A 227,803-nucleotide genomic window follows, 5' to 3' on the forward strand; every position below is an offset into this window, starting at 1 on the left:
TCTCGGCGCGCTCGCCGAGGTCACCTGGGGCGCGAACCGCGGGGAGCGCAACCTGATCTTCGTCAAGATCGGCACCGGGATCGGCGCCGGCCTCATCCTGAACGGCCAGCCGTACTACGGGTTCCTCGGCATCACGGGCGAGCTCGGGCACACGCCCGTCGCCGAGCACGGCGTCATCTGCCGGTGCGGGAACCGGGGCTGCCTCGAGACCGTCGCCTCCACCAGCGTCATGCTGGAGTCGCTCGGCCATGGCACCGGGGGCGGCCTGACGACCGCCGACATCCTGCGTCGCGGCCTCGCTCACGACCCGGCCGTGCTACGCGTCGTGAGCGACGCGGGCACCGCCATCGGCCAGGCGATCGGCAACATCGCCAACGTCATCAATCCCGAACTCGTGCTGATCGGCGGGCCCCTGGTCGGCCTCGGGGACGCGCTGCTCGACCCGATCCGGCGCGGCATCCAGCACAACGCGCTGCCGATCATCGCCGGCACCACGACCGTGCGCGTGTCGTCGCTGGGCGACCGAGCCGAGTCGTTGGGCGCCGCGGCCATCGTGATCCAGGGCGCACTCTCCGGTAACGACTGACCGTTATCGCATCGTTGTCTTCACTATTTGACGACAAGTGAGAACATAGCGTTTACTACTTAGGCACATCCATTACCCGAGCTCGAACAGGAGCGACGATGCCGTCGAACGCAGTCATCCTCGAGATGCGCGAGATCACCAAGGAGTTCCCTGGTGTGAAAGCCCTGGAGGATGTCTCCCTCACCGTGCACGCCGATGAGATCCACGCGATCTGCGGCGAGAACGGCGCGGGGAAGTCCACCCTCATGAAGGTCCTCTCCGGCGTCTACCCGTACGGCACGTACACCGGCGACATCGTCTACCAGGGCGAGGTCATGCGCTTCAAGGACATCAAGTCCAGCGAGCAGCAGGGCATCGTGATCATCCACCAGGAGCTCGCGCTCATCCCCGAGCTCTCGATCACCGAGAACATCTTCCTCGGCAACGAGCCGGGCCGCGGCGGCGTCATCAACTGGGGCGAGGCGAAGACCCGCGCCGTCGAACTCCTCGCCCGCGTCGGCCTGAGCGACGACCCTGACACGCAGATCAAGAACATCGGCGTCGGCAAGCAGCAGTTGGTCGAGATCGCCAAGGCCCTCAACAAGAACGTCAAGCTCCTCATCCTCGACGAGCCCACCGCGGCGCTGAACGAGGCCGAGTCGCAGCACCTCCTCGACCTCATCGTCGGGCTCAAGGGCCGCGGCGTCAGCTCGATCATCATCAGCCACAAGCTCAACGAGATCGAGCAGATCGCCGACGAGATCACGATCATCCGCGACGGCCACTCCATCGAGACGCTCAACGTCAAGGCGGACGGCGTCGACGAGGACCGCATCATCCGCGGCATGGTCGGCCGCACGCTCGAGAGCCGCTACCCGGAGCGCACGCCGAACATCGGCGAGACCTTCTTCGAGGTGCGCGACTGGGTCGTCCAGCACCCGCAGATCCCGGAGCGCCTCGTCGTCAAGAACTCCAGCTTCTACGTGCGCCGCGGCGAGATCGTCGGCTTCGCCGGCCTCATGGGCGCCGGCCGCACCGAGCTCGCGATGAGCGTCTTCGGCCGCTCCTACGGCAACTGGATCTCGGGCGAGATCTACAAGGACGGCCACAAGATCGAGGTGCGCAACGTCTCGGAGGCCATCGACAACGGCATGGCATACGTGAGCGAGGACCGCAAGGTGCTCGGCCTCAACCTGCTCGACGACATCAAGCAGTCGGTCGTCGCCGCCAAGCTGACGAAGATCGCCAAGCGCGGCGTGGTCGACGACCTGCAGGAGTACGCGGTCGCCGACGAGTACCGCAAGCGCCTCCGCATCCGCACGCCCGACGTCAACCGCGGCGTGAGCACGCTGTCCGGCGGAAACCAGCAGAAGGTCGTGCTGGCCAAGTGGATGTTCACCGACCCGGACATCCTGATCCTGGACGAGCCCACGCGCGGCATCGACGTCGGCGCCAAGTTCGAGATCTACGGGATCATCCAGCAGCTGGCCGCTCAGGGGAAGGGCGTCATCGTCATCTCCTCCGAGCTGCCCGAGCTGCTCGGCATCTCCGACCGCATCTACACGATCTTCGAGGGTCAGATCACCGCCGACTTCCCGATCGCGGAAGCGACCCCCGAGACGCTCCTGAAAAGCATGACATCCGCCAAGAAGAGGGTGACCCGATAACCATGACCACGCAGATCGCAGAGAAGAAGAAGTCCGGAGGCATCCGCGACCTCGGGAAGATGTTCGGCGGCGGGCAGTCCACAGGTCGCCAGTTCGGCATCCTGGGTGCGCTCGTCATCATCATCCTGTTCTTCCAGGTCGCCACCGGGGGCAAGACCCTCGACCCGGTGAACCTGATCAACCTCGTCAACCAGAACGTCTACGTCCTGATTCTGGCGATCGGCATGGTCATGGTCATCATCGCGGGCCACATCGACCTGTCGGTCGGTTCGGTCGCGGCGCTGGTCGGCATCGTGGTCGCGGAGGCGATGACGAACTGGAACGTGCCGTGGCCCCTCGCCATCGTGCTCGGCCTGCTCGTTGGCGTCGTGATCGGCGCCTGGCAGGGCTGGTGGGTCGCCTACGTCGGCGTCCCCGCGTTCATCGTGACCCTGGCGGGCATGCTCATCTTCCGCGGCCTCAACCAGCTGATCGGAAACGCGAACACCATCCCGGTGCCCGACGGCTTCACCTACATCGGCGGCGGCTTCCTCCCCGAGTGGGGCCCGAACACCGGCTACAACAACTCCACCCTGCTGCTCGGCCTGATCATCGCGGTCGTCATCGCGCTGATGGAGGTCCGGACCCGCCGCAAGCAGACCAAGATGGGCTCCGAGAAGGCGCCGCTCTGGGTCAGCGTGTTCAAGGTCGTCATCCTCGACGCCGTCGTCGTCTACGCCGCCGTGCTGTTCGGCAGCGGACGGGTGGGCACCTCGTTCCCCGTCGCCGGTGTGATCCTCGGCGTGCTGATCATCCTCTACTCGTTCATCACGCGGAACACGATCTTCGGTCGTCACATCTACGCGGTCGGCGGCAACTCGCACGCCGCTGAGCTGTCGGGCGTCAAGATCCGCCGGATCAACTTCTTCGTCATGATGAACATGTCGGTCCTCGCCGCTCTGGCCGGCATGATCGCCGTCGCCCGCTCGGTGTCGTCCGGCCCGCAGGACGGCCTCGGCTGGGAGCTCGACGCGATCGCCGCCGTCTTCATCGGTGGTGCCGCGGTCTCTGGCGGTATCGGTACCGTCGCCGGCTCCATCATCGGTGGTCTGGTCATCGCCGTCCTGAACAACGGCCTCCAGCTGCTCGGCGTCACCTCCGACAAGGTCCAGATCATCAAGGGCCTGGTCCTGCTCATCGCGGTCGGCATCGACGTCTACTCCAAGCGCCGCGGCGGTCCCTCGCTCATCGGCAGGATGTTCAACCGCGACAAGACGCAGCGCATCGACGCCGCGGCTGAGGACAAGCCCGCCGTCCTTCCGACCGGCGACCAGGCCGAGGACTCCTCGAGGTCTCTCACCTCGTAGGTCCCTTTCGCTTCACCTCCTACCTGCAACACCCCACACACAGAGAAAGTAGATAGCAATGCGCAAAATCGCACTCGCGACAGTGGCCGTCGCAGCTGCCACCGCGCTCGCCCTGACCGGCTGCTCCGGCAGCGGCCGTGGCGGCTCGGGCGACGGTTCCTCCGCCTCCGGCTTCGCCAAGGACGCCACCATCGGCGTCGCCCTCCCGACCAAGACGTCGGAGAACTGGGTTCTCGCCGGTGGCCTCTTCGAGGACGGCCTCAAGTCGGCCGGCTTCAAGGGCGACGTGCAGTACGCCGGTGGCTCGGGTGTCTCCGACCAGCAGTCGCAGATCCAGTCGATGATCACCAACGGCGCCAAGGTCGTCATCATCGGCGCCGTCGACGGTGGCCAGCTCGCCGCGCAGGCCAAGGCCGCGCACGACGCCGGCGCGACCGTCATCGCGTACGACCGCCTCATCCTCAACACGAACGACGTCGACTACTACGTCGCGTACGACAACGAGAAGGTCGGCGAGCTGCAGGGCCAGGCCCTGCTCGACGGCATGGCGAAGAAGTACCCGGGCAAGAAGAACTTCAACATCGAGCTCTTCTCCGGTTCGCCGGACGACGCCAACTCGAAGGTCTTCTTCGACGGCGCCATGAAGATCCTCGAGCCGAAGATCAAGGACGGCACCCTGAAGGTCGTCTCGGGCCAGACCGAGATCAAGCAGACCTCCACCCAGGGCTGGCTGCCGGCGAACGCGCAGACCCGCATGGACACCCTGCTCGCCGCCAACTACGGCTCGACCGAGCTCGACGGCGTCCTGTCGCCGAACGACACCCTGGCCCGCGCCATCATCACCTCGGTGAAGGGTGCTGGCAAGCCCGTCCCGATCGTCACCGGTCAGGACTCCGAGGCCGAGTCGGTCAAGTCCATCATGGCGGGCGAGCAGTACTCGACCATCAACAAGGACACCCGCAACCTGGTCAAGCAGGCCATCGACATGGTCAAGGACCTGCAGCAGGGCAAGAAGCCGGCCGTGAACGACGACAAGTCGTACAACAACGGCAAGAAGGTCGTCCCGGCCTACCTGCTGAAGCCGGTCATCGTCACCAAGGAGAACGCGGCCGAGGCGTACGCCAACGACCCGAGCCTGGAGCCGCTGACCAAGTAACTCCCGTTCGCACGCTCGTGTGAACAATGAAAGGGCCCGGAGCGAGATCGCTCCGGGCCCTTTCCCGATCCGTCCCCCGACTGGATCGGTCCCCCTGGCCGAGACACTGACAGGTTAGGGGCGCCGGGCCGGCTGCGGCATCCGGGCCAGCACGGATTCAGGAGTGCGGCGAAGCGCAGCCCGGTAGTAGCGCACCAGCTCGGAGGCCGCCGGACGCTGGACCGCCATCGCCCCCGCGTCGGTGCGGCGGGCGGCGAGGTGGTGGCGCCAGGACTCCGCCGCGCAGCGGTGGTCCCACGCCACGGCGGCCGCGGCCTCGAGGGTGCGGCACCACCCGATGAGCTCGCGGCCCGCGGAGGTCGGCGCCCAGGTGACCACGCGGAACCAGATGTCGGGCCGGTTCGGGTCGCCGAACGCGAACCGCCGGATGACGCCGTACGGCGTGCCGAGCGCCCCCTGGCGGAGCAGCCACTCGGTGGGCTGCGCATTCGCCACCGGGTGCCAGGATGCGCTCACGGCGTCACGTTACGGGGCGCCGCCGACACCCCGGGGTCGCAGGATCAGGCGACGAGCTCCTGCGGCAGCACCACCACATCCACCAGGGCGCCGTTGCGCCAGAGGGTGAGCTCCATCCGGCGCCCGATGGCCCGCTCGACCATGAGACGCTGCAGGCCGGTCGGGTCGACCACGGGGATGCCGTCGAGAGATACCACGATGTCGCCGGGCCGCGCTCCGGCCTCCGCGGCCGGGCTGCCGGCCACCACCGTGGCGATGCGGATGCCCATGGGCGCGCCGACCTTCGCGGCCGCCTCCGGAGTCAGCCGGACCTTCGTGCCCGCGACGCCCAGCCACGCGCGCCGGACACGGCCCGCCGTCTTCAGGGACTCCACGATCTCGAGCGTGCTCGCGTTGATGGGGACCGCGAGCCCCAGGCCGACGCCCGCGACGGCGGTGTTGACGCCGACCATCCGGCCGGCGCTGTCGGCGAGCACGCCGCCGCTGTTGCCGGGGTTCAGGGCGGCGTCCGTCTGGATGACCTCGTCGATGACGCGTCCCGACGCCGTCGGCAGCGAGCGGCCCAGCGCCGACACGATCCCCGCGGTCACGCTCCCTGCGAGGCCCAGCGGGTTGCCGAGGGCCACGACGAGCTGCCCGACGTGCAGGCGCGCCGCGTCGCCGAGGCGCAGCGGCGGGGGAGTGGCGCCGCGGGCCCGCAGGACGGCGAGGTCGGAGAGGGGGTCGGTCCCGACGACGTCGGCGTCCACGGTCGTGCCGTCGGCGAAGGCGAGCTCAGTGCCGGTCGCCCCCGCCACGACGTGGGCGCTGGTGAGCAGGTGCCCGTCGGCGCTGATGACCGACGCGCTCCCCGCCCCGGCGCCGGAGCGCGTGCGGACGGACACGGCCGCGACCGACGGCAGCACCGTCTCCGCGACCCTCACGACGGCGGCCGAGTAGGCGTCCAGCGCCGCCCGGTCGTCCACCTCGTCCTCGTACATGGCATCAGTGTCGCTCCGGCGAGAGCGTTGTGGCGCGGCGGTTCGCCCACGGCGGACGAGGTTTCAGGTGAACAGCCGGATGAGCGCCGCGACCACCGCGGCGGCCGGCACCACGACGATGAACGGCACCCGCAGTGCGTACAGGCCGGCGGCGATGGCGACGGCCGGCAGCCTGGCGTCGAGCTGCAGCGACTGTCCGGCGCCGAGCGTCTGCACGCAGATCAGCGCCGCCAGCAGCGCCGCGGTCAGCAGGTCGCTGACCCGCGCGACGGTGGGATGGTCGAGCGCCTTGGGCGGGACCAGCCAGCCGACCGCCTTGAGGCCAAGCACGGCGATCGACGCGAGCAGGATGACATGCCACGTGGTCACGGCTCCACCTCCCGCTCCATCGGGATCGCCTCGGGATGCGGCGTGTCGTCGCGGCGGCCGAAGACGTTGAGCACGCCGAGCACGATCGCGACGAGCGCGGCGGCGAGCACCGGGAGCCCGGGCATGAGGAACGGTGTCAGCAGCGTGGCGACGAAGCCGCCCGCGACAGCCACCGCCTGCGTCTGGCGCGCCTTCAGCCGCGGCCACAGCAGGCCGAGGAACGCGGCCGCGGCCGCCGCATCCAGTCCGTACGCCTTGACGTCGCCGATCAGGTTGCCGAGCAGCGCGCCGGCCAGCGTCATGATGTTCCAGCCGATGAAGACGACCAGACCGGTGACCCAGAACCCGATCCGCTGCGCCCGCGGCTCGGTCTGCGCGGTCGCGACCGCGGTCGACTCGTCGATGGTGAGCTGAGTGGCACCGGCCCGCCGCCAGAAGCCGGGGCCGATGATGCGCGACAGGCGGAGCGCGTAGAAGGAGTTGCGCACGCCGAGGAGAGCGGCGCTCGCGATCGCGGTGCCGCCCGCGGCGGCACCACCCGAGGCCAGCACGCCGATCAGCGCGAACTGCGAGCCGCCGCTGAACATCACGAGGCTGAGGACGCATGCCTGCCAGACGTCGAGCCCGGATGCGGTGGCGAGGGCGCCGAACGAGATGCCGTAGAGAGCGGTCGCGATGCCGACGGCCCAGCCGGAGCGGGCCGCGGCGCGTTCCTCGCTGGTCCGTTCCTCAGGCATCGCCTCCCGACATTACCGGTTGGCGGTGGGGTCAGCGGAAGAGTCGGGCGACCAGATGTTCGGCCGTGGAATCGTCCAGCGTCCAGGGGAGGAAGATGACGCGGTAGATGACCGGCGCGATCACGACGTCGAGGATGTCGTCGGCCGTGACTCCCGAGTCCGGGTAGCGGTCGAGCAGCAGGTTGGCCTCGACGCGGCGGTTGCGCAGGCAGTACGACTGCTGCTCGCCGGCCGCGGATGCGCCCCCGCGCAGCAGCGCGGCGTTGACCGGCTTGCGGTAGTGCTCGACGATCTCGCGCGTCCACGCCGTCAGGTCGGCGCGCAGGTCGCCGTTGGCCGGCAGGGGGCGCTCGGGGTCGAGCCGGTAGGTCGCGATGTCGTTGATCAGGGTCGGGAGGTCGCCCCAGCGACGGTAGATGCTGGTCGGGTTGACGCCGGCGCGCTCGGCGATCATCGGGACGGTGACCTTGTCCTGACCCTTCTCCTCGACGAGCTCTTCGACGGCCGTGCGCACGTTGTGGATGACCGCAGCGCTGCGGCCTCCCGTGCGCTTGGCCGGTGTGGTCGTCGTTTCCATGGGAATAGCTTAACGCAAATATTGTTGCTTTTTCCTGGACCCGCCTCTATGCTCGCAAAAGCAACCAAAATTGCTTTAAGGAGTCGACATGACTACAGCCGAGACCCGCACCGGTGGGATGCTCGCCGTGAGGCCCGCCGCGGCCCGGCGCACGCGCGGTTTCCGCCTCCGCCCGGCGGCCGCCTTCGCCGGCACCGCCCTGACCTTCGTCGCCGTGGCGCTCGCCGTTGGCGCGCCCAGCCCGCTCTTCGTGCTGTACCAGCAGGAGTGGGGCTTCCAGCCGTGGCTGCTGACCGTCGCCTTCGCGATCTACGCGGTGACGCTCCTCATCACCCTCCTCGTCGCGGGCTCGCTCTCCGACCACATCGGCCGGCGACCCGTCCTGATCGCCGCGCTCGCGCTGCAGGTCGTGGCGATGCTGGTCTTCCTCTTCGCGCCGGACATCGGCTGGATCATCGGCGCCCGCTCCGTTCAGGGCGTCGCGACCGGCGCGGCGATGAGCACCTTCACCGCCGCCCTGGTCGAGCTGGCGCCCGAGCGTCAGAAGAAGCTCGGCGCGACCATCGGCAGCACCGCCCCGGTCGGCGGCATCTCGATCGGCGCGTTCCTGACCGGAGCGGCGGTGCAGTTCGTGCCGCAGCCGACGACACTCGTGTTCGTCACGCTCGCGGTGCTGTTCGCCGCCGGCATCCTGGTCATCGTCGCGTCCCCCGAGACCGTCGAGCGACGTCCGGGCGCGGTGCGTTCGCTCATCCCGCGGCTGCTCATCCCGCAGGCCGCGCGGCGCGAGTTCGTCGGGGCGATCCCGCTCTTCCTCGCGACCTGGATGCTCGCGGGCCTCTTCATCGGGCTGTCGCCGTCCATCCTCCACGGCGTCTTCCACCTCGACAGCGGCCTCCTCAACGGAGCCATCGTGGCCGTCCCGCCCGCCGTCGGCGCGATCGCCGGCCTGCTGCTGACCCGCGCCGTGGCGCGGACCACCGTGGTGTGGGCGATGGCGGCGATCTTCGTCGGCGTCGCGGTGGCCGCGGTCGCCATTGCGGGCGCCGTTCTCCCGCTGCTCTTCGTCGGCGCGACCGTCGCCGGCGGCGGATTCGGCGCCGGCTTCTCAGCCATGCTGCGCATCCTCGCCCCACTCGCACCGAACGACCAGCGCGCCGAGCTCTTCGCGGGAGTGTTCCTCGTCAGCTATCTGGCCTACGGGATTCCGGCGCTGGTCGCGGGCGAGCTGATCGGGGCGATCGGGCTGCTGCCGACCGCCCTCGGCTATTCGGCCGCGATCGCGATCGCCGCGGTGGTCGCCCTTGTGGTGCAGGCGGTCAAGCCACGTCGATGAGCACCTTGCCCACGGCGCCGTTCTCGACGGCGTCGTGGGCGGCCGCGGTCTCGGCGAGCGGGAAGCGCGTGATGGGGAGGCCGTGCTCCACTCCCACGCGGAGGGCCCCGTCCGCCGCCGCCGCGGCCACCGCCCGCACGGCGGCGTCCTTCGTCTCCGGGGCCACCGTGTAGGTCAGCACGAACTGCCAGCGCAGGTTCTTCGACATGCTCGGCCGCACCGGGATCGTCACCGAGTCGGCGCCCGGGCTGTCGGCGTAGCTCGCGATGGTGGCGTTCGTGCCGGTCACCTTGACATCGAGGTCGGCGTTCGCGGAGACGTTCACCTCGACCACGATGTCCACGCCGCGCGGAGCGAGAGCGCCGATCGCCTGCGCGGTGTCGGGCTCCGTGTAGTTCACGACGTGATGTGCACCGGCCGCGCGGGCCAGCTCCGCCTTGTCATGGCTGCTGACCGTGGCGATGACCGTCGCGCCGGCCCACACCGCGAGCTGGATGGCCGCATGGCCGACCGCCCCCGCGCCTCCCGCGACGAGCACGGTCCGGCCGTCGAGCGACCCCGGCGCGAGCTCCGTCGGCGCGTGCTCGTAGGAGGTGAGCGCGCGGTGCGCGGTGAGCGCCGGGATGCCCAGTGAGGCTCCCTCGTCGAAGGTCACGTCGTCGGGCAGCGCCACCACCTGCCGCTCGGGCAGCACCACCAGCTCCTGGGCGGTGCCGTCGGGGCGCTGGTAGGCGGCATCCCACACCCACACCCGGTCTCCGGGCGCGAACGCGGTCACGCCGTCGCCGACCTCGTCGACGACTCCCGCGCCGTCCTGGTTCGGCACCTGCGGCCGCGGCAGCTCCTTCGCGCCGCTGCCCTTCCGCGCCTTCCAGTCGGTCGGATTGACGCCGGAGACATGGATGCGCACGCGCACCTCCCCCGGTCCGGGATGCGGCTCCTCGCGCTCGCCGAGGGTGAGGACATCGGAGTCGCCGGTGGCGGAGTAGGTCACAGCCTTCATGGCACCAGCCAACCATGTCCGGCGGCGGGTTTCGAGGGGATCAGCCGGCGGTGCACGCCCCGGAGCTGATGGGGGTCGAGCCGACCGACGACAGCACCGGGCGCAGCTCGGTCAGCGTGAGTGCATAGCCCGTGTCGGCGTCGGTCGCACTGCGGGCGAAGACGACGCCCGCGACCTGCCCGTTCGCATCGAGCAGCGGTCCGCCCGAGTTGCCGGGTCGGACGCTGCCGCGCAGGGAGTAGATGTCGCGGTCGACGCTGCCGCTCTGGTAGATGTCGGTGCCGCGGGCGGTCACGCGGTCGCGGACGCGCTGCGGCGAGATCGTGAACGGTCCGTCACCGGGGTAGCCGGCCGCGTAGGCCGCGGCGCCGGCGGTGAGGTCAGGGCCGATGTCGAGCGGGGCGGCGTTCAGATCGGTGACGTCGAGCACGGCCAGGTCGCGGGACGGGTCGAAGGCGATCAGCGTCGCCCGCTCTACCGAGGTGCTGCCCGACTCGCGGACGACGACGGAGGAGGCTCCCGCCACCACGTGCGCATTGGTCACGACCCGACCGCGCTGCACGACCCATCCACTGCCTTCCGAGTCGAGGCCGCAGGCGGGCTTGGAGGCAAGCACGGTGACCACGGACTGCTCGGCGCGCGAGACGGCGGCGGGGATCGACGGGTCCGGCTCGGGGACGGCGCGGATCGTCTCGCCGCCCTCGAAGACCTTCGGCAGCCCGGCGCCGGCGAGGGCGTCGTCCATGGCGCCGAGCACGGTGGACGACGGGAGCGGCGCGACGCTGTTCAGGGTCGCCACCACCCGCGACGAGCTGGCCGCCTGCACGACGGTGGCCAGGCTGGTCGCCATGGCGAACCCGGCAAGCAGCCAGACGACGACCGCCCAGGTGGCCAGCCCGAGGACGGCCCCGACGAGCGAGTCGAGCCAGCGCACCGGGCCGTGGCGCAGCACCTTGCCGACGATGGAGGCGAGCGCGCCGGTGAGGGCGTACACGACGCCGGCGCAGACGAGGATCACGACACCGGCGACGACGGACCGCTGGGTCACGCCGCCCAAGCCGGCGTCGGCGAACCAGCCGACGACGACCGGCGCCAGCATCAGGCCGAGCCAGAGTCCGACGCCCAGGCCGATGAGGGTGCCGGCGGAGCGGATCGCACCCTTGGCCCATCCTGCGGCGATCGCCAGGACGCCGAGCACCACGAGCACGACGTCGACCACGATCTCCACGGGGGCCACATTGCCCCACGAGACTGGACGACTGCTCAACCAGGGCTAAGAGGGTACCGTCCTGTGCCAAGAGAGAAGGAGGCCGCGATGTCCGATCCCCGCGCCAACGGCGACGACGAACGAGAAGACCTCGACCCGGGGGAGCGCCAGTACACGAGCGCCGACCTCACGGCGCACGACCCCGAGGAGGGCCAGATCCACGAGGAGGGCGAGGAGCCCGCTTAGAGCCGGCCGTCTTCCTCGTCTCCGTCGTCGACGGAATCGGGGGCAGGCTGCGGGGCCGGCACGATGTCCGGATCCATCTGCTCCTCGGGGACGACGTCCGGGAAGTCGGCGGTCTGCTGGTCGCTCTGTCTGGCCATGCGCGAACGTTACGCCTGCGGGCCGGGCGCGGATAGTCCCGACAGGACGGCTTCGCAGCTCGGCGCCGGAGGCGTAACGTTCACCGCTCAGGCTGTGGAGTCGGACCCGCCCTCCGGGCCGGCGGGCGGCTTGCGTCGCGCCGTGAGCAGCGCGATCACCACGCCGACGACCGCCAGCAGCACGATCCCGATCGCGATGCCGATGACGAGCCCCACGTCGGTGCCGTTCGAGGCCGCCGTCGGCTGGGGTGTGGATGCGGTGGCCGTCGCCTGCGCAGCGGAACCGCCTCCCGAACCGCCCGCCTGCGGGGTCGCCGCAGCACTCGGCGTGGATTTCGCACCGCACGGCGACGTCTCGGACCCTGGGGCGGCCGGCGCGCCCGCAGGCGGCTGATACGTGAACGCGTACGACGACGACACGGTGTGACCGTCGGCCGACACCACCTGGTAGGTGACCGTGTACGAACCCGCAGGTCCGAGCGCCACCGGGGCGCTCACCTTCGTATCGGCGACGGTCGCGCATCCCGTCTCGAAGTGACGCGCCTCGGTGCCCGGTCCCGTGACGGTCAGCAGATTCGTCGAGCCGTCGCCGGACAGGTCGAGCACGCGGTCGTTGAACGTGACGGTGACCGACTGCGGAGGCGTCGTCACGGTGGCGTCGGCGGCCGGGTCGCTGCCGACCACGTAGTCGTGGGCGGTCGCGACCGAGGCGGGCACCAGGACGAGAGCGGCGACCGCGGCGATGCCGGCGGCCCCGGCGAGCAGCCTGGTCCTCATCCCTGCACCTTACGCGAGGCGCCGCGTCCGGCGCGGGTGAGGGCGAAGACCGCGATGACCAGGGCGATCGCACCCAGCGCGAGGCCGCCGACGCCGAGGGCGATCGAGACGACCGTGGCGGTCGTGCCCGAATCGGAGGCCTGCGGCTTCGGCGAGTCGGTCGCCAGCAGTGCGGCGGACCCGTCTTCGGCCGGCGCCGGGCTGTCGATGTACAGCGTCGGCGCCGGGTGCTCGGGCTCCTTGCCGGAGGCCGGGGTCAGCTGATCCCAGTCGACGACCGTGCCGTCGGAGTAGTACTGGTGCGTCGGGAGCTCCACCGATCCGGTGTCGGGCACGGCGCCCGCCGAGATGGTGAACCGCTGGAACTGCCCCGGCGCGACCTGCACTCCGCTGTCGGCGGTCCAGGTCACCCGGATGGGCGCCTCGGTGATCGTGCCGTCGTCCGTCTTGACCGGCTTCGCGAGCTTCTCGGTGTCGACGGTGGTGGTCCATCCGGCGAGCGGGAGGTAGCTGACCGAAGTGAACGGCGTGGCCGTCGGCAGGTCGACGACCAGCTTGACGGTACCGGCCGTGGCCGACTCGGTCGGCACCTTGAACGTGAGGTCGGTGTAGCTGCCGGGCGCGGCTTGGTCGGGGTCGACGTGGACGTGCGCGCTGGCCGCGAGCGGCGCGGACAGCAGGAGCAGAGCGGTGGAGGCCGCCGCGACGGACGCGGCGAACGTGGACTTCTTCATGGGTTTCCCTTGAGCGATCGGATCGTCGGTGAGCGCTGTGCGCGCGTGACCGGCAGCGTCCGGAGGCTCCGGAAGCTGTCAGAACGCGCGGGCGAGCGCCGGCGGTCCGCGGTGGCGCGGGCGGGCGAGCGGCAGGCCGAGGTCGTGCAGCCGCGCAGGCTCGGCGGTCGCGACCGGGCTGACGACGGAGCGCACCGGCACCGGCAGGGCGACCAAGCGGTCCGCCGCTCGGGTGGCGCGCACCCGCGCTGTGCGGAACAGTCCCCAGAACGCCTGCTCCCCGAAGCGCAGCGCCACGACCGTGACCAGCACGGCCGAGGCGTGCGTGAGCCACATCGACGGGCTGAGGTCGGACGTGTGCGCGGTCGGCATCGCACCGCTCGTCATGACGAGGTGCATCCCGGCGTGCAGATGGCTCATCCCGCCCGGAGCGGTGAACCGCGCACTCCCCTCGCCGAGCGAGAACAGCGCGTGGAACAGGAACTGACTGAGGCCGACCGCCACGACCAGGCGCCAGAGCGAGAGCCGCCGAGCGGTCAGGGCGATGGACGCGAGGGTCGCGAACGCCAGGCTGAGCGCGAGCGCGACCGGCCCCGGTGCCGCGCCTCCGCCAGCGACGTGGAACAGCGCGGCGACGAAGATCGCGGTCGTCGAGGCGAGCATGCCGCGACAGACGCGAGCCCACCTCGATCCCATGCGCATCCTCCGTGTCGAAAGGCTGTTCGTCGCCAGTCTACGGAACGGATGTCGCGGGTCCTGTTCGCAGCGAGCACGGGACCACTTCTGGGGTGACGTGGACAGACCGACCGGACTGTCCACCGCGTTATCCTGTGCGCATGGCGGTGGACACATGGCGGCGGCGGGTGCTGGTGGTGGAGGACCACGCCCTGATGCGATCGCTTGTTGTGGACGCCTTCGCACAGCGCGGTTTCGACGCCGCTGGGGCGGCCGACGCCGCCGCGGCTCTGGAGCTCGCGCAGACGACCGACCCCGATCTCCTGGTCACCGACATCGATCTGGGACGCCGGCCCAACGGTGTCGAGCTGGCGACCATCCTTCAGCAGCGTGCTCCGCACGTCGCGGTGATGTTCCTGAGCAACCTGTCGCGGGACGCGGCTGCCGCCCAGGCGCGGAGCACCGTCATGCACGCCTCCTTCGTCAACAAGGGGGCCGTGGAGTCGGTGGAGGAGCTCGTCGACGCCGCCGAGGCCGTGCTCGCCGACCGGCCGGTCGCCCGCGAGCACGTGGGAACGGACGCGCGATCCCGCCTGCTGGCGCTGACCGCGGCGCAGCTCGAGACGACGCGGCTGCTCGCAGCGGGGCTGACCAACGCGGAGATCGCCCGGCGACGCAACGTGACCGTCCGCGCCGTGGAGAAGAGCGTCGAGCGCGTGTTCGCGGCGCTCGGGCTCGCGGGCGGCGAGCGGACGACGCCGCGGGTGGCCGCGGCGACCCTGTACGCGGCGACCTTCGGCGATCCGGCGACCGGGCTCTGACCGGCGGATGACGACGTTCCGCCGCTCGGTCGCACGTTCGTACGGCCCGTATGCGATCACCTGGTGGACGTGGCTGCTCACCCTGCCCTTCGCCCTGACGGTGATGTCCGGACTCCAGTACGTGACCGGCGGACCGCTCGCGGTGCTCGCCGTCGCCGCCCTGCAGCACGCGATCCTCGGCGGAGTGCTCCTCCTCGGCGTGGTCGTGCTGCGCGAGGTCCGGGGACGCGGGCGCCCGCTCGCCGTGTACGCGGTCTTCGCCGTGGTCGGCGCGGTGCGTCCGCTGTTGTTCCTCGAGGCCGGCGGTCTGCTCGGGATTCCGGTCGCCCCCGGCGATCTGGCCGGCCGGATCGTCGTCAATCTGGTGGTCTGCGGCGTGGTCTTCGCGCTGATCGCCGTCGGGGTCGACGTGGTGCACGAGCATCGCGGGGTGTTCCGCCGCCTCCGGGCGGCGCAGCGCGCCTCGGAACTCGATGTCGAATGCGCGGCGGAGAGGCTCCGCCGACTGCGGAGCACCGCGGTCGACGAGGTGCTGTCGGCGATGGAGGAGGCGGCCGCCGCCGTTTCCGTGGAGCGCCTGGAACCGCGCGAAGCGGCCCGCGTGCTACGCGAACTCGCCGAAGACGTCGTGCGACCGGCGAGTCATCGCGTCTACAGCGACGAGCTGGCCCAGGACATCCCCGACGCTGAGCCGCTCGGCCGCGGCGAGTGGTCCGGCTCGGTGATCGGCGGGATGCGCGCCGCGCCCCCGTCAACACCGCGCTGCTGTACAACGCGCTGGTCGTGCCGTTCGGGCTAACGCTGTTCGGGCCGTGGAGCCTCCTCCCGCTCGCGAGCGGTTTCGTGGTCCTCCTGGCGGCGGGTGCCGCCGCGACCGCGGTGCCGCTGCCCTCGCGGCCCTCGCTGCGACTCGGAACGCTCGTCCTGCTCTCCGCCTCGGTCGGCATCCTTCTGGCCGCGGCCAGTGCGCTGGGTCTGGCGCTGACCGGCCAGGACGAGGCGTCGGCCTGGTTCGAGGCGCTCACGTACCCGGTCATCGCGCTGGGCGTCGCCCTCGTGTCGTCGCTGTCGCAACGCGTCCGCAGCGACCAGGCCGAGCTGGAGCAGGCCCTGCAGGTCAACATCGGCGCCGCCGCGCGGATCCGCGCCGAATACGACCGCGAGCGCGCATCCCTCGCCCGGCTCCTGCACGCGGGCGTGCAGTCGGAGCTGATCGCCGGCGCGCTCGCCCTGACGGCCGGGGCCGCCGACGGCTCGCACACCGCCGCCCTGCGCATCGCCGAGGTCGTCGGCCGGGCACGGGATGCCCTTCGCGGCGGTCGCGAGGAACCACATGCCGCCGACGAGGTCCGTGCCCTCGTGGAGAGCTGGTCGTCGGCGATCGAGCTCCGCGCTCGCTATGGGGACGACGTGTGGCGGCGCCTGGCCGACCCGGCACGAGCCTCCGCCGTCGTCGACGCCGTCTCCGAAGGACTCGCCAACGCGGTCCGCCACGGGGACGGCTCCCTCGTCGAGGTCGAGCTGCGGGCGAGCGGACGAGACGGCGTGGAGGTCGTGATCGCCTCCGGCGGAAGCCTCGACACGCGCGGCCCGGGCATCGGTCTGCGACAACTCGCAGAGCGCGGGACCGTCGCACTCCGCGAGCTCGCCGGGCGTGTCGAGCTCACCGTCGCCATCCCCTGACCGGCGGCTGGGAACGGCGTCGTACCAGCCGTACCGCGCGGTGCCCCATCGCCTCGGCGCACCTAGATTCTCAAGGGACGGCGCCTTCCCGCCGCCATGGTTCCGGATGGGGGCCCCTGCGTGACCCGAACGCGCGGGATGAGCCCCCGGCCGGGATCTATTCGTCTGCATTGATGGAACATCCAGACGAAATCGGGTAGAAAAGAACGTACGCTTTCGCGCCGTCCCGGTGCGTCGACCCCGACCGACCTCCCCAGGAAGACCCAGCAGCTTGCCCCAGTCCACTCCTTCCGTGCGGCCTCGCCGCGCAGCAAAGGCACCCATCGTGGTGGATGTGGAACAGCAGACGGAACTTTCGGCCGACCCGGTCAGCGCGTTCACCACACCCGAGCAGCTGAGCGCCGCGCAGCCCTTCACCAGCCGCCGTGCCGCCCTCGAGGCTGAGCGCAGCCGGCCGCGCAAGAAGGAGCGCGCCGTAACTGAGCGCGCCGTCCCGGAGCGTGCCGTCCGCGAGCGCATCGTCGTCAAGCCGAAGCGTGCCGAGCGCGCGCCGAAGGCCGCCCGCGTCACCCGCTCCGAGCGTCCGGCTCGCGCGCCGCGCGTCCGCACTCCGCATCCGGAGCGCCGCCGCTGGGGCGTGCACGCCGTCGTCATGGTGGCGCTCGCCGCGTTCTTCGGCACCGCCGCACTCCCCGCGTACGCCACGACGGGCGAGGGCTCGACCGTCGGCGCCGCGCGCACGGCTCTCGCGGTGCAGACGCTCACCGGAGGCGGCGTCACGCAGGTCGTCGCCCGCGACGGCCTCGCCATCCAGGAGAGCCCGCAGGCGCTCGACTCGACCATGAACACCACGGTGTCTCCGACCGTGCAGGCGCTCGCCGTGCAGATCATGGGCGCCGTGGCGTCCGGCCGTCTGGTCGGCTCGACGCCCAACCACATCCCTGAGATCGCCGACCTCGCCGAGGGCCACGCGGTGCCTGGCTGCGGCGTCGACTACCGCGTGCTGCAGGCCATCTCGGTCGCCCTCGACAACTTCAACCAGGTCGGCGTCAGCGACATCAACCGCCATTGCACGGGCCAGATCGAGGGCGCGGGCACCGACTCCGCCCACTACGCCGACGGCGGCGGCCACGCGGTCGACTTCTACCTGCTCAACGGCTCTCCGCTTACCGGTGGAGACGCCAAGTCGGTCGAGCTCATCAAGATCCTCGACCCGCTGGTCCCGAACGGCACCGGCCTCGGCCAGATCGGCTGCCGCTCGTCGATGGACCTCTCGAACTTCAAGCCGTTCGACGACACCTGCAACCACCTGCACATCGACTTCCTCAAGTCGGACGGCGCCACCCTCCGCTACGGCTGATCCGGCCGCTCAGCCGAAGAGGTTGAGCGCCGCCCACTGCACGAGGATGACGGTCTTGCCGTCGGCGATACGGCCGTCGGCCACCCAGTCCAGCGCCTCGTCGTAGGGGACGACCACGGGCTCGATCTCCTCGCCCTCGTCGGCCACCCCGCCGCCGCCGTCGATGTCGGCCGGCACGTACGGCGCCGCGTAGAAGTGCACGCGCTCGGTCACCGAGCCCGGGCTCATGTACAGGTCGAACAGGTGGGTCAGCTCGCCGATCCGCACGCCGAGCTCCTCCGCGGCCTCCCGGCGGATCGCCTCCTCGGGGCTGTCGCCGTCGAGCAGCCCGGCCGCCGACTCCACCAGCATCCCGTCCGGGTGCCCGTTCACGTAGGCCGGGAAGCGGAACTGCCGGGTGAGCAGCAGGCTGCGGCCGTGGGGGTCGTACAGCAGCACGGTCGCGCCGTTGCCCCGGTCGTAGGTCTCGCGGGACTGCGTCGTCCAGCTGCCGTCGCGCCCCCGATAGTCGAAGGTGGTGCGGCGGAGGACGTGCCAGCCGTCGGAGGTGACCTCGACGTCGCGGATGCGCACATCCGGGTTGCCGTCGAGTTCACGGCCCGTGCTGTGCAGCCCGGTGCGTCCGCGGCTGTCGGGGTGGTCGTGGCCGGGTCGCGCGTCGCTCATTCTTCGAGGCTAGCGGGCCTCAGTGCTTCACGCCGGTCCGGTACTTCCGTCGGAGATCGCGCGCTGCCAGGATGTCGCCGGCGTGCGCTTCGCGCGCCTTCAGCAGCGCCTTGTCCGATTTGAGGGGGAGCCGCAGCACATCGTCCGCTTCGATGCCCGCCACCAGCTCGCGTGCCCGTTCCACCTCGGAGTCGAGCTCGGCGCCGAAGAGGAGCGCGTTGTTGGCGATCCAGATCCACAGCAGGAACACGATGATCCCGGCGAGAGCGCCGTAGGTGCGGTCGTAGTTGCCGAAGTTGCCGACGTAGAAGGCGAACCCGGCCGACGCGATCCCGAGCACCACGATCGCCGCGATCGACCCGGGGGTCAGCCAGCGGATCCGCGGATGCTTGATGTTCGGCGTCGCCGCGTACAGCACCGCCACCAGCAGGACGATCACGACGATCACGATCGGCCAGCGGATGATCGACCACGCGATCACGAAGGCGTCGCTCAGCCCGATCAGGCTTCCGAGGAACTGCGCCACCGGACCGGAGACCACCAGCAGCAGCGCCAGGAGCGACATGAGCACCAGCGCCAGCAAGGTCACACCGAGCTGCACCGGCCGCAGCGTGAAGAACGTCCGGCCTTCCTGCACGCCGTAGACGCGGTTGAGCGCGCGGCCGAAGGCGCCGACGTAGCCCGACGCCGACCAGACGGCGCCGACGATTCCGATGACGAGGGCCCAGCCTGTCGCGGGGGACGACGCGAGGCCCTGGATCGGTCCCTTCAGCACGTCGGCGATTCCCGGGGCCAGGTCGTCGATCATCCCGAACAGCGCATCGATGCCCGCCTTGCTCTGCCCGACGATCCCCAGGAGGCTGACGAGTGCCAGCAGCGCGGGGAACAGCGACAGCACCGCGAAGTAGGTCAGCCCGGCGGCGAGGTCGGTGGCCTGATCTGTGGAGTAGCTGCGCATCGTCCGCTTGAGGATGAACCCCCACGGCAGGCGGTACCAGGGAAGGCTGTTACGGTCCTCGATCCGCCGCACCGCCTTGGCGCGGTCGCTGCCCACGCCTCCGCGGTCAGCCGGCACGCCCGCGCCTCCGCACGAGCAGCGTGGCGATCCCGGCCGCCGCGCCGGTCAGGATGAGGAAGAAGCCGGCGAAGAAGGCCGGATGAGAACGGATCTGCACCCGGATGTTGAAGGTCGCGAAGAGGTCGTCGAGCGTGCTCGCGAGCTCGTCGCGGGTGACCTCCAGGTCGAGCTTCAGCGTGTTGATGCCCGCGCCCTCCGGGACCGGCGGGCGTCCGGCCGGCCGCTGACCCTGGCGGCTGATCGACGGTGTCGTCTCGTTGGTCACGGCTGCTCCCCCTTCAGGGCCTTGGCGTCGGCGCTCAGCTCGCTGCCGAGGTCGTCGGGGACCGGGGGGACGCCCTTCTTGAGGCTGCGCATCCCGATCAGGCCGAGAACGACGGCGATGACGATCAGGATGACGCCCACGATGATCGCAGCCAGCCAGGCCGGGAGGATGAGAGCGAAGCCGAGCACGGCGGCCGTGATCAGCACGCCGAACGCGAAGAAGAGGAACAGCAGCGCGCCGACGAGCATCCCGGCGCCGATGCCCGCGGCCTTCGCCTTCGCCGCCATCTCGGCCTTGAAGAGGGCGAGCTCGGTCGAGATCAGCCGGCGCAGCTGGGCCACGAGGTCCTTGGTCAGCTCGGGGAGCGGACGAAGGCCCCGGGTGGTGCGGCGGCGCTCGCGCGGCAGCGGTGGCGTGTCGGCCATCGGGTCGGGCTCCTCTCAGACGCTGGTAGGCCGAACGTACCCCAGTGGCTCGCACGAGTGAACCCGTGGGATGGTGCACACTAGGGGCATGAACGGCAGCGAGCGGGCGGGACGCGGCGGCATCCTGGCGGCGGTGGTCCCCGGACAACCGGTCGCCGTCCTCGAGCAGGCGGCCCGCCTGGCCGATGATCTCGACCTCCCACTCGTGTGCGCGAACGTCGACCCCGACCGCTATGTGGTCTCGAGCTACGTCGACGGCACGGTGGTCGCGCTGCCGTACGACCCGGACCTGCCCGAGACGGAGGAGAAGCGGTTCGACCCGGACCTCGAAGCGCGCATCCGGTCCGTGCTCGACGGCCGCGGCATCCCGTATTCGCTGCAGCAGCTCGCGGGTGACCCGGCGTGGTCGCTGGCGCGCTTGGCCGACGACATCGACGCGCGCTACATCGTCGTCGGGACGCGCGAGGCAGGCCTGCGGGGGAGCGTTCGGGAGTTCTTCAACGGCTCGGTCGCGGTGCACCTGGCCCACCGGCAGCACCGTCCGGTCATCGTCGTCCCGCTCAACCCGCAGCCGGGAGCCCAGCGCTTCCCGTGGGAAGACACGCCGGTCTAGTGCCGGCCGACCGCCCCCGGGCCCCGCTGCATCTGCGGCCGCGCTCCCTCCTGCTCGTCTTCGTCGGCGGCGCCGTCGGCACGGCGCTGCGCTACCTGCTGACCCTGTCCGTTCCTCCGGTGGACGGCGTCCCTCTCATCACCCTGCTGATCAACATCACCGGCGCGTTCGTGCTCGGCTGGCTCCTGCAGACCCTCGCGCTGCGCGGGCCGGATGACGGCGCACGGCGCGACGTGCGCCTGTTCGCCGGGACGGGCATCCTCGGCGGGTACACGACGTACAGCTCCCTGGCGGTGGACACCGATGGGCTGATCGCCGCGCAGAGCGTCGGGCTCAGCATCCTGTACGCGGCGGCGACCATCCTCATGGGGGCGCTCGCGTCGATCGGCGGCATCGCGCTCGCGTCCGCCATCGCGCGGCGCCGGGCGGCGGGGGGACGATCGTGACCGCGCTCCTGGTCATCGCGGTCGCCGCAGCGGGCGGGGTCGGCGCGGTCGCCCGGCTCGTGTTGGACGGACTGCTGCGGTCGTGGCTCCGCATCGGCTATCCGATCGGTACGACCGTCATCAACGTGACCGGTTCGTTCCTGCTCGGCCTGGTCACCGGACTCGCGCTCGTCCACGGCCTGCCACCGGAATGGCGCGCGGTGCTCGGCACCGGCTTCCTGGGCGGCTACACCACCTTCAGCACCGCGAGCTACGAGACCGTGCGGCTCGCGCAGCAGCGGCGCTACCGGGCAGCACTCGTCAACGGCGTCGGGATGCTGGTTCTCGCGCTCGCCGCAGCCGGGCTCGGGCTGTGGCTGGGCCAGCTGGCCTGACGCCCGTCAGTCCTGGTCGGGCTCCTGCTCCATCCACCACTCGGTGAACTCCTCGGCCCGCCCGTCCTCGGCGAGGCGGATGATCCACAGGTTGCTGTAGATCGGACCGTCGCGGTAGTCGGTGACGCCCTCGACGAAGTACACCGGACCGTCCCGGCCCAGCAGCCGCCACTCGAAGGTCGCGGCTCCTGGGTCGTCCTGGGCGTCGAGCCAGCCCTCGACGATCTCCTCGTAGCCGTCCCACGGTTCGGCGAACGGCTCGGTGCGGTAGCTCGCATCCTCGGTGAACAGTGCCCGGATGTCGTCGGGGTCGTTGCTCTCCCACGCGCGTCGGTACAGGTCGATCCAGCTGGTGATCGCGTCCGCCATGCCCCCGTTATACGCCCTGGTGCGGGGCACCGCTACGCTGGGCCGCATGCGGGAGCCGTTCGACGCGTGGTCCGAGTTCAACGTCGCCGTCGCGGGTGCGGGCGCGGCGCTGGGCGGTCTCCTGATCGTCGCGCTGTCGGTGAACATCCGCACGATCGCCCAGTCGCGTGGCCTCGCCGCTCGCGCCGGAGCGTCCATCGCCTCCCTCATCCTCGGCGTCGCACTCTGCTGCCTGGCCCTCATCCCGGGTCAGGAGCCGCTCGGCTACGGCATCCAAGTGCTGGTCGGAACCGTGCTGTGCGGTTTCGTGGTCGTGCGTTCGGCTCTCGCGGTGCGGCGGGATGCGGTGCAGACGGGCTTCGGCCGGTACACCGTCGAGCGTGTGGCGCTCTTCGCGGCGCCGCCCGTGCTCTACGCGGTCGGCGGACTGCTCCTGGTCGGGCTGCATCCCGCGCAGGTCGGGCTCGTCGTGGTGGCGGTCGGGACCATCCTCGCCATCGTCACGACCGTGCTGTTCTCGTGGGTGGCGCTGGTGGAGGTGCTGCGCTGACGCGTCGGGCCGGCCTCAGGCGGGCTGGGCGCTGAGTTGCGGGAGGGCATCCACCAGCGGGGAGAGTTCCGGGATGTCGCGGGCCCCCTCGAGCGCACGGGCCAGCGCCGCGTCGTGTACGGGCCGGGCCTCGTCGAGCAGGCGGTGCCCGTCTCCGGTCAGCTCGGTGTAGATGCCGCGGCGGTCGTCGGCGCACAGGATGCGCGTGAGCAGCCCGCGCTCCTCGAGCCTGTTCACCAGGCGCGTGGTGGCGCTGGGGCTGAGCGCGCTCGCGCGGGCCAGCTGCTGCATCCGCATGTGCCAGCCGTCCTGACGGGCGAGCGCGTCGAGGACCGTGTACTCGACAACGGAGAGCCGGACGCTGCGGCTGAGCTCGCGCTCCAGCTCGGCCTCGATGTAGCCGTGCAGGGCCGCGAGTGTGCGCCAGCCGTGGGCGCGGACCTCCACGGCGTCGTCGGCGATGCCCATGTCGTCTCCCTCCGCACTTGCGCTTGTTAGTTGCACGTGCAACTATTTATGACGCGTCTGCAACTAACAGACTAGCGCACCCCACCTCATCCTGAAGGAGTCACCATGCCCGCCGGCCTGATCGCCCTCGCCCTCGGAGGGTTCGGCATCGGTCTCACCGAGTTCGTCATCGCGGGCCTCCTGCCCGAGGTCGCGGCCGACTTCCACGTCGACGAGGCCGCCGCCGGCTGGCTGATCTCGGGTTACGCGCTGGCGGTCGTCGTCGGCGCGCTCGGCCTGACCGCCGCCGCGACGCGCATTCCGCGCAAGGCGGCGCTCCTCGGGCTCATGGTCCTGTTCATCGCGGGAAACCTGTTGTCGGCGCTCGCCCCCTCCTACGGTGTGATGCTCGGTGGCCGCGTGCTCGCCGCGCTCTGCCACGGCGCCTTCTTCGGCATCGGCTCCGTCGTCGCGGCGGGACTCGTCGCACCGGAGAAGCAGGCCCGCGCGATCGCGGTCATGTTCACCGGCCTCACCGCCGCCAACGTGCTCGGGGTGCCCTTCGGGACGCTGCTCGGACAGGCACTCGGCTGGCGCTCCACCTTCTGGGCGATCACCGCGATCGGCGTCGTCGCGCTGATCGGGATCGCGGTGCTGGTGCCGCGACGTGCCGCCGACAAGCCGACGGCCGGGCTCCGGGGCGAGCTCTCCGCATTCCGCTCCGGCCAGGTGTGGCTGTCGCTGGCGGCCACCGTGCTCGGCTTCGGCGGGATGTTCGGCGCGTTCACCTACATCGCCTACACGCTGACCGGGGTGTCGGGCTTCCCGTCCTCCGCCGTGCCGTGGCTCCTCATCCTGTTCGGGCTCGGTCTGTTCGCGGGCAACTGGGTGGGCGGACGGCTCGCCGACCGCTCGATCGACCGGACGCTGCTGTGGCTCCTCGCCGCCCTCGCCGTCGTGCTCGTCGCGTTCGCCCTGGTCGCGGGGCTGCCGGTGGGAGCCGTGATCGCGCTCGTCCTGATGGGCGCGTTCGGGTTCGCCACCGTGCCCGCGTTGCAGCTCCGGGTGCTCTCGTACGCCTCCCACGCGCCCACTCTCGCGAGCGGGGCGAACATCGCGGCGTTCAACCTCGGCAACGCGCTGGGCGCCTGGCTCGGCGGCCTCACGATCGCGGCCGGGCTGGGCTACACCTCGCCGCTCTGGGTGGGTGCCGCGATGACCGTCGGCGCACTGACCGTGGTGGTCTTCGCCGCCGCTGCGGCCCGGCGCGGGCGTTCGGGAACCGAACAGGGCGCCGAAGCGACGTCGGAATCGACTCTTCCGGTCTAGTAGACAGCGGCGTACACTCGCCCTCGTCTCGAACGGTCAGGGGGTGATCGTATGCCGGAGGTGGCCGAGGAGCCGCACCGTCGCTTCATCACCCCTGCGCGCGCGCTGATCGGTTCCCTGATCGCCGGCGCAGGACTGACCGTTCTGGGCTTCCTGGCCGGAGGCACATCCGCCTCGGCGGCCGAGCCCGCACCGCCTCCCGGAGCCGTCGGATCCCTGGTCTCGAGTGTCACCGGCGGCGTCGGCGACACGGTGGGCGCGGTGACGCAGGCGGTGGCTCCGGCTGTTCCGGCGCCCGTTCAGGATGTGGTCTCGGCGGTCGTCACGCCCGTCGCGGACGTCGTCGACCAGGTGGCCGACCAGGCGCCGGTCGCGAGCGTCGTGGAGCCGGTGGCGTCGACCGTGGATGAGGTCGTGGCGGCGGTACCGGTGGTCCGGGATGTGCTCCCGCCGGCTCCGGTGGCCTCTGTGACGCAACCCGTCGCGGGTACGGTCGACCAGGCTGTCTCGGATGTGGCGGACGCGGTCGACACGGCCGTGGCGCCGCTCGCTCCGAGCACCACAGACATCTCGACTCCCGCTCCCGAGCTGGGGTCGGTGGCAGCGGATGTGCTCGCCGCCCTCGGCGCGCCTCAGGCGCTCTCGACACCGCTCGCCGCAACGCTCGGTGCTGCCGGCCTCGGCGTCACCGTCTTCGCCGGCGCGCTGCCGCTGCCGCTTTCGGCGGGCGCGAGCTCTGTCGGCACTGGACCGCTCGGCGGCGCCCCCTCGGCGCCCGGCGGCGACCCCGGCAGGGGTCTGCCCGCCGGCGGTTCCGTCGGCTCCTCGGGAGCTGCGGGCGGCGGCCCCGGCGGAGCTGCGCCGTCGGCCGCGGCGACCGCCGATCGATTCTTCCTGCCCGGCTCCGTCCGGAGCGGGCTCAGCGGCGCGGCCTCGGACGATCACGTCCCCGGCGGCCCCGTCGCCGACCACGACATCAGCCCCGACTGAGTGGGTCCCGGCTGCCTTCTCGGCAGCACGCGACCGTGCCCGGCGCCTCTGTGCGCGCCCGGGCCCTCCCACTCATTTCGAAAGGCTGACTCATGAACAAGTACGTCTCCAGGGGGATGTGGTTCACCCTCTGCGTCGGCGGCCTCTGGCTCGCCGGAACGGCCGCCGCCAACGCGGCCGAGAATCCAGGCGGCGACGGCGTCGCCACCGGCGACCATGCGGTCGTCGGCGTCTCGATCCCCGTCTCGCTCGCCGGCAACGGCGCCTCCGTCGTCGGCGATTCGTCCAGCTCCGGCTCGACCGCATCCGCGCCGGCGGCTCCCGCGCCCTCCGCGACCATCTCGCCGGATGCGGTGAGCGGTGTGCTGAGCGGCGACCAGGCCGTGGCCTCCGTCAGCGTCCCGGTGAACGTCTCGGGCAACGCGATCAGCGTTCTCGGCGACGCAGCCAGCTCCGACTCGGCGGCCGCCGGGTCCGGCAGCTCGGGGGCGGGCAGCACGGCCACCTCGTCCGGTTCGGACGGCGTCGCCTCCGGCATCCAGGCGCCGGTCGCGGTGGATGTCCCGGTGACGGCGGGCGGCAACGCGATCTCCGTCGTCGGCGACTCGACCTCGACGGGCTCGAGCGCGACGTCCGGCTCGACCGGTTCCGGCGCGACGGGTTCCGGTGCCACCGCGACGGGCTCGGGGACGGATGGCGGCCTGCTGTCGGACATCCAGGCCGTCGTCTCGGCCAGCGCACCGGTGACCGCCGGCGGCAACGCCGTGTCGGTGGTGGGCGACTCGTCCAGCACCGGCTCGACCGCCCCGGCTCCGGGCGCGGGTGGCGGCGCGACCGCGACCTCCGGTGGCTCGGACGGCGGGGCGCTGTCGGGTATCCAGGCTCCGATCGGTGCGGCGGTGCCGGTGACCGCGGGTGGCAACGCGGTGTCGGTGCTCGGTGACTCCACCACGTCGGGTGCGTCCACCACGGGCCCGGCCGCGGGCAGTGGTTCGACAGCCACCTCGGGTGGTTCGGATGGTGGTCTGCTGACCGGCGTCCAAGCTCCGATCGGTGCGGCGGTTCCGGTGACTGCAGGCGGTAACGCGGTCTCGGTGATCGGCGATTCGACCACGTCGGGCTCGACGGCCTCGGCCCCGGCCCCGGCCGCGGGTAGCGGCTCGACGGCCACCTCGGGTGGTTCGGACGGCGGTGTGCTGACCGGGGTCCAGGCTCCGATCGGCGCGGCCGTCCCGGTCACCGTCGGCGGTAACGGCATCTCGGTCGTGGGCGACTCCACGTCGACCGGTTCCACCACGGCGCCGGCCGCCGGTGGGGCGACGGGCGGGACCACGGGCGGGACGGACGGTGGCGGCCTCCTCGGCGGGGTCGACCTGCCGATCGGCGTCGACGTCCCGGTGACGGTCGGCGGTAACGCGATCAGCGTGATCGGCGACAGCGCGACGGCCGGATCCACCACCCCGGGCGCTCCGACCGACCCGACCACGCCCACCACCCCGACGACCCCGTCCACGCCGATCACCGCCGGTTCGGACATCGCGACGGTGACCGCCTCGGCGGCCGGCGTGACGACGCTCGCTGCGGACGGTGCCACTGGTTGGAGCGCTACGGGCAGCAGCTCGTCCCTCGCGTCCACCGGCTCGAACGAGCTCGGTCTGGGTGCGCTGGGTGCGCTTCTCGCTCTGCTCGGTGTGATGCTGGCGTTCACGGCGGCCAACCGCCCGCGCCGCCACCACACCCGCTGAGTCGGGCGACAGCTTCCCGGCACGTCGGCACCCCAGCCGCCGGCGTGCCGGGAACTCGTCATGCCCGGGGGCGGCACGGCTCACGGCCGGCGACGCCTCCAAGAAGTGCAGGTCAAGGCCCAGAGGGCTCAGAACCCGATCGGCCGTCCCGGGGTCAGCGGCTCGTCGTTGCCGACGAAGGCCTGGCCGCCGTTGTAGGCGCGCTCGCGACGCTGCACCTCGGCCAGGAGCGCCTTGTTGATCATCTCCGACCAGCTGGTATCACGCTCGTCGTACGAGGTCTGGCGGTAGGCGGCGCGCGCACGATTGCGCATGGCGTCGGTCAGGTAGAACGTCACCGTCGTCCTCTTCTTGGGGACTTTCGGCGTCGGCGGTGCGTCCTCCGATGGAGTCGATGCTGAATGGCCCATGTCTCACCTTCCGGCATATCGGATGTCGATGTCTATCTGAGACAGATACTAATCGTTCCACCCTCGTCGAGGCCACAATCCACAGATGCTACACATGCTTTAAAAGCCCGGAAATGCATGCAAAAAGGACGCACAACGCCGACGCGCCGATGCCGCTCCTCAGCGCGAGAGACGCTCGACGATCGACCCGAACAGCTCGGGGCGCCGCGCGGCGGTCGACACGATCCGCGGCCGATAACGCGACCGCGCCGCCACCACGAGCGCGGAGGTCAGCATCCGGAAATCCCGCGTCGTCGCCCGCCACGCCCGCTCGTACCGCTCCATGTCGCCGGAGCGGACGGCGGCGATGGCGGCGCGTGCCTGCGCGAAGCCGACCCGCATCCCTTCGCCGGTGAGCGCGTCGACGTACCCGGACGCGTCGCCCGCGAGCAGCACGCGGCCCGTCGACCGCGATCGGGCCCGCTGCAGAAGCGGACCGGCGCCGCGGGGCTCCGAGACGGCGGCGACGCCGTCCAATCGCCCGGCGAGCTCGGGGATGCCGGCGATGACGGCGTCCACATCCAAAGGCCGCGCGCCCAATACGGCGACGCCGACGGTCCGCTCGTCGACGGGGGTGACGTAGGCCTCCGCGCCTGACGACCAGTGCACCTCCACGAGCGAGGTCCACGGCTCGACGGCGAAATGCTTCCGCAGCCCGAACCGGCGGCGCGAGCCCGGCTGCGACCGTCCCTCGAGGCCGACCATCCGCCGCACGGGGGAGTGGAGCCCGTCCGCGGCGACGACCCACGGGGCGTCGACGGTGTCCCCGTCGTTCAGGGTGAGCGTCACGCCGTCGCGCCGCTGGGTCACGCCGGTGACCTTCGCGTGGATGCGGTGGGCGCCGAGTTCGGCGGCGCGCTCGGCCAGCGCCTGGTGCAGCACGGTCCGCCGCACGCCTCGGCCCGGACGCTCGGCGAACCGGTGCTCGACGCGCGAGGCCGCATCCACGTAGGCGATGCCGTCGAGGCGGCGGCCGGCCGGGTCGACGCCGATCCGGTGCAGCGCGGCCAGTGCGCCGGGCATCAGACCCTCTCCGCAGGCCTTGTCGATCGGGCCGACGCGCGGCTCGACGAGGACGACGTCCATGCCGTCGATCCGGGCCTCGATCGCGCACGCCAGCCCGATCGGCCCCCCGCCGACGACGACGACATCCGGTCTCATGCGCGGGCGGGCTCCCCGAGCACCGTTACCAGGGCGCGGTTCTCGCAGCGGATGCGCACCACGAGCAGCCAGGCGTTCAGCACGGTGAACGTGAGGGCCGTGATCCACGCGGTGTGCACGAGCGGGAGCGCGAAGCCCTCCACCACCACGGCGACGTAGTTGGGATGGGTGAACCAGCGGTAGGGGCCGCGGTGGACGAGCGGGAGGTCGCGCACGACGATAACACGGGTGTTCCAACGCGGTCCGAGCGTGCCGATGCACCACCAGCGCAACGCCTGGCTGGCGAGCACCAGAACCAGCATCGGCCAGCCCAGCCATGGGATGAACGGGCGGTCGAGGAACCACACCTCCGCCAGACAGGCGAGCAGGAGCCCGGTGTGCAGAGCGACCATGGGCGGAAAGTGACCGCGGCCGAACTCGACACCGCCGCGCGCGAACGACCACTTGGCGTTCCGGGTCGAGACGATGAGCTCGGCGATCCGCTCCGCGCCGGTGGCGAGAATGAGGAGCGTGTACCAGATCACGACGCGGCCCGGATCATGAGGCGATCGCCTGCGCCGGGGCGCTTACGGACGTCGGCGCGGCCCGGCGCTCGCCGTCGGCCCAGCGCAGCAGCACCAGTTCGCTCGTCACTCCGGGACCCAGCGCGAACAGCAGTCCGATCGTCCCGGTGGCGTGCGCATCCAGCTGCTCCGCGAGCACGTGGAGCACCGCGGCCGAGGACAGGTTGCCGACGTTCGCGAGCGACCGCCAGCTGGCGTCCAGCGCGCCCTCCGGCAGGTCGAGCGCCTGCGAGAACGCCTCGAGCACCTTCGGTCCGCCGGGATGGGCGGCCCACGCCCCGACATCGGACACCTCGAGCCCGTGCGCGGCGAGGATGCCCCGGGCGTCGCCGGCGAAGTTCCGCTCGATGACCTCCGGGACGCCCGCGCTCAGCACGATGCGGAACCCGGTGCCGCCGATGTCCCAGCCGATCACATCCGCGGTGTCGGGATAGATGTGGCTGCGCGAGTCCACGACCTCCGGACCGGGGAGGCCCAGCTGCTCCGCGCGGCGGTCGCCGACCATCACGACGGCGGCGGCGCCGTCGCCGAACAGGCCGCTGGCGACGATGTTGGCCATCGAGTCGTCGCTCGCCTGCACGGTCAAGGAGCACAGCTCCACCGACAGGAGGATGGCGACCTCATCCGGGTGGCCGGCCAGGTAGTCGTTCACCCGGGCGATCCCGGCTGCGCCGGCGACGCATCCCAGCCCGAAGCTCGGCAGTCGCTTGACGTCAGGACGCAGCCCCAGGCGCGAGACGAGCTGGGCGTCGATCGACGGCGCCGCGATGCCGGTCACCGAGGTGAAGAGGAGGAAGTCGACATCGGCCGGCGCGAGTCCTGCGGACGACAGCGCCGCGGTGAGGGCGCGCTCGGCGAGCGAGGTGCCCTCGGCGATGAAGTAGTCGTTCGACTCCTGGAAGGACGCGAGCGAGCTGTACCGCTCCAGCGGCATCACCAGGCTGCGGGTCTGCACCCCGGAGGATGCGTGGATGCGCCGCATCACCTGCTGCCGCGCGGGGTCGGACGTGATCATCGCGAGCAGCGCAGCGGTGATCTCCCCCTGGCTGTAGCTGCGCGCGGGGAGGACCGGCGCGACCGACACGATTCGACTCACAAGCGAAACGTACCACCGGCCTCAGCGCCCGACACCGGTCGTCGGCGAACACCCAGCCCCGGCCCCCGAGCACAGGAAAAACGCTCCGGATCGGGGGAATCCGGAGCGTTTTTCCCGTGCTGGGGGGCACGGCTCAGAGGGACTCGTCTCGGCGGTCCTGTTGTGCGGTCACGACGACCGCGGTGAGGGGGTCGTGGAGGGTGTCGTCGGGAGCGACGCCCATGACCTCCTCGACGATGGCTGAGGCATCCGCCTCGTCGAGCAGCCGCTGCAGCTCGACGCTCTGGCTGTCCTCGGGAACGTCGAAGCGGAGGGCCGCGCCGATCGCCGCGAGCAGGCCATCGGGGACGCCGCCCACGAACTCCGCGTAGTCGGACGCCGGGCCGACGAAGCGGTCGTTGCGGCCCAGCTTGCGGATGGGCTCGCGGCCGACGCGCGTGACCTCGTCCACGAGGTACGGATTGGCGAAACGGCCGAGGATCTTGGCCCGGTAGGCGGCCAGCTCCTCCTCCGACAGCCCGTGCTTCGCAGACAGCGCCGCCGACGTCTCGCGCAGCGCGGCCTCGGCGGCCTCGCGCACCTCGGGGATGCCGATCGCCTCGCTGATAGTCGTCGCGCCCTTCAGGAAGCCCGTGTAGGCGACCGTCGCGTGGCCGGTGTTGACCGTGAACAGCTTGCGCTCGATGTACGGACCCAGCGAGTCCACGAAATGCGCGCCCGGGATGCGCGGCTCGTGGCCGCCGAAGGGCGTGCGGTCGACGACCCACTCGTAGAACGTCTCAACGGTCACGTCGATGCCGGCGTCCGGGGCCTGGGCCGGCACGATCCGGTCGACGGCGGTGTTCGCGAAGACGGCGCGCGCGCCCAGCTCTTCGCGGGTGTCGTCGTCCGGCAGCCCGTCCATCAGCTCGGCGGCCAGCAGGTCGGAAGCGCCGATCGCGTTCTCGCACGCCATGACGGCGAGGCGCGGGGCGTCCTCCGCGCGGGCGGCGAGCCCGCGGGCGATCACCGGCGCGACGAAGCGGAGGATGCGCGGTCCGACCGCCGTCGTGACGACGTCCGCCGTCGCGATCTCGGCGACCAGCGCCTCCTCGTCCGTCGCGCTGTTGATCGCGCGGAACCCGGTGACCGTCCTGGTCTCCGACTCCTCGCCCACCAGGTGGACGTCGTAGGAGTCGGCGGCGGCCAGCGCGTCGATCAGCTCGGCGTTGACGTCGGCGAACACGACCTCGTACCCGGCTTCGTGGAGCAGGAGCCCCACGAAGCCGCGTCCGATGTTGCCCGCACCGAAGTGGACGGCCTTCACTCGTTCACATCTCCCAAGAGCGCGTACAGGGTGTCCGCATCCGGAGCCTCCAGCAGCTTCTGCACGTCGTCCTCCTCCGAGAAGAGGATGGCGATCTTCGACAGGATCTCGAGGTGCTCGTTGTTCTGCCCGGCGATGCCGACGACGAACCGCACCTCCTCGCCGCCCCAGTCGAGCGGCGAGGAGTAGCGGATGAAGGACAGCGCCGACCGCTTGATCTCGTCCTTGGACTCGTTGGTGCCGTGCGGGATGGCGAGGCCGTTCCCCATGAAGGTGGAGACGGTGTTCTCGCGGTCCTGCATCGAGTCGACGTAACCCGGCTCGACGGCGCCCGCCCTCACGAGCAGCTCACCCGCCTCGCGGATCGCGTCCTCCCGCGTGGTCGCGGAACCCGCCGCCACGACGTTCGCCCGGTCGAGAATCGTGTCGGTCATTTGTTGGCGTCCTCCGGGGTCTTCTGCTGGTTGGCGACGAGGTCGACGACCTCGTCGTACTTGGGGCTGTTCATGAAGTTGTCGACCGAGACGTGGAGCGAGTTCGGCGACTGGCCCTTCGCGCGGTCGGTGAGCTCGCGCTGCGTGATGACCAGGTCGGCGGTGCCGTCGAGGTTGCTGATGGCCTGGTTGGTCACCGTGACGCCTTCGACGCCGGCCTTCTTCATCTTGTTGCGCAGCACGGACGCGCCCATCGCGCTCGAACCCATCCCAGCGTCGCACGCGAAGACGATGTTCTGCACCAGTCGCTTGGTGGCGTCGCCCTCGGCGTCGCCGGTGTCGTGCTCGCCCTCCTGGACCAGGCCCTCGAGGATCGACGACTCCTTGCCCTTGTTGGCCTCGGTCTGCGCGACGGCGGCGGACAGGTCACCGGCGTTGCCGGCGGCGAGGTCGCGCTTGCGGCTGGCCCGCAGGATGATCGACGCGGCGATGAAGGACACGGCGGCCGCGAGCACCACGGAGAGCGTCACGCCCACGAAGCTGTCCGCCGGGGTCTGCAGCAGCACCGCGATGATCGATCCGGGGGAGGCCGGGGCGCGCAGGCCCGATCCGAAGGTGACGTTGGTGGCGATGCCGGTCATGCCGCCGAGGATGGCCGCGATGATGATGGCCGGCTTCATGAGCACGTACGGGAAGTAGATCTCGTGGATGCCGCCGACGAACTGGATCAGCGCGGCGCCCGGTGCGCTCGCCTTGGCGATGCCCAGACCGAAGATCGAGTACGCGATCAGGATGCCGAAGCCGGGGCCTGGGTTGGCCTCCAGCAGGAACAGGATCGACTTGCCGGTCTGCTGCGCCTGCTCGACGCCCAGCGGGGTGAGCACGCCGTGGTTGATGGCGTTGTTGAGGAACAGCACCTTGCCCGGCTCGATCAGGATGCTCGCGAAGGGCAGCAGGTGCGCCGAGACGAGCCAGTTGACCGCGCCGCCGAGGACCGAGCTCAGCCACTCGACGATCGGCGCGATTCCGAAGAAGGCGGCGATCGAGAGGAGCATGCCGACGATGCCGGCGGAGAAGTTGTTGACCAGCATCTCGAAGCCGGCCTTGATCTTGCCCTCCCAGAGGCGGTCGACCTGCTTCATGACCCAGGCGGCGCCCGGCCCGAGGATCATGGCGCCGATGAACATCGGGATGGTCGATCCGACGATCACGCCCATGGTCGCGATCGCGCCCACCACGCCGCCGCGGACGCCGTAGACCATGCGGCCGCCGGTGTTCGCGATGAGCAGCGGGAGCAGGTACGTGATCATCGGGCTGACCAGGCCGACGTACTGCTGGAAGGTGTGGCCGCTCGGGTCCTGCGAGAGCACGGTCGCCGCGCCCTGCCAGCCGATCTTCGCCTGGTCGCCGAAGCCGCCGAGGATCGGGCTGATCGCCCATCCCGTGTTCTGCAGCCATCCGGTCGCGATGAACAGGGCCGTGATGAACCCCCACGCGATGAACGCGGGGATGTTCGGCATGACCATGTTGGAGAGGAAGGTGCCGAACCGCTGCACGTGGACGCGTGCGCTGCTCGGCTTCTTCGGCGTCGTCGCTGTCGCCGTCGTCATTTCGGTGCCTCTTTCTGGTGTGTCGGGGTTAGGAGGTGAACCGCTCGGCGGCCGCGCGGACCGCTTCCCGGGCTTCGGCCGCGCCATCGGCGGCCAGGGCGGTCTCGGCCAGGGATCGGGCCTGTCCGAGGGTGTAGCGCTTGAGGGAGAGCCGCACGTCGGCGAGGGCCGCCGGCGACATGGAGAGGGTGGTGGCGCCGAGTCCGACGAGCACCACGGCGAGCAGCGGGTCCGCTGCCGCCTCGCCGCAGATCCCCACCGGCTTGGAGTGCGCGGCGCCCGCCGCGCCGACCTCGCCGATCAGGCGGAGGACGGCGGGATGCCACGGGTCCTGAAAGCCGGCGACCGAGCCGAGGAGGCGGTCGGCCGCGAGGGTGTACTGCGTGAGGTCGTTGGTGCCGATGGACGCGAAGTCGGCCACCTGGAGGACGCGGTCGGAGAGCAGCGCGGCCGAGGGCACCTCGACCATCACGCCGACCGTCTTGAGCCCGTACTCGCGGCCCAGCTCGGTGAAGTAGCGCGTCTCCTCGACGGTGGACACCATCGGCGCCATGACCCACAGGTCGGCGTCGGTCTGGGCGTCCGCCTCGGCGAGGGCGGTCAGCTGCTCGCGGAGGATGTCCTCATTGGCGCGCAGCGAGCGCAGACCGCGGAGGCCCAGGGCGGGGTTGTCCTCGTGGGCGTCGTTGAGGAATTCCAGCGGCTTGTCCGCGCCGGCGTCGAGCACCCGGACGACGACCTTCTGACCGGGGAACGCGCTCAGCAGCTTGATGTACTGCTCGCGCTGCTGCTCCACGGTCGGCGCCATGCGCGCATCCAGGAACAGGAACTCGGTGCGGAACAGCCCGACGCCCTCGGCGCCCGCGGCGACCGCGCCCTCGGCGCCTTCGGCCGAGCCGAGGTTCGCCAGCAGCGGGATGGGCGTGCCGTCCGCGAGGGCGCCCGGCTCGACGCCGCCAGCGAGCGCTGCCGCGCGCTCGTCGATGCGGCGCTGCGCGTCGGCGCGCTGGTCGTCGGTCGGTGCGACCGTGACCGTGCCGGTGGCCGCATCCACGACGACCTCGTCGCCGTCGGAAAGCTGGTCCGCCCCGGCGGCGCCGACGACCGCGACGATCGACTTCTCGCGCGCCAGGATCGCGGTGTGCGAGGTCGGTCCGCCCTCCTTGGTCACCAGCCCGAGCACCTTCGTCAGGTCGAGCAGGGCCGTGTCGGCCGGCGCGAGGTCGTGGGCGACCAGGATGTACGGCTCGTCCGAGTGCGGGACGCCCGGCGCCGGCTTTCCTTCGAGCGCCGCGACGACCCGCTGCGAGACGTCGTCGAGGTCGCCGGCGCGCTCGCCCATGTAGCCGCCGAGGTCCTTCAGCATGTCGCGGAACACCGCGAAGCCTTCGAACACGGCGCGCTCGGCGGTCTTGCCGCCGTCGATCCGGGAGGCGACGTCGTCGGCGAGGGTGGAGTCCTCCGCCATCATCGACTGCGCCTCGAGCACGTCCGCCGCGGTGCCCGTCACGGTAGAGGCGCGTTCACGCAGGTCGGCGGCGACCGCGGCCACCGCCTCCTGGACGCGCGCCTTCTCCTCGTCGGGCGTGCGCGTGCTCGGCTGGTCGGCCGGCTCGGGCAGCGGGGCCGACATCCGCAGGACGTGCCCGATGGCGACGCCCTGGCCGATGCCGGCGCCGGTGAGAGTGGACGAATCGCTCATGATCAGGCGTCGTGGTCCGTGGCCAGGATCTCGGCCAGATCGTCGAGGACGGCCTCGCCGTTGTCGGCGTCGGTGGTGAGCACGATCTTGTCGCCGTGGTCGATGCCCAGTGAGATCACACCGAGGATGCTGCCGGCGTCGACGGTCTTGCCGCCCTCCTTCGTCAGCTTCACTTTCGCGCCCGAGCCGTTGACCGCCTCGACGAAGAGCTTCGCCGGGCGGGCGTGCAGCCCGTGCGCCGATCCGACGGTGATGATCCGTTCAGCCATGGTCATGATCTCCTTCGCTCCGTGCCGGCCGAGTGGCCGCTGTGTCTCTCATAGTGTCGTCGCCTTGGCGCTGAGGGCCAGGTCCAGCGCGCGCTCGCCGTCGAGGGCCGCGGGGGAGACGGGAGGCAGCACGGCCACGGCCGTGCCGGTGGCGGCGGCGCGTTCGCGCAGTCCGGGGACGGCGTACTCGAGGTGCGCGCCGACGAGGACGACGTCCACGCCGTCCAGGGAGTCCAGCTGGCTGGCGCTTCCGGGCTCGACCTCGACGATCGTCCCGCGCGTCCGGGCGGCGCTGCGCAGCTTGACGGCCACGAAGGTGCTGGACGCGCCGGCGCCGCAAACGACCACGATCCTCATCGATCTTGCCTTTCCGGGGTGGAGCTCATGGGACGTCGATCATGGTCCCTCCGGCCGCAGGGGCGGTTCCAGCAGCGTTTCTTCCGGGGGTGCGGAAAGATTGGCGGAACTCCCGGCCGCAGCCCGGCGGGGTGGTTGACTCGTCTCGGAAGGTGGTCGCGGTGGCGCTCTCGGCGAAGCAGACGAGGATGCTCGACATCCTCGCGCGCCGTGCTGCCTGGGTGACGGCGGGCGAGCTCGCGCGCGACATCGGCGTGACGACCCGCAGCATCCGGTCGTACGCCGCCGCGCTCGGCGAGCTGGTCGAGTCGGGGCCGAGCGGTTACCGGGTCAAGACCGACGCGTACGCCGCCTTCCTGGCCGGCGACGGCACCTCGGAGGCGGGCACCGCCGGGTCGCCGCAGGAACGGCTGGTCTTCCTGGTCCGACGCCTGCTCGACGAACCCGAGGGCGTGGATGTGTACGAGACCGCCGAGAGCCTGTTCGTCTCCGACTCCACCATCGAGTCCGACCTGACCCGGATGCGCGGCCTGCTGGCCGGCACCGAACTGTCCCTGGAGCGGCACGGCGGCACGGTGCAGCTGCTCGGGCCGGAGATCGCGCGGAGGAAGCTCCTCTCGCGGCTCTTCCGCGACGAGATGCGGCAGAGCGTGGTGGACGTGGCGCGCATCCAGGAGGCCTTCGGCTCGCAGGGGCTGGCCGAGTTCAAGTCCGACCTGGTGGCGATGCTGGACGCGCGGGGCTTCTTCGTCAACGAGTACGGCATCAACGACGTGCTGCTCCACATGGCGGTCGCCCTCGACCGGGTCGCGAAGGACCGCGTGCTGCCGACGGTCGAAGAGCCGGAGGCGAGTGAGACCATCCGCTCGCTCGCGCGCGACCTCGGCGAGCTGATCGCGCGGCATTTCGGCACCGCCCTCGACCCGACCGAGCTGCGCTACCTCGCCATCCTGATGCGGACGCGCGTGATCGCGCCCGGCGCCGGACGCGACACGGTCGCGGAGTTCGTCAGCCCCGCCGACCTGGAGGTGGTCCGCGGCATCATCGACCGCGCCTCCACCGAGTACCTGGTCGATCTGCACGACGAGGACTTCATCGTGCGGCTGACCCTGCACGTCCAGAACCTGATCGCCCGGGCGCACGAGAACTCGTACTCGCGCAACCCGCTCACCCGCTCCATCAAGAGCTCGTACCCGATGATCTACGAGCTGGCCGTGTACATCGCGAGCCGGCTGCAGGCGGCCGAGGGGATCGCCGTCAACGACGACGAGATCGCCTACATCGCGATGCACGTCGGCGCCTACCTGGAGCAGCAGTCGCGGCGGCGGGATGCGGTCACCTGCGCGGTCGTGTGTCCCAACTACTACGACATGCACATCCTGCTGCGCGAGCGGCTCGAGAGCACGCTCGGCGACGAACTCGACATCACCAGCGTCATCACCTCCACCGACGCCGACTGGGACGCGATCGACGCCGATCTGGTACTCACGACGATCGACCCGCTGGTCCGGCGCGAGAACACGGTCATCGTGCAGCCGTTCCTGACCGAGACGGATGTGGAGCACGTGCGGCAGGCCGCCTCCCGCATCCGCCGCCAGCGTCATCGGGCGCGCATCAAGAGCGAGCTGCTGGAGTACTTCGACGAGAGCCTGTTCCTGCGCAACTTCTACGCGCGCGACCCGATCACGATGATCCGCGCCCTCGGCGACCGGATGATCGCGGCCGGCGCGATCGACCAGGAGTACGTGGATCAGACGGTCGAGCGCGAACAGATGTCGTCGACCGCGTTCACCGACTCGCTGGCGGTTCCGCACTCGATGACGATGAGCGCGAAGCGCACGGCGATCGCGATCGTCGTCAACGACACCGCGATCGACTGGGGTGATGCGCGGGTGAACGTCATCGCGTTCATCGCCTTCTCGGCGGAGGGACGCGCATCCTTCCAGACCGTCTTCGACCAGTTCGTCGAGGTCTTCTCCGACCGCGACGCCGTGCTCGCCCTCATCCGCCGCGCCGACACCTTCACGGCCTTCATCGACGAGCTCGTCCGCATGATCGACGCCTGACACACCCCCCAGTACGCAAAGAGTGCACGCCGACCGGGTGGTCAGCGTGCACTCTTCGCGTACTCGACGGCGGGGCGTCGAGCGGGTGGTGTCAGTTGGCGGTGACGGCGTAGGTGACCGAGACGCCGGGAGTCTTCACCGCGACGGTGTACTTGTCGTTGGTGAAGACGGCGGCGGAGTCGGTGGCGCCGGCCTGCTCGGTGTAGCCCTTGTCCTTCAGCGCGGACGTGGCGTCGGCGAAGCCGTTCTTGCCCGACGGCTGAACGGTGACCGACCAGCCGTTGTCCTTGTCGCCGCGGGCCACCACGACGGTGCCCTCGACGAGCGGGACATCGCTCTTCGGGAAGTCGGCGGGGAGCTCCTCGGACGTCTGGCCCGAGTCCGAGCCTGCGTCAGCGGTGGCCTTGGACGAGGAGGACGACCCCGGCGTCTGCGGGGTGACGTAGTTGCCGTTGCCGTTGGACGAGCAGCCGGCCAGCGTGGCGATAGTCAGGGCCGCGACGATGGCGGCCGGAACGAACGGATTACGTGTGCGCATGTTGATTCCTAGTGCTGTATGAGGTGCGGTATCGCAACCACTCAGCCTACTCGGCGATGTGCTCCCGCGCGGGACAGTGCCTGCACGGAATTCTCGTTCAGCCCAGGAGCAGCTGGCTCAGCTGGTCGGCCGAATGCACGACCGCGATCGCGCCCGCAGCCTCGGCCGGGGAGCCGTAGCCCCATTCGACGAGGATGGTCGGCAGCCCGTGCGCGCCCGCGCCCTCGACGTCGTACGCCCGGTCCCCGACCATCACGGTGTGGTCGAGGTCGACGCCGCGCTCGCCGAGGCGTCGCAGGGCCTCGGCCACCACGTCCGCCTTCGCGCTGCGGCTCTCGTCCTCGGTCGCGCCCGTGATGACGTCGAAGTACTTCGCGAGGCCGAAGTGCTCGAGGATGCGCGTGGCCTGGATCTCGGGCTTGCTCGTCGCCAGCGCGATCGGGATGCCGGACGCGTGGACACGCTCCAGCAGGCCGCGGATGCCGGGGAAGACGGCCGAGTCGAGCGCGCCGTGCTCGGCGTAGTCCGCGCGGTAGACCGCGAGCGCCTCTCGGGCCTCGGGCTCGGTCATGCCGCCGAACTTCTCGAGCGAGTCGAGCAGCGGCGGCCCGACGTACTCGAGCAGCTGGGCGGGGGTCGGCACGGGTCGGCCCAGCGTCGCGAACATGCGGGCGAGCGAGGAGGTGATGCCGGGGGCGGAGTCGGTGAGGGTGCCGTCGAGGTCGAACAGGATGCAGGTCCAGGTGCGGGTGACGGTGGGGGTCGGGTTGGTCATAGCGGTCCTACTGTATGTCAGGTATCTGGAGCCCGGGTCAGCGCTCGCTGAGGGCGGACTCGATGTGGGAGCGCGCGACCACCATGGTGTGCTCCGCTCCCGGGTCGAACTGCACGGCCACGAAGTCGGCGGTGCGGATGAACCCGAGCGCCTCCAGCGCGGGCACGATGACGGCCTGGACGCGGGCGCCCTCGCCCTCCGCGGTCTGCGCGACGGCAGCACGGAGCGCGTTCATCGATGTGAAGAGCGGCAGCACCGCCTCGCCGGTGGTGGAGCTGATCGTGCGGAGGCGCGTGTCCTGCGGGGTGGACCCGGTCACATCCACGACCAGGCCGCCCTTGGTCGCGGCGGCGAGCAGCGCATCCAGGTTCTCGAGGGTCGGCTCGGCGGTGATCGCCGCGAGGGCCTTCTTGACGGGGCCGTTCTCATAGCTCTGCGGGAAGCGCGGTGCGGGGCGGGCCATCAGAACAGCCTGCTGTCGCTGTCGTCGAGGCCGCGCATCGCGTCGTAGTCGAGCACCAGGCAGCGGATGCCGCGGTCCTCGGCGAGCGTGCGGGCCTGCGGCTTGATCTCCTGAGCGGCGAACACGCCGGTCACGGGCGCGAGATGCGGGTCGCGGTTCATCAGCTCGAGGTAGCGGGTCAACTGCTCGACGCCGTCGATGTCGCCCCGGCGCTTCAGCTCGACCGCTACCGCGGCTCCCTGACCATCGCGGGCGAGGATGTCCACCGGCCCGATTGCGGTCATGTACTCGCGCCGGACCAGCACATGGCCGTCGCCCAGCAGGTGGATCTGCTCGGCCAGCAGCTTCTGCAGGTGCGCCTCCACGCCGTCCTTCTGCAGCCCGGGGTCGACGCCGAGGTCGTGCGAGGTGTCGCTCAGGATCTCGTGGATCGAGACCACGAGCATGTCGGCGGTCTTCGCCTGGGTGACGCGCCACACCTCGCGGATGCCCGCCGCCTGCTGCAGCTCGTCCGGCTCGTCGACCGTCAGCGTGCAGGGCGGGCTCATCCAGTTGAGGGGCTTGTACGAGCCGCCATCGGAGTGGACGAGGAGGCTGCCGTCCGCCTTCAGCATCAGCAGGCGGGTGGCCAGGGGGAGGTGCGCGCTGAGCCGGCCGGCATAGTCGACGGAGCAGGTGGCAATGACGAGACGCACCGGGCAATCCTACTTGGGGTCATCGGACTACGTGCGCGCGCGGTGGTTGGATGGGCGCATGTCCCGCGAACTCCTCATCGGCACGTACACAGAGACCCTCCCGCACGTCGACGGCCACGCGGAGGGAGTGCTGTCGGCGACGTTCGACGGGACGACGGTGACGGACGTGCGGGTTGCGGCGCGGGTGACGAATCCCTCCTGGGTGTCGGTCGCACGCGGCGGCGCGGCGGTCTACGCGGTGAGCGAGAACGAGCCAGATGGAAGCGTCGTGGCTTTCTCGCGGGCGTCCGACGGCGCTCTGACGGAGCTCGGCTCGGCGTCGAGCGGGGGAGCGTCGCCGGCGCACCTGGTCGTGCATCCGACTCTCCCGTTGCTCGTCACGGGCACCTACGGGAGCGGCACCGTGTCCGTCTACGCGCTGGGCGACGACGGCGGCCTCGGTGAGCGGACCGCGTTCGTGCGGCACGAGGGACGCGGCCCCGACCCGGAGCGGCAGGAGGCGCCTCACGTGCACCAGCTCAGCATCGACCCGGTGAGCGGCGATGTGGTGGTCGTCGACCTCGGGCTCGGCGAGGTGCGCTGGTACGCGCTGTCGGACTCCGGCGAACTCGCCCTTCGGCCAGAGGCGACGGTGGTCCTGGGTTCGGCCGGCCCGCGGCATCTGGCGTTCACCGCCGACGGGACGCGCGCCCTGCTCGTCAACGAGCTCGACTCCAGCATCGACGTGCTGCGACGGGAGGGCGAGCGGTTCGTGCGGGTGCAGAGCACGACGACGCGGGCGGATGACGCGACCGGGGACAATGCGCCGGCGGCGGTCTGTATCACCTCATCCGGCACGACCGTGCTCGTGAGCAACCGCGGCGACGACACCATCGCCGTGTTCGCGTTGGACCCGTCCGAGTCGCGCGTCTCGCTCGTCGCCACAGTCCCGGTGGGCGGGCGGTCGCCGCGCGACCTCGTGATCACGCCCGAGGGCGACCGCGTGCTCGCGGCCTGTCAGGACAGCGACGAGATCACGGTCTTCGCGTTCGACGAGCCGACCCGCGCGCTCACCCTCCTCGGCGCCTCCCCGGTCCCGACACCGGTCCGCATCGCCTTCCCCTGACCTCACTCACGCGCCTCGATCTCACTCACGCGCCTCGGGCACCTATCCAGAGCGCGAAGTGCAGCTTCTTGCGCGGTTCGGCGGCGTGTCGACCGCAGGTAGCTGCACCTCAGCGAGCGGAAGGTGCGCCTAGGCGGGGTCGGAGGCGGGCTCGCGGGCGGGCGCGGGAGCGGCGACCGGGCGGACGGCGGGAGCGGCGAGGAACGCCGCGACCAGCAGCGCGAGGACGAGGAACAGCGCGTTGAGCAGCCCGAAGTGCTGGCCGAGGAAGCCGATCAGCGGAGGCCCGGCGAGGAACGCGCAGTAACCGATGGTCGCGACGGCCGACACCCGGGCGGCCGGGTTCGCCGTGCCGTCCGCAGCGGCGGACATGCCGAGCGGGAAGCCGAGCGAGACGCCGAAGCCCCACAGCACGGTACCGATCACGACCAGCCACATCGGGCCGCCGACGATGAACAGCACCAGTCCGACAGCGCCCATCGCCGCGGTGATCCGAATGGCGGCCACGCGCCCGATGCGGTCCACGACCGGGCCGCCCACCACGCGGCCGACGGTCATCGCCGCGACGAAGAAGCCGAAGACGACCGCACCGACGGAGTTGCTCTGGCCGTGACCGTCGACCACGGCGAGTGAGATCCAGTCGTTCGCGGATCCCTCCCCGAAGGCCATGCCGAGCATCACGATCCCGATCAGGATCAGTCGCCAGTCGGCCCAGACCGCGAGCGACGAGCGCAGGCGCTCGCCGAACGGGATCCGCTCGGTCGGAACCGCCCCCTGGTCGCCCAGCTCCGCCTCGCGCGGGATGAAGCGGACGGCCACGACGGCGATCACGACGATCACGACCGCCATCCCGCCCAGATGCCAGACCACCGGTACCGCCAGCCAGGCGGCGAGTGCGCCGAGGCCCGCGCCGATCACGGTTCCGAGGCTGAAACAGGCGTGCATCAGCGGCAGCAGCGTCTTGCCGATCTCGCGTTCGACCGCCGTCGCCTCGACGTTCATCATCACGTCGACCATCCCGTTGCCGAATCCCAGCAGCACCAGCCCGATCGCGACGAGCGGGACCAGGTGGAAGACGGTCGAGCCGAAGCCGATGCTCAGCATCCCGACGGCGACGATGGAGAGCCCCGCGACCATCCCGCGGTGCGGTCCGAAGCGGAGGAGGATCGGAGACGACGCCGTGAGGCCGACGATGGATCCGATCGACAGCCCGAGGATCAGCAGGCCGATGGCAGCAGGGTCCTTGCCGAGGCCCAGGTCATCACGGATGCCGGGGATGCGCGCCACCCAGGTTGCGAGCGAGAGCCCGCTCAGGATGAAGATCACGAACACCGCGTTACGCCAGGCTCGCAGCTCTCGGCGGGTGCGCGTCGGGGTGGAGGTCGGCTGTGACATCGGTGCGATTCCTGCGGGTTCGGCGGCTCGAATCGTTTCGATCGAAACGATTCGACTAAGCTACCACACGTGAACGAATCCAGCACAGCCCCTGCGGGCGTCCGGCCGACGCTGGCCGCCGTCGCCCGCCTGGCCGGCGTGTCCAACTCGACGGCGTCGCTCGCCTTCTCCGGCACCGGTCCGGTGTCCGACGCCACGCGCGAGCGCGTGCTCGCAGCCGCCAAGCGCCTCAACTACGCGGGGCCCGACCCGCGCGCCCGCTCCCTCCGCCGCGGCCGCTCGGGCATCGTCGGCGTGGTGATGGAGGAGCGCGTCCGCGACGCGTTCCGCGACCCCATCAAGATCGCCCTTCTCGACGGGATCACCGAGGAGATCGGCGCGATCGACGCCGGCCTCCTCATCCTCACCGACGCGGGCGAGGCCGCCCAGCGCATCGAGGACGCGCCGATGGATGCGGTGGTGCTCGTCGGCTGCAGCCCCCGGCTGGACGAATCGGTCGCCACGCTCCGCCAGCGCGGCATCCCGCTCGTCGCGATCGAGGGCGACCCGGCCGACGGCGTGCCGACCATCGGCCAGGACAACCGCGACGCGACCCGCGTCGCCGCGCAGCACCTCCACGACCTCGGCCACCGCGACGTCGCCGTCGTCACCCTCTCGCTCACCCGAGACCGCGCCCGGGGTGCGCTGACGCCGGATCGGATGGCCGCCGCCAGCTCCACCACCGCGATCGAGCGCCTCGCCGGCGCCCGCGACGTCTTCCCGGACGCGGGCGGCTGGGTGACCCGCGGGTCCTTCGTCGAGGAGGGCCGCGCCGCCGGCCGCGCGCTGCTGGCCGACGCCGCCCGCCGGCCGACCGCCATCATCGCGCAGAGCGACCTGCTCGCCGCGGGCGTCATCCGCGCCGCCGAGGAGCTCGGACTGACGGTGCCGGGCGACGTGAGCGTGGTCGGGTTCGACGGAGTCCGCGTCGACGGGCTCTGGCCCTACGACCTCACCACGCTCGTCCAGCCGGCCGTCGACAAGGGCCGTGCCGCCGGTCGCGCCGTGGTCGAGATGCTCGAAGGCGGCGTGCCGCATCCCTCCACCTTCACCAGCGTGTTCCACCAGGGCAACACGACGGCGGCCCCCGGGAGGGCTAGCGGGCGGTCGTAGGCTGGCGGTATGGATCTCGAAGCGCTGTACCGCGACCTGCACGCCCACCCCGAGCTCGCTTTCACCGAGCACCGCACGGCAGGCATCGTCGCCGACAACCTGACGGAGCTCGGCCTCGAGGTCCATACGGGCATCGCGACGACCGGCGTCGTCGGCGTGCTCCGCAACGGCGACGGCCCGACCGTCCTGCTGCGGGCCGACATGGATGCGCTCCCCGTCCGCGAGCAGACCGGGCTGCCGTGGGCGTCGACCGAGACGGTGACGGACGCGGCGGGCAACACCGTGCCGCTGATGCACGCTTGCGGCCACGACATCCACATCACCTGCCTGCTCGGCGCGGTGGAGTCGCTGAACGCGTCGCGGTCGGAGTGGTCCGGGACGCTGATCGCCCTCTTCCAGCCCGCCGAGGAGCACGGCGGCGGTGCGCAGGTGATGGTCGACGACGGCCTGTACGTGAAGATCCCGGTGCCAGATGTGGTGCTCGGCCAGCACGTGCTGCCGGCGCCTGCTGGCATGGTCGGAGCCCACCCCGGCGCCGCGATGGCCGCAGTGGACACCATGGAGGTGACGCTGCACGGTCGCGGCGGCCACGGCTCCCGCCCCGAGACCACCATCGACCCGGTCGTGATGGCCGCGGCGACGGTCATGCGGCTGCAGACGGTCGTGTCGCGCGAGATCGCGCCGCAGGACACCGCCGTCGTCACCGTCGGCAGCCTCCATGCCGGCACGAAGAACAACATCATCGCCGCGGAGGCGACCCTCGGGATCAGCGTGCGCAGCTTCAACGAGGAGGTGCGGCAGCGCGTGCTCGACGGCGTGCACCGCATCATCCGCGCGGAGTCGGAGGCGTCCGGAGCGCCGAAGGCGCCCGACATGGAGTGGGGCGAGCGCTACCCGGTGACGGTCAACGAGCCGGACGCCACGGCGCGCGTCAACGCCGCCTTCGCCGCCGAGTTCGGCGAGGACAAGGTGCTCGCGCCGGGGGCACTCTCCGGCAGCGAGGACGTCGGCAACCTGGCCACCGCCGCCGGAGCGCCGCTGGTCTACTGGATGCTCGGAGGGGCCGACCCGGAGACCGTCTTCGCCGCGATGGCCGCCGGGACCGCGGACACGGATATCCCGACGAACCACTCGCCTTTCTTCGCCCCGCTGCCGCAGCCGACGATCGACACAGGCGTGCGCGCACTGGTCGTGGCCGCGCGGGAGTGGCTGGCCTGACCTCCGCCGCGCGCGGGCGTCAGACCGAGGCGCCCGCGCGCATCCAGACCCGCCCCCGGGCGCGCAGGCCCAGCGTGACGGCGCGCGCACCCAGGTAGCCCAGCGCGAACGCGGCCGTCAGGGCCGCCAGCCCGAGCACGTCGTGCCCGCCCCAGGCTGCCGCCGCGATCGCGAGCGGGACGAAGACCGCCACGTTGATGAGCCCGGTCAGCGCCAGGTACCGCGCGTCGCCGGCGCCGATGAGCACTCCGTCGAGCACGAAGACGTAGCCGCCGAGCGGCGCGCCCAGGCCCACGATCGCGAGGGGGAGCGGCAGCAGTGCGGCGACGGACGGGTCGCTGGTGAACAGCGCGGCGGCGAACGGGCTCAGCGCGACGGTCACCACGCCGAGCACCGCACCGGCGCCGATGCCCCATTGGATGCATCGCCGCAGCACCGTGCGGACGCCCTTCAGGTCGCCTTCGCCCAGCCCCTTGCCGATCAGGGCCTGCGCGGCGATCGCCAGGGCGTCGAGGGCGAAGGCGAGCGTCGCGAAGACGGTCATGGTCACCTGGAAGGCGGCGAGCTCGTCCGGTCCGAGCTGCGTGGCCGCGAACACCGCCAGCAGCATCGCCGCACGCAGGCTCGCGGTGCGAAGGAACAGCCATCCACCCGCCCGGGCCGTCCGCCCGATCCCGGCGTGGTGGGGCAGGAGGGGCGCGCCCACCCGCCGCGCATGCCGCGCGACGATCACCCCGTAGACGGCGACCATCGCCCACTGCGCCGCGACCGTTCCCAGCGCCGAGCCCGCGATCCCGAGGCCGGCGACGTAGATGAAGACGAAGTTGAGCACGATGTTCGCCGCGAAGCCCGCCACCGCGACCGCCAGGGGCGTGCGGGTGTCCTGCAGGCCGCGCAGCACGCCGGTCGCGGCGTAGACGATGAGCATCGCCGGAAGCCCGAGCATCGAGATCGAGAGATACTGCTCGGCCTGACCCGTCACGCCGGGCGAGGCGCCGAACAGCCCCACGAGGAACGGCGACGCCGCCCATCCCGCCGCCGCGAGCACCACGCCGAGCGCGAGCGCGAGCCAGCAGCTGTCGACCCCGGCGGCGACCGCGCCGTGCAGGTCGCCCGCGCCGAGCCGCCGCGCGACCGCCGGCGTCGTGCTGTACGCGAGGAACACCATCAGTCCGACGATCGTCTGGAGCACCGCGCTGGCGATCCCGAGTCCCGCCAGCGGCTCGACGCCCAGGTGCCCGACCATCGCCGAGTCGGCCAGCAGGAACACCGGCTCGGCGATCAGCGCGCCGAGCGCCGGGACGGCGAGCCGCAGGATCTCGCGATCGACGGGACGGCGCAGGATGGTGCTCACGACCCTCCACGCTAGCCCCGCCCACCGACGCGCGGCGCCGCTGCCGCCGATGTCGGTGGTCGACCGTACGGTGGACGCATGAGCCACCTGATGCCGGAGCCCCTCGCCACCTGGACGTGGCGGCTGGAGCGGGTGCGCAACGGGCGCACGCTGCTCACCAAGGCGCAGGCGACCACCGCACGAGCCGACCTGGCGGGCGACCGTGCGGCACATCCCGAGTCGTACGTCGGCTACGAAGACGAGCTCGCGGCGGCGCTCGACGAGCTCGAGGTGCTGTCGCGACAGGCCAACCGGCACGACGACCTGCTGTCCGTGATGGCGGCCGACCGGCGTCGCGCCGAACGTGAGGCGGTGGCGGCCGGGGCGGACGCGCAGGCGTCGACGCGGGCGCGCAGCTCGCTCGCGGCCGAGCACGACCGGGTGCCGGCGGGACTGCCCGACCTGCTCGACCAGTGGGTGCACCGGCTCATCCGGTACCGCGCCGGCGTGAAGATCATCTCCTCGATCGAGGCCGCGCAGGCCGAGATCCGACTCCGCAACGAGGCCGACCTGCGGCCGGGGCTGTACCGCGCCGGGGTGGCGGCGGGGTACTACCATCGGGCCGTCCGCGAGCTCGGCGAGATCGCCACGGCCGAGCGCCGGGGGCGGCGCGACCGCGACGGGTCGATGCGGGGACTGAGCGGCATCCTGGTCTGACGACCCCGCTCACCCGCGGGCCACTACGATCGAGCCAGACGCATCGAGGTCGAAGGGGGAGCGGTGAGTCCGAAGGAGGCGGCCGATGTACTGGGAGTGGCGCCGACGGCGCCGGTGGACGAGGTCCAGCGGGCCTATGCGGCGAAGCTGACCGAGGCCGGTGACGACGAGCAGCGGCGCGACACGGTGACGGCGGCGCGGGATGCGCTCCTCGCGGCGTCCGCCTGGCAGGCGCCGAGCACGCCGGTGGCGCCGCCCGTGGCGCAGGCTCCGACTGCCCCGGCGGATGCGTCCCCGCAGCACCCGGGATACGCACCGCCGCCCAGCGGCGCCGTCCCGCCGCCGGGCTACGGATCCGGTGGGCCCACTGTTCCGCCGCCGCCGGTTTACGCGCCGGGCGGACCGACCCTCCCCCCGCAGCCGCCGTATCCCGCCGGCTCCTGGTACGCAGCTCCGCCGCCCGCGCGACGTGGCCTGTCCACCGGCGCGATCGTCGGCATCACGCTGGGCAGCATCGCGGTCGCGCTCGTCATCCTGATCGTGGTGTTCGTCGGGATCTTCGCGGTGGCGCACGAGTCGTCCCGGTTGGCGGGCTCCGACGTCGGATCGAGCGCCGCGCCGTATGACGACTCCTCCGACGATCCGTCGCAGGGCGGAGACTCCGCATCCGGTCAGGACTACGACGTCGACGGCGTCCATGTCCACAACGTCGACGGCTGGACGTTCGAGCTCACGGCCGACCAGACCTGCAGCGGCGCGCAGATCACCGCCGGATTCTCGGACAGCCCGGACGGCGACGACCTCGACCAGTGGACCACCATCGTCGACCTCGAGGCCGGCGTCCCGTTCACTCTGACGATCCCCGATTCCGCGTCCGATTACGACTACGTGGGCATCGAGACGGTCGACTGCACCCAGGCCTGATTCGCAACAATCACAACTTTCACGAATTACTGAAATGAGCGTATGATCCCGCTCATGGATGCGGTGATCGACGTCTCCGGACTCGAAAAGCGATTCGGGCGCGTGCGCGCCCTCGACGGCCTCGATCTGAGCGTGACGCAGGGGACCGTCCACGGGTTCCTCGGCCCGAACGGCGCCGGGAAGTCCACGACGATCCGCGTGCTGCTCGGCCTGGCGCGACCGGACGGCGGCCGCGCCGAACTGTTCGGCCGCGACCCGTGGAAGGACGCGGTCGACCTGCACCGTCGCGTCGCCTACGTGCCGGGTGACGTCAGCCTGTGGCCGAACCTGTCCGGTGGGGAGGCGATCGACCTCGTGGCGCGCCTCCGCGGCGGCGCCTCCGACAAGTCGGCCTACTCGGCACGGCGGAAGCGGCTCCTCGACGTGTTCCAGCTCGACCCGACCAAGAAGGGCCGTGCCTACTCCAAGGGCAACCGGCAGAAGGTCGCGCTCGTCGCCGCCTTCGCCACCCCGGCCGACCTCTACATCCTCGATGAGCCGACCAGCGGGCTCGACCCGCTGATGGAGGCGGTGTTCGACAGCGAGATCCGGAGGGTCGCGGCCGAGGGGGCGACCGTCCTGCTCTCCAGCCACATCCTGTCGGAGGTCGAGCAGCTGTGCGGCCGGGTCACGATCATCCGGTCCGGCCGCACGGTCGAGACCGGGACGCTCGACGAACTGCGCCACCTGACGCGCACCGAGGTGTCCTTCCGCGCCGACGGCGTGCCGCAGGACGCGCTGGCGCAGCTCCCGAGCGCTCACGACGTCGACGTGCGGGACGGGCGGATCCGCTTCACCGCCGACAGCGACGCACTCGCACCGGTGCTCGCCGAGCTCGCGCGCCTCGACGTCCGCGGCCTGACGGTCGCGCCGCCGTCGCTGGAGGAGCTGTTCCTGCGGCACTACGGCGACGATCTGACGCAGGCCGCGCCCGAGCCGGAGGAGGCGCGGCGATGAGCACCGCGGCCGCGCGCCTGGAGCCGGCGCACGCGCGGGTGGCCGCGTCCGGTCCGCGCACTTCGGCGATCCTGCGCGCCCTGATGCGTCAGCGGTTGCGTCGCGATCGCTGGCAGCTCCTGATCTGGCTGCTCTCCATCGCGGCGCTCGCGGCGTTCTCGGCGTCGAGCGTGCAGCAGACGTACGCCTCGGCGGCCGGTCGAGACCAGGTCATCCGGCTGGCGATCGCCGACCCGACCATCCTGGTGCTGCGCGGCCTGCCGCAGGGGTCGACACTGCCCGCGCTGATCGTCTTCGAGATCTTCACGTTCCTCGCGCTGCTCGCCGGGCTGATGAACACCTTCCTCGCCGTCCGGCACTCCCGGGCCGAGGAGGATTCGGGCCGGGCGGAGCTGATCGGCTCGACGCCCGCAGGCCGGCTCCTCCCGACCGCCGCGACCGTGGTCTACGCGTGGTGGTGGATGTGGTGCTCGCCATCGTCACGGCGCTCGGGTTCCTCTCGACCGGCCTGCCTGTCGCGGGATCGTTCGTCGCGGGAGCCGCGGTCGGCGGATCCGGCCTCGCCTTCTTCGGCGTCGGGCTGCTGCTGGCGCAGGTCATGAGCACGTCGCGCGGTGCGAACGGGTACGCCTCGGCGGTCGTTCTTGCGGCGTACCTCCTTCGCGGGATCGGGGATGCGATGGGCACGCCCTTCGGCGACGGCACGCACCTGCGCGCGGCCTGGCCGAGCTGGCTGAGCCCGATCGGCTGGGGCGAGCAGACGGCGGCATACACCGCGGACTCGTGGTGGCCGATCCTCCTCCAGGTCGCTCTCGCGGCGGTGCTGGTGGTCGGCGTCTTCGCGCTGCAGGCTGCGCGGGACTCGGGCGCCGGACTCGTTCCGGAGCGAGCCGGCCGCGCCATGGCATCCCGCAGCCTGTCGGGCACGTTCGGTCTGGCCTGGCGTCTGCAGCGACCCGTCGTGATCGGCTGGACGGTCGGCGGCGCCCTCGGCGGCCTGCTGGCGGGTGCCCTCGGCAGCGCGATCAACAGCCAGCTGGCGAGCGACCCGAACCTCGCGGGCATCCGCGAGGCCATGCGACGCATCGGCGCCGGTGGGTCCGGCCCGCTGACCGAGCTGTTCATCTCGGCCATCCTGTCGATCGTCGGAGTGCTCGCAGCGGCCTGCGCCGTGCAGTCGGTGATCCGGCTCCGCCAAGAGGAGCAGTCGGGCACCGCGGAGGTGCTGCTCGCGACGCCCGTCTCCCGCATCCGGTGGCTGTTCTCGTACGTCGGCGTCGGCATCGTCGCCGTGCTCGCGGTGCTGCTCGCCGCCGCGATCACCGCGGGGCTCTCTGCGGTGGCCGCAGGCGAGGACACGTCCATGATCGGGCACGCCTTCGCAGCCGCGTCCGCCCAGGCCCCTGTGGCGCTCGTCTACCTGGGCGTGCTGACGTTGCTGTTCGTTCTTCTTCCCAGCTGGACGGTCGCGGTGGGCTGGGCCGCCCTGGGGCTCGGCGCTTTCGTCGGCATCTTCGGCGGCCTCATCCAACTCCCGGACTGGGTCCGCCACCTGTCGCCCTTCGCCGACGCCCCCGTCGTGGTCGGGGACGTCGACTGGACCGGGGGATACTGGATGCTCGGCATCACGATCGCCGCCCTCGCGGCAGCTGCGGCGCTGATCCGCCGACGCGACTTCGCCATCGGATAGAGACGGGACGGTGCCCATGGCCAGAGACGAGGCGGCCCTCGCCGAGGTGATGGAGCACTCCGCCGCCGTCCTGACCGCGGCCGGGTTCCCGAGGATGCCGGCGCGCGTGCTCATGGCGCTCACCGTGACCGAGTCGCCCGGGCTCACCGCCGCCGAGCTGGCGGAACGCCTCGACGTCAGCCCGGCCGCGATCTCCGGCGCCGTCCGCTACCTGCAGACGCTCGGCATCATCCGTCGCCTGGCGCAGAACGGCAGCCGCCGCGACCGGTACGAGATCCCGAGCGACTGGTACGCGCTGATGGTGCGCAACAGTCCGATCTACGGCACCCTCGCCGATCAGGCCGAGGCGGGTCTCGCCGCGGTCGGCGACCCGGACTCGCCGGCCACCGAGCGACTTCGCGACATGGCCGGCTTCTACCGCTTCATCCAGGGACGTCTCCCGGAGCTCATCGCGGAATGGGAGCAGGTCCGCAGCGCGCGGCAGGACTGAGCGGTGGTCAGAACACGTACTCGAGCAGGTCGAGCCCGACGGCCCGCATCCCCTCGATCACGGCCAGCCGCTCCGGAAGGCTGGTGTCGTCGAAGTACGTCGACACCGCATAGGTGACGCCCGCGCGAGGACCGCGGAGCACGCCGACCTCGCTGCGCACACCGGCGTCCGTCCCCGTCTTGTTGACGAGCAGGATGCCGTGCTCCGGGTGGCGGTGCGAGTGCGGGTCGAGGCCGAACGCGCTCGACACCAGCGAGAAGTCGCTGTTCAGCGACAGCCACGAGATGACCCGCTGGCTGGTCGCCGGGTTGACGATCTCGCCGCGCGCGAGCGCCGAGAACAACCAGGTGAGCTCGTTGGCGCTGCCGACGGAGAGCTGGGGCGCGTCATCCGGCCCGCGGTGGTCGCGCACGAGGTCGAGCAGCGCGGTGCGGGTGAGGCCGAGCGACTCCGTGCGAGCGCTCACCGCCTCCAGGCCGACGCGACGCAGCAGCACGTTGGTCGCCAGGTTGTCGCTGGTCGCCCCGACGAGGGCCGCCAGGTCGGCGACCGGAAGGGACGGGACGTGGAGGTGCTGCCAGATGCCCGACTCGCCCGCGATATCGCGCGGGTCGCGGTCGAGGTGGGCGAGCGGGCTGAGCTCACCGGACTGCAGCCGCGCCGCGACCTCGACCAGGAGCAGCACCTTGCCGATGCTCGCCGTCGGCATGACGACGTGGTCGTCGACCGAGAACAGCACGGCGCCGGTCGACAGGTCGGTCGCCCGGGCCGAGACCTGTACGCCCCCGACGGCCAGTCGGCCCAGCGCGTCGAAGCCGCGGCTGAAGGTCTCCGTCGATCCCGGTGCCCGGTGCCGTCCGCGGCGCGTGGCCGCCTGACGTGCCCGGCGGGCGGACTCTTGAGCCTGGATCGTCACGGTGGTGCGGGGTCTTTCTTCCGGTCGGTTGTGCCGTCGCCGCGGCGCCCCTCCCGGCCCCGCCTGTCGTCTTCGCGACGGTGCTCGCGGAGACGACAGGGACGATGTTACCCCGTGATCGGGGGACACGCGCAGCGAGTTCGGGAGGAGCGCCCCGAGGTCACCAGATGGTGACGCGCTCCGCCGGCGCGAGCCACAGCCGGTCGCCCTCGGCGACGTCGAACGTCTCGTAGAACGCGTCGATGTTGCGCACGATCTGGTTGCAGCGGAACTCGTTCGGCGAGTGCGGGTCGATCGCGAGCAGGCGGATGACCTCCTCGTCGCGTCCCTTCTGCTGCCAGGCCTGCGCCCACGACAGGAAGAAGCGCTCGGCACCGGTCAGGCCGTCGACGACCGGGGGTTCCTGACCGTTCAGCGACAGCAGGTAGGCCTTCCACGCGATGCCGAGGCCGCCGAGGTCGCCGATGTTCTCGCCGATGGTGAGCGCGCCGTTGACGTGGTGGTCGGGCACCTGCGCGGGCGCGAGGGCGTTGTACTGCTCGATCAGGCTCGCGGTGCGCTTCTCGAATGCCGCGCGGTCCGCCTCGGTCCACCAGTCCTCGAGGCGGCCGTCGCCGTCGAACTTCGAGCCCTGGTCGTCGAACCCGTGGCCGATCTCGTGCCCGATGACCGCGCCGATCGCGCCGTAGTTGGCCGCAGCATCCCGGTCCGCGTCGAAGAACGGGAACTGCAGGATGGCCGCCGGGAAGACGATCTCGTTGAAGCCGGGGTTGTAGTACGCGTTGATGGTCTGCGGGGTCATGAACCACTCGTCGCGGTCGATCGGCTTGCCGATCTTGCCGAGCTCGCGGTTGAACTCGAACAGCGCGGCGGCGCGGACGTTGCCGACGAGGTCGGTGGAGTCGACGACGAGGCTGGAGTAGTCGCGCCACTTCACCGGGTAGCCGATCTTCGGGGTGAACTTCTCGAGCTTGTCGAGCGCGCGCTTGCGAGTCTCCTCTCCCATCCACTCCAGGTGCTCGATGCTCTGGCGGTACGCCTCGATGAGGTTGGCGACCAGCGCGTCCATCTGCTCCTTCGCCGCGGGCGGGAAGTGCTTCTCGACGTAGATGCGGCCGACGGCCTCGCCCATCGCGCCCTCGACGAGCGAGACGCCGCGCTTCCAGCGGGCGCGCATCTGCGGCGTGCCGGTGAGGGTGCGGCCGTAGAAGTCGAAGTTCGCCTCGACGAAATCGCCGGAGAGGTACGGGGCCGCGCCGTGGATGACCTGCCAGGTGAGCCAGTCGCGCCAGGCGTCCAGGCGGTCCTCCGTCAGCAGACCGGCGAGGCCGGCGGTGAACGACGGCTGCCGCAGCACGACCTCCGCGAGAGCGCCCTGCGGGGCGCCGAGGGCGTCCGCCCAGGCGTCGAGGTCGGCGGCCTGACCGGTCGCGCCGCCGTCGAACACGGCCTTCGCGTCCGCCCAGCTGTAGAGGTTGTAGGTCTTCTCGGAGTCGCGGGAGGCCACGTTGTCCCAGTGCTGCGCCGCGATGGCCGTCTCGAGGTCGAAGACGCGCTGCGCGCGGGTCGGGGCGTCGTCGATCCCGGCGAGCTCGAACATCCGCTGGATGTGCGCCACGAACGCCTCGCGCACCGGCGCGAACCGCTCCTCCCGGAAGTACGACTCGTCGGGCAGCGAGATACCCGACTGCTCCAGGAAGACGAGGTAGCGCTCCGGGTCGCCCGGGTCGTTGTCGACGAACAGCTGATAGAAGCCGCCGAGCCCGCGGCGCTCGAGCTTCCCGATCGTCGAGAGCAGGCTCGGGATGCTGTCCACGCCGTCGGCGAAGGTCAGCTCGTCGCGGATCGCCTCCACCCCGAGGCCGTCGATGCGCTCCTCGTCCATGAAGCTCGTGTAGAGGTCTCCGAACTTCCGCTCCTCCGTGCCCTCATCGGCGTTCTGCGCCTGCTCGACGATCTCGTGGACCGCCTTCTCCGACTCCTCGGCCAGCACCATGAACGAGCCCCAGCGCGCCTTGTCGGCCGGGATCTCGGTGCGGTCGAGCCACTTGCCGTTCACGTGACGGAAGAGGTCGTCCTGCGGGCGGACAGCGGGGTCGAGTTCGTCGGTGCGGATGCCGGAGTCGAGCGTCATGCGCCCAGCCTACGGGTCAGGCCGCAGCGCGGGCCAGCGACGTGAGCCGCCGGTAGGAGAGGGCGAACAGCCCGGCCAGGAAGAGCTCCGCGAGGATGGACACGGTGCCCGACAGGCTGCCGTAGCCGACGAACGAGAACCCGATGTTGACCACGGCGAGCACGCCGTAGACGGCGGCCAGCACGCCGCTCAACAGCGGCCGGTTCGTCATCCGCCACCACGGCCGTGCCGCACGCACCGGCTCGCCGGGGCCGCGGAATATCCGGCTCACGAGATACCACGCGGCCACCTGGAGGACGGTCAGGACGATCGACCCCGGCTCCGAGTGCAGGGCGTCGAAGAGAAGGGCGAGCAGCAGGTTCACGGCGACGAGCACGCCGATCACGGCGGCCTTGCGGCCCGGAGTGGTGAAACGCATGCTGATCCTTCTGGTGCTCTCAGACTTCAGTGTCGCAGGGCGCGGTTCCGCCCGCCGTCAGGCTCGCCGTGTGGCCCGGACGGGGTCGAGAGGGAGCACAGCCGCAGTCCGTAGGCTGGCCCAGTGACCATCGCCCCTTCGCAGCACCAGCCCGCCGAGCATCACGGCGCGCTCCCGCCCGCCGGCTGGTACGCCGACCCGCAGGACGCACGGTTCCTCCGCTGGTGGAGCGGCGCGGGATGGACGGCCTACACCTATCCACTCGCCGCGGTAGCGCCGGCGCAGCCGCTGCGGCGTTTGCGCCTGCCGCACAAGTGGATCGGGCGCTTCGGCGGGTGGATCATCGCGGGCGCCAGCGTGTTCATCTGGCTCTGGCTGATCGGGTTCAGCCTGCTGCTCTCCGCCATCGCGCCGCACGCGGGCGACGACGGCCCCGCGGTGCTCTCGCCCTACCTGCTGGTGACGGGCGCGGCGACCGTGGCGGCCGTCATCCTGTACACGATGTGCTACCGGCTGCGGCCGGAGGACGGGCTGACCGCCTCCCGGCTGGTGATCATCGCGGGGGTCGGCGGCCTGGCGGCGACGCTCGTCGCCGGTCCGGTGAACAGCCTGATCGACGTGGCGGCGGGAGGGACGGCCGCGCACCCGAGCGGCCTCGCTCTGGTGACCGCGGGCGTCGTCGAGGAGCTGCTCAAGGTCACGGCGGCTGTGCTCCTGGCGCTCAAGCTCCCGGTGAAGAACGCGCGCATCGGCCTCTTCGTCGGCGGCGCGGTCGGTCTCGGCTTCAGTGTGATCGAGAACCTCGGCTACCTGCAGGACGCGTTCGCCCGCGGGCAGCAGAACGGCAGCGGCTTCGGCATGTTCCTGGAGACGGCGATCGGCCGCGAGCTGACCGGGCCTTTCCTGCACCCGGTGTTCTCGGCCCTGCTCGGCGCTGCGGTGTTCGCCGCAGCACGCAACGGCCGGTTCCGGCTCACGATCGGCGTCGTACTCGCGTACCTCGGGGTGGCCGCAGCACACGGGCTGTTCAACGGTGCGACCTGGCTCGCCCAGACGCTTCCGTGGAACCCGGCGCTCGCCGGCCTGGCGCTGCTCGGCTTCGAGCTGCTGTTCGTCGTGGGCAGCGGGCTGGCGTGGTTCCTGATCTCCAGGCGCATCCGCCGCGACACCGTGTAGCTCAGCGCACGAGCGTCCGCGCCAGCGCGACGTACTCGCGCGCGTTCGCGTCCGGGAGGTACGCCTTGCCGATGGCGTTTCCGATCGCCGGAAGCGCCAGGGGGTCCGGATAGGCCATGTAGATGGTCTCGTAGGTCGGGTTGAACTTGCTCTTGAACGAGAACAGCGAGGCGAAGCCGTAGGCCGGCTCCAGCGTCCGTGCGAGGAACGCCAGCAGGTGGTCCATGGCGGTCCGCTCCTCCGGGTCGTCGCCGTCGGACACCGGCTTGGTCGCGAGCGGCGCACCCGACAGGCTCAGCACCTCCACGCCGTCCTCGCGCATCCGCTGAGCGGCGGAGGCGATGACGAACTCCATGATCCCCGGCATGGAGCCGTCGGCCCGCCGCATGAAGTCGATGGTCCAGCCGACGACGCGCCCGTCGCGCCAGCTCGGCAGCCAGCTGGTGACCGCCTGGAGGCCGCCGTCGGGGTCGAACGCGAGGTAGAGCCGGACGTCCGGATCCTTCAGCTCGGCGATCCCGCCCAGCGTGAAGCCCATCTCGGGCAGCTCCTTCTCGGACACCCACTGCTCGCTGACGGCCGTGATCTGGGTCTGGATGAGCGGCGACAGGTCGTCCCAGCTGGTCCAGAGCGTCGAGATCCGCGCCTTGACACCGCGGTTGTGCGCCTGCCGGACCTTCTGCCACGGCTTCCCGACCAGGTCGAAGGTCTGCGGATGCATCAACGTCTCCTCACCGACCGACATCGACGGCCAGCCGAGGGCGTCGAACACCGGGAGGTACTGCTCGTGGATGCTGTAGAACACAGGAGTCCAGCTGTTCACGTCGCAGAACTGGACGAACTCGGCGATGGTCCGCTCGGCGCGGTCCGGTCGGCACACCGGGTCGGAGAGCGTGATCGCGATGCCGCCGATCACGCGGTACGCGATGGCGGACTCCCCGTCCGCGCTGAACCAGTAGACGTTGCCGGGCCAGGTGCCCATGAAGCCGAGCGTCCCGCCGCCGCCTTCGCGCAGCAGCGAGCGGAAGTGCTCCTCGTCGGCGAGGGTGCGCCCGGTGAACGACGAGCGGTAGAGCTGCAGGGTCGCGAAGACGAACACGGTCCAGAACACCGGCCCGACCCACTGGTAGATCAGGATGACGATGGGCACGGTCGGGATGATCGGCGTGCCGAGCGCCGACAGGAAGCCGGCGGGGACGAAGCGGCGGAGCGTGGACGCGAAGACGTCGGCGACGGTCGCATCCGGGACGAACTCCGTCAGCGACCACAGCCCGGCCACCAGGTAGACGAGGGCGAGGAGTGCGAACGAGCACACCACGACGATCGTGAACCGGGCGACCGCCTCCCGTGGCGACCGCAGCTGGAACTGCCGTCGCGTCGCGATCAGCAGCGCGATGCAGGCGATGGGCACCAGCAGCGCGGCCAGCAGCCAGAGCAGGAGCTCGACCGCCGGCCCGAGAGCCTGGATGCTGTCCACCTGCAGCTGGATGTCGCCGCCCAGCACGGTGAACGGCAGCAGGATCATCGCCGCGTTCACGATGATCGCGAGCAGCAGCGCGAACCGGCGGCCGCGACGCAGGCCGATCGCCGCGAGAAGGAGCAGGACGAGCGGAAGGACCGACAGCAGCAGCGGACCGGGCCCCTGCACCGAGACCATCAGCAGCTCGCTGCGGCAGTTGCTCGAGTACGACGCGTCGCAGCGGCTGAGCACGTCGGCGACATCCACCGACGGCTGCTCGAACAGGGACGCGACGAACGAGAGGGGCCCGAAGCCTCCCGGAGGCAGCAGCGCGAGCAGCGGGCCGAACGCGGTGATCGCGATGATCGCGGCGACCAGATTGCGCGTCTCGCCGTGCGAGCTGCGGTGGAGGCGGCGAAGCGGTCCGCGCCGCAGGAGCACGCCGAGCAGCAGGCCGAGGAGGGCGGCGATCAGGCGGTAGACGTTGTTCTGATCGCCGTTGTACAGCACGAACACGAGCACGACCGCGAACGTGAGCAGGCGGATCCGCCGGCGCCACAGCGAGCTGGCGAAGGCGCTCGCCGTGATGAGGGTCCCGACGATGCCGACAGTGGGATCGAGGGTGAAGTCGAACTCGGTGACCGTCGCCCAGAGTTCGCCCGCGCTCGCCGCGCCCCACTGCAGCAGCACCCCGCCGAGCACGGCGAGCACGCCGGTGACGAAGAACGCGAGGATCGCCCGGGGTGTGCCGAGCAGCCGCTCCGCCGCCGCCATGACCGTGAGCGCCAGGACGATCGTGATGAGGAGCTGGATGGGGTCCTCCGGCACGAACAGCGCCGTCACGGGGGTCCACCAGAAGCCGGCGCGGACCGTCGTGGTCACGCCGGCCGCCCAGACCAGCGAGTCGCCACCGGTTGTCGCCGCGCTCCACAGCGTCCCCGTGACGATCGAGGTGATCAGCACGACGACGGCGAGCGCGATGCTCGCCGGGGCGATCCGCGCGTACCGCAGCACCGCGCGGCCGAAGCCGTCGCCGCGGTCGCCCTTCTGCGCGGGCGGCGTCGACGAGGACGACGCGGCCGCCGCGTTGGCGGTGTCTGCGGTGCTCATGCGGGCCTCCGTCACGGTGGGCTCAGTCCCAGCACAGGGTAGAGGATGGAGAAGTCCTTGGTGAGTCCGCCCTCCAGCGCGTCGACCACATGACCCGCGCCCGGGACGACGTCGTAGGTGGTCTGCATCCCCGCCGCCCGGGCGGCCTGCGACATCCGCTGCACGCCCGGGAGGAACGTCGGGTCGTCACCGCCGACCGTGAACACCGCCGTGATCGTGGAGTACGCGCCGGGGTGCGCCGCGAGGATCGATGTCGGCTTCGCGGCGTTGAACGCGGCCGCGCTGCCGCCGAACACCTGGTCGATCGTCTGCTGCTGGATCTCCACCCCCGGGTACTCGTCGCCGGACACGACCAGCAGGTTGCCGAACCGGTCGGGGTACTGCGCCGCGTACTTGAAGGCGCAGGCGCCGCCGTTGGAGTAGCCGCCGATGGTCCAGTATTTCGGGTCCCGCAGCACACCGAGGTGGCTGCGGATCCAGGCAGGCACCTCGTCGACGATGTACGTCTCGGCGGTGCCGAAGGTGGTCGAGTCTGCGCAGGCGGGGTCGCCCTGAGTGCCGATCTGATCCGCGACGACGGCGATCGGCGCCAGGCCCTCGTGCTGCGCCGCGTACGTGTCGAGCACGCCCCCGATGTAGCTGGGGTCCGGGTTGCCGGGGTAGCCCATCATGAAGAGCACGACGGGGAGCAGCGGCGGGTCCTTCACCAGGGCGGCCGGCGGCAGGTAGATGCCCGCGGGTCGGGCCGCGAAGCCCGCGGACGGGATCACCTCGCTGCCCTGCTCTCCCTTCGCGGGCATGTCGGCCGGCGGCGTCCACGTCTCGTACAGCGGCCGCGTCGGGTCGGCGGTGCTCGTGTTGGGGACGACGTGGATGCGCCCGGCGTCGGTGATGCCGAACAGCGAACCCAGCGTCGGGTCGAGTCCGTAGTAGGCGTTGATCCCGAGCCCTCCCGTGACGGCGAACAGCACGATGCCGACGGACGCGATCAGCTTCCTCCACCACCGCGATCGCCACAGGTTGACCACGGCGAGTCCGATCGCGGCGAACGTCCCCATCGCCCAGAACGCGACCTCGGGAGGGAGCGGGCTGCCGAACGCATCCATGCCGTTCAGCAGGGCGTAGAGACCGACGGCGACGACGGCGCCGCCCAGGATGCCGAGCAGTACGGTCAGCACCCACCGGACCGTGACCGGGCGGATGAGCAGGTAGAGGGCGAAGGCCGCGCTGAGGGCGAGGCAGACCGGGAGCACAGGCCCGTCGACGATGCGGATACCGAGCGCATCCACGTCATCGACCTCCCGCAGGCCCCGCGGCTCAGATCTCCTTGAGCCGCTCCGCCAGGTACCGGTCGAGACCCTCGAGCGGGATGCGCTCCTGCTGCATCGAGTCGCGGTCGCGCACGGTCACGGCGTCGTCCTCGAGCGAGTCGAAGTCGACCGTGACCGCGAGCGGCGTGCCGATCTCGTCCTGCCGGCGGTAGCGACGGCCGATCGCGCCCGAGTCGTCGAAGTCGACGTTGCGGCGCTTGCGGAGCCGGTCGGCTAGCCCGCGGGCCAGCGGCGACAGGGCCTCGTTGCGCGACAGCGGCAGCACGGCGACCTTGACCGGCGCGAGGCGCGGGTCGAGGTGCAGCACGGTGCGCTTGTCGGTGCCGCCCTTGGCGTTCGGCACCTGCTCCTCGTCGTACGCGTCGACCAGGAACGCCATCAGCGCGCGCGTGAGACCGAACGACGGCTCGATCACGTACGGCACGTAGCGCTCGTTCTTGTTCTGGTCGAAGTAGCTCAGGTCTTTGCCCGAGTGCTCGATGTGCGTCTTCAGGTCGAAGTCGGTGCGGTTCGCGACGCCCATGAGCTCGCCCCACTCGCTGCCGACGAAGTCGAACTTGTACTCGATGTCGATGGTGCGCTTCGAGTAGTGGGCCAGCGAGTCCTTCGGGTGCTCGAACCGGCGGATGTGCTCCGGGTCGATGCCGAGGTCGGTGAACCAGTCCCAGGCGAGGTCGATCCAGGTCTCGAACCACTGCTCGTCGGTGCCCGGCTCGACGAAGTACTCGATCTCCATCTGCTCGAACTCGCGCGTGCGGAAGATGAAGTTGCCCGGCGTGATCTCGTTGCGGAACGCCTTGCCGATCTGGCCGATGCCGAACGGCGGCTTCTTGCGCGAGGTCTGCAGCACCGAGGCGAAGTCGGTGAAGATGCCCTGAGCGGTCTCCGGGCGCATGTAGTGCAGGCCGGACTCGTCGTCGACGACGCCCAGGTAGGTCTTCATGAGGCCGGAGAACTGGCGGATGGGCGTCCACTGGCCGACCTTGTCCGGGTGGTCCGGGTCGGGGATGTCGTCGAGGCCGTTCGCCGGCGGGTGGCCGTGCTCGGCCTCGTACGCCTCGAACAGGTGGTCGGCGCGGTAGCGCTTGTGGGTGATCAGCGATTCGGTCAGCGGGTCGCTGAAGACCTGCACGTGACCGGACGCCTGCCACACCGCGGTGGGCAGGATGATCGCCGAGTCGAGGCCGACCATGTCGCCGCGGCCGCGCACGAACGAGTTCCACCACTCGCGCTTGATGTTCTCCTTCAGCTCCACGCCGAGGGGACCGTAGTCCCACGCCGAGCGCGTTCCGCCGTAGATCTCGCCGGAGGGGAAGACGAATCCGCGGTGCTGCGCCAGCGTGATGACGGAATCCAGTCTCGACGGTGCGGCCATGGTGCTCCCTGTGCGATGCGGGTAGGTGGGACCCATCCATCCTACTGAGGAAGCGGCGCGCGCCGTCGCGGGCGGCTCAGGTGCAGTATTGTGGACTGAGCAGGGTCCCATGCGGTCTGTGTGGCCGCCCACGGGGTCCTGCACCTCGCGAACCCCCGGCTGAGCTGGGGGTTCTTGCGTTATCCGAGCCAATAGACGCCGAAGTCGCTGTCATCCGGCCAGTGTCCGGCCGCCTGCATATACGCGCGGATCGCAGCTGGACTCGACGAGCATTCCGGCCCCCAGATCTCCGGATGTATTTGCGCGTGCTTGTGGTACGCACCATAAGCGAGAAGGTCAGCTGCTTGGATCAGCTGACTGTGCCGGCTGTCCTGCATGATGACGTCCTCGATGATGCGGCGATTGCTCAAATCGAGCGAGCGATGGACGTGCCGGTAGGGAGCTGCTGCCCGGATGGCCCGCTGCCAGATCTCTTCACTTTCTTCCACCGTCGCGTTGTCCGCGAGAGTCATCCCGTCCTGGCCGTCGTAGAAGATCAGCAGTTGCGTGGCCGAAGCCTCGGCCCAATCCTCGAGAAAGGCGATCAGTCGGGCGTAGGCGTTAGCCGGCGAGCGATCGGATGTGCCGACCGTGATCACGGTGAACGAACTGCGCTTGCTGAGGTGGCTCATCATGATCCGTCCGACGGCTGCCCGAGGAGCCGTCCCAAAGGCGGCGTTCTGATGGTCGGTCTCGCAGTATCGCCCGCGACCTTTGTAGAGCTCGCTCGCATGGAGCTCACGCGCCTTCGGCACACCGAACGCCCGGTGGATGGCTCGCCGCCCTTCGAGCCAGGCCTGGAGGCATCGAGTCCACTGAACGTCCTCGATGATGAGCGCCGTCAGCAGTACACCGCGGCGTGAGTCGCCGGAGTCATCGACATAGCAAAGATGCATCCATCCAGTATGTCAATCGGTCTTACTGCGAACGGAACTCCTGCTCCAGGATCGCGTACACCGCCGTGTCGGCCCACTCGCCCTTGAAGATCTCGGTCTCGCGCAGCAGCGCCTCCTGCCGCATCCCGAGGCGCTCGCAGAGGCGGGCGGAGGCGTCGTTGCGTGCGTCCAGCTGGGCGAAGACGCGGTGGGCGCCGAGCTCGTCGAAGCATAGCTCGAGGACGCGCTGGGCCGCCTCCGTCGCGTACCCGCGGCCGTGGACGGCGGGGTGGAACACCCATCCGATCTCGAACTTGCCCCAGTTCGCGTTCTTGAGGAACAGGCTGATGTCGCCGATGACGCGGCCCGGGCCGCCCGCCGGGTCGGCCAGCTCGACGGCGAAGACGATGCCGTCGCCGTTCTCGGCGAGGCGGTTCATCGCAATGCGCTTGCGCAGGTGCTCCGCCGACTCGTCGTGGTCGTGCACCTCCCAGTAGAGGTAGCGGACGACGTCCTTGAGCTTCTGGTAGGCGTGCACGTCCTCCAGGTCGCCCGTGTTGAGCGGGCGCAGCAGCAGCCGCTCGGTGTGCAGCGCCTCGGCGGCGTAGGGGAGGTTGGTCGCGCCGTGCGGCTCGACGGCGGTCGTGGTGGCTTCGTCGCTCACGGTCGCTCCTTCAGGTCGGGTCAGGATGCCGCGGACTCGTCGTCGACGGCGGTCAGGCGGGGGCGGGCGGCGGCCTCGGCGTCGACGTCCACGCCGAACAGCGCGGCCGCGCCCTCGATGAACGACTGTGCGTCGCCCTGGCGGGCCAGCTCGCGCGCGCGCACGGACGGCGTGTGGAGCAGCACGCCGGCGAGGTGGCGGAGAGCGGCCTCCGTCTGCTCGCTGGCGTCGCCGCGGCTGCGGGCGCGCTCGATCTCGGCGTCCAGCACGTCGAACACGTGCTTGCGGAGCGCGACGAGCGCAGGGGTGACCTCCTGCTCGGCGCTCTGCGCCTTGTACTCGGCGGCGGCCGCGTCCACGATGCTGCGTGCATCGTCGGCGGCCTGCAGCTCCTTCAGCGGCGCGTGGAGGCTGATGGTCTCGAGGTCGAGCAGCTCGACGCCTGCGAGCTCGGCGACCGCGGGGTCGACGTTGCGGGGCAGGCCGAGGTCGACGATCAGGCGGCGCTCGACCGCGCCCGGGAGCGCGAGGGCCTCGCCGAGGAGGGGATTGGTCAGCACGTGGTCGGTGACCGCCGAGCAGGTGACGACGAGGTCGCTCTCGGCCAGGGCATCGAGGAGCCCGTCGGCCGCCACCGGGAGGATGTCGTGCGAGGCCGCGAACTTCGGCGCGCGCCCGGACGGGGAGTAGACCCGCACATCCGTCGCGCCCTTGTCGCGCAGCGCCGCCAGGCTCGCGCCGGCGTACTTGCCGGTGCCGACGAGCAGCACGCGGGTCTGCGCCCAGTCGCTGACCCGGCTCTCGGCGAGGTCGAGGGCGAGGCGGACCATCGAGCGGCCGGCGGTCATGATGCCCGTGCGGTTCTTGACGCCGCGCGAGGTGCGCGCGGCGACCTGGAACAGGCGCTCGAGCTCGCTCGTCACCGATCCCGACGTGCGCGCCGTTTCGAGCGCGCGGCGTACCTGGCCGGCGATCTCGCCCTCGCCGACGACCACGGACTCCAGTCCGCTGGTCACGGCGAACAGGTGCTCGGCCACGGCGTGCTCGCTGTAGACGGCGCTCGCGGCGCGGAGCCGGTCGGGGTCGATCCCGGCGGCGCCGCTCACCGCATCCAGCACGGCCTCGGCCGAGACGGCGCGGGCGGCGGGGAGCGGCTCGTCGATGTCGAGGTACGCCTCGAAGCGGTTGCAGGTCGCGAGGACCACCGAGCCCGAGACGATGTCGCTGTGCTCCGAGAGTGCGGCGGTGATGGCCGGAGCGTGACGCTCGAGCCGTTCCAGGAGGTCGAAGTCAGCCGTGCGGTGACTCGACGAGAAGCACAGAAGCACAGACGAAGCCTACGCTTGCGTTTCGGCAACCTCGAATCGGCCCCAGGCGGCTGTCAGGGACGGCCCTGGCAGAATCGTGGGGTGACCACCCTCGCACCCCAGCATCCCCTCGCCGCCGGCCGCACCGCGTCCAGCCCTCTCGTCCGCGCCTACCAGGGCGAGCGCACGGAGGTGACGCCGGTCTGGTTCATGCGCCAGGCGGGACGGTCGCTCCCGGAGTACCGCGAGCTGCGGGTCGGCACCCGCATGCTCGACGCCTGCCTCGACCCGGCGATGGCGAGCGAGATCACGCTGCAGCCGGTGCGACGCCACGGGGTGGATGCGGGCATCTTCTTCAGCGACATCGTCGTGCCGCTCAAGCTGGCGGGCGTCGACGTCGAGATCCAGCCGGGCAAGGGCCCGGTGTTCGCGGAGGCGGTGCGCACCTCGGCGGATGTCGACCGGCTGACCGCGATCGACCCGGCCTCGCTGGGCGACGACGTCTTCGCGCCCATCCAGGAGGCCGTGCGGCTGACCATCGCCGAGCTCGGAGACACCCCGCTGATCGGCTTCGCCGGGGCTCCCTTCACACTTGCGGCCTACCTCGTCGAGGGCGGCCCGTCCAAGGACCACATCCGCGCCCGCACGCTCATGCACGCCGACCCCGAAGCCTGGCAGCGGCTCATGGCCTGGACGGCCGACATCTCCGGAGCGTTCCTCCGTGCGCAGGTGCTGGCCGGCGCCAGCGCGGCGCAGCTGTTCGACTCGTGGGCCGGGTCCCTGTCGCTGCACGACTACGTGGCGCATGTCGCGCCGGCGTCGGCCCGGGCGCTGTCGCACGTCCGCGACGTGACGTACGAGGTCCCGGGGGCCGTCGACCCCGACGGCGCCGAGGCTCCGGCCGACGTCCGCAACGTCCCGCTGGTCCACTTCGGCGTCGGGACGGGCGAGCTCCTGAAGGCGATGCACGAGGCGGGCGCGGACGCGGTCGGCGTCGACTACCGCATCCCGCTTGACGAGGCCAGCCGCCGGCTCGGTCACGTGGTGCCCGTGCAGGGCAACGTCGACCCCGCGATGCTCGACGCGCCGTGGCCGGTGCTGGAGGCGCACGTGCTCGACGTGCTCGACCGCGGACGTGAGGCGCCGGCCCACGTGCTCAACCTCGGCCATGGCGTGCCGCCGGAGACCGACCCGACGGTGCTGACCCGCGTGGTCGCGCTCGTGCACGGGTGGCGCCCGGAATGAGCGACGAGCCGATCCTCCCCGGCGAACCGCTCACGCACGACGAGCTCGGCGAGGAGATCCGGCACGCCGTCGAGGCGCCCCCGACGCGCGTCGTGGTGATCGGCGGCGGCATGGCCGGCCTGGTCACGGCTCGCGAATGCGCCCGGCCGGGGTTCGAGGTGACCCTGCTGGAGGCGGCGGAGCGCGTCGGCGGCAGTGTCGCCCCGCTCGACCTGGGCGGGATGACGCTGGACGCCGGCGCCGAGAGCTTCGCCACCCGCGGCGGACACGTCGCCGAGCTGCTCCACGACCTCGGGCTCGACGACGATGTGGTGCAGCCGAACCCCTCCGGCGCGTGGGTGCGCCACGGCTCGACCTCGGTCCCGCTTCCCAAGGCCGGTCTCCTCGGAATCCCGAGCTCGCCGCTCGCCTCGGACGTGGTGGCCGCCATCGGCGCGGGCGGCGCGTTCCGCGCGTACCTCGACCGTCTGATGCCGGTGCTGAAGATCGGCACCGAGCGACGGCTCGGCACTCTCGTGCGCAAGCGGATGGGCACGAAGGTGCTCGAACTCCTCGTCGCGCCGGTCGCAACCGGCGTCTACTCGGCCTCGCCGGACGACCTGGATGTCGACGTCGTCGCCCCGGGCCTCAACGCGGCGCTGACCCGGCTGGGCTCGCTCTCGGGCGCGGTCGGGGAGCTGCGGTCGGCCTCCAAGGCGGGCAGCGCGGTCGGCGGCCTCCGCGGAGGGATGTGGCGGCTGCCGCAGGCGCTCGCCGCGGACATCCAGGCGCGGGGCGGAATCATCCGCACCGGAACGGGTGCCGTGACGATCGAGCCGTGGACGCCCCGCGACGATGAAGACGAGGAGAGGCCCGGCCGCTGGATCGTCAGAACCGCCGACGGGGAGGAACTGGTCGCCGACGCCCTCGCGCTGGCCGCCCCGGCCGACGCCGCTCTGCCCCTGCTCGCATCCGTCGGCCTGGGTGACCTCTCCGAGCTGGCCTGGCCCGCCGCCTCCAGTGTCGAGCTGGTCACCCTGGTCATCGAGGACGACCGCCTGGCGTCGACCCCGGTCGGCACCGGCGTGCTCGTGGCGGATGTGCCGGGCGCCGACGTTCGCGCGAAGGCGATGACCCACTCCAGCGCCAAGTGGGCGTGGGTCGCCGAGGCCGCCGGTCCGGGACGCCACGTGGTCCGCCTCTCCTATGGACGCGCCGGACGCCAAGCTGAGACGGTCGCGCTGGCCGACGCCGAACTCCGCGCCCAGGCGATCGCCGACGCCTCCCGCCTGCTCAATATTCCGATCGCGGAATCCGCGGTGACCGCATTCGCGCGCACCCCCTGGACGAACGCCCTGCCGTATGCGACAGTGGGGCAGCGGGAACGCATCGAGCGCGTCCGCTCCGAGGTCGACGGCGTCGAGGGTCTCGAGGTCACCGGGTCCTGGCTGACCGGTACGGGCCTCGCCTCCGTCATCCCGGATGCGCGGCGCACCGCCGAGCGCGTGCGAGGAGTCCGCTGGAAGGGCCTCACGGACGCCCTCGCGGCGGACGACCCGCAGACCGATTGATCGACACGGACTGACCGAGACACGGACTGACCGAGACACTGGGAGGCGCGATGCGCGGCAAGATCCTCTTCGTCACCGGAGCGGCGATGGGCTTCGTGCTCGGCGCCCGCGCGGGACGCGAGCGCTACGAGCAGATCAAGGCCGCGGCCGTCAAGGTCTGGGAGTCGCCGACCGTGCAGAAGCAGGTGCACACGGCGCAGGACTTCGTCGCCGACAAGGTGGGCGAGTTCCCGGAGACCGCGTACATCACGGTCAAGAAGCTCATCGTCAAGGCGAACGACCGCCGCCGCGAGGCCAAGGCGCCGTACCAGGCGCCGCCGGTGGCCTCCGCACAGGGACGCAGCAACACCACGCCCTGACGGGGGTACTGTACGGAAACGACGAGGGGAGACGCGATGACCGACCGCGAACGCGCCGAGAGCGCGCGAGCCAAGTCCTTGGGCCAGCTGGTCTCCGACCTGCCCAAGCTCGTCGTCGGCCTCTTCAAGGCCGAGCTGAACCACCTCAAGGCGGAGTTCGCCGAGAAGGCGAAGTATGCCGGGGTCGGCATAGGCCTCCTCGTCGGCGCCGCGCTGCTCGCGTTCTACGCCCTGGGCGTGCTGATCGCAGCGGCCATCCTCGGCATCGCGGTCGCCCTGCCCGGGTGGGCCGCGGCGCTGATCGTCTTCGGCGCCCTCGTGTTCATCGCCGTCGTCCTCGCGCTCATCGGCATCCGGTCGTTCAAGAAGATGGACGGCGTAGCGCCCTCGCAGACCATCGACAGCGTCAAGCTGGACGCCGACGCGCTGAAGGGACTGGGCAAGTATGACAACTGACCGCAGCGACGTCGAGCGGGCGCGGGCGCAGCTCGCCGCGACGGTAGACGCCATCGAGTACAAGCTCAACGTGCCGAAGCGCACGGCCGAGCGCATCCAGCGGCTCCGCCAGGAAAACCCGGTCGCGCTGGCAGGCATCGCCGCCGGTGCGGCGGTCGCCGTGGCCGGAATCGTCTGGGGCGTCGTGAGCCTCGTCCGCCGGTGAGCCGCCGCTCGTTTTTGGCCTTCCCAGGTTTGCGAGGGAGACTGTGGGTATGAGTACCCCGGCTGCCGCTCCGGCAGAGTCGTCCGCCCCCGAAACCCCCAACGACACCCCTTCCGGCTTCACGCTCTGGGCCGTCCTGCGCCGCGACCCCGCCCGTCCCGACGACCTCGACGGCACCGACGTGCCCAAGGCCGTGCAGGAGCTCGACGGCGTGATCGCCGACATCGAGTTGCAGGGCGTCACCACTCGCGGCCTCTACGACGTCTCCGGCCTGCGCGCCGACGCCGACGTCATGATCTGGCTGCACGGCCCCGAGGCCGAGACGCTGCAGTGGGGTCTCCGCCAGCTGCGACGCACCCGCCTGCTCAAGGCGCTCCTACCGACCTGGAACGCCATGGGCGTGCACCGCGACGCCGAGTTCAACAAGTCCCACGTCCCCGGTTTCCTGCGGGGCAAGGAGGCGCGCAACTGGCTGTGCGTCTACCCGTTCGTCCGCAGCTACGAGTGGTACCTCCTCCCGGATGAGGACCGCGGCAAGATGCTCGCGGAGCACGGCCGCAAGGGCGCCGCGTTCCGCAACGTGCTCGCGAACACCGTCGCGTCGTTCGCGCTCGGCGACTACGAGTGGATCCTGCCGATGGAGGCCGACGAGCTGACCGACCTCGTCGACATGATGCGCGAGCTGCGCTACACCGAGGCCCGCCGCCACGTCCGCGAAGAGGTCCCGTTCTACACCGGCCGGCGCATCACGGCCGCCGAGCTCGTGGAGGTCCTGCAGTGACGGACGCACAGACGGCCCAGCGTGTGCTGGGCGCGACCCCGGCCGCGGCCTCGGGTCCGGAGCACGTGACCGAGCCGGTCGCGTACGACGCGATCCTGCTCGCCGGCTTCGGCGGCCCCGAGGGCCAGGACGACGTCATTCCCTTCCTCCGCAACGTCACGCGCGGCCGCGGCATCCCGGAGGAGCGCCTGGAGGAGGTGGCCCACCACTACCGCCACTTCGGCGGCGTCAGCCCGATCAACGACCAGAACCGCGAGCTGAAGGCCGCGCTGGAGGCGGAGCTCGCCTCGCGCGGCATCGACCTGCCGGTGCTGTGGGGCAACCGCAACTGGGACCCGTACCTCGCCGACGCGCTGCGCGAGGCCGATGAGCGCGGCTTCACCAAGCTGATCGCGATCGCCACGAGCGCCTACTCCTCCTATTCGAGCTGCCGCCAGTACCGCGAGGACTACGCGGCCGCCCTCGAGTCGACCGGCCTGCTCGGCCGCATCGAGATCGACAAGGTGCGCCAGTTCTTCGACCACCCCGGCTTCGTCGAGCCGTTCATCGAGGGCGTGAAGAACGCCATCGATGAGCTGCAGCAGAAGCTGCCCGGCCTCGACCCGGCGAAGGAGGTGCGCATCCTGTTCTCGACGCACTCCATCCCGTCGAGCGACGCCGCGAAGTCCGGCCCCGCCGAGCGCGGATTCGGGGAGGGCGGCGCGTACGCCGCGCAGCACCTCGCCGTCGCCGAGGTCGTCTCGCACGCTGCCACCGGCGGCACTGTCGGGTGGGATCTGGTCTACCAGTCGCGCTCCGGCCCGCCCTCGATGCCGTGGCTGGAGCCCGACATCAACGACCGCATCGCCGAGCTGCCCGCCACGGGCGTCAAGGCCGTCGTGATCGTGCCCCTCGGATTCATGAGCGACCACATGGAGGTGCTCTGGGACCTCGACAACGAGGCCATCGAGACCAGCGACGAGAACGGGCTGGTGGCCGTCCGCGTCCCCACCCCCGGCACGCACGCGACCTTCGTGAAGGGCCTCGTCGACCTGGTCCTGGAGCGCCGCGACGGCGTCCCGGTCGACCAGCGTCCCGCCGTCACCTCGCTGGGTCCCTGGTACGACGTGTGCCGTCCGGGCTGCTGCGAGAACGTGCGCCTCGGCTTCAAGCCCGCGGCTGCGGGGCTGGCGCCGTGACCGGGACCGTGACGAGAGTCGACGGCGCCGCCGAGCGCCGCGACGGGGTGCTGCGCATCGGGACGCGCGGGAGCGCCCTGGCTGTGGCGCAGACGACAGCCGTCGCGCAGTCGATCGCCCGGGCGACCGGCCTGGACGTCGAACTCGTCACGGTCACCACGCAGGGCGACACCTCCCGTGAGTCGCTGGCGCAGCTCGGCGGCACCGGTGTGTTCGCGACGGCCCTCCGGGATGCGCTGCGCGCCGGCGAGGTCGACCTCGTCGTGCACTCGCTCAAAGACCTGCCGACCGCCCCGGCTCCGGGGCTGGTCGTCGGCGCCGTCCCCAAGCGGGCCGACGCCCGCGACACGCTCTGCGCCCGCGATGGCCTGAACCTGGAGACGCTGCCCGAGGGCGCGCGGGTGGGCACGGGTTCCCCGCGCCGCGTCGCGCAGCTGAAGGCGCAGCGTCCCGACCTCGATGTCGTCGACCTGCGCGGCAACGTGGACACCCGGCTGGGCAAGGTCGCCGCCGGTGAACTGGACGCGGTGGTCCTCGCCGCCGCCGGGCTCACCCGTCTCGGCCGGCTCGACGCCGTGACCGACTACTTCGCGCTCTCGACCATGCCGACCGCTCCCGGACAGGGCGCGCTCGCGCTCGAGGTGCGCGCCGGGGACGAAAAGGGACGCGGGTCCGTCGCCCGGGCCCTGTCGGCCGTCGACCATGTGACCAGTCACGCCTCGGTCGTGGCCGAGCGCGTCGTGCTCGCCGGTCTCGAGGCGGGATGCGCCGCCCCGATCGGCGCCACCGCGCTCGTGGACGACGGACTGCTGTTCCTCACCGCGACCGTCTACCGGCCCGACGGCACGGCGCAGCTGACCGCATCCCACGCCGCGACCCCCGACTCGCTGAGCGCCGCCCACCTCGAGGAGGCCGCGACGGACGTCGGCGCCCGCGTGGTGGCCGAGCTGCTGCAGGCCGGCGCCGCCGACCTGGCGCCGCTGGGGAGCACCCGATGACCAACACGGCGCCGACCCCGAAACCGCTCGCCGGCTGGCGGGTGCTGGTGCCGCGCGGCGGCCCGTGGGGCGACTCCGTCGCCGCCGATCTGCGTTCGAAAGGCGCGTCGCCGGTCGTCGCCGCGATGATCAACTTCGCGCCCACGGCCGACGCCCCGGCGCTCGAGGCGGCTCTGGCCCGTCTCGCGGACGGCGGCTTCGACTGGATGACCGTCACCTCCGCCACCACAGTGGACGTCCTCAGTGCCCAGCGCGCCGTCGTCCCGCCGACCACCCGGGTCGCCGCCGTCGGCGAGACGACCGCCGCCGCACTGGCTGCGGCCGGCTACCACGTCGATCTCGTGCCCTCGGAGGACAACTCCGCGCGAGGCCTGCTCGCCGAATGGGAGGCCGCCACCCAGGGCGCATTCCCGCTGCGCGTCCTCACCCTCCGCTCCGAGATCGCGAAGCCGTTGCTCACCGAGGGACTGCGCCGGATCGGGCACGAGGTAGAGTCGGTGGTCGCGTACCGCACCGTCGGCGTCCCGGTGCCCGAAAGGACCGTCTCCGACGTCCACGACGGGCTGTTCCAGGCCATCCTCGTCACGTCCGGCTCGGTCGCGGAGCAGGTGCAGGAGCAGCTCGGCCCGGTACCCGAGTCGACCATCATCGCCGCCATCGGCCCGCAGACGGCGCGCGACGCTCGCGCCTTCGGTCTGCGGGTGGATGTGATCGCTGCCGAGCGCACGGCCGCCTCCCTCATCGACGCGGTCGTCCAGGTCGCGGTCGCGCGGTCCGCCGACCGCGACTAGCGTTCGGGCACCGCTCAGCGAGCCAGGCGTAGGCTGATGTGAGTGAGTGAACTGCACCCCGTCATCCGCCCCCGACGGCTGCGGCAGACCCCGGCGATGCGCCGGCTGGTCGCCGAGACCCGCCTCCACCCCGCTGAGCTGATCCTTCCGCTGTTCGTGCGCGAGGGCGCCGCCGAGCCCGTCCCGATCGGCTCGATGCCCGGCGTCTCGCAGCACAGCCTCGACTCGTTGAAGCGGGTCGCGAACGAGGCGGCCGAGGCCGGCGTCGGCGGGCTCATGCTCTTCGGCGTCCCGGAGACCCGGGATGCGGTCGGATCGGCGGCGACCGACCCCGACGGCATCCTCAACGTCGCCACGCGCGTGCTCGCCGACGAGGTCGGCGACGCCCTGGTCGTGCAGACCGACCTGTGCCTCGACGAGTTCACCGACCACGGCCACTGCGGAGTGCTGGACGCGCAGGGTCACGTCGACAACGACGCCACCCTGCTCCGCTACCGCGACATGGCCGTCGCCCAGGCCGAGGCCGGCTCGCAGCTGCTCGGCCTCAGCGGCATGATGGACGGCCAGGTCGCCGCCGTGCGCGAGGCGCTCGACGACGCGGGGCACTCCGACGTCGTGATCCTCGCCTACGCCGCCAAGTACGCCTCCGGCTTCTACGGCCCCTTCCGCGAAGCCGTGGACTCGCAGCTCTCGGGCGACCGCCGCGCCTACCAGCAAGACCCGGCCAACCGCCGTGAGGGTCTGCGCGAGGCGCGCCTCGACCTCGACGAGGGCGCGGACATCCTGATGGTGAAGCCCGCGCTGAGCTACCTCGACGTGCTCAGCGACGTCGCCGCGATCAGCGATGTGCCGGTCTGGGCGTACCAGGTGTCCGGCGAGTACGCGATGGTGGAGGCGGCGGCCGCCAACGGCTGGATCGACCGGAACCGCATCATCGAGGAGACGCTGGTCGGCGCGAAGCGCGCGGGGGCCGACGCGATCATGACCTACTGGGCGACCGAGGTGGCGGGGTGGCTGCGATGACCGATACGACGACCGATGTGAACGCCGCGCAGTTCGCGCGCGCCCAGCGTGTCATCCCCGGTGGGGTCAACTCGCCGGTCCGCGCCTACGGCTCCGTGGGCGGCACGCCGCGGTTCCTGGTCTCGGCCCGCGGGCCGTACGTCACCGACGCCGAGGGACGCGAATACGTCGACCTCGTCGCGTCGTGGGGTCCGGCCATCCTGGGCCACGCCCATCCCGCCGTTGTCGAGGCGGTGCAGCAGGCGGCCGCGCGCGGCCTGTCGTTCGGCGCGTCCACCCCGGCCGAGACGGAGCTCGCGGAGGCCGTGATCGGCCGCGTCCCGTTCGTGGAGAAGCTGCGCCTGGTGTCCACGGGCACCGAGGCGACGATGAGCGCGATCCGCCTTGCGCGCGGCTTCACCGGCCGTCCGCTGCTGATCAAGTTCGCGGGGCACTACCACGGCCACTCCGACGGCCTCCTGGCGCAGGCCGGTTCCGGTCTTGCGACCCTGGCCCTCCCCGGTTCGGCCGGTGTGACCGAGGCCACCGCGGCGCAGACCATCGTCCTGCCCTACAACGACCTGGACGCGGTCCGCGCCGTCTTCGAGGCGCAGGGGCCGGACATCGCCGCCGTCATCACGGAGGCCGCCGCCGCGAACATGGGCGTCGTCCCGCCGGAGCCGGGCTTCAACGCCGCCCTCACGGAGCTCGCGCACGAGTACGGGGCGCTGGTCATCCTCGACGAGGTGCTGACCGGCTTCCGGGTGAGCGCCGCCGGCTACTGGGGCCTCGACCGCGGCTACACGCCCGACCTCGTCACGTTCGGCAAGGTCATCGGCGGAGGGATGCCGCTGGCGGCCCTCGGCGGACGTGCCGAGATCATGGACTTCCTCGCCCCGGCCGGCCCGGTGTACCAGGCGGGGACCCTCTCCGGGAACCCGGTCGCCGTCGCCGCGGGCCTCGCCACGCTGGCGCACGCCGACGCGGGCGTCTACGAGCGGCTGGACGCGGTGGCCGGCACCGTCTCGACAGGCGTCTCCGAGGCCCTGGCGGCCGAGGGCGTCGCGCACCGAGTGCAGCACGCCGGCAACCTGTTCAGCTTCGTGTTCGGCGACTTCTCCGAGGCCCCGAGGACCTACGCCGAGGTGCAGCGCCAGGAGGCGTTCCGCTACCGGGCGTTCTTCCACGCGATGCTCGACGCGGGCGTCTCGCTGCCGCCGAGCGTCTTCGAGGCGTGGTTCGTCACGGCCGCGCACGACGACGCGGCCGTCGCCCGCATCCTGGACGCCCTCCCCGCCGCAGCCCGCGCCGCCGCCTCCGCCACCCCCTCCTGACCCGTCTCCGCGCCCACCCCCGCTCTCCCCACCCACCCACGCCCGTCGAAGTGCAGCTTCTTGCGGTCGACACGCCGGCCAAGTGCGCAACAAGCTGCACTTCACGGGGGAGGGAGCGGGGTGGGCGCGGGAGGAGGGCGCGAGCTCAGACGTCGGGGGCGGCCGGCTCCCGGGAGAGGGACTCGACGTACGTGTAGGTCGCGGACGCGGGCCAGCCGTCCGCGTCGAGGAGCGCGTAGACGTCGAAGTTCAGCGTCCCTCCGCCCCCGGCCGCGCGGCGCAGGGTGCGCGGCGGCGCGTCCGACGACGAGCGGACAGTGACCGTCTGCGGTTCGGCGTCGGAACGCAGAAGGCGGGCGCGGAAGGTGGTGGTCCGGGTCACCCCACCACTCTCCCACGCCCGCCTCTCGTGCGGGACCGCGTCCCTAGGCTTGGCCGTGCGACTCGCGCGACCGCCGCGACAGCGAGTCGATGATCACCGCGAGCAGCAGCACCGCGCCCGTGATCATGAAGCGGTACGACGAGTCCAGGTTCAGCAGCGTCAGGCCGTTCGAGATCGACTGGATGACCAGGATGCCGAGCAGCGCGGACCACGCCGATCCGCGGCCGCCGAAGAGGCTCGTGCCGCCGATGACCGCCGCCGCGATCGCGTTCAGGTTGGTGTCCGTGCCGCCCGAGCCCGCGCCCACCGACGCCAGGCGTGCGGCGGCGAGAAGACCGCCGACCGCCGCGAACGTCGAGCAAAGGATGAACACGCTGATGAACACGCGGTTGACGCGGATACCGGCGCGACGGGCCGCCTCCACCGAGCCGCCGACGGCGAAGACCGAGCGGCCCCACCGGGTGCGGGTGAGCAGGAAGTTCATCACGATCACGAGGATGACGAAGAACAGGAACATCGCACCCGTGCCGCGGTCCGTCGACAGGTACCAGACACTGATGCAGAGTCCCACCAGCAGCAGCACGGCCTTGACCGCGACGACCGCCATCGACCCCTCAGACAGCCCGGCCTTGCGGCGCCGGACGTTTCGGCGGAAGTCGGAGTAGAACATCGCGGCGGCCGCGATCACCGCGAGCGCGTACGCCGCCCACGGCGGGAGGAACCACTGCTGGGCGAACTGCACGATCCACGAGTCGTAGGGGATGTTGATGGAGCTGTTCGCGCCGAGGATCCACAGCTGCAGGCCGAGGAAACCGAGGAGGCCGGCCAGCGTGATCACGAAGCTCGGGACGCCGAACCGCGTGAACAGGAACCCGTAGAGCAGGCCGATGGCCGATCCGGCGAGGATGGCCACGATCACCGTGAGCCACAGCGGCCAGTGGAGCTGCGTGAAGCCGACACCGAGGATGGCTGCCGCGACACCGCTCACCGAGCCGACCGACAGGTCGATCTGGCCGAGGAGCAGCACCAGCACGATTCCGATCGAGATCGTGCCGATCGCCGCGCACTGCAGGGTCAGGTTGACGAGGTTGTTCGCGCTGAGGAAGTTCGGGTTGAGGATCTGGAACACGACCCAGATCACGACGAGTCCGATGACGACCGGAAGGGATCCGAGGTCGCCGACGCGGACGCGTCGCCCGAAGGTGCGGACGGCGCCGAGGAGCCCTTCCTCGCGGATCAGGCGCTCGTCCTGGAGGTCGCTCGCGAGCTGGCCGGGCGTCTCGCCGTCGATGCGCTCGGCGGCCCCGGTGGGCTGGTCTGCCTTGGTCATGCTTCCGGGCTCCGTTCCGTAGCTTCTTCGGCCTCCATCAGCCTTTCGGCCCGGCGGACGACGACGTTGTCCGTGGCGCCCGTGATGGCGGAGATGATCTCTTCGTAGCTGACGTCCGGCACCCGGAAGTCGCCGTTGTTGCGACCGAGCCGCAGAACGGCGACCCGGTCGGCGACCGCCTGCACGTCCGCCATGTTGTGGCTGATCAGGATGACGCCGAGGCCGCGCTCGCGCAGGCGCTCGATCAGGTTGAGCACCTCGGCGGTCTGCGCGACGCCGAGCGCGGCGGTCGGCTCGTCGAGGATGACGACGCGCGGCTCGCCGATCAGCGAGCGGGCGATCGCGACGGTCTGCCGCTGGCCGCCGGACAGCGACGCGACGGCGATGCGGACCGAGGGGATGCGCGCCGAGAGCTGGCGGAGCAGGCTCCACGAGCGCTTCTCCATCTCCTCCTCGTCGAGTGTCCCGCGGGCGATCTCGCGGCCGAGGAACAGGTTGGAGACGACGTCGAGGTTGTCGCAGAGCGCGAGGTCCTGGAAGACGGTCGCGATGCCGAGCTCGCGCGAAGCGGCGGGGGAGGGGATGCTCACCTCCTGCCCGTCGAACTCGATCGTTCCCGCGTCCTGCGGGTGCACGCCCGCGAGGATCTTGACGAGCGTCGACTTGCCGGCGCCGTTGTCGCCGACCAGGGCGACGACCTCTCCGGCGTACACGTCGAGGTGGATGTCGGTGAGCGCTTGGACGGCGCCGAACCCCTTCGAGACCCCGCGGAGCGAGAGGACGGGCCGGCGGGTCGACCGCTCCTCGTCCAGGGTGGGGGATTCCATGGTCACGGCGTTCTCCTTCGAGCTGTGCGGAGCATGTTCCTGCTTCTCAGGCTAGAGCGGAACCACCCGGCCCGGGCTGCGCCATCCGAGAGGATGGCGCGACCCGGGCCGGGATCGTCCTTCGCGATTACTTGATGCCGGCCTTGTCGCAGGCTGCCTTGTAGTCGGCGGTGCAGATCTTCGACACCGAGTCCGAGCCGTAGAAGTTGTCCTTCACGACCGTGCTCTCGATGTTGTCGACGGTCACCGCGACCGGGGTCAGCAGGAACGACTGGATCGCCGCGCCGCCGGCGGTGTTGACCGTGGTGTCACCCTTCGGCTTGTCGCCCTTGGTGAGCGAGACCGCCAGCTCGGCCGCCTTCTCGGCCTCCGGCTGCAGGGCCTTGTAGACGGTCATGTACTGGTCGCCGGCGAGGATCCGCTGGATACCCGCGAGTTCGGCGTCCTGACCGGTCACCGGGGGCAGCGGGCTGACGTTGGCTGCCTTCATGGCCGCGATCGCGCCACCGCCGGTGCCGTCGTTCGCAGCGTAGACGCCCTTGATCTGGTCCTTGAACTGCGTGACCTGGCCGGCCACCCAGTCCTGGGCCTTCGCGGGGTCCCATCCCGGGGTGTCATACTCGGCGAGCACCTTGTAGCCGCTCGAGTCGATGACGCTGTGCGCGCCCTTCTTGAACAGGGTGGCGTTGTTGTCCGTCGGCGAGCCGTTGACCATGAGGATGCCGGCGCCCGAGGGCACGCCGTCCTTCTTCAGCTTGTCGACCAGCGCCTGGCCCTGCAGCTGACCGACCTTCTCGTTGTCGAACGAGATGTAGTAGTCGCTGTCCTTGCTGTTGATCAGACGGTCGTAGGAGATGACGGGCACGTTCTTCGCCTTCGCCTCGCCGACGATCGAGGCGGCGGCCTCACCGTCGAACGGGTCGAGGACGAGGACCTTGACGCCCTGCGTGAGCATCGACTCCGCCTGCTGCTGCTGCTTGCTGGCGTCGCCGTCCGCGTTCGCGTAGAGGACCTTGCAGCCGGAGCAGAGCTCCTTGACCTTGGCCTCGAAGAACGGCTTGTCCGCGGCCTCGTAGCGGGCGGTCACGGAGTCGGGAAGGAGAAGGCCGATCTGGGCGTTGGCGGCATCCTTCGTGCTTCCGCCCGAACTGTTTCCGGAGCCGTTCGAACACGCTGTGAGGGTGACGGCTGTGAGCAGGATCGCGGCGGACGCGATGACCGCTCTCTTGGTGGCGATCTTCATTGAAAAACCTCCGATTCGGGACCGCCTTCGTTGGCGGCTGGGTTGAGTGTCCCAGGTGGGGGATTTGGCGTCAAGACTTGAAGACAATGGATTCGGTAACGGTTCCCGCCCGTTTTCGGGGGACGCGATGAGAGCGCGTTCAGTACGAGACACCGTCGGAGGTGATCGAGAGGGAGTCCACGGCGTAGGCGACAGCGCCGAGAGCCGCCGCACGGGTCCCGAGCTGACCCTGGACGATGTCCGGCATCAGGTCCGGGTTCACGATGATCGAGCGCTCGACCGCGTGCCGCATCGGGCCGAGCAGCAGCTCACCGGCTCGAGCGAGCTCGCCGCCGACGATGACCCGTTCGGGGTCCAGCAGGTTGCAGAGGTTGGCCGTCGCCACGCCGATGTGGCGGCCGGCGTCGGCGATCGCCCGGATGCAACGAGCATCCCCGGCCATCGCCTGGATCACCACGTCTCCGAGCTTCAGGCTGCCGAGGTGGTCGCGCAGCTCGTCCAGGATGGCCGGGCCGCCCGCCAGCGCCTCGAGGCACCCGCGGTTGCCGCAGCGGCAGAGCGGTCCGTTCTCGCGGATCGTGGTGTGCCCGAACTCGCCGGCGACGCCGTGATTGCCGCGGAACACCTGGCCGTTCAGGATGAGGCCCGCGCCGATCCCGTCGCCCACGTCGAGCGTGATCGTGTTGCGCTTGCCGCGCCCGGCGCCGAATCGGGATTCGCCCAGCGCCGCGAGGTTGGCGGAGTTGTCGATGAACACGGGGCGCTTGATGCGCCGTTCCATCGACTCGGCGATGGTCACGCCGTCCCAGCCGCGCATGATGCCGCTGCGGGCGATCGTCCCGGTCGCGCGGTCGATCGGCGCGGGCACGGCGATACCCACGGCGAGCAGGTCGTCGCGGGACGCGTCCACCGACTCCAGCATGTCGCCGAGCAGCAGCGACACCTTGTCGAGCTCGTTGTCCGCCCGGTGGTCGCGGGCGAGCGGCATGTGGTTCTCGGCGACGACCGTGTGCGCGACGTCGGCGAGCGCGACCCGCAGGTGGCGGGTGGAGAAGTGGACGCCGACGACCAGACCGAGCGCGTGCGCCAGCGTCACATGCTGGGCGCGCCGGCCGGAGCGGATGCTCTGCGTCGTATGCAGCACGCCGGAGGTCGACAGCTCCTTGACGATGTTCGAGACCGTCGCCGCGGAGAGTCCCGTGGCGCCCGCGAGCTCGACCTGCGTCAGGCCGCCGTGCTTCTTGATGGCGTCGACGATGCGGGCTCGGTTGGCTTCACGAAGTGAAGTCTGCGAACCCGGAGTTCGTCGCTGCGTTGCCACGTCGAGAAGGATACATGGCGGCGCATGAAGCGTTTCGCGAATGTGAACGTGATGGGTTTGTGAGGTTCCCACGGCCCGCCGGGGCGTCCGGCTTGGCAGGATAGAGCTATGGCCGACCTGCATGTTCACCCCGATCGCCTGGAGATCCACCTCACGCGGGCGGAGAAGGTGCTGGCCATGAAGCGCGACGACCTGACCGTGCCGCGGGACAGCATCCGCTCGGTCGCCATCACGGAGGACCCGTGGATCTGGATCCGCGGCATCCGCGCCCCGGGCGCCGCCGTCCCGCTGACCCTGTCGATCGGCACGTGGAAGTTCCACGGCGGCAAGGACTTCCTGCTCATCAAGGGCAAGCAGCGCGCCGCCGTGGTCATCGACCTCGACGGCGAGGAGTACAGCCGCATCATCGTCACCACCCCGCATGCGGCACGGCTGGTGGAGGCCCTGCGTGTCGACGGCAGCGAGCTGACAGCCGACGGCGAGGTCATCGACTGACGCTGCCGGCTTCGGTAGTGGCTGCGTAGCCCCACCGATCCGTCGCGCCCACCGGTGCGCAGACACTAACGGGCATGATGACTCGTCCGCACGCCCTTCCTCCGCTCGGCGCTCCCGCGATGACCGTCCGCGACTACGCCCGGTGCGCTCGCCTGACCATGGCCGAGGTCATGGAGGAGTGCGCCACCGGTCGGCTCGACCACGTCGTGGCGGCGGGTCGCCGGTTGATCGTCGGCGTGCGTCCTGCGGCTACCCGTTCTCCGCGATCACGAAGAGGATGAGTCCCACCAGCGGCAGCGCGCCCTGCAGCAGGGCCGCGCCCCAGAACCGGCGGCCGGTCGTCACCAGCACCAGGGAGGCGAGCACCATGCAGACGCCGCAGAAGAAGACGAGCGCGAAGCCCACCTCGTGGAGGGTCGTCCAGTAGAGGGCCAGCCCGACAACCGCGCCACCGGCGAGGAACAGGTTGTAGAAGCCCTGGTTGTACGCCATCGGCCGGACGACGTCCGCGTCCCGCTGCGACCCCAGGCCGAAGCGGCGCCATACCCCGGGCGTCGACCACAGCATGCTCTCCATCGCGAAGAACACGAGATGCACGACCGCCGCTGCCGCGATCAGGATGCTGCCGACGATGGCCATGCCCGGAGGATACGCCGTTCAGCTCTCGCCGTTGACCAGGCCGATGAGCAGCAGCACCAGGCCGATCAGCGGCAGGATGCCCTGGATGATCGCCGGCCGCAGGTAGCCGCGTCCCGTCGTGACGAGGACGATGGCGGCGGCGAGCATGCTTGCGGCGGAGAAGATGATGAGGGCGATGCCCGCCGGGTGCTGGCCGACGCCGTACAGGATCAGGCCCACGATCGCCCCGACCGCCAGGAACAGGTTGTAGAAGCCCTGGTTGTAGGCCAGCGGACGCGTGGTCTCGGCGGCCTCCTGGCTTCGCAGGCCGAAGCGCCTCCACACCGAGGGCCGTGTCCAGGCGACGCTCTCCATGAAGAAGATCGCGATGTGGAGGGCGGCGGCCAGCGTGACCACGACGGTGGCGAGGAGGATCATGGCGTCAGCATACCGATCGGTCCACGCCGGACCCGCTCACGCGCGGACGTCGACGACGGTCCGTCCGCGCAGCCGTCCGGCGAGGATGTCGTCCGCGGCCGGAATGGCCTCGGCGAGGGTGACGAAGCGGGTCATCGCCGCGAGGGCCTCCTCATCGAGGTCGGTCGCCAGCCGGCGCCACGCCGTCTCGCGGAGCGCGGGCGGAGCCTCCACCGAATTGATGCCCACCAGCGTCACCGCGCGCAGGATGAACGGCAGCACCGTCGTCGGCAGGTCCGGCCCCTGCGCCAGGCCGCACGCGGCGACGGTCCCGCCGTAGCGGGTCTGCGCGAGCACGGTCGCGAGGGTCTGGCTGCCGACCGAGTCGATCGCGCCGGCCCATCGCTGCGACTGGAGCGGCTTGCCCGGCGCATCCAGCTCCGAGCGGTCGATCACCGCGGTGGCGCCGAGGTCGGTCAGGTAGTCGGACGCCTCCTCGACGCGACCCGTGGATGCCGTGACCGGGTAACCCAGTTTCGCCAGCAGGGCGACCGCCACCGAACCGACGCCGCCCGCCGCGCCGGTGACGAGGATGCTGCTGCCGCTCTCCGAGACCTCCGTCGGGTCGACGCCGTGGCGCTCCAGCGCCAGCACGGCCAGCATCGCCGTGAAGCCCGCCGTGCCGATGGCAGCCGCCTGCTCGGAGGTGATCGAGTCGGGGATGCGGACGAGCGCGTCGCCGCCGACGCGCGCCCTCTCGGCGAGGCCGCCGTGGTGCGACTCGCCGATGCCGGAGCCGTTCAGCACCACCCGATCCCCGGGACGCCACCGCGGGTCCGCCGACTCCTCCACGGTGCCGACGATGTCGATCCCCGGGATCAGCGGTGACGTACGGGCGACGCCGGGCCGCCCGGCGATCGCCAGGCCGTCCTTGTAGTTGAGGTCGGAGAACTCCACGGCGATGGTCACGTCGCCGGGCAGGAGAAAGGCGTCGGTCACCCGCCGGACCTCCGCGGTGTGGGCGGTGATCCGCCCCCCGTCGACCTGCTGCTCGATGACGATCGCCCGGAAGTCGCTCATGGGCTCACCCTACGCCGGGCTCTCGGCTTGCTTCGCGTCAGTTGAGCGGCTGCGTGCCCTCCGGCAGGGCGCCGCCGGCGTACAGCTCCAGGGCCGAGTTGCGGAGCGCCGTGAGGGCGACGCGCTGTGTCCAGGGACCGTACGAGACGCGCGCGACACCGAGTTCCTGCAGCCGGGCCGGCGACAGGGAACCGGGGACCGCGATGACGCTGAGGCGGCGCTCGCCGAGGCCGCCGATCAGGCGCTGCACGGTCCGCTCGTCGAGCTTGCCGGGAACGAACACGCAGGTGGCGCCCTCGTCGAGGAACGCGCGGCCCCGGCGCACGGCCTCCTCGATCTTCTCGTCGTCGGTGGGGAAGGCGTTGCGGACGAAGACGTCGGTGCGCGCGTTCAGAGCGAAGGGCACGCCCTCGGCGTCCGCGGCGGCGATGGCGGCCCGCACGGAGGCGACGGCCTCGTCGAAGGGACGCATCCGGTCCTCGAGGTTGGCGCCGACCACCCCGACGCCGATCGCCCGGCGGATGGTCTCGCCGGTGTCGCCGTATCCGCCTTCGAGGTCGGCGCTGACCGGCAGGTCGGTCGCGTTCACGATGCGGCCCACCATGTCGAGCATCAGGTCGAGGGGGATCTTCTCGCCGTCCTCGTAGCCGAGGGTCGCGGCGATGGAGTGGCTCGCGGTCGCGAGGGCGCGCGTGTCCGGCAGGTCGGCGATCACGCGGGCGCTGATCGCGTCCCACACGTTGACGACCTGGAGGAGCTCGGGTGCTTCGTGGAGCCGGCGCAGCTCGGCGCCGCGGGCCTGGATGTCGGTCATGTGCTCACCCTACGACGGAGCGGCCCAGCGCTCTAGGATGGCGCCATGGCCCGCACGGGGGAGCCGCTGGAGGTGCCGAAGAGCCGTTCGGCACCGCGTCGTCGCGCGACCGTCAGCTCGGTCCTGGACTACGTCTTCTTCCTGTTCGGCGGTCTCTCGGCGGTGTGGCTGGCCTGGCTCGTGCTCACGGAGAGCTTCGAGTGGGGCTGGTTCCTGATCGTCTTCTTCCTGGTCTTCTGGATCGTGCTGGCGTACCTGGTGCTGCCGCGGTTGCATCGCATCCTCACCGAGATCTACGTGCCCGACTACTTCATCGGCCGCGCCCGCACCAGCGACGGGCTGCTCGGGGACCCGATCAATCTGGCGCTTCTGGGTTCGGAGGCCCAGCTCGACGACGCCATGCGCGCGGCGGGGTGGACGCGAGCCGACGACGTGACCGCGCGCTCCAGCGGGCGGATCATCTCCTCGACGCTGCTGCGGCGCAGCTACGACGAGGCGCCGGTGAGCCCGCTGTTCCTGTTCGGGCGGCAGCAGGATGTCGCGTACCAGCAGGAGGTGAAGGGCAATCCCGCCAAACGCCACCACGTCCGGTTCTGGCGGTGCCCGGACGGCTGGCTGCTGCCCGGCGGCCGACGCGTCGAGTGGCTGGCGGCCGGGACCTTCGACCGCTCCGTGGGCTTCTCGTTGTTCACACTCCAGATCACCCACAAGATCGACGCGAACACGGACATCGAGCGGGACCACATCGTCTCGACCCTGGTGGATGCGGACATCGGCGTCGGCGTGACGGTGATCCGCGACTTCTCCACCGGCTACCACTCCCGCAACGGCGGCGGCGACACCATCGAGACGGACGGTGACCTCCCGATCCTGGACCTGACGCGCGTCGAGGTGGATGCGCAGGGCGTGTCGGTCGCCGCGGACGCGGACGCCCGCCGCATCGCGCTCGCCGAACGGCGGCCCGTACCCACCACGCTCGGGGTGCTCCTGATGATGCTGCGGGTGATCGCCGGGGTCGGTTACATCGCGCTGAACCTCATCGAGTGGAACCGGTTCGTGGCCTCGCAGATGGGCGGCGCGCAGCAGGTCGACGGCGTGGACCATGCGACCTTCAGCCTGGTGCTCGGAATCGCCATGGGCGTGTTCGGCGCGGGGCTCGTGCTGTACTTCCTCCTCGCTCTGCTGGTGTTCTTCGGCAGCAACTGGGCGCGGATCGCGGCGATGTCGTACAGCTCGTTGATCATCCTGTTCTCGGCGATCGACTTCTTCGACGGCGGCCCGCAGATCTCGCTCAAGAACAACCTGCTGGGCCTCGCGCTCGACATCCTGGTGCTGCTCGCGCTCTCCTCCAAACGTTCCCGCCTCTGGGCTCGCCGCCCGCGAGCGCAGCGTGGACGCGGAGCCGCCCTCCTGCTCGACCCGGCCGCGCGCGCCGCCGTCGGCGGCCCCGACGACGACACGATCGTCCGCTGACGCCCTGCCCGGTCGCCGTCGCGCCCTACATGAGCGACTTCTTCCCGTCGGTCCCGCCCGCCTTGAGCGCCGACTCCTCCGCATCCAGGAAGGCGAGCACCGAGCGCACGGCCGGCTCCTGATACCGCCCCTCCGCCCGAGCCTCGAGCACCGCCTGCCGTTCGGCGACGATCATCGTCCGGCGCAGCTTGCGGTACTCCATCGGCAGGTCGGCACTCTCATCCGGGGACGGATTCTCGAGCGCGTCCGACAGAAACAGCGCGTTGATCCGCAACCGCTCGATCACCCGTTCGTCCTCGTCGCCGGTGACCTGCGCCTCCAGCTGTTCCAGCCCCGCCGACTGCGCCTCCGCCAGCAGCCGCTGCATCTCGCTGGCCTCCTGGGCGAAGTCGGGCGGCGGCAACTTCAGCCGGCGGATCACCCACGGCAGCGCCAACCCTTCGAGCAATGTCGCCACCACCACGACGAACGCCAGGAACTGCAGGAACTGCCGGTGCGGCGTCACCGTCGGCAACAGGAACACGGCGGCCAGCGTCACCACCCCGCGGATGCCCGCGAACGACACCGCGATACCCGTCGGCCAGGACCATCCGCGTTCCCGCAGACGCTGCGGACCGTTGCGGTAGAGCCACGTCGTGCCGATCATCCACACGAAGCGCGCGAGGAAGATCGCCAGCAGGACGACGATGCTGATCACGATCGTCTGCGGCACCGTGATGCCCGATGTGAACGCTCCGGTCAGGATCGACCGCAGTTCGAGCCCGATGAAGAGGAAGACCGCGTTCTCGAGCAGGAAGCTGATCGTGCGCCAGTTGATCGTCTCCGCGATCCGCGCCTCGGCCGTCTGGATCGTGGGGGAGCGGTAGCCGAGGTAGAGGCCCGCGACGACCACCGCGAGCACCCCGGACCCGTGCAGCAGCTGCGACGGGATGAACGCCAGATACGGTGTGACGAGCGCCAGCGAGGTGTCCAGCACCGGCGACCGGAGCTGTTTGCGGATCATCGCCAGCAGCAGTCCCACACCCAGTCCCACGCCGACCCCCACGACGACCGCGAGGACGAAGTCCCCGCCGATCGCCCACGGGTTGACCACGCTGACGATGGCCGCGATGCTGGCGTTCAGCGCGACCAGCGCCGTCGCGTCGTTGAGCAGGCTCTCGCCTTCGAGGACGGTGATGAGTCGTCGTGGGAGCCGTGCCCGACCGGCGATCGCCTGAACCGCCACCGTGTCCGTCGGCGCCACGACCGCCCGAACGCGAAGGCCGCGGCCAGCGTGATCGCCGGCACAACCAGGAATGTCGCGAAGCCGACGACGATCACGGTGAATGCCACCAGTCCGACGGACAGCAGCAGGATGCCGTCGCGCCTGGCTCGCACATCCACGATCGACGTCTGGATCGCGGCGGCGAACAGCAGCGGCGGCAGCAGCCCGAACAGGACCACCTCAGGCTCGAGCACCACCTCGGGGACACCGGGGATGAACGACGCCGCCGCGCCGACGAAGACGAGCACGACGGGTGCCGACCAGCCCACCCTGCGGGACAGGCCGGTGACGGCGACCGTGACGACGACGAACGACACGATCCAGACGATGGTGGCTACCGGATCCATGCTGTTCATGATGGCGGCAACGCAAGACCCGCGCCAAGATTTCCGCGAGGCCGTGGAGAACCCGTTCGCTGTCGGCGATGTGGACGATTCCGCCCTGTCGGCGGAGTGCAGTCAGGCCGCGTGGGACGCGCAGGAGCGCTGGCCGCAGTCCTCGCAGACGACGAGCTGCTCGCGGCACGAGAGGTCGGTGCAGTTGCGCATCCTGCTCGTCGGGCTGCCGCATCCTTCGCACCGGCCCAGCACGGCCGCATGGTCGCTGAACGTCATCGACCCGCGCCCGTCGAAGACGTAGAGCGACCCCTCCCACAGACCGTCGTCGCCGAACGCCTCGCCATAGCGGACGATACCGCCGTCCAGTTGGTAGACCTCCTGGAACCCGCGCGACAGCATAAGGGAGGAGAGCACCTCGCATCGGATTCCACCGGTGCAGTACGTGACGACGGGTCGATCCTTCAGGTGGTCGTACACGCCGCTGTCGAGCGCCTCCACGAACTCACGGGTGTTCGCCACGTCGGGGACCACCGCATCCTTGAACCGGCCGATCTCCGCCTCGAACCGGTTGCGGCCGTCGAAGAACACAAGGTCGTCTCGCTCGGCGGCGAGCGCGTGCAGCGCCCGGGGGTCGAGCCGGGAGCCGCCGCCCACGACACCGCGGTCGTCGACGCGGAGCTCGTCGGGGGCGCCGAACGACACGATCTCGTCGCGGACCTTCACCGTGAGCCGCGGGAAGTCGACGCTCGAATTGTCCGGATTGAGGCCGGAACCTTCGCTCCACTTGACGTCGAGCTCGCGGAACGCTGCATACTCCTTCGTCACCCGCACGTAGCGCTTCAGAGAGCCGAGTTCGCCGCCGAGCGTGCCGTTGATCCCGTGCGGGGACAGGAGAATCCGGCCGCGCAGGTTGAGACGCTCGCAGAGCTCGCGCTGCCACAGCCGGACCGCCTCGGGGTCGGGGAGCGGGGCGAAGGCATAGAAGAGGAGCACTTTCGGGACGGCCACCGCCTCATCGTAGGCGAGCCTTCCCGAGGGCCGATGATCGTAGGATCGTTGACCTGTGAGCGCCCGAAGGTTCGTTCGCCTGCCGTTCAGACTGGTGCGACAGTGTGAAGGCATTCGTGGGGCTCGCCCCTGACAGAAAGGCGGGTCGTGCGAACCCTCGTCATCATCCCGACGTACAACGAGCGCGAGAACATCGGCTCGATCGTCGGGCGCGTACGCGTGTCGGCACCGGATGCCGATGTGCTGATCGTCGACGACGGGTCGCCGGACGGGACGGGTGAGCTGGCGGACGCGCTCGCCGCGACCGACGGCAACGTCCACGTGCTGCATCGCAGGGGTAAGGACGGACTCGGCGCCGCGTACCGCGCCGGCATGACCTGGGCGCTCGACGCCGGTTACTCGGCGATCGTCGAGATGGATGCGGACGGCTCGCACCAGCCGGAGCAGCTTCCTCGTCTCCTCGATGCTCTCCGCGGCGGCTCGGACGAGGGTCCCGGCGCGGGCGATCTGCCGGGCGCCGACGTCGTGCTCGGCTCGCGTTGGGTCGAGGGAGGCGGAGTCGTCAACTGGCCCGCGCGGAGGCGGTTCATCTCGCGCGGAGGCAGCGCGTACTCCCGTCTCGCCCTGGGGCTTCCCGTGAAGGATGTGACGGGCGGGTATCGCGCCTTCACCGCCGACGCGCTCCGGGCACTGCAGTACGAACGCACCGACAGCCAGGGCTACTGCTTCCAGATCGACATGACGCGCCGCGCGTACGACGCCGGACTCTCGATCGTGGAGGTGCCGATCACGTTCGTCGAGCGGGAGCGCGGAGCGTCCAAGATGGGCGGCGGGATCGTCGTGGAGGCGATGGCTCGTGTCACGCTGTGGGGCCTGACCGGCCTCCCGCGCCGCTTCCGCAAGCGCGCGGCGCAGCGCCAGCTCGAGCCTGCTGCCCGGGCGTAGCCGGATTCGGTCACAGTGCGGGCGTAGCCTGGCGCCATGGCACAGGATCCCCTCGAGCGCTTCGGCGCCGTCCCCCAGTTCACCGTGTCCAGCGACGATGTCGCGGACGGCCGTCCCCTCTCCCGCGAACAGTGGGGCGCCGGCGGCGGAGGCGGCGACATCTCGCCGCAGCTGTCCTGGTCCGGCTTCCCCGCGGAGACGAAGAGCTTCGCCGTGACCATCCACGACCCGGATGCGCCCACCGGCTCGGGCTTCTGGCACTGGGCGGTCTACAACATCCCGGCGTCGGTGACCGAGCTGCCGTCCAACGCCGGAGCCGAGGGCGGCGCCAACCTGCCGCAGGGCGCCGCAATGCTCTCGAATGAGATGCGGTCGAAGAGCTTCACCGGAGCGGGTCCCCCTCCCGGAACCGGAACGCACCGCTACGACATCGTCGTGCACGCCCTCGACGTCGAGCATCTGGACCTGGACCCGGAGTCCACGCCCGCCGTGCTCGGCTTCAACGCGCACTTCCACTCACTGGGGCGCGCCGTCCTGGCCCCGATCGCGACCGCCGGCGACATCTAGAACCGCCCTCCCTTCGCCTATCGGCGTCAAGCACCAGCACGGCTCGACAGCGCACGGCTCGAGCACCAGCACCGCTCGACAGCGCTCGCCTGTCAGTGCTTGACGCCGGTGAAGGCGAGCACCCCTCCGAGCCCGATCATCAGCACGCCACCCGTCGCGCCCAGCCGCTCCACCCGCTTGGGCGACCGGCCGAACCACTGCCGCGCAGTGCCGGCCGCCAGCGCCCAGACGCTGTCGAAGATCAGCGCCAGCACGAGGAAGACCACGCCCAGCTCGAACAGCTGCAGGGGGATCGCGCCTGCGTGATAGTCGACGAACTGCGGAAGCACGGCGACGAAGAACACCAGCGACTTCGGGTTCGTGAGGCCGACGACGAACCCTTCGCTCAGGATGCGCCAGCGGGACGTCCGCGGCGGGGTCGCCTCGTGCGTGACCGCCGTGTGGCGACGATGCCGGATCGCCTGCACCCCGAGGTACACGAGGTAGGCCGCACCCACGAACTTGATGATCGTGAAGAGCACCAGTGACTGCGCCACGATCGCTCCGATTCCGAGCGAGACGGCGACCACCAGCGGCAGCATCCCCAGCGCATTCCCGAGCACGCTCAGCAATCCACCGAGTCGGCCCAGCGCGAGCGACCGCCCGATCACGAACAGCACGCTCGGCCCCGGGATGACGATGAGGGCGAGCGACGCCAGCGCGAACGCGAGCAGGGAGGGGCCGGGGACCATGTGCCGAGCGTAGGGGAGGTAGGTTCGTTACGTGAAGCTCCACAACGTCCGTGTGCACAGCAGCGAGGAGAACCTGGCTCGCCACGACCAGCTCGCCTGGAAGATCGCCGAGGTGGCGAGCGACCCGGTGGAGGTGGACGCCGACGTCACCGAGATGGTGATCAACCGGGTGATCGACAATGCCGCGGTGGCGGCCGCGTCGCTGACCCGGAAGCCGGTCGTCTCCGCCCGGTCGCAAGCGCTGGCGCACCCCATTCCGTCGCGCCAGCTCGAGGAGTTGACGGACTCCGTGCAGCATCCGCAGGACGGCTCGACCGTCTTCGGCGAGTGGCCCTCCACGCGCGTCTCTCCCGAGTGGGCGGCGTGGGCCAACGGCGTCGCGGTGAGGGAGCTCGACTTCCACGACACGTTCCTGGCCGCCGAGTACTCGCACCCAGGAGACAACATCCCGCCGATCACCGCGGTCGCGCAGCACGCCGCGCGTGCGTACGGGCTCACCGGCCGCGATCTCATCCGGGGGATCGCCACCGGGTACGAGATCCAGATCGACCTTGCCCGCGCCATCAGCCTGCATCGACACAAGATCGACCACGTCGCGCACCTGGGACCCTCCGCCGCCGCCGGCATCGGCACCCTGCTCGGCCTGCCCGCCGAGACGATCTTCCAGGCCGTCGGCCAGGCGCTGCACACGACCACCGCCACCCGGCAGTCGCGCAAGGGCGAGATCTCGAGCTGGAAGGCGCACGCGCCGGCGTTCGCAGGCAAGATGGCCGTGGAGGCCATCGACCGCGCGCTCCGCGGCGAGACCAGCCCCACTCCGATCTACGAGGGCGAGGACGGAGTGATCGCTTGGCTGCTCGACGGCAAGGACGCCTCCTACGAGGTGCCGCTCCCCGGCCGCGGCGAGGCGAAGCGCGCGATCCTCGACTCGTATACCAAGGAGCATTCCGCCGAGTACCAGGCTCAGGCGTGGATCGACCTCGCGCGCAGACTGCACCGCGATCACCCCGAGGTCGCCGACCCGTCGCGTGTGGAGAGCATCGTCATCCACACCTCTCACCACACGCACTACGTGATCGGCTCGGGAGCGAACGATCCCCAGAAGTACGACCCCACCGCATCGCGCGAGACGCTGGATCACAGCATCCCGTACATCTTCACCGTGGCCCTGCAGGACGGCGGCTGGCACCACGTCGACTCCTACCTTCCCAGCCGCGCCGCGCGGCCCGACACGGTCGAGCTGTGGGGCAAGGTCACCACGACGGAGGACCCGGAGTGGACCCGTCGCTACCACTCGACCGATCCGGATGAGAAGGCGTTCGGGGGACGCGTCGTGATCCGGCTGGCCGACGGCCGCGTCATCGAGGACCAGATCGCCGTGGCGGACGCGCATCCGCTCGGGGCGCGCCCGTTCGCCCGCGACGACTACGTGGCGAAGTTCCGCACTCTCGCCGCCGGCGTCCTCGAGGAACCCGAGATCGACCGCTTCCTCGCCCTGGCGCAGCGCCTTCCCGAGTTGAACGCCGCGGAACTCGGCGCTCTCACCATCACCGCCCGACCGGGACTGCTCGACGCGGTCCCTGCTCCGAGGGGACTGTTCTGACCCATGCTCTATTCCTCCATCCCGGCGCACGAGAAGCGCGCCGCCTTCCGGGCCCGGCTGGCTTCGGGTGAGCTCATCCGGATGCCGGGTGCGTTCAACCCGCTCAGCGCGCGCCTGATCGAGCGCAAGGGCTTCGAAGGTGTCTACATATCCGGGGCCGTGCTGTCGGCCGAGCTCGGTCTCCCCGACATCGGCCTCACCACCCAGACGGAGGTCGCAGGCCGCTCGGCGCAGATCGCGCGGATGACCGACCTCCCGGCCCTTGTCGACGCGGACACCGGTTTCGGCGAGCCCATGAATGTGGCGCGGACGGTTCAGGTGCTCGAGGACGCCGGGGTCGCCGGCCTGCACATCGAGGACCAGGTCAATCCCAAGCGCTGCGGCCACCTCGACGGAAAGCAGGTCGTCGACGAGGACACCGCGCTCAAGCGCATCCGCGCCGCGGTCGATGCTCGGCGCGACGCGAACCTGCTCATCATGGCGCGGACCGACATCCGTGCCGTCGAGGGTCTGCAGGCCTCGATCGACCGCGCGAAGGCCCTGGTCGATGCAGGCGCCGACGCGCTCTTCCCCGAGGCGATGGCCGACCTGTCCGAGTTCGAGGCGGTGCGCGCCGCCGTGGATGTGCCGATCCTCGCCAACATGACCGAGTTCGGGAAGAGCGACCTCTTCACCGTCGACCAGTTGCGCGATGTCGGGGTCAACATCGTGATCTGGCCCGTCTCCCTGCTCCGCCTGGCGATGGGCGCGGCGGAGCGCGGGCTGGACCAGCTTCTCGCCGAGGGCACGCTGAAGCCGATGCTGGGCGAGATGCAACATCGCGCCGACCTGTACGACCTGATTGACTACGAGGGCTACAACGCGTTCGACACCTCGGTCTACAACTTCGAGGTGCACCGCTAGCCACCGCCGTGCGCGGAGGATCGGCGCGACCATTCCGACAGCAGCGAAGGAGCTCAGATGTCCGACCCGGAGATCCACAAGGGACTGGCCGGAGTCGTCGTCGACACGACGACGATCTCTTCCGTGAACCCGCAGACCAACTCCCTTCTCTACCGTGGATACCCGGTCCAGGAGCTGGCCCGGTACTGCTCCTTCGAGGAGGTCGCCTACCTTCTTTGGCATGGCGAGCTCCCGACGCCCGACGACCTCGTCGCCTTCGAGTCGCTCGAGCGTTCGCTCCGTCGCCTGGACGACCGCACGCGCCGGGCGCTCGACGACATCCCCGTGTCGGCTCATCCGATGGACGCGCTCCGTACCGCGGTCAGTCAGCTGGGTGGACTCGACGCGACCCTCCAGCAGACGGACGGCATCCTGGACCGCGAGCTCAACGAGGGCCGCGCGATCTACCTGCTCGCCCAGCTTCCGACGATCGTCGCCTACATCCAACGCAGGAGCCGCGGGCTCGAGCCCGTGGAGCCGCGGGACGACCTCGACTACTCGCGGAACTTCCTGTGGCTGACCTTCGGTGAGGTGCCCGACGACGTGGTCGTGGACGCGTTCCGTGTCTCGCTCGTCCTGTACGCGGAGCACTCCTTCAACGCCTCCACGTTCACCGCGCGCGTGATCGCGAGCACGCTGTCCGACGTCTATTCGGCGGTCACCGGTGCCATCGGCGCCCTCAAGGGTCCTCTGCACGGCGGAGCCAACGAGGCCGTCATGCACGCTTTCGACGAGATCGGGAGCGCCGATCGCGCGGCGGACTGGCTGGATGCCGCGCTCGCCGAGAAGCGCAAGATCATGGGGTTCGGCCACCGCGTCTACAAGAACGGCGACTCGCGGGTTCCGACCATGCGCGCTGCGCTCGTCACCCTGGTCGACCACTACGACCGGCAGGATCTGCTCGACCTCTACGACGCCCTCGAGAACGCGATGGCCGAGCGGAAGAACATCAAGCCGAACCTCGACTACCCGTCCGGGCCCGCCTACAACTTGATGGGCTTCGACACGGAGACGTTCACGCCGCTCTTCGCTGCGGCCCGAGTGGCCGGATGGACGGCGCACGTCTTCGAGCAGTACGCCGCCAACTCGTTGATCCGCCCGCTCTCGCAGTACACCGGCCCGGAGGAGCGTCACCTGGAGCGCTGACGACGCTCCGGGCGACGCGCACCGGGCGCCGCGGCTCAGCGGTACAGCAGCAGCGCATCTCCCTGCCCGCCACCGCCGCACAACGCGACGGCGGCTCGTCCGGACCCCCGGCGGGCGAGCTCGTGAGCCGCGTGCCCAGCCAGGCGCGCCCCCGACGCCCCGATGGGGTGACCGAGCGCGATCGCGCCGCCGTGGATGTTCACCTTCGCCGGGTCGAGCCCGAGGTCGGACATCGACTGCAGCGCGACGGCGGCGAACGCCTCGTTGATCTCGATCACATCCAGTTCGGAGACGCTCCACCCTGCTCGCCGCAGCGCAGCGTCGATCGCCCGAGACGGCTGCGAGTGCAACGAGTTGTCGGGGCCGGCCACCTGGCCGCTCGCCCCGACGAGCGCCAGCCATTCGAGTCCGAGCCGCTCGGCGTTCTCGCGGCTGGTCAGCACGAGCGCTGCCGCGCCGTCGCTCAGCGGCGACGAGTTGCCCGCGGTCAGCGTTCCACCTTCCGCGAAGCTCGGCCGCAGACCGGCCAGTGTCTCGACAGTCGAGTCCGGGCGGACGCCCTCGTCGGTGCTGATGACGATCGGGTCGCCCTTGCGCTGCGGGATGCTGACCGGAGCGATCTCGTCGTCGAAGGTGCCGTCCGAGGCCGCCTTGCCGGCGCGTTGGTGTGAGCGCGCCGCGAACTCGTCCTGCGCCTCGCGACGCAGACCCAGCCGCTCCGTGTACTTCTCGGTGGATGCACCCATCGACTCCCCGTCGAAGGCGTCGGTCAAACCGTCGTGGGCCGCCGAGTCGAGCGCCTGGATCGACCCGTAGTTCCACCCCTTCCGAGATCCTGGAAGGATGTGCGGCGCGTTCGTCATGGACTCCTGGCCGCCGGCGACGACGACCGTCGCCTCGCCCGTCCGGATCAGACGGGCCGCGTCGATGACCGCAGCCAGCCCGGAGAGGCAGACCTTGTTGATCGTCGTGGCGGGCACATCCCAGCCGATCCCCGCACCGATCGCCGTCTGCCGCGCCGGGTTCTGGCCGGCGCCCGCCTGGAGCACCTGCCCGAAGATCACCGTGTCCACATCGTCCGCCGCGACACCGGAGCGTTCGAGCGCCTGACGCACGGCGATCGTGCCGAGCTGGACGGCACTCAGCGACGCGAGCGTCCCTTTGATCTTGCCGAGCGGCGTTCGGGCGGCGGACAGGATGACGACGTCGTCGGAACTCATGGGCTACTCCTTCGTGCCTGGTCCCTCCATTCTCACACCCGGCGCACGGGTAGGCTTGGGGCTCGTGACAGCACGCGTTCTGATCAAAGACCTCGCCGCCCTTCCGGACGGCCCCGTGAGCGTCGCCGGATGGGTCGAGACCGTCCGCGACCAGAAGAAGGTGCAGTTCGTCGTACTGCGCGATGAGTCGGGCGCGGTCCAGCTGGTCAACCCGCGCACCGTCGGAGAAGACGGAGCCGTCGTCGCCGACGAGCCTGCTGTCACGATCTCCGGTCTCTCGCAGGGCACCTTCGTCCGCGCCACCGGTGAGCTCAAGCACGATGAGCGGGTCAAGCTGGGCGGCATCGAGATCCGCCTCTCCTCGCTCGAGGTCGAGACCGCGGCCATCCCGGAGACGCCGATCGCCGCGGACAGCGGCATCGACAAGCGCATGGACTGGCGCTTCCTCGATCTGCGCGACCCGCGCCACAACCTGATCTTCCGCGTGCAGACCACTTTCGAGCACGCACTGCGCCAGTACTGGGTCGAGAACGGCTTCATCGAGATCCACACGCCGAAGCTCATGGCCTCCGCGTCCGAGTCGCGTGCCGAGCTGTTCGAACTGCCGTACTTCGAGACGACGGCCTACCTCGCACAGAGCCCCCAGATCTTCAAGCAGATGGCGCAGGCCGCCGGCTTCGGCCGCGTGTTCGAGATCGGTCCGGCTTTCCGCGCCGACCCGAGCTTCACGAGCCGCCACGCCACCGAGTTCACGAGTGTCGACACCGAGATCAGCTGGATCGACAGCCACGAAGACGTCATGAAGGTGCACGAGGAGCTCCTCGTCGCCGGCTTCACCGCCGTCAAGGAGAAGCACGGCGAGGAGATCGAGCGGCTGTTCGGCGTCGAGGTGACAGTGCCGACGACGCCCTTGCCGCGCATCCCTCTCGCCGAGGCGAAGCGCATCGTCGCCGAGCGGGGCTACGAGGTTCCGCGCGCGGACGACGACATGGATCCGGAGGGCGAGCGTCAGATCTCGGCGTACGTCAAGGAGACGTACGACCACGAGTTCGTCTTCCTCACCGACTACGCAGCGACGATCCGGCCGTACTACCACATGCGTCACGAAGACGACCCGTCGCTGACCAAGAGCTACGACCTCATCTTCAACGGTGTGGAGATCTCCACTGGCGCGCAGCGCGAGCACCGGGTCGACATCATCGAGGCGCAGGCGCGCGACAAGGGCCTGGACCCGAACGAGATCGACCTCGAGTTCTTCCGTTACGGGATCCCGCCGCACGGTGGATTCGGCATGGGCCTCGCCCGTGTGCTGATGCTCATGCTGCACCTCTCGAACCTGCGCGAGACGACCTATCTCTTCCGCGGGCCGACCCGCCTGACGCCGTAGGGCTCGAACCCGCTGTCGCCAGCGCGGTCCAGGTGTCTCCTGCCACCAGGATGTGGCCGAGGAAGCGGAGCCCGAGGGTCGCGGCCGCCTGGTCGAGGCGTCGGGTGAGCATGAGGTCGGCGACCGAAGCGTCGAGGAGCCCGGACGTGTGATTGTGCGCGACGGCGAACGAGCGTCCCCCGCGGGTGAGAACCGCCTGAAGCACGTCGGCCGGCTGGATGGAGGTCTCATCCACCCCGCCGTCGCGCAGCAGCACGAGCTCGATGGGTCGCGCCGCACGGTCCGCCACGACGACCACGAACCGTTCGCTGTCGCGGTGGAGTAGTTCAGGGCGGACGACTTCCGCCACCGTCTTGTGGTCGACCAGCCGCGTCCACGCGGCCGGGGCCCCCGCTCGCCGCCAGACTTCGGTGATGGCGACCAGCCGACCCGCGGTGGCGGGCCCCACGCCCGGCAGGCGTTCCAGCCGGGCGAAATCCATCGTCGCCAATCCCGGGAAACCGCCGGTCCTCCGCAGCACCGATCGCGCGAGCGCCAGCACGCTGCGCCCGGTCTGTCCGGACCCCAGCACCAGCGCGAGCACCTCGTCGTCGGTGAGCGATCCGATCCCGAGACGGCGCATCCGCTCGCGCGGGCGGTCATGGGTGGGAATGTCTGCAAGAGCCTCTCCCTCTTCTTTCTCGTTGGGCATGGCTCGACGCTACGAAGCCGCGCAACCTGAGAGAGCGGCGAGGAACGAATCTGGGGATAAGTCGCGCGCCGTCGCCTCTGTGGACAGTTCGCCCTCCACAGGCGCGCCCGCGCTCAGTGAATTCAAGGCAAACCCCTCCGTAGACTGGAGCGGTGGTAGCGAGCCAGGTCCACCTCGTCCGTCATGGCGAGGTGTTCAATCCCGACGGCATCCTGTACGGCAGGTTGCCGGGATTCGGCCTCTCCAAACTCGGTCACCGCATGGCCCAGGCGGCGGCGGACGAACTCGTCGCCCGCAACCGCCCCATCCGCGCCCTCCGCGTCTCGCCGCTGCAGCGCACGCGCGAGTCGGCCGCACCGATCGCCGAGGCGTTCGGCCTCGATCCCCGGATCGACGAGCGGATCATCGAGCCGACCAACCGTTTCGAGGGCACCAAGATGAAGCTCGCGGTCCGCAAGCCGCAATACTGGCCCTTCCTGGTCAACCCGCTCCGGCCCAGCTGGGGCGAGGCCTACACGAGCATCGAGCGTCGGATGCTGACCGCGATCGACGACGCCTTCGCCTCGGTCGACGACGGCGACGTCGTCCTCGTCAGCCACCAGCTTCCGATCTGGGTGGCACACCTCTCCATCACTGGTCAGCGCTACCCGCACGATCCGCGCAGGCGGCGGTGCGCACTCTCCAGCATCACGACATTCGAGGTCGCTCCCGAGCCCGAGAAGAAGCCGGTGGATGCGCGTCCCGGCGACGGCCCTGTCGCCGTCCACCCCGGTCGCAGCGAGGCGTCCCGCCGATACGCCGAGGTCGGGTACGTCGAGCCCGCCGCAGCGCTGCTCGTCGCCGCGACGGATGTGGGCGCCGTATGAGCGCCACGTCCCGCGTCCGTTCGCGCATCCTCGGAATCGGCGCTGCCGTCATCGTTGCCGCCTTCGCCCTGAGCGGCTGCACGGCGAATGACAGCCTCGCCAACCAGTACCGGTCCGGCAACGGACAGAACTACATCGCCGGAGACGGCACCGTCAGCGAGTACGCCGCCGGCAACCGCGGCGAGCCGGTCTCCTTCACCGGGAAGCTGCAGAACGGCGACACCGTGACCTCGAAGGACTACGCAGGCAAGGTCCTCGTCGTCAACTTCTGGTACGCGGGCTGCCCGCCGTGCCGCGTCGAGGCGCCCGACCTGCAGTCGCTCAGCGAGAAGTACGCCGCACAGGGCGTCGGCTTCCTCGGCGTCAACCTGTACGACTCGGTGCAGACCGCCGCGAGCTTCGAGAAGGACAAGGGCGTGACCTACCCGTCGGTGCTCGACCGCGACACCGGTTCGGTCCTGCTGGCGTTCAGCAAGACGGTTCCGCCGAAGGCGACGCCGACGACCCTGGTCGTCGATAAGGAAGGACGCGTCGCCGCGCGAATCCTCGGCGCCATCCCCGACAAGAGCATCCTCGACACGCTCATCTCCGACGCCGTGGCCGAGAACTGACGTGGGCGGCGTCGGTCAGATCGTCTTCAGCGGTCAGCTCCTGCTGGCCCTGCCGATCGCACTCCTCGCCGGGTTGGTGTCATTCGCGTCGCCCTGCGTCCTTCCGCTCGTCCCCGGATACCTCGCGTACGTCGGCGGCATCAGCGACCCGGGAGCGAAGCGCGACCGATCGCGGCTGCTCACCGGAGTCGCGCTGTTCATCCTCGGCTTCGCGATCGTCTTCGTCGCGTACGGCGCGGCGTTCGGCGCGCTGGGCTATTGGCTCGTGCGGTGGCAGGACGTCGTGGTCCGCATCCTCGGTGGCCTGGTCATCGTGATGGGCCTCGTCTTCATCGGCCAGTTCTCGTTCCTGCAGCGGACGATCAAGCCGTCCTGGCGTCCGGCCACCGGGCTGATCGGCGCGCCGCTGCTCGGCATCGTCTTCGGACTGGGATGGACGCCGTGCATCGGACCGACGCTCGCCGCGATCAGCGCGCTCAGCGTCGGCAGCGGTTCGCCCTGGCGCGGTGCCCTGCTCGGCCTGTTCTATTGCATCGGCCTCGGCATCCCGTTCCTCCTGGTGGCCCTCGGGTTCGACTGGGTCGCGGGCTCCGTCGCCTTCCTCAAGCGGCACATCCGGGCCATCAACGTCATCGGCGGCGCGCTTCTGGTCGTCATCGGCATCCTGATGGTGACGGGCCTGTGGAGTGAGCTCATGTCCCAGTTCTTGGCGGTGATCCAAGGTTTTGAGCCGGCCCTCTGATCACATCGACGCTGCTCCCCCTCGGGAGGACGCGGACGTCAACCAGCCGAAGCTCGGCCCAATGGGCTGGCTCCGCTGGTTCTGGCGGCAGCTGACGAGCATGCGCACGGCGCTGTTCCTGCTGCTCCTCCTGGCGATCGCGGCCGTCCCCGGGTCCCTCGTCCCGCAGCGCAGCTCCGACCCGAACGGCGTCACGAAGTACTTCACCGACAACCCGTCACTCGCGCCGGTGCTCGACAAGCTGCAGTTCTTCGACGTCTACACCTCGGTGTGGTTCTCGGCCATCTACCTGCTGCTGTTCGCGTCACTGATCGGGTGCATCATCCCGCGCACCAAGCACCACTTCGAGGCGATGCGCGCGAAGCCGCCGAAGACCCCGGTGCGCCTGACCCGCATGGCGGGCTTCCAGGCGCGCGTACTGCCGGCTGAGCTGCGCAGCGCGAGTGCCGATCCGATTCTCGCGGCCCGCGATGTCCTCAAGGCGAACCGCTACCGCGTCGCCCTGTATCAGGATGCGCGGTCCACCTCGGTCTCGGCCGAGCGCGGCTACCTCCGCGAGTCCGGCAACCTGGTGTTCCACGTCGCCCTGCTCGGAGTGCTGCTGGCGATCGGCGTCGGAGGCGGCTTCGGCTATACCGGCCAGAAGATCGTGGTCGAGGGGCAGAGCTTCGTGAACAGCCTGCCCTCGTACAACTCGTTCAACCCGGGTCGCTTCTTCAGTGACGCCTCGCTCGCGCCGTTCTCGATCGCCGTGAACAAGCTGGATGTGCGTTACGAGACCAAGAACCAGGATGCGATCGGCACACCGCTCGACTACACCGCGCATGTGACGACGACCGGTCCAGGTGACGCCAAGGACGACACGACGATCAAGGTGAACGAGCCGCTGGCGATCGGCGGCACGAACGTCTACCTCCTCGGAAACGGCTACGCGCCGACCATCACGGTGAAGGACACCGCAGGCAAGGTCGTCTTCAACGACTCGGTGCCGTTCATCCCGCAGGCCGATCCGAACCTCACCTCGCTCGGGTTCGTCAAGATCCCGGACGGGCTCAAGGAGCAGGTCGGGATGATCGGCTTCTTCTATCCGACCGTCACCGCGAGTCAGACGGCGCAGGGCGCCTTGGCATCGAAGTTCCCCGGGCTCGACGACCCGGTGCTCAGCCTCAACGTCTACGCCGGCGACCTCGGCGTCGACGACGGTGTGCCGCAGTCCGTGTACAGCCTGAACACCGACACGCTCGAGCAGCTGGCGGGCCCGCCGACCAAGACGAAGGCGCTCGAGCTCAAGCCGGGCCAGACGGTGGAGTTGCCGAACGGGCTCGGGACCATCTCCCTCGACGGGGTCAAACGGTTCGCCACCCTCGAGGTGCATCACGACCCGGCCCAGATCTGGGTGCTGCTGTTCGCGGTGCTGATCCTCGTCGGGCTCCTCACATCGCTGTTCGTCCCACGCCGCCGGCTGTGGGTGAAGGCGATCGAGAATCCGGATGGATCGCTGACCCTCGAGTACGCGGGCCTGGCCCGCGGTGAGGATCCGAACCTCCTGGCTGCGGTGGCCGCCGTGGCCGATCAGCACTCTCAGGCCCTCACCAGGCCCTCGACGACTTAGGCTTGCATTGTGACCGAAACCTTGGCTCAACTGTCGACCGTGCTCCTGTACGCGGCGATGGGACTCTACGCGGCGGCGTTCATCGCCTTCGCGCTCGATCTCGCCCGGCGCGGCGCGCGAGCGACTGCTGTCGAGGCCGCCGTGGTCCCCAGTGCGGTGGCACGCCGCGCCGAGGTCGCGACTCCCGTCGGCGCACCCGCCTCATCGGTGATCGGCGGCGCACCGCCTGAGCCGACGCCGCCTCCGTCGTCCGCGCTCGGCCGTTTGTCGTCGCGCATCAGCACGCGCGTCGAGGACGACGTGATGAACGGCACCGGGGGAGGGGCGTCCCTCAAGTGGGCGTTCGTGCTCACGACGATCGGCTTCGCCTTCCACCTGGTGGCGGTGGTGCTCCGCGGCATCGCGGCAGCCCGTGTGCCGTGGGCCAACATGTGGGAGTTCTCGATGACGGGCACTCTCGTCATCATCGGGGTGTTCCTGATCGCGAACCTGAAGTGGCCGATCACCTACGTCGGCACCTTCGTCCTCGGGCTCGTCCTCGTCCTGCAGGGGATCGCGCTACTGCGGTACTACGTCCCGGTGGTCCCCCTGCAGCCGGCGCTGCAGTCGTACTGGCTCGTCATCCACATCATCGTGGCCGTGCTGGGCACTGCGTTCTTCGCTCTCGGGTTCGCACTCTCGGGGTTGCAGCTGCTGCAGTACCGCCGCGAACGGCAGGTCGCGGAGTCGCGGCCGCAGCAGTTCCGGTTCCTCGCGACCCTTCCGAGCTCGGTCGCTCTGGAGAACCTCGCGTACCGGATCAACATCGTCGGCTTCATCGCCTGGACCTTCACGCTGATCGCCGGCGCCATCTGGGCCGAGAAGGCGTGGGGCCGTTACTGGGGATGGGACACCAAGGAAGTCTGGACCTTCATCATCTGGGTGATCTATGCCGGATACATCCACGCGCGGGCGACGCGCGGGTGGCGCGGGTCGCGGTCGGCATGGTTGGCGATCATCGGCTTCGCCGCGGTGCTGTTCAACTTCGGCATCGTCAACGTGTTCTTCCACGGACTGCACGCGTACTCGGGATTGTGATCACCCCGGCCCGACCGAATGAGAACCCCCTCGGATCCCAAGATTCCGAGGGGGTTCTTTTCGTTCCGGGGAGAGTCGCTGCCCGCCGTATGCGGGAAGATCCGCGTAATTCCGCGGAAGTCAAGCGCGACACGCCCGGGATGAGGGCCGAATTTGCGACCCTCGGGAGGCCTGCGTAAAGTACTTACTTGTCACCCCAAAGGTGCGGGAGAGCGGAAGAGCTCCCCGGCCTCAAGCGGGACCGAATCCAAAGCCTAGCGGCAATCCTGAACTTGAATAAGTTCGCTTGCTGCGCTTAGGATTAACACCCCACTCACTGAGCAGGTCTAACCGGTTCGGGTCGTGCAAATCGGATGTATCCCACGATGGATGAACGAAAGAGCGCGAAACGGCCAACTTGACAAACTGACTGAGAGTGGTAAGGTAGAGAAGTTGCCTCGCAGAGACAGCCGGAAGGTTGAAAGGCGAGAGCGTCCGATCCTTGAGAACTCAACAGCGTGCACAATGTCAAATGCCAAACAACCTCGGCATTGACCATCTAGACCTAGTCTAGCGGTCGATGCGAGATTCCTTTGGATTAGAAACAGAATGTCAGTAGATATTCGAAACTAGTCAAGACAAACTCGCAGTGCGAAGCCACATTTCCTGGCTAAGCCTGCACTATGTTTCCCGGTCGCTTGCGACCGTGGAGCTAAACATTTATGGAGAGTTTGATCCTGGCTCAGGACGAACGCTGGCGGCGTGCTTAACACATGCAAGTCGAACGATGAACCCGGAGCTTGCTCCGGGGGATTAGTGGCGAACGGGTGAGTAACACGTGAGTAACCTGCCCTTGACTCTGGGATAACCTCCGGAAACGGAAGCTAATACCGGATATGACGCACGGAGGCATCTCCTGTGCGTGGAAAGAATTTCGGTCAAGGATGGACTCGCGGCCTATCAGGTAGTTGGTGAGGTAACGGCCCACCAAGCCTACGACGGGTAGCCGGCCTGAGAGGGTGACCGGCCACACTGGGACTGAGACACGGCCCAGACTCCTACGGGAGGCAGCAGTGGGGAATATTGCACAATGGGCGCAAGCCTGATGCAGCAACGCCGCGTGAGGGATGACGGCCTTCGGGTTGTAAACCTCTTTTAGTAGGGAAGAAGCGAAAGTGACGGTACCTGCAGAAAAAGCACCGGCTAACTACGTGCCAGCAGCCGCGGTAATACGTAGGGTGCGAGCGTTGTCCGGAATTATTGGGCGTAAAGAGCTCGTAGGCGGTCTGTCGCGTCTGCTGTGAAAACCCGAGGCTCAACCTCGGGCCTGCAGTGGGTACGGGCAGACTAGAGTGCGGTAGGGGAGAATGGAATTCCTGGTGTAGCGGTGGAATGCGCAGATATCAGGAGGAACACCGATGGCGAAGGCAGTTCTCTGGGCCGTAACTGACGCTGAGGAGCGAAAGCGTGGGGAGCGAACAGGATTAGATACCCTGGTAGTCCACGCCGTAAACGTTGGGCGCTAGATGTGGGGACCATTCCACGGTTTCCGTGTCGCAGCTAACGCATTAAGCGCCCCGCCTGGGGAGTACGGCCGCAAGGCTAAAACTCAAAGGAATTGACGGGGGCCCGCACAAGCGGCGGAGCATGCGGATTAATTCGATGCAACGCGAAGAACCTTACCAAGGCTTGACATACACGAGAACGGGCCAGAAATGGTCAACTCTTTGGACACTCGTGAACAGGTGGTGCATGGTTGTCGTCAGCTCGTGTCGTGAGATGTTGGGTTAAGTCCCGCAACGAGCGCAACCCTCGTTCTATGTTGCCAGCGCGTAATGGCGGGAACTCATAGGAGACTGCCGGGGTCAACTCGGAGGAAGGTGGGGATGACGTCAAATCATCATGCCCCTTATGTCTTGGGCTTCACGCATGCTACAATGGCCGGTACAAAGGGCTGCAATACCGTAAGGTGGAGCGAATCCCAAAAAGCCGGTCTCAGTTCGGATTGAGGTCTGCAACTCGACCTCATGAAGTCGGAGTCGCTAGTAATCGCAGATCAGCAACGCTGCGGTGAATACGTTCCCGGGCCTTGTACACACCGCCCGTCAAGTCATGAAAGTCGGTAACACCCGAAGCCGGTGGCCCAACCCTTGTGGAGGGAGCCGTCGAAGGTGGGATCGGTGATTAGGACTAAGTCGTAACAAGGTAGCCGTACCGGAAGGTGCGGCTGGATCACCTCCTTTCTAAGGAGCATCTGGCACCCTCGGGTGTCCAGGCGCCGGATCTGAGCGAACGTCTCAGCCGGTTAGCTCATGGGTGGAACATTGACATTGGTGCGGAGCCGAACGGCTCGAGTTCAGTACGCCTCTCGTAGGTAGGAACAGCTCGAACCCGGAGGCCCCGCACATGCACGCTGTTGGGTCCTGAGGGACCGGACCTCATTCGAACGGATGAGAACCGAATCCTCTGGACCTTTTCTAGTCGGCATCAATAGCCGGCGGAGAAGGTACCGCCCGTACTTTGAGAACTACACAGTGGACGCGAGCATCTTAGATTCGAACCTTCGGGTTCGGATCACAAAAGATGATCTGATTTATTAGATCATTGGTCAATCTGCGTCAAAGTCTGTTTCGGCAGACGAGACGTCGATCGATTCTAAAACTCATGTGATTTCAAGTTTCTAAGAGCAAACGGTGGATGCCTTGGCATCTGGAGCCGAAGAAGGACGTAGTAATCTGCGATAAGCCTCGGGGAGTTGATAAACGAACTTTGATCCGAGGATTTCCGAATGGGGAAACCCCGCTGGGCCCTTTGGGTGACCCAGTGACTCCCGCCTGAATATATAGGGCGGGTAGAGGGAACGTGGGGAAGTGAAACATCTCAGTACCCACAGGAAGAGAAAGCAAAAGCGATTCCGTTAGTAGTGGCGAGCGAAACCGGAAGAGGCTAAACCGATCATGTGTGATAGCCGGCAGGCGTTGCATGGTCGGGGTTGTGGGACTTTTCTGCTGCTTCTGCCGAACAGCAAGCGTTACAAAGGATCATAGGTGAATGGCTTTGAAAGGCCAGCCACAGAGGGTGCCAGCCCCGTAACCGAAATGGTCCAATGGCGCGAAGAGTATCCCAAGTAGCACGGGGCCCGAGAAATCCCGTGTGAATCTGTCAGGACCACCTGATAAGCCTAAATACTCCCAGATGACCGATAGCGGACAAGTACCGTGAGGGAAAGGTGAAAAGTACCCCGGGAGGGGAGTGAAATAGTACCTGAAACCGTTTGCTTACAAACCGTTGGAGCCTCCTTGTAGGGGTGACAGCGTGCCTTTTGAAGAATGAGCCTGCGAGTTAGCGATATGTGGCGAGGTTAACCCGTGAGGGGTAGCCGTAGCGAAAGCGAGTCTGAATAGGGCGATTCAGTCGCATGTCCTAGACCCGAAGCGAAGTGATCTATCCATGGCCAGGTTGAAGCGACGGTAAGACGTCGTGGAGGACCGAACCCACTTAGGTTGAAAACTGAGGGGATGAGCTGTGGATAGGGGTGAAAGGCCAATCAAACTTCGTGATAGCTGGTTCTCTCCGAAATGCATTTAGGTGCAGCGTTGCGTGTTTCTTGCCGGAGGTAGAGCTACTGGATGGCCGATGGGCCCCAAAAGGTTACTGACGTCAGCCAAACTCCGAATGCCGGTAAGTGAGAGCGCAGCAGTGAGACGGTGGGGGATAAGCTTCATCGTCGAGAGGGAAACAACCCAGACCACCAACTAAGGTCCCTAAGCGCGTGCTAAGTGGGAAAGGATGTGGAGTTGCACAGACAACCAGGAGGTTGGCTTAGAAGCAGCCACCCTTGAAAGAGTGCGTAATAGCTCACTGGTCAAGTGATTCCGCGCCGACAATGTAACGGGGCTCAAGCACGCCACCGAAGTTGTGGCATTGACACTATTGGTAGGCCTTCGTGGTCCAGCCGTGTTGATGGGTAGGAGAGCGTCGTGTGGCGAGTGAAGCGGCGGTGTAAACCAGCCGTGGACGCCACACGAGTGAGAATGCAGGCATGAGTAGCGAAAGACGGGTGAGAAACCCGTCCTCCGAAAGACCAAGGGTTCCAGGGCCAGGCTAATCCGCCCTGGGTAAGTCGGGACCTAAGGCGAGGCCGACAGGCGTAGTCGATGGACAACGGGTTGATATTCCCGTACCGGCGAAGAACCGCCCAAGCTAATCCAGTGGTGCTAAGAGTCCTAATCCTGGACACGGATCCCTTCGGGGTGAAGGTCCGGGCCTAACGCTCGACCCCATGCTGGTGCGGCTAGCGTATTAACAGGTGTGACGCAGGAAGGTAGCCCAGCCGGGCGATGGTTGTCCCGGTGTAAGTGTGTAAGCCGAGAGATAGGCAAATCCGTCTCTCACATAGGCCCAGGCACGATGCGTAGTCTTCATTGACGAAATGGGTGATCCTATGCTGCCGAGAAAAGCATCGACGCGAGGTTCCAGCCGCCCGTACCCCAAACCGACTCAGGTGGTCAGGTAGAGAATACCAAGGAGATCGAGAGAATCGTGGTTAAGGAACTCGGCAAAATGCCCCCGTAACTTCGGGAGAAGGGGGGCCTGAGGCGTGAACGGACTTGCTCCGGGAGCGTTTGAAGGCCGCAGAGACCAGTGGGAAGCGACTGTTTACTAAAAACACAGGTCCGTGCCAAGTCGCAAGACGATGTATACGGACTGACGCCTGCCCGGTGCTGGAAGGTTAAGAGGAAGGGTTAGCTTCGGCGAAGCTCAGAATTTAAGCCCCAGTAAACGGCGGTGGTAACTATAACCATCCTAAGGTAGCGAAATTCCTTGTCGGGTAAGTTCCGACCTGCACGAATGGCGTAACGACTTCCCAGCTGTCTCAACCGCGAACTCGGCGAAATTGCACTACGAGTAAAGATGCTCGTTACGCGCAGCAGGACGGAAAGACCCCGTGACCTTTACTACAGCTTGGTATTGGTGTTCGGTGTGGCTTGTGTAGGATAGGTGGGAGACTTTGAAGCCGGCACGCCAGTGTCGGTGGAGTCATTGTTGAAATACCACTCTGGTCACTCTGGATATCTAACTTAGAACCGTAATCCGGTTCAGGGACAGTGCCTGGTGGGTAGTTTAACTGGGGCGGTTGCCTCCCAAAAAGTAACGGAGGCGCCCAAAGGTTCCCTCAACCTGGTTGGCAATCAGGTGTCGAGTGTAAGTGCACAAGGGAGCTTGACTGTGAGACTGACAAGTCGAGCAGGGACGAAAGTCGGGACTAGTGATCCGGCAGTGGCTTGTGGAAGCGCTGTCGCTCAACGGATAAAAGGTACCTCGGGGATAACAGGCTGATCTTGCCCAAGAGTCCATATCGACGGCATGGTTTGGCACCTCGATGTCGGCTCGTCGCATCCTGGGGCTGGAGTAGGTCCCAAGGGTTGGGCTGTTCGCCCATTAAAGCGGTACGCGAGCTGGGTTTAGAACGTCGTGAGACAGTTCGGTCCCTATCCGCTGCGCGCGTAGGAAATTTGAGAGGATCTGACCCTAGTACGAGAGGACCGGGTTGGACGAACCTCTGGTGTGCCAGTTGTTCCGCCAGGAGCACCGCTGGTTAGCTACGTTCGGGATGGATAACCGCTGAAAGCATCTAAGCGGGAAGCCGGCCTCAAGATGAGATTTCCATGCCTTCGGGCGAGAGGCTCCCAGCTAGACTACTGGGTTGATAGGCCGGATGTGGAAGTGGGGACTAAAGACCCATGGAGCTGACCGGTACTAATAAGCCGATAACTTGATAATCACCACTCTCATAAACGTTGTAAGGCAGCTATGAGGGGCCAAGATTGTTCGCGTCCACTATGTGGTTCTCGATGTACGGTCGAGAACTGATTCGAGCTAACGCTCGACGTTCACTTTGATACATCAATAGTGTTTCGGCGGCCATAGCGAGAGGGAAACGCCCGGTTACATTCCGAACCCGGAAGCTAAGACTCTCTGCGCCGATGGTACTGCAGGGGGGACCCTGTGGGAGAGTAGGACACCGCCGGACTTCTTTGTGAGATGGCCACCCAGTGATGGGTGGCCATTTCGCGTTAACGGGGTCTTTCACCGCACCCAGCATAGGCTGGCGTGACCCCGCCGAACCGACAGGAGCAGCCGTGAGCGACACACCGGCAGACGACAACTCGCGCGACCAGCGGCCGCGCCGCTCGAACCCCGCGCGATCAAATGGCGCTAGCGATGGTCAGAGACGTCCCCGCCCGGACGGCGCCGGCCGACCGAGTACTGGCGGAGCGTCTCGTGACCGGTCCGCGGCGGGTAACGGCGGTTGGCGTGGCAACACGGACGGCTCCCGTTCCGGCGGTGAGCGACCCGCGCGCACGGGTGGCAATCGTCGCGGCGGACAGAGCGGTGGCGAGCGCGGCGATTATCGCGGTGGCTCGAGTGCTGATCGTCGGTCGTCCGGATCCCGCGACGGCCAGGGAGCCGGCAGCTATCGGGGTGGTGATCGGGACGGTCAGCGCTCTGGCGGCTACCGGGGTGGTGACCGTGATGGTCAGCGCTCTGGCGGCTACCGGGGTGGTGACCGTGATGGAGCCCGCTTCGGTGCCTCGCGCCCGCAGAGCGATCGAGGCGGATTCCGCGGTCGCGACGGGGAGCGCAGTGGCGAGGCACGCGGCCGTACCGGTGGTGACCGCGGCGGGTATGCCGGGCGCAACACGGAACGCGGCGGCTACCGCGGGCGCGACGGTGGGTCATCCAGCGGCGATCGCCGCGGCGGACGCGATGAGAAGCTGTGGACGCGCGACGGTCGTCCGGCGCGTGGCGACCGGGATGCTCGGGATGAGCGGCGGGAGCTCACCGAAAGCGAACTGCGTGCTCGTGAGCTGCAGTCGGTGCGTCCCAGACACGACGACCCCTTCATCCCGGACGAGATCCAGGCGCGCGAGCTTCCCGGCGAGGCACGGGTCGAGCTCAAGACGCTGAGCAAGGACAACGCGGACTGGGTCGCCAAGCATCTGGTGATGGCCGGTCGGCTGATCGAAGAGGACCCCGAGCTGGCCCACAAGCATGCGCTCTCGGCATCCCGTCGAGCCGGCAGAGTCGCTGTCGTCCGCGAAACGCTCGCGATCACGGCGTACGCGACCGGCGACTTCGCGCTCGCGCTCCGGGAGCTCCGCACGTACCGCCGGATTTCGGGGTCCAACGACCAGCTGCCGCTCATGGTCGACAGCGAACGCGGCGTCGGCCGGCCCGACCGCGCTCTCGAGCTCGGTCGATCGGTCGATCGCGCGACCCTGCCGAACGACGTCCAGGTGTCGCTCGCGATCGCCATGTCCGGCGCCCGCCTCGACCTCGGGCAGCCGGAGGCGGCATTGGCCGAGCTCGAGATCCCCCAGCTCGATCCGAACCGCGCCTTCCGCTACAGTGCGGACCTGTTCCATGCCTACGCTGAGGTCCTCGAGGAGCTGAGTCGCGACGGGGAGGCCGCGGAGTGGCGCGATCGCGCCGCGCGGGCGGAGGCGGCGTTCGATCAGGCGGAAGCGGTCGACGAGCACGAGACCATCGACATCATCGAGGAGGACATCGTCTTCGACGTGGGCGACGACAGCCCTGATGACGACGACGATGCCCCGAATGCCGCCGGCGACTTGGACGGCGAGAGCGACCGGGACGCTGGAGAGCACGACGGAGAGGACGACACGCACGATGGCGCTGTTTCGCCGGAGCACTGAGGCGCGGGCGCCCCTCGATGGCGTCGACCTCGTCCTCGCCGACCTCGACGGCGTCGTCTACAGAGGCCCTGACCCCATCCCCCACGCGGTGGAGAGCCTCAACGCGGCCGCTGAAACCATCCGGGTCGGTTACATCACGAACAACGCGTCGCGAACGGATGCCACGGTCGCCGAACACCTCACCGAGCTCGGTCTCCACGTGCAGCCGACCGATGTGGTGACGTCTCCGCAGGCGGCCGTGCGGCTGCTGGCCCAGCATGTTCCCGCCGGCGCGAGCATCCTCGTCGTCGGTGGAGACGGTCTCGTGGATGAGGTGCAGAAGGCGGGCTTCACGGTCACGCGTTCCGCCGAGGATGACCCGGCCGCCGTCATTCAAGGGTTCTCGCCCGACATCGGGTGGGAGCATCTGGCCGAGGCGTCGTTCGCTCTGCAAGGCCGGAGCGACAGCGAGCGGCCGTGGATCGCCACCAACACGGACTGGACCATCCCGGTCGCCCGCGGGATCGCCCCGGGGAACGGCACGCTCGTGTCCGCAGTCCACACCGCCGTCGGCCGCCTTCCGCTGGTTGCGGGAAAGCCCGAGCGCGCGATCTTCGACGAAGCGGTCGCGCGATTCGGCGCCCACAAGCCGCTCTTCATCGGGGACCGGCTCGACACCGACATCCTCGGCGCCAACCGCGCGGGCATCGACTCGGTGCTCGTTCTGACCGGTATCGACCGCGGCAAGCAGTTGCTGTCGGCGGACGCCGACGCGCGCCCGACGTACATCCTGGATGATCTGCGCGGGTTGAGCGAGCCGTACCCGGAGACCCGTGTGGCGAAGTCGGGAGCGGTGAGCGTCCGCGATGCGACGGTCGCGATCGAGGGCAACGACGTGCGGATCCTGTCCGAAGGCAGCGATCGGACCGACCTCCTGCGCGCGGCGTGCGCAGCGATCTGGAACTCCGGCCGCGCGATCTACGGACTCGAAGTCCCGGAGAGCCTGTACGCCTGAGTCGGGTCAGAGCGCCAGCGAGCGTTCGAGGATTCGGTGGCAGCGGGTGACGCGGCCGCGCCACCAGGCGGCGCGGTCCTGATCGGCGCGCAAAGCGTCCAGCTTCTGAAGGGAGACTGTCGGACGGACCACGGGGATGCTTCCGCGTTCTGGCCGCAGCGGTTCGTCGGCGACATCGTCGACGAACATCGCCACCGTCCCCAGCCCGCAGTCGAACTCGAGGTCGGGGAGGGCGGCGGCCAGGTGAGCGCCCATCGCGATGCCGACGGAGGTGTCGATCGCGCTGGACACTACGGCCGGCAGTCCGGCGTCGGCCACGATCCGCAGAGCGGCGTGCACACCACCGAGCGGCTGCGCCTTGACGACCACGACATCCGCCGCGCCGGCCCGAGCCACCGCGAGGGGATCGGCGGCCTTGCGCACACTCTCGTCCGCCGCGATCGGGATGTCCATGTAGTGGATGCGCCGACGCAGCTCCGCGAGCTCCTCGACGGTGGCGCAGGGTTGCTCGACGTACTCGAGGTCGAACGTGGCGAGGGCGTGGATGGCGTGCTCGGCCTCGTCCAGGTTCCACAGCGCGTTGGCGTCGATCCGCACGCGGCCCTCGGGGCCGAGCGTCTCGCGCACAGCGCGCACGCGCGCCACGTCGTCCGCAAGCGTCTGGCCCGGCTCGGCCACCTTGACCTTCGCGGTCCGCGCGCCGGGGTAGCGGGCGAGCACGGCACGCACGTCATCAGCGGCGACCGCGGGGATGGTGGCGTTGACCGGGATCCGGTCCCGCAGCAGGGGAGGCGTGGGACGCCAGCCGAAGTCGATCGCAGCGTGCAGCCAGGCGGAGGATTCGGCGTCGTCGTACTCGAGGAACGGCGAGAACTCAGTCCAGCCCTGCGGCCCCTCGAACAGCGCCGCCTCGCGCACGGTGATGCCGCGGAAGCGGGTCATCATCGGTAGGGACACGACCCGGAGAGTTGCTAACAGGTCGGCGAGGTCCGGCAGCATTCCACAAGTTTGGCACGCGCGGGGGCGACCAGTAGGCCGAACCGTAGGCTGGATCCATGCAAGCGGACGTCTCAGAACTCTTCGACCCCGGCGCGTGGCGTGAGGTCCCCGGTTTCGGTGAGCTCACCGACATCACCTATCACCACGACCTCTCGGGTCGGATCGCGCGCGTCGCCTTCGACCGGCCCGAGGTACGCAACGCGTTCCGTCCGCACACGGTCGACGAATTGTATGCGGCGCTCGAGGACGCCCGTACGAACCCACGGATCGGCGTCGTGCTGCTCACCGGCAATGGGCCGAGCCCGAAGGACGGTGGCTGGGCCTTCTGCTCCGGCGGGGACCAGCGCATCCGAGGGCGCGACGGGTACAAGTACGCAGACGGCGAGACCGCGTCGGGGATCGACAAGGCTCGCAGCGGGCGACTGCACATCCTCGAGGTGCAGCGTCTGATCCGGTTCATGCCGAAGGTCGTCATCGCCGTGGTCCCGGGATGGGCGGCGGGCGGCGGTCACTCGCTGCACGTGGTCTGCGACCTCACGATCGCCAGCGCGGAGCACGGGCGTTTCAAGCAGACCGACGCCGACGTCGGTTCGTTCGACGCCGGGTACGGGTCCGCATACTTCGCGCGCCAGGTCGGTCAGAAGTTCGGACGCGAGGTGTTCTTCCTCGCGCGGGAGTACTCGGCGCAGCGCGCGTATGAAATGGGAGCTGTCAACGCGGTCGTTCCGCATGACCAGCTGGAGTCGGTGGCGCTCGAATGGGCGAACGAGATCCTGACGAAGTCGCCGACGGCCATCCGCATGCTCAAGTTCGCCTTCAACGCCGTCGATGACGGATTGGTCGGCCAGCAGGTTTTCGCGGGCGAGGCGACCCGGCTGGCGTACGGGACCGACGAGGCGGTCGAGGGGCGCGACGCGTTCCTCGAGAAGCGCGAGCCGGACTGGTCGCCGTTCCCCTGGCAGTACTGAGGGCCCGGCGATGTCGCGAACGCTGACGGTCGTCGATGCGGGGCGGCCGGAGGAGGTCTTCGTCGCGCTGCGCGATGCGCTGACGGGCGTCGGGCCGGCCGTGGTGCCGCGGGCCGGTGGACCAGGTGCAGCCGGGGCCGGGGATGCTGGAGTGCGTTGGCCCCGGAGGGGCGAGACGGTCGCACAGAACGTCGCGCTCGTGATCGAGACCTCGGGGTCGACCGGAGTCCCGAAGCGGGTGGCGCTCTCCACCGACGCGCTGTTGGCGAGCGCGGCGGCGTCGGCCGGAGCGATGGGGGGCCAAGGACAGTGGCTGCTCGCTCTTCCGGCGCACTACGTCGCGGGGGCGCAGGTGCTGGTGCGATCGCTGGCTGCCGAGACCGAGCCCGTCTTCTACGGGGATGGCCGTTTCGACGCGGAGCGGTTCGCGGCGGCAGCGGGGGAGCTGAGCCACGACCTGCGGTACACCTCGCTGGTGCCGGTGCAGCTCGCACGGCTGGTCGAAAGTGCGGAAGGCGGATCACGGACGGTCGCCGCGGCTCTACGCCGGTTCGACGGGATTCTGGTCGGCGGCCAGGCGCTGATGCCGGAACTACGGGAGCGTTCCGAGGCGCTCGGCGCGCCCGTCATCGCGACGTACGGGTCGAGCGAGACAGCGGGCGGGTGCGTCTACGACGGGATGCCGATCGGGACCACGGTCGTTCGCGAGATCGATGGCATGCTCGAGATCGGCGGTCCCACGCTCGCCGAGGGGTACATCGACGATCCGGAGCGGACGGCGGCCGCCTTCCGCGAGGACGCCGGCACTCGGTGGTATCGAACCGGTGATCTGGGAGCGGTATCGGCCGAGGGTCGGGTAACGGTGTTCGGGCGCTCCGACAACGTCATCATCTCGGGCGGCGAGAAGGTTCTGCTGGATGCCGTCGAGCGCGCGGTGCAGGGGATCCCCGGATTCGGTCATGCGGTCGTGGTCGCGACGGAGGACCGGCGGTGGGGAGAGGTCCCGGTGGTCGTCATCGAAGGCGAGGCGTCGCTGTCGCTGGAGGCGGTTCGGGAGCGCGTCGCCGAGGCGCTCGGCCGCGCGGCGGCGCCGGCGGGCATCGTCGAAGTCCGGCGGCTGCCACGGTTGGCGAGCGGGAAGCCGGACCGGGTCGCACTCGCCGCGCTGGTGCGGGAACGAGAGGCATAGCCGTTGTTGTTACGATTCGCTCTGTGATGAGTCAGAACAAGCCACGTCAGCAGCGGATGGCTCCGCCCATGGCGCGCGGTCCGCGCGGCGGCCGGAGCGGGCGGCCGGGCGCAGCCGCGGCAGCCGTCAAGCCCGCCACGACTGCCGACTGGATCGCCGGGGCGCGTCTGCGCACCCTTCCTCTCGCGGTCGCTCCGGTGCTGATCGGCGTCGGCGCGGCGAAGGTCGCCGAGGGGCCCGGTGTCTGGCATCCCATCCGCTCGTTGCTCTGCCTGGCGGTGGCGGTGCTCCTCCAGATCGCTGTGAACTACGCCAACGACTACTCGGACGGGGTGCGCGGCACCGACCAGTACCGCGTCGGCCCGGGTCGCCTGACGGGATCGGGCAAGGCGGCGCCGCGCAAGGTGCTCACGGTCGCTCTGACGTTCTTCGGCCTCGCGGCTGTCGCGGGCGTCATCCTGGTCATCCTCACCCAGCACTGGTGGGTGCTGCTCATCGGCGCCGCGGCGATCGCCGCCGCCTGGTTCTACACCGGCGGCAGGCGGCCGTACGGGTACTACGGGCTGGGCGAGGTCTTCGTCTTCATCTTCTTCGGGCTCGTCGCCACCGCGGGCACGACCTACATGCTGGCCGGAACCGTGAATCAGGAGGCCTGGTACGGAGGCGTCATCGCGGGCCTCATCGCGTGCGCGGTCCTCATGGTCAACAACATCCGGGACATCGAGCCCGACAGGCAGGCGCGCAAGCGGACGCTCGCCGTCCTGCTCGGCCGGGTCGCCTCGCGGATCGTGTTCTGCGTGCTGCTGCTGGTGCCGTTCGCCATCCTCGGAGTGCTGGCCGTGTTCTACCCGTTCGCCTGGTTCGGGATGTTCGCGCTGCTGGCGGCGATTCCGGCGTGCATCATCACGCTGTTCGGGCGCTCGCCGCGGGAGCTGGTCACCGCGCTGCAGCTCACCAGCATCACGGGCCTTCTCGTCGGGATCGCGCTGGGCGCCGCCTACGCCTTCTGATCGCCGCGCTCGCGGCGGTCGGCGGAGCCATCCTCGGCCGCAGCATTCTCGATCGCGGCATCCTCGACGTCGTCGTCCTCCGACGTCGCCGGCTTGTCACGGTGACGGACGGCGTACAGATCCGATGAGACCGCGTTCCGCGGACGGCTCAGGAAGATGTACGACAGGCAGAGGCCGATGAGAGCCGCGGCGATCACCGCGAGCCACCACACCACGCCGACCAGAAGCAGGATCACCAGCGGCACCGCGAACACCAGAAGGCGCAGCACGGTGTAGGTAATCCAGGAGGGAATCCGCTTCACCCTCCCAGCTTAGAGACCGTCTCTGAGAGTTACGATTGACGCATGGTTCGCCTCTGGATAGCCCTCGGCGTCGCAGCCGTGGTGTTCTACATCTATTCGGTGGCAGACTGCGCCCTCTTCGACCGTTCGCGGGTGCGTGGCCTTCCCAAGCCGGTGTGGCTGCTCATCATCATCCTGTTCCCGGTCATCGGCGGGGTGCTCTGGTTCCTGATCGGACGCGGCCGGCGTCGCGCCGACGTGACCCGCCGCGTGAGCGCTCCGGATGACGACCCCGAATTCCTCGGCAAGCTGCGGCTCGACCACGACCAGGAGGAGCGCATCCGGCAGCTGGAGAAAGAGCTCGCGGAGCTCGACGACAACGGGCCGGACAACAACGATCAGACCGGCCGCCGGGATGGGTGACCGCCCGGCAGTGGGCGAGCATCCCGAAACGGGCGCGACCGCGTCCGCCGAGGCGGTCGGCACGGGGAATCCCGCAACCGACTTCTCGCTGGCCCTGCTGACGGCGCTGGTGCGGAACGGCGTGCGCGACCTCGTCGTCAGTCCCGGCTCCCGCTCCCAGGCGCTCGCGCTGGTCGCGGCCGAGCTGGAGCGTTCGGGATCGGCCCGGCTGCACGTGCGCATCGACGAGCGCACGGGCGGCTTCCTGGCCCTCGGCCTGGCCCGCGAGTCGGGTGCGCCGGCTGTCGTCATCACGACGAGCGGCACGGCGACCGCGAACCTCCACCCGGCCGTGCTCGAAGCGCACGAGGCGGGCATCCCGCTCATCGTCCTCACCGGCGACAGGCCGGAGGAGCTGCGCGGCATCCGCTCCAACCAGACCACCCAGCAGGACGGGCTGTACGCGGCTGCGGTCCGATGGTCGGTCGACGTCCAGGCGCCCACGGGTGATCCTGGCGACACCGAGCGCGCTGCGGCACTCGCCGAGGCGGCGGTCCGTGCTGCCGTCGGCGCCGAGACCGCCGACCCGGGGCCGGTTCACCTGAACGCCGCCTTCCGCGAGCCGCTTTCGGTCTCCGTGCCCGCATTGTCCGAGGCCGTCCGGGGGACGCTGCCCGAGACGGCCGGTCCCGCGGCGCTCGGACGGGAGGTGCTGACGATCGAGGCCGGTGCGCGCACCGTCGTGGTCGCCGGGGCGGACGCGGGTCCGTCCGCCGAGGAATTCGCCCGCGAGGCCGGACTGCCCCTGCTGGCCGAGGTGTCGAGCGGCGCGCGCTTCGGTCCGAACCTCGTCGTGTCGTACCGCGAGCTTCTGCGCGACGAGGATTTCGGAGGGGCCGTCGAGCGCGCGGTGGTCTTCGGCCACCCGACACTGAGCCGCGAAGTGCCCGCGCTGCTGACGCGCCCCGATGTCGAGGTCATCGTCGTCGCTCCGACCGGAGCGCAGGCGTACAACCCCGCCCACCGGGCCGCCATCGTCGGCGGCGTGGGACCCGGGGAGTCGATCGATGTCCGCTCGCCCGAGGTGCGCGGCTGGGTCGGACGCTGGGTGTTCGCCAGCCGCCGGATCACCGAGCTGGCCGAGCGCGAAGCGGATCCCGCGGCGGTGGCTCCCGACCTCGAGAAGGCCCGCTCGTTCGATCCCGCCGACGCCCTCGATTTCGCCAAGGCGGAGCTGGCGGCCGTCCGTGCGCCGATCACGCGCGCGCTGCTGGCGGAAGCGGTCTGGCGCTACACCTGGCCGCATGACCGGCTGGTGCTGGGCGCGTCCCGGCTGATCCGGGACGTCGACCGCATCGTCCCGGGGAAGCGGATCGCCGTCCACGCCAACCGCGGTCTCGCGGGGATCGACGGGACGATCGCGACCGCCACTGGCATCGCCCTCGCCAGCCAGCGGGCCGCACAGGAGGCGGGCACACCGGGCGGCGTGACCCGCGTGCTGCTCGGCGACCTCGCGCTGCTGCACGACGCGGGATCGCTGTTGTTCGGCGTCGGCGAGACACGCCCGCACCTGCAGGTCATCGTCGGCAACGACGGTGGCGGGACGATCTTCGACGGCCTGGAGGTCGCCGCGACGGCCCCGCCGAGGCGTTCGACCGCGTCCTCTACACGCCGCAGACCGTGGACGTCGCCGCACTCGCGAGGGCCTACGGCTGGCACCACTCCGTCGCCCGCACCAAGGGCGAGCTGGACCAGGCGCTCTCCGCGCCGCCCGTCGGAGTGAGCCTGCTCGAAGTGCCCCTCCCGCGCTGAGGGTCGCGGGGCCAGAATCGTCCCGTGACCACAGCAGACGAGCTCCCCGAGGCGATCCGCACCTTCATCGACGCGACCAACCGCGGCGACACGGACGCGTTCGTGAACGCGTTCACCGACGACGCCACTCTCACCGACTGGGGGCGAGAATTCGCCGGCCATCAGGGCATCCGCAAATGGGACAGCACCGACAACATCGGCGTCCGCTCCCACTTCGAGCTGGTCGACTGGTCCACCGGGCCGGACCCGGACACGTACACGGTCACGCTGACGGTGACCGGTGACGGCTACAACGGGACGGGTCCGATGCGCTTCCAGCTGCGCGAGGGTCGGATTGCGGACCTTCGCATCACCTGATGCGATGCGCACAACGCACATCCACGGCCTGACCGCGGCTGTTGGAGACTCCGCACAACGGATGCGCTGATCCTCCTGCGGATCACTACCATGTCCGCGTGCACATGATCTTCCGGACGATGCTTCACGCGATCATCTCGCGCTTCGGCCCGCGGCTGGGCCACTGGGACGTGGCGCGCACGAAGTTCCGCGTGCTGCCGACCGACCTCGACATCCTGAGGCACATGAACAACGGGGTGTACCTGTCGATCGCCGACATCGGGAGGTTCGACCTGCTGCAGCGGAACGGCGTCTGGGCGATCTTCAAACGCCGTGGGTGGTACCCGGTGGTCGCGTCCGAGACCATCTCATTCCGCAAGTCGCTGGAGCTGTGGCAGCCCTTCGTCGTCGAGTCGCGCATCCTCGGCTTCGACGAGAAGGCGGTCTACGTCGAGCAGCGGTTCACGGTCGACGGCGAGATCTATACACAGGCGTTCATCCGCGGGCGATTCCTCAAGCGCTCCGGAGGGGTCGTCGGTATCGCCGAGTTGCTCGAGGCGGTGGGCCCGTCGCCGACGGATGCCACTGTTCCGCAGTGGCTGGTGGAGTGGGGCGAGGACGCGGCGCTGCCGTCGACCCGCGCCGAGGCGCCGAGCATCTGGAGCGACTGACCGGCGCCCCGCACGTTCAGGCGGGCCCGAAGGCGAACACCTTCTCGGGGTCCCACTGCAGCCGTGCGGCGGTGAGCCGCTCCTGCACAGGCGGCGGCCAGCCGCTCTCGAACGCCGCCCGGTCGGAGAGGTCCCCGATGAAGTTCACGTTCGTCACCGCGGAGATGCGGTCGGCCAGCGCGTCGGAGATCGCCTTCGCCCGAGCCGGCGCGGCCTCCGCGAAGGTCGACGGGTCGGCGGCCAGAACGGCCAGCGTGTAACCGGCATCGCGTCCGCCGATCGACGTGCCGTCATCGGTGTCCCGCGCGGTGGCGCCGCCGATCTGACGCAGCTCGACCGAGAGGAACGGCGAACCGGAGCCCGGTCCGGCCAACTCGAGGATCACATCCCCGGCATCCTGACCGAACGTGTCGAGCATGTAGCCCCTGATCCACGCGGGCGTGCCCTGCTCGGGATCGTTGTGGATGCTCGCGACCGCTGTCGTCGGCATCTCGGTCACGAAGTCCAGGTACAGCGGGGCAGCCGCCCGGATCGGCGCGAACAGACGCTCCCCCTCGGCGCTGTCGCCGGGGTAGGCGAAGCGGACGCTGAGCACCGTTCGACCGCGCAAGGGCGGCGGAGGTCCTTCGACGTCGGGAATGGAGAGCAGCGCGACCGAGGTGGTGGCCTCATCCGGCAGCTCTGCGGACCAGTCGATCCAGGCCCGCAGCGCCGGCTCGATGGCGCCGCCCTCGAAGAAGACGCTGCCGCCGTAGAGCGAGCGCAGCGGGACGAGTTCAAGCGTCATCTCGGTCACGACGCACAGCCCGCCCTTCCCGCCGCGGAGAGCCCAGAACAGGTCGGAGTTGGTGGTGCGGTCGGCGGTGAGGATGCGTCCATCCGCCGTCACCACCCGGAATCCGCGGACCCAGTCGGCCGTGAAGCCGTAGGTGCGGGCCATCGGGCCGAGGCCGCCGCCGAGGCTGTAGCCGACGGCGCCGACGCTGGTGGACGAGCCGGTGACCGGTGCGAGGCCGTGCTCCGCCGCGGCGACGATGACCGGCGCCCAACGCAGACCGGCGCCGATGCGGGCGAACCGGGTGTCGGGGTCGATCGAGAGGCCGTCGAGGCCGCGGGTGGAGATGATCATGCCCCCGACGATCGGGGCTTCCGCGCCGTGGCCGGTCGCCTGCACCCGCACCGGCAGCCTGGTGTCGCGGGCGAAGGCGATCGCCTCCACGACGTCCTGCTCGGTCGTGACGGCGACCACGATGTCCGGGTCGTGGCGGATGGCGGTATTGAAGCAGGCGACCTCCGCGGCGAGGCCCTCGTCGCCCCGGAGGTAGACGGTTCCGGCGATCGCGTCGCGCAGGCGCGCGACGGCGGACGTGTCGAATTCGATTCCCATGGTGGAGAACGTAGGGGAGACCACCGACGTGCGGGTAGCCCCCTGGGTCCCGCGGTCAGTGGGGTGACGTACCATTCCTGCATGACCGCCGTCCTGCCCACCCCCGCGCGACAGGGTCGGCGGCGGCGCCGGACGCCGAGACCGTCTACCGCCCGGCCGGGCCGTTCGATCTCGCCGGGACGCTGGCGCTCCTCGGTCGCGGGCCGTACGACCCGATGACGGTGTGGGACCTCCGCGGGATGTGGCGCACCTGGCGCACCCCGCAGGGCGCCGTGACCGTGCGCATCCACCGCCGTTCCGCCGACGGGGGAATCGCGGTGCATGCCTGGGGACCGGGCGCCGAGTGGGCGATCGCCGCGGTGCCCGGCCTGCTCGGGCGCGACGACGACTGGTCCGGTCTCGATGTCAGCGGCCATCGGCTCCTGCGCGACAGCCTGCACCGGAACCCCGGGCTCCGGCTGGCGCGGACCGGCCGGATGCTGGAGGCGCTGATACCGGCGATCATCGAGCAGCGGGTCACCAGCCTGGAGGCGTATCGCTCGTGGGCGCGGCTGTTGCGCTGGTATGGCGAGGCCGCGCCCGGTCCCGCCCCTGAGGGGATGCGCGTGGTGCCGACCCTGGAACAGTGGCGGGGCATCCCGTCATGGGAGTGGCACCGCGCCGGCGTGGACCCGCGTCGGGCGCGCGCCGTGCAATCCGTGCTCGCTGTCGCCCCCTCGCTGGAGCGCGCGGTGGAGAACGCTCCGGACCTCGTCGCCGCCGAAACCGCGCTGCGGACCATCCCCGGCATCGGCGTGTGGACGGCCGCGGAGACGCTGCAACGCTCCCACGCCCATCCCGACCTCGTCAGCGTCGGCGACTACCACCTGGCGCACCAGGTGGGCGAAGCGCTGATCGGCCGACGCGTCGACGACGACGGCATGCTGGAGCTGCTGGAGCCGTGGCGCGGCCACCGCCAACGCGTCGTCCGACTCATCCTGGCGAGCGGGTTCCGCTTCCAACGCCGGGGACCGCGGATCACGCTTCAGGATCACCGCTGGCATTGAGCCCCGCGCGAACCGCGGGTGTCAGCCGTTGGTCCCGTTCCTCATCGCCGCTGCGTGCTCGAGCTTGAGCTCGCGGTCGAGCTCCCGGCACAGCGTCTCGTAGTGGTCGAGGAAGTCCGGGTAGTAGTCCTCCCAGACGGGGAGCGGCTTCCCGTCGTGCGCGGCGATCATGCGGTCGAGGTAGAAGTCCCAGCCCACGCCGTAGTCGGCGCCTTCCGCGACGGAGTGGAGGAGCTGTCCGAAGGTGATCGTCGTATGCCCGCTCGACTCCTTGAGGTGCACGAACATCCGACGCGAGTCCGGGGCCGAGCCGACGTCGACGTGGAGCCGGTGCGGGGCCTCGCAGAGCATGATCGCGACGTTCTCCCACTGCGCTCCGTCACCCTCCGCATTCATGCGGAACTTGACGGCGCCCGTGGCGGGCGTGCCGGTGAACTCGCCGATCCATCGGCTCAGATAGGCGGACCGGCTGAAGTACGCCCACACCTCCTCGATCGGCGCGTGGACGATCCGATCGAGGACCACGTAGACCCCGTCGTCCTTCCTGACCAGTCTTCCCGTCGGCTGCGGCGTCATGGTGACCTCCAAGAGTTCGACCCTCGTGGACCTCACCATAGTCACGCCGCCCGCGGATCGGCAGAGGGACGCTGCGAGTCCTCTCAGCCCTCCAGGACGGCCATGGCGGCGTTGTGCCCGCCGAGGCCGCTGACCGCCCCGCCGCGCCGGGCGCCCGAGCCGCAGAAGAGGATGCGCGGGTGCCGTGTGGCGACGCCCCAGCGCTGCGCCGGAGTGTCGAGCGGGTCGTCATCCTCGGCGAACGGCCACGACAGCGGGCCGTGGAAGATGTTGCCGCCCGGCAGGTTGAGGGCCCGCTCGAGATCGCGCGTGGTCTTGGTCTCGATGCAGGGACGGCCGTCGGCGTCGGTGAGGAGGAGGTCCTCGACTGGCTCGGCGAGCACGGAGTTCAGGGACGCGAGCACCGCATCCTGAAGCCGCTGCCGGGTCGCGTCGTTGTTCTCGTCGGTGAGCCAGCGGTCGGGGTGTGCAGCCCGAAGACCGTGATGGTCTGCGCGCCCGACTCGGCCAGCTCCGGGTCCAGGATGCTCGGATCGGCGAGCGTGTGGCAGTAGATCTCGCAGGGGAGGAGGTCGGGCATCACGCCCCGGGTCATGCCCGAGTACGCCTCCTCGAGCTGCGTGTAGGTCTCATTGATGTGGAAGGTGCCGCCGAACGCCGCCTTCGGGTCGATGGTCTCGTCGCGGAGACGGGGGAGTCGTTCGAGGAGCAGGTTGACCTTGACCTGCGCGCCCTCCGCCTTCTCGCGCGGCGGCTCGGGCGACTCGCCGAGCAGTCGGTCGAGCACCTCCGGGGCGACGTTGACGAGGACGTTCTCGCCGGTCACCCGGCGCTCGTGTCCGTTGCGGACGTACTCGACGGTGCCGTCCGGATCGATGCGCGTGACTTCGGCGTCCGTGACGATCCGGGCGCCCGACTCGCGCGCGACGCGCGCCAGTTCGCCGGTGACCGCGCCCATCCCGCCGACCGGGACGTCCCACTCGCCGGTGCCCTGGCCGATGACGTGGTAGAGGAAGCACCGGTTCTGCGCGAGCCCAGGGTCGGAGACGCTGGCGAAGGTGCCGATCAGCGCGTCGGTGGCGACGACACCGCGGACGAGGTCGCTCTGCACGCGGGACTCGATGAAGTCGCCGATGGGACGCTCGATGAGCGCCTCCCACAGCTCGTCGTCGCCGACGAGGGCCTTCGCCTCCGAGCGGGTGAGCAGCGGTTCGGTGACGGTCGGCCACAGAGCCTGGGCGACCTCGCCGGTGCTGCGGTAGACGGAGCCGAAACCGTCGACGTCGCCGGCTGCCCCGATGCGGGCGAAGGATGCGGCGGTCGCCGTCTCGTCGGTGTTGTCGATCAGGAGGCCCGCGCCGTCCGGGTCGCCGGGAACAGGCGTGTAGGAGGAGTAGCGGCGGCGGGCGAGGCGGATGTCGAGGCCGAGCTCATCGATGATGCGCTGCGGGAGCAGGCTGACGAGGTAGGAGTAGCGCGACAGGCGCGCCTCCACCCCGGTGAATGCCTGCGCGCTGACCGCGGCGCCGCCGACGTCTTCGAGGCGCTCGAGGAGGATGACGGACTTGCCGGCCCGGGCGAGGTAGGCGGCGGCGGTCAGGCCGTTGTGGCCGCCGCCGACGATCACGACGTCGTGGGTCGCGGCGGTGGTCGGCGTGGAGCGGTCGTTCATGGTCTCGACTCTACTGGCGGACGAGTTATCCACATCTTCACGTCGGTCCGCTGAGCGCTCAGCGCCGGGTAATAGTGTCGTCAGCATGGTCGATGCAACAGACGGCGCTGAGACGCGGCCGGCGGCGATCGCTCACGAGGCGGTCCAGCTGGTGCAGCAGTGGCTCGCCGAGAGCGCGCGGAACGCGTCCTCCGCTCCCCAGGATCCCGCGGCGGAACGGCTGGCTGGGGTGCTCAGCGATCCCGACGGGCTGGAGTTCGCGGTGAGTTTCGTCGACGGAGTCGCGCGGCCGCAAGACCTCTTCGTCGCGGGGTACAACCTGCAGCGGGTCGCGAAGCGCATCCCGCGGTTCCTTCCCTGGTACATGCGGTTCGCCATCTGGCTCGGTGGCGTGTTCGGGCCCGTGCTGCCCTGGGTGGTCATCCCGATCGCACGGAGGGTGCTCCGCCGGATGGTCGGGCACCTGGTGGTGGATGCGACGCCGGAGAAGCTGGGGCCGGCGATCGCGAAGCTGCGGCAGTCCGGCGACCCCGACGGGCACGGCGCGCGGCTCAACCTCAATCTGCTCGGTGAGGCCGTGCTGGGCGAGAAGGAGGCGCGGCGGCGCTTCGAGGGCACGCGGACGCTCCTCGCGCGGGACGACGTCGACTACGTGTCCATCAAGGTGTCGTCGATCGCATCGCAGCTGTCGATGTGGGCGTTCGACGAGACAGTGGAGCGCGTGGTCGAGCGGCTCACGCCGCTCTACGAGGTGGCGGCGGCGTCACCCAGCCCCAAGTTCATCAACCTCGACATGGAGGAATACCGCGACCTCGACCTGACGATGGCCGTGTTCACGACGCTCCTCAGCAAGCCGCAGTTCCTCGGCCTCGAGGCCGGGATCGTGCTGCAGGCGTACCTCCCGGACGCGCTCGACGCATTGCAGACGCTGACCGAGTGGGCGACGCACCGGCGCATCCAGGGCGGCGCGCCGGTGAAGGTCCGGGTGGTGAAAGGCGCCAACCTGGCCATGGAGAGGGTCGACGCTGCCATCCACGACTGGCCGCTTGCGACGTACGGCAGCAAGCAGTCGTCCGACGCCAACTACAAGCGCGTTCTCGACTGGGCGTTCACGCCCGAGCACACTGACGCCGTGAAGATCGGTGTCGCCGGGCACAACCTGTTCGACATCGCCTACGCGTGGCTGCTCGCCGCGCGACGAGGGGTCACCGACCGCATCGACTTCGAGATGCTGCTCGGCATGGCCACTGCGCAGGCGGAGGTCGTCACCCGGACGGTCGGGCGGCTGGTGCTCTACACGCCGGTCGTCGACCCGCGAGAGTTCGACGTCGCCATCTCCTATCTGATCCGACGGCTCGAGGAGAACGCCAGCCCGGAGAACTTCATGTCGGCGGTCTTCGAGCTGGGGTCCGATCAGAAGCTGTTCGAGCGCGAGAAGCAGCGCTTCCTCGCGTCGGTGGCGGAGCTGGAGCAGGACGCTACGCGCGGTGCCGCGCCGCTCCCCAACCCGCGACAGGACCGTACGCAGGAGTGGGAGGACGCCACCGCGCCGTCGTTCACGCGACCGCCCGCGCCGCCTCGTGACGCGGCCGGTGCCGAGGTCGACGCCGGGCTGACGAACGTCGTGCTCGGGCTGACCCGAGGTTCGACCGGGGCGGAACTGGCCCCGGCGGCGCCCGCGACCGGCGGCGACGGCTTCCACAACGCTCCCGACACGGATCCGTCGCGGGCGGCCAACCGCGCCTGGGGGAGGCGCATCCTCGCTCGTGCTGCCGCATCCTCCCTCGGTGAGGAGACGATTGCGGCCGCGACGGTCACCGAAGCCGACCGCCTCGACCGGATCATGCAGATCGTGGCAGAGGCGGGTGCGGGCTGGGGGCGCCGCTCCGGTCAGGAGAGGGCGGTGCTGCTCGACCGAGCGGGACACGCGCTCGAGGCGAACCGCGATCGGCTGATCGAGGTCATGGCGTCCGAGACGGGTAAGACCATCGCGGAGGCCGATCCCGAGGTCAGCGAGGCCGTCGACTTCGCGCACTACTACGCGACCCGGGCGCGCGAGCTGGATGAGGTGCAGGGCGCTCGGTTCATCCCGTCGCAGCTGACCGTGGTCGCGCCGCCGTGGAACTTTCCGGTCGCGATCCCCGCCGGTTCGGTGCTGGCGGCGCTCGCCGCGGGGAGCGGTGTCATCATCAAGCCGGCGCCGCAGGCGCGACGGTCGGCGGCCGCGATGGTCGAGGCCCTCTGGGAGGCGGGAATCCCCCGAGAGCTGCTTGCACTCGTCGACGTCGCCGAGAACGACCTCGGGCAGCAGCTGATCTCCGACCCGCGGGTCGACCGGGTCATCCTCACGGGCTCGTACGAGACGGCCAAGCTGTTCCGCTCCTGGCGGCCTGAGCTCCCGCTGCTCGCCGAGACCAGCGGCAAGAACGCGATCATCGTGACCCCGAGTGCCGACTACGACCTCGCGGTGTCCGACATCGTCAAGAGCGCGTTCGGGCATGCGGGGCAGAAGTGCTCCGCGGCGAGCCTCGTCATCCTGGTCGGGTCGGTGGCGACGTCAGAGCGGTTCCGCAACCAGTTGGTGGACGCCGTCACGAGTCTGCGTGTCGGCTACCCGTACGATCCCGTGAGCCAGATGGGCCCGCTCATCGAGCCGGCATCCGGCAAGCTGCTGCACGCGCTCACGACGCTCGGCGCCGAGGAGGAGTGGCTGGTCGAGCCCGCACGGCTGGACGACACGGGCCGACTCTGGTCGCCCGGCGTCCGCGCCGGGGTGCAACCGGGCTCGTACTTCCATCTCACCGAGTTCTTCGGGCCGGTCCTCGGCATCATGACCGCCAGGAATCTCGAAGAGGCCATCCGCTACCAGAACGCGGTCGAGTACGGGCTCACGGCAGGACTTCACTCGCTCGACTCGGACGAGCTGGCGCTGTGGCTCGATACCGTCGAAGCGGGCAATCTCTACGTCAACCGCGGCATCACCGGCGCCATCGTGCGGCGGCAGCCGTTCGGCGGATGGAAGAGGTCCTCGGTCGGAGCGGGAGCCAAAGCCGGCGGTCCGAACTATCTGCTCGGTCTCGGATCCTGGGTGCCCGAGGCGGGGAGCTCCAGCTCGAGCCTGCACCTGCGGGGGCTCGAGCCGCGGGTATCCGACCTCATCGAGTCCGGACAGTCGTCGATGGACTATCCGTCGTTCGACCTGGTGCGGCGGTCGGCGCTCAGCGACGCGATCGCCGTCGCGAACGAGTACCACCGGGTGAAGGACGTCTCCGGGCTCGGCGTCGAACGCAACCTGTTCCGCTACCGGCCGGTGCCGGTCGCGATCCGGCTCTCCGAGGGCAGCTCACTGCCCGAACTCCTGCGGATCATGGCGGCGGGGACCGTCGCGCGGTCACCGTTCACGGTCAGTACGCCGGTGAAGCTGCCGAAGGCGACCGCGGCGCTGCTCCGCGAGCGGGACGTCGAGGTCACCGTCGAGTCCGACACCCACTGGCTCTCGCGCGTGCGGGCACGGCGCATCGCCGCCCACCGGATCCGACTCATCGGCGGTGACGCGGTGGCGCTCGCCACGGCGCTGGGCGGAAGTCCCGACGTCGCGATCTACGACGGGCCCGTCACGCCGTCCGGGCGGGTGGAGGTGCTGACGTTCCTCCACGAGCAGGCGATCTCGATCACGAATCATCGGTTCGGCAACCCGACGACGCTGTCCGACGGGGTCATCTGATCCGCGTACTGTGGCAGCCATGACGAACCGGATCCCCTCCCTTCCCCTGAACGGCGGCGGCAGCATCCCGCAACTCGGGCTCGGTACCTGGCCCCTCGACGATGCCGAGGTCGAGCAGGCGGTCGTCGCCGCCGCAGAGATCGGGTACCGCCACGTCGACACCGCGGCCAAGTACGGCAACGAGGTCGGCGTCGGGCGCGGGCTCGCCGCCAGCGGCCTGCCGCGCGAGGAGTGGTTCGTCACGACCAAGCTCGATGGCAACTACCAGGGCGACGATCGAGCGGTCGCCGGGCTCGATGCGAGCCTCGAGCGGTTGGGCCTCGACTACGTCGACCTGCTGCTCATCCACTGGCCGTTGCCTCAGCGCGACCAGTTCGTGTCGACCTGGGAGACGTTCATCCGGTTGCGCGACGCGGGCAAAGCGCGGGCGATAGGCGTCTCCAACTTCAAGCCGGCGCACCTCGACCGGATCATCTCCGAGACCGGCGTGACCCCGGCGGTCAACCAGATCCAGCTGAGCCCCGCGATCCCGCGCCGCGAGCAGCGCGCCTACGACAGCGAACACGGGATCGTGACCGAGTCGTGGAGTCCCATCGGAGGGACCGGCGACCTGTTGGCCGCGCCCGTCCTCGCGGAGCTCGGCGCGAAGCACGGACGCACGCCCGGGCAGATCGTCCTCCGCTGGCACGTCCAGAACGGGCTGGTCGCGATTCCCAAGTCGCGAAACCCGCAGCGGATGGCCGAGAACCTGGCCGTGTTCGACTTCGAGCTCGATGCCGACGACCTCGCCGCCCTCGAAACGCTCGACGAGGGTCCGGACGCCGGCGTCGACTCCGACCGCACCGGGCACTGAGGCGTCCGGGCACTGACACCCTGGCGCCGTCGCGTCAGTCGCGCCGGATGGGCAGCGTGACCGTCACGGTCAGCCCGGACGGCGCCGCGTTCGCGAGCACGACCCGGCCACCGGCCGCGTCCGCCAACGCGCCCACGATGGCGAGGCCCAGCCCGCCGCCGGACTGACCGGTGCGGGCGTTGTCCGCGCGCGTGAAGCGGTCGAGCGCGACCGGGATGAACTCCTCCGGCATGCCCGGGCCCGTGTCACGCACGGTCAACACGACCGCTCCGTTCGCTCCGTCCTCGTCGTCCGCGAACGCCAGCGTGGCCGTGACGGTCGCCTCGGGTCGTTCCCCTCCCGCCGACCGGATCGCGGTGATCGCGTTGCCGAGCAGGTTGTCCAGGATGCGTCCGAAGTCCGTCGGGGACAGCGCCACCCGGGAACCAGGCGCGGGCCGACGGCGGGGGTCGTACTCGAAGTCCACCGAGATCCCCGCGGAGTCGTCGTCGCTGCTGACCAGGAGGCGGGCCCGGTCGATGGCGTCCGTCAACTCGTCGACGAGCGTCCGCCAGTCGATCCGGCCGCTCGACGGCCCGGCCTCGATGCGGGACAGCTCGAGCAGGTTGTTCGCCAGCTGGCCCAGCCGGATCGCGGTGGAATGCGACGAGCGGATGTCGTGGAGCAGCGCGTCCGGATCGCCTGCATCCAACTCCGCCAGCTCCAGTTGCCCGCGCAGAACGGCCAGTGGTGTCCGCAGCTCGTGGCTGGCGTCCGACACCATCTGCCGCTCACGGTCCGCCGACGCCCGCAGCCGCAGGATCAGGTCGTTGAGCGTCGTCGCGAGCTCCGACAGCTCGTCCTGCGCGGGACCGACCGGCAGCAGCCCCGCCTCGTCCGGAGTGGACGCGGCGATCCGGTCCGCCTGCTCGCGCATCCGGCTCACCGGGCGGAGGGCGGTGCGCGTCAGCAGCCAGGACGCCGCGCCGAACGCGAAGATCAGCACACCCGCGCCAGCCAGGAGGGCGGCGGTCAGTCGGTCGACGACGAGGGCCGTCGTCTCCTCGTTGCGAGCCGCCACGACGTGCATCACCCCGGATGAGGTGCTGACGCTGCGCGTGAGCACGAGGTAGTGCTCGTCGCCGGCCTGAACCTCGCGGGTCTGATCTCCCTGGGACGTCAGATCGTCGATCTTCGACTCCAGCGCATCGGGGAGCGTGGAGGCGAGGATCGTGCCATCCTGGGAAACGATCGCGAGCTCCTGACCGCCGCCGGGCAGGTCGAACGGGCCGTTGGGTCGGCTCGGGAGGGCCTCCGCGGGCGCCGCGACGTCGTTCGAGAGCAGCGTGACGGTGGCGTTGTGCAGGATCGACGAGACGCCGATCCGGATGATGACGACAGCGACGAGGGCGAACAGGGCGGCGACGACCAGACTGCCGATCGTGATGCGCGCCGTGATCGACAGCCGCCGCAGCCGGTTCACGGGGCCGAGGCTGCGTCGTGTGCGGGGGCGTCGGAGGTCGAACGCTTCGCGTCCACGGCGTTGCGCGCATCCAGTCGATAGCCGCGGCCGCGCTCGGTGACGATCGAGAGGCCGGCCCCCGCCGCGTCCAGCTTCTTGCGCAGGTACGACACGTACTGGTCGATGACGTTGGTGCCGATGTTCTCCGTCGTCCCCCACACCGACTCGAGGATGTCGGAGCGCGAGAGCGTCTTGTCCGGGTTGGTGGCGAACAGCCGCAGGAGCGTGAACTCGCGACGGCTGAGCGGCATCTCGTGGCCGGCGACGAGCGCCTGGTGCTCGTGCGAGTCGATGGTGAGGCGGCCGACGGTCACCTGGGGACGCATCCCGCTCGGCTCCCGGCGCAGGAGGGCGCGCACACGGGCGGCGAGCTCGGCGAAGGCGAACGGCTTGGTGAGATAGTCGTCGGCGCCGGAGTCGAGGCCGTGGACGCGGTCCTCGATCGCGTCGCGCGCGGTCAGCAGCAGGATCGGCATCGGGTTCGCCGCCTCGCGGATGTGCCGGCACAGCTCGAACCCGCTCATCCCCGGCAGCATGACGTCGATCGCGGCGGCCGAGAAGGCGTCGGCGCGCAGCGCGATCATCGCGTCCACACCGTTCGTGACGAGGGTCACGTCGTAGCCCTCGGCCGCGAGACCGCGCTGGACCAGACCCCCCATGTCCGGATCGTCTTCGACAACGAGCAGCTTCATGCGCCCATCGTGCCACTCTTGGCCGTGTCCGCGCTCGGATGCGGGCGTCCGGCGCACCGCGGGCGCTGAACGTTCTCGCAGGCGGCGTCCAGCTCAGCTTCCGCGATTGATCAGCCGGGACAGCACGATCGCGCTGCGGGTGTGGTCGACGTTGGGGGCGAGGCGCACCTTCTCGAGCGCCGCCTCCAGACTGGGGATGTCGCGCGAGCGGATGTGCACGATCGCGTCGGCGCTGCCGGTCACCGTTCCCGCATCCACGACCTCCGGCACCGCGGACAGGATGCGCAGCAGTTCCTCCGGCGACACGGTGCCGCGGCAGAACAGCTCGACGTAGGCCTCGGTGCTCATCCCGTCGATCGCCGGGTCGACCTGGATGGTGAACCCGCGGATGACCCCGTCGGCGACCAGCCGGTCGACGCGCCGCTTCACGGCCGACGCCGACAGTCCGACGACGGAGCCGATGTCGCCGTACCCGGCGCGCGCGTTCTGACGCAGGAGGTCGAGGATGCTGCGATCGAGGTTGTCCATGCGCAGAGCTTATGGGGATTCGTTGCGTGAATTCCGGAATTGTGGCCAAATCGTGCGCGTCACGCTGCCGACTCCCCGCGTCCGTGCCGGTGCGGCGGCCGAGCCGGGCATATCGCGCGGCGCGAGACGGTGGCACCATGGGCGCCATGAGCGAGACGGATACCGCGCCCGCGAGGCGCGAAGACGACGCGAGCCACGGTTTCTTCGGGCAGCCGCGCGGGCTGGCGAACATCTTCGGCGTGGAGATGTGGGAGCGGTTCTCCTTCTACGGCATGCAGGGCATCCTGCTCATCTACCTCTACTACTCTGCGGAACAGGGCGGGCTGGGTATCGACCAGGCGACCGCCGCGGGCGTCGTCGGCGCGTACGGCGGCGCCGTCTACCTCTCGACCATCCTCGGCGCGTGGCTGGCCGACCGGCTGTTCGGCTCCGAGCGCGTGCTGTTCTGGAGCGCGGTGGTCATCATGGCGGGCCACATCTCGCTCGCACTCATCCCGGGCGTCGGCGGCGTGCTGGTCGGCCTGCTCCTGGTCGCGCTGGGCAGCGGCGGTCTCAAGGCGAACGCCACGCGCATCGTCGGCACGCTGTACGCGGAGAAGGACCCGCGCCGCGACGCCGGCTTCTCGCTCTTCTACCTCGGCATCAACCTCGGCGCGTTCTTCGGGCCGCTCCTGACCGGACTGCTGCAGACCACGCTCGGCTTCCACTGGGGCTTCGGGCTGGCCGCGGTCGGGATGGCGATCGGCCTCATCCAGTACTCGATCGGCCGCAAGCGGCTTCCGGACGCGTCGCGCGTCATCCCGAACCCGCTTCCGCGCTCGCGCTACCCCCTGATGATCGGGATCGGCGTGGCCGCGCTGATCGTCATCCTGGTGCTGGTCTTCACGGGAGTGGTGAACGCATCCAACCTCGCGCTGTGGGTGATCGGCGTGACCATCGTGGCCGCCATCGCGTACTTCGCCGTGATGATGAGCTCGAAGCTGGTGAACAGCGACGAGCGCAGCCGGCTGGTCGCGTTCATCCCGCTGTTCATCACGAACGCCGCGTTCTGGTCGCTGTACCAGCAGCAGTTCACGGTGGTGACGATCTACTCCGACAAGCGTCTCGACCGGAACCTGTTCGGGTGGGAGTTCCCGGTGTCGTGGGTGCAGTCCATCAACCCGATCTTCATCATCGTGCTGTCGGGTGTCTTCGCGGCGATCTGGACGAAATGGGGCGCGAAGCAGCCGTCGGCGCCGATCAAGTTCGCGGCCGGGACGGTTCTCATGGGCCTGGCCTTCTTCCTCTTCCTGTTCTGGTCGGGCGGCGGCGAGAACAGCACGCCGCTGCTGGCGATGGTCGGCATCCTGTTCGTCTTCACGATCGCCGAGCTGCTGATCTCGCCTCCCGGCCTGTCGGTGACGACGAAGCTCGCGCCGCGGAAGTTCCAGGCCCAGATGGTCGCGCTGTACTTCCTGTCGGTGGCACTCGGGACGGCGATGGCCGGCCAGCTCGCGAAGCTGTACAACCCGCACACGGAGGCGCTCTACTTCTCGCTGATCGGCGGTGTCGCGGTGGTGATCGGCATCCTGCTGGCTCTGGTCAGCCCCTGGGTGCTGCGGATGATGCGCGGGGTGCGCTGACCCGCGCCTGCGATACTGGCCGCATGGGATCGGAGTCGATGGCGGAGGTTCTCGCGGTGTGCCGGGTGGAGCAGCTGCTCCACGACTCGGGGTGGTCGGCGTCACGGCGATCGACAAGCGGCCGGTGGAGAAGCGGCTGCGGGTGCGTCCGCTCGGGCTCCACGGCGACGTGCAGGCGAACCGGAAGCACCACGGCGGCGCCTCGAAAGCGGTGTACGCCTACGCCGAGGAGGACGCCGCGTTCTGGGCGGAGGAGCTGGGGCGGGACATCCCGGCGGGGTTGTTCGGCGAGAACCTACGCACCGCGGGCATCGACGTCAACGGCGCCGAGATCGGCGAGCGTTGGGCGATCGGGGACGAACTGGTGCTCGAGGTGACGTGCCCGCGTGAGCCCTGCGCGACCTTCCAGCGCAGGATGCGGGAGCCGCACTGGGTGAAGCGATTCGCCCAAGAGGGCCGCCCTGGCGCGTACTTCTCGGTGGTGAAATCGGGCACGGTCGGCGCCGGGGATGCGATCCGCGTGGTGTCGCGTCCGGGACACGGCGTGACGATCGCATCGTGGTTCACGGGGGCGGATGCCGCCCAGGCGGAGACGCTGGAGCAGGCGGAGAAGGAGGGTCGCGTCCACCTGGCGCGCGAGATGCGCGAGGCGATCGAGAAGATCCGTTCGCGTGCTTTACTTGCTATTGACAAGTGAACTTGCAAAGAGCAAGCTAAGCGTATTCGGATCGCTCGACACCCTTTGGAGCTCACCATGTCACTCAACATCTTCGTCAACTTCACGACGAACGACCTCGACCGCTCGAAGGCCTTCTACGAGGCGCTCGGGTACACCATCAACCCCATGTTCACCGACGACAACGCGGCCTGCGTCGTGCTCAGCGACGACATCTACTTCATGGTGCAGACGCGCGAGTTCTACGGGACGTTCACCGACAAGGAGATCATCGACCCGCGCACCCAGGCGGGCGCATCCGTCGCCCTGAGCCAGGACTCGCGCGAGGACGTCGACGCCGTCATCGCCAAGGGCCTCGAGGCGGGCGGCGCCGAGCCGCGCCCGGCACAGGACTACGGCTTCATGTACTCGCGCGACCTGGAGGACCCGGACGGCAACCTGCTGTCCTTCCTCTACATGGTCCCGGCGGCCGTCGAGAAGGGCCCGGAGGCGTACCTGGCCGAGCAGGGGGCCGGCGCGACGGCGCAGGCCTGACCGGATGGCTGCACGGTCCCCGCGGGGCTTCGGCCAGTCCGGCGGGACGGCGCGCGCGCTCGAGCGGGTCGGGGAGCGGTGGGCTCTGCTCATCGTCCGCGACCTGCTCGCCGGCGCGCGCCGCTACAGCGACCTGAAGGCCGGGCTGCCGCGCATCCCGACCAACATCCTCAGCGACCGGCTGAAGGAGCTGCAGGAGGCGGGCGTCGTGCGTCGCGTGCCGGCGGTGCGCGGCGGGTACGAGTTGACGCCGTTGGGCCGCGAACTGGAGCCGGTCGTGCTGGCGCTGGAGCGGTGGGGATGGGCGCTGCCCGCCGATGAGCCGGCCGCGGGCGACGTGTTCACGGCCGACGCGCTCGCTGTGACCCTGCGTGCGGCCTTCCGGGGTGCGGAGGCGGAGGGGCTGCCCGCGACGGAGTACCTGCTGCACGTGGGGGAGGCATCCATCAGCGCGATCGTCGACGGGGGCTCGCTCGACGTGCTGGACGTCGGGCCGGCGGCGCTTCCGCACCCGCAGCGCCGCCTGGCCGTTCCTTCGCCGGACGACGTGCTGGAGTTCCAGCTCGAGCCCGACCAGCTGGCCGCCCTGCTCGGGGAGGGCTCGCCGCGGCTGGATGTGCTGGCAGGGCGCGCGGAGCTGGTGGACCGGTTCCGACGCACTTTCCGATTCGACCAGGCGCCCGGTGCGGAGACCGCCGAGGCGTCGGCGGCCTGACGGAGCACCCCCGCTCGAGTGTCTAGCTTCGTGTCCGGGACGCGGTTACTGTCGCCTCACCCGCAACGAAGTGAGGTGCCGACATGGGCTTCCGACGCCTGATCCCGATTCTCGCCGCTACTGCCGGCCTGGCCGCCTCTGCCCTGTTCCCGCTCCCGTCGTCCGCCGTCGAAATCGCGACCGCACCGGCCGCGCAGGTTCAGGCGTCCTTCATCTCGGCGACCCAGGTCGCGCCGTGGGATTCGACCCGCTGGACCCACGAGTTCGCCGAATTCCGCGCGGCGGGGATCTCGCAGGTCATCCTCAACGGAGCGGTGTTCCAGAACGGAACTATCAGGCGGGCGTACTACCCGACATCCCTCGCCGGTACGTCGCCGGCAGCGGGAGCCGCCGGCGCTCCCGCTGATGTGATCGGCCCGCTGCTGGCGGGCGCGCGCAGCAGCGGGATCAAGGTGTGGCTAGGGACCTATCAGCCGGATGCGTCATGGTATGCGCCGACCGCGCAGAACGTGGCGACGATGACGGCTTCGAACGCGGCAGCGACGGAGTCCGTTCTAGCCGATCTGGACAAGCACTACGCCTCCTACGCGGACGTCATCGCAGGCTGGTATCTCAGCTCGGAGGTGTCGGCCTCCTTTCCGTGGAGCGCGACGACAGCGAACGCCCTCATCCCGTACTACAAGGCGCTGGTGGGTGCTGCGCACCGAGCGGTCACGACGCACCGGACGATGATCTCGCCCTATTACAACGTCGACGCGCTGCCCGACACCAGCAAGTGGACCAGTATGTGGGCTGCGGTTCTCGGTTCGGCATCGATCGACGTCCTCGCCCTCCAAGATGGCGCGGGCGACGAGGTCTGGCGCAGTCAGGCCGTCATCGACCAGTTGATCGCGACGAAGTTCGCCGCGACCCGGTTGGCGATCGCGCGGGCCGGTGGGCGCACCGCGCTGTGGGGCAACCTCGATCTCTACGACGCGTTCGGCCTGTTCAAGCCGGTGGGAGACGTCGCAGCCGACCGAGTTGCAGCGTCGAAGTACGCGACCGGGTTCACGTCCTGGAGCTTCACGGCCCAGTACAGTTCATGGACGCTCGGCACGAATGCTTACAGTAAGCCGTTCGGCCTGTGGAACACGAGTCGGATCTTGCTCGGCGGAGCGCCGTCGACGCCCGTGCTCCAAACCGCCTCTTCGGCCGCGGGTCGATACACCTACACGTGGCGCGCTTCGGTACCCGCAGCCGGCAAGCCTCTTGCCTATTACCGCATCTTCGCCCCGCAGGGGACGGGTATCGCTGACGACTTCGCCCCCTCGTGGTCGGGGGCGACCGCGTGCGTGCTGGTGCAGGCGGTCGACACGAGTGGTGCGGTCTCGGGGGTCATGCGAACCTGCCCCTGATGCTCAGGTGCTCTGAAGTACAGCCAATTCAGATGATACGAACGGCAAAGGGCGCGTCATACTTCGTCCCGAAGACGGTCTGAGAAAGCGTGAGCCCTCACCACGGCTCTGCTCTCCACCCGTATTCGAAGGGACACCCCCGTGCTGGGGACGCTTCAATCCATATCGCTCGTACTCTTCATCTCCTTCCTGACCTACGTCGGGCTGATCGTCGTCCCCTATCTCCGACTCAAGCCGAAGCCCGACGGCGACCCGACGCCGTTTCTCTGGCACGCATTCATTCCGTGCCGGGATGAGGCCTCGGTGATCGCCGGCACCATCGATCACGCTCGGACGACCTTTCCCGAGATGCACCTCTGGGTCATCGACGACGACAGCGATGACGAAACGGCAGAGATCGTGACCGACCGTGCGAACGACGATTCTCATGTCCACCTGGTCCGGAGGAAACGGCCCCAGGCCCGAACGGGCAAGGGGGACGCGCTCAACGCGGCATACGCGGAGCTCAACCGCTGGCTGTCCGACGAGACGGATCGGGAGAAGGTCATCATCGCGGTCCTGGATGCGGACGGTGCGCTGGCGCCGAACGCTCTCGGGGCGGTAAGTGCACCGGACGTGTTCGCGAACCCGAGGGTGGGGGCAGCTCAGGTCATGGTGCGGATGAAGAACGCGGCCGACCGGAAGCCGTTCCCACATCGGGGGCGTGTGGCCAACGCGTTTGCGAGCCTGTTAGTGCGCCTCCAGGATGTCGAGTTCCGCACGGTGATCGTGGCGATGCAGTCGCTGCGGTCGAAGACCGGAAGCGTCGGCATGGGCGGCAATGGACAGTTCACGCGCCTGTCCGTTCTCGACCTCATCAGCGAAGACCACGGCGCGCCCTGGCACGGCGCGCTGCTCGAGGACTACGAACTGGGTCTGCATGTGCTGTTCGAGGGCTTCGAGAACCGACAGGTCCACGACACGTACGTGATGCAGGAGGCTTTGCCCAGCCTCCGGCGCTTCGTCACGCAGCGGACCCGGTGGGCACAGGGAAACATCCAATGCGCGAAGTACATCCCGACGATCCTTCGTTCGCGCTACTTCGATGCGAGCGCAGCACTGGAGTCCTGCTACTTCCTTCTCCTTCCCTTCATACAGATACTGGGCTTTGTCGTCTACACGACCGTGTACGCACTTGTGTTCTTTCTCATTGCCGTCGACCCCGCGTATCGCGAGGTCTGGCGCGAGAACCTTTTCGGCGCTCTCGCTCTCATCGTCGTGTTCGGGATCGGACCCTTCGCCATGTGGGGGTATGTGTACAAGGTGCGGTGCGAGCCGGCCATCTCGTGGCCGCGAGCCACTCAGATCGGGCTCGGCGTCTGGATGTGGCAGGCCTACGTCATGTTCTCCGTCTTCAGCGCGTGTTGGCGCCTGATACGGAAGAAGAACGGGTGGGCGAAGACCCGCCGCAATGCCGATCGGGCGTCGACCGGATCCATCGCGATCGAGAAGTAGGAGTTCCATGCCGAAGTCAGCAGATCGTCTCGCGGTGCGTCTAGCGCGCAGTCCCGAGTTTCGTCTCGCCCTCTGCGTTGCGATCGCGGTGGGCATCCACGTCGCGAGCATAGGTCTAGGTGGATGGCTGCTCTGGGCGAACGCCGGATCGAACGTGTCGAACGGCTCCACCTCCGGTCAAGTGCTGTTCGTCCTCACCATGGTCGCGAGCGTGGTCATTCATGCATGCACGGCTCATTGGACGGTGCGGTCCACGACGGCCCACCTGATCAGGGGGATCGCCCAGGCGAGCGTCGCGGGCGTCCTGTTGTTCGCGTGGTGGGCGACCACCAGCTACTACGTGGGATGGCTCTCGTTGTTGTCCATCCTGGCGCTCCTGGTGGATTCCGTACTCCGCCTTCTCGCTGTCGTGTTGGCTCCGTCCCGTGATGGCCGAGGAGAGGCGCCGCGAGTGGACCGTGCTGCGGCGGCGACCGCCGGGGTCGGAATCGTCGCCGCAGCCGCGGCCCTGGTCGCTACGGCTCCGATCCACGTCTGGGATGGGATGTTCCTCAACAACCTGGTGATGCTCCTGGTGACGGGGACGCTCATCGGCTACATCGGGTCGCCGTTGATCACGCGACTCGTCGAGGCTCGCGAACCTGTCGGCGAATAGGTCGTCACGCTGCGTCGAGTCTCGCCAGCTCCTCGGGCGTGAGTTCGACATCCACAGCGGTCACCGAGTCGCGGATGGTCTCGGGGCGCGACGAACCGGGGATGGGGATGACGTGCGGGCTCTGCGCCAGGTGCCAGGCGAGGGCGACGACCTGCGGGCTGATGCCGCGAGCCTCCGCCACCTGGTTGAACGGCTCGAAGCGGCTGCCGAGGTCGGCGGCCGACGTGATGCCGCCGAGCGGGCTCCACGGGAGGAACGCGATGCCGAGCTCGTCGGCGAGGCGCAGCTCCGGCTCGCTGGACCGGAACGCCGGCGAGAACTGGTTCTGCACCGAGACGAGGCGACCCCCGAGGATCTCGTTCGCCTCGCGGATCTGCTGCGGGTTCGCGTTCGAGATCCCGGCCATGCGGATGACACCCTCGTCGAGGAGGTCGCGGACGGCGCCGACCGAGTCGGCGTACGGCACTTCCGGGTCCGGGCGGTGGAACTGGTAGAGCCCGATCGCGTCGCCGCCGAGCCGGCGCAGCGACTCCTTGGCCGCGCTCTTGATGTACTCGGGGCTGCCGTTCACGGTCCACGAGCCGTCGCCGGGCCGGAGGTGGCCGCCCTTGGTGGCGACGAGCACGGACGAGGCGTCCCCGTCCCAGGTGCGCAGTGCCTCCGCGATGAGCTCCTCGTTGTGGCCGACCTCGTCGGCGTGCAGGTGGTAGGCGTCCGCGGTGTCGATGAAGGTGATCCCCTCGTCGAGCGCCGCGTGGATGGTCTTGATCGAGCGCTCGCGGTCCGGCCGCCCCTCGATCGACATGGGCATCCCGCCGAGGCCGATGGCCGAGACCTGGGCGTCTCCGATGGTGCGTGTCTTCACTGCTGTCCTTTCGTTCCGGCTTCGCCCGGGGTCACCAGGCGTAGTCCTCGGGCGCCGTGCGGTGCCCCGGGAAGATCTCGTCGAGCCGCGCGAGCGCCGCGTCGTCGAGGTGGATGTCGAGCGCGCGCAGGGCGCCGTCGAGCTGGTCCTGCGTGCGCGGGCCGATGATGGGTCCGGTCACACCGGGCCGCGTCAGCAGCCAGGCGAGCGCGAGGTCGCCGGGCTCGTGGCCGAGCTCGTCGGCGAACGCCTCGTACGCCTCGATCGCGTCGCGGTGCTTCTCGAGCGTCTCGGCCGCACGTCCCTCCAGCCGTCGCTTGCCCTCGTTCTGCTTCCGGACGACGCCGCCGAGCAGGCCGCCCTGCAGCGGCGACCAGGCGATAACGCCGACCCCGTTCGCCTGCGCGGCGGGCAGCACCTCCAACTCCACCTGACGGGTGAGGAGGTTGTAGATGGACTGCTCGCTCACGAGTCCGAGCAGGTTGCGCTTCCGGGCCTCCGCCTGGGCGGTGGCGATGTGCCAGCCGGCGAAGTTGCTGGAACCGGCGTACAGGATCTTGCCCTGGGCGATGGCGGTCTCGATGCCCTGCCAGATCTCGTCCCAGGGCGTGTCCCGGTCGATGTGGTGGAACTGGTAGATGTCGACGTAGTCGGTCTGCAGCCGCTTCAGGCTCGCATCCAGCGCCCGCCGGATGTTGAGCGCCGACAGCCGACCCTCGTTGGGCCAGTCGCCCATGTCGCCGTACAGCTTGGTGGCGAGGACGGTGCGTTCGCGCCGCCCTCCGCCCTGACTGAACCAGTTGCCGATGATCGTCTCGGTGGCGCCCTTGCCGAGGTGCTGCCCGTAGGCGTTGGCGGTGTCGAAGTAGTTGATGCCCGCGTCGTGCGCGGAGTCCATGATCCGGTGCGAGTCCTCCTCGCTCGTCTGCGGCCCGAAGTTCATCGTGCCGAGGACGAGACGGGAGACCTTCAGGCCGGACCGGCCGAGGTGTGTGTACTCCATAACCGCCACCCAACCCCTGAGAGGGGCGGATGTCCAACTGGATGACGCGTCACTGAGAAGACGCTCAGCCGCGGAGTGCTGCCTCCAGCTCCGGGTCCGTCGGCTCGACCAAGTGACGGCCGTCGGGGAGGACGATGACGGGGATGTTCGTGCGGCCGCTGATCTCGCGGGCGCGGTCCGCTTCCTCCGGACGCGCGACGAGGTCGATGTACTCGTAGTCGGTGCCGAGGCGGTCGAGGAGGGACTTGGAGCGGATGCAGTCGCGGCACCAGTCGGCGCCGTACACGGTCACGCGGGCGGGGGAGGTCATGCCTCCACCCTACGGAACTCAGGCTGAGAGTCCGGCGGTGCCGTCCACCACGAGAGTCGCCCGCGGGCGTGAGGCCTCGATCAGCACGGCGTTGGCGCCGTCGACGTCTCGCGCCCACGCCGTCGCCGCCTCGACACTGCGGCCGTGGCGGGTGTGCCGGTCGACGAGGCGGCGCATCCGCTCGTCCTCCGGGGTCGCGACGAACCAGCTCTCGGCCAGCAGCGAGGGAATGCGCGACCAGGGGTCCTGGTCCACCAGGAGGTAGTTGCCCTCGGCCACCACGAGCCGGGTCTCCGGAGCGATCGCGATGGAACCGGCGACCGGCTCGTCCACCGTCCGCTCGAAAGCGGGCGCGTAGACGACGTTGGTCCGCTCGGCGAGCACCCGCGCGAGCAGGGCGGCGAAGCCCCAGCCGTCGAAGGTGTCGATCGCGCCCTTGCGGTCGTGGCGGCCGAGCGCGTCCAGGGTCGCGTTGGCGAGGTGGAAGCCGTCCATCGGCAGGTGCACGGCCGCGCCCGCGCCGGCGAGCTCGTTCGCGCGGTCGGCGACGGCGCGGGCGAGGGTCGTCTTGCCGGAGCCGGGGCTCCCAGCGATGCCGAGGACGGCGCGGCCACCGTCGGGGACGAGCGCGAGGGCCCGCTGGGCCAGCACCGTGAGGTCGAAGGTCACGTCGCTATTCTCCCCGTGCCGCGAAGCCGCTGATCGCCTCGGCCATCAGCTCCGAGGACTCGGGGCCGCCGTGTCCTTCGCCCTCGACCACGATGAGCCGGCTGGCCGGCCATCGCCGGTGCAGCAGCCACGGCGTGATCACCGGGCCGCTCACGTCGTGACGGCCGTGGATGAGCACCGCGGGGATGTGCGCCAGCTCGTCCACGCGGTTCAGGATGGCGCGGCCGCCGGGCAGGAAGGCGTCGTTGGCCCAGTAGTGGGTGACCAGGGTCGCGAACACCTGGCGCTGCACCGGATCCTCGTGCAGAGGACCGGCCACGTAGTTGGGATCGAGCGACACGTGGGTGGACTCCCAGGCGTCCCAGGCGTCCGCCGCGGCCGTGCGCTCCTCGGAGGTCCCGGTCGCGAGCATCCGGGCGTACGCCTCGACCACGCGCTCGCCGGGGCGGCGGTGCGACGCCTGTTCCAGTCGTTCCCAGGCCTCGGGGAACACACGGCCCATGGTCTCTGTGATCCAGTCCACCTCGTCCCGGCCGGTCGTCGTGACCGCGCCGAGCACGATGCCGCGGACCCGGTCGGGATGCGCGAGAGCGTAGGCCAGCGCGAGCGTCGAGCCCCACGACCCGCCGGTGACGACCCAGCTGTCGATGCCGAGGTGCTCGCGGACGAGCTCGATGTCGGCGATGAGCCCTTCGGTGGTGTTCGCAGGAAGCCTGTCGAGCGCATCCACGACGAGCGGCGTGCTGCGCCCGCAGCCGCGCTGGTCGATCCCCACGAGCAGGAACACCTCGGGGTCGTAGCGCTTGCGATAGTTGCCGGCGCCGAGGCCGCTGCCCGGGCCGCCGTGGAGCCACAGGACGGGCATGCCCTCCGGGTTGCCGCTGGTCTCCCAGTAGATGCTGTCGCCGTCCGGGTTCTCGACGTGACCGTGTGCGAAGGGCTCGATGACGGGGAACATCCCCGCACCGTACCGCACCGTCAAGAGGTGCGGGTGGCCGTCGCCTCGGTCTCCTCCAGCTCTTCGCGCACGACCTCGCGGGGGGCGAGCACGAAGCTGGGACGCATCCCCTCGAGCCGGAGGCGGAGCCCGCGGTACTTCACGAGGTAGAACACGCCGACCAGCGCCGCGGCGAACCCGCTCGCGGCCCCGACCCCCATGGCCCATCGCGGACCGAAGGTGTCGGCGACCCAGCCGACGATCGGTGCGCCGATCGGCGTCCCGCCCATGAAGATCGCCATGTAGATCGCCATGACGCGGCCGCGGAGGACCGGGTCGGTGGTCATCTGCACCGTGCCGTTCGCCGTGGTCATCAGTGTCTGCGACGAGACGCCGATCGCGATCAGCGCGATCGCGAACAGCCAGTACGTGGGCATGACGGCGGCCACCGCGCAGCCGAAGCCGAAGAAGGCGGCGCCCGCGAACAGCAGCGAGACGCGCGGCCGGTCGCGGCGCGCGGAGAGCAGCGCGCCGGCGACGGAGCCGACGGCCATGATCGACGACAGGATGCCGTACTCGCCCGCGCCCTGGTGGAAGACGCTGACGGACATGGTGGAGATGAAGATGGGGAAGTTGAGCCCGAACGTCCCGATGAGGAACACCATGATCAGGATGACGATGATGTCGGGGCGGCGGCGCACGTACCGGAAGCCGTCGACGAGTCCGCTGCGTGACCGCTTTGCGCGCTCGGCGCGGTACAGCTGCTCGCGTCGGAGCATCGCGAGCGACAGCAGGACTGCGCCGAAGGTGGCGGCGTTGATCAGGAAGACCCAGCCGGCGCCGACGACCGCGGTCAGCAGGCCGGCGACAGCCGGACCGATGAGCCGGGCGGCGTTGAAGGAGGCCGAGTTGAGAGCGACGGCGTTGGAGAGGTTCGGGCCGGCGACGAGCTCGGACACGAAGGTCTGGCGCGCCGGGGCGTCGAAGGCGGCGACCACGCCGAGGAGGAGCGCGAAGAGGTAGACGTGCCAGAGCTGCACGGCGCCCGTGACGGTGAGGATGCCGAGTCCGAGCCCGAGGAGACCCATCGCACCCTGGGTGGCCATGAGCAGCTTCCGGCGGTCGAGGTGGTCGGCCGCCCATCCGGTGACGGGCAGCAGCAGGAGCTGCGGGCCGAACTGCAACGCCATGACGAAGCCGACGGCGGACGCGTTGTTGTGGGTCAGCTGGGTCAGGACGATCCAGTCCTGCGCGGTGCGCTGCATCCATGTTCCGACGTTGGAGACGATCGCGCCGGCCGCCCAGATGCGGTAGTTGACCCCGGCGAGGGAGCGGAACATGGAACTCACGAGTCGGCGAGCTCCCGCATGATCTCGGCGGCCTCGGCCAGCGTCGCGCGCTGCTCCGCAGACAGGGTGCGGAGGCGCTGGTGCAGCCAGGCATCGCGACGGCGGCGGGTCTCGGCGACGAGCTCGATGCCGCGATGCGTCGGGATGACGACCACCTTCCGGCCGTCCGCCGCGTCGGCGGTGCGCTCGACGTAGCCGGCCTCCTCGAGGCGGTTGACCGTGCGGTTCATGGACGGCGGCTTGACCCGCTCGAACTCGCTCAGACGGCCGATGGTGCCGGAGCCCTCACGCGCGAGGTACCCGAGGATCGCGGTCTGCGCGTCGCTCAGCTCGTCGTCCTCCTTCTCGGCGCGGAGGCGCCGGGAGAGCCGTGCCACCGCGATCCGGAGGACACTGCTCAGGTCGTGCGTCGAGAGTCGTCCATTCATACATAGTTAGCCTAACAAATTAGCAAGGCTAAACAAGCCCCCTTCCGCCCACGGCGTACGCCAGAATGACCCCGTGCAGACCCAGCAGGACAGGACCTTCGACGACGTGGACGGCGTCCGCATCCACTTCGACGTGTACGCCCCGGATCCCGCGGGCTCGAGACCGGCGGCGGTCGTGCAGCTCGCCCACGGGGTGGGGGAGCACGCGGGACGCTACCGAGCGCTCGCCGAGCAGCTGGCGGCGGCCGGTTTCCTCGTCTACGCCGACGACCACCTCGGCCACGGTCGCACGGGCATGGACCAGTGGCACGGGGATGCGAGCCATCTCGGCCGTCTCGGCCCCGGCGGGCTGCGGGCGGCGGTTCGCGACGTCCACGCGTTCAGCGACCTCATCCGCGCCGAGAACCCGGAGCTGCCGCTCGCGTACGTCGGGCACAGCTGGGGATCGCTCATCGGGCAGCTGCTGCTCAACCGCTACAGCGACGAGTACGACGCGATGGTGCTGTCGGGAACGGCCTACCGGATGCCCGGGTCGATGAACAGCGGCGACCTCAACAAGCGGCATGCCCACCTCGGCACCACCGGAGCGGAATGGCTGAGCCGCGACCCGGAGGTCGCGCGGGCGTTCGTCGAGGACCCGCTGACGACGCTCACCCCGCTGCAGAAGCTCTTCGGGACGCTCGATGCGGCGCGGCTCCTCGGCCGCCCGGCCCGGCACCTGGCCCACGACCTGCCGGTGCTCATCCAGGTGGGGTCGGACGACCCGCTGGGCGGGACCGCGAGCGCCCGCAAGCTGGAGCGCGCCCTCCGCGGCCGCTCCGGCCTGTCCGACGTGACGACCATCGTCTACGAGGGCGCACGGCACGAGGTCTTCAACGAGACCAACAGGGCGGAGGTGTTCGCCGACCTCGCGGAGTGGCTGATCGAGCGCTTCCCCAGTCGCAGCTGACCTCGCGGGCCGCGTCACGATACCGCTCGGACCGCGTCTTCATCAGTGGGCGGACAAATCCGGGTGGGCCGGCGCCGCCGCCCTGACGGGAGGCCGCGCGCGTGAAAACAGGCAGGGGAGCGCGGATCGCCCGGAGAGCCTTCGGCTTCGCGCTGTCCGTCGGGGCCGTCATCGGCATCGCGATCTTCACGCCCCCGCACGCTGCGCCGGTCATCACGGCCGCCGTCGCGCCGCTCTCGCAGGAGGGCCTCGGATCGGACGACCCTCTCGTCGAGAGGTTCATCGCGAATCTGCGCACCGTCTCGGCGTCAGAGGTCGCGGAGGCCTGGGCCTCCGCCGGCCCGGAAGGCCAGAAGGAGATCCGGGCCACGTTTCCACCTGCGGCGGGCAACCTCGACGGCCTCCCGTACGCGTTCCGCGACGCCATGAATCGCAATGCGCTCGCCATACGCACGTCGGTCGCCGCCCAGCGAGTGAGGGCGGCGCCGAACGACGAGGCGGCGAAAACCTCCCTTGCCGCCTACCAAGCCATCGCCAAGGCGCTGAAGCCCGGCAAGCCCCGCCGCCAGCTCGTCACACTCACGGGTGACCAGCCTCCGCTCGCCGCGATCAGCATCGGCGATCTCGACGAGGCGAACGACGTCACCTGGCAGGTCCCCGGCATGGGCACGTACACGACCGACATGCAGCTGTGGTCGCTCGCCGCGCACAACCTCTGGGCGCAACAGGGCAGGGTCGGCGCACCGAAGCACCGCGCGGTCATCGCCTGGATGGGCTATCGTCCGCCTCCGCCGCCACCCAGCATCGAGGCCGCCCGGGGCGACTACGCCGAGCACGGGGCGCCCAACCTGGTGCGCGACATCGCAGGCTTCCGGGCGACGCGGGGGAGCACCCTCGCCGACGTGCAGTTGAACGTGGTCGCCCACTCGTACGGCACCACGGTGACGGCCAACGCGCTGGCGAGCAACGCACTCGGCGTGAACTCGGTCGTGTTCCTCGGCTCCGCCGGCGTCGAGAAGACGATCGGCGGCGCGGCCGACCTGGGCGCACGGGTCGTGTACGCCTGCGAGGCGTCGAAGGATCCGCAGGCGAGGCTCGGCCGCTTCTCTCGAACTGACCCCCGTGCTCCGACGTTCGGCGCGACCGTGTTCGGCTGCGACGGCGACGAGGGCGAGAAGCTCAAGCCCGTGACCGGGCACGCGCCCATCCTCCACTCGGCGTGGAATGACAAGATCGAATCCTCCGTGTGGGCGAAGATCGGCGATGTGGTCGATCGGGTGGCGCGGTTCATCCAGCACCGCCAGAGCTTCGGTTACCTCGACAAGGGCACCGAGTCGCTGGCGAACGTCGCGTCGGCGACGGTTCCCCATCCATCCCGCCCCTCTCTCACGTGAACGTGCCGAGCGGCGTGCCGCCCCGGCCGCGCACGTACTGAACGCGGCCCACGGCTGTCTAGCCACACGACTCCCGGCCGTCCCAGACTGAGTGCCGAGGAGGTGCACCATGGGACTCGACGTCGCCCTCGGGCTGCTGCGGCTGGCGCCCGTCGACAATCCGGCGACCGTGCAGAACCACCAGGAGGTGGGCTTCGCCATCCTGCTCATCCTGGGGATGCTGATCGTGCTCGTGCTCATCGGGCTGGCGGTGAGCATGCTGCGCCAACCGGAGCGGCAACTCGACGAGTGGGGGAAGACGAGGAACGGACCGCCGCCCCGGTCGTAGGCTGAAGGCATGCATGGTGAGTACAAGGTCCCGGGTGGCAAGCTCGTCGTCGTCGACCTGGAGGTGGTCGACGGTCGGATCACGGACTTCCAGCTCGCCGGAGACTTCTTCCTCGAGCCGGACACCGCCCTGGAGGCGATCAACGCGGCCGTGAACGGCCTGCCCGCCGAGGCCGATGCGAAGACGATCGCCGCTGCCGTGAAGGATGCGCTCCCCGAGGGGGCGAGCCTGCTCGGCTTCTCACCGGAGGCGGTCGCAGTGACCGTGCGCCGGGCGCTCGCCAAGGCGACCAGCTGGCGCGACTACGACTGGCAGATCGTGCACGCCAAGGCGGTGTCTCCGCAGATGCACCTGGCGCTGGACGAGGTGCTCGCCACCGAGGTGGGGGAGGGGCGCCGCGGCCCGACCCTGCGCATCTGGGAGTGGGACGAGCCGGCCGTCGTGATCGGGAGCTTCCAGTCGGTCAAGAACGAGGTCGACCCCGAGAACGCGGCGAAGTACGGCATCCAGGTCGTCCGCCGCATCTCCGGCGGCGGCGCCATGTTCATGGAGGCCGGATCGGTCGTCACCTACTCCATCTACGCGCCGGCCGACCTCGTGCAGGGCATGAGCTTCGCCGACAGCTACGCGTTCCTCGACGAATGGGCGATCATCGCGCTCAAGTCGCTCGGCATCGACGCGGTCTACCAGCCGCTCAACGACATCACGAGCCCCTCCGGCAAGATCGGCGGCGCCGCCCAGAAGCGGCTCGGCTCGGGCGCGGTGCTCCACCACGTCACCATGAGCTACGACATGGACGGCCAGAAGATGACCGAGGTGCTGCGCATCGGCCGCGAGAAGATCAGCGACAAGGGCATCACCAGCGCGGCGAAGCGGGTCGACCCGCTGCGGAGCCAGACCGGACTCAGCCGGGCCGAGATCATCGAGCAGATGAAGCTGACCTTCAAGAACCTCTACGGCGCGACGGACGGCGACCTCACCGACGCCGAGTACGCCGAGGCGGAGAAGCTGGTCGCCGAGAAGTTCGACACGGAGGAGTGGCTCTACCGCGTCCCGTGACCGGACGCCGGCCTCTCATCCCCAGCGGGACGCGAGGAGCTCGCCCGCCTGACGCGCCCAGCGGACGGCGTCGGCGCGGGAGGCCTGGGCCGAGTGGGCGAGTGCGCTCAGTTCGGCCACGTCCGCGAAGCCGTCGGGTGCGATGCCGAGAACACCGGCCACGAGTGAGGCCGGTTTTCCGGCGGCCCGGGCGAGGGCGGCGACGTGCGACACGACCTTGCCCTCGTGGGTCTGCTCGTCGAAGCGCCCCTCGCCCGTGATCACGAGATCCGCCGCGCGAACGGCCTGCGGCAGTCCGAGCAGTCGGCCGATCTCGTCGGCGCCCGGGCGGATCTCCGCGCCCCACAGCAGCAGGCCGAAGCCGGTTCCACCTGCAGCGCCGGCCCCCTCCCGCTGGGCCAGGCCGACGGCGCCGGGCCGGACCGCCGCGACCTGGTCGACGAAGCGGGCCAGGTTCGCCTCCAGGGTGTTCACCTGGGCCGGCGTCGCGCCCTTCTGCGGCCCGAAGATGCGAGCGGCGCCGCGCGGCCCGAGGAGGGGGCTTCGCACATCCGTCATCAGCGTCACGCCGCGAGGAGGAGCAGGCGGCAGGCCGTCGAGCACCACCCGGGCGATGACGCCCAGGCCGACGTTCCCCGGAGGAACCGGCCTCCCGTCCGCGTCCAGGAAGCGCGCGCCGAGAGCTGCGAGGGCGCCGGACCCGCCGTCGCTGGTCGCGCTCCCGCCCAGCCCGACGACGACGCGCGTGGAACCTGCGCGGACTGCAGCCGCGATCAGCTGGCCGAGCCCGCGCGTGTGAGCCTCCAGCGGGATCAGCGGATCGAGCAGCCCGAGCCCGCTCGTCTCCGCGACCTCGACCACCGCGGTGCCGCCCTCGGCCTCCGGCAGAAACGCCCACCGCGCCCTCACCGCGCTGCCGTCCGGTCCCTCGACGGTCGCCGTCCGCGGCTCGGAGGAAGGTGCGCCGGCGAGGAACGCGTCCACCGTCCCCTCCCCGCCGTCGGCGAGGGGGAGTCTGCGCACCTCGTCGGCCGGTCGCACGGTGTTCCAGCCTTCGGCGATGGCCCGGGACACGGCGTCCGCCGCGGCCGATCCCTTGAACGAGTCGGGCGCGATCAGGATGCGCGGCGTCATGACGCCCACCGTATCCTCAGCTGCCCCACAGGCGCTCCGGTACCCTGGATGCCGTGAATTGGTGGGTCGTGGGGATCGTCGTGGCGTTCGTCGCCGTGATCGTCGTCGCCGCCAAGCTCGGCTGGATCGACCTGTCCGACAAGTCGCGCCGCGGGTCCGGCACGGTGAGCGGCGCCATCGGGGGATCGTTCGACGAGATCTTCGCGCCGGCGCGCCACGAAGCGCAGCAGGAGATGGACCGTCAGACCCTTTTGCCTGCGCCCGCGCCGCTTCCCGGCGACCGGGGCGACGACGGCTGGCAGGGCGGCAAGATCACGATCGATCTGGGCCACGACGGTCACGGCCAACGCGTCGAGGGGCGCGACCCCAGCGAGGACGGCCGCGCTACCGAGACTGCAGGTCCGCGTAGTCGGGATGCTCGCTGAGCCAGCTGCGCACGTAGGGGCATGAGGCGATCACGCGGCGGTCGGAGTTCTCCCGCACGTCGTCGAGAGCGGTCTGCACGAGAGTCGAGGCCATGCCCTTCTCGCGCTTGGCCGGATCCACCTCGGTGTGCGTGAAGACGATCGCGTCGTCGCGCAGGTCGTATTCGGCCACACCGATGACCTCGCCGTTCTGAAGGAGGGCGTAGTGGGACTGGTCGGGCTGGTTCTCGACGCTCAGGGTCGTGGTCATGACGCCACGCTACCTCCCGATCGCGTCAGGTCCGACCGGGTCTCGACGTCTCTATAGATGAAGGGGCACCCGAACTCCCCTTCAGGAGGAGACCCAGGTGATCACGGTGATGCTCGTCTACGGCACCCGACCCGAAGCGATCAAGATGGCCCCCGTCGTGCGGGCGCTGCAGGAGTCGCCGCTGTTCCGCCCCGTCGTGGTGCTGACCGGACAGCACCGCAGCATCCTCGACCAGGTGAACGCCGTGTTCGAGGTGGAGGCCGACCACGACCTCGCGATCATGTCGCCGAACCAGACCCTCCACGACATCACCGTCCGCACCATGTCCGGCCTGCAGCCGCTGTTCGACAGCGAGGCGCCGGACGCCGTCCTCGTCCAGGGCGACACCACCTCGGCCATGGCCGCCGCGATCGCCGCGTTCGAGCGCAAGATCCCCGTCGTTCACCTGGAGGCGGGACTGCGCAGCGGCGACCTGTTCGACCCTTTCCCGGAGGAGGCGAACCGCCGCATCATCGGCCAGATCGCGAGCCTCCACCTCGCTCCCACCGAGCACGCCCGCCGCAACCTGCTCGCCTCGGGCGTCCCGGAGGCGCGCATCACCGTCACCGGCAACACCGTCATCGACGCCCTGCACCTGATGCTCAGGCGCGAGCCGGACTTCGAGGACGCGCGCGTCGCCGAGGTCGCCGAGGGCGAGCGTCCGATGGTGCTCGTCACCGCCCACCGGCGCGAGAACCACGGCGCGCCCATGGAGCGCATCGGCTCGGCCGTCCGCGTGCTCGCCGGCCGGTTCCCCGGCCACGACTTCGTCCTCCCGGCCCACCCGAACCCCGCCGTGCGCACGCACCTGCTCGCCGCGCTGGGCGCCGCGCCGAACATCCTCGTCACCGAGCCGGTCGCGTTCACCGACATGGTGCACCTCCTCGACCGCGCCACCCTCGTGCTCACCGACTCGGGGGCGTGCAGGAGGAGGCGCCCGCTCTGGCGACCCCGGTGCTCGTCCTGCGCGAGACCACCGAGCGGCCGGAGGCCGTGCTCGCCGGCACCTCCCGGCTGGTCGGCACGAACGTCGAGACCATCGTCGACGAGGCCGCGGCCCTGCTCGACAACCCCGTCCGGCACGCCGCCATGGCGCAGGTCGCGAGCCCCTTCGGGGACGGTCACGCCACCGAGCGCACGGTCGCAGCGCTCGGCGCTCTGCTGGCCGGCGGGGAGCGGCTCCCCGACTTCTCTCCCGAGGACACTGCGGAGGCGGTCTCGGTAGCGGCTCCGTAGTCCTCCCGATCCGGTGCGATGACCACCCGACGGAGTCTGTAGTCAACGGATCGGGGAGCTCCCGATCCAGACCGCACGACCGAGGAGACCGCGATGACCGTCACCACCGCCCGCCCCACCGACCTGCACCTGCTGGACCGCGTCCGCGCCGGTGAGTCCTCGGTCTTCGGCGAGCTCTGGAGCCGCTACCAGGGATGGGCCCACCACGTCGCCCGGACCGTCACCAGCCGCTACGACGCGGAGGACATCGTGCAGGAGGCGTTCGCCAAGGTGCTGACGTCGCTACGCAACGGGAACGGCCCGCGCCAGGGCTTCGCGGAGTACCTCCGGACCGCGGTCCGCAACGTCGCCGCCACCTGGGGTGCGCGCGACTCCCGCGTCAAGATGGTGCCGATCGTCGACGACTCCGCGGCCGGCAGCTACGAGTTCGAGGTCGCCGACCTGGGCGAGTGCGAGGGTCCCTTCCGCAGCCTGCCGGAGCGCTGGCAGCAGATCCTCACCCTCACCACGCTGCAGGGCCGCTCCCTTCAGGACGCGGCGCGTGCGATGGGCATGACCGTCGGCGCCGCCACGGCGCTCGCCGCCCGCGCCCGCAAGGGCCTGCGCGAGGCGCTCGCCGCGGCCACCGTCCGCCCGGCCGAGCTCGCACTCGCCGCCTAGATGTCCGCCCCGGGAGGTACGCGCCGACGCCGTGCCTCCCGGGCGAGCGGTCCTACCGGGTCTGCTCCCGATACCAGACCGCCAGCTCGGTCCGTGACCGCAGGCCGAGCTTCACCAGCGCGTTCTGCACGTGCGTCTCGACCGTGCGGATGGACACGAACAGCCGCCGCGCGATCGCCTTGTTCGTCTCTCCGTCTGCCACATACGAGGCGACCTGCGACTCGCGCGGCGTGAGAACCGAGGCGCGCGCCGTTGCCGCAACCGACGCCGGAACACCCGCCCGCGCGTGCGCCTCCACGACGCCGTGCAGGGCGTAGTCGATGCTCTCGTCCTCGCTCAGCGCCGCGCCGTACGCGTAGGCCTTCTCGAACGACGCCACACCGAGCCGGTGCCGCAGCCCGCGCTCGGTCTCGCCGAGCGCGACGAAGTAGGGGGGGTAGTTCATCCGAACCGCACCGACATCGCGCCATCGAGCGGAGGCGGCGCCGAGCAGAGTGGCGCCCCGCGACGCCTCCGCGCGTTCCCGGGCGACCTCGGCCAGCAGCTCCAGGGCCTGGGCGACGCCGAGTCCGTTTCCGAGTCCACGTTTGAGGACGAGCGCATCGCGCGCGTCCCGGTCGGTCGCCTCCATGTCGCCTGCGGCCGCGCTCGCCGTGGCGCGCGTGGTGAGCGCGAACGAGCGCTCGAAGCGCTCGCCGGCGAGGAGTCCGCGCTCGAGGATGCCGGCGTGGACCTGGTCGCCCTCCTCCCAACTCCCCACAGCGTAGAGCCGCGCCGCCAGCCGCTGAGGTGTGTTCAGACGGCCGAACCGGTACGCCTCCTCGCCGAGGTCGTCCATGAGACCCTGTAGGATCAGGACGGCATCCGCGTCGTCGACATCAGCCGCCTCCTCCGCGCTGACGACGGCGGCCGCCGAATCACGCCAAACAGGCCCGTCCGCCTCCGGGATGCGGTCCCTGGCGGCCTCGGCGGCCCGCAGTTCCTCCCGTGCGAGTCGGGGCTTCTCCGTCAGCGAGTAGACCAATCCGCGCAACGCGTGACCCAACGACTCCCAAAACGGCGATGGAGTACCCGAGTCGAGCGCGATGCCCATCCACGCCGCGAGCTCGTCGGCGCTGCCGTGGATCACCCACGCCTGTCGCCACGCGGTGGCGGCCACCTCGACCGCGGCATCGGTGCGGCCGTCCGCCGCGGCTATCGCGACCGCACGGCGGATGTTCGGGATATCGCCGCGCAAGCGCCGTGCGATGGCGGGCTGCCGGGCAGAGAACCAATTGTCCTCGGCATCGTGGAGACGCGCGAGCATTGCCGTCATGAACGTGTATCTCGCCTCGCCGGCGTGCTCCGCCTGCTCCCGCCCGAACTCCCGTATGGCCGGCAGCAGCTCATAGCGCACCTCGCCCTCCACGCGCCTGCGATGGATCACGGACCGCCGGAGCAGTTGACGGACGGCCGCGCGAGCCTCGCGCTGACTCCCCGCGGCGGGCAGCGCCATCGCCTCGCCCAGTTCGAGGTCCCAGCCCGGGGCGAGTACGGCCAGGTCGGTCCACACCCGACGTTCCAGGTCCGAGCATCGGGCCCAGCTGTCCTCGACCGAGGCTCGAAGCGATCGGATGTGCGTACCGGCGGGCTCGAGCGCGTCGAGCTGATCATCCATGCGCTGGGCGAGCGTCTCTGCATCCATGAACTGCAGCTGCGCCGCCGCGAGCTCCAGCGCGAGCGGGACGCCGCCCGTCGCCGCGCAGATCCGGAGCACAGGAGCAGAAGTCCGCTCGTCGAGGGCGAACAGCGCGTCCGCCGCGGTCGCCCTGTCGACGAACACTCGGACGGCGTCGGATGCGATGGTCAGGTCTTCGGACGGGAACGGGTCGAGCGCGACCACGGTCTGCGCGGCCGAAGCGAGCGGCTCGCGGCTGGTGACCAGGAAGCAGACGGCGGGACACGCCGCGAGGACCGCGTCCACGAAGACGGACGTCGCCGCCAGCGCCTCGTCGACGTCGTCGAGGAGGAGCAGTGCATCCTCGTCACGAAGGGCGTCGATCACCGCCGACACCGGATCGTCCCCGGGAGCCACTCGGAGCTGATGGGCGACGACGGTGGCGACATCCGCCCCGACCTCGCGGACGTCCACATGCCAGACCCCGGAGACGGAACGCGCGAGGCCCTCCGCTGCCGCGATCGCGAGCCGGCTCTTCCCGATACCGGCACCCCCGGTGATCGTGACCAGCCGCGTCGAGGACTGCAGCAGCCGGCGGATCAGCGAGGCCTCTTCGCGTCTGCCGACCAGCAGAGCGAAGCGGACCGGCAATCCGTGCAGCGATTTCGCGTCATAGTCCCGGGTCATGCTTCGTCTCTAATTCTGGAAGCTTCTACGGGCAGTGGCTTCTCCCACAGGGGTGGAGGGCTTCCGGTCGTTCGGGTACGACCGGACTGCCCTCCACCCCATTCCTCGAGGTAGATCGACGCGTCCTCCTACAGGTGCGGTTGGTACGGGGCCCAGTCCTCCAGGTCGTACTCGAGCTCGATGCCCGAATAGAGGCGCAGGATCCAGCGGTGCGAGTCGCCGCCGGCGAACTGGCCGGTGATCGTCTCGGTGGTCCAATCGCCCTGATCGTCGCGGCTCCATCGGATCAGCCCGACGTGCTCGCGGAGCCGCGGAGGGTGCGGTGGGTGGATGTAGTCGTTCTCGTCAGCCATGGTCGTCTCCCTCCCTGCCGGAGATTCCCTAGCTCCCCGGCGCGACGAGGCCCATGTTGCACCAAAGGTCGGCCGCGCGCACCAGGCAATTTTCCACAGACCCTCACGGCAGTCCCTCGAGCCCGGTCAGCGCCCACTCCAGCTCGACGCCGGACTTCAAACGCACGCGTACGACGTCCTCGACGACCTCGACGTGATCCACCTCGGGCCGGCTCAGCAGAGATTCCCAATCGGCTGCGCCCCTGTTCGGCATGTTGTCGTCATCGCTCACCGCCTTCACCCCTTCCCCAGCCTTGAAGACGTGCAAACAGGTTCAGCTTGACTGGCCACCGTGCGGTTGGCTAGATGCATGAAAGGGCTCGAAGGTTGTGGACGCTCCTTCGACAGAACTGTCTAGCCAATCGTCCACTTTGGTGGTCAGCATGGGCGCCACAAGGGCGAAGGAGGCGGCTCCCATGACATCGGCAGACGGCGAACGACCACATCGGCCCGGCCGGTTCCCCGTCTGGGCCATCGTCCTGCTCGCAATGCTCGGCGCGGTCATCCTCCTCGGCGCGGGCACCCTCGGTGGGCTGGCGTTCCGCTCGGTCGGCATGATCCGGGGACTGGCGACGGCGCCGACGGCTCCTCCTGAGAATCCGTCGGTGTGCGACGCGGAGCGCGTGGCGCGCGACGTGCTGCCGACGATCGTCACCATCGGGGTGACGGCGGCCGACGGTTCCGGCGGGACGGGCAGCGGCGAGATCATCACGGCGGACGGGTACATCCTGACCAACAACCACGTCATCGCCCCGGCCGCGGACGGCGCGGAGATCGTGGTGCTGTTCAACGACGGATCGACCCACCCCGCGAAGCTCGTCGGCCGCTCCGAACGCGCCGACATCGCCGTCGTCAAGGTCGAGGCGTCATCGTTGCCGGTGATCCAGCAGGGGAATTCGTCGTCACTGCAGGTGGGCCAGCCGGTCGTGGCGCTGGGCGCACCCCTCGGACTCTCGAGCACGGTGACGACCGGGGTGGTGAGCGCCCTCGGGAGGACGGTGCCGGTGCAGGGGGACGGGGACCGTAATGCCGTGCTGGCGAACGCCATCCAGACCGACGCCTCGATCAACCCGGGCAACTCCGGCGGCGCGCTCGTCGACTGCGACGGCCGGCTGGTCGGCGTGAACTCGGCTATCGCGACCGTGCCGGGCGCGACGGGCGTCGCGGGCGGCGGCAGCGTCGGGATCGGGTTCGCGGTCCCGGAGGCCGTCGCCATGCCCATCGCCGAGCAGATCATCAAGACCGGCAAGGTCACCTACCCGACCTTCGGGATCGGGGTCACGCCGATTCAGCCGGGAACGAGCGGCTCCGAGCAGAGCGGCCTCTATGTGCAGTCCGTCACCCCGGGCGGCCCGGCGGCGCAGGCGGGGATCCAGCCGGGTGACATCATCACCGAGGTGGACGGTAAACCCGTCGGCAGCATCGACGATCTCACGGCGATCCAGCTGACGAGCAAGCCCGGCGATCAGGTGAAGGTCAGCTATCTGCGGGACGGAAGTGAAAAGACGACGACCGTGACCCTGGGGGAAGGGTGAACAGGCGGGCAGCGATCAGGCGGGACGCTCGAGTTCGAGGACCGTCTTGAAGCGGTCGATGATGCGGTAGCTGTCGCCCGCCCCGGACTCTTCGACGCGGACGGTGTCGTAGACGCGGAAATCGAAGTGCCGAAGCTCGGTCAGTCGGTCGGCCCGCTCGTTGAGGAGGGCTGACCGAAGCGGCGACGAGGGGTCGCGGGGGATCAATGGCGTGACGACTTCACCACGCCATCCGTCGGTGCTGACGCTGACAAGTTCGGCCGCGCGTTCGCGCGAAGTCCAGTAAGAAGGGCCCACGTCTTTCTCCGTGTCGCTTTCGGTCGGTAGGAGCGGCCCGGCGCGGTACCCGACGCGTCGAGCCGCTCCCGTTGGAGGGCGCCCTGATGCGCCGCCCCTGAAGAGCGCGATCCCCCTGGATCCGCACCCTCCACTACCTAAGACGTGGGTTGCCTGCGAACATGACGCGATCGGTTCAATGGCACAGCTCCCATTGCGTGTGGATCTGCTCGGCCGTCAGCGCGGTTCGGTAGACGGCGGCGAACGCCAAGGTTCCGGGGAACGCGCGAGTGGTCGGGGTTTCGGTGCCCCAGTTGTCGAGGTTGTCACGGCCCATGCGCCAGTAGCCGGTGAAAGCGTGACCGCTCGTGACCGCGGGGTCGGTCGCGACGAGCTGCCCGTCCACGTAGAGCGCCATCCCGTCGTTCGAGAGGCTGGCAGTCGCCTGATGCCAGGCCCCATCGGTGTAGGAGGAGGGCGAACTGATGGTGCGGACGATACCGGGGAACACGCCGAAGACGACGTGGCCGTCGTCCGTGAGAAACAGGTGGCGATCGTACGCCCATGAGGTCCCGGTGGCGTCAGAGCTGAAGCCGATGAGGCGCCCGCCTCCCGCGTCGGAACGGAACCACACCTGCACGGTGAACACGTCGCTGGGCGAGCGCAGCACGTCGTCGCTCAGCGACCACCCTGGGGCCGAGGGCGGTTGGTCGTAGCGCGCGGTGGTGCCGTGGATGAAGTCGACCGCGTTCGTCGCGTCTGGCGCGTCGTCGAGGCGGTATGCGTACACCGTATCCTCGCTCGGCACGGACCGCACTGCTGCCTCGCAGCCCGATGGAGAGGAAGGCGGGATTACCTCGGGGGGAACGGGTGCCCCGGGATCCACTGAGGTGGCCGGTGGCGTCGGTGAGTGGGATTCCGCGGTGTCGCCCCCCGCCTCAACGTCCGTGGTAACCGAGGCTGGGCCGCTCTCATCGGGCTGGCGCGACTCGTTCGGAGGCGCCTCATCCGGGGCGCCGGGAGTCATCGGCGGGTCTGCGAGGCCATTTTGGGCGCCATCGCCGAGTGGCCATCCGTCACGCGGGCTGGGCGACTCCTTTCGGCTCTCGGCTGCGGCGCCCGAGACATCGGGACTCGATGAACCGGTGACTGCCGCGGTGAGCGCCACCGCGGTGATGACACTTGCGGCGAGTGTCGTCACGCCCAGGGATGAACCGGAGAAGACCTGCCCCAGCCAGCCGCTTCGACCCGCCAGCGCATGCGCGGGAAGAGTCGCGGCCACGGCGCCGCTGGACTGTCCAGACGACCAGGCGCTGTAAGCCGCGGCTCCTGAGACGCCCAGAAACAGGGGCAGCAGACCGAGCGCCAGGCGCGAACCGACGTGGTCCGCCTCTGCTGCGGCTTGGGTGCACGGCTCGCATCTCTCCAGGTGGGCGACGACACGGCGGTGATCTGCCCGTGAGAGTCGTCCCCGCGTGTACGAGCCGAGCTTGCCGATGGTCCACTTGTGCACCGGATCGGTCTCGTCGCACTCGGCGAGGTGCGCCGTGATCCAGGCCTGCCGGAGCCCTTCGCGGGCGCGCGCGGAGAGAGCGGAGACGGCATTGGGCGTGAGGCCGAGAAGCGGGGCGACTTCGCGGGGCTGCATGTCTTCCACCACGGTGTACCAGAGCACTTCCTGCCAGCTCTCCGGCAGCGCGTAGAAGGCCTTGGCCATGGTCTCGCGCTCGATGCGGTCGAGGGCGGTGAGCTCGCTGTAGGTCCAGTCCTCGACCACATCCGGGTCTTCGATGTTCGGGGTCGGCTTGCGCCTCGACCAGTCGATGGCCACGTTGCGGACGGTGGTCGCGAGGTACGACCGGAAGCCGGAACGCGGTCCGCTGCCCTTCTCGATCGACTTCAGGATGCGCGCGAACGCCTCGGAGGCCAGGTCGTCCGGCTCGAAGCGGCCGGTGACGGAGGCGGCCATGGCGCGCCCCGCGTTCCAATGGCGCTTCCAGAGGACGCCGTAGGCGGCGGAGTCGCCCTCGCGGGCGCGTTCGATCAGCTCCGCGTCGGAGAGGTCGTCGAGTTCACGGGTCATGAGGCCGGGTTCCTTACGGGCAGAAAGGGGGTCTTACTCACTGAGACGCGCGTCAGACGCGGTTCATGACGCGAGTTCAGCGAAATATCAGTGAGCGTGCTGGTGCAGCCAGCCCAGCGGGTCGTGCTTGCTCCCGTCCGGGGAGATCACCTCGAAGTGGAGGTGCGGGCCGGTCGAGATGCCGGTGCTGCCGACCGCGCCGATCAGCTGTCCCGCGGCGACCGGCTGTCCGACGCCCACGGCGGCGGACCCTTCGAGCAGGTGGCAGTACCGGGTGCTCACCGAGCCGACCTCCACGTCGTGCTGCACGATGACCTCGACGCCGCAGCCGCCGGCGTCGACGGGAACGACATGGGTCACGGTCCCGGCGGCCGCCGCGACGACCGGCGCCCCGGCGGGGGCGGCGAAGTCCAGGCCCTGGTGGAACGTGGACGCGCCGGCAGTAGGAGCCTCCCGCGGCCCGTAGTAGTCGGAGATGTCCGCCCCGCCGGCGACCGGCCACACGGCCAAGGGCGCGGGGGCGGGTGCCGGAGCGGGCTCGGGCTCGACGGGAGCGGGGGCCGGCGCCTCTTCTGCTGCCGCATCGACTGCGTCGGCCGGCGGCAGTGCCGGCCGGAGCTCGCGCAGCTCGGCGCGCGTGTCCGGCACCACCCTCAGTGCGGGGCGGGCGCCGACGCGGTCGCGGCCTCGGCGGAGCCGACCCCGCCCAGGGTGGCGAGGAGGACGGTCGCGAGTGCGGTGGTGGAGAGGCGGCGGAGCATGGGGCACCTTTCAGGAGAGGATCGGTGACTTCACGATCCCTGTCCTGGTGCGCCCCGCGGCTCCGTCGGACTACCGAGGAACTGCGTATTCGGGCTGCGACGCCTGCACGGGCCGGCGGTCCAGACGGCGGGTGACGAGGTTCCACAGGCCGGCGATGAGCAGCGCGCCTGCGACGCCGTTCAGGATGCCGCCGATCACATCCGTGCCGTAGTGGACGCCCACGTACAGCCGGGACCATCCCACGGCGAGCACGAACAGGGCGCCGACCACGATCACGATGGCGCGGGGCACTCCGCGGAAGGCCATCGCCACACCGGTCACCAACGCGGCGGCGAACACCACGTGCCCGCTCGGGTAGCTGAGGGTGGCGGGCGAGATGTGGAGCAGGTGCGTGAGGCCGTCGGTGGTCGGCCGCGGCTGCGCGACGACGGTCTTCACGACGAGGGTGGTCAGCCACCCCGCGCCGGTCGCGACGCACACGCCGAGCGCGCGCCGCCATCCCACCGCGAAGAGCAGCACGACGAAGACCACGACGAGGACGATGGCCACGACCACCGGATGGTCGAGCCGGTCCAGCACCAGCGCCGCGCTGTCGAGGAGGGGCGAGTTGACGCGGTTCACGGCCGCGTCGAGCCCCACGAACCGCAGGCCGATGACCGCCTTTGCGGCCAGCCCGAGGCCGATGGTGAGCACGAACAGCACGACGGTCCACACGATCCAGTGGGCGGGCGTGAGCAGAGACCAGGCACGGGCGCGGCGGGAGGGCATCCTCCGAGGGTAGGGGCGCGTCCGGCTCCCAAACTGGGCGAGCGCCCGTCGCGGCTTCGAGGACGCTCAGGCGTCGGGGCGCGGAACTTTGCACACTCGGAAATAATGCAGCCCGGCAAGACGTTAGTTGACTTCGGTCACCTATTTCTATATGGTTGATCGCAGTCAACCAATTTGTGTCGAAGGATCCGCATGTCCACCACTCTCTCCCGGGATGCCTCACCCGCGGCGATGTCGCATCGCCAGGTGCTGGAGTCCCTCTCCGGGCTGCTGCTCGGAATGTTCGTCTCGATCCTCGCGGGCACGGTCGTCTCGACCTCGATGCCGCGGATCATCTCCGAGCTCCACGGCGACCAGACGGCCTACACCTGGGTCGTGACCAGCACGCTGCTCGCCACCACCGTGTCCACCCCGATCTGGGGCAAGCTCGCCGACCTGCTCAACCGCAAGCTGCTCATCCAGCTCGCGCTCGGACTGTTCGTCGTCGGCTCGGCGCTCGCCGGGTTCTCGCAGAACACCGACATGCTCATCGGCTTCCGGGTGGTCCAGGGCCTCGGCGCCGGCGGTCTGACCGCGTTGAGCCAGATCATCATGGCCGACATCATCAGCCCGCGTGAGCGCGGCCGCTACATGGGCCTCTTCGGCGGCATCATGGCCGTCGGCACGGTCGGCGGCCCGCTGATCGGCGGCCTGCTCACCGACTCCGTCGGCTGGCGCTGGAACTTCTTCGTCGGCGTCCCGGTCGCGGTCGTCGCCATCATCCTGCTGCAGATCACCCTGAAGCTGCCGAAGCGTCCGGCCCGCAAGGTCCGCATCGACTACCTCGGCGCCGTGTTCCTGGCTGCCGGCGTCTCGCTGCTGCTCATCTGGGTGTCGCTCGCGGGCAAGGACTTCGACTGGAACAGCGCCCAGACCTACTGGATGGTCGGCGGCGCCGTCGCCCTGCTGATCGCCTTCCTCGTCACCGAGCTCCTGGTGAAGGAGCCGATCATCCCGCTCGCCATGTTCAAGAACCGCACCTTCACCCTCGCGGTGATCGCGTCGATCTCGGTCGGCGTGGCGATGTTCGGCACCTCGGTCTACCTCGGCCAGTACATGCAGCTCGCCCGCGGCGCGACGCCGACCGAGTCGGGTCTTTTGACGCTGCCGATGATCGCCGGCCTGCTGCTGTCCTCCATGATCGTGGGCAACCTGATCAGCCGGTTCGGCAAGTGGAAGGGCTACATGATCGTCGGGTCGATCCTGCTGACCGTCGGCCTGTACCTGATGAGCACGATCGCGTTCGACACGAACTACGTCGTCGTCTCGGTCTACATGTTCATCCTCGGCGCCGGCGTCGGCATGGTCATGCAGAACCTCGTGCTGATCGTCCAGAACACGGTCCAGCCGGAGCAGCTCGGCGCGGCCAGCTCCAACGTCGCCTTCTTCCGCTCGCTGGGCGGAACGATCGGCGTCTCGGTGATGGGCAGCGTGCTCGGCACGACGGTCGTCAACCTGATGAGCGACCGCAAGGACGATCTGCTCGCGGCCGCCGCGACGTCGGGTGCGAAGGGCATCGCAGCGCTGAAGTCGCTCTCGAGCGGCCAGCTCCCCGAGGTGGGCACCCTGCCGACCGGCATCCGCACCATTGTCGAGTCGGTCTACGGCCAGGCCGTGGCGGGGATCTTCCTCATCGCCGTCCCGCTCGCCATCGTCACGATCATCGCCATCCTCTTCCTGCCGAACATCACGCTGGGGAGCAAGACGGCCATCGAGCGGATGAAGGAGAAGGAGACCGGCGGCGAGACCCCGCTGGAGTCCGCCGAGGGGAACGCGATCGAGGTCGCCGAGGCGCTGATCGGCGCACCCGGCACCGGATCGATCACCGCCGTCCGGCACGAGGGCGAGCGTCCCTCCGCCGCTGAGAACGGCCGCTAGACGGGCGCGTTATGATCGCGGCCATGGACAACACCGGACGGGTGGCGGCGGGCGACGCCGCCACCCTCCCGGCCGCCGGCGAGGCGACCGGGTCGACCGACCGCGCCATCGCGGAGGTCGAGGAGCAGTTCACGCGACTGTTCAACCAGGTGAGCACGGCGATGCGCGACCGTGCCGTGCACATCCACCCGGACCTGCAGCCCGGCGGCTACAAGCTGCTGACCACCATCGTGCGCAACGGCCCCATCCACGCCGGAGCGCTCGCGTCGATGCTCTACACGGACAAGAGCGTGATCAGCCGGCAGCTGAGATTCCTCGAAGAGATCGGCTTCGTCGAGCGCCAGCCCGATCCGACCGACCGGCGCGCCAGCTTCATCGCGGCGACGCCGGTGGCGATCGAGAAGGTCAACGAGGTGCGCGCGGCCGACCAGGCCACCCTGTACCGCGGCCTGCGCCGCTGGGGCGAGGAGGACGTCCGGCGCCTCGCCGAGCTCCTGGAGCGGCTGAACGAGGTCACGCGCTAGGCGCATCCGGCGCCGGGCCTCCGGGTGACGGTTCAGCGGGACGCTGGTACCCTTCGACGGGTATGCCCCCCGCATCCACCCCTCTCCGCCCCCGCGGCCGTCGTTCGGCAGGCCGTGGTGCCGCTGTGCCGTCGCAGCGGGTGCGGATCCGCCTGCCGCGGTCGCGTCGCCGGCCCGCGCTCTCGCTGGGGCACCGCGTCGGAGTGACGCTGGCGGTCATCGGGCTGGTGTGCGGGTTCTCGATCGTTCCGACCGACGCGGCGCTCGCCTCCTCGTTGCGGGTGGCGCCGTCGACCACGGTCGCGCCCGGAGAGTCCGCGGGCACCGAACGCGCGTCCGCTCCGCCGCAGGAACTGCTGGTGGATGCGACGATCGCGGCTCCGGTGGTCAACCGCGAGAATCTGAGCGCGACCGACGGGCTGCAGACACTGGCACGTGTCGGAACGAACGAGGCATGGGCGAAGCTGGTGCTGATGTTCGGCGGCTGGCCGCAGACCGATGCGAACGTCACGGTGATGCTGCGCTGGATGCGGCAGGAGAACGGGCCGCCGGACTGGTGGAACCGCAACAACCCGCTCAACAACGGCTACGGCTCGGGCGGCGGAGCCGGTCTCGGGAGCTACCCCGACCTCATCACGGCCGCGGAGTACTGCGCCAAGAACCTGCAGCGCGGCTACCCGGACATCGTCGCCGGCCTGCAGTCGGGCGTCTCGGCCGACACCACCGCGGCCGCGATCTGGGCGAGTCCGTGGGCGACCAGCCACTACGGCAACGGCACGCACTGGAGCACGCGCCCGGTCGAGATCGTGCAGGCGCCGGCCTCCGCCTGGGGGCTGTAGTCGCTACTCCTTCGCCAGCCAGGTGCGGAGGCGGTCGAGGGGCCACGTCGTGATGATGCGGTCGGCGGGGACACCGTTCGCCGTCGCCCGCGCCGCTCCGTAGGCGAGGAAGTCGAGTTGGCCCGGCGCGTGCGCATCCGTGTCGATCGAGAAGAAGCATCCGGCGTCGAGGGCCCGCTGGATGAGGTCGTCCGGCGGGTCCTGGCGCTCGGGCCGCGAGTTGATCTCGACCGCGACCTGGTTCTCGACGCACGCGGCGAAGACCGCGTCCGCGTCGAACTCGCTGGGCGGACGCGTCCCGCGCGAGCCCTGCACGAGGCGGCCGGTGCAGTGGCCGAGCACGTTGGTGTGCGGGTCGCGGATGCCGCCGAGCATCCGCTTCGTCATCGTCCGCCGGTCGGAGCGGAGCTTGGAGTGGACGCTGCCGACCACCACATCCAGACGCGTCAGCAGCTCGGGCGTCTGGTCGAGCGTGCCGTCCTCGAGGATGTCGACCTCGATGCCCGTGAGCAGCGTCAGCACCCCCGTGTCCAGATCGGCGATGACATCGAGCTGCTCCTCCAGGCGCTCGGCGGAGAGTCCGCTCGCCACGGTCAGCGTCGGCGAGTGGTCGGTGATCGCCTGGTACTCGCGGCCGAGTGTCGCCGCGGCGGCGGCCATGACTTCGATCGGAACGGTGCCGTCCGACCACTCGGTGTGGCTGTGCAGGTCGCCGCGCAGCTGGGACAGCAGCTCAGCGCCGCCGGTGTCGAGGGGAGCGGCGTTGCGCTCGCGGAGGTCGGCCAAATAGGTGGGGACCTCTCCCTCCACCGCCTGCGCGATGACCTGGAACGTGCGGTCGCCGATGCCCTTCGTCCGCTTGAGCCGCCCGTCGGCGACGCGTGCCGCCAGCTCCTCGTCCCCGAGGCCCTCGATGGTGGCCGCCGCGCGGCGGAACGCCTGGACCTTGAAGCTCGGGGCGAGCTCGCGCTCCAGCCAGAAGGCGATCTCGTTCAGGGCGTCGACGGCATCCATGCGCCCATGCTCCCACCGCGTCGGTGGCATCCGGTACCGTCGCGGCCATGGGGAGGATCGTCTTCGACACCGCGACCACCATCAACGGCTTCATCGCCGATGAGCAGAACTCGCTGGCGTGGCTCTTCGCCGTGCCGGGCGGCGAGGAGCCGGCGGAGGGGCTGCTGCCGACGGATGCCACGGTGATGGTGGAGGGGCGCACCACGTATGAGTGGGTGCTGGCCGAGACCGACATCCTGGCGCATCCCGAGAGATGGCGGGAGCTCCACGGCGAGCGGCCGTGCTTCGTGTTCACGCATCGAGAGCTCCCGGTGCCGGAGGGGGCGGACATCCGGTTCGTGTCCGGCTCGGTGGCGGAGGCGCTGCCGGCGATCCGCGCGGCGGCCGGGGAAGGCGACATCTGGGTGGTCGGCGGCGGGGACCTGGCCGGGCAGTTCCTCGACGCGGGTGCACTGGACGAGATCGCGATCTCCATCGCGCCGGTGGCGTTGGCCGGGGGTGCGCCGCTCCTTCCCCGACGGGTGGAGTCGGACCGGCTGCACCTGGAGTCGGCCGAGGCGATCGGGCAGTTCGCGCGATTGAGGTACAGAGTCTCTGGCCCCGTGTCGGTGGATTGATATACGGTGGGTCACGTACCAAGCGAGGGGATCAGCATGACCGCACCGGCCGACAGCCACGACACCATCCGCGTCCAGGGCGCCCGCGAGAACAACCTGAAGGACGTCAGCGTCGAGCTGCCCAAGCGGCGGCTGACCGTCTTCACGGGGGTCTCCGGTTCGGGCAAGAGCTCGCTCGTCTTCGGCACCATCGCCGCCGAGTCCCAGCGGATGATCAACGAGACCTACAGCGCGTTCGTGCAGGGGTTCATGCCGTCCCTGGCTCGGCCCGACGTGGACGTGCTCGAGGGTCTGACCACGGCGATCATCGTCGATCAGGAGCGGATGGGCGCGAACGCCCGGTCGACCGTCGGCACGGTGACCGACGCGAATGCCATGCTCCGCATCCTGTTCAGCCGGCTCGGGCAGCCGCATGTCGGGTCACCCCAGGCATTCTCGTTCAACATCCCGTCGGTCGCGGGCAAGGGGGCGATCACCGTCGGCGACAAGACCGAGGTGCGCGAGTTCTCGCAGCTCGGCGGCATGTGCCCGCGCTGCGAGGGCATGGGAACGGTCAGCGACATCGATCTGACGCAACTGTTCGACGACAGCAAGTCGCTCGCCGAGGGCGCGATCACCATCCCGGGCTACACGGCCGACGGCTGGGGCGTGCGCATCTACAGCGAGTCCGGGTTCTTCGACCCGGCCAAGCCGATCCGCGACTACACGGAGCAGGAGCGTCAGGACTTCCTGTACAAGGAGCCGACGAAGGTCAAGATCAGCGGCATCAACCTGACCGTCGAGGGGCTCGTGCCGAAGGTGCAGAAGTCGATGCTGTCGAAAGACGTCGACGCCATGCAGCCGCACATCCGTGCCTTCGTCGAACGAGCGGTCACGTTCGCGCCGTGCCCGGAGTGCAGTGGCACGCGACTCAGCGAGGGTGCGCGCTCGTCGAAGATCGCCGGGATCAGCATTGCCGACGCCTGTGCGATGCAGATCACCGATCTGTCGGACTGGGTGCGATCGCTCGACGAGCCGTCGGTGGCCCCGCTGCTGAAGAACCTGCAGCACCTGCTCGACTCGTTCGTCGACATCGGGCTCGGCTACCTGTCGCTCGACCGCGCCTCGGGCACCCTGTCGGGTGGTGAGGCGCAGCGGACGAAGATGATCCGGCACCTGGGGTCGTCCCTGACCGATGTCACGTACGTGTTCGACGAGCCGACGGTCGGACTGCACCCTCACGACATCCAGCGCATGAACGAGCTGCTGCTGCAGTTGCGCGACAAGGGCAACACCGTGCTCGTGGTCGAGCACAAGCCGGAGGCGATCGCGATCGCGGACCACGTGGTCGACCTCGGTCCGCGTGCGGGGTCGCAGGGCGGCGAGGTGGTGTTCGAGGGCACGGTCGAGGCGCTGCGGGCGAGCGGCACGCTCACGGGACGCCACCTGGACGACCGCGCTCGGCTGAAAGAGACGGTGCGGTCGGCGTCGGGTTCGCTCAAAGTGCGGGGAGCGTCGGAGCACAACCTGCAAGGCGTGGATGTGGACATCCCCCTCGGCGTGCTCGTCGTGGTCACCGGGGTGGCCGGGTCGGGCAAGAGCTCGCTCATCCACGGTTCGGTCGCGCCGCGGGAGGGCGTCGTGTCCGTCGACCAGGGAGCGATCCGCGGGTCGCGGCGCAGCAACCCGGCTACCTACACCGGCATGCTCGAGCCGATCCGCAAGGCGTTCGCGAAGGCGAACGGGGTCAAGCCGGCGCTGTTCAGCGCCAACTCCGAGGGCGCGTGCCCGAACTGCAACGGCGCCGGTGTGATCTACACCGACCTCGGCGTGATGGCGGGCGTCTCGACGGTCTGCGAGGTGTGCGAGGGCCGGCGGTTCGACGCCTCGGTGCTGGAGTACAAGCTCGGTGGTCGCGACATCAGCGAGGTGCTGGCCATGCCGGTCGCGGAGGCGGAAGACTTCTTCGGCCAGGGGGAGGCGAAGCTGCCGGCGGCGCATGCGATCCTGGAGCGGCTCTCGGATGTCGGGCTCGGCTACCTGACGATCGGGCAGCCGCTCACGACGCTGTCCGGCGGGGAGCGGCAGCGGCTCAAGCTCGCGACGCACATGGGGGAGAAGGGCGGCGTCTACGTGCTCGACGAGCCGACGACCGGTCTGCACCTCGCGGACGTCGAGCAGCTGCTCGGGCTCCTCGACCGGCTGGTCGACAGCGGCAAGTCGGTCATCGTCATCGAGCACCATCAGGCCGTCATGGCGCACGCGGACTGGATCATCGACCTGGGGCCCGGCGCCGGGCACGACGGCGGGCGGATCGTGTTCGAGGGGACGCCCTCGGAACTGGTGGCGCAGCGATCGACGCTGACGGGGGAGCACCTGGCGCGGTACGTGGGGGCGTGAGCAGCGGTCGCGGGTGCCGGGAGGTCGCTTCGTGAAGCTGTGGCTACCCGAGGTCGAGGGTGAAGTAGGCGCTGTTGGGGTCGTCGGTGTACGTGCCGAACGGCGGGCACGGGCGGAAGCCGGCGCGTTCGTAGAGGCGCCGGGCGGGTGCGAAGAAGTCCATCGAGCCCGTCTCGAGCGAGACGCGCAGAACACCGCGCGCGCGGGCGTCGGCGAGGGCCGCGTCGAGGAGCAGCGCTCCGATGCCCTGGCCGCGTCGCAGCGGGTCGGTGCGCATGCTCTTCAGCTCCTCATGGCCCGGCTCCAGCGCGGCGAGGGCGACCGTTCCGACGATCACGCCGGCGTCCGTGGCGTTCCACAACCGGACGTGCGGCTGCTGCAGGCCGGACAGGTCCAGGGCGTGGCGGCTCTCGGGCGGGGAGGTCGGCTCCATGTCGTCCAGGTGCTCCTGCAGGAACACCGCGAGGGCAGGGTCGGCGAAGTCGGCGCGGCTGACGACGATGGAGGCGGTCACACCCGAGACCGTAGCGCGGCCGTATTTCGGGTTCGTTTCCCGCAGACGCAGGCTGGGAGCAACGGGCTCGGCGGATCAGCGGCTCAGGTCGGTGATGGTGAGGGCGGCGTCGATCAGTCCCAGATGCGACAGGCCCTGTGGAAAGTTGCCCCAGAAGCTGCCGTCCTCATCCAACATCTCGGCGTACAAGCCCACGTCGTTCGCGCGCTCCACCAGGTCGTCCATCAAGTCCGTCGCCTCCCGCACCTCGCCGACGCAGGCGAGGGCGGCGGCGAGCCAGAACGAGCACGCGACGAAGGGGCGCTCGCCCTCCGCCTCCGCACCGGTGAAGCGATGCAGCAACGACCCGTGGCCCAGCTCCCGGCGAAGCGCGGCGATGGTCGACCGCATCCGCTCACCGCGGTCGAACCCGCTGGGCGCGTGCAGGAGCACCGATGCATCCAGCTCGTCCACGCCCGCGACCATCGTGTAGGCGCCCAGCTTCTCGGACCAGCAGTTCTCGTCCACCCACGCGTGGATGAGGTCCGCCTCCCGGCGCCAGCGGGCCGGGTTCCCCTGCGCCTGACCGAGTTCGGCCAGCTGCAGCGCCGACTGCAGCGCCTGCCAGCAGCCCATCTTGGACGAGGTGTGGTGCCGCAGCTCCGTCAGCTCCCACATGCCCGAGTCGGGCTGCGGCCACACGTCGCACACACGGTCGGCGACATCCGAGACCAAGCGGCGCGTCGGGACATCGAGCACGTTGCCCTCGGCGGCGTACGCCAGCGCCACGCTCAGCAGGTCACCGTACACGCCCAACTGCAGCTGCGTCGCGGCGCGGTTGCCGGTGACCACCGGCCCGATGCCGCGCCAGCCCGGCACGTCGTGCTCCTGCGGTTCGGCCGACGACTCCTCCCGCAGTCCGTACAGGATGCGCAGCTCGGCGTGGTCGCCCTTCACCGCCCGCAGCAACCACGAGATCGACGCATGCGTCTCCTCCCGCAGGCCGAACCGGGCGAGCGCCCGCAGCGAGTACGCGGTGTCGCGCACCCAGGCGAAGCGGTAGTCCCAGTTCTTGCCGCCGCGCGGAGTCTCCGGGAGGGAGGTCGTGGCCGCCGCCGCGATGGCTCCGGTCGGCGCGTAGAGCAGCAGCTTCAGCGCGAGGGCGCTGCGCTGCACCGCCTCCGCCCACGGGCCGTCGTACGCGAAGGTCCGCGACCACAGCTCCCAGTTCGACACCGTCCGATCGATCCCGATGTCGACGTTGCCCGGCACGGGAAGGTGCAGCGGCTCGTCCTGCGTCGCCACCACGGTGAGGGTGCGCCGCGAACCCTCCGCCACGCGGATGCGGCCGCCGAAGCGCGGGGCGTCCGCATCCTCGACGGCGTCGTCCAGGCCCGTGACACCGATGTTGACCGTTCCCACGCGCAGGATGCGGTTGCCGTCGATGTGCTCGGCCCACGGGCTCGACATCCCGAGCACAGTGCCGGGTTCGACCGACCAGTCCATGACGACCGTGCCGGACATTCCCTCGATGCGGCGGGCGAACTCCAGCCACGGCAGCCGTCCGGCCACGCCGGTGACGAGTGCGTCGGTGACCCGGACGGAGCCGTTCGCGGTCGTGAACGTCGTCTCGAGCACATTGGTGCCCGGCAGGTAGCGGCGCCGGGAGGTGAAATCCGCGACCGGGCGCAGCACCATCCGGCCGCCGCGCTCGGGGTCGAGCAGCGACGTGAAGACCGGCGGCGAATCCAGGTTCGGGATCGGCAGCCAGTCGACGGTGCCCGCACGATCGACGAGCGCGACCGTGCGGCCGTCGCCCAGAGCGGCGTGGTCCTCGATCGCGAGTGCGTCCATCCCGGGCGTCGTCACGCCTCCGGTCGGAGGCCGGCGGCGGCGATGACGGCCTCGCGGAAGACGGGTGTCAGCTGCTTCGCGGTCGGCCGCGCGGCGGGGTCGCTCGCGGTCATGGCGTGCAGGATGCGCGTCCAGTCGCCCGGCAGGTCGTCCGGGACGGGCGGCTCGTGATCCAGCCGCGCCATGGCCGACTCGACCGCATCCCCGGGGTACGCGACAGACCGCGTGAAGCACTCCAGCAGCACCAGGCCGAGCGAGTAGATGTCGCTCGCCGGGGTCGCGGGCCGCCGGAGCGCCTGCTCGGGGCTGAGGTAGGCCGCGGTTCCGGTCGTCTTGCCGTCCTCGGGAGTCGACGGAGCGCCCGTGATCCCGCTGGCGATGCCGAAATCGGTGAGCCGGGCGCGTGCCCGGAACGTCGTCGTGCCGTACGAGACGAGCATGATGTTCGACGGCTTGATGTCGCGGTGCACGACGCCGTTCGCATGGACGTACTCGAGCGCCTCCGAGATGTCGTAGGCGATTTCGGCGATCTCCTCGAGGGACAGCTCCCGCTTGTCCAGCATGGCGGCGAGATCGGTTCCCGAGACGAGTTCCATGATGAGGAACGGCCGCGGGTCCTTCGGCGAGGTGTAGTCGATACCGGCGTCGATCAGCGAGACGATGCCGTGATGGCTGAGCCGTGCGAGCGCCGCCTGCTCGGTGCGGTACTGCGCCATCTCCTCCTCGCCGCCGGAGCGGTAGAGCTTGATGGCCACCTGCCGGCCGAGCAGTTCGTCCGTCGCCTTGAAGATGCTGGCCTCGCCACCGCGGCCGATGACGTGCTGCGGACGGTAGCGTCCGAGCAGTGCCGGGATGGTGGACTCGGGCATCAGCTGCTCCGCGACCTCAGCAGCGCGAACGACGACTCGCCCAGGATGACACTGGACCCGTCGCCGAGGGCGAGCTCGGGGTCGCTCGACAGCTCCAGCTCCCAGGCGGAGCCGGTCGTGTCGGGGAGCACGAACTCCACGCCGTTGCCCGCCCCGTTCAGCATGAGCAGGAACGAGTCGGCGCCCTCGTGGCGGAGCTCGAACGCGATCGAGCGGGCCAGCGGGTCGCCCCAGTCCTCGTCGGCGAACGGCTCGCCGTCCGAGCGGAGGATGCACACCACATCCGGGCCGCCGACGTCGGGCGCGTGCCGGTACCACTCGGGCCGCAGCGCGGGCTCGTTTCGTCGCAGGTGGATGAGCTTGGTGGTGAACTCGTGCAGCTCCCAGTCCGCGTTCTCCCAGTCGAACCACGAGATCTCGTTGTCCTGGCAGTATGCGTTGTTGTTGCCCCGCTGGGTGCGGCCGATCTCGTCGCCGCCGAGGATCATCGGCACGCCCGCCGACAGCAGCACGGTGGCGAGGAAGTTCTTGCGCTGCCGGGTGCGGAAGGCGTTGACGCCCGGGTCGTCGGTCGGTCCCTCGACCCCGTAGTTGCTGGAGCGGTTGTCCGATTCCCCGTCGCGGTTGTCCTCGCCGTTCGCCTCGTTGTGCTTCTCGTTGTAGCTGGTGAGGTCGGCGAGGGTGAAACCGTCGTGGGCGGTGACGAAGTTGACGCTCGACAGCGGTGCGCGGCGCGAGTCCTCGTAGATGTCGGGGCTGCCGAGCACCCGCTGCGACAGCGTCGACAGTACACCGGGCTCGCCCCGCCAGAAGTCGCGCACGTCGTCGCGGAACTTGCCGTTCCACTCCGACCAGTCGGCCGGGAACCCGCCAAGCTGGTAGCCCGCCACATCCCACGGCTCGGCGATCATCTTCACCTGCGCGAGAGTCGGGTCCTGCTGGATGAGCGTGAGGAACGCGCTGTGCAGGCTGGCGTCCCCGCCTTGCCGGGTCAGGGTGGTGGCGAGATCGAAGCGGAAGCCGTCGATGTGGTAGTCCTCGACCCAGTAGCGGAGCGAGTCCATGATGATCTGCAGCGCCGCCGGGTGGCTGACGTTCCAGCTGTTGCCGGTGCCGGTCGTGTCGAAGTAGTGCGCGCCGTCGCCCTCGACCAGCCGGTAGTACGACGGGTTGTCGATGCCCTTGAAGCTGTAGGTGGGCCCGAGATCGTTGCCCTCGGCGGTGTGGTTGTAGACGACGTCGAGGATGACCTCGATGCCGGCCGCGTGGAGCGCCTTCACCATGCCCTTGAACTCGTCGACCTGGTGGCCCGTGTCGCCGGTCGCGGCGTACTCGTTGTGCGGCGCGAAGAACCCGATGGAGTTGTAGCCCCAGTAGTTGCGGAGGCCCTTCTCGAGCAGGTGCGCGTCCTGGACGAACTGGTGGATGGGCAGCAGCTCGACCGCGGTGACGCCGAGGTTCTTGAGGTACTCGACGGCGGCGGGATGCGCGAGTCCGGCGTAAGTGCCGCGGAACTCCTCGGGCACCCACTCCATGAGCTTGGTGAAGCCCTTCACGTGCATCTCGTAGATGATCGTCTCGCTGAGCGGCGTGCGGGGACGCTCGTGGTCCCCCCAGTCGAACTCCTGCCGGTCGACGGCGACGCCGAGCGCGACGTGTCGCGCGCCGTTGGTGTCGCTGCGGCGCTTGGGCCGACCGAGCTGGTGCCCGAACACGGCCTGCGTGTTGTCCCAGGAGCCCGTGACGGCCCGGGTATGCGGCGGCAGCAGCACCTTGGCGGGGGAGAATCGGAGGCCGTTGGCCGGATCCCACGGCCCGTCGACGCGGAGGCCGTACCGGGTGCCCGGCACGAGGCCGGGGACGAAGCCGTGGAAGACGTGACCGGTGCGGTCCGTCAGGACGGTCTGCTTCTCGCGTCCGCGGTGGTCGAACAGCGAGACGATCACCTTGTCGGCGTGCTCGCTGTAGACCGCGACATTGGCGCCGCCCTCGCGCAGGGTGATCCCCAGCGGGTACGGCGCGGAGTCGCCGCTCACGCGGCGGACTCGGAACGGGCGGCGAGGAGCGGGCGGTGGAGGGGGCAGGGCAAGGACACGGTGCCTCCGATCGGCGGGTAGACCGCCACGATACCTGCGGGCGTGCGCGGCGCTCCAGCCATTGACAGGGAGGGGTGGGGACGTTAGATGCAGGTTGCGTCGCGACGACGGTTGAACATTGGTGTCAATAGTGACACCATAGACTGTGCCGAAAATCGCAAAGCTCCTCGTGCGAATGAGGCTCAACCCGAGAGATGTCAGGTTCGATGAGTTGGCGGCGGTCTGCGTCGCCTATTTCGGAGAACCACGCCAGTCGGGCTCCAGTCACCTGGTGTTCAAGACCCCATGGGCCGGTGATCCGAGAGTGAACATCCAGAACGATGGTGGGAAGGCGAAGCGGTACCAGGTCGTTCAGGTGCTGCAGGCGATCGAACGATGGGAGAGTGAGCGGCGATGATCGACTTCACGCATTACAGCTATCGGGTGCTCTGGTCGGCTGAGGACGGAGAGTACATCGGCCAGGTGGCGGAGTTCCCCTCGCTGTCGTGGCTCGGGCCGACCCAGTCCGAGGCGCTGCAGGGGATCGTGGCGCTGGTCGAGGACGTCGTCGAAGATCTTCAGCTGTCCGGGGAGGTGGTGCCGGAACCGTTCTCCGAGCGGCGCTACAGCGGTGAGTTCAAAGTGCGCATCCCGCCGGAGCTCCACCGGAGCCTCGCCATTCAGGCGGCAGAGGAGCATGTGAGCCTCAACCGATTGGTCAGCTCGCGGCTGGCCTCGTGACCCACACCGCCTCCTCGAACGCCGCCACGGTGTCCGCGGGCGGCGCGCCCAGACCGGTGCCCGACAGGGTGACCTCGACCAGCAGGTCGCCGCGGCGGAAGCGGAAGACGCCCTCGCCGTAGGCCACGTCGGTCGCCGGCACGTCGAGAGGGATGTCGCGGCGCAGCGCCGTCAGCGTGCGGTACCAGTCCAGCATCCGTGCGTTCTCGTGCCGCGAGACCTCCGACCAGTCGAGCTTCGAGCGCTCGAACGTCTGCGGGTCCTGCGGGTCGGGCACCACGTCCCGGTCCCAGCCCATCTTCGCGAATTCGGCGATGCGTCCCTCCGCCGTCGCCTTCCCGAGCTCCGGTTCGGGGTGGGAGGTGAAGAACTGCCAGGGGGTCGTGGCCGCCCACTCCTCGCCCATGAACAGCATCGGGGTGAACGGGCCGAGCAGGGTCAGCGCGGCGGCGGCGGCCAGACGGCCGGGATCCAGCGTCGCGGTCAGGCGGTCGCCCGCGGCGCGGTTGCCGATCTGGTCGTGGTCCTGGCTGAAGGCGACCAGGCGCGTGAACGGGATGTCCGGGTCCAGGGGGCGCCCGTGGTGGCGTTCGCGGAAGCTCGACCACGTTCCGTCGTGGAAGAAGCCGCGCTCGAACACCTTCACCAGCGCGCCCGGGTCGGCGAAGTCGGCGTAGTAGCCGGTGGCCTCGCCGGTCAGGTTCGCGTGGATGCTGTGGTGCACGTCGTCGTCCCACTGCGCGTGCAGGCCGAAGCCGTGGTGGGAGCGGCGGCGGATCAGCTTCGGATCGTTGAGGTCGCTCTCCGCGATCAGCGTGCGCGGTCGGCCCGTCTCGCCGGCGAGCTCGTCGGCCAGCATGGCGAGCTCCTCCAGGAGGTGCGTCGCGGTGTGGTCCTGGAGGGCGTGCACCGCATCCAGCCGCAGGCCGTCGACGTGCATCTCGCGCAGCCAGTACTCGGCGTTGTCGAGGATGTAGCGGCGCACCTCGTCCGACAGCGGCCCGTCGAGGTTGATGTTGACGCCCCAGGTGCTGGCGCCCTGCCCCAGGTAGGGGCCGAACTTCGGGAGGTAGTTGCCGCTCGGTCCGAGGTGGTTGTAGACGACGTCCTGGATCACGGCGAGGCCGCGCCGGTGGCAGGCCTCGACGAACCGCTGGTAGGCCGCGGGGCCGCCGTACTGCTCGTGCACGGCGTACCAGAGCACGCCGTCGTAGCCCCAGTTGTGCGTGCCGTTGAAGGCGTTCACGGGCAGCAGTTCGATGGCGTCGACGCCCAGGTCGACCAGGTGGTCGAGCCGGTCGAGGGCGGAGTCCAGCGTCCCCTCGGGCGTGAAGGTTCCGATGTGGAGCTCGTAGACGACCGCGCCGGTGAGGTCGCGACCCTCCCAGGCGCCGTCCTCCCAGGCATGTGCGCGCGGGTCGAACTCGCGGCTCAGCTGGTGGACGCCGCGCGGCTGGCGCAGCGAACGGGGGTCCGGGAACGGTCCGTCGCCGTCGACCACGAACCCGTAATCGACAGGCGCGTCCGGGAGGCCGGGGGACTCGGCCAGCTCCCACCAGCCGCCGGCCGGGGCGTCCGGAGTCGACGGCAGCGAGGTCAGCGGGAACGTCCCGAGACCATCGATCACGACATCCACGGTCCGTGCGCCGGGCGCCCAGACCGGGAAGGGTCGGTCGCCGTACGCGCTCATCGAGTCACCGCCAGAAGGGCGACGGGGTAGCGTTCGAAGACGGTGGCGAGCGGCACGCGCCCGCGGAACTCACGGCCGGTGAGTTCGTCTCGCACAGCCTCGTCACCGAGGTCGACCGTGGTGTCGGCCCAGCCGCCGGTGGCGGAGAGTCCGACGGGCAGGCGCGTGGCGAGGGCGATGGCGCCGCCTCGGTCGAAGCCGACGAGGTGGCCGGCCCGCGAGCCCTCCGCGTAGACCGGGCGGTAGCCGGTGAACAGCTCCGGCCGGTCGCGCAGCAGGCGGAGCGCGCGGGAGGTGACCAGCACCTTGGCCGCGCCCGAGGAGTCGATCTCGGGCTGCCATCCCTCGTCGATGTGTGCGAGCAGGCCGGCGGAGACGTCGAACTCGACGGGGCGGCGGTTGTCGGGATCGACCAGCGACCGCTCCCAGCGCTCGGAGCCCTGGTAGACGTCCGGCCGGCCGGGGCTCAGAAGCTGGAGCAGTTTGGCGCCGAGGCCGTTGCTCGCGCCGGGCACGTCGAGCACCGCCGCCAGCGCCTCCACTTCGGCGTGCACCCGCTCGTCGTCGAAGGCGGCGTCGATCGCCGCGCTCATGCTGGCCTCTAACTCCTCGTCCGGGTCGGTCCAGGAGGTGGAGGCGCCGGCCTCGCGCGCCGCCTTCAGCGCGTAGTCCTGCAACCGCTCGCGCGAGGCGGGCCAGGCGCCGACGACCGCCTGCCAGAGCAGGCTCTCCAGCGACCCGTCGCCGAAGCCGACCCGCTCGCGCACCGTGCGCAGGAACCGCTCGAACCGTCCGGGCAGCTCCGCGAGCACGGCGATCCGGGCGCGTGTGTCCTCGCCGCGCTTCGTGTCGTGGGTCGAGAGGACCGTCATGGAATCCGGGAGCCGGTGCTGCCGGTCCTCCTGCCGCCGGTGGAACTCCTCCGGCGACAGCGCGAACTCGGACGGGTCGCCGCCGACCTCGGTCAGCGACGTCAGCCGGGTGAACCGGTAGAAGGCGTTGTCCTCGACGCCCTTCGCCATGATCGCGCCGGTGGTCTGCTCGAAGCGCTCGCCGAGGCGGTCGCCGATGCGGGCGATGACGGGCGCGAGGTCGGGCCGGGACTCGGCGGTGGCCAGGCGCGCCTCCTCCAGGTACTCGGCGCCGAACGGCAGGTAGCTGCGGTACACCGGGAACCAGGCGGCCAGCTCTGCGACAGCGTCCGCGGTCTCCTCGTCTGTCCCCTCGCCCAGCTCGCGCACGACCCGCAGCACCTCGGAGCGCAGGATGCTGTCGGCCACGGCGCGCTTGCGGCGGTGGACCAGTTCGGTCCAGTCCTGGTTCTCCTCGCGATCGTCCAGCTCGCCGGCCAGGGCGGTCAGCGGTCCCTCCCCGGCGGGGTCGACGAAGACCCGGTCGATCACGCCGAGCGCGTCGTAGCCGGTGGTGCCCTGGACGGGCCAGTCGGGCATCCGCTCGTCTCCCTCGATGATCTTCTCGACCCAGATCGGGGCGTCGCCCGCCAGGGCGCGCAGCCGTTCGAGGTACTGGCCGGGATCGCGCAGGCCGTCCGGGTGGTCGACGCGGAGGCCGTCCACGAGTCCCTCGTGCAGCCAGCGGCCGATCTCGCGGTGGGTGTCGTCGAAGACCTGCTGGTCCTCCACGCGGAGGCCGGCCAGCGTGGTCACGGCGAAGAAGCGGCGGTAGTTCATCTCGGCGTCCGCCCGGCGCCACGACATCAGCTCGTAGCTCTGGCGGTCGTGCACCTCGCGCGGGGTGCCCTCGCCGGTGCCGGGAGCGATCGGGAACCGGTGGTCGTAGTACCGGAGCTCGCCGTCTTCGACGCGCAGCGCATCCAGCTCGTCCGGGCCGTCGCCCAGCACGGGCAGCCGCAGCTTGCCGCGGCCGAACTCCCAGTCGATGTCGAAGTACGGAGCGTAGCGGGACTTCTGCCCGTGGGTGAGCAGGTCCCACCACCAGGCGTTCACCGCGGGGGTGGCGACGCCCATGTGGTTCGGGACGATGTCCACGAGCACCTTCAGACCCCGCGCGTGCGCTGCGTCGGAGAACTCCTGCAGCGCCTCGGGGCCGCCGCGGGACGCATCCACCCGGCTGTGGTCGACGACGTCGTAGCCGTGCATCGAGCCGGGCTCGGCTTCGAGCAGCGGGGAGAGGTAGACCCAGTCGGCGCCGAGACGCTGGATGTGGTCGAGCACCTGCGCGGCGTCGCGGAGAGTGAAGTCGGGGGAGATCTGAAGGCGGTAGGTGCTCACGTCGTTCATTCTCCGGGAGCGCGGCCTCCGCGAGCAGGCCTTGAAATCCTTGCCCAGGGAGATTGCTAGACAAGCAAGCAATATGATTAGACTAACTACACGTACGTCCGTAGAACAGGGCGTACTAGAAAGGAAGCGGCGGGGATGGGCGTGCTCAACTACGGCGGAACGGACTACCTGTTCGGCGATCGACTGCTGTCGCATCTGCAGGTCGTGATCACCACGAAGCTCCGCCGCCGGGAGTCGTTCACGCTCAGCTGGATCCCGGACGGCGAAGGCGGACGCGAGGCGATCTGGGTCGACAACGGCCTGCCGATCCGGTTCCGCTACGACGAGTCGACCATCGCGCCCCTCAATCGCGAGTGGCTGGACGCCCTCATGGACGGCACCCACCGGCCCAACGGACTGCTCGTCATGCCCGAGCCGGTTCTGAGTGCGGCCAGAAGCTAGACAGCCTCTTTACTCGGTGCCCTATCGTTAAGCCATGACGTCCGATACGCAGGAATCGGCGCGCCACTACTGGTACCAGGACGAGCCGGAGGATCGCTCGCGCGGCCTCGCGGTGCTGGAGGCCATGCGCGCCTTCGGTGCCGCCGAATCCGCCATGCGCCGCCGCTCGGAAGGCGTGCTCCGGATGAGCGAGAACGACGTGTCCGCGATGCGCTACCTGCTGCGGGCGGCTGAGGAGGGCCGCACCGTCGGGCCGAAGGAGCTCGCCGAGTACCTGGGGATCCAGAGCTCCTCCGTCACCGCGCTGCTCGACCGCCTCGAGCGAGCCGGGCACATCCGGCGCGAGGCCAGCCCGTTCGACCGGCGCGCCCTGATCGTCGTACCGGTCGTTCCCCAGGACGAGCTCCAGCGCGCCATCCTCGGCGACATGCGCGATGAGCTCGTCACGGTCGCCGCCTCGCTGACCCCGGAGGATGCGCGCATCGTCGTCGACTTCCTCCGCCGGATGCGCGACGCCGTCGACGGGATCGACGCGGGCCGCAACGTGCACGGTCCGAACCTCGGGCGTCCGCGCGTCGGCGGCACCGCGTAAAATCGCCCCATCGACGATCAGAACGCCGGGGGCTACTGGTACGACCGTGCCGACTCCCACACCGTGGAGGTCCTGAACGCGCTGCGCGAGTACCGCGCGGCCGAACAGGCCATGCGCCGCCGTACCCGCGACTCGATGCGGATGGGCGAGAACGACTTGCGCGCGCTGCGCTTCCTGCTGAAGCGCCAGAACGAGGACGACCCGGCCACGCCGGCCGAGCTGGGCGCCTTGCTGAAGCTGAAGTCGTCCTCGGTCACTGCGATGCTCGACCGCCTCACCATCGCCGGCTGGGTGAGCCGCCGGCCGCATCCACGCGACCGCCGCTCCCTTGTGATCGTGGCGACGCCCGGCGCGGATGAGGAGGTCCGGCACACGCTGGACGCGATGCACCGCCGGATGCTGGCCGCCGCCTCCGAGCTCGACGAGCGGGAGGCGGACGTCGTGACCGGCTTCCTGGGGCGCATGTCGGATGCGCTCGACGCGTTGGACCGGCGGGACGCGTCTGGCTGAGTGCCCGGTGAGACCTCGCTGATCGGGGGTAGACCCGCTCCCCGGACGGTGGGAACGTCTGTGGCGAATCGGACCACGAAAGGGGACGTCATGGGACTCGACGACAAGATCGAGAACGCCGGCGAGAAGCTGGGCGGCAGCGCCAAGGAGGCCACCGGCAAGGCGACCGGCGACGAGCGCCTCGAAGCCGAGGGCAAGGGCGACCAGGCAAAAGCCGACCTCAAGCAGGCCGGTGAGAAGGTCAAGGACGCCTTCAAGAACTGACTGACGCTTCATCCCGACGTCCCCGCGTGGTCCGACCACGCGGGGACGTCGTCGTCTAGGGCGCCGGCGGCTTCATCTCCGGTTCAGCACACGTTCATCTTTCGTACACCGCGTCCGCGGAGTAGTTTCCGCTGCATGGGAGACCGATCGGAGCGCGCTCGGGCCCGGCGGCTCGCCGGGGTGGGCGGCGTGCTCGCGGCGCTCGCCCTGATCGCGACCGTGGCGCTGGCGGTCGCCATCCCGACCCAGGGAGAGAATCCTCGTGCCTGGGGTGTGGTGATGTGCGGGCTCGTCACCGTCGCCCTCTGCGCCGATCTGGCGGTGCGCAACTGGCGGCTGCTGCGCCACTACCGCGGCGACGACCTGATGCCGCGGCGTCAGACCCGCGCGAAAGCGGCGCGGTAGCGCGTCGGCGGGACCCCGACCTCCGCGTCGAAGTGGTGTCGCAGGAGGGTGGCGCTGCCGAAGCCGCACTGCCGGGCCACCTCGTCGATCGGGAGGTCGGTGGTCTCCAGCAGCAGTCGCGCGTGCAGGACGCGCTGGGTCGTGAGCCACTGCATCGGGGGAACGCCGGTCTCGGCGACGAACCGGCGCGAGAAGCTGCGGGTCGACATGTGCACGCGCTCGGCGAGGCTGCCGACGGTGTGCGTCTCGTCGAGGCGACCGGTGAGGTCGTCGAGCAGTTCACTGAAGGTGTCGTCCTCGCAGTCGCTGACCGGCTTGTCGATGTACTGGCGCTGGCCGCCGTCGCGCTGCGGAGGGACCACCATGTTGCGCGCGATCGTGTTCGCGACCGCGCTGCCGAGCTCGCGGCGGACGAGGTGGAGGCTGGCGTCGATGCCGGCGGAGGTGCCCGCGCTGGTGATGATGCGGCCGTCGTCGACGAAGAGGACGTCCGGATCCACCCGGGCCGCGGGGAAGCGGCGCTGCAGGGCCTCGGCGTAGCGCCAATGCGTGGTGACGTCGCGCCCGTCGAGCAGGCCGGCGGCGCCCAGGGCGAACGCGCCGGAGCAGACACTGAGCAGGATGGCGCCGCGGTCGTAGGCGCGTCGGAGCGCCTCCAGGAACTCCGGCGGGTACTCGTCGCGGACGGTCGCGGCGGGGACGGCGATCAGGTCGGCGTCCTCCATCGCTTCGAGTCCGTAGGGCGCGGTCAGGGTGACGCCGGTCGGGTTGACGATCGGCTTCGACGGGTCGACGGCGCAGACGCGGAAGTCGAACGGCTCCAGCCCCGCGTAGCTGCGGTCGAGGCCGAAGACCTCGCAGACGACGCCGAACTCGAACATGGCGAAGTCGTCGATGAGGGGGACCGCGACGGATCGGATCATGCCCTCAGTGTAGTGGCCGGATCTTTACGAAGATAGACCTGAAGCCATCTCGTGACCGGATATTTACGTTCGTAACGTAGAGGACATGGCGAACACGACTTGGACACAGGGAATCGACCACGGCTGGGTGGCACGCCCGGCGCGGAGGAGCGGCGGCCGGGCTGTCGAGCGGCGGCGCTTCCGCCTCAGCGATTGGCTGCCGGCCGCGATCCTCGCCCGCGGGGGATCGGTCTCGCGCGAGACCGACCGCGCGCTCAGCGACCTCCGCGCGGCAGCATCCGCCCGCGAGACCGGCCGCTGACCTCCGCGCTCGCGGCGATTCGTGACGAATCGCGGCGATTCGTCACGAATCGCGCCCATTCGTGACGAATCGGAGTGGGGGATGGCGACCGCGGGGCTGAACGGGGACGAGCACATTCGGCACGAATCGGCACGAGTCAGGGGAGGCGGTGCTCGCGGCGACCGGCGGGGGAGCGACGGACGCGCGGCGGACCAGGCCTGCGTCGAAGACGACGGCCTCGTCGTCCACCCGCTCCCCGCTGATGCGCTGCAGCGCGAGGCGTGCGGCGGCCGCGCCCAGTTCGTAGATGGGCTGCTCGACGACGGTGAGGGGCGGCGTCGTGATGCCGGTCCACTCGGGGTTGTCGAACGCGATGAGCGATACGTCGTCCGGGATGCGGAGCCCGAGCGTGCGGATGGTCTGGAACACGGTCATCGCGATGAGGCTGTCCGACGCGATCACGGCGGTCGCCGGGTCGGGGCCGGTGAGCAGCTCCCGCGCGACGGCATCCACGCCACGGCGGCGGGCGTCGAGCCGGATGTCGCGCTCCGGTGACGGGATGCCCGCGTCGGTGAGCGCCTCCATGACGCCGGCCACGCGGTCCGCGACGCTCGACATCGTGATGGTGTCGCCCGGAGCGTAGACCCCGGCCGGGTGATCGTGGGTCGAGATGAACGCGATCCGGCGGTGGCCCTCGGTGAGCAGTTCCGCCGTCGCGCGAGCGGCCGCGGTGCGGTTGTCGACGGTGACGGAGTCGTAGCGTCCGTCCTGGTCGCGCCGGTCGAGCAGCACCAGCGGACGGCCGGCGGCCCCCGCGTTCGCCAGGTGGTCGACCCGCGCCGAGGACGCCGGAGCCACGATCAGCGCATCCACCTGCTTGTCGAGAAGGAGGTCCACGGCCGCCTCCTCGGCGTCCACGTCCTCGTCGGAGTTGGTGAGGATGACGTCGTACCCGGCCTTGCTGGCGACGTCGGAGATGCCGCGCATGGCGTGGGCGAAGAACGGGTTCTCGATGTCGCCGACGACCACGCCGATCGTGTTGGAGCGGCCGGTGTTCATCGAGCGGGCCAGCGCGTTCGGGCGGTAGTTCAGCTCCTCCGCGGCGGCCAGCACGCGTGACCGGACGGCCTCGCTCACCTGGCCGTAGTCGCCGAGCGCGCGGGCGGCCGTCGCCTTGGAGACCTTCGCCGCGCGGGCGATGTCGGCCACCGTGACGGCGCGGCGGGACGCGGGGCGTGGGGACATTCGCTGACCCTTCCTGGTCGCGGTCCCGGTGTTGACGAACCCGGGAAACGTGTTGTAGCGTCCCAGAAAACCAACTGAGACCGGTCTCAGCGTAATCGCCAGAGACCGGTCTCAGCAACCAGGAGATCGACGAGGATCGCACGTCCCCTTCCTCGCCGTCCCGCCCCCACACGATTGGACCCGCAGTGAAACGACGCACCATCCTCCGGCCGGCAGCGCTGCTCGCTGCCGCGGCCTCCGCGGCCCTGGTTCTCGCGGCCTGCAGCGCAGGCGGCGCTTCCGGCGCCTCGACGAAGGACAACCCCTACGGCCTCATCGAAGCGAGCACCGTCCGCGTTGCGAGCCTCGGCGACTCCAAGCCGTACACGTTCACTGACGCGAGCGGGAACTTCACCGGCTTCGACGTCGAGCTGTTCACCGACGTGGCGAAGCGCGCCGGCATCGGCAAGCCGGTCTTCACCGGCCAGGACTTCTCCGGCCTCCTCGCGGCCGTCGCGAACCACCAGTTCGACGTCGGCGTCGCCGCCATCGGCATCACCGACGAGCGCAAGAAGACGGTCGACTTCTCCGACGGCTACCTCGCCGGCTACCTGACCGTGCTCACCACCAAGACGAGCGGCATCGACTCCAAGGACGACCTCGCGGGCAAGCGCCTCGGCGTCGTGCAGGGCACCCTGCAGGAGGCCTACGCCGTCAAGAACTTCCCGAAGGCGAGCCTCGTCCGATTCCCGGACAACAACGCGGCCGTCTCGGCACTCAACAGCGGCTCGGTGGACGCGCACTTCCTCGACTACGAGGCCGCGAAGAGCTACGTCGCGCAGTACCCCGCCCTCAAGGACGCGGACGACATCCCCTCGTTCGACGCCCCCGCCGGCTTCGCCATCGCCAAGGGCAACCCCGCCCTCAAGAACGCGCTGAACAAGGCGCTCCACGCGGCGATGGAGGACGGCACCTGGAAGAAGCTCTACCAGAAGTGGTTCCCGGGCTCGCCGATGCCCGAGCAGTACCTGCCGAAGGCGGAGCAGACCTCGACGCCGACCCCGTCGAAGTAACAGCACCGCAGGGAGATCCCCATGGACTGGCTCACCACCATCACGCACACCTTCTTCGATATCCCGTCGATGCTGCAGGTCTTCCCGCAGCTGCTGGGCGTCGGACTCGTCAACACGCTGATCATCTCGATCGCGGCGACCGTCATCGGCGTCGTGCTCGGCATGGTGGTCGCCGTCATGGGGATCTCCACCTCCCGCTGGCTGCGCATCCCCGCCCGCGTCTACACGGACATCTTCCGCGGACTGCCGGCGATCCTCACCATCCTGCTCATCGGCCAGGGCTTCGCGCGGTTCTCGCAGTCGATCTTCGGACCGTCGCCGTACCCGCTCGGCATCCTCGCGCTGTCGCTGATCGCGGCTGCGTACATCGGCGAGATCTTCCGTGCCGGCATCCAGAGCGTCGACAAGGGGCAGCTGGAGGCGTGCCGCGCGCTCGGCCTCAGCTACGCCAAGGCGATGGCGCTCGTCGTGGTGCCGCAGGGCGTCCGGCGCGTCCTTCCGGCGCTGGTGAACCAGTTCATCGCGATCGTGAAGGACTCGAGCCTCGTGTACTTCCTCGGCCTGCTGGTCGGCGAACGCGAGCTGTTCCGGGTCGGCCAGGATGCGGCGGTGCTCACGGGCAACCTGTCGCCGCTGGTGCTCGCCGGACTGTTCTACCTGGTCATCACCGTTCCGCTCACCCACCTCGTCAACTACTTCGACAACCGGTTCCGCACCGGTCGCCGCAAGCCGGCGCCGCCGAAGAGCGGACTGGACGAGCTGGACGAGGTCCAGCCGCCCGCGCCCCTCACCCTCGGGAGCAACACATGACGTACACCTCGCCCCTTCCCGCCCAGACGACCCCGGAGTTCACGAGCTCCTCGCTCGACCTGGTCGACCTGACGATGGCCTACGGCGACATCGACGTGCTCCGCGGCGTGTCGATCTCCGTCCCGGCCGGCACCACGACCTGCATCATCGGCCCCTCGGGGTCGGGCAAGTCGACGATGCTGCGCGGCATCAACCGGCTGCACGAACCCAAGAGCGGTGATGTGCGACTGGCCGGCGAGAGCATCCTGGGCACGAAGCCGGACGCACTGCGCCGCCGGATCGGCCTCGTGTTCCAGCACTTCAACCTGTTCCCCGACCACACCGCGCTCGAGAACGTCATGCTCGCGCTGCGCAGCGTGAAGGGGATGCCGAAGGCGGAGGCGCGCCGGATCGCCGAGGAGCGCCTCACCGAGGTCGGCCTCGGCGAGCGGATGGACCACCGGCCGCGCGACCTCTCCGGAGGCCAGCAGCAGCGCGTCGCGATCGCCCGGGCCCTCGCCATGGAGCCGGAGGTGATGCTCTTCGACGAGGTCACCAGCGCGCTCGACCCCGAGCTCGTCAAGGGCGTCCTCAACCTCATGGCCGACCTGGGCCGTCGCGGGATGACCATGGTGGTGGTCACCCACGAGATGAACTTCGCCCGCAAGGTGGCCGACCAGGTCGTCTTCATGGACGAGGGGAAGGTCGTCGAGGCCGGTCGCCCGGAGGACCTGTTCGACCGTCCGCAGAGCCCGCGTCTGCAGCGCTTCCTGTCGGAGGTGCTGTGAGCGGCGCGCCGCTCCGTGTCGGCCTCATCGGGTACGGCGTCGCGGGGCGGGTGTTCCACGCGCCGTTCCTCGCGGCGGATCCCGCGTTCGACCTGGCGGCAGTGGTCACGTCGCAGGCCGACCGGCTGGCGGCCGCCCACCCGTCCGCCGTCGCCATGCCCGATGTGGACGCGCTGCTCACGCATCCCGGGCTCGACCTGGTCATCGTCGCCTCGCCGACGCCGTTGCACGTCGCGCACGCCACGGCCGCGGTCGATGCCGGGATCGCGACCGTCGTCGACAAGCCGTTCGCGCCGGACTCCGCGTCCGGCCAGGCGCTCGTCGAGCGGGCCGCGGCCGCCGGGGTACCGTTCACGGTCTTCCAGAACCGCCGCTGGGACGGCGACTTCCTCACCCTCCGCCGACTCGTCGGCGAGGGCGCGCTCGGCGATGTCCGGCGCTTCGAGTCGCGGTTCGAGTGGTGGAAGCCGTCGGCCGACGACTCCTGGAAGTCGACCACCGACGCGCGCGAGGGTGGCGGCATCCTGTTCGACCTCGGGGCGCACCTGATCGACCAGGCGCTGCTGCTGTTCGGCCCGGCCGAGGTCGCCCACGCCGAGGTCCGGAACCGCCGTGGCGGCGCGGCCGACGACGACGTGTTCGTCGTCCTGGAGCACGCGTCGGGCACGACCAGCCACCTCTGGATGAGCGCCGTCGCGCCGATCACCGGTCCGCGATTCCGCGCGCTCGGCTCCCGCTCCGGTTTCGTCTCCTGGGGCCTCGACCCGCAGGAGCCGCAGCTCGTGGGCGGGATGCGCCCCGGCGACCCCCGCCTCGGCCGCGCGGACTCTCCGGCCCGCCTCGGCACCGACGCGCACCCGGATGAGGTGCCGCTCGTCCCCGGCGACTACGCCGGCTTCTACCGTCAGCTCGCCGCCGCCCTCCGGGACGGCACACCCCTTCCGGTCGACCCGCTGGACAGCCTCGCTGTCCTCGACCTGATCGACACCATCCACTCGCAGAACCGAAAGTGAGCACCATGACCGCCACATCCATCCGTTCCCGCGTCGTCGTCATCGGCGGCGGCGTGCTCGGCGTCTCGACCGCCACCCAGCTGGTCCGTCAGGGCGCCGAGGTGACCCTGCTCACCGAGGGCGAGCTGGCCAGCGGCGCGAGCGGCCGTTCCCTCTCGTGGCTGAACACCGCCGGACTGCGCTCGCCGGAGTACCACGCGCTGCGCCAGCTCGGCATCGACCGGTACCGCACCCTCGCCGCTCGCGAGGACGTGTCGGCGTTCCTCCGCTTCGACGGCGGACTGACCTGGGCGCCGGAGGGCGAGAGCTTCCGTCCGGTCATCGAGCACGAGCGCAGCATCGGCTACGACGCGCAGTGGGTCACCGCCGACGAGGTCGCCTCGGTGACGCCCGGCGTCGACCCGGCGGCGGTCGCATCCGAGGGCGCGATCTTCAACCCGGGCGAGGGATGGGTCGACCTGCCGTCGCTCATCCAGCACCTCGCCGCGGAGTTCACCGCGCGCGGCGGCTCGCTGATCACGGGCGCCGGGCACGTCGACGTCGTGGTGGAGGACGGTCGCGCGGTCGGCGCCGTGGCCTCCGACGGTCGCCGCTTCGACGCCGACGCCGTGCTGCTCGCCACCGGTCCCGGCGTCCCGGCCCAGGTCGCCGAGCACGGCATCGCGATCGAAGACGGCAGCCCCGCCGCGCTTCTCGTCTGGACCAAGCCGGTCGACACGCAGCTGACCGCGGTGCTCAACACGCCGAACGTCGCCGTGCGACCCACCCCGACCGGCGCGCTCGCGCTCGACTCGGCCTGGTCGGAGGAGTCGTTGGTCGTCGGCGACGACGGCTCGATCGCAGTGCCCGAGGGCATCGTCGACCGGCTGCTGGTGGAGGCGTCCCGCGTCCTCGCCGGCAACCCCGCGCTCGAGCTGGACGGCTTCGGGATCGGCGGCAAGCCCATCCCGGGCGACGGCGAGCCGGTGCTCGGCGAGCTGGACCAGATCGACGGCTACTTCGTCGCCTTCACGCACAGCGGCGCGACGCTCGGACTGATCGCGGGGGAGCTCCTCGCCCGCGAGATCCTCACCGGCGAGAAGTCGCCGCTGCTGGAGACGTTCCGCCCGGCGCGGTTCTCGGCCGCGCTGGTGTGAGGGATGCGGAGGGGGCAGGTGGGATGGCCCCCTCCGCGCATGACCCGGCCGCCTCGGGAGCCGTCTCCTAGACTCGACCTGTGCACGAGATCGAGGCGGCCGGGTTCCTGTTCGACATGGACGGCACGCTCGTCGACTCCACCGCCATCGTCGAGCACGTGTGGACGGAGTTCTGCCGCCGGCACGGTCTCGACCCGGTCGAACTGCTGGCGTTCGCGCACGGGCGTCAGGCCGGCGACACGATCGCGCGCTTCCTGCCGCAGCTGACGCACGCCGAGCTTGCTCAGTTGGCGGCCGGACTCGTCGCCGAGGAGCTGACCCGCACGGAAGGGATCGTCGAGATCCCGGGAGCTGCGGCCTTCATCACGGCGCTGGCGGACGACGGGGCGAAGATCGCCGTGGTCACCAGCGCCCCGCGCGACCTCGCGGTGACGCGGATGCGCGCCGCCGGCATCCCGGTCCCGGTGGTGCTCGTGGCCGCCGAGGACGTCGAGCGCGGCAAGCCCGATCCGCAGGGGTACCTGCTCGCGGCCGAGCGGCTCGGTGTGCCGATCGGCGAGTGCGTCGTGTTCGAGGATGCGGAGGCCGGGTTGACGGCAGCCGTCGCCTCGGGCGCCCGCGTGGTCGTCGTCGGCGAGCACGAGTCCGGCGTCACCGCGGGGCTGCCGCGGCTGCACGACTACGCCGGCCTGACGGCGGTCGTCGCCTCCTGATCCGTGCATTGTGCCCGCCCACCCGGGCGCGCATGATCGCACTATGGGCACCAAGAGCGCTCCCCGCCGGCTGCCGCGACGTCCCGCGTCGGGCCTCGCGGAACGGTGGACGACGGTCGACGGCATCGACGTCTTCTACCGGGAGTCGATGAGCCCGCCCGACGCGCCGGCGATGATGCACGTGCACGGATTCGGCCTGTCCGGGCGGTACCTCCTGCCCACCGCGGAACGGCTGGCGGACGACTTCCACACGCTCGTCCCCGACCTGCCCGGATTCGGACGCAGCGGCCGCGCGCCGCACGGGCTCGACATCCCGGACCTGGCGCGCGCGGCAGCGCGGTTCCTCGACGACCGGGGGATCGAGCGGGCGACGCTGGTCGGCAACTCGATGGGATGCCCGGTCATCCTGGAGTTCGCCCACCACTACCCCGAGCGGATCGACCGGGCCGTGCTCGTGTCGCCCGCGGGCGGCGTGCACAACCAGCCGCTGCGGCGCGCGGTCGGGCAGCTGTCGCGCGACGGCGTCCGGGAGCCGCCCCGGATGGTGACCGTCGCCGCTCCCGACTATCTGCGGTTCGGGGTGCCGAGCACGGTGAGGATGTTCCGGGCGCTCACGCAGTACCCGTCGCTCGCGCGGCTGCTCGACCTCAGCATCCCGACGCTCGTCGTCGTGGGCGAGCGCGACCCGTTGATGCCACACCACCAGCGGGTGCGCGAGGTCGCGGAGCAGACGGACAACCACGTGCTCGTGGTGGCGATCGAGGGGGCCGCGCACGCGATCAACTTCAGCCACCCGGGCGGGCTGGCCCACGCCATCCGGCTGTTCATGGCCGACGAGCCCATCGTCGACGACCCGAACTCGCCCGGGCACGCCCGACTGTGGGAGGTGCACCGCAGCCCGCACCTGCCGCCCGCCGGTTGAGCGCGGGTCAGCGACCGCAGATCGTGCGGCGCACCCAGGCGTCCGCGTCCTGCGGCGCCAGCTCGCCCGAGCGGATCAGCCGCACGAAGTCGAGGGCGTGATCGGTGAGCCATCCGTCCGCGGAGTCGGGCGCGTCCCGCCCCACGTGGATGGACAGCCAGCGCGTCAGCCGCGGACCGATGCGGGCGGCCACGGCGACGATCCCGGCGAAGTGCCGGGCCTGACCCTCGGTTCCGTCGTCGACGTGCCGGCGGAACCCGCGGCCGCGGATGCGGTTGGACCCGCCGCGTCCGGCGTCGACCGGCCAGAGCACTCCGCGACGGACCCCCGCGACGTCATGGCCCAGGCGGCGGAGGAACTCGCGCTCGTTCGAGGTCCTCGCTGCGACGCGGGAGCAGGCGTCCGCCAGCTCGGCGCACGCGTCCACGCCTGTCCCGGCGCTCACGGCGTGCCCCCGGTCAGCAGCGCCTCGGCGCCGGCCTGCCACCACACCCCGGCGGCGGGCCCGCCGTTGCAGGTGCCGTCGCTGACACCCGGATGCTTCACCCAGAGCAGCGCGTCCAATCGGGTATCGGCGCCCTCCGTCACCTGCGGGTCCTGGCCGAGCTTGGCGCGGGACGGGTTGCACCAGGTGCCGGTCCAGCCGTTGCTGTTGCGGGACACGTCGATGACGTAGTGCTTCCAGCCGATCTTGGACGAGAGCTTGCCGGCGTAGTCGCGCTCGCTCTGCGTCTTGTCGAAGTTGGACACGTTCGTGAAGAAGCCGTGCGCCTTGTCCACCCCGGCCTTCTGGAGCCACGCGGCCTGCGCGGACGGGGAGAGCCACCGCGCGTTCCCGCCGTCGAGGTAGGTGGCGACTCCTGCCGACTCCAGGATGCCGACCGACGTCTTCAGCAGCGGCAGCCGTACCGCGGCCGAGCCGTCGCACTTCGTGTCGGCGAGCATGGCGAGGGAGTCCGGTTCGAGCAGCACGACCGCGTGACTGCCGCGGAGCGTGGCCGCCATGGTGCGGATCCAGGGCAGGTACTGGTCGGCGGCGAGCCCGCCCTTCGAGTAGCCGCCGCAGTCGCGATTCGGGATGGCGTACGCCACGAACACCGGAGTCGCACCTTGCTTCTTCGCGTCGGTGACGTCGTTCGTCAATTCGGTCACCAACCGGTCGCCCTGGAACCACTCGCCGAGCCAGACGGCGGTGGGCACCGCGGCGATCCGGCTCGCGATGAGGGCGCCCTCGGTGTCTCCCTGCTGCTCCAGGCGCTTCGCCGCGGCCGCCGCCTCGGTGTTCGGGTCGAGGTAGAGCTGTGAGGACTGGAAGGCGCGAGGACTCCCGGTCGGCGTCGGCGAGGACGAGGGCGTGGCGGCGACGGGGGTGGTCGACGGACGCGTCACCCCGAAGACGACCCCGGCCGCGACGATGACGGCGGCCACCGCGAGCGTCGCGACGACGATCGGTCTGCGCATCCCATCCCCCGTTCCGTGCCGCTTCGGAAGCCACACCATAACAGCGCCGGGTGCGCGGTATCCGTGTCGCCCGGATTGGGGTACAAGATCGTGTCCTCCAAACGACCCACAGACCGAACTTTCTGGCTATGCTCGCCTCTGTCACACCCGAGTTACTCCCTTGAGCCCTGCGGAGCCGGACCCGAACCCCGGCCTGCAGGAGAACCCGAACGCTGCAAAGGACGTATCGTGCACACCACCTCCTACAACCACGCCCACGACAAGGCCCAGCTGCTCGCGCGTCGCCACGAGCGCGACCTGCACTGGGCCAAGGAGCGTCGCCGGCAGCACGAGCGCGAGACCGCCGAGGCGCGCGCCGTGCTCGCCGCGCCCCCGCTCCGCCTGGCCCGGACGACGCTGTGGACGGCGGGCGTGCTCCTCCTGGCGGTGGCCGGCGGCTGGGCGGCTGCGCTCGCCCTGCTCCCGGCGGCGTGGGTCGGCATGCTCGACGCGACCGCCACCGCCGCCGCGGTCGCCGTGCTGCTCGGAGCCACGATCGGCCTCGGCCGCGTCCGCTCGCGGCGCGCGGCGGCCCGAGCGCTGCTCCGCTCGCGTGAGGCGCGCCTGTCGCACACGCAGTTCCACATCCACGAGAGCGTGCACTCGTTCATCGACGCGCGCGTGGATGTGGTGAACACGCGGCAGACCGTCTCGGCCTGACGCGTCCTCCCGCGCTGCGCGACCATTGCCTGCATTTCTATAATCGAACGGTGCCCCCGATCGATGACGGCGCCGCGACGACAGCGCCTCCTCTGCAGACCCTGTCCCGCGGCATCCGGATGCTCGAACTGCTCGCCGATGCGGGCGAGCCGCTGACCATCCCGGCGATCGCCGCGCGGCTCGGCCTGCACCGCTCGATCGCGTACCGCATCCTGCGCACGCTCGAGGACCATGGGCTGGTCGTGCGCGACGCTGCGGGCGCCGTCGAGCTCGGCCCGCGGATGGCGACCCTCGCCCGCGCGGTCTCGCGCGACCTGCAGGCGGCGGCCCTTCCGCAGCTGACGGCCGTGGCCAACGAGCTGAGCATGACGGCGTTCCTCGCGGTGCTCGACCGGCACGACGTCGTGACCCTGGTGACGGTGGAGCCGACGCACGCGCACGCGAGCGTGGCCCAGCGCCCCGGCACGCGGCATCCCCTCGCCTCCGGAGCGCCCGGGATCGCCATCCAGTCGGTTCTCACCGAGGCGCAGTGGCGGATGCTGCCCGGCGAGCACGCGCGGGACGAGGCGGCGGAGGCCCGGGCGCGCGGCTACGCGACCAGCCACGACGAGGTGATCGTCGGACTGGCGTCGGTGGCGGTCCCTGTGCAGGCGCCGGGCCAGCCGGTCGCGGCGCTGGCCGTGGTGTACGTGGCGAGCGAGGTGGATGCGGTGAGGATCGGCACCCGACTGCGGCAGGCGGCGGCGGCCATCGAGGCCGACCTGCGCTGACCATCGCCTTGTCTGCGGTAGTTCGTCTCAGGTGCGCCCGGGCGCCCCGGCGCATTCGTTCCGAAAGGCCGCAGTCGCGAAAATGAAGTTCAGCCCGCCAGCGCCGCGCTCCGCAGGATCGGGCGGAAGAACGCCGCCAACTCGTCCGTCGCGGTGAGGGGGAGCACGTGGGCGACGTACTGGTCCGGGCGGACCACGACGATCGCGCCCGCGCGGTCGATGCCGCGCTCGGCGAAGATGTCGTGCGCCGGGTCTGCGGCGTAGACCTTCTCGTAGTCGATCAGACCGAACGGGCCGACGCGCGGCAGGAACAGCGGGGGGACGACGCCCAGGTCGACCGCCGTGTGGTCCTGCCGGTAGACCACCTTCACGTCGAACCAGGCATCCGGGTCGGCGTCGGCGGGCGTCGCGGCGAGGGGCGAGTCGGGGGAGGACGACATCCACTCGGCGAGGTCCGCGACGCCCGACGGTGCGCCTGCAGCGGCCTCGTCGGCGAAGACGTAGATGCGCCACCGGCCGTCCGCGCGCGCGTGGTGGCCGAGGTGCACCGGGTTGCCGTCGCAGACGCGCTCGACCGGCGCCGACTTGAAACGCTTGCCGACCGGGAAGCCGGACGCCAGCTCCTGGTGCGACGCCTCGCCGACGATCAGCGACGGCGCGTACTGCGTCATGAAACCGGCCGGGAACTCGGCCGTGCGCACGTAGAAGTCCTCTAGCTCCGAGGGGCTGGCGAACTCCTCCGGCTTCTTCGCCATCAGGGTCGACCACTCCTTGTCGAAGTCGATGAGGTCCTTCGCGACGACCTGGCGCTCGGCAGAGTACGTGGCCAGGAGCGACTCGGGCGCGCGGCCGTCGAGCACATGACCGAGCTTCCAGCCGATGTTGAAGCCGTCCTGCATCGAGACGTTCATGCCCTGGCCGGCCTTCGCGCTGTGGGTGTGGCAGGCGTCGCCGGTGATGAAGACGCGCGGGGTGCGCATCCCGAGCTCCTCCGGCAGCACGTCGTCGAACCGGTCCGTCAGGCGGTGGCCGACCTCGTACACGCTGTGCCAGGCCACGTTCCGCACATCCAGTGTGTAGGGGTGCAGGATGTCGTTCGCCTTCTGGATGATCTGCTCGATGGTGGTGGACCGGATAGCGCGGTTGTCCCCGGCCTGCACCTCGCCGAGGTCGACGTACATGCGGAAGAGGTAGCCGCCTTCGCGCGGGATGAGCAGGATGTTGCCCGCCTCCGACTGGATGGAGCACTTGGTCCGGATGTCGGGGAAGTCGGTGACCGCCAGCGCGTCCATGACGCCCCAGGCGTGGTTGGCCGAGTCGCCGGCGAGGTGGCAGCCGATCGCCTCGCGGACCTTGCTGCGCGCGCCGTCCGCGCCGACGACGTATTTCGCGTGCACGACCCGATCCGCGCCTTCGTCGGCTCCGGCGGTGCGGCGGAGGGTGACGGCGACGGGATGCTCGCCCTCGCCGACCTCGAGGCCCACGAACTCGTAGCCGTAGTCCGGCGTGAGCCGCGAGGGGGAGTCGGCGGCGACTTCGGCGAAGTAGTCGAGCACACGCGCCTGGTTGACGATCAGGTGCGGGAACTCGCTCACGCCGGTGGGGTCGTCCACCGGGCGGGCGGTGCGCACGATGCGGGAGGGGTCGGCCGGGTCCGGCTTCCAGAACGCCATCTCGGTGATGCGGTACGCCTCGGCGATGATGCGCTCGGCGAAGCCGAACGCCTGGAACGTCTCGACGCTGCGTGCCTGGATGCCGTCCGCCTGGCCGATGGCGAGGCGGCCCGCCCGGCGCTCGACGAGCCGGGTGACGACGCCCGGGAACTGGGCGAGCTGGGCGGCTGCGATCATGCCGGCGGGGCCGGAGCCGACGATGAGCACGTCGACCTCGTCGGGCAGCTCGGCGGGGCGGTCGATCCCGGTGCCTTCGGGCTCGTGGATGCGCGGGTCGCCGGAGACGTAGCCGTGGTGGTGGAACTGCACGGGGTCCTCACTTCGTCGTAAGTCGTTCGTTCACTATGCGAACGCCGTGTTCGCATATCGATGTGGGAATTGTATCAGCGTCACGATCGGCGCATCGGGTGCGTCTTCAGGGGAGTGCCTCCTTTCCGACGCGTGCTCTTGCATGCGGCCCTCATCGCGAACCTCGCCCTGCAGCTCACGCTGGCCGTCCTCGGCGTCGCCGTGGGCCTCGAACCGACCGCCGAGGCGACCATCATGCTCCTCGCCTGGTGGTCGGGTGCGGCGTGCGTCTACCTCGTCGGCGTCGTGATCGCGGTCACCGTCACGTCCCGCGCTCCGCGCACACACCCGACCGCGGTCGTGGCGGCCATCTACCGCGGTCGCAGCGCCCACCTGATCGGAGCGGGCTCGACCGTCCTCGCCAGCCTGTGCGGCGTCGCCGGCGCGGTGCAGGTGACCTGGCGGTACGCCGATGCCCTCGTCGACAGCGTCGGGAACCTCGTCGGCGTCGCCGCCATGCTGCTCTCCTGGGGGTTGCTGCACTGGGGATATGCGCAGTCCTACTACCGGCGCCACCACCGTTCCCTACGCCCCGTCCTCGTCTTCCCCGACACCCCGACGCCCCGGCTCAGCGATTTTGTCTACTTCGCCTTCACCGTCGGCACCGCGTTCGCCACGTCTGACGCGAAGGTGCTGTCGCCCCGGCTGCGCTGGACGGTGACCAAGCACGCCATCCTGAGCTTCTTCTACAACGGCGCGATCATCGTCCTGGCCCTGAACACTCTCACCTCCGGCGGCAGCTGAGTCGTAGCTTTCCGCAACAGAGCGGCGGGGCGGGGATGCGGTACCGCACCATAGGGGGATGCCGGAGTTCACCACAGCCCAGGTCCACGCGGGGGAGTCCCGCGACGCCGCCCACGGCGCCCGGGTCACGCCCATCTACCTGACCGCGGGTTTCGAGTTCGAGAGCTTCGCCCAGGCCGAGGGGCGCTTCGGCGGGGATGAGGCCGGCTACACGTACAGCCGCTCCGGCAACCCCACGACGGCCGCGCTGGAGCGTCGGGTCGCGGCCCTGGAGGGCGGGCGCGAGGCCATCGCGGTGGGCAGCGGCCAGGCGGCCCTCACCGTCGCGGTGCTGGGCCTGGTGCAGGCGGGCGACCACATCCTCTCGGCGCAGAGCATCTACTCGGGCACCCGCGGCCTCTTCGAGAACGGCCTGCGCCGGCTCGGGATCGAGATCGAGTTCGTCGACGACCCCACCGACCTGGCGGAGTGGCGGCGGCGCATCCGTCCGAATACCCGCGTGCTGTTCGGCGAGTCGATCGCGAACCCCGGCAACGAGATCCTCGACATCGAGGGCGTGGCCGCGGTCGCCCACGAGAACGGCCTCCCGCTGATCGTGGACAACACCCTCGCCACCCCCTATCTGCTGCGGCCGGGTGCCCACGGCGCCGACATCGTGGTGCACTCCGCGAGCAAGTACCTCGGCGGCCACGGCTCGACCCTCGGCGGCGTCGTCGTCGACCAGGGCAGCTACGACTGGGCCACGTCGCCGTTCCCCCACCTGACCGGGCCGGATGAGTGGCTCGAGGGATCGAGCTACGTGGAGGCGCACGGCGCCGGCGCGTACATCGCGTTCTCGCGGTCGGTGGTCGCGAGCCTGTTCGGGCCGGTGCTGTCGCCGATGAACGCGTTCCTGATCCAGCAGGGCATCGAGACCCTGTCGCTGCGGGTGCAGCGGCAGTCGGACACCGCGCTCGCCGTGGCGCGCTGGCTGGAGGCGCAGCCCGAGGTGGTGCGCGTCGACTACGCCGGCCTGCCGTCGCATCCCGCCCACGCGCTCGCGCAGCGGTACCTGCCGCGCGGCCAGGGCGCGGTGCTCGGCTTCACGCTCTCGGGCGGCACCGATGCGGCCGCGTGCTTCTACGACGCGGTCGAGCTGTTCAGCCGCATGACCCACATCGGCGACGTGCGGTCGCTCATCCTGCACCCCGCCACGACGACGCACGGCCATCTCGCCCCGGGCGTGCGCCACGAGCTCGGGATCGGCGCGGGCCTGCTGCGGCTGTCGATCGGGCTCGAGGATGCGGACGATCTGATCGAGGACCTCGCCCGCGGGCTCGCGGCGGTCGCCGCCGCCGACACCGTCGTGCCGGACGCGGTCGCGGCAGGGCGGTAGGGAGAGACATGGCGCGCTTGCAGCATTTCGGCTGGTTCTTCAGCCGCGGGTTCGGCCCGCAGGGCTGGGGTCACCCGTACTGGGACTGGGGTTACGACTGGACCCGCCCGGACCTCTACCAGCAGTCCGCCCGCGAGCTCGAACAGGCCGGCCTCGACCTGGTCATCATCGAGGACGCCCTGTCGCTCGGGTTCCCCGAGACGCTCGACCTCCGCGTGCGCGAGGCCTACGGCGGCCCGAAGCACGACCCGCTGATGCTGTCGCCGTTCCTGCTCTCGGCCACCCGGCACCTCGGCGTCGCCCCGACGATCAACGCCGGCGCCTACCCTCCGTACGTCGCCGCGCGGCAGTTCGCCAGCCTCCACCACCTGAGCGACAACCGGCTCGGCGTGAACGTCGTCACCGACGTGGGAAGCGCCCGTCACCTCGGGCTGCCCGCGCTGTCGCACGACGCCGCCTACGACCGCGCCGAGGAGTGGCTGAGCGTCATCCGCCGGCTGTGGCACAGCTGGGACGACGACGCGCTGATCCAGGATGCGGCGACGCGGCACTTCGCGGACGGGTCGAAGATCCGGCCGTTCGAGCACGAGGGCGAGTACTTCAAGCTCGCCGGACCGCTCAACGCCGTCCCGTTCGCGGAGGGCGACCCGGCCATCGTCTCGCCCGGCGGATCCCCGCGCGGCATCGCCTTCGCGGGCACGCACTCCGATGTGCAGCTCGCGCTCGCCCCGCTCGACGCGGGAAGCATCCGCGACTACCGCCTCAAGGTGCGCGAGGCGGCCGCCGGCGCCGGACGCAACCCCGACGACATCAAGGTGCTCTTCGTCTTCAAGCCGGAGGTCGTGCCCAGCGACGAGGAGGGGCGGCGCGTCGTCGAGGCGTCGAAGCATCCCACCGACGAGGAGCTGTACCGGGCGCTCGCCGGCCAGTCCAGCGACCTGGAGACCGACCTGACCGCGCTGTCGCTGGACGAGCCGTTCGACGTCTCGATCTTCGGCGACCACGTCTCGCAGGGCAGCATCAAGGGCCTGTTCGGCAAGCAGGGCATCCGGGAGGGCGTCACGCTGCGCGAGCTGATCGCGCCGAAGGTGGTCAAGGGCCGGATCGCGGACCGCGCGGGCTTCGTCGGGACGGCGGACCAGATCGCGGACTTCATCGAGGAGGTGGGGGAGGAGGCCGACAACGACGGCTTCATCTTCTCGGGCGACCTGCACCCCGTGACGCTGCACCGCTACCTGGACGAGCTGGTGCCCGTGCTGCGACGGCGCGGGATCCTGCGGCGCGAGTTCGGCGACGGCGGCATCCGCGCCAACCTGTCGGACTTCTGAGCCGGGCTGTGCACTGACGGACTTTCGCGTTCGATTCTCCGTCTACTAGCAGTCCTGCAGGAAAATCGAAGCCCACGGCGCCGAATCTCCGACGGTGGTTGATGGGCGTTTGCGGGTGGCGGGTGGCAGGTGGCGGGTGGCCGCTGGTCAGGCCCCCTGCTCCTTCCGCGCGCGGAAGGCGATCATGTTCATCCGGTTGCCGCAGCGCACGCTGCAGAACCGCTTCGATCCGTTGCGCGACAGGTCGAGCACCAGCCCGGTGCAGTCGTCGGCGGCGCACACGCGCAGCCTCCCGGTCTCGCCGGAGCGGATGACGTCCACCAGGGCCAGAGCGATCTCGACGCGGATGCGCTCCGCGAGCGGGGCATCCTGGGCCGTCGCGTGGAGGTGCCAGTCGAAGCCGTCGTGCCGCATCAGGTAGGGGAGCGCGTGCGCCTCGGCGAGCATGGCGTTGACCTCGAGCGCGGCCGCGTCGCGGTCGAGGGCCCACGTGCGCTGGATCCGGTCCCGCGTCGCGCGGACCTCGCGCAGCTCCGCCTCGTCGCCGTCGACGCGGCCGGAGTACCGGTTCTCGCGCAGCAGGGTGGCCAGCTGGGCTGTCGTGGCGAGCTCGTCCTCGCCGCTGCGTGAGGCGCCGGGGTCGGTGTCGCAGAGGGCGACGGCGAACTCCAGCGCATCCACTGTGTCAGGGGCAAAATGCAAGTTGACTCCTTACGCCGAACGGGTCTAGCGTCAGGACCATCATCCCTTACGATCCTGACAGGTGAGTCACATGCAGCAACGGCACCCGGCCTCCGTCGGCCTCCTCATCGCCGTGGTCGCCGCCGCCTCGTTCGGGATGTCGGGGGCGTTCATCAAGCCGCTGCTGGAGAGCGGATGGTCGCCGGTCGCGGCCGTGACGGCCCGCGCGGCGATCGGCGGGATCGTCCTGCTGCCGTTCGCGCTCGTGTCCGTGCGCGGCAAGTGGCACGCGGTGTGGCGCGGCCGCTGGCGGCTGCTCGGCATGGCGCTGATCGGCGTCGCCGGAACGCAGGTGCTGTACTTCGCGGCGATCCAGCGCATCCCCGTCAGCACGGGCATCCTGGTGGAGTACCTGGCACCCGTCCTGCTCGTCGCGGTGGCGTGGGCCCGGACGCGGAAGGCGCCGGCTCCGGTCGTCCTGATCGGCGCCGTGGTCGCGGTCGCCGGCCTCGTGCTCGTGGTGGCGCCCGGCGGGGGAGGCGCGCTCGATCCGCTCGGTCTCCTGCTCGCCGTGACGGCCATGGTCGGGTGCGCCGCGTTCTATGTGATCGCCGCGCGCCCGAGCGACGGGCTGCCGCCGGTCGCGCTGGCCGCCGGCGGGCTGCTGCTCGGTGCACTCGCCCTCGCGCTCGTCGGGCTGACCGGTGTGCTGCCGGTGACCGTGAGCTTCGCCGATGTGCCGCTGTTCGGCGGCCAGACGCCCTGGTGGGTGCCGCTGCTCATCGTCGGGGTGATCGCCACGGCGCTCGCCTACGCCTCGAGCATCACGGCGACAGAGCTGCTCGGGTCGCGGCTGGCCTCCTTCACCGGCCTCCTGGAGGTCGTTGCGGCGACCCTGTACGCGTGGCTGCTGCTCGGCGAGCAGCTCGGACCGGCGCAGCTCCTGGGCGGCCTGCTCATCCTGGGCGGCATCGCGCTGGTGCGGGCCGACCGCGGTGACGCGCCGCGCCGGGTGCGGTCCCGGTCGCGCAGTCGTCCTCGGGCCGAAGCCCTCCGCTAGGCTGGCAGGCTCGGCGCCGCCGGGCGGAAGGAGCCCCCGATGTCCGGCTACACCGACGCCAACCGCGCCAACTGGGACGAACGCGCTCCCCTGCACGCCGACCGCGGCGAGCACGGCTACCGCATCTCGCGGTACATCGCCGACCGCTCCGCGATCTCGGACGTCGTGCGGTTCGACCTCCCGCGCCTGGGCCCGATCGAGGGGCTGCGGGCCGTGCACCTGCAGTGTCACATCGGCACGGACACCCTCTCGCTCGCGAGGCTCGGCGCCCGGGTGACCGGCCTCGACTTCTCGCCGAACGCGATCGATGAGGCGCGGCGGCTCGTGGCCGACACGGGCGACGACGTCGACTTCGTCGTGGCCGACGTCTACGAAGCTCCCGACGTCCTGGCCCCTGCGTCGTTCGACCTCGTCTATACGGGCGTCGGCGCGCTGTGCTGGCTCCCGGACGTCGACCGCTGGGCGCAGGTCGTCACCTCCCTGCTGGCGCCGGGAGGGACGCTGCACCTGCGGGAGGGCCACCCCATCCTGTGGTCGATGGACGAGCGCCTGGACGACGACCTGCACCTGCGGTTCCCGTACTGGGAGCGCGAGCAGCCGCTGGAGTGGGACGACGACTCCACCTATGTCGAGACCACGCGCCCGCTGACCGCCACCCGCACCTACGAGTGGAACCACTCCCTCGGCGAGATCGTCACCGCGCTGATCCGCGCCGGTCTGCGGATCGACCTTCTCGAGGAACACGACAGCGTGCCGTGGGAGGCGCTACCCGGGCAGATGGTCGAGCGGGACGGCGAGTTCGTGCTCGCGGCCCTGGACGGCGTCGCGCCGCTCAGCTACACGCTGCGCGCGGGCAAGCCGGTCTGACAACCCCTTGCCGCGCCTCCGATCAGCGCGGAAGGTGGGCGCATGGATGCGACAGGCAGTGACGAGGACCGGCGCGGTCACGACGAGGACAAATCGACGATCGACGTGCGCCTGACCGGTGTGCGCGACCCGAAGGACCCGGACGGACTGCTGACCGTCGAGGAGGACGCCGACCGTCCGAACCCGGCCCGGTACGGCGCGCCGGAGACGGACACGCTGGAACGCGAGCGCGCGTACTTCGCGAGCCTGGGCGCCGACGGCTCGGCCGACGAGCTGCCCGAGGTGCCGCCGAAGCGCGGCGTCACCGGCCTGGGTTGACCCGGCCTGCGCTGAGCCGCCCGCGCCGACGCGGAAGAATGGGGTGATGGCCCTCCCCGCGACCGAGCGCATCGTCCCCGTCCCGGTGAACCGCATCGAGCTCGAGGCCGCGGTCGCCTTCGGAACCCTGCGCCGCGCCTTCGAGGCCGAGGTGCCGCCGCTCGACGTCCCGCACCTGCGGGAGCTGCTCTCGCAGGGCGCCGACTGGCGCCGGTTGACACTCGAGACCGCCGGCCCCGGCATCCACCGCTTCGTCCGGTTCTGGACCGAGCACCCGACCCCGGTGATGCGCGTCGGCGGCGCGGACATCGCGAGCGCCGTGTACCTGATCGGCGACTATGCGACGGCCGCGCGCATGTTCCGACACGACGCAGGAACGCTCCTGTATACGCCGCTCCGGGTCGAGCTGCACGCCACTCGCGGAGGCGCGACGGTGCTCAGCGTCGACCAGCCGAGCAGCCGCCTGGGCAGCTTCGGCAACAACAAGGTCACGCAGGCCGGATTCGAGCTCGACCGGATGCTGGGCGATCTGCTCGAGGAGCTGGAGCTGCCACGCCCCAGCGTCCTTCGGCGCTAACCGGCGTCAGACCTGGTCGGCGTCGGGGACGTCCGGCCCGGTGACCGCCACATCGCAGCGGTACCACGTGCCTGCGATCCCGCCGACGTCGACCCACGACCGCACGACTTCGTAGCGGCGCGGGACGTCGCCCTGCGTCGGCTGCTGCGAGATCGCGTCCTGCAGAGCCGCGTCGAAACCCTCCTGCGATGAACCCGTGACGAGCATCGGAGCCCCCTTTTCCCGGCTCACCGGCGAGCCGATCCAGCCGAACGCTACGCCCCGGCCCGCGGGTGCGGCAACGGAGCGCCCTCCGTCAACCCCCGCGGCGGTCTCGGCCGCACGGCGTACTGTCTGGCGCATGACCGACAGCAGTGACACGAACGACACCCCCGACGTGCTCGGCGCGCGCCGCGACGACGACGAGGGCAACCCCGCGGCGAAGGACCCGTCGGAGTGGGTCACCGGCGACGAGCCGATGACCGCATCCCAGCGCAGCTACCTCGACACGCTTGCCCGCGAGGCCGGCGAGGAGCTCCCCGCCGACCTCACCAAGGCGCAGGCCTCCGAGCACATCGACCGCCTGCAGCAGAAGACCGGACGCGGCCAAGCCTGAACCGCCCGACCTCCGATCCCGTGGTGTTGCGTCAACCAGACGACGGCGCGGCGCGGGAATGGTGCCCGGCGGGCGGATGTTGCGCTTTCCATGACAGACGCGCCTCTGCCCGGCGCGGCGCGCGCCGCCGCCGAAGACCTGGAGCGCGTGCTGGCGCGCCTCGAGTGGACGCTGCTGGACTTCGAGCAGCGGGAGCTGCCCGCCGGAACCGCGGTCACCGTGCCGCACGGCCGGGTCCGGTTCCACTACGTCGTGTCCGGCGTCGCGGAGGTGACGGGAGGCGCGGCGCCGCTGCGCCTCGAAGCGGGCGACTTCCTGATGCTGCCCCGGTCCGACGCGCATCAGCTGCGAGCGGAGCGCACCGCGGTCGTGGCGTCGGGGGAGCTCGACACGACCACGGCGCCGGGGCTGCCTCTCGCATCCGCGCTTCCTGCATCCCTGACGGCGTGCGGCTTCGTCGTGCGCGAGCCGCACATGGGCCCGCTGATCGAGACGCTCGGACTCGAGTTCGGCGGGATGCGCGCGGGCAACTGCCTGATGGCGAGCCGGATCGCGTCGATCATCGCGACTGCGGCCGTGCGGTCGTGGGTGGAGAACGGCTGCGCCTCCGACCAGTGGCTCGTGAGCGTGCGCGACCCGCACATCGCACGTGCGGTGGCGGCGATGCGCGAGGCGCCGGGGGAGCCGTGGACGGTGGACCGGCTGGCGCGTGTGGCCAGCGCCTCCCGCACCGTCTTCGCCGAACGCTTCCGTGAACTGGTCGGCGATTCGCCGAGCCGCTACCTGGCCAGCGTGCGCGTGGAGCAGGCGGCGGAGCTGCTCCGCGACGAACGGCTCAGCGTCGGCGAGGTGGCGCACCGCCTGGGGTACGGGTCGGATGTGGCCTTCAGTCGCGCGTTCCGGCGCGTCACCGGGGTGAGCCCGGCCGCATGGCGGCGGAGCGCTGTCGTCGGCTCGCCGACCGCTCCCGCCGCCCTGAGCGCCTAGGCCGCCGGGCCGCGACGACGGGCGGTCCCGAGGAGCACTCCGCCGAGCACGGCGACGATCCCGCCCGCGACCAGCGCCTCCCTCACGCCGGCGCCGTCCACGAGCAGACCGCCGGCCGCGGCGCCCAGGGCGATCGCCAGCTGGAACGCGGCCACGACGAGGCCGCCCGCGGCCTCCATCCGCTCGGGCTCCGTGCGTGCCGCCCAGGTCTGTACCAGCGTCGGCACTCCGCCGAAGGCGAAGCCCCACAGCACGACCGCCGCGAAGGCGAGCGGGACCTGGTCGGGCAGCAGGGCGAACACGGTCACCGCCGCGCCCAGTACCGCCGGCATGACGACCAGCGCCGTGCGCAGCCGGCGGTCGGCGACCACGCCGGCGACGATGTTCCCGGCGAAGCCCCCCAGTCCGTACGCGGCCAGCAGCACGGCAAGACCCCCGGCGGTCAGGCCCGGGATGTCCGCGGCGCCCAGCCGGATGTAGGTGAAGCCGGCGAAGTGGCCGCCTGCGAGCAGGGCGATGCCGATCAGCCCGACGATCATGACCGGCGAACGGAGCGCGGCGAACAGCGTGCGGACGCCGGAGCCGGAGGCGGGGGCGATCTTCGGCAGCAGGAGCACCTGCGCGACCGCGGCCGCGACGGACATGGCCGCGACGAGGACGAACACGGCCCGCCAACCCCAGACCGCGCCGAGGAACGCGCCGAGCGGGACCGCGACCACGGTCGCCAGCGAGACGCCGGTGTTCACGATCATCATCGCCCGGCCCAGGTGCTCCTCCGGCACCAGCTGCGCCGCCACGGCGACGGCCATCGACCAGAAGCCGGAGATCGCGATCCCGAGCAGCACGCGCGCCACGAGCAGCAGCCAGAAATGCGGTGCCACGGCGACCAGGATGTTGGACACGGCCGCGAGCACGGCGAGCGAGACCAACAGGATGCGCCGGTCGAGGCGCGGCACGAGCGGACCGATCGCGGGACCGGCGATCACGCCGATCAGGGCGGTCGCCGTCACCGCCTGCCCCGCGGTCCCTTCGCTCACGCCCAGCCCCGCTGCGATCGGCGACAGCAGGCTGGCGGGCAGGAACTCGCTCGTCACCAGCGCGAAGACGCCGAGCATCAGGGCGACCACGCCGCCCCAGGATGCGCGGCGGACGGCACCGGAGACGGCGGGGACGGACGCGGTTCCGGGCGAGGGGGAGGTGTCGATGCTCATGCTCCCAGCCTCGCGGCGCGCACGCCCGCGCACCCGACCGATCGTCCGGGCGACCTGATCGCCCGTCCGGAATCGGCGGGACGCAACACGCCGCCATCCGGAGCGGATGACGGCGTGTCGCGACCCATGGAGGTCAGCGGGAGGCGGGCACCGCGTCCCGCAGGAAGTCGCGCATCCAGCGCGCGCTCCGCTTGGGCGTGCGCTTCTGCGTCTGGTAGTCGACGTGCACGATCCCGAAGCGACGCGAGTAGCCCCACGCCCACTCCCAGTTGTCGATCAGCGACCAGATGAAGTAGCCCTGCAACGGAAGGCCCTCGGCGACCGCGTTGCGCGCGGCCTCGAAGTGGGCCTCCAGGTACTCGGCGCGCGCGCCGTCGTCGATCTCACCGTCCGCATCCACCCGGTCGGGATAGGCGGCGCCGTTCTCGGTGATGTACAGCGGCAGGTCCGGCGCGAGCGCATTGGCCTGGCGCAGCACGTCGACCATCCCGTCGGGGTGGATCTCCCAGCCCATCTGGGTGACGGGCGCTCCCGTCTTGACGAACCGGACGTGCTCGCTGCCCGGGTAGGCGCTCGCCGGTGCGTCAGTCGCGGGCTTCGAGCCCGAGGCGACGGTGTGGCGGCTGTAGTAGTTGATGCCGAGGAAGTCGATCGGCGCCGAGATGAGCTTCAGGTCGTCGTCGGTCGCGTGCTCGGCGAACCACTCCGTCTCACCCAGGTCATCGAGCACGTCGGCGGGGTAGGAGCCCGTCAGCACCGGGTCGAGGAACAGCCGGTTGCTGAGGCCGTCGATCCGGCGCGCGGCGTCCGCGTCCGCCTCGGAGTCGCCCGCGGGCCGCACCGAGTACAGGTTCAGTGTGGTGCCGACGTTCGCCTGGGGGACGATCGCGCGCAGCGCCTCCAGCGCGTGACCGTGGCCGAGGAGCAGGTGGTGCGCCGCGTGCGCCGACCGCGTCCCGAGGGTGCGGCCGGGTGCGTGGTGGCCGCTCGCGTATCCGAGGAACGCCGAGCACCACGGCTCGTTGAGTGTGATCCAGTCGGTGACGACGTCGCCCAGCTCCTCCGCGACGAGCGCCGTGTAGTCGGCGAACCGCTTGGCGGTGTCGCGGTCGAGCCAGCCGCCGCGGTCCTCCAGCGCCTGCGGCAGGTCCCAGTGGTACAGGGTCGCCCACGGGGTGATGCCGCGCTCGCGTAGCGACTCGGCGAGCCGGCGGTAGAAGTCGAGGCCCGCGCGGTTCGCCGGCCCCGTGCCGCCGGCCTGGATGCGCGGCCACGCGATCGAGAACGGGTAGGCGTCGAGGCCGAGGTCGGCCATGAGCACGACGTCCTCCGCCCAGCGGTGGTAGTGGTCGTCTGCCACATCGCCGGTGCTGCCGTCGGCGATCGCGCCCGGGACGCGTGCGAACGCATCCCAGATGCTCTCGCCGCGGCCGTCCTCGTGGGTGGCGCCCTCGATCTGGTACGAGGCGGTCGCGGTCCCGAACACGAACCCGTCGGGGAGGTCGCTTCTCTGCATGGTCACTGCTCCTTGGACGGGGCGAGCCAGTCGCCGATGAGCTCGGCTCCGCTGCGTCCCTCCGGGAGATTACCCGTTCTCGGCGCGGATGCTGACGAATCGACGTGCGGGAGATCCGTGAGCTTGTGCCGTCTGCGGGGCCTCTCAGCCGTTCCCGTCGCTTACCCAGGCACGCCCTCCCGTCGTCCGCGATCCTGTGAGGATGCGCAACACCGTTCCCGCCGTCACCGCCCTGTTCTGGGTCACCAAGCTGCTGACGACGGCGATGGGCGAGACCGCCTCGGACTTTCTGGTGAAGACGATCAACCCGTTCGTCGCGGTCGGCGGCGCTTTCATCGTCTTCGCGGGGGCGCTGGCGCTGCAGTTCGCGGTGCGCCGCTATATCCCCTGGGTGTACTGGTTCGCCGTGCTCATGGTCGCGGTGTTCGGCACCATGGTCGCCGACGTCCTCCATGTCGAGCTCGGGGTGCCGTACCTCGTCTCGACCGTCGTGTTCGCCGTCGTCCTCGCGGCGGTGTTCGCGCTCTGGTACGCGACGCAGCGCACGCTCTCCGTGCACAGCATCGACACCTTCCCGCGGCAGGTCTTCTACTGGTGCGCGGTCCTTGCGACCTTCGCCCTCGGCACGGCCGTCGGCGACCTGACCGCTGTCACGTTCGGGATGGGGTACTGGCTCTCGGCGCTGGTGTTCGGCATCCTGTTCGCCCTCCCCGGTGTCGCCTACCGGTGGTGGGGGCTCGGCGCGACCGCGGCGTTCTGGACCTCGTACGTGCTGACCCGGCCGTTCGGCGCATCCATCTCGGACGGCCTCGCCGTCTCGCACGCCCGAGGCGGCCTCGCTCTGGGCACCGGCCCGGTCAGCCTCGCGCTGCTCGCGGCGATCGTGGTGTGCGTCGCGGTGCTCAGCCGGAAGCCGCAGTCGGCCGCCTCAGGGGAACGCGCGCAGGGCGCGCTCGGCGACGCGCTGGAGTGACGCGCGGCTCGCGCCGGCCGACGCCTGCACCGCCAGCCCGGCGCTGACCGTCACCAGGTACTTCGCGAGGTCGGCCGGACGCTCGTCGGGGCCGAGGTCGCCCTCGGCGACCGCTCGGCGGAAGCGCTCGGTCAGGCGGTGCTCGCCCGAGGCCCGACTGTCGGCGAGGAAGCGCACGATGCGCTGGTCTTCGGCGCTGCCTGCGAGCCCGCCCTGGATCGACAGGCAGCCGGCGGGCTTGCCGGGCGTCGTGATCGCCCGGACGTTGCTGCGGAGGTAGTGCTCGGCCACGGCGAGGGCGGTCGGCTCCTCGAGGGCGTCGCCCACGTACGCCATGTCGACCTCGGCGTAACGGGCGACCGCCTGCTTGAACGTCTCCTCCTTGTTGCCGAAGGCGGCGTAGAGGCTCGGGCGGTTGATGCCCATGGCCGAGGTGAGGTCGTCGAGCGTCGTGCCCTCGTAGCCCTGGCGCCAGAACACCTCGACCGCCGCATCCAGGGCCTCGTCGGTGTCGAATCCGCGCGGTCGTCCGCGTCCGGCCATCCCGCCCACCTCTTTCTGTACTGATCTGAAAAGAATTCTCTCATTTCGGGAATGCAGAGGCAATGGCGGTGTTTTATGTACCGTCTCGAACAGAATTGGAGCAGATCATGGACACCACCATCGCCACCACCCAGACCCTCGCCCGCAAGAAGGCGCTCGTCACCGGAGGCGCCCGCGGCATCGGCGAGGGCATCGCCCGGGCGCTCGCCGCCCACGGCGCGGAGGTCGCCGTCACGTACCGCGCCTCGCGCGAGCGCGCGGACGCCCTCGTGGCCGACATCCTGGCCGCCGGGGGACGCGCCGTCGCCGTGCACGCCGACAACTCCGACGCCGACACCGCTCGCGCGGGTGTCCGGGACGCCGCCGACGCGCTCGGCGGCCTGGACATCCTCGTCAACAACGCCGGAGGTGGATGGTTCGAGCACTTCACCGAAACCCCCGACGAGCACATCGAGGCGACGATCGACCTCAACATCCGCGGCACGGTCTACGCCACGCAGGCCGCCATCCCGCTGCTGCCCGACGGCGGACGGATCATCACGATCGGCAGCGTCAACGCCGAGCGCATCCCGTTCACCGGCGGCGCGGTCTACGGACTGACGAAGGCCGCGATGGTCGGCTTCACGAAGGGCCTCGCCCGCGACCTCGCGGGCCGCGGCATCACGGTCAACGTCATCCAGCCGGGTCCGATCGACACCGAGGGCAACCCGGCTTCGGGCGAGGCCGGCGACTACCTGGCCGGCTTCACCGCCTTCGGCCGCTTCGGTCACAGCTCCGACGTGGGCGAGCTTGTCTCGTGGATCGCGTCCGACGCCTCCGGCTACATGACAGGCTCCGCCGTCACGATCGACGGCGGCTGGACCGCCTGAGCCTCGCCCCTCCACCACCGACGATTCGTGCCGAATGCGCGCTATCCGTCACGAATGGCGATGATTCGGCACGAATCGTCGGTCGGGAGGAGGGAGTCACACCTCGGTGTGGCCCAGGCGCGGCTCGGGGACGAAGGCGGCGACCGCCTCGGCCGCGGACTCCAGCTCGAGGATGATGAGCTCGTTGCTTCCTGAGCGGAGCACCCCGCGGGGGACGTACAGCGTCTCCTGGGGTCCGCGGGTCCAGTAGCGGCCGAGGTTGAAGCCGTTGATCCAGGCGACGCCCTTGCCCCAGCCCGTCGTGTCGAGGAAGAGGGGAGCGGGCTCCGCGAGATCGAAGACGGCTCGGGCGAAGACCGGGCCGGCCAGGCGCGACGGCGGCGGCGCATCCACAGCGGCCAGCGCAGCGGACACCGGCTCGATCGACGACAGCTCCAGCGGGAGGACGCTCCAGCGCTGCAACTCCTCGCCGTTGAGCTGCACCGGGCCGATCAGACCCTTCGGTTCGCCGATGCGGGGGCCGTAGTCGACGCGGCCCTGGTCCTCGACCAGCACGGTCAGGGTCCCGCGGGAGGGCGAGAGCGCGATCGCGGTGTCGTGGTGGTCGCGCGCCAGCACGCCGAGGCGGCTGTCGCCGACCGAGACGTAGGCGCGGTCCCGCACCTCGCCGAACTCGAGGACCGCCGGCTCGGTGGTGTCGATCTCGGTGCGGTACAGGCCCAGACCGCTGTAGTGCCCGAGCTCGTCGAAGGTGGGCAGCGCATCCACGTGCGACCAGGCGCCGAGCCGGTCGGCGACCGCCCACAGCGGCACCGCCGCGTCGAACGGGACGGTGAAAGACGGCGCGGCGGCCGCGACCACCGGCTCCAGCGAGGGCACCGGCGCGTACTTGGCGATGACATCCCGGAACGCCCAGAACTTCTCGGTGGGCTCGCCCGCCTCGTCGAGCGGGGCGTCGTAGTCGTAGCTCGTGACGATCGGCTGGTACACGCCCTTGTCGTTGGCGCCGTTCGTGAAGCCGAAGTTGGTGCCGCCGTGGAACATGTAGAGGTTCACCGAGGCGCCCGAGGCGAGCAGGTCGTCCAGGTCGCCCGCGGACTGCTCGACGGAGGTCGTGTGATGGTGCGTGCCCCAGCTGTCGAACCAGCCGTCCCAGAACTCGGAGCACATCAGCGGACCGGTCGGCTGGTGGCGCCGCAGCGTCGCGAGGCGTTCGCGCGACCGGGAGCCGAAGGAGCCGGTCTTCAGGAGTTCCGGGAGCGACCCGTTCCGCAGCATCTCGTCCTCGGGCTGGTCGACGGTCGTCAGCGGCACGACGATGCCGGCGTCGCGGATGACGCGCACCAGCTCCGCGAGGTACTGCGCGTCGTCGCCGTACGCGCCGTACTCGTTCTCCACCTGCACGAGCACCACCGGGCCGCCCTCGGTGATCTGCAGCGGCCGGACGATGTCGAGCACGTTGCGCAGGTACCGGCTGACCGCGGCGACGAACTGCGGCTCCGACCTGCGGATGCCCACCGACGGATCGGTGAACAGCCACGCCGGCAGCCCGCCGTTGTCCCACTCGGCGCAGATGTAGGGACCGGGGCGCACGATCGCGTGCATCCCCTCGTCGGCGATGGTGCGCAGGAAGCGGGCCAGGTCGAGACCGCCGTCGGCGATCCACCGTCCGGGCTGCGGCTCATGCGCGTTCCACGGCACGTACGTCTCGATGGTGTTGAGCCCCATCAGGCGTGCCTTGTGGATGCGGTCGGCCCAGTCGTCCGGGTGCACCCGGAAGTAGTGGATCGCTCCCGAGAGGATGCGGTGGGGCTCGCCGTCGAGGACGAAGTCGTCTCCCGCGATCTCGAAGGTGGTCATCATTCTCCTGCGAAGTGTGTGGATGCGCGTGGCCGGCCGCGATGCGCGACCGGCCACGCGACGGCGCTACTTGCCGCTGACGGTGAAGCCCTGCTGGTTGCCGTAATCGACCAGCGCCTTCTGCCAGGCCTGCAGGCCGGGGTTCAGGCTGGAGTTCGACGTGTAGGACTGGCCGACGGTGTCGCCGTAGATGCTGTTCGCGTAGACCTGGAACGGCAGGTACTGCCAGCCGGTCGACACGTTCTTGGCGCCGTCCACCAGCACCTCGTTGATCTTCTGGCCGCCGAAGTACTCGGGGGCGGTGGCGAGGAAGTCGGAGGAGTTCAGGTCCTTCGTCGTGGACGGGAACCCGCCCGACTTCAGGAAGACCTTGATGCTGTCCTGGTCGTTGTTCAGCCACTTGAGGAAGCCGGCCGCGAGCGCCGGGTTCTTGCTCTGCTTGAGCACGACCTGGCCGCCGCCGCCGTTCTCGGCGTTCGCGGGCTGGCCGTCATAGGTCGGGATGGGCGCGACGCGCCACTGGCCGGAGCCGTCCTTCACCGACGACTCGAGCACGCCGGGCATCCACGCTCCGGTGACCAGGGTCGCGATGGAGCCGTTGCCGAGCGCCTTGAACCAATCGTCGCTCCAGCCGGGGACGGTGGAGAGCAGCTTGCCCTCGACCAGCTTGTCCCAGGTCGCCGTCCACTTCTTGGTGCCCTCGTCCTGGAGGTTGATCGAGACCTTGGTGCCGTCCACGGTGAACGGACGGCCGCCGGCCTGCCAGATCATGGAGGTGGTGAAGCCGGAGTCGCCCGAGTCGCTGGTGATGTAGGCGTTGGGGTCGGCGGCGTGCAGCTTCTGCGCCGCGGCGACGTACTCGTCCCACGTCTTCGGGACCTCGATGCCGTACTTGTCGAACAGCGTCTTGTTGTAGAACATCGCCATGGGACCGGAGTCCTGGGGGAGGCCGAACAACTTGCCGCCGACGTTCACCGAGCCCCACGGGCCGGGGGTGTAGTCGCCCTTCAGCTTGTCGAAGCCGTACTGCTTCAGGTCGACCAGGGAGTCGGAGAGCGCGAACTGCGGGATGGCGTAGTACTCGACCTGCGCGACGTCGGGTGCGCCCGACCCCGCCTTGATCGCGTTCTGCAGCTTGGTGTACTCGGTCGTGTTCGTGCCGGCGTTGACCAGCTTGACCTTGACCTTCGGGTACTGCTTCTCGAACGCGGCGACCTGCGCCTCCGCCGACGGCGTCCACGACCAGTAGGTGATGGTGCCGCCCTGCTTGAGGGCTGCGTCGATGTCGGAGGCGCTGCCGCCTCCCGACGACGTGCCGCCGGAGCAGGCGGCGAGCGAGACGCCGACGACGGTGCTGACGACCGCCGCCGCGATGGCCCGGCGCAGCGTCCGGGACGCGAGTGTGCGCTTCATGGTTTCCCTTTCACTTCTTCGTGGAATGCGATGCATGGATGTGGATGCGGTTACTGCTTGACGCTTCCGGCGGCGAGACCCGACTGCCAGTAGCGCTGGAGCACCAGGAACGCGGCCACGATCGGGACGATCGTGATGAGCGATCCGGTGATCACGAGGTTGAAGATCGGCTGGGCGCCGACCCCGGTCGCCTGAGCGCTCCACTGGCTGAGCCCGACCGTGAGGGGGTACCAGGTCGGATCGCTGAGCATGATGAGCGGCAGGAAGTAGTTGTTCCAGGTGGCGACGATCGCGAAGAGTGCGACCGTGACGATCCCGGGGGCGAGGAGTCGCAGCGAGACGGTGAAGAACGTGCGGAACTCGCTCGCCCCGTCCATCCGGGCCGCCTCGAGCAGCTCGGTCGGCACGGCCTCGGTGGCGTACGTCCAGATCAGGTAGAGCCCGAACGGGCTGATCAGCGACGGCAGGATGATGGCCCACGGCGTGTTGGTGAGCCCCGCCTGGCTGAACATCAGGAAGGTCGGGACGGCCAGTGCCGTTCCGGGGACCGCGATCGCGCCGAGGACGACGGCGAACACCGCGCGCTTGCCCGGGAAGTCGTATTTGGCGAGCCCGTAGCCGGCGACCGTGGCCAGCAGCGTCGCGCCTCCCGCGCCGACGACCACGTACAGCAGCGTGTTGCCGAGCCACTGCACGAAGATCCCGCCGCGGTAGGTGAACGTGTCGACGATGTTCTGGATGAGGTTGAAGTCCTTGCCGAACCACAGCCCGAACGACGAATAGAGGTCGGGCTGGCTCTTCGTCGCATTGACGATCAGCCAGACCAGCGGCACGAACGAGTAGATGACGAACAGGATCATCACGATCGTCAGGACGGGCGACTTGCGGATGCGCCGGCCGGAGGAGGCGCCGGCGTTGCTGCGGGCGGCGGCGCGGGACGGCGCCGTACGGGTGCGGGTGCGCGGGCTGCGCGTGTCGGTCAGGGAGGCCATCAGCGGAGCTCCTTCCTCGAGCCGCGGAGCTGGACGACGTAGGCGATCACCGCGGTGACGACGCCCATCACGATCGCGACGGTCGCCGCGTAGTTGAACTGCTGGCCGGCGAACGAGAGGTTGTAGGCGTACATGTTCGGGGTGAAGTAGCTGCTGATCGCGTTCGGCGCCAGCTGCTTCAGGAGATTCGGCTCGTTGAAGAGCTGGAAGCTGCCGATGATCGAGAAGATCGTCGCGATCACCAGCGCACCGCGGATGGCCGGGAGCTTGATGCTGAACACCGTGCGGAACGCGCCCGCGCCGTCGATCTCGGCCGCCTCGTACAGCTCGCCCGGGATGACGCGCAGCGCCGCGTAGAATATGAGCATGTTGTAGCCCATGAACTCCCAGGTGACGATGTTGCCGATCGAGGCGAGCACCCACGGTCCGCTGAGGGGCGCGAGTCCGGTCCCGAGGAGCTGGTTGAGGCTCGCCGTCAGCCCGAACTGGTCGCCGTAGATGAAGCCCCAGATCAGGGCCGCGACGACACCGGGGACCGCGTAGGGGAGGAAGAGCGCGATACGGAAGAATCCCGCGCCGTGCAGACGGGCGCCGTCCAGGGCGAGGGCGGCGATCAGGGAGAGCACCAGCATGATCGGCACCTGCACGACCAGGAAGATCGTCACGCGCCCGAGGGAGGCCCAGAACTTCTCGTCCTGGAAGACCGCGACGTAGTTGCCCAGGCCCACGAACGCGTTGCCGCCGATGAGCTGCTGGCGGAAGAGGCTGAGGTAGATGGCGTAGACGACCGGCGCGATGATCATGGCCGCGAACACGATCATGAATGGTGCGACGAAGGCCCAGCCTCGCCAGTCGCGGCGCGCCTTTCGGAGGCGGCGGGTGCCGCCTGGCGTGGTCGCCTGCGTGAGGGACGTCGTTGTCATGTCTTCCCCGTGGGTTCTGGGTTGGTTCGGATGTTTACGTCAACATCGTGGGCGCCACTCTAACATGTTGACGTCAACACAGCGCAACTCCTTTGTGAGAAGGTGGACCCATGACCGAGCCGATCGCCGACATCCCGACCGCTCCGGCGACCCGCAAGCGCGGACCCTCGCTGGGCGACGTGGCGGCGCACGCGGGTGTGTCCACCCAGACGGTGTCACGTGTCGCGAACGGCCTCACGAACGTGGAGGAGACCACGCGGCAGCGCGTCCTCACCTCCATGCAGGCGCTCGGCTACCGCCCCAACCGCGCCGCCCGTGCGCTGCGCTCGGGCCAGTTCCGCAACATCGGCGTGATGATGTTCACCCTCTCGTCGTACGGCAACATGCGCACATTGGACGCGATCGCGGTCTCGGCGGCCAAGGCGGGGTACTCGATCACGGTCGTCCCGGTCGAGCACCCGACCCAGCAGGACGTCAGCGCCGCTTTCTCGCGCCTCCTGGAGCAGGCCGTCGACGGGATCATCGTGGTGCTCGAGGCGCACATCGCCGACCGCTCGGATGTCGAGCTGCCGTCGGGTCTCTCGGTCGTCGTCGTCGACTCCACCGAGCGACGCGACTACCCGCAGGTCGACACCGACCAGGCGGAGGGCGCCCGCCAGGCGACCGAGCACCTGCTGAGCCTCGGCCACTCCACCGTCTGGCACATCTCCGGTCCGGCCGAGTCGTACTCCGCCGCTCGTCGTGAGGACTCCTGGCGGCGGACCCTCGAGCAGGCCGGAGCGCCGGTCCCGGAGGTGTTCCGCGGCGACTGGTCGACGGCCGCCGGCTACCGCCACGGGCGGGAGATCGCATCCCGTCCCGAGATCACGGCGGTCTTCGCGGCGAACGACCAGATGGCGCTCGGGGTGCTCCGCGCGCTGCACGAGGCCGGCCGCCGCGTGCCCGAGGACGTCAGTGTGGTCGGCTTCGACGACATGGCCGAGTCGGACTCCTTCTGGCCGCCGCTCACCACGGTCCACCAGGAGTTCGAGGCGATCGGACGCCGCGCCCTGGAACTCCTGATCGCCGAGATCGAGGCGCGCCCGGAGCCCGTCCGCTCGTCGGTCATGCCCACGCGTCTGGTCGTCCGCGCCAGCACGGCGCCGCCGGCGGACTAGCGGCGCTCACTGCATGACCTGCTCGATAGAGCGAGATCCCGTGAAGTTCTGACCGTGGGCAGGAAGGGCGCGCTCAGAGCGAGCGGCCTACGACGGCACCGGGGTCCGCGGCCAACGCCCGAACCCGGAGCCGCTCGCTGCGCGCCCTGCTGCGATCGAGCGCCGGACTGCCGGCCGGCCGGATGACATAGCCGGTGCGAGGGTCCAGCTGGTCGACCGCGAGGTCGCCGCCGCTCGAGAGGGTGTAGCCGGCTCGGAGTTCCGCTCGCTCGCGTACCGGCACGAAGATCCACAGTAACCGCGCCGTCAGGATGCCGAAGAGACCCGCGTACAGCAGAGAAAGGAAGACCGCCGTCGGCACGGCCCAGACGTGCGTCCACGTGAGGATGCCGAACGGGAGCATCGCCACGAAGCTGAGCAGCCCTCCGGCGAAAGCGACCACGCCGACGAGGTACATCGTCGTGGAGTGGATACCCGGGGCGAAAGCGCGGCGCACCGGCCGATCGGTCGGCTGGTCGGCAGGCTTCGCTGACGGGATGGGGAGGGCCGCGGTCGCCGTTCCTCGGATCCGCTCGACAGCCTCGAGATGCTCCTGGATCTCCGCGGGTGAGCTGAAGCGGAACCCGGTGAAGCCCCTCGTCGCCTTGATCACGAGGGGGAGGGCTGTGGGATTTCCGTCATGCAGCACCGAGAGCGTGAGCGCCGAGACCTGGCGCCCGCCCGTGACCCCGACGGTCGTCACGCCGACCTCGGCGACTTGCGACCATCCCAGCCGTAAGAACTCGACGACGTTGCGGGCGCCCGCGTAGAAGCGCGCACCTTCGGCGTCGAATTCCACCTCGTAGCCGCCGTTGGCTCCCCGGGCAGCGGGCCGGCCTCCCACGGCGAACAGGCCGGCGGTGGTCGGGTCGCATGCGACTCCCTCCACGACGTAGCCGTGGGGCCACAACGCCTTCACCGCGTCGTACCGCGCGTCGGCCCTCCATCGCATGCAGAGGAGCACAACGACGAAAAGTATCGCCCCGCCGAAGGCGATGGTCGACGCGATGCCGAGCCCGAGCCCGCGGCCCCGGCCGAGCATCTCGAGAACGGTCATCGGGATGGCGAACGCGGGGATGAAGAGGAGCCACCACAACGCGCGAGGCCACCGACTCGGAATCACGGACCACATCCTGCCAGACGAATAAAAGCCCCGCCGATCTCGGCGGGGCTTTCGTCACTGTCTCAACACAGTTCCGTGTGCCTGAAGCACAGTGCGCCACGAGGGATTCGAACCCCCAACCTTCTGATCCGTAGTCAGATGCTCTATCCGTTGAGCTAGTGGCGCATGGCCCGCAAGCAGGCCGGATACGAGCTTACATGACCGCATCCAAGACCGCCAATTGACGGCGGAGGGCGACCTGGCGGTAGGACGTCTCGATCAGCTCGGAGGCTTCCGACCAGTCGGATGCGCCGCGGTCGAGGTCGATTGCGAGCCAGCCGCTCGGGCCCCAGTACTTCGGCACGAACACCCGCGGGTCCTCGCGCCACGCGGGCGCCTCTGCCGGGTCGGGCTTGAACACGAGCGTGTCCGGGCGGCTCATCGCCGCGCCGAGCACCGCGAACGCGCGGCCGCTCTCGCCGGCCTTCCACGACGGACGGCCGTGGTTGAGCGTCTCCACGGCCTCCGGAAGGCGCAGGGCCAGGGCGCGGATGCGATCGACCAGCGGGTCGCCCTCCTCGAACAGGAGCGGGTGATCGCTCATCGCCGTTCCCTTCTCATCGGAACACCTCATCCAGGAAGCACACCATCGCACGCCAGCTGCGGGCGTCCGCCACCGGCCGGTAGCGGTCGGTGCCCGGGATGGTGAAGGCGTGCGGCGCGCCCGAGTAGGTGGTGATCTGCCAGTCCACGTGCGGGGCTCCGCGCAGCTCCTGCTCGAACGCCACCACGGCCTCGTCGGGCACGACGGGGTCGGCGCCGCCCGTGAGCACGAGAAGGGATGCGGCGATCTGGCCGGCGTCCGACGGATCGTGCGCGATCAGGCCGCCGTGGAACGAGACCGTGCCTCGGAGGGGCGCGCCGGTCCGCGCGAACTCGAGGGCCGCGGTGCCGCCGAAGCAGTACCCGATCACCGCGAGCCGCGCGGGGTCGACGGCGGGATGCTGCTGCAGCCAGCTGAAGGCCGCCGCCACGCGCGAACGCAGTAGGGGGAGGTCGCGGTAGTACTTGCCGGCCTCCGCGGGAGCGTCGTCGCCGCTGGGGCGCACGCCCGAGCCGTACAGGTCGGCGGCGAACGCGACGTAGCCGAGCCGGGCGAGCATCTGGGCGCGCATCCGCACGTTGTCGCCGACGCCGTGCCAGTCGTGGAGCACGAGCACCGCCGGGCGGCGCTCGTCCGCCTGCGCGTCCCGCGCCAGGTACCCCTCGAGGGGCAGGCCCTCGTGCTCGTATGTCACCGCCTCGGCCTCGATGACGGCGTGCTCCTGGATGGGCACGCGCTCCAGCAGTGTCTGGAAGGCGGGGGCGAGAGCGGGCGACGGGGTGTCGAGCGACAAGGTGGGACTCCAGGATCGTCACGTCGCACGGACGGCGGGCGCCGCCGGCGGCCTGGCGTGCTGTGGCGGGTCGCGGAACGCGCGGGAGCCCTCGGGTGCGGGTCGGGATCCCACGGTTTTCACCATACCCCGGTTCCCCCTCCGGGCCGCGGACGTACGATGGGCGCATGGCCACCGAGTTCAGCGATCAGACGGATGCGAGCCGCTACGCGATGCACGTCGACGGGGAGCTGGTGGGCGTGCTCGACTACCGCATCCTGGGCGACTCCATCTCCCTGACCCGTGCGTTCACCGTGCCGCATCACCGCGGGAAGGGCTATGCCGCGCAGCTGGTCGAGTACGCCGTCGACGACATCGAGAAGAACGGGTCGCGGCACGTCGTGCCCATGTGCTGGTACGTCGCCGACTGGTTCGAGGCGCACCCCGAGCGTTCCGCGCTGCTGCAGCGCCGCGCCGGCTGACGGCGGCATGAGCGGACCGGCTCCGGGGGAGCCCGCGCGGCTCGTGGCCCGAGTCTCGCGGTTCGGCGACCCGACCGCGATGGTGCTGGCGCGTGAGGCGATCCGGCCGCCCCGCGGGAACGAGGTCGTCGTGCGGGTGACGTACGCGTCGGTGGGGTCGACGGATGTGCTGGCCCGGCGCGGCGGGTACGTGCTGCATCCTTCGCCCGGCTTCATCGGCGGCTACGACTTCGTCGGCGAGCTGCTCACCGAGTCGGCGGTATCGGTGGCGCTGGGTCTGCGGGAAGGCGCGACGGTCGTCGGCATGCTGCCGGGGATGGGGTCGCACGCGACCTTCGTGACCGTCGCGCCGACGCTGCTCGTGGCCCTTCCGGACGGTATGGATCCGGCCGCCGCGGCCGTCCTCCCGCTCGACGGCGTGACGGCGGGGCACGCGCTGGAGCTGGCGCGGTCGCCGCGCCGGGTGCTCGTTCAGGGCGCGTCCGGCGCGGTCGGCTCGCTCGCCGCGCAGCTGGCGGTGCGCAACGGTCTCACGGTCGTCGGGACCGCCTCGGCGCGCACGGCCGACCGCGTCCGCGCGCTCGGCATCCCCGTGGTCGACCACACCGCCCCGGACTGGCCCGATCGGGTCGTCGAGGCGGCGGGTGGACAGGTGGATGCGGTGATCGACCACACGGGGACGGACCGCGTGCGGGAGGCGCTCGCGCCGGGCGGGGTGGTCGTCCGCACCGCCTTCACGGGACGGCCCGGGCAGGAGAAGGCGGACTCCCTGCGCGGCGGCCTCGGAGCGGCCGGGCACCGCTGGGAGCGCGTCTGCAGCGCGCCGCTGTACGTCGCAACGCGGCGCAACGCCTACCGGCGGACGCTGTCGGGCCTGCTCGCAGCCGCCGCGTCAGGCGAGCTGACGACGGCCGAGCCGCGCCTCCATCCGTTCGCGCAGGTGTGGGAGGCGCACCGGGCCGCCGACGCGGCCGAGCCCGGCACGAAGGTCGTGCTCGCCGTCGGCTGACGTCAGAAGACGAACATCTGACCCAGCACCACGACGGCGATGATGAACAGCACCACGATCGTGATCATGACGATCATCGCCCTCCCGGACAGCCGGGCGATGCCGAAGCCGACCAGGAACGGCAGGGCGATGCAGCCGAGGGCGAGCACCCACCAGAAGGCGGCGAAGCCACCGGCCGACGCCGACTCGAGCCTGCCGCCGAACAGCCGCTGCGTCTGCGGATGCGTCGCGAACGCGATGCACGCCGACAGCGGGTACGCGATCAGCACCGCGGTGATGAGTCCGGCGAACGCACCCCACAGGCCGCGCTTGTCGCCCAGCTGCAGCGTCTCCTCCTGATGCGGCCCCTGGCGGCTCTTGGTGCTCATGGCGCACAGCATAGCCAGCGGCCGGAGGCCCGGGAATGCACCAAAATCCGGCGCGAGCCGCGCGGCCCAGCGGGGGTCAGAAGTCGTCGACCGAGCCGATCACGACCGGCACGCACTCGGTGAAGCGGTAGCGGATGAGCTCCGGCCACAGGGTCGAGTCGCAGAGGTCGAACACGTCCATCACGGCCGCTCCGCCGATGTGCGACGGCAGCCGCAGCTCGAACGGCGGCTCGCTCGTGCGCTCGAACTCGATCTCGTACGCGACGTCGTCGCGTTCGAGCACCGCGAGAACGGTGTCCATCGGTCGCCTCCTCCCGGATCCGCGGATGCTGTACGCCCAGCGATACGCCCTCCCGTGACGATGGCAAGCCCTGGTGTGACCACGTCTGCTGGACGCGTTCCCGCAGCGACCATCGGACGCCGCGGAATCGTCGCGAGAGACTACGGTGGCGGCATGTCCCGCATCCAGGAGGTCGCCCGCGACTCGTTCGGTTGGCAGGAGCTGCGTCCGCGGCTGGCAGACGCGATGGAGGTGCTGCTCGACGGCGGCGACGTTGTCGCCATCATGCCGACCGGCTACGGCAAGTCGTCGCTGTATCAGGTGACCGGCACGATCCTCGGCGGCGTCACGATCGTGGTTTCGCCGTTGATCTCGCTGCAGGAGGACCAGGTGCGCGCGCTCGGGGAGGCGAAGGACGTCCCGCGCGCGTTCGCGATCAACTCCTCGGCCGGGCAGCGCGAGCGGGAGCGCGACTGGGAGGCCGTGGAGTCGGGGAAGCCGGCGTTCGCGTTCCTCGCGCCGGAGCAGTTGGCCAACCCGGAGGTGCGCGAGCGTCTCCGCGGCATCGACGTGTCGCTGTTCGCCGTCGACGAGGCGCACTGCGTCTCCGCGTGGGGTCACGACTTCCGCCCGGACTACCTGCTGCTCGGCGACGTGATCGAGGAGCTCGGCCATCCGCCGGTCGTCGCCATGACCGCGACCGGCGCGCCGCCCGTGCGCGCCGAGATCGCCGAGCGGCTGGGGATGCGGCGGCCGCGGCTGTTCGCGACGGGCTTCGACCGGCCCAACCTGCGGCTCGAGGTGCGGAGGTACGAGGACGATACGGAGAAGCGGGCGGCCGTGCTCGCGCATGTCGGAGAGCTGAAGGGCTCCGGGCTGGTCTACACGGCGACCCGCAAGGACGCCGAGCAGTACGCCGAGCAGCTGAAGGCCGAGCACATCCCCGCAGCGGCATACCACGCCGGGCTGCGCCGCGGGGAACGCGACGAGGTCTACGAGCGGTTCATGGACGACCGCGCCCGCGTGATCACGGCGACCAGCGCCTTCGGCATGGGCATCGACAAGCACGACGTGCGGTTCGTCATCCATGCGTCGGTCACCGATTCGCTCGACAGCTACTACCAGGAGGCGGGCCGTGCCGGTCGCGACGGGGAGCCGGCGGTCGTGACTCTGCACTATCGGCCGGAGGACTTCGCGCTCACCAAGTTCTTCTCGGGCGGCGGCCCGGACCCCGACGAGCTGGCGCGCGTGTTCGCGGCGGTGCGCGCTCAGCCCGGCCTGAGCCGCTCCGAGCTCGCGGAGAGCAGCGGCGTCAGCGTCCGTTCGCTCGGCCGCCTGCTGGGGCTGCTGCGCGACGCGAACGTACTGGGCGGCTCCGACGACGAACTGCGTGCGGAGGACGTCAAGCCGGGCGAGGCCGCGTCCCGCGCCGTCGCCGAGGCGGAGGCGCGCCAGCGGATCGAGCACTCGCGATCGCAGCTCATGCAGGAGTATGCCGAGACGGGCATGTGCCGCCGGCAGTTCCTGCTGGGCTACTTCGGGGAGGAGCTGCCGGAGCCGTGCGGCAACTGCGACACTTGCACGACGGGCAGCGCCTACCGCTGGGCCGAGGAGCACGACGCGGCCGGAGAGGACCCCTTCCCGCTCGCCGCGCGGGTGCGTCACGAGAGCTGGGGCGACGGCGTCGTCATGCACACCGAGGCCGACCGCCTCACGGTCTTCTTCGACGAGGCCGGCTACAAAGTGCTGTCGCTGGCGGCCGTGCGCGACGGCGGACTGCTCGAGGTGGTCGGCGCGGCGGCGTGACCGCGGCGCCTCAGCTCCGCCCGATCCGGCGCGCCGACGCGACCGCCGCATCCACGCCGTCCCACCAGGGCTCGCCGTGGCCGGGCAGGATGGTGCGCGCTCCGGTCGCGAGGATCGTGTCCAGCGTCCTGAGAGCCATCTCGGAGTCCGCCGTCGCCGCGCCCGCGATGATCTGGGCGCCCGGGATCCCCTTGTAGGGGTCCAGGGTGACGATCGCGTCCCCGCTGAGCAGCGTCTCCCGGTCGCGCAGGAGCAGGGCGCAGTGCCGAAGGTGTGGCCGGGGGTGAAGACGACCTCCGGGTGTCCGGGGAGGTCGAGCCTCCCCTCGCTGGGGAGCTCCGAGACGTCCTCGACGCCCGTCACACGCAACGCGCCGGCCTTCACCATGCCGGCGACGGCGCCGATCGACCGCGGGTACAGGAAGGGATAGACGAACGGCGTGTGCTCGCGCTTGTAGCGGTAGGGATGCGCGGCGAGGCGCCGATCCTCGGCGTGCACGAACACCGGGACGCCGAGCTCCTCGATCGCCCGCTCGGCGAACCCGACGTGGTCGAAGTGCCCGTGGGTCAGCACGATGCCCTGCAGGTCGCGCATCCGCAGGCCCACCTCGTGGGCTGCGTGCACCAGCGGACCCCAGGTCTTCGGGAACGCCGCATCCACGAGCGTCCAGGCGTCGCCGTCGGCCAGGAGGTAGCAGTTCGTGGACGCGTGCTCGAGCCGATGGACGCCCGGCACGACCTGCGGCGTCAGGCGCGGCGCCGCTCTCCGGCGGTCGGGCGTCAGGGGGATGGTCCGGGTCATAGTGCCGTCGTACCCGTGTCATCCGGACGGGCGCAGGGCTTGACAGGGGAGGCGGAATCATCGGCCACCCCCTAAGCTGTTCCGCGGGAAAGGGGAATCGTATGAGCGCGATCGCTGTGCACGAGTTCGTCTCGCTGGACGGAGTTTTCGAGGATCCGTCGTGGACGGCCGAGTTCGGTTTCGATCCGGAGATGGGCGAGGACATCGGGCGGATCACGCGGCAGTCGGATGCGATCCTCCTCGGCCGGCGCACGTTCGAGATGTTCGCGCCCGCCTGGTCGCAGCGCACCGCCGCCGACGACCCCGGCGCCCCGTTCTTCAACGACAGCCCGAAGGCGGTCGTCAGCTCGTCGCTCGACGACGCGGCGGCGGAGCGCACCTGGTCCAACTCCCGGTCGCTCGGCGCCTACGACGCCGACCGCATCCGCGAGTTCGCCGACGGGTACCAGGGCGTCTACGTGAGCGGCTCCGGCTCGCTCGTGCGGTCGCTGCTCGCCGACGGTCTGCTCGGATCGCTGCACCTGTTCGTCTATCCCGTGGTCCGGGGCACCGGCGCCCGCCTGTTCCCCGACGGGAGCGCGCCGGCGACGCTGCGGCTGCGGCACCACGACGCCTACGACAACGGCGTCCTCCACCTCCACTACACCGCCGCCTGACGCCGCGTCCGCGCCGCGTCACGATTGAGGTCGCCAGGCGTCCTCATTAACGAATAGCGTCGGTGGTGCCGAGGATGATCGGCACCACAACCTACACAGCACACCGGGAACCACTGTGACTCTGCTTCGTCTCTCGCTCCGCTTCGTGCGCCCGTACTGGCGCGCGGTTACCGCGGTCGTGATCCTCCAGTTGATCGCGACCATGGCCGCCCTCTACCTGCCGACGCTCAACGCCGACATCATCGACAAGGGCGTCGTCACGGGCGACACCGACTTCATCTGGCGCACCGGCGGCATGATGCTCATCGTCTGCTTCGTGCAGGTGATCGCCGCCGTCGCGGCCACCTACTTCGGCGCTCGCGCGTCCATGTCGGCCGGCGCCGACATCCGGCGCTCCTTCTACCGCAAGGTGGATGCGCTGCCCTCGCTCGACCTCGCCCGCTGGGGCACGCCGACGCTCATCACCCGCAACACGAACGACGTGCAGCAGGTGCAGATGCTGCTGCTGATGACGTTCAACTTCATGGTGTCCACACCGATCATGTGCATCGCCGGCATCATCTTCGCCGTTCGGGTCGACGCGGGCCTCTCCTGGCTGATCTGGGTGTCCGTCGCCGTGCTGTTCATCGTGGTCGGCATCCTGGTCACCATCCTGCTTCCGATGTTCCGCATCATGCAGGAGCGAATCGACGGGGTGAACGGGGTCATCCGCGAGCAGATCGTGGGCATCCGCGTGATCCGCGCGTTCGTCCGCGAGAAGTTCGAGACCGAGCGCTACGACGACGCGAACACTGCCCTCACGCGCATCTCGGTGAAGGTCGGCAACGTGTTCGTGCTGATGTTCCCGATCATCATGCTCATCCTGAACGCGGCGACGGTCGCGGTGCTGTGGTTCGGCGGTCACCGGGTCGACCAGGGCGACATCCAGATCGGGGCGCTGACGGCGTTCCTGCAGTACCTGCTGCAGATCCTCGTCGCGGTCATGATGGGCGTCTTCATGGCGATGATGATCCCGCGCGCGATGGTCTGCGCCGAGCGCATCGACGAGGTGCTGAGCGCCGTGCCGAGCTCCAGGGCCGAGGGCACCGGCGCATCGGCGCTGCCGGTGGACGGCCGGGTCGAGGTCCAGGATGTGACGTTCGGCTACCCGGGCGCCGAGAAGCCGGTCCTGAGCGATGTGTCGTTCACCGCCGAGGCCGGCCGGGTCACGGCGATCGTCGGGTCGACCGGTTCGGGCAAGACGACGCTCGTGTCGGTCATCGCGAACCTGTTCACGCCGCAGAAGGGCCGCGTGCGCATCGGCGGAGTGCCGGTGGACGAGCTCGACCGGAAGCAGGTCGCGGGCGTGCTGGGTCTGGTGCCGCAGCGTCCGTACCTCTTCTCCGGCACGATCGCCTCGAACCTGCGCTTCGGCCGGCCGGACGCGACCGACGAGGAGCTGTGGGAGGCGCTGCGCGTGGCGCAGGCGGAGGACTTCGTCCGCGCCAAGGATCGCGGCCTCGACGAGCGGATCGCCCAGGGCGGGACGAACGTCTCCGGCGGTCAGCGCCAGCGGCTCTGCATCGCCCGCGCCCTCGTCGCCCGCCCGAAGGTGTTCCTCTTCGACGACTCGTTCTCGGCCCTCGACGTCGCCACGGACGCGCGGTTGAGACGGGCGCTCGCCGACTCGACCGGGGATGCGGCGGTGATCGTGGTCGCGCAGCGCGTCTCCACGATCCGCGAGGCGGACACCATCATCGTCATGGACGACGGCCGGGTCGTCGGCCAGGGCACGCACGACGAACTGCTCGAGTCGAACGAGACCTACCGCGAGATCGTCGAGTCGCAGCTGAGCCTGGAGGTGGCCTGAGATGGCACGCACCACGGAACGCACGAAGCGCGGCGGTCGTCCCCAGCCGGGACAGGAGCCGACGGCGAAGGACATCGTCCTCGACGAGCTCGAGGAGGAGTATGACTTCACGCCCGGCGAGGGCGACGGCGACATGTTCGGCGGCGCGCCCGCCAAGAAGGCCGAGAACTTCTGGCCGTCGTTCAAGCGACTGATGGGCCTGCTCAAGCCGGAGTGGCTCGGGATGGCGTGGGTCACGCTGCTCACGGTCGTGTCCGTCGTTCTCGTCGTCATCGCGCCGAAGATCCTCGGCGATGCGACCAACGTCATCTTCCAGGGCGTTGTCGTCACCAAGCAGGGCGTCGACTTCACGGAGCTCGGTCGTCTGCTGACGGTCGTGCTCGCCTTCTACCTCGTGGCGTCGCTGCTGCAGTGGTGGCAGGGGTACCTGCTCAACGCGCTCGTGATGCGCGTGATCTACGGCCTGCGCAAGGACGTCGAGGCGAAGCTCAACCGCCTGCCGCTGAGCTACTTCGACACCCGCCAGCGGGGCGACCTCATGTCGCGCGTCACGAACGACGTCGACAACATCCAGACGGCGCTGCAGCAGGCGTTCTCGCAGCTGATCCAGTCGGTTCTGATGGTCATCGGGATCGGCATCGCCATGTTCATCGTCTCCTGGCAGCTCGCGCTCATCGCGCTCATCTCGATTCCGCTGTCGGGCGTGATCGCGGGCGTGATCGGGTCGCGGTCGCAGAAGCTGTTCCGCACGCAGTGGGCGTCCACCGGTGCGCTGAACGGCCACATCGAGGAGTCGTATTCGGGACTCGAGCTGGTGCGCGCGTTCGGGCGCGACGAGGTCATGCTGGCGGAGTTCGACGGGCGCAACTCGACGCTGCGGGGCGCGCAGGTCGGGGCGCAGTTCGTGTCGGGCAGCATCATGCCGTCCATGAACTTCGTCTCCTACCTCTCCTATGTGCTTATCGCGGTCATCGGGGCGCTCATGGTCACCGGCGGGACCCTCACGCTCGGTGCCGCGCAGGCCTTCATCCAGTACTCGCGCGAGTTCTCGCAGCCGATCGGGCAGATCGCCGGCATGGCGAACATGCTGCAGTCGGGCGTCGCGTCCGCGGAGCGGACGTTCGAGTTCCTCGACTCCGAGGAGCAGACGCCGGACACCGACACGGAGCACCTGCCGGAGCGTGCCGACGGCCGCGTCGAGCTCGACCACGTCGACTTCTCCTACGACCCCGAGACGGAGCTCATCCAGGACCTCTCGCTCAAGGTGCAGCCGGGGAGCACGGTCGCCATCGTCGGGCCGACCGGCGCGGGCAAGACGACGCTTGTCAACCTGATCATGCGCTTCTACGAGCTGAGCGGGGGCACGATCCGTCTCGACGGCATCGACACCACCCGCCTCTCGCGCGCCGAGCTGCGCGGCCAGGTAGGGATGGTCCTGCAGGACGCGTGGCTGTTCTCGGGCACGATCCGCGAGAACATCCGCTACGGCCGCCTCGACGCGACCGACGACGAGGTGATCGCCGCGGCCAAGGCCACCATGGTCGACCGCTTCGTGCGGCAGCTGCCGGACGGCTACGACACCGTGATCGACGCCGAGGGCGGCAACGTCTCGGCCGGCGAGCGTCAGCTGATCACCATCGCCCGCGCGTTCATCGCCAACCCGTCGCTGCTCATCCTCGACGAGGCGACCTCCTCGGTCGACACCCGCACCGAGCTGCTGGTGCAGCACGCGATGGCGGCGCTGCGGACCGACCGCACGTCGTTCGTCATCGCGCACCGGCTCTCCACGATCCGCGATGCGCACACCATCCTGGTGATGGAGCACGGACGCATCGTCGAGCAGGGCGACCACGCGACGCTGCTCGCACGTCGTGGCGCCTACTACGAGCTCTACATGACCCAGTTCCGCGGCGATGACGCGGAGTCGGAGGAGACCCGCGAGGAGCAGGAGCAGGCCGAGGTCGCCGCGCCGTAGGGGCCGAGAGTAGTGCGCGGACCGCTAGCGGGGTTGGGCGGCCCGCGCACCGGACTCCATACAACGGTGGTGGCGCCGGCGCGTCACGCGCTTGACGCCACCGCCGCCGCGTGTAGCTAGAACAGCCGTTCCAGCGCCGGCTACCGCTTCACGATCTTCGCGACCGTCCGCACCGCGATCACGCCGGCGAGCACCCACGGACCGACCACGATGATCGGGTCGAGCCAGGTGTGCTTGACGTCCGCGCGCCCCTGGCCGAAGCGGGACGACAGCGGATGGTGTCCCGCCTCCGCGAGAACGCCCGACTCGGTGATCGGGTCGTCGGGCCGACGGCTGGCGAGCGACCTCAGGTGCGAACCGATCGCATCCACCCGGTCACCGGCGACCAGCAGCAGCCAGTGCGCGGTCTGGCCTTCGCTGTACCGGTCGTAGGCGAAGCGGCGGATGGCGCCCGAGACGCCGTGCAGCGGCTGGGCGGTTCCGAAGACCGGCGGCATCTCGGTGTGCTCGACCGACCGCTCCCGTTTGCCGACTGGCTCCTGGCGCACCGGGTACGTCCAGTGCGCACCGGTGTCCTCCGGGTCCCTCAGCTTCTCGCGCGGATGCGACGGACGGTCGGCGAGGTCGCTGTCGGCGCCCCAGCCGGGGATGCGCTGCCGGAGCGCCTCCGGGTCGTACTTCTTGAAATGGTCGCTTGCGACGTAGGGCATGGCGTTCTCCTTCCTAGGCCGCGCTCGGAACGACGAGCGGCTTGATGATGCCGTCGAGCTTGTTCGAGAACAGGTGGTACCCGTCCTGGATGTGCTCGAGCGGGATGCGGTGCGTCACGATCTCCGACGGCTTGAGATAGCCGTTGCGGACGTGCTCGAACAGCCGCGGCCACTGCCGCTTGACCGGGCACTGGTTGGTGTTGATCCGGAGGCCCTTGTTCATCGCGTCCCCGAACTTCACGGCACTGAACAGCGGGCCGTAGGCGCCCATCACGGAGACCGTGCCGCCCTTGCGGACCGAATCGATCGCCCAGTTGCGCGCGACCGGCGAGCCGCCCTGCAGCTTCAGCTTCGCTGACGTGATGTGCTGCAGCGCCGAACCGTCCGCTTCCGCACCGACGGCGTCGATCACCCTGTCGGCGCCGAGCCCGTCGGTGAGGTACTTGACCGTGCGGACGATGTCGCCCTCCTCGACGAAGTTGTACGTCTCGGCCTGGGCGAACTCCTGCGCCTTCTGGAGGCGGTAGTTCATGTGGTCGACGACGATCACCCGGCCGGCTCCCATCAGCCAGGAGGACTTGGCCGCATAGAGCCCGATCGGCCCCGACCCGAAGACGACGACCGTGTCGCCCTCCTCGATCTCGGCGAGCTGCGCGCCGAAGTACCCGGTGGGGCACGCGTCGGTCAGTGTCACCGCGTCGTCGTCCGACATCCAGTCCGGGATGATCGTCGGGCCGACATCAGCGAACGGCACCCGGACGTACTCCGCCTGACCGCCGTCGTACCCACCCGTGGTGTGCGAGTAGCCGTAGATCCCGCCGACGGCCGTCGCGTTCGGGTTGACGTTGTGGCAGTTCGAGTAGAGCCCGCGGACGCAGAAGTAGCAGCTGCCGCAGAAGATGTTGAACGGCACCATCACGCGGTCGCCGACCTTCAGGTTCTGAACGTCCGCGCCCACCTCGTCCACGACCCCGATGAACTCGTGGCCGAACGTGTGGCCGATGCGGGTGTCCGGCATCATGCCGTGATACAGGTGCAGGTCGGACCCGCAGATGGCGGCCAGCGTCACACGGACGATGGCATCGCCGGGATGCTCGATCTTCGGCCGGTCCTTCTCTTCGGCACGGACCTTGTACGGCCCGCGGTACGTCATCGCCAGCATGAGGCTCCTCTCGTCGGTGGATGGGGTTCAGTCGATGCCCCACGCGGGGGCGCGTCGAGGAGTTGACACGACCCCGTGCCGGTGTAGTCCCGCCCATACACCGTTTTGCTAGGCAAGTGAACGAGTTGCCCTCCGGGGCGCCGCCGACGTAGAACGGGAGCATGTCGAACGACCCCCGCGCCACGCTGCCGCCCGGCCCCGAATTCAAGTACGGCGGGTACACCGTCCAACTCGAGCCGGAGCACGGCCGCACGGGACGCTGGCGGGTCGTGGACGACGAGAACTACTACGGACTGATCACCGCATCCGACCCGATCAGCGGCGAGCCCGAGGTCCACTTCGCCGCGCACTTCCCGGGCGAGGAGGAGATCCCGCCGATGAAGATCGTCCCGTTCTGGACATCGGCGGTCGAGTTCCTGCTGGACGCGGGGGAGGGCGAGCCGCTCTGGGGTCTGCCGGACGACCGCACCGCCCCGCACCCGATCATCGCCGAGGACCTGCCGTCGTCCAGCCCGGACGCGGGGGAGGCGGCCGACGCGTCGGAGGATGTTGACGCGTCGGATAAATCCGACGTATCCTGACGTGTGTCCACCGATGTCTTCAGCGTGCTGGCGAATCCGGTCCGGCGCGACATCCTGACCGCCCTCCTGGAGCGGCCGCGCACTGTCACCGAGCTCGCCGAGGGTCGCGCCATCGGCCGGCCGGCTGTGTCCGAGCATCTGCAAGTGCTCATGCGGTCGGGCCTGGTGCGCGACGAGCGGCGCGGTCAACACCGCGTCTATCACCTGCACGCCGAGCGGCTGCAGGAGGTCGACGACTGGCTGCATCCCTTCGAGCACTACTGGCGAGGGCGGATGCGCGCGCTGCGCGACGTGCTCGACAGTGACGCGATCGGGCCGGACACCACATCCACCGACGAGAGACGATCATGACCGACACCACCACCCCCGTCATCGAGTGCGACGAGTTCCTGCCGCATCCGCCGGCCGCCGTCTGGCGCGCCATGACCGATCCGGACCTCATCGCGCGGTGGTGGGCTCCCGGCGATGTGCGCGCCGAGGTCGGCCACCGCTTCACGCTCGACATGGGCGACTGGGGAATCCAGCGCTGCGAGGTCCTGGAGGTGCAGCCCGAGCGCCTCATCCGCTACAGCTTCGGCGAGGGCGTGATCGACACCACCATCACCTGGACGCTGGCGCCCGAGGGGACCGGAACTCGGCTCTTCCTGCGCCACGAGGGGTTCGACCTCGACTCGCCGCTCGGACGCACGGCGCTCGAGGGCATGGGGCGCGGCTGGCCGGGCGTCGTGGCCGCCGTCGGCCGGGCGCTCGGCGACTGAGACGGCAGGAGGCCCGGAACCGAACGGTTCCGGGCCTCCTCGCGTCAGGCGCTGCTCGCTCAGGCGAGCGCGCCGATCGCGAAGCTGACGCCGCCCTGCTCGTCGACCTGGGCGTCCAGCACCTTGTCGTCGAGCACCTGAGCCGCCTGCGTCTCCAGGAAGATGCGGGCGCCGCCCGACTCCACCACCTGGTCGGATGCCTCCGGCTCCGGGGTGACCGCCGCCGCGAAGGCGGTGCTGTCGGGGTTGCTGCTGCTGATGCGCAGGCCCGCGGTCTCGTCTGGGGACTGGTCGGTCAGCGTCTTGACGATCGTGCTGGCGTTCTCCGTGAGGGTGAGCATGCGCTCTCCTTCCGTCGTGTTTTCCAGGAGCCACCTACGCTCCCGCATCCCCCGAACGGGGGCAACCGTCGTGGAGGCCATTGCCAGGGAACGCACACCGTCCTCTACTCGAACGCCTTCAGCAGCTCGCGGTTGATTGACCGGAGAGTGTCCGTTTGCCGCGAGGCGAACCACGCGGGTCATCCGTCGCGGGATCCCCGTCGTTCCGGGGTAGGACGCCTGGTCTAGATGTCGGGGCGCCCGTCTGAGGCGATGGACGCGGATCGAAGTACGGAGCCCGGGCTTTGCCTTCCCTCTCGTCTTGCCGCCAGCCTTGCGGGGACCCGGACAGAAAGGACTCGTCCGAATGGCTGGTTGGAAAGTCGGGAGCATGCTGGCGGCCGCGCTGGCTGTGGTCATCGCGTCGTCTGGACTCGTTGCTGCTCCGCAGAAGGCGGAAGCGGCGATCACGGGCACTGCCGGGTTGTACGTCCCGTCGCAGGGACGCATCGTGGACACCCGGAATGGGACTGGTGGCTACAGCACCCCCTTCACCGCGAATGCCACCCGGCTGGTGCAAGTCACGGGGACCCAGTCGGTCCCCGCCTCGACCGTAACCGCGGTTCAGGTGGTGGTTACGGCGGTGGACCCGACCGTGCAGGGCGTCCTGTCCGGCGGGGCAAGCGGCGGCAGCACCCGTGCCCTGATGGTCTATGACGGCGGCCGCGGAGGCATAACGTCGAACAGCGCCATCCTTCCCGTCGGGGCCGATGGGAAGATCCAGCTCACCACGCAGTCCACCACCCACGTCGTGGTCGATGTGCAGGGTTACTACACCTCGGGGAACAGCGTGACCGCGCCTGGCGGGTACCACCCGGTCGACGGCTCTCGCATCGTGGACACCCGTACTGGAACGGGGGCCCCTGTCAGTCAGGTCGCCACAGGACAGACGCTCACCGTACAGGCAACCGGTGTGGGCGGCGTCCCCGCCGGGGCGTCCGCGGTCTACGTCAATGTGATGGTTCGGAACTACGGCGCCGGAGCCTTCCTCACCCCTAACGCGGCGGACCAGGCGCGGCCAAACGTCGCCCTCAACTTCCCGGCGACGAGCACCCAGGCGATTCCGCTCGGTGCCCAGATCGCGCTCAGCAGCAGCGGGGCTTTCAAGCTCTTCCTCGGCGGAGCCTCAACCAGCGTCGACCTTTTCATCGACATCGAAGGTTATTTCACTCCAGGCGACAGCGACGGAGCGTTCACACCCGCGACCGGCCGCATTCTCGACACCCGCGTCGCGCCGGCGACCTCCGTCGGCCCTGACAAGACCATCAGCATCCCCGTAGCCGGCAAAGCCGGGCTCCCATCGGTGGCCGACGGTCTCGAGGCGGCCGTCCTCAATGTGACGGCGCTGGACGGACAGGCCGGCGGGGGTTTCGCCCGGCTCTGGCCCAGTGACAAAGCCGAGCCCAACCCG

General features: G+C 70.1%; 219 protein-coding genes, 1 tRNA gene, 3 rRNA genes and 9 pseudogenes (2 of these 232 running past the window's edge). 125 read left to right on the plus strand and 107 right to left on the minus strand.

Features of this window, described 5'->3' with window-relative positions:
* The 4 genes from A0130_11530 to A0130_11545 form a co-directional block, all read left to right on the plus strand.
* Positions 1–586: the end of an ArsR family transcriptional regulator gene (locus tag A0130_11530; GenBank protein ID ANF32219.1), read on the plus strand. Its footprint begins 605 nt before the window's first position; only the last 586 of its 1,191 coding nucleotides appear in the window; its start codon lies beyond the left edge, outside the window; its stop codon occupies positions 584–586.
* 98 nt (positions 587–684) lie between these two features.
* A complete protein-coding gene (locus tag A0130_11535) occupies positions 685–2,232 on the plus strand; it encodes an ABC transporter ATP-binding protein (GenBank protein ID ANF32220.1) in 1,548 nt (515 codons plus the stop codon).
* 2 nt (positions 2,233–2,234) lie between these two features.
* On the plus strand, positions 2,235–3,578 hold the full coding sequence (locus A0130_11540) for a sugar ABC transporter permease (GenBank protein ID ANF32221.1): 1,344 nt from the start codon (positions 2,235–2,237) through the stop codon (positions 3,576–3,578).
* A gap of 58 nt (positions 3,579–3,636) precedes the next feature.
* Positions 3,637–4,734, plus strand: coding sequence for a sugar ABC transporter substrate-binding protein (locus tag A0130_11545; protein ID ANF32222.1), 1,098 nt, complete (start codon positions 3,637–3,639; stop codon positions 4,732–4,734).
* Positions 4,735–4,848: 114 nt separating this feature from the next.
* Here A0130_11545 and A0130_11550 read toward each other — a convergent pair whose 3' ends face one another.
* From A0130_11550 to A0130_11570, 5 genes are all read right to left on the minus strand, one after another.
* The gene (locus A0130_11550) at positions 4,849–5,229 is read right to left on the minus strand and encodes a hypothetical protein (GenBank protein ID ANF32223.1); all 381 of its coding nucleotides are present in this window, start codon (positions 5,227–5,229) and stop codon (positions 4,849–4,851) included.
* 65 nt (positions 5,230–5,294) lie between these two features.
* On the minus strand, positions 5,295–6,230 hold the full coding sequence (locus A0130_11555; GenBank protein ANF32224.1) for a peptidase S1: 936 nt from the start codon (positions 6,228–6,230) through the stop codon (positions 5,295–5,297).
* Between the two features lie 63 nt (positions 6,231–6,293).
* Positions 6,294–6,599 carry a branched-chain amino acid transporter AzlD gene (locus tag A0130_11560; protein ID ANF32225.1) on the minus strand — a complete coding sequence of 102 codons (306 nt, stop codon included), beginning with the start codon at positions 6,597–6,599 and terminating at the stop codon, positions 6,294–6,296.
* On the minus strand, positions 6,596–7,336 hold the full coding sequence (locus tag A0130_11565; protein ID ANF32226.1) for a branched-chain amino acid ABC transporter permease: 741 nt from the start codon (positions 7,334–7,336) through the stop codon (positions 6,596–6,598). Before A0130_11565 ends, A0130_11560 begins: the two co-directional genes overlap by 4 nt.
* Positions 7,337–7,367: 31 nt before the next feature.
* Positions 7,368–7,913 (minus strand): TetR family transcriptional regulator, encoded by a 546-nt coding sequence (locus A0130_11570; GenBank protein ID ANF32227.1) that lies wholly within the window; start codon positions 7,911–7,913, stop codon positions 7,368–7,370.
* 88 nt (positions 7,914–8,001) lie between these two features.
* Between A0130_11570 and A0130_11575 the strand changes: the two genes are divergently transcribed.
* Complete coding sequence (locus tag A0130_11575; GenBank protein ANF32228.1) at positions 8,002–9,249, plus strand: MFS transporter; 1,248 nt, start codon at positions 8,002–8,004, stop codon at positions 9,247–9,249.
* Here A0130_11575 and A0130_11580 read toward each other — a convergent pair.
* From A0130_11580 to A0130_11600, 5 genes are all read right to left on the minus strand, one after another.
* The gene (locus A0130_11580; protein ID ANF32229.1) at positions 9,233–10,252 is read right to left on the minus strand and encodes an NADPH:quinone reductase; all 1,020 of its coding nucleotides are present in this window, start codon (positions 10,250–10,252) and stop codon (positions 9,233–9,235) included. The two genes, A0130_11575 and A0130_11580, sit on opposite strands and share 17 nt — an antisense overlap.
* A 40-nt stretch (positions 10,253–10,292) precedes the next feature.
* Positions 10,293–11,480, minus strand: coding sequence for a serine protease (locus A0130_11585; protein ANF32230.1), 1,188 nt, complete (start codon positions 11,478–11,480; stop codon positions 10,293–10,295).
* A gap of 449 nt (positions 11,481–11,929) precedes the next feature.
* The gene (locus tag A0130_11590; protein ID ANF32231.1) at positions 11,930–12,619 is read right to left on the minus strand and encodes a transporter; all 690 of its coding nucleotides are present in this window, start codon (positions 12,617–12,619) and stop codon (positions 11,930–11,932) included.
* Positions 12,616–13,353, minus strand: a complete 738-nt coding sequence (locus A0130_11595) for a hypothetical protein (GenBank protein ID ANF32232.1) — start codon at positions 13,351–13,353, stop codon at positions 12,616–12,618. The genes A0130_11590 and A0130_11595 overlap by 4 nt, the downstream gene beginning before the upstream one ends.
* Positions 13,354–13,431: 78 nt before the next feature.
* Complete coding sequence (locus A0130_11600; GenBank protein ID ANF32233.1) at positions 13,432–14,016, minus strand: hypothetical protein; 585 nt, start codon at positions 14,014–14,016, stop codon at positions 13,432–13,434.
* Between the two features lie 227 nt (positions 14,017–14,243).
* On the opposite strand from A0130_11600, the gene A0130_11605 reads away from it, so the two are divergent.
* From A0130_11605 to A0130_11615, 3 genes and pseudogenes are all read left to right on the plus strand, one after another.
* A complete protein-coding gene (locus A0130_11605; GenBank protein ANF33411.1) occupies positions 14,244–14,849 on the plus strand; it encodes a two-component system response regulator in 606 nt (201 codons plus the stop codon).
* A 7-nt stretch (positions 14,850–14,856) separates the two neighbouring features.
* Positions 14,857–16,532, plus strand: a pseudogene (locus A0130_11610) (hypothetical protein).
* Positions 16,533–16,866: 334 nt separating this feature from the next.
* The gene (locus A0130_11615) at positions 16,867–17,892 is read left to right on the plus strand and encodes a hypothetical protein (protein ANF33412.1); all 1,026 of its coding nucleotides are present in this window, start codon (positions 16,867–16,869) and stop codon (positions 17,890–17,892) included.
* A 9-nt stretch (positions 17,893–17,901) separates the two neighbouring features.
* Here the strand turns inward: A0130_11615 and A0130_11620 are convergent, their stop codons facing one another.
* From A0130_11620 to A0130_11635, 4 genes are read right to left on the minus strand one after another with little or no spacing between them, the layout of a single operon-like run.
* Positions 17,902–18,558 (minus strand): GDP-mannose pyrophosphatase, encoded by a 657-nt coding sequence (locus A0130_11620; GenBank protein ID ANF32234.1) that lies wholly within the window; start codon positions 18,556–18,558, stop codon positions 17,902–17,904.
* A gap of 19 nt (positions 18,559–18,577) precedes the next feature.
* Positions 18,578–19,633 (minus strand): ribonuclease BN, encoded by a 1,056-nt coding sequence (locus tag A0130_11625; protein ANF32235.1) that lies wholly within the window; start codon positions 19,631–19,633, stop codon positions 18,578–18,580.
* Complete coding sequence (locus A0130_11630) at positions 19,623–19,901, minus strand: hypothetical protein (protein ID ANF32236.1); 279 nt, start codon at positions 19,899–19,901, stop codon at positions 19,623–19,625. The genes A0130_11625 and A0130_11630 overlap by 11 nt, the downstream gene beginning before the upstream one ends.
* A complete protein-coding gene (locus tag A0130_11635; protein ID ANF32237.1) occupies positions 19,898–20,326 on the minus strand; it encodes a hypothetical protein in 429 nt (142 codons plus the stop codon). Before A0130_11635 ends, A0130_11630 begins: the two co-directional genes overlap by 4 nt.
* Before the next feature lie 88 nt (positions 20,327–20,414).
* Here A0130_11635 and A0130_11640 point away from each other — a divergent pair, with 88 nt between their 5' ends.
* Genes A0130_11640 through A0130_11650 form a run of 3 tightly spaced genes read left to right on the plus strand, consistent with a single transcriptional unit; the run spans position 20,415 to position 21,759 of the window.
* A complete protein-coding gene (locus tag A0130_11640; GenBank protein ANF32238.1) occupies positions 20,415–20,939 on the plus strand; it encodes a hypothetical protein in 525 nt (174 codons plus the stop codon).
* A 26-nt stretch (positions 20,940–20,965) separates the two neighbouring features.
* A complete protein-coding gene (locus A0130_11645) occupies positions 20,966–21,385 on the plus strand; it encodes a hypothetical protein (GenBank protein ID ANF33413.1) in 420 nt (139 codons plus the stop codon).
* Positions 21,382–21,759: a chromosome condensation protein CrcB gene (locus A0130_11650; protein ANF32239.1), complete on the plus strand. Its 378-nt coding sequence runs from the start codon at positions 21,382–21,384 to the stop codon at positions 21,757–21,759. Before A0130_11645 ends, A0130_11650 begins: the two co-directional genes overlap by 4 nt.
* 6 nt (positions 21,760–21,765) lie before the next feature.
* On the opposite strand, the gene A0130_11655 is transcribed toward A0130_11650, so the two are convergent.
* Complete coding sequence (locus tag A0130_11655) at positions 21,766–22,128, minus strand: hypothetical protein (protein ID ANF32240.1); 363 nt, start codon at positions 22,126–22,128, stop codon at positions 21,766–21,768.
* Between the two features lie 46 nt (positions 22,129–22,174).
* Between A0130_11655 and A0130_11660 the strand changes: the two genes are divergently transcribed.
* Positions 22,175–22,678 carry a hypothetical protein gene (locus A0130_11660; GenBank protein ID ANF33414.1) on the plus strand — a complete coding sequence of 168 codons (504 nt, stop codon included), beginning with the start codon at positions 22,175–22,177 and terminating at the stop codon, positions 22,676–22,678.
* A gap of 15 nt (positions 22,679–22,693) precedes the next feature.
* Here A0130_11660 and A0130_11665 read toward each other — a convergent pair whose 3' ends face one another.
* Positions 22,694–23,146, minus strand: coding sequence for a MarR family transcriptional regulator (locus A0130_11665; GenBank protein ANF32241.1), 453 nt, complete (start codon positions 23,144–23,146; stop codon positions 22,694–22,696).
* A 105-nt stretch (positions 23,147–23,251) separates the two neighbouring features.
* On the opposite strand from A0130_11665, the gene A0130_11670 reads away from it, so the two are divergent.
* The 3 genes from A0130_11670 to A0130_11680 all read left to right on the plus strand — a co-directional run bounded on the left by A0130_11670 (position 23,252) and on the right by A0130_11680 (position 27,189).
* Positions 23,252–24,454: an MFS transporter gene (locus A0130_11670; protein ID ANF32242.1), complete on the plus strand. Its 1,203-nt coding sequence runs from the start codon at positions 23,252–23,254 to the stop codon at positions 24,452–24,454.
* 51 nt (positions 24,455–24,505) lie between these two features.
* Complete coding sequence (locus tag A0130_11675; protein ANF32243.1) at positions 24,506–25,444, plus strand: hypothetical protein; 939 nt, start codon at positions 24,506–24,508, stop codon at positions 25,442–25,444.
* Positions 25,445–25,560: 116 nt separating this feature from the next.
* Positions 25,561–27,189 (plus strand): hypothetical protein, encoded by a 1,629-nt coding sequence (locus tag A0130_11680; GenBank protein ANF33415.1) that lies wholly within the window; start codon positions 25,561–25,563, stop codon positions 27,187–27,189.
* Positions 27,190–27,317: 128 nt separating this feature from the next.
* Here A0130_11680 and A0130_11685 read toward each other — a convergent pair whose 3' ends face one another.
* The 10 genes from A0130_11685 to A0130_11730 all read right to left on the minus strand — a co-directional run bounded on the left by A0130_11685 (position 27,318) and on the right by A0130_11730 (position 36,136).
* Positions 27,318–27,599 (minus strand): hypothetical protein, encoded by a 282-nt coding sequence (locus A0130_11685; protein ANF32244.1) that lies wholly within the window; start codon positions 27,597–27,599, stop codon positions 27,318–27,320.
* 159 nt (positions 27,600–27,758) lie between these two features.
* The gene (locus A0130_11690; protein ID ANF32245.1) at positions 27,759–28,799 is read right to left on the minus strand and encodes a monooxygenase; all 1,041 of its coding nucleotides are present in this window, start codon (positions 28,797–28,799) and stop codon (positions 27,759–27,761) included.
* The gene (locus A0130_11695; protein ANF32246.1) at positions 28,796–29,323 is read right to left on the minus strand and encodes a hypothetical protein; all 528 of its coding nucleotides are present in this window, start codon (positions 29,321–29,323) and stop codon (positions 28,796–28,798) included. The genes A0130_11690 and A0130_11695 overlap by 4 nt, the downstream gene beginning before the upstream one ends.
* 13 nt (positions 29,324–29,336) lie before the next feature.
* Positions 29,337–30,458, minus strand: coding sequence for a stilbene synthase (locus A0130_11700; protein ID ANF32247.1), 1,122 nt, complete (start codon positions 30,456–30,458; stop codon positions 29,337–29,339).
* Positions 30,459–30,591: 133 nt separating this feature from the next.
* A complete protein-coding gene (locus A0130_11705) occupies positions 30,592–31,764 on the minus strand; it encodes a mannitol-1-phosphate 5-dehydrogenase (GenBank protein ID ANF32248.1) in 1,173 nt (390 codons plus the stop codon).
* A complete protein-coding gene (locus A0130_11710) occupies positions 31,761–32,198 on the minus strand; it encodes a PTS mannitol transporter subunit IIA (protein ANF32249.1) in 438 nt (145 codons plus the stop codon). Before A0130_11710 ends, A0130_11705 begins: the two co-directional genes overlap by 4 nt.
* On the minus strand, positions 32,195–33,808 hold the full coding sequence (locus A0130_11715; protein ANF32250.1) for a PTS mannitol transporter subunit IIB: 1,614 nt from the start codon (positions 33,806–33,808) through the stop codon (positions 32,195–32,197). The genes A0130_11710 and A0130_11715 overlap by 4 nt, the downstream gene beginning before the upstream one ends.
* 28 nt (positions 33,809–33,836) lie before the next feature.
* On the minus strand, positions 33,837–35,510 hold the full coding sequence (locus tag A0130_11720; GenBank protein ID ANF32251.1) for a phosphoenolpyruvate--protein phosphotransferase: 1,674 nt from the start codon (positions 35,508–35,510) through the stop codon (positions 33,837–33,839).
* Between the two features lie 2 nt (positions 35,511–35,512).
* Positions 35,513–35,779 (minus strand): phosphotransferase, encoded by a 267-nt coding sequence (locus tag A0130_11725; GenBank protein ANF33416.1) that lies wholly within the window; start codon positions 35,777–35,779, stop codon positions 35,513–35,515.
* A gap of 48 nt (positions 35,780–35,827) precedes the next feature.
* Positions 35,828–36,136, minus strand: a complete 309-nt coding sequence (locus A0130_11730; protein ID ANF32252.1) for a PTS IIB subunit — start codon at positions 36,134–36,136, stop codon at positions 35,828–35,830.
* 161 nt (positions 36,137–36,297) lie between these two features.
* Between A0130_11730 and A0130_11735 the strand changes: the two genes are divergently transcribed.
* The gene (locus tag A0130_11735) at positions 36,298–38,202 is read left to right on the plus strand and encodes a transcriptional antiterminator (protein ANF33417.1); all 1,905 of its coding nucleotides are present in this window, start codon (positions 36,298–36,300) and stop codon (positions 38,200–38,202) included.
* Between the two features lie 91 nt (positions 38,203–38,293).
* Here the strand turns inward: A0130_11735 and A0130_11740 are convergent, their stop codons facing one another.
* The 4 genes from A0130_11740 to A0130_11755 form a co-directional block, all read right to left on the minus strand.
* Positions 38,294–38,740: a hypothetical protein gene (locus A0130_11740; protein ANF32253.1), complete on the minus strand. Its 447-nt coding sequence runs from the start codon at positions 38,738–38,740 to the stop codon at positions 38,294–38,296.
* Positions 38,741–38,837: 97 nt separating this feature from the next.
* Positions 38,838–39,515: a haloacid dehalogenase gene (locus tag A0130_11745; protein ANF32254.1), complete on the minus strand. Its 678-nt coding sequence runs from the start codon at positions 39,513–39,515 to the stop codon at positions 38,838–38,840.
* A gap of 37 nt (positions 39,516–39,552) precedes the next feature.
* Complete coding sequence (locus tag A0130_11750) at positions 39,553–39,978, minus strand: hypothetical protein (protein ANF32255.1); 426 nt, start codon at positions 39,976–39,978, stop codon at positions 39,553–39,555.
* Positions 39,978–40,673: an endonuclease gene (locus A0130_11755; protein ANF32256.1), complete on the minus strand. Its 696-nt coding sequence runs from the start codon at positions 40,671–40,673 to the stop codon at positions 39,978–39,980. Before A0130_11755 ends, A0130_11750 begins: the two co-directional genes overlap by 1 nt.
* 58 nt (positions 40,674–40,731) lie before the next feature.
* On the opposite strand from A0130_11755, the gene A0130_11760 reads away from it, so the two are divergent.
* On the plus strand, positions 40,732–41,778 hold the full coding sequence (locus A0130_11760) for a hypothetical protein (protein ANF32257.1): 1,047 nt from the start codon (positions 40,732–40,734) through the stop codon (positions 41,776–41,778).
* Positions 41,779–41,907: 129 nt separating this feature from the next.
* Here the strand turns inward: A0130_11760 and A0130_11765 are convergent, their stop codons facing one another.
* Positions 41,908–43,173 (minus strand): MFS transporter permease, encoded by a 1,266-nt coding sequence (locus A0130_11765; GenBank protein ID ANF32258.1) that lies wholly within the window; start codon positions 43,171–43,173, stop codon positions 41,908–41,910.
* A 69-nt stretch (positions 43,174–43,242) separates the two neighbouring features.
* Between A0130_11765 and A0130_11770 the strand changes: the two genes are divergently transcribed.
* Together A0130_11770 and A0130_11775 are read left to right on the plus strand one after the other, a co-directional pair.
* Positions 43,243–44,325 (plus strand): transcriptional regulator, encoded by a 1,083-nt coding sequence (locus A0130_11770; protein ANF32259.1) that lies wholly within the window; start codon positions 43,243–43,245, stop codon positions 44,323–44,325.
* Positions 44,326–44,334: 9 nt separating this feature from the next.
* A complete protein-coding gene (locus tag A0130_11775) occupies positions 44,335–45,543 on the plus strand; it encodes an amidohydrolase (GenBank protein ANF32260.1) in 1,209 nt (402 codons plus the stop codon).
* A gap of 19 nt (positions 45,544–45,562) precedes the next feature.
* Here the strand turns inward: A0130_11775 and A0130_11780 are convergent, their stop codons facing one another.
* Entirely contained in the window at positions 45,563–46,897 is a 1,335-nt protein-coding gene (locus tag A0130_11780) for an MATE family efflux transporter (protein ID ANF32261.1), read from the minus strand.
* 78 nt (positions 46,898–46,975) lie between these two features.
* On the opposite strand from A0130_11780, the gene A0130_11785 reads away from it, so the two are divergent.
* The 5 genes from A0130_11785 (at position 46,976) to A0130_11805 (ending at position 51,693) form a co-directional block, all read left to right on the plus strand.
* Positions 46,976–47,593 (plus strand): hypothetical protein, encoded by a 618-nt coding sequence (locus A0130_11785; GenBank protein ID ANF32262.1) that lies wholly within the window; start codon positions 46,976–46,978, stop codon positions 47,591–47,593.
* Between the two features lie 96 nt (positions 47,594–47,689).
* Entirely contained in the window at positions 47,690–48,517 is an 828-nt protein-coding gene (locus A0130_11790; protein ANF32263.1) for a hypothetical protein, read from the plus strand.
* A gap of 63 nt (positions 48,518–48,580) precedes the next feature.
* On the plus strand, positions 48,581–49,513 hold the full coding sequence (locus A0130_11795) for an ABC transporter (protein ID ANF33418.1): 933 nt from the start codon (positions 48,581–48,583) through the stop codon (positions 49,511–49,513).
* A 466-nt stretch (positions 49,514–49,979) separates the two neighbouring features.
* Positions 49,980–51,203 (plus strand): hypothetical protein, encoded by a 1,224-nt coding sequence (locus A0130_11800; protein ANF32264.1) that lies wholly within the window; start codon positions 49,980–49,982, stop codon positions 51,201–51,203.
* A gap of 16 nt (positions 51,204–51,219) precedes the next feature.
* Positions 51,220–51,693: a hypothetical protein gene (locus tag A0130_11805; protein ID ANF32265.1), complete on the plus strand. Its 474-nt coding sequence runs from the start codon at positions 51,220–51,222 to the stop codon at positions 51,691–51,693.
* Positions 51,694–51,700: 7 nt separating this feature from the next.
* Here A0130_11805 and A0130_11810 read toward each other — a convergent pair whose 3' ends face one another.
* The 3 genes from A0130_11810 to A0130_11820 form a co-directional block, all read right to left on the minus strand.
* The gene (locus tag A0130_11810) at positions 51,701–52,609 is read right to left on the minus strand and encodes a serine hydrolase (GenBank protein ID ANF32266.1); all 909 of its coding nucleotides are present in this window, start codon (positions 52,607–52,609) and stop codon (positions 51,701–51,703) included.
* Positions 52,610–52,769: 160 nt separating this feature from the next.
* A complete protein-coding gene (locus A0130_11815) occupies positions 52,770–54,743 on the minus strand; it encodes a peptidase M13 (protein ID ANF32267.1) in 1,974 nt (657 codons plus the stop codon).
* A 16-nt stretch (positions 54,744–54,759) separates the two neighbouring features.
* A complete protein-coding gene (locus tag A0130_11820) occupies positions 54,760–55,161 on the minus strand; it encodes a hypothetical protein (GenBank protein ID ANF32268.1) in 402 nt (133 codons plus the stop codon).
* Positions 55,162–55,284: 123 nt separating this feature from the next.
* Here A0130_11820 and A0130_11825 point away from each other — a divergent pair.
* Positions 55,285–56,334: pseudogene (locus A0130_11825) on the plus strand (hypothetical protein).
* A 4-nt stretch (positions 56,335–56,338) separates the two neighbouring features.
* On the opposite strand, the gene A0130_11830 reads toward A0130_11825, so the two are convergent.
* From A0130_11830 to A0130_11855, 6 genes are all read right to left on the minus strand, one after another.
* On the minus strand, positions 56,339–58,906 hold the full coding sequence (locus A0130_11830) for a hypothetical protein (protein ID ANF32269.1): 2,568 nt from the start codon (positions 58,904–58,906) through the stop codon (positions 56,339–56,341).
* Positions 58,907–58,917: 11 nt separating this feature from the next.
* Positions 58,918–60,195, minus strand: a complete 1,278-nt coding sequence (locus A0130_11835) for a hypothetical protein (GenBank protein ANF32270.1) — start codon at positions 60,193–60,195, stop codon at positions 58,918–58,920.
* A 28-nt stretch (positions 60,196–60,223) separates the two neighbouring features.
* The gene (locus tag A0130_11840) at positions 60,224–61,612 is read right to left on the minus strand and encodes a glycine--tRNA ligase (protein ID ANF32271.1); all 1,389 of its coding nucleotides are present in this window, start codon (positions 61,610–61,612) and stop codon (positions 60,224–60,226) included.
* A gap of 179 nt (positions 61,613–61,791) precedes the next feature.
* A complete protein-coding gene (locus A0130_11845) occupies positions 61,792–62,547 on the minus strand; it encodes a hypothetical protein (protein ANF32272.1) in 756 nt (251 codons plus the stop codon).
* 22 nt (positions 62,548–62,569) lie between these two features.
* Positions 62,570–63,190, minus strand: a complete 621-nt coding sequence (locus A0130_11850; GenBank protein ANF32273.1) for a GNAT family N-acetyltransferase — start codon at positions 63,188–63,190, stop codon at positions 62,570–62,572.
* Between the two features lie 20 nt (positions 63,191–63,210).
* Positions 63,211–64,518, minus strand: coding sequence for a glutamyl-tRNA reductase (locus tag A0130_11855; GenBank protein ANF32274.1), 1,308 nt, complete (start codon positions 64,516–64,518; stop codon positions 63,211–63,213).
* A gap of 81 nt (positions 64,519–64,599) precedes the next feature.
* Here A0130_11855 and A0130_11860 point away from each other — a divergent pair, with 81 nt between their 5' ends.
* The 11 genes and pseudogenes from A0130_11860 to A0130_11910 all read left to right on the plus strand — a co-directional run bounded on the left by A0130_11860 (position 64,600) and on the right by A0130_11910 (position 74,396).
* Positions 64,600–65,742 carry a uroporphyrinogen decarboxylase gene (locus A0130_11860; GenBank protein ID ANF32275.1) on the plus strand — a complete coding sequence of 381 codons (1,143 nt, stop codon included), beginning with the start codon at positions 64,600–64,602 and terminating at the stop codon, positions 65,740–65,742.
* Positions 65,739–67,292 (plus strand): protoporphyrinogen oxidase, encoded by a 1,554-nt coding sequence (locus A0130_11865; protein ANF32276.1) that lies wholly within the window; start codon positions 65,739–65,741, stop codon positions 67,290–67,292. The genes A0130_11860 and A0130_11865 overlap by 4 nt, the downstream gene beginning before the upstream one ends.
* A gap of 50 nt (positions 67,293–67,342) precedes the next feature.
* Positions 67,343–67,651, plus strand: coding sequence for a hypothetical protein (locus A0130_11870; protein ID ANF32277.1), 309 nt, complete (start codon positions 67,343–67,345; stop codon positions 67,649–67,651).
* A gap of 42 nt (positions 67,652–67,693) precedes the next feature.
* A pseudogene (locus A0130_11875) lies at positions 67,694–68,107 on the plus strand (hypothetical protein).
* Positions 68,097–68,312: a hypothetical protein gene (locus A0130_11880; protein ANF32278.1), complete on the plus strand. Its 216-nt coding sequence runs from the start codon at positions 68,097–68,099 to the stop codon at positions 68,310–68,312. Before A0130_11875 ends, A0130_11880 begins: the two are co-directional and overlap by 11 nt.
* Before the next feature lie 49 nt (positions 68,313–68,361).
* Positions 68,362–69,093, plus strand: a complete 732-nt coding sequence (locus A0130_11885; GenBank protein ID ANF32279.1) for a chlorite dismutase — start codon at positions 68,362–68,364, stop codon at positions 69,091–69,093.
* Positions 69,090–70,271 carry a ferrochelatase gene (locus tag A0130_11890; protein ANF32280.1) on the plus strand — a complete coding sequence of 394 codons (1,182 nt, stop codon included), beginning with the start codon at positions 69,090–69,092 and terminating at the stop codon, positions 70,269–70,271. The genes A0130_11885 and A0130_11890 overlap by 4 nt, the downstream gene beginning before the upstream one ends.
* Positions 70,268–71,269: a hydroxymethylbilane synthase gene (locus A0130_11895; protein ANF32281.1), complete on the plus strand. Its 1,002-nt coding sequence runs from the start codon at positions 70,268–70,270 to the stop codon at positions 71,267–71,269. The genes A0130_11890 and A0130_11895 overlap by 4 nt, the downstream gene beginning before the upstream one ends.
* Positions 71,266–72,060 carry a uroporphyrinogen III synthase gene (locus A0130_11900; protein ANF32282.1) on the plus strand — a complete coding sequence of 265 codons (795 nt, stop codon included), beginning with the start codon at positions 71,266–71,268 and terminating at the stop codon, positions 72,058–72,060. The genes A0130_11895 and A0130_11900 overlap by 4 nt, the downstream gene beginning before the upstream one ends.
* A gap of 96 nt (positions 72,061–72,156) precedes the next feature.
* The gene (locus tag A0130_11905; GenBank protein ID ANF32283.1) at positions 72,157–73,083 is read left to right on the plus strand and encodes a delta-aminolevulinic acid dehydratase; all 927 of its coding nucleotides are present in this window, start codon (positions 72,157–72,159) and stop codon (positions 73,081–73,083) included.
* Complete coding sequence (locus A0130_11910; protein ID ANF32284.1) at positions 73,080–74,396, plus strand: glutamate-1-semialdehyde 2,1-aminomutase; 1,317 nt, start codon at positions 73,080–73,082, stop codon at positions 74,394–74,396. The genes A0130_11905 and A0130_11910 overlap by 4 nt, the downstream gene beginning before the upstream one ends.
* Positions 74,397–74,541: 145 nt before the next feature.
* Here the strand turns inward: A0130_11910 and A0130_11915 are convergent, their stop codons facing one another.
* The 5 genes from A0130_11915 to A0130_11935 all read right to left on the minus strand — a co-directional run bounded on the left by A0130_11915 (position 74,542) and on the right by A0130_11935 (position 79,499).
* Positions 74,542–74,778 carry a hypothetical protein gene (locus tag A0130_11915; protein ID ANF32285.1) on the minus strand — a complete coding sequence of 79 codons (237 nt, stop codon included), beginning with the start codon at positions 74,776–74,778 and terminating at the stop codon, positions 74,542–74,544.
* 43 nt (positions 74,779–74,821) lie between these two features.
* The gene (locus tag A0130_11920; GenBank protein ID ANF32286.1) at positions 74,822–76,108 is read right to left on the minus strand and encodes an ABC transporter permease; all 1,287 of its coding nucleotides are present in this window, start codon (positions 76,106–76,108) and stop codon (positions 74,822–74,824) included.
* Entirely contained in the window at positions 76,105–76,935 is an 831-nt protein-coding gene (locus A0130_11925) for an ABC transporter ATP-binding protein (protein ID ANF33419.1), read from the minus strand. Before A0130_11925 ends, A0130_11920 begins: the two co-directional genes overlap by 4 nt.
* A 127-nt stretch (positions 76,936–77,062) precedes the next feature.
* On the minus strand, positions 77,063–78,178 hold the full coding sequence (locus A0130_11930; protein ANF32287.1) for an ABC transporter substrate-binding protein: 1,116 nt from the start codon (positions 78,176–78,178) through the stop codon (positions 77,063–77,065).
* Between the two features lie 139 nt (positions 78,179–78,317).
* On the minus strand, positions 78,318–79,499 hold the full coding sequence (locus A0130_11935) for a transcriptional regulator (GenBank protein ANF32288.1): 1,182 nt from the start codon (positions 79,497–79,499) through the stop codon (positions 78,318–78,320).
* Positions 79,500–79,607: 108 nt separating this feature from the next.
* Between A0130_11935 and A0130_11940 the strand changes: the two genes are divergently transcribed.
* Positions 79,608–79,994, plus strand: a complete 387-nt coding sequence (locus A0130_11940) for a hypothetical protein (protein ANF32289.1) — start codon at positions 79,608–79,610, stop codon at positions 79,992–79,994.
* 249 nt (positions 79,995–80,243) lie between these two features.
* Here A0130_11940 and A0130_11945 read toward each other — a convergent pair whose 3' ends face one another.
* The 4 genes from A0130_11945 to A0130_11960 are packed head-to-tail and all read right to left on the minus strand — an operon-like array spanning position 80,244 to position 82,923.
* On the minus strand, positions 80,244–80,633 hold the full coding sequence (locus A0130_11945; GenBank protein ID ANF32290.1) for an epimerase: 390 nt from the start codon (positions 80,631–80,633) through the stop codon (positions 80,244–80,246).
* An 18-nt stretch (positions 80,634–80,651) separates the two neighbouring features.
* Positions 80,652–81,050 (minus strand): epimerase, encoded by a 399-nt coding sequence (locus tag A0130_11950; GenBank protein ID ANF32291.1) that lies wholly within the window; start codon positions 81,048–81,050, stop codon positions 80,652–80,654.
* A gap of 36 nt (positions 81,051–81,086) precedes the next feature.
* Positions 81,087–82,109, minus strand: a complete 1,023-nt coding sequence (locus tag A0130_11955) for an NADPH:quinone dehydrogenase (protein ANF32292.1) — start codon at positions 82,107–82,109, stop codon at positions 81,087–81,089.
* Positions 82,110–82,146: 37 nt separating this feature from the next.
* The gene (locus A0130_11960) at positions 82,147–82,923 is read right to left on the minus strand and encodes a phosphonomutase (protein ANF32293.1); all 777 of its coding nucleotides are present in this window, start codon (positions 82,921–82,923) and stop codon (positions 82,147–82,149) included.
* Positions 82,924–82,968: 45 nt separating this feature from the next.
* On the opposite strand from A0130_11960, the gene A0130_11965 reads away from it, so the two are divergent.
* A complete protein-coding gene (locus tag A0130_11965) occupies positions 82,969–84,396 on the plus strand; it encodes a hypothetical protein (protein ID ANF32294.1) in 1,428 nt (475 codons plus the stop codon).
* 25 nt (positions 84,397–84,421) lie between these two features.
* Here the strand turns inward: A0130_11965 and A0130_11970 are convergent.
* Together A0130_11970 and A0130_11975 are read right to left on the minus strand one after the other, a co-directional pair.
* Positions 84,422–86,016 (minus strand): annotated as a pseudogene (locus A0130_11970) (Na+/H+ antiporter).
* A 102-nt stretch (positions 86,017–86,118) separates the two neighbouring features.
* The gene (locus tag A0130_11975) at positions 86,119–87,006 is read right to left on the minus strand and encodes a hypothetical protein (GenBank protein ID ANF32295.1); all 888 of its coding nucleotides are present in this window, start codon (positions 87,004–87,006) and stop codon (positions 86,119–86,121) included.
* Between the two features lie 129 nt (positions 87,007–87,135).
* Between A0130_11975 and A0130_11980 the strand changes: the two genes are divergently transcribed.
* Together A0130_11980 and A0130_11985 are read left to right on the plus strand one after the other, a co-directional pair.
* A complete protein-coding gene (locus A0130_11980) occupies positions 87,136–87,951 on the plus strand; it encodes a dolichol-phosphate mannosyltransferase (GenBank protein ANF32296.1) in 816 nt (271 codons plus the stop codon).
* A gap of 36 nt (positions 87,952–87,987) precedes the next feature.
* The gene (locus A0130_11985; GenBank protein ANF32297.1) at positions 87,988–88,518 is read left to right on the plus strand and encodes a hypothetical protein; all 531 of its coding nucleotides are present in this window, start codon (positions 87,988–87,990) and stop codon (positions 88,516–88,518) included.
* A 92-nt stretch (positions 88,519–88,610) separates the two neighbouring features.
* On the opposite strand, the gene A0130_11990 is transcribed toward A0130_11985, so the two are convergent.
* The gene (locus tag A0130_11990) at positions 88,611–89,249 is read right to left on the minus strand and encodes a lysine transporter LysE (protein ID ANF32298.1); all 639 of its coding nucleotides are present in this window, start codon (positions 89,247–89,249) and stop codon (positions 88,611–88,613) included.
* A 31-nt stretch (positions 89,250–89,280) separates the two neighbouring features.
* Here A0130_11990 and A0130_11995 point away from each other — a divergent pair, with 31 nt between their 5' ends.
* From A0130_11995 to A0130_12005, 3 genes are read left to right on the plus strand one after another with little or no spacing between them, the layout of a single operon-like run.
* Positions 89,281–90,852 carry a 2-methylcitrate dehydratase gene (locus tag A0130_11995; GenBank protein ANF32299.1) on the plus strand — a complete coding sequence of 524 codons (1,572 nt, stop codon included), beginning with the start codon at positions 89,281–89,283 and terminating at the stop codon, positions 90,850–90,852.
* Positions 90,853–90,855: 3 nt separating this feature from the next.
* Positions 90,856–91,755 (plus strand): methylisocitrate lyase, encoded by a 900-nt coding sequence (locus tag A0130_12000; protein ANF32300.1) that lies wholly within the window; start codon positions 90,856–90,858, stop codon positions 91,753–91,755.
* 57 nt (positions 91,756–91,812) lie between these two features.
* A complete protein-coding gene (locus tag A0130_12005; GenBank protein ID ANF32301.1) occupies positions 91,813–92,940 on the plus strand; it encodes a citrate synthase/methylcitrate synthase in 1,128 nt (375 codons plus the stop codon).
* A gap of 35 nt (positions 92,941–92,975) precedes the next feature.
* Here A0130_12005 and A0130_12010 read toward each other — a convergent pair whose 3' ends face one another.
* Positions 92,976–94,160 carry an acetyl-CoA acetyltransferase gene (locus tag A0130_12010; protein ID ANF32302.1) on the minus strand — a complete coding sequence of 395 codons (1,185 nt, stop codon included), beginning with the start codon at positions 94,158–94,160 and terminating at the stop codon, positions 92,976–92,978.
* 64 nt (positions 94,161–94,224) lie between these two features.
* Between A0130_12010 and A0130_12015 the strand changes: the two genes are divergently transcribed.
* The 12 genes from A0130_12015 (at position 94,225) to A0130_12070 (ending at position 109,840) form a co-directional block, all read left to right on the plus strand.
* The gene (locus A0130_12015) at positions 94,225–95,547 is read left to right on the plus strand and encodes an aspartate--tRNA(Asn) ligase (GenBank protein ANF32303.1); all 1,323 of its coding nucleotides are present in this window, start codon (positions 94,225–94,227) and stop codon (positions 95,545–95,547) included.
* Between the two features lie 52 nt (positions 95,548–95,599).
* Entirely contained in the window at positions 95,600–95,872 is a 273-nt protein-coding gene (locus A0130_12020) for a hypothetical protein (GenBank protein ID ANF32304.1), read from the plus strand.
* A 518-nt stretch (positions 95,873–96,390) separates the two neighbouring features.
* Positions 96,391–97,104: a phosphoglycerate mutase gene (locus A0130_12025; GenBank protein ID ANF32305.1), complete on the plus strand. Its 714-nt coding sequence runs from the start codon at positions 96,391–96,393 to the stop codon at positions 97,102–97,104.
* Positions 97,101–97,715 carry an alkyl hydroperoxide reductase gene (locus tag A0130_12030; protein ID ANF32306.1) on the plus strand — a complete coding sequence of 205 codons (615 nt, stop codon included), beginning with the start codon at positions 97,101–97,103 and terminating at the stop codon, positions 97,713–97,715. Before A0130_12025 ends, A0130_12030 begins: the two co-directional genes overlap by 4 nt.
* A 1-nt stretch (position 97,716) precedes the next feature.
* Positions 97,717–98,457 (plus strand): cytochrome C biogenesis protein, encoded by a 741-nt coding sequence (locus A0130_12035; GenBank protein ID ANF32307.1) that lies wholly within the window; start codon positions 97,717–97,719, stop codon positions 98,455–98,457.
* Positions 98,441–100,069: a cytochrome C biogenesis protein gene (locus A0130_12040; protein ANF32308.1), complete on the plus strand. Its 1,629-nt coding sequence runs from the start codon at positions 98,441–98,443 to the stop codon at positions 100,067–100,069. The genes A0130_12035 and A0130_12040 overlap by 17 nt, the downstream gene beginning before the upstream one ends.
* Before the next feature lie 57 nt (positions 100,070–100,126).
* Complete coding sequence (locus A0130_12045; protein ANF33420.1) at positions 100,127–101,146, plus strand: c-type cytochrome biogenesis protein CcsB; 1,020 nt, start codon at positions 100,127–100,129, stop codon at positions 101,144–101,146.
* Between the two features lie 697 nt (positions 101,147–101,843).
* A 16S ribosomal RNA gene (locus A0130_12050) occupies positions 101,844–103,371 on the plus strand.
* A gap of 425 nt (positions 103,372–103,796) precedes the next feature.
* Positions 103,797–106,908: ribosomal RNA gene (locus A0130_12055) — 23S ribosomal RNA — on the plus strand.
* A gap of 134 nt (positions 106,909–107,042) precedes the next feature.
* A 5S ribosomal RNA gene (gene rrf / locus A0130_12060) occupies positions 107,043–107,159 on the plus strand.
* Together the 16S, 23S and 5S rRNA genes form the textbook arrangement of a ribosomal RNA operon.
* A 109-nt stretch (positions 107,160–107,268) precedes the next feature.
* Positions 107,269–108,846 carry a hypothetical protein gene (locus A0130_12065; protein ID ANF32309.1) on the plus strand — a complete coding sequence of 526 codons (1,578 nt, stop codon included), beginning with the start codon at positions 107,269–107,271 and terminating at the stop codon, positions 108,844–108,846.
* A complete protein-coding gene (locus A0130_12070) occupies positions 108,821–109,840 on the plus strand; it encodes a haloacid dehalogenase (protein ANF32310.1) in 1,020 nt (339 codons plus the stop codon). Before A0130_12065 ends, A0130_12070 begins: the two co-directional genes overlap by 26 nt.
* A gap of 6 nt (positions 109,841–109,846) precedes the next feature.
* Here the strand turns inward: A0130_12070 and A0130_12075 are convergent, their stop codons facing one another.
* A complete protein-coding gene (locus A0130_12075) occupies positions 109,847–110,839 on the minus strand; it encodes an O-succinylbenzoate synthase (protein ANF32311.1) in 993 nt (330 codons plus the stop codon).
* Positions 110,840–110,895: 56 nt separating this feature from the next.
* On the opposite strand from A0130_12075, the gene A0130_12080 reads away from it, so the two are divergent.
* Genes A0130_12080 through A0130_12090 form a run of 3 tightly spaced genes read left to right on the plus strand, consistent with a single transcriptional unit; the run spans position 110,896 to position 114,006 of the window.
* Entirely contained in the window at positions 110,896–111,807 is a 912-nt protein-coding gene (locus A0130_12080) for a 1,4-dihydroxy-2-naphthoyl-CoA synthase (GenBank protein ID ANF32312.1), read from the plus strand.
* 10 nt (positions 111,808–111,817) lie between these two features.
* Positions 111,818–112,996, plus strand: coding sequence for an o-succinylbenzoate--CoA ligase (locus A0130_12085; GenBank protein ANF32313.1), 1,179 nt, complete (start codon positions 111,818–111,820; stop codon positions 112,994–112,996).
* Positions 112,997–113,022: 26 nt separating this feature from the next.
* Positions 113,023–114,006: a 1,4-dihydroxy-2-naphthoate polyprenyltransferase gene (locus A0130_12090; GenBank protein ID ANF32314.1), complete on the plus strand. Its 984-nt coding sequence runs from the start codon at positions 113,023–113,025 to the stop codon at positions 114,004–114,006.
* On the opposite strand, the gene A0130_12095 is transcribed toward A0130_12090, so the two are convergent.
* Entirely contained in the window at positions 113,994–114,275 is a 282-nt protein-coding gene (locus A0130_12095; GenBank protein ANF32315.1) for a hypothetical protein, read from the minus strand. The genes A0130_12090 and A0130_12095 overlap by 13 nt on opposite strands.
* A 75-nt stretch (positions 114,276–114,350) precedes the next feature.
* Here A0130_12095 and A0130_12100 point away from each other — a divergent pair, with 75 nt between their 5' ends.
* The 4 genes and pseudogenes from A0130_12100 to A0130_12115 all read left to right on the plus strand — a co-directional run bounded on the left by A0130_12100 (position 114,351) and on the right by A0130_12115 (position 117,508).
* Positions 114,351–114,710 carry a hypothetical protein gene (locus tag A0130_12100; protein ID ANF32316.1) on the plus strand — a complete coding sequence of 120 codons (360 nt, stop codon included), beginning with the start codon at positions 114,351–114,353 and terminating at the stop codon, positions 114,708–114,710.
* Positions 114,703–116,501 (plus strand): annotated as a pseudogene (locus A0130_12105) (2-succinyl-5-enolpyruvyl-6-hydroxy-3-cyclohexene-1-carboxylate synthase). Before A0130_12100 ends, A0130_12105 begins: the two are co-directional and overlap by 8 nt.
* Positions 116,502–116,525: 24 nt before the next feature.
* Positions 116,526–116,858, plus strand: coding sequence for a ketosteroid isomerase (locus tag A0130_12110; GenBank protein ANF32317.1), 333 nt, complete (start codon positions 116,526–116,528; stop codon positions 116,856–116,858).
* A gap of 98 nt (positions 116,859–116,956) precedes the next feature.
* The gene (locus A0130_12115) at positions 116,957–117,508 is read left to right on the plus strand and encodes a 4-hydroxybenzoyl-CoA thioesterase (protein ID ANF32318.1); all 552 of its coding nucleotides are present in this window, start codon (positions 116,957–116,959) and stop codon (positions 117,506–117,508) included.
* Between the two features lie 16 nt (positions 117,509–117,524).
* Here the strand turns inward: A0130_12115 and A0130_12120 are convergent, their stop codons facing one another.
* On the minus strand, positions 117,525–118,895 hold the full coding sequence (locus tag A0130_12120; protein ID ANF32319.1) for an FAD-binding protein: 1,371 nt from the start codon (positions 118,893–118,895) through the stop codon (positions 117,525–117,527).
* Between the two features lie 77 nt (positions 118,896–118,972).
* Between A0130_12120 and A0130_12125 the strand changes: the two genes are divergently transcribed.
* Complete coding sequence (locus A0130_12125; GenBank protein ANF32320.1) at positions 118,973–119,941, plus strand: 3-methyladenine DNA glycosylase; 969 nt, start codon at positions 118,973–118,975, stop codon at positions 119,939–119,941.
* Between the two features lie 21 nt (positions 119,942–119,962).
* Here the strand turns inward: A0130_12125 and A0130_12130 are convergent, their stop codons facing one another.
* Both A0130_12130 and A0130_12135 read right to left on the minus strand, forming a co-directional pair.
* Complete coding sequence (locus A0130_12130) at positions 119,963–120,517, minus strand: hypothetical protein (GenBank protein ID ANF32321.1); 555 nt, start codon at positions 120,515–120,517, stop codon at positions 119,963–119,965.
* Between the two features lie 83 nt (positions 120,518–120,600).
* Positions 120,601–122,189, minus strand: a pseudogene (locus A0130_12135) (hypothetical protein).
* Positions 122,190–122,274: 85 nt separating this feature from the next.
* Between A0130_12135 and A0130_12140 the strand changes: the two are divergent.
* Positions 122,275–125,913 carry a 1-pyrroline-5-carboxylate dehydrogenase gene (locus A0130_12140; GenBank protein ANF32322.1) on the plus strand — a complete coding sequence of 1,213 codons (3,639 nt, stop codon included), beginning with the start codon at positions 122,275–122,277 and terminating at the stop codon, positions 125,911–125,913.
* A gap of 19 nt (positions 125,914–125,932) precedes the next feature.
* A complete protein-coding gene (locus tag A0130_12145) occupies positions 125,933–126,766 on the plus strand; it encodes an oxidoreductase (GenBank protein ANF32323.1) in 834 nt (277 codons plus the stop codon).
* A 34-nt stretch (positions 126,767–126,800) separates the two neighbouring features.
* Here the strand turns inward: A0130_12145 and A0130_12150 are convergent, their stop codons facing one another.
* From A0130_12150 to A0130_12160, 3 genes are all read right to left on the minus strand, one after another.
* Positions 126,801–128,228 carry a two-component sensor histidine kinase gene (locus A0130_12150; GenBank protein ANF32324.1) on the minus strand — a complete coding sequence of 476 codons (1,428 nt, stop codon included), beginning with the start codon at positions 128,226–128,228 and terminating at the stop codon, positions 126,801–126,803.
* The gene (locus tag A0130_12155) at positions 128,225–128,959 is read right to left on the minus strand and encodes a DNA-binding response regulator (GenBank protein ID ANF32325.1); all 735 of its coding nucleotides are present in this window, start codon (positions 128,957–128,959) and stop codon (positions 128,225–128,227) included. The genes A0130_12150 and A0130_12155 overlap by 4 nt, the downstream gene beginning before the upstream one ends.
* Before the next feature lie 93 nt (positions 128,960–129,052).
* On the minus strand, positions 129,053–129,487 hold the full coding sequence (locus A0130_12160; protein ID ANF32326.1) for an AsnC family transcriptional regulator: 435 nt from the start codon (positions 129,485–129,487) through the stop codon (positions 129,053–129,055).
* 137 nt (positions 129,488–129,624) lie between these two features.
* Here A0130_12160 and A0130_12165 point away from each other — a divergent pair, with 137 nt between their 5' ends.
* The 7 genes and pseudogenes from A0130_12165 (at position 129,625) to A0130_12195 (ending at position 136,577) form a co-directional block, all read left to right on the plus strand.
* The gene (locus A0130_12165; protein ID ANF32327.1) at positions 129,625–131,109 is read left to right on the plus strand and encodes an MFS transporter; all 1,485 of its coding nucleotides are present in this window, start codon (positions 129,625–129,627) and stop codon (positions 131,107–131,109) included.
* Positions 131,110–131,147: 38 nt separating this feature from the next.
* Positions 131,148–131,806 (plus strand): annotated as a pseudogene (locus A0130_12170) (molybdenum cofactor sulfurase).
* Between the two features lie 57 nt (positions 131,807–131,863).
* The gene (locus A0130_12175; GenBank protein ANF32328.1) at positions 131,864–132,319 is read left to right on the plus strand and encodes a glyoxalase; all 456 of its coding nucleotides are present in this window, start codon (positions 131,864–131,866) and stop codon (positions 132,317–132,319) included.
* Between the two features lie 4 nt (positions 132,320–132,323).
* Positions 132,324–133,034, plus strand: a complete 711-nt coding sequence (locus A0130_12180; GenBank protein ID ANF32329.1) for an HxlR family transcriptional regulator — start codon at positions 132,324–132,326, stop codon at positions 133,032–133,034.
* An 83-nt stretch (positions 133,035–133,117) separates the two neighbouring features.
* Positions 133,118–134,428 (plus strand): hypothetical protein, encoded by a 1,311-nt coding sequence (locus tag A0130_12185; protein ID ANF32330.1) that lies wholly within the window; start codon positions 133,118–133,120, stop codon positions 134,426–134,428.
* A 141-nt stretch (positions 134,429–134,569) separates the two neighbouring features.
* Positions 134,570–135,922: a hypothetical protein gene (locus A0130_12190; protein ID ANF32331.1), complete on the plus strand. Its 1,353-nt coding sequence runs from the start codon at positions 134,570–134,572 to the stop codon at positions 135,920–135,922.
* A gap of 181 nt (positions 135,923–136,103) precedes the next feature.
* Positions 136,104–136,577, plus strand: coding sequence for a hypothetical protein (locus A0130_12195; GenBank protein ANF32332.1), 474 nt, complete (start codon positions 136,104–136,106; stop codon positions 136,575–136,577).
* Between the two features lie 4 nt (positions 136,578–136,581).
* Here A0130_12195 and A0130_12200 read toward each other — a convergent pair whose 3' ends face one another.
* The 7 genes from A0130_12200 to A0130_12230 form a co-directional block, all read right to left on the minus strand.
* The gene (locus tag A0130_12200) at positions 136,582–137,442 is read right to left on the minus strand and encodes an aldo/keto reductase (protein ID ANF32333.1); all 861 of its coding nucleotides are present in this window, start codon (positions 137,440–137,442) and stop codon (positions 136,582–136,584) included.
* 31 nt (positions 137,443–137,473) lie between these two features.
* Positions 137,474–138,445 carry an oxidoreductase gene (locus tag A0130_12205; protein ID ANF32334.1) on the minus strand — a complete coding sequence of 324 codons (972 nt, stop codon included), beginning with the start codon at positions 138,443–138,445 and terminating at the stop codon, positions 137,474–137,476.
* Positions 138,446–138,509: 64 nt separating this feature from the next.
* Positions 138,510–138,755 (minus strand): NrdH-redoxin, encoded by a 246-nt coding sequence (locus tag A0130_12210; GenBank protein ANF32335.1) that lies wholly within the window; start codon positions 138,753–138,755, stop codon positions 138,510–138,512.
* Positions 138,756–138,773: 18 nt separating this feature from the next.
* Positions 138,774–139,424: a nucleoside/nucleotide kinase family protein gene (locus A0130_12215; protein ID ANF32336.1), complete on the minus strand. Its 651-nt coding sequence runs from the start codon at positions 139,422–139,424 to the stop codon at positions 138,774–138,776.
* A gap of 4 nt (positions 139,425–139,428) precedes the next feature.
* Entirely contained in the window at positions 139,429–140,382 is a 954-nt protein-coding gene (locus A0130_12220; protein ANF33421.1) for a prolyl aminopeptidase, read from the minus strand.
* Between the two features lie 20 nt (positions 140,383–140,402).
* A complete protein-coding gene (locus A0130_12225) occupies positions 140,403–141,701 on the minus strand; it encodes an MFS transporter (protein ID ANF32337.1) in 1,299 nt (432 codons plus the stop codon).
* A 5-nt stretch (positions 141,702–141,706) separates the two neighbouring features.
* Positions 141,707–142,138: a MarR family transcriptional regulator gene (locus A0130_12230; protein ID ANF32338.1), complete on the minus strand. Its 432-nt coding sequence runs from the start codon at positions 142,136–142,138 to the stop codon at positions 141,707–141,709.
* A 73-nt stretch (positions 142,139–142,211) separates the two neighbouring features.
* On the opposite strand from A0130_12230, the gene A0130_12235 reads away from it, so the two are divergent.
* From A0130_12235 to A0130_12250, 4 genes are all read left to right on the plus strand, one after another.
* Positions 142,212–143,087, plus strand: coding sequence for a lysophospholipase (locus A0130_12235; GenBank protein ID ANF32339.1), 876 nt, complete (start codon positions 142,212–142,214; stop codon positions 143,085–143,087).
* A gap of 101 nt (positions 143,088–143,188) precedes the next feature.
* Positions 143,189–144,481 carry a hypothetical protein gene (locus A0130_12240; GenBank protein ID ANF32340.1) on the plus strand — a complete coding sequence of 431 codons (1,293 nt, stop codon included), beginning with the start codon at positions 143,189–143,191 and terminating at the stop codon, positions 144,479–144,481.
* A gap of 109 nt (positions 144,482–144,590) precedes the next feature.
* On the plus strand, positions 144,591–144,809 hold the full coding sequence (locus tag A0130_12245) for a hypothetical protein (GenBank protein ID ANF32341.1): 219 nt from the start codon (positions 144,591–144,593) through the stop codon (positions 144,807–144,809).
* A gap of 9 nt (positions 144,810–144,818) precedes the next feature.
* Entirely contained in the window at positions 144,819–145,868 is a 1,050-nt protein-coding gene (locus A0130_12250; protein ANF32342.1) for a lipoate--protein ligase, read from the plus strand.
* 15 nt (positions 145,869–145,883) lie between these two features.
* Here A0130_12250 and A0130_12255 read toward each other — a convergent pair whose 3' ends face one another.
* Positions 145,884–147,002 carry a glycerate kinase gene (locus A0130_12255; protein ANF33422.1) on the minus strand — a complete coding sequence of 373 codons (1,119 nt, stop codon included), beginning with the start codon at positions 147,000–147,002 and terminating at the stop codon, positions 145,884–145,886.
* Positions 147,003–147,070: 68 nt separating this feature from the next.
* On the opposite strand from A0130_12255, the gene A0130_12260 reads away from it, so the two are divergent.
* Positions 147,071–147,427 (plus strand): hypothetical protein, encoded by a 357-nt coding sequence (locus A0130_12260; GenBank protein ID ANF32343.1) that lies wholly within the window; start codon positions 147,071–147,073, stop codon positions 147,425–147,427.
* On the opposite strand, the gene A0130_12265 is transcribed toward A0130_12260, so the two are convergent.
* On the minus strand, positions 147,387–147,677 hold the full coding sequence (locus tag A0130_12265) for an acetyltransferase (protein ID ANF32344.1): 291 nt from the start codon (positions 147,675–147,677) through the stop codon (positions 147,387–147,389). The two genes, A0130_12260 and A0130_12265, sit on opposite strands and share 41 nt — an antisense overlap.
* Positions 147,678–147,786: 109 nt before the next feature.
* Between A0130_12265 and A0130_12270 the strand changes: the two are divergent.
* Positions 147,787–148,952 (plus strand): annotated as a pseudogene (locus A0130_12270) (UDP-N-acetyl glucosamine 2-epimerase).
* Between the two features lie 93 nt (positions 148,953–149,045).
* A complete protein-coding gene (locus tag A0130_12275) occupies positions 149,046–149,612 on the plus strand; it encodes a hypothetical protein (protein ID ANF32345.1) in 567 nt (188 codons plus the stop codon).
* A gap of 52 nt (positions 149,613–149,664) precedes the next feature.
* Here A0130_12275 and A0130_12280 read toward each other — a convergent pair whose 3' ends face one another.
* Together A0130_12280 and A0130_12285 are read right to left on the minus strand one after the other, a co-directional pair.
* A complete protein-coding gene (locus A0130_12280) occupies positions 149,665–151,956 on the minus strand; it encodes a hypothetical protein (protein ID ANF32346.1) in 2,292 nt (763 codons plus the stop codon).
* Between the two features lie 128 nt (positions 151,957–152,084).
* A complete protein-coding gene (locus A0130_12285) occupies positions 152,085–152,309 on the minus strand; it encodes a hypothetical protein (protein ANF32347.1) in 225 nt (74 codons plus the stop codon).
* A 455-nt stretch (positions 152,310–152,764) separates the two neighbouring features.
* Between A0130_12285 and A0130_12290 the strand changes: the two genes are divergently transcribed.
* Complete coding sequence (locus A0130_12290) at positions 152,765–153,883, plus strand: hypothetical protein (GenBank protein ID ANF32348.1); 1,119 nt, start codon at positions 152,765–152,767, stop codon at positions 153,881–153,883.
* A gap of 15 nt (positions 153,884–153,898) precedes the next feature.
* Here the strand turns inward: A0130_12290 and A0130_12295 are convergent, their stop codons facing one another.
* From A0130_12295 to A0130_12310, 4 genes are all read right to left on the minus strand, one after another.
* Positions 153,899–154,180, minus strand: coding sequence for a hypothetical protein (locus tag A0130_12295; GenBank protein ID ANF32349.1), 282 nt, complete (start codon positions 154,178–154,180; stop codon positions 153,899–153,901).
* A gap of 175 nt (positions 154,181–154,355) precedes the next feature.
* On the minus strand, positions 154,356–156,242 hold the full coding sequence (locus tag A0130_12300) for a hypothetical protein (GenBank protein ID ANF32350.1): 1,887 nt from the start codon (positions 156,240–156,242) through the stop codon (positions 154,356–154,358).
* An 87-nt stretch (positions 156,243–156,329) separates the two neighbouring features.
* Positions 156,330–156,893: a hypothetical protein gene (locus tag A0130_12305; protein ID ANF32351.1), complete on the minus strand. Its 564-nt coding sequence runs from the start codon at positions 156,891–156,893 to the stop codon at positions 156,330–156,332.
* 180 nt (positions 156,894–157,073) lie between these two features.
* Positions 157,074–157,772: a phosphatidylglycerophosphatase gene (locus A0130_12310; GenBank protein ID ANF32352.1), complete on the minus strand. Its 699-nt coding sequence runs from the start codon at positions 157,770–157,772 to the stop codon at positions 157,074–157,076.
* A gap of 231 nt (positions 157,773–158,003) precedes the next feature.
* Between A0130_12310 and A0130_12315 the strand changes: the two genes are divergently transcribed.
* The 3 genes from A0130_12315 to A0130_12325 all read left to right on the plus strand — a co-directional run bounded on the left by A0130_12315 (position 158,004) and on the right by A0130_12325 (position 161,052).
* Positions 158,004–159,689 (plus strand): multidrug MFS transporter, encoded by a 1,686-nt coding sequence (locus tag A0130_12315; protein ANF32353.1) that lies wholly within the window; start codon positions 158,004–158,006, stop codon positions 159,687–159,689.
* An 11-nt stretch (positions 159,690–159,700) separates the two neighbouring features.
* Positions 159,701–160,213, plus strand: a complete 513-nt coding sequence (locus tag A0130_12320) for a hypothetical protein (protein ANF32354.1) — start codon at positions 159,701–159,703, stop codon at positions 160,211–160,213.
* Positions 160,214–160,416: 203 nt separating this feature from the next.
* Positions 160,417–161,052, plus strand: coding sequence for a hypothetical protein (locus A0130_12325; protein ANF33423.1), 636 nt, complete (start codon positions 160,417–160,419; stop codon positions 161,050–161,052).
* A gap of 3 nt (positions 161,053–161,055) precedes the next feature.
* On the opposite strand, the gene A0130_12330 is transcribed toward A0130_12325, so the two are convergent.
* Complete coding sequence (locus A0130_12330) at positions 161,056–162,066, minus strand: hypothetical protein (protein ID ANF32355.1); 1,011 nt, start codon at positions 162,064–162,066, stop codon at positions 161,056–161,058.
* Positions 162,067–162,113: 47 nt separating this feature from the next.
* On the opposite strand from A0130_12330, the gene A0130_12335 reads away from it, so the two are divergent.
* Together A0130_12335 and A0130_12340 are read left to right on the plus strand one after the other, a co-directional pair.
* Entirely contained in the window at positions 162,114–162,683 is a 570-nt protein-coding gene (locus A0130_12335) for a deaminase (protein ANF32356.1), read from the plus strand.
* A gap of 36 nt (positions 162,684–162,719) precedes the next feature.
* Positions 162,720–165,062, plus strand: coding sequence for a daunorubicin resistance protein DrrC (locus A0130_12340; protein ID ANF32357.1), 2,343 nt, complete (start codon positions 162,720–162,722; stop codon positions 165,060–165,062).
* A 43-nt stretch (positions 165,063–165,105) separates the two neighbouring features.
* On the opposite strand, the gene A0130_12345 is transcribed toward A0130_12340, so the two are convergent.
* The 4 genes from A0130_12345 to A0130_12360 form a co-directional block, all read right to left on the minus strand.
* Complete coding sequence (locus A0130_12345) at positions 165,106–165,576, minus strand: GCN5 family acetyltransferase (GenBank protein ANF32358.1); 471 nt, start codon at positions 165,574–165,576, stop codon at positions 165,106–165,108.
* A 75-nt stretch (positions 165,577–165,651) separates the two neighbouring features.
* On the minus strand, positions 165,652–167,409 hold the full coding sequence (locus A0130_12350; GenBank protein ANF32359.1) for a glycoside hydrolase: 1,758 nt from the start codon (positions 167,407–167,409) through the stop codon (positions 165,652–165,654).
* 11 nt (positions 167,410–167,420) lie between these two features.
* Positions 167,421–168,278: a hypothetical protein gene (locus A0130_12355; protein ID ANF32360.1), complete on the minus strand. Its 858-nt coding sequence runs from the start codon at positions 168,276–168,278 to the stop codon at positions 167,421–167,423.
* Positions 168,278–170,314, minus strand: coding sequence for a glycogen debranching enzyme (locus A0130_12360; protein ID ANF32361.1), 2,037 nt, complete (start codon positions 170,312–170,314; stop codon positions 168,278–168,280). The genes A0130_12355 and A0130_12360 overlap by 1 nt, the downstream gene beginning before the upstream one ends.
* Positions 170,315–170,767: 453 nt before the next feature.
* Between A0130_12360 and A0130_12365 the strand changes: the two genes are divergently transcribed.
* Entirely contained in the window at positions 170,768–171,094 is a 327-nt protein-coding gene (locus A0130_12365; protein ID ANF32362.1) for a hypothetical protein, read from the plus strand.
* Here A0130_12365 and A0130_12370 read toward each other — a convergent pair.
* Both A0130_12370 and A0130_12375 read right to left on the minus strand, forming a co-directional pair.
* Entirely contained in the window at positions 171,072–172,784 is a 1,713-nt protein-coding gene (locus tag A0130_12370; GenBank protein ID ANF32363.1) for a malto-oligosyltrehalose trehalohydrolase, read from the minus strand. The genes A0130_12365 and A0130_12370 overlap by 23 nt on opposite strands.
* A complete protein-coding gene (locus A0130_12375; GenBank protein ANF32364.1) occupies positions 172,781–175,045 on the minus strand; it encodes a malto-oligosyltrehalose synthase in 2,265 nt (754 codons plus the stop codon). Before A0130_12375 ends, A0130_12370 begins: the two co-directional genes overlap by 4 nt.
* Before the next feature lie 135 nt (positions 175,046–175,180).
* Between A0130_12375 and A0130_12380 the strand changes: the two genes are divergently transcribed.
* The 5 genes from A0130_12380 to A0130_12400 all read left to right on the plus strand — a co-directional run bounded on the left by A0130_12380 (position 175,181) and on the right by A0130_12400 (position 177,257).
* Positions 175,181–175,486, plus strand: coding sequence for a hypothetical protein (locus A0130_12380; GenBank protein ID ANF32365.1), 306 nt, complete (start codon positions 175,181–175,183; stop codon positions 175,484–175,486).
* A 34-nt stretch (positions 175,487–175,520) separates the two neighbouring features.
* Positions 175,521–176,078 carry a hypothetical protein gene (locus A0130_12385; GenBank protein ANF32366.1) on the plus strand — a complete coding sequence of 186 codons (558 nt, stop codon included), beginning with the start codon at positions 175,521–175,523 and terminating at the stop codon, positions 176,076–176,078.
* 141 nt (positions 176,079–176,219) lie between these two features.
* Positions 176,220–176,588 carry a hypothetical protein gene (locus tag A0130_12390; GenBank protein ANF33424.1) on the plus strand — a complete coding sequence of 123 codons (369 nt, stop codon included), beginning with the start codon at positions 176,220–176,222 and terminating at the stop codon, positions 176,586–176,588.
* 90 nt (positions 176,589–176,678) lie between these two features.
* Entirely contained in the window at positions 176,679–176,852 is a 174-nt protein-coding gene (locus A0130_12395) for a CsbD-like protein (GenBank protein ANF32367.1), read from the plus strand.
* Positions 176,853–176,987: 135 nt separating this feature from the next.
* On the plus strand, positions 176,988–177,257 hold the full coding sequence (locus A0130_12400) for a hypothetical protein (protein ANF32368.1): 270 nt from the start codon (positions 176,988–176,990) through the stop codon (positions 177,255–177,257).
* On the opposite strand, the gene A0130_12405 is transcribed toward A0130_12400, so the two are convergent.
* Positions 177,230–178,180: an AraC family transcriptional regulator gene (locus A0130_12405; GenBank protein ANF32369.1), complete on the minus strand. Its 951-nt coding sequence runs from the start codon at positions 178,178–178,180 to the stop codon at positions 177,230–177,232. The two genes, A0130_12400 and A0130_12405, sit on opposite strands and share 28 nt — an antisense overlap.
* 112 nt (positions 178,181–178,292) lie before the next feature.
* Between A0130_12405 and A0130_12410 the strand changes: the two genes are divergently transcribed.
* A complete protein-coding gene (locus tag A0130_12410; protein ID ANF33425.1) occupies positions 178,293–178,481 on the plus strand; it encodes a hypothetical protein in 189 nt (62 codons plus the stop codon).
* A gap of 150 nt (positions 178,482–178,631) precedes the next feature.
* On the opposite strand, the pseudogene A0130_12415 reads toward A0130_12410, so the two are convergent.
* Positions 178,632–179,705: pseudogene (locus A0130_12415) on the minus strand (LacI family transcriptional regulator).
* A 185-nt stretch (positions 179,706–179,890) separates the two neighbouring features.
* Here A0130_12415 and A0130_12420 point away from each other — a divergent pair.
* The 7 genes from A0130_12420 to A0130_12450 all read left to right on the plus strand — a co-directional run bounded on the left by A0130_12420 (position 179,891) and on the right by A0130_12450 (position 186,118).
* Positions 179,891–180,757, plus strand: coding sequence for an amino acid ABC transporter substrate-binding protein (locus tag A0130_12420; protein ANF32370.1), 867 nt, complete (start codon positions 179,891–179,893; stop codon positions 180,755–180,757).
* 21 nt (positions 180,758–180,778) lie between these two features.
* A complete protein-coding gene (locus tag A0130_12425) occupies positions 180,779–181,567 on the plus strand; it encodes an amino acid ABC transporter permease (protein ANF32371.1) in 789 nt (262 codons plus the stop codon).
* On the plus strand, positions 181,564–182,334 hold the full coding sequence (locus A0130_12430) for a peptide ABC transporter ATP-binding protein (GenBank protein ANF32372.1): 771 nt from the start codon (positions 181,564–181,566) through the stop codon (positions 182,332–182,334). Before A0130_12425 ends, A0130_12430 begins: the two co-directional genes overlap by 4 nt.
* Complete coding sequence (locus A0130_12435; GenBank protein ID ANF32373.1) at positions 182,331–183,347, plus strand: oxidoreductase; 1,017 nt, start codon at positions 182,331–182,333, stop codon at positions 183,345–183,347. The genes A0130_12430 and A0130_12435 overlap by 4 nt, the downstream gene beginning before the upstream one ends.
* 5 nt (positions 183,348–183,352) lie before the next feature.
* Complete coding sequence (locus A0130_12440) at positions 183,353–184,483, plus strand: D-amino-acid oxidase (GenBank protein ANF32374.1); 1,131 nt, start codon at positions 183,353–183,355, stop codon at positions 184,481–184,483.
* A gap of 80 nt (positions 184,484–184,563) precedes the next feature.
* Positions 184,564–185,196, plus strand: coding sequence for a phosphatase (locus tag A0130_12445; protein ANF32375.1), 633 nt, complete (start codon positions 184,564–184,566; stop codon positions 185,194–185,196).
* A gap of 43 nt (positions 185,197–185,239) precedes the next feature.
* On the plus strand, positions 185,240–186,118 hold the full coding sequence (locus A0130_12450; GenBank protein ID ANF32376.1) for an alpha/beta hydrolase: 879 nt from the start codon (positions 185,240–185,242) through the stop codon (positions 186,116–186,118).
* 7 nt (positions 186,119–186,125) lie between these two features.
* Here A0130_12450 and A0130_12455 read toward each other — a convergent pair whose 3' ends face one another.
* Positions 186,126–186,545: a hypothetical protein gene (locus tag A0130_12455; GenBank protein ANF33426.1), complete on the minus strand. Its 420-nt coding sequence runs from the start codon at positions 186,543–186,545 to the stop codon at positions 186,126–186,128.
* A gap of 14 nt (positions 186,546–186,559) precedes the next feature.
* Positions 186,560–187,579 (minus strand): hypothetical protein, encoded by a 1,020-nt coding sequence (locus A0130_12460; GenBank protein ID ANF32377.1) that lies wholly within the window; start codon positions 187,577–187,579, stop codon positions 186,560–186,562.
* A 228-nt stretch (positions 187,580–187,807) separates the two neighbouring features.
* On the opposite strand from A0130_12460, the gene A0130_12465 reads away from it, so the two are divergent.
* Complete coding sequence (locus A0130_12465) at positions 187,808–188,278, plus strand: hypothetical protein (protein ID ANF32378.1); 471 nt, start codon at positions 187,808–187,810, stop codon at positions 188,276–188,278.
* 119 nt (positions 188,279–188,397) lie between these two features.
* Positions 188,398–189,048, plus strand: coding sequence for an ArsR family transcriptional regulator (locus A0130_12470; GenBank protein ANF33427.1), 651 nt, complete (start codon positions 188,398–188,400; stop codon positions 189,046–189,048).
* 89 nt (positions 189,049–189,137) lie between these two features.
* Here the strand turns inward: A0130_12470 and A0130_12475 are convergent, their stop codons facing one another.
* Positions 189,138–191,030: a phenol 2-monooxygenase gene (locus A0130_12475; protein ID ANF32379.1), complete on the minus strand. Its 1,893-nt coding sequence runs from the start codon at positions 191,028–191,030 to the stop codon at positions 189,138–189,140.
* A gap of 132 nt (positions 191,031–191,162) precedes the next feature.
* On the opposite strand from A0130_12475, the gene A0130_12480 reads away from it, so the two are divergent.
* Genes A0130_12480 through A0130_12490 form a run of 3 tightly spaced genes read left to right on the plus strand, consistent with a single transcriptional unit; the run spans position 191,163 to position 194,516 of the window.
* The gene (locus A0130_12480; protein ID ANF32380.1) at positions 191,163–191,813 is read left to right on the plus strand and encodes a hypothetical protein; all 651 of its coding nucleotides are present in this window, start codon (positions 191,163–191,165) and stop codon (positions 191,811–191,813) included.
* Between the two features lie 58 nt (positions 191,814–191,871).
* Positions 191,872–193,188 carry an O-acetylhomoserine aminocarboxypropyltransferase gene (locus A0130_12485; GenBank protein ID ANF32381.1) on the plus strand — a complete coding sequence of 439 codons (1,317 nt, stop codon included), beginning with the start codon at positions 191,872–191,874 and terminating at the stop codon, positions 193,186–193,188.
* A gap of 8 nt (positions 193,189–193,196) precedes the next feature.
* Positions 193,197–194,516 (plus strand): oxidoreductase, encoded by a 1,320-nt coding sequence (locus A0130_12490; protein ANF32382.1) that lies wholly within the window; start codon positions 193,197–193,199, stop codon positions 194,514–194,516.
* A 147-nt stretch (positions 194,517–194,663) separates the two neighbouring features.
* Here the strand turns inward: A0130_12490 and A0130_12495 are convergent, their stop codons facing one another.
* The gene (locus tag A0130_12495; GenBank protein ID ANF33428.1) at positions 194,664–195,188 is read right to left on the minus strand and encodes an RNA-binding protein; all 525 of its coding nucleotides are present in this window, start codon (positions 195,186–195,188) and stop codon (positions 194,664–194,666) included.
* Between the two features lie 100 nt (positions 195,189–195,288).
* Between A0130_12495 and A0130_12500 the strand changes: the two genes are divergently transcribed.
* From A0130_12500 to A0130_12515, 4 genes are read left to right on the plus strand one after another with little or no spacing between them, the layout of a single operon-like run.
* Positions 195,289–196,257 carry a multidrug DMT transporter permease gene (locus tag A0130_12500; protein ID ANF32383.1) on the plus strand — a complete coding sequence of 323 codons (969 nt, stop codon included), beginning with the start codon at positions 195,289–195,291 and terminating at the stop codon, positions 196,255–196,257.
* Positions 196,258–196,296: 39 nt separating this feature from the next.
* Complete coding sequence (locus A0130_12505) at positions 196,297–197,124, plus strand: methyltransferase (protein ANF32384.1); 828 nt, start codon at positions 196,297–196,299, stop codon at positions 197,122–197,124.
* Between the two features lie 42 nt (positions 197,125–197,166).
* Positions 197,167–197,442, plus strand: coding sequence for a hypothetical protein (locus A0130_12510; protein ID ANF32385.1), 276 nt, complete (start codon positions 197,167–197,169; stop codon positions 197,440–197,442).
* A gap of 46 nt (positions 197,443–197,488) precedes the next feature.
* Entirely contained in the window at positions 197,489–198,019 is a 531-nt protein-coding gene (locus A0130_12515) for a hypothetical protein (protein ID ANF32386.1), read from the plus strand.
* A gap of 6 nt (positions 198,020–198,025) precedes the next feature.
* Here the strand turns inward: A0130_12515 and A0130_12520 are convergent, their stop codons facing one another.
* Positions 198,026–198,226: a hypothetical protein gene (locus tag A0130_12520; GenBank protein ID ANF32387.1), complete on the minus strand. Its 201-nt coding sequence runs from the start codon at positions 198,224–198,226 to the stop codon at positions 198,026–198,028.
* 133 nt (positions 198,227–198,359) lie between these two features.
* Between A0130_12520 and A0130_12525 the strand changes: the two genes are divergently transcribed.
* The gene (locus A0130_12525; GenBank protein ANF32388.1) at positions 198,360–198,614 is read left to right on the plus strand and encodes a transposase; all 255 of its coding nucleotides are present in this window, start codon (positions 198,360–198,362) and stop codon (positions 198,612–198,614) included.
* Between the two features lie 90 nt (positions 198,615–198,704).
* Positions 198,705–199,601 carry a hypothetical protein gene (locus tag A0130_12530; GenBank protein ID ANF32389.1) on the plus strand — a complete coding sequence of 299 codons (897 nt, stop codon included), beginning with the start codon at positions 198,705–198,707 and terminating at the stop codon, positions 199,599–199,601.
* On the opposite strand, the gene A0130_12535 is transcribed toward A0130_12530, so the two are convergent.
* Together A0130_12535 and A0130_12540 are read right to left on the minus strand one after the other, a co-directional pair.
* The gene (locus tag A0130_12535; protein ID ANF32390.1) at positions 199,598–200,812 is read right to left on the minus strand and encodes a hypothetical protein; all 1,215 of its coding nucleotides are present in this window, start codon (positions 200,810–200,812) and stop codon (positions 199,598–199,600) included. The genes A0130_12530 and A0130_12535 overlap by 4 nt on opposite strands.
* Before the next feature lie 133 nt (positions 200,813–200,945).
* Positions 200,946–202,328, minus strand: a complete 1,383-nt coding sequence (locus A0130_12540) for a beta-galactosidase (protein ID ANF32391.1) — start codon at positions 202,326–202,328, stop codon at positions 200,946–200,948.
* A 202-nt stretch (positions 202,329–202,530) separates the two neighbouring features.
* On the opposite strand from A0130_12540, the gene A0130_12545 reads away from it, so the two are divergent.
* Positions 202,531–203,301, plus strand: a complete 771-nt coding sequence (locus tag A0130_12545) for a hypothetical protein (protein ID ANF32392.1) — start codon at positions 202,531–202,533, stop codon at positions 203,299–203,301.
* Here A0130_12545 and A0130_12550 read toward each other — a convergent pair.
* The gene (locus tag A0130_12550; GenBank protein ANF32393.1) at positions 203,257–203,844 is read right to left on the minus strand and encodes a TetR family transcriptional regulator; all 588 of its coding nucleotides are present in this window, start codon (positions 203,842–203,844) and stop codon (positions 203,257–203,259) included. The genes A0130_12545 and A0130_12550 overlap by 45 nt on opposite strands.
* Before the next feature lie 107 nt (positions 203,845–203,951).
* On the opposite strand from A0130_12550, the gene A0130_12555 reads away from it, so the two are divergent.
* Positions 203,952–204,713 carry an oxidoreductase gene (locus tag A0130_12555; GenBank protein ANF33429.1) on the plus strand — a complete coding sequence of 254 codons (762 nt, stop codon included), beginning with the start codon at positions 203,952–203,954 and terminating at the stop codon, positions 204,711–204,713.
* Between the two features lie 96 nt (positions 204,714–204,809).
* On the opposite strand, the gene A0130_12560 is transcribed toward A0130_12555, so the two are convergent.
* From A0130_12560 to A0130_12575, 4 genes are all read right to left on the minus strand, one after another.
* Positions 204,810–206,573: a beta-galactosidase gene (locus A0130_12560; protein ID ANF32394.1), complete on the minus strand. Its 1,764-nt coding sequence runs from the start codon at positions 206,571–206,573 to the stop codon at positions 204,810–204,812.
* A 66-nt stretch (positions 206,574–206,639) separates the two neighbouring features.
* Positions 206,640–207,986: a sugar ABC transporter substrate-binding protein gene (locus A0130_12565; protein ID ANF32395.1), complete on the minus strand. Its 1,347-nt coding sequence runs from the start codon at positions 207,984–207,986 to the stop codon at positions 206,640–206,642.
* A 50-nt stretch (positions 207,987–208,036) separates the two neighbouring features.
* The gene (locus A0130_12570) at positions 208,037–208,978 is read right to left on the minus strand and encodes an ABC transporter permease (GenBank protein ID ANF32396.1); all 942 of its coding nucleotides are present in this window, start codon (positions 208,976–208,978) and stop codon (positions 208,037–208,039) included.
* On the minus strand, positions 208,978–209,901 hold the full coding sequence (locus A0130_12575; GenBank protein ID ANF32397.1) for a sugar ABC transporter permease: 924 nt from the start codon (positions 209,899–209,901) through the stop codon (positions 208,978–208,980). The genes A0130_12570 and A0130_12575 overlap by 1 nt, the downstream gene beginning before the upstream one ends.
* 110 nt (positions 209,902–210,011) lie before the next feature.
* Between A0130_12575 and A0130_12580 the strand changes: the two genes are divergently transcribed.
* Positions 210,012–211,058: a LacI family transcriptional regulator gene (locus A0130_12580; GenBank protein ANF32398.1), complete on the plus strand. Its 1,047-nt coding sequence runs from the start codon at positions 210,012–210,014 to the stop codon at positions 211,056–211,058.
* A 73-nt stretch (positions 211,059–211,131) separates the two neighbouring features.
* Here A0130_12580 and A0130_12585 read toward each other — a convergent pair whose 3' ends face one another.
* From A0130_12585 to A0130_12600, 4 genes are all read right to left on the minus strand, one after another.
* A complete protein-coding gene (locus tag A0130_12585) occupies positions 211,132–212,193 on the minus strand; it encodes a hypothetical protein (GenBank protein ID ANF32399.1) in 1,062 nt (353 codons plus the stop codon).
* Between the two features lie 119 nt (positions 212,194–212,312).
* Positions 212,313–212,385, minus strand: a tRNA-Arg gene (locus A0130_12590).
* Between the two features lie 28 nt (positions 212,386–212,413).
* Positions 212,414–212,803 (minus strand): hypothetical protein, encoded by a 390-nt coding sequence (locus A0130_12595; protein ANF32400.1) that lies wholly within the window; start codon positions 212,801–212,803, stop codon positions 212,414–212,416.
* Between the two features lie 13 nt (positions 212,804–212,816).
* Positions 212,817–213,596, minus strand: a complete 780-nt coding sequence (locus A0130_12600) for a dienelactone hydrolase (GenBank protein ID ANF32401.1) — start codon at positions 213,594–213,596, stop codon at positions 212,817–212,819.
* 167 nt (positions 213,597–213,763) lie between these two features.
* On the opposite strand from A0130_12600, the gene A0130_12605 reads away from it, so the two are divergent.
* Together A0130_12605 and A0130_12610 are read left to right on the plus strand one after the other, a co-directional pair.
* On the plus strand, positions 213,764–214,057 hold the full coding sequence (locus A0130_12605) for an acetyltransferase (GenBank protein ID ANF32402.1): 294 nt from the start codon (positions 213,764–213,766) through the stop codon (positions 214,055–214,057).
* A 79-nt stretch (positions 214,058–214,136) separates the two neighbouring features.
* The gene (locus A0130_12610; GenBank protein ANF33430.1) at positions 214,137–215,066 is read left to right on the plus strand and encodes a hypothetical protein; all 930 of its coding nucleotides are present in this window, start codon (positions 214,137–214,139) and stop codon (positions 215,064–215,066) included.
* 2 nt (positions 215,067–215,068) lie between these two features.
* Here the strand turns inward: A0130_12610 and A0130_12615 are convergent, their stop codons facing one another.
* Positions 215,069–215,434: a hypothetical protein gene (locus tag A0130_12615; GenBank protein ANF33431.1), complete on the minus strand. Its 366-nt coding sequence runs from the start codon at positions 215,432–215,434 to the stop codon at positions 215,069–215,071.
* A 76-nt stretch (positions 215,435–215,510) separates the two neighbouring features.
* Complete coding sequence (locus tag A0130_12620; protein ID ANF32403.1) at positions 215,511–215,735, minus strand: hypothetical protein; 225 nt, start codon at positions 215,733–215,735, stop codon at positions 215,511–215,513.
* 153 nt (positions 215,736–215,888) lie between these two features.
* Between A0130_12620 and A0130_12625 the strand changes: the two genes are divergently transcribed.
* From A0130_12625 to A0130_12650, 6 genes are all read left to right on the plus strand, one after another.
* A complete protein-coding gene (locus tag A0130_12625; protein ID ANF32404.1) occupies positions 215,889–217,520 on the plus strand; it encodes a recombinase RecQ in 1,632 nt (543 codons plus the stop codon).
* Positions 217,517–217,717 carry a hypothetical protein gene (locus tag A0130_12630; protein ID ANF32405.1) on the plus strand — a complete coding sequence of 67 codons (201 nt, stop codon included), beginning with the start codon at positions 217,517–217,519 and terminating at the stop codon, positions 217,715–217,717. Before A0130_12625 ends, A0130_12630 begins: the two co-directional genes overlap by 4 nt.
* Positions 217,718–217,793: 76 nt before the next feature.
* Positions 217,794–218,396, plus strand: a complete 603-nt coding sequence (locus A0130_12635) for a hypothetical protein (protein ANF32406.1) — start codon at positions 217,794–217,796, stop codon at positions 218,394–218,396.
* Between the two features lie 26 nt (positions 218,397–218,422).
* Complete coding sequence (locus A0130_12640; protein ID ANF32407.1) at positions 218,423–218,977, plus strand: deaminase; 555 nt, start codon at positions 218,423–218,425, stop codon at positions 218,975–218,977.
* 115 nt (positions 218,978–219,092) lie between these two features.
* Complete coding sequence (locus tag A0130_12645) at positions 219,093–220,826, plus strand: multidrug ABC transporter ATP-binding protein (GenBank protein ANF32408.1); 1,734 nt, start codon at positions 219,093–219,095, stop codon at positions 220,824–220,826.
* Position 220,827: 1 nt separating this feature from the next.
* Positions 220,828–222,801, plus strand: a complete 1,974-nt coding sequence (locus tag A0130_12650; protein ID ANF32409.1) for a multidrug ABC transporter ATP-binding protein — start codon at positions 220,828–220,830, stop codon at positions 222,799–222,801.
* Positions 222,802–222,941: 140 nt separating this feature from the next.
* On the opposite strand, the gene A0130_12655 is transcribed toward A0130_12650, so the two are convergent.
* On the minus strand, positions 222,942–223,511 hold the full coding sequence (locus A0130_12655) for a hypothetical protein (protein ANF32410.1): 570 nt from the start codon (positions 223,509–223,511) through the stop codon (positions 222,942–222,944).
* A 13-nt stretch (positions 223,512–223,524) separates the two neighbouring features.
* Positions 223,525–224,673 carry a glutathione-dependent formaldehyde dehydrogenase gene (locus tag A0130_12660; protein ANF32411.1) on the minus strand — a complete coding sequence of 383 codons (1,149 nt, stop codon included), beginning with the start codon at positions 224,671–224,673 and terminating at the stop codon, positions 223,525–223,527.
* 161 nt (positions 224,674–224,834) lie between these two features.
* Between A0130_12660 and A0130_12665 the strand changes: the two genes are divergently transcribed.
* From A0130_12665 to A0130_12675, 3 genes are read left to right on the plus strand one after another with little or no spacing between them, the layout of a single operon-like run.
* Positions 224,835–225,254, plus strand: coding sequence for a hypothetical protein (locus A0130_12665; protein ID ANF32412.1), 420 nt, complete (start codon positions 224,835–224,837; stop codon positions 225,252–225,254).
* A 3-nt stretch (positions 225,255–225,257) separates the two neighbouring features.
* A complete protein-coding gene (locus A0130_12670) occupies positions 225,258–225,605 on the plus strand; it encodes a transcriptional regulator (protein ANF32413.1) in 348 nt (115 codons plus the stop codon).
* Complete coding sequence (locus A0130_12675; GenBank protein ID ANF32414.1) at positions 225,602–226,012, plus strand: polyketide cyclase; 411 nt, start codon at positions 225,602–225,604, stop codon at positions 226,010–226,012. Before A0130_12670 ends, A0130_12675 begins: the two co-directional genes overlap by 4 nt.
* Before the next feature lie 59 nt (positions 226,013–226,071).
* Here A0130_12675 and A0130_12680 read toward each other — a convergent pair whose 3' ends face one another.
* A complete protein-coding gene (locus tag A0130_12680; protein ANF32415.1) occupies positions 226,072–226,353 on the minus strand; it encodes a Fe-S cluster assembly protein HesB in 282 nt (93 codons plus the stop codon).
* 370 nt (positions 226,354–226,723) lie between these two features.
* Here A0130_12680 and A0130_12685 point away from each other — a divergent pair, with 370 nt between their 5' ends.
* Positions 226,724–227,803: the 5' end (the start) of a hypothetical protein gene (locus A0130_12685; GenBank protein ID ANF32416.1), read on the plus strand. The gene runs 1,320 nt beyond the window's last position; 1,080 of the gene's 2,400 nt are visible here — the first part of the coding sequence; its start codon is at positions 226,724–226,726; its stop codon lies off the right edge, out of view.

Source organism: Leifsonia xyli, assembly GCA_001647635.1.
Classification (GTDB): Bacteria; Actinomycetota; Actinomycetes; order Actinomycetales; family Microbacteriaceae; genus Leifsonia; species Leifsonia xyli_A.

What these genes read in the sequence shown, in the direction of transcription:
- A0130_11535 (ANF32220.1), top strand. Translation starts at nt 685, where the DNA reads ATGCCGTCGAACGCAGTCATCCTCGAGATGCGCGAGATCACCAAGGAG.
- A0130_11540 (ANF32221.1), top strand. Translation starts at nt 2,235, where the DNA reads ATGACCACGCAGATCGCAGAGAAGAAGAAGTCCGGAGGCATCCGCGAC.
- A0130_11545 (ANF32222.1), top strand. Translation starts at nt 3,637, where the DNA reads ATGCGCAAAATCGCACTCGCGACAGTGGCCGTCGCAGCTGCCACCGCG.
- A0130_11555 (ANF32224.1), bottom strand. Translation starts at nt 6,230, where the DNA reads ATGTACGAGGACGAGGTGGACGACCGGGCGGCGCTGGACGCCTACTCG.
- A0130_11565 (ANF32226.1), bottom strand. Translation starts at nt 7,336, where the DNA reads ATGCCTGAGGAACGGACCAGCGAGGAACGCGCCGCGGCCCGCTCCGGC.
- A0130_11570 (ANF32227.1), bottom strand. Translation starts at nt 7,913, where the DNA reads ATGGAAACGACGACCACACCGGCCAAGCGCACGGGAGGCCGCAGCGCT.
- A0130_11575 (ANF32228.1), top strand. Translation starts at nt 8,002, where the DNA reads ATGACTACAGCCGAGACCCGCACCGGTGGGATGCTCGCCGTGAGGCCC.
- A0130_11580 (ANF32229.1), bottom strand. Translation starts at nt 10,252, where the DNA reads ATGAAGGCTGTGACCTACTCCGCCACCGGCGACTCCGATGTCCTCACC.
- A0130_11590 (ANF32231.1), bottom strand. Translation starts at nt 12,619, where the DNA reads ATGAGGACCAGGCTGCTCGCCGGGGCCGCCGGCATCGCCGCGGTCGCC.
- A0130_11595 (ANF32232.1), bottom strand. Translation starts at nt 13,353, where the DNA reads ATGAAGAAGTCCACGTTCGCCGCGTCCGTCGCGGCGGCCTCCACCGCT.
- A0130_11600 (ANF32233.1), bottom strand. Translation starts at nt 14,016, where the DNA reads ATGCTCGCCTCGACGACCGCGATCTTCGTCGCCGCGCTGTTCCACGTC.
- A0130_11605 (ANF33411.1), top strand. Translation starts at nt 14,244, where the DNA reads ATGCGATCGCTTGTTGTGGACGCCTTCGCACAGCGCGGTTTCGACGCC.
- A0130_11620 (ANF32234.1), bottom strand. Translation starts at nt 18,558, where the DNA reads ATGAGCGACGCGCGACCCGGCCACGACCACCCCGACAGCCGCGGACGC.
- A0130_11635 (ANF32237.1), bottom strand. Translation starts at nt 20,326, where the DNA reads ATGGCCGACACGCCACCGCTGCCGCGCGAGCGCCGCCGCACCACCCGG.
- A0130_11640 (ANF32238.1), top strand. Translation starts at nt 20,415, where the DNA reads ATGAACGGCAGCGAGCGGGCGGGACGCGGCGGCATCCTGGCGGCGGTG.
- A0130_11655 (ANF32240.1), bottom strand. Translation starts at nt 22,128, where the DNA reads ATGGCGGACGCGATCACCAGCTGGATCGACCTGTACCGACGCGCGTGG.
- A0130_11660 (ANF33414.1), top strand. Translation starts at nt 22,175, where the DNA reads ATGCGGGAGCCGTTCGACGCGTGGTCCGAGTTCAACGTCGCCGTCGCG.
- A0130_11665 (ANF32241.1), bottom strand. Translation starts at nt 23,146, where the DNA reads ATGGGCATCGCCGACGACGCCGTGGAGGTCCGCGCCCACGGCTGGCGC.
- A0130_11670 (ANF32242.1), top strand. Translation starts at nt 23,252, where the DNA reads ATGCCCGCCGGCCTGATCGCCCTCGCCCTCGGAGGGTTCGGCATCGGT.
- A0130_11675 (ANF32243.1), top strand. Translation starts at nt 24,506, where the DNA reads ATGCCGGAGGTGGCCGAGGAGCCGCACCGTCGCTTCATCACCCCTGCG.
- A0130_11680 (ANF33415.1), top strand. Translation starts at nt 25,561, where the DNA reads ATGTGGTTCACCCTCTGCGTCGGCGGCCTCTGGCTCGCCGGAACGGCC.
- A0130_11685 (ANF32244.1), bottom strand. Translation starts at nt 27,599, where the DNA reads ATGGGCCATTCAGCATCGACTCCATCGGAGGACGCACCGCCGACGCCG.
- A0130_11690 (ANF32245.1), bottom strand. Translation starts at nt 28,799, where the DNA reads ATGAGACCGGATGTCGTCGTCGTCGGCGGGGGGCCGATCGGGCTGGCG.
- A0130_11710 (ANF32249.1), bottom strand. Translation starts at nt 32,198, where the DNA reads ATGACCGACACGATTCTCGACCGGGCGAACGTCGTGGCGGCGGGTTCC.
- A0130_11715 (ANF32250.1), bottom strand. Translation starts at nt 33,808, where the DNA reads ATGACGACGGCGACAGCGACGACGCCGAAGAAGCCGAGCAGCGCACGC.
- A0130_11720 (ANF32251.1), bottom strand. Translation starts at nt 35,510, where the DNA reads ATGAGCGATTCGTCCACTCTCACCGGCGCCGGCATCGGCCAGGGCGTC.
- A0130_11725 (ANF33416.1), bottom strand. Translation starts at nt 35,779, where the DNA reads ATGGCTGAACGGATCATCACCGTCGGATCGGCGCACGGGCTGCACGCC.
- A0130_11730 (ANF32252.1), bottom strand. Translation starts at nt 36,136, where the DNA reads ATGAGGATCGTGGTCGTTTGCGGCGCCGGCGCGTCCAGCACCTTCGTG.
- A0130_11740 (ANF32253.1), bottom strand. Translation starts at nt 38,740, where the DNA reads ATGCGCACACGTAATCCGTTCGTTCCGGCCGCCATCGTCGCGGCCCTG.
- A0130_11745 (ANF32254.1), bottom strand. Translation starts at nt 39,515, where the DNA reads ATGACCAACCCGACCCCCACCGTCACCCGCACCTGGACCTGCATCCTG.
- A0130_11750 (ANF32255.1), bottom strand. Translation starts at nt 39,978, where the DNA reads ATGGCCCGCCCCGCACCGCGCTTCCCGCAGAGCTATGAGAACGGCCCC.
- A0130_11760 (ANF32257.1), top strand. Translation starts at nt 40,732, where the DNA reads ATGTCCCGCGAACTCCTCATCGGCACGTACACAGAGACCCTCCCGCAC.
- A0130_11765 (ANF32258.1), bottom strand. Translation starts at nt 43,173, where the DNA reads ATGTCACAGCCGACCTCCACCCCGACGCGCACCCGCCGAGAGCTGCGA.
- A0130_11775 (ANF32260.1), top strand. Translation starts at nt 44,335, where the DNA reads ATGGATCTCGAAGCGCTGTACCGCGACCTGCACGCCCACCCCGAGCTC.
- A0130_11785 (ANF32262.1), top strand. Translation starts at nt 46,976, where the DNA reads ATGAGCCACCTGATGCCGGAGCCCCTCGCCACCTGGACGTGGCGGCTG.
- A0130_11805 (ANF32265.1), top strand. Translation starts at nt 51,220, where the DNA reads ATGGCCAGAGACGAGGCGGCCCTCGCCGAGGTGATGGAGCACTCCGCC.
- A0130_11815 (ANF32267.1), bottom strand. Translation starts at nt 54,743, where the DNA reads ATGACGCTCGACTCCGGCATCCGCACCGACGAACTCGACCCCGCTGTC.
- A0130_11820 (ANF32268.1), bottom strand. Translation starts at nt 55,161, where the DNA reads ATGCGTTTCACCACTCCGGGCCGCAAGGCCGCCGTGATCGGCGTGCTC.
- A0130_11830 (ANF32269.1), bottom strand. Translation starts at nt 58,906, where the DNA reads ATGAGCACCGCAGACACCGCCAACGCGGCGGCCGCGTCGTCCTCGTCG.
- A0130_11840 (ANF32271.1), bottom strand. Translation starts at nt 61,612, where the DNA reads ATGGCCGCACCGTCGAGACTGGATTCCGTCATCACGCTGGCGCAGCAC.
- A0130_11845 (ANF32272.1), bottom strand. Translation starts at nt 62,547, where the DNA reads ATGCATCTTTGCTATGTCGATGACTCCGGCGACTCACGCCGCGGTGTA.
- A0130_11865 (ANF32276.1), top strand. Translation starts at nt 65,739, where the DNA reads ATGAGCGACGAGCCGATCCTCCCCGGCGAACCGCTCACGCACGACGAG.
- A0130_11870 (ANF32277.1), top strand. Translation starts at nt 67,343, where the DNA reads ATGCGCGGCAAGATCCTCTTCGTCACCGGAGCGGCGATGGGCTTCGTG.
- A0130_11880 (ANF32278.1), top strand. Translation starts at nt 68,097, where the DNA reads ATGACAACTGACCGCAGCGACGTCGAGCGGGCGCGGGCGCAGCTCGCC.
- A0130_11885 (ANF32279.1), top strand. Translation starts at nt 68,362, where the DNA reads ATGAGTACCCCGGCTGCCGCTCCGGCAGAGTCGTCCGCCCCCGAAACC.
- A0130_11900 (ANF32282.1), top strand. Translation starts at nt 71,266, where the DNA reads ATGACCAACACGGCGCCGACCCCGAAACCGCTCGCCGGCTGGCGGGTG.
- A0130_11905 (ANF32283.1), top strand. Translation starts at nt 72,157, where the DNA reads ATGCGCCGGCTGGTCGCCGAGACCCGCCTCCACCCCGCTGAGCTGATC.
- A0130_11910 (ANF32284.1), top strand. Translation starts at nt 73,080, where the DNA reads ATGACCGATACGACGACCGATGTGAACGCCGCGCAGTTCGCGCGCGCC.
- A0130_11920 (ANF32286.1), bottom strand. Translation starts at nt 76,108, where the DNA reads ATGACCAAGGCAGACCAGCCCACCGGGGCCGCCGAGCGCATCGACGGC.
- A0130_11925 (ANF33419.1), bottom strand. Translation starts at nt 76,935, where the DNA reads ATGGAATCCCCCACCCTGGACGAGGAGCGGTCGACCCGCCGGCCCGTC.
- A0130_11930 (ANF32287.1), bottom strand. Translation starts at nt 78,178, where the DNA reads ATGAAGATCGCCACCAAGAGAGCGGTCATCGCGTCCGCCGCGATCCTG.
- A0130_11940 (ANF32289.1), top strand. Translation starts at nt 79,608, where the DNA reads ATGGCCGACCTGCATGTTCACCCCGATCGCCTGGAGATCCACCTCACG.
- A0130_11945 (ANF32290.1), bottom strand. Translation starts at nt 80,633, where the DNA reads ATGGCCATCGTCGGCAGCATCCTGATCGCGGCAGCGGCGGTCGTGCAT.
- A0130_11950 (ANF32291.1), bottom strand. Translation starts at nt 81,050, where the DNA reads ATGATCCTCCTCGCCACCGTCGTGGTCACGCTGGCCGCCGCCCTCCAC.
- A0130_11955 (ANF32292.1), bottom strand. Translation starts at nt 82,109, where the DNA reads ATGAGCGACTTCCGGGCGATCGTCATCGAGCAGCAGGTCGACGGGGGG.
- A0130_11960 (ANF32293.1), bottom strand. Translation starts at nt 82,923, where the DNA reads ATGACCGACATCCAGGCCCGCGGCGCCGAGCTGCGCCGGCTCCACGAA.
- A0130_11965 (ANF32294.1), top strand. Translation starts at nt 82,969, where the DNA reads ATGGCCCGCACGGGGGAGCCGCTGGAGGTGCCGAAGAGCCGTTCGGCA.
- A0130_11985 (ANF32297.1), top strand. Translation starts at nt 87,988, where the DNA reads ATGGCACAGGATCCCCTCGAGCGCTTCGGCGCCGTCCCCCAGTTCACC.
- A0130_11990 (ANF32298.1), bottom strand. Translation starts at nt 89,249, where the DNA reads ATGGTCCCCGGCCCCTCCCTGCTCGCGTTCGCGCTGGCGTCGCTCGCC.
- A0130_12000 (ANF32300.1), top strand. Translation starts at nt 90,856, where the DNA reads ATGCTCTATTCCTCCATCCCGGCGCACGAGAAGCGCGCCGCCTTCCGG.
- A0130_12005 (ANF32301.1), top strand. Translation starts at nt 91,813, where the DNA reads ATGTCCGACCCGGAGATCCACAAGGGACTGGCCGGAGTCGTCGTCGAC.
- A0130_12010 (ANF32302.1), bottom strand. Translation starts at nt 94,160, where the DNA reads ATGAGTTCCGACGACGTCGTCATCCTGTCCGCCGCCCGAACGCCGCTC.
- A0130_12030 (ANF32306.1), top strand. Translation starts at nt 97,101, where the DNA reads ATGAGCGCCACGTCCCGCGTCCGTTCGCGCATCCTCGGAATCGGCGCT.
- A0130_12045 (ANF33420.1), top strand. Translation starts at nt 100,127, where the DNA reads ATGGGACTCTACGCGGCGGCGTTCATCGCCTTCGCGCTCGATCTCGCC.
- A0130_12070 (ANF32310.1), top strand. Translation starts at nt 108,821, where the DNA reads ATGGCGCTGTTTCGCCGGAGCACTGAGGCGCGGGCGCCCCTCGATGGC.
- A0130_12075 (ANF32311.1), bottom strand. Translation starts at nt 110,839, where the DNA reads ATGCTGCCGGACCTCGCCGACCTGTTAGCAACTCTCCGGGTCGTGTCC.
- A0130_12080 (ANF32312.1), top strand. Translation starts at nt 110,896, where the DNA reads ATGCAAGCGGACGTCTCAGAACTCTTCGACCCCGGCGCGTGGCGTGAG.
- A0130_12085 (ANF32313.1), top strand. Translation starts at nt 111,818, where the DNA reads ATGTCGCGAACGCTGACGGTCGTCGATGCGGGGCGGCCGGAGGAGGTC.
- A0130_12090 (ANF32314.1), top strand. Translation starts at nt 113,023, where the DNA reads ATGAGTCAGAACAAGCCACGTCAGCAGCGGATGGCTCCGCCCATGGCG.
- A0130_12100 (ANF32316.1), top strand. Translation starts at nt 114,351, where the DNA reads ATGGTTCGCCTCTGGATAGCCCTCGGCGTCGCAGCCGTGGTGTTCTAC.
- A0130_12120 (ANF32319.1), bottom strand. Translation starts at nt 118,895, where the DNA reads ATGGGAATCGAATTCGACACGTCCGCCGTCGCGCGCCTGCGCGACGCG.
- A0130_12130 (ANF32321.1), bottom strand. Translation starts at nt 120,517, where the DNA reads ATGACGCCGCAGCCGACGGGAAGACTGGTCAGGAAGGACGACGGGGTC.
- A0130_12140 (ANF32322.1), top strand. Translation starts at nt 122,275, where the DNA reads ATGGTCGATGCAACAGACGGCGCTGAGACGCGGCCGGCGGCGATCGCT.
- A0130_12145 (ANF32323.1), top strand. Translation starts at nt 125,933, where the DNA reads ATGACGAACCGGATCCCCTCCCTTCCCCTGAACGGCGGCGGCAGCATC.
- A0130_12155 (ANF32325.1), bottom strand. Translation starts at nt 128,959, where the DNA reads ATGAAGCTGCTCGTTGTCGAAGACGATCCGGACATGGGGGGTCTGGTC.
- A0130_12160 (ANF32326.1), bottom strand. Translation starts at nt 129,487, where the DNA reads ATGGACAACCTCGATCGCAGCATCCTCGACCTCCTGCGTCAGAACGCG.
- A0130_12165 (ANF32327.1), top strand. Translation starts at nt 129,625, where the DNA reads ATGGGCGCCATGAGCGAGACGGATACCGCGCCCGCGAGGCGCGAAGAC.
- A0130_12175 (ANF32328.1), top strand. Translation starts at nt 131,864, where the DNA reads ATGTCACTCAACATCTTCGTCAACTTCACGACGAACGACCTCGACCGC.
- A0130_12180 (ANF32329.1), top strand. Translation starts at nt 132,324, where the DNA reads ATGGCTGCACGGTCCCCGCGGGGCTTCGGCCAGTCCGGCGGGACGGCG.
- A0130_12185 (ANF32330.1), top strand. Translation starts at nt 133,118, where the DNA reads ATGGGCTTCCGACGCCTGATCCCGATTCTCGCCGCTACTGCCGGCCTG.
- A0130_12205 (ANF32334.1), bottom strand. Translation starts at nt 138,445, where the DNA reads ATGGAGTACACACACCTCGGCCGGTCCGGCCTGAAGGTCTCCCGTCTC.
- A0130_12210 (ANF32335.1), bottom strand. Translation starts at nt 138,755, where the DNA reads ATGACCTCCCCCGCCCGCGTGACCGTGTACGGCGCCGACTGGTGCCGC.
- A0130_12220 (ANF33421.1), bottom strand. Translation starts at nt 140,382, where the DNA reads ATGTTCCCCGTCATCGAGCCCTTCGCACACGGTCACGTCGAGAACCCG.
- A0130_12225 (ANF32337.1), bottom strand. Translation starts at nt 141,701, where the DNA reads ATGTTCCGCTCCCTCGCCGGGGTCAACTACCGCATCTGGGCGGCCGGC.
- A0130_12230 (ANF32338.1), bottom strand. Translation starts at nt 142,138, where the DNA reads ATGAATGGACGACTCTCGACGCACGACCTGAGCAGTGTCCTCCGGATC.
- A0130_12245 (ANF32341.1), top strand. Translation starts at nt 144,591, where the DNA reads ATGGGACTCGACGTCGCCCTCGGGCTGCTGCGGCTGGCGCCCGTCGAC.
- A0130_12250 (ANF32342.1), top strand. Translation starts at nt 144,819, where the DNA reads ATGCATGGTGAGTACAAGGTCCCGGGTGGCAAGCTCGTCGTCGTCGAC.
- A0130_12255 (ANF33422.1), bottom strand. Translation starts at nt 147,002, where the DNA reads ATGACGCCGCGCATCCTGATCGCGCCCGACTCGTTCAAGGGATCGGCC.
- A0130_12265 (ANF32344.1), bottom strand. Translation starts at nt 147,677, where the DNA reads ATGACCACGACCCTGAGCGTCGAGAACCAGCCCGACCAGTCCCACTAC.
- A0130_12275 (ANF32345.1), top strand. Translation starts at nt 149,046, where the DNA reads ATGACCGTCACCACCGCCCGCCCCACCGACCTGCACCTGCTGGACCGC.
- A0130_12280 (ANF32346.1), bottom strand. Translation starts at nt 151,956, where the DNA reads ATGACCCGGGACTATGACGCGAAATCGCTGCACGGATTGCCGGTCCGC.
- A0130_12285 (ANF32347.1), bottom strand. Translation starts at nt 152,309, where the DNA reads ATGGCTGACGAGAACGACTACATCCACCCACCGCACCCTCCGCGGCTC.
- A0130_12290 (ANF32348.1), top strand. Translation starts at nt 152,765, where the DNA reads ATGACATCGGCAGACGGCGAACGACCACATCGGCCCGGCCGGTTCCCC.
- A0130_12300 (ANF32350.1), bottom strand. Translation starts at nt 156,242, where the DNA reads ATGACCCGTGAACTCGACGACCTCTCCGACGCGGAGCTGATCGAACGC.
- A0130_12310 (ANF32352.1), bottom strand. Translation starts at nt 157,772, where the DNA reads ATGCCCTCCCGCCGCGCCCGTGCCTGGTCTCTGCTCACGCCCGCCCAC.
- A0130_12315 (ANF32353.1), top strand. Translation starts at nt 158,004, where the DNA reads ATGTCGCATCGCCAGGTGCTGGAGTCCCTCTCCGGGCTGCTGCTCGGA.
- A0130_12320 (ANF32354.1), top strand. Translation starts at nt 159,701, where the DNA reads ATGATCGCGGCCATGGACAACACCGGACGGGTGGCGGCGGGCGACGCC.
- A0130_12330 (ANF32355.1), bottom strand. Translation starts at nt 162,066, where the DNA reads ATGGATGCCGTCGACGCCCTGAACGAGATCGCCTTCTGGCTGGAGCGC.
- A0130_12335 (ANF32356.1), top strand. Translation starts at nt 162,114, where the DNA reads ATGGGGAGGATCGTCTTCGACACCGCGACCACCATCAACGGCTTCATC.
- A0130_12340 (ANF32357.1), top strand. Translation starts at nt 162,720, where the DNA reads ATGACCGCACCGGCCGACAGCCACGACACCATCCGCGTCCAGGGCGCC.
- A0130_12350 (ANF32359.1), bottom strand. Translation starts at nt 167,409, where the DNA reads ATGGACGCACTCGCGATCGAGGACCACGCCGCTCTGGGCGACGGCCGC.
- A0130_12355 (ANF32360.1), bottom strand. Translation starts at nt 168,278, where the DNA reads ATGCCCGAGTCCACCATCCCGGCACTGCTCGGACGCTACCGTCCGCAG.
- A0130_12365 (ANF32362.1), top strand. Translation starts at nt 170,768, where the DNA reads ATGATCGACTTCACGCATTACAGCTATCGGGTGCTCTGGTCGGCTGAG.
- A0130_12370 (ANF32363.1), bottom strand. Translation starts at nt 172,784, where the DNA reads ATGAGCGCGTACGGCGACCGACCCTTCCCGGTCTGGGCGCCCGGCGCA.
- A0130_12375 (ANF32364.1), bottom strand. Translation starts at nt 175,045, where the DNA reads ATGAACGACGTGAGCACCTACCGCCTTCAGATCTCCCCCGACTTCACT.
- A0130_12380 (ANF32365.1), top strand. Translation starts at nt 175,181, where the DNA reads ATGGGCGTGCTCAACTACGGCGGAACGGACTACCTGTTCGGCGATCGA.
- A0130_12385 (ANF32366.1), top strand. Translation starts at nt 175,521, where the DNA reads ATGACGTCCGATACGCAGGAATCGGCGCGCCACTACTGGTACCAGGAC.
- A0130_12390 (ANF33424.1), top strand. Translation starts at nt 176,220, where the DNA reads ATGGGCGAGAACGACTTGCGCGCGCTGCGCTTCCTGCTGAAGCGCCAG.
- A0130_12395 (ANF32367.1), top strand. Translation starts at nt 176,679, where the DNA reads ATGGGACTCGACGACAAGATCGAGAACGCCGGCGAGAAGCTGGGCGGC.
- A0130_12400 (ANF32368.1), top strand. Translation starts at nt 176,988, where the DNA reads ATGGGAGACCGATCGGAGCGCGCTCGGGCCCGGCGGCTCGCCGGGGTG.
- A0130_12405 (ANF32369.1), bottom strand. Translation starts at nt 178,180, where the DNA reads ATGATCCGATCCGTCGCGGTCCCCCTCATCGACGACTTCGCCATGTTC.
- A0130_12425 (ANF32371.1), top strand. Translation starts at nt 180,779, where the DNA reads ATGGACTGGCTCACCACCATCACGCACACCTTCTTCGATATCCCGTCG.
- A0130_12430 (ANF32372.1), top strand. Translation starts at nt 181,564, where the DNA reads ATGACGTACACCTCGCCCCTTCCCGCCCAGACGACCCCGGAGTTCACG.
- A0130_12440 (ANF32374.1), top strand. Translation starts at nt 183,353, where the DNA reads ATGACCGCCACATCCATCCGTTCCCGCGTCGTCGTCATCGGCGGCGGC.
- A0130_12450 (ANF32376.1), top strand. Translation starts at nt 185,240, where the DNA reads ATGGGCACCAAGAGCGCTCCCCGCCGGCTGCCGCGACGTCCCGCGTCG.
- A0130_12460 (ANF32377.1), bottom strand. Translation starts at nt 187,579, where the DNA reads ATGCGCAGACCGATCGTCGTCGCGACGCTCGCGGTGGCCGCCGTCATC.
- A0130_12470 (ANF33427.1), top strand. Translation starts at nt 188,398, where the DNA reads ATGCTCGAACTGCTCGCCGATGCGGGCGAGCCGCTGACCATCCCGGCG.
- A0130_12485 (ANF32381.1), top strand. Translation starts at nt 191,872, where the DNA reads ATGCCGGAGTTCACCACAGCCCAGGTCCACGCGGGGGAGTCCCGCGAC.
- A0130_12490 (ANF32382.1), top strand. Translation starts at nt 193,197, where the DNA reads ATGGCGCGCTTGCAGCATTTCGGCTGGTTCTTCAGCCGCGGGTTCGGC.
- A0130_12500 (ANF32383.1), top strand. Translation starts at nt 195,289, where the DNA reads ATGCAGCAACGGCACCCGGCCTCCGTCGGCCTCCTCATCGCCGTGGTC.
- A0130_12505 (ANF32384.1), top strand. Translation starts at nt 196,297, where the DNA reads ATGTCCGGCTACACCGACGCCAACCGCGCCAACTGGGACGAACGCGCT.
- A0130_12510 (ANF32385.1), top strand. Translation starts at nt 197,167, where the DNA reads ATGGATGCGACAGGCAGTGACGAGGACCGGCGCGGTCACGACGAGGAC.
- A0130_12515 (ANF32386.1), top strand. Translation starts at nt 197,489, where the DNA reads ATGGCCCTCCCCGCGACCGAGCGCATCGTCCCCGTCCCGGTGAACCGC.
- A0130_12520 (ANF32387.1), bottom strand. Translation starts at nt 198,226, where the DNA reads ATGCTCGTCACGGGTTCATCGCAGGAGGGTTTCGACGCGGCTCTGCAG.
- A0130_12525 (ANF32388.1), top strand. Translation starts at nt 198,360, where the DNA reads ATGACCGACAGCAGTGACACGAACGACACCCCCGACGTGCTCGGCGCG.
- A0130_12530 (ANF32389.1), top strand. Translation starts at nt 198,705, where the DNA reads ATGACAGACGCGCCTCTGCCCGGCGCGGCGCGCGCCGCCGCCGAAGAC.
- A0130_12535 (ANF32390.1), bottom strand. Translation starts at nt 200,812, where the DNA reads ATGAGCATCGACACCTCCCCCTCGCCCGGAACCGCGTCCGTCCCCGCC.
- A0130_12540 (ANF32391.1), bottom strand. Translation starts at nt 202,328, where the DNA reads ATGCAGAGAAGCGACCTCCCCGACGGGTTCGTGTTCGGGACCGCGACC.
- A0130_12545 (ANF32392.1), top strand. Translation starts at nt 202,531, where the DNA reads ATGCGCAACACCGTTCCCGCCGTCACCGCCCTGTTCTGGGTCACCAAG.
- A0130_12550 (ANF32393.1), bottom strand. Translation starts at nt 203,844, where the DNA reads ATGGCCGGACGCGGACGACCGCGCGGATTCGACACCGACGAGGCCCTG.
- A0130_12555 (ANF33429.1), top strand. Translation starts at nt 203,952, where the DNA reads ATGGACACCACCATCGCCACCACCCAGACCCTCGCCCGCAAGAAGGCG.
- A0130_12560 (ANF32394.1), bottom strand. Translation starts at nt 206,573, where the DNA reads ATGACCACCTTCGAGATCGCGGGAGACGACTTCGTCCTCGACGGCGAG.
- A0130_12565 (ANF32395.1), bottom strand. Translation starts at nt 207,986, where the DNA reads ATGAAGCGCACACTCGCGTCCCGGACGCTGCGCCGGGCCATCGCGGCG.
- A0130_12570 (ANF32396.1), bottom strand. Translation starts at nt 208,978, where the DNA reads ATGGCCTCCCTGACCGACACGCGCAGCCCGCGCACCCGCACCCGTACG.
- A0130_12575 (ANF32397.1), bottom strand. Translation starts at nt 209,901, where the DNA reads ATGACAACGACGTCCCTCACGCAGGCGACCACGCCAGGCGGCACCCGC.
- A0130_12580 (ANF32398.1), top strand. Translation starts at nt 210,012, where the DNA reads ATGACCGAGCCGATCGCCGACATCCCGACCGCTCCGGCGACCCGCAAG.
- A0130_12595 (ANF32400.1), bottom strand. Translation starts at nt 212,803, where the DNA reads ATGAGCGATCACCCGCTCCTGTTCGAGGAGGGCGACCCGCTGGTCGAT.
- A0130_12605 (ANF32402.1), top strand. Translation starts at nt 213,764, where the DNA reads ATGGCCACCGAGTTCAGCGATCAGACGGATGCGAGCCGCTACGCGATG.
- A0130_12610 (ANF33430.1), top strand. Translation starts at nt 214,137, where the DNA reads ATGGTGCTGGCGCGTGAGGCGATCCGGCCGCCCCGCGGGAACGAGGTC.
- A0130_12615 (ANF33431.1), bottom strand. Translation starts at nt 215,434, where the DNA reads ATGAGCACCAAGAGCCGCCAGGGGCCGCATCAGGAGGAGACGCTGCAG.
- A0130_12620 (ANF32403.1), bottom strand. Translation starts at nt 215,735, where the DNA reads ATGGACACCGTTCTCGCGGTGCTCGAACGCGACGACGTCGCGTACGAG.
- A0130_12625 (ANF32404.1), top strand. Translation starts at nt 215,889, where the DNA reads ATGTCCCGCATCCAGGAGGTCGCCCGCGACTCGTTCGGTTGGCAGGAG.
- A0130_12640 (ANF32407.1), top strand. Translation starts at nt 218,423, where the DNA reads ATGAGCGCGATCGCTGTGCACGAGTTCGTCTCGCTGGACGGAGTTTTC.
- A0130_12650 (ANF32409.1), top strand. Translation starts at nt 220,828, where the DNA reads ATGGCACGCACCACGGAACGCACGAAGCGCGGCGGTCGTCCCCAGCCG.
- A0130_12655 (ANF32410.1), bottom strand. Translation starts at nt 223,511, where the DNA reads ATGCCCTACGTCGCAAGCGACCATTTCAAGAAGTACGACCCGGAGGCG.
- A0130_12660 (ANF32411.1), bottom strand. Translation starts at nt 224,673, where the DNA reads ATGCTGGCGATGACGTACCGCGGGCCGTACAAGGTCCGTGCCGAAGAG.
- A0130_12665 (ANF32412.1), top strand. Translation starts at nt 224,835, where the DNA reads ATGTCGAACGACCCCCGCGCCACGCTGCCGCCCGGCCCCGAATTCAAG.
- A0130_12675 (ANF32414.1), top strand. Translation starts at nt 225,602, where the DNA reads ATGACCGACACCACCACCCCCGTCATCGAGTGCGACGAGTTCCTGCCG.
- A0130_12680 (ANF32415.1), bottom strand. Translation starts at nt 226,353, where the DNA reads ATGCTCACCCTCACGGAGAACGCCAGCACGATCGTCAAGACGCTGACC.